Genomic DNA, 179,214 nt, shown 5'->3' with positions numbered 1-179,214 from the left:
GCACCCGGGGCTGATTTACGGCTACCGCGTCTACGGCCCGTACGACCCGGCCAACGGTCACCGCTTCAACCACAACAAATTGCTCATCGACCCGTACGCCAAGCAACTGGTCGGCCAGTTGAAATGGTCGGAAGCGCTGTTCGGCTACACCATCGGCCACCCCGACGCCGACCTCAGTTTCGATGAACGCGACAGCGCTCCATTTGTACCCAAGTGCAAAGTCATCGACCCGGCGCACACCTGGGGCAACGACCACCGCGTCAGCGTGCCGTGGGACAAAACCATCATTTATGAAACCCACGTGCGCGGCATCAGCATGCGTCACCCCTCGGTGCCGGAGAACGTACGCGGCACTTTCGCCGGGCTGATGGTTGACGATGTGCTTGAACACATTCGCAAGCTCGGTGTGTCCACCGTCGAACTGCTGCCGATCCACGCCTTCGTCAACGATCAGCATCTGCTGCACAAAGGCATGACCAATTACTGGGGCTACAACAGCATCGCTTTTTTCGCCCCTGACCCGCGCTATCTAGCCAGCGGCAAGATTGCCGAGTTCAAGGAGATGGTCGCGCACCTGCACGAAGCCAACCTCGAAGTGATCCTCGACGTGGTCTACAACCACACCGCCGAGGGCAACGAGCAAGGCCCGACCCTGTCGATGCGCGGCATCGACAACGCCTCGTACTACCGCTTGATGCCCGACGACAAGCGCTACTACATCAACGATTCCGGCACCGGCAACACCCTCGACCTGAGCCACCCGTGCGTGCTGCAAATGGTCACCGACTCTTTGCGCTACTGGGCCAGCGAGATGCACGTCGACGGTTTCCGCTTCGATCTGGCGACCATTCTCGGCCGTTATCACGACGGCTTCGACGAGCGGCACAGCTTCCTCGTCGCCTGCCGTCAGGACCCGGTGCTGCGTCAGGTGAAGATGATCGCCGAACCGTGGGACTGCGGCCCCGGCGGCTATCAGGTGGGCAACTTCCCGCCGGGCTGGGTCGAGTGGAACGACAAGTTCCGCGACACCGTGCGCGCCTTCTGGAAAGGCGACGACGGCCAGGTCGCCGATTTCGCCAGTCGCATGACCGCTTCTGGCGAGATGTTCAACCAGCGCGGGCGGCGTCCTTACTCCTCGGTGAACTTCATCACCGCCCACGACGGTTTTACCCTCAACGATCTGGTCTCGTACAACGACAAACACAACGAAGCCAACGACGAGAACAATCAGGACGGCAGCAACAACAACCTGTCGTGGAACCACGGTGTCGAAGGCCCGACCGACGATCCCGAGATCAATGCCCTGCGCCATCGGCAGATGCGCAACTTCTTCGCCACCCTGCTGCTCGCTCAAGGCACGCCGATGATCGTCGCCGGCGATGAATTCGCCCGCACCCAGGACGGCAACAACAACGCTTATTGCCAGGACAGCGAGATCGGTTGGGTCAACTGGGACCTGAGCGAAGACGGCAAGGCACTGCTGAAATTCGTCAAACGCCTGATCAAGTTGCGCATGGCCTATCCGATCCTGCGTCGCGGGCGCTTCCTGGTCGGCGAGTACAACGAAGACATCGGCGTCAAGGACGTCACCTGGCTGGCACCGGACGCCACCGAGATGACCACCGAGCATTGGCACGACGCGCACAACCGCTGCCTGGGCATGTTGCTCGATGGCCGCGCGCAGGAAACCGGGATTCGCCGCAAAGGTGCGGATGCGACGCTGCTGCTGGTGGTCAACGCCCATCACGACATCGTCAATTTCACTTTGCCGGAAGTGCCGGAAGGCAGCTTCTGGACGTGCATGATCGACACCAATCAGCCGTCGATTCGCGGTCAGGAACGCTTCGATTTCGGCCACGAATACTCGGTCACCGGGCGCTCGCTGCTGCTGTTCGAACTGCAACGTGATGAAGAAGATTGATATGGATCTGCACAGTTATCTCGCCCGACGCCCGGCGGATTATCCGCACACCGTAGCCCTCGGCAATTGCCTGCGGGCGCTGGTCGAGGCCGGGCTGGATCGGTTGCCGTTGCCGGGCAGCGGTCACACGCTGGAACGCTTTCAGCGGCTGGCCGAGGTCGGTGGGCATGATCTGGGTTTGTGCAAATTGTTCGAAGGTCATACCGACGCACTGGCGATCATCGAGCAACTGGGTGGCTCGCCGACACCGGGCAGTACGTGGGGCATGTGGGCGGCGGAACCGCCGCAGGCACGGGTCAAAGTCAGTCCGGCCGGGCACATGGTGGCGCTGCATGGACGCAAAGCGTGGTGTTCCGGTGCCGCCGTGCTCAGCCATGCCTTGCTTACCGCGTGGGATGCCGATGATCAGCAACAACTGGTCGCCGTCGCCCTTGATCAACCGGGCGTCACCGTCACTGAACAGGGTTGGCAAGCCGTGGGCATGGGCGCCACGGGCAGTGTTGAGGTGCTGTTCGACGGCGCCGAAGCGCAGGCCATCGGCAACCCCGGCGACTATCTGCAACGCGCCGGTTTCTGGCAGGGCGGGATTGGCATAGCGGCATGCTGGTACGGCGCCGCACGGCAAATCGCCGAAACCTTGCGCAACCAGTGTGGGCAACGCCCGGAACCGCACGCGCTCGCCCATCTCGGTGCGGTCGACAGTGCCTTGCAAGCGGCGGCGGATGTATTACGGTTCAGCGCGCTGCACATTGATGCCCATCCCGAGGACAACGCCGAGTTGCTCGCGCGCCGTGCCCGCGCGGTGGTCGAGCAGTCTGCCGAACAGGTGATGCGTGAAGTCGGCCGCGCGCTCGGCGCCGGGCCGTTTTGCAAGGATCGGCAGTTTGCCCGGCTCAGCGCCGACCTGCCGGTGTTCCTGCGCCAGAGTCATGCCGAACGTGATCTGGCCGCGCTCGGGCAATTGGTGGCCGGGCAATCCGCGGAGGCATGGGCGCTATGAAAGCCAATCCGATTGTCGGCCAGGGCACCAGCCTGCATCAGTGGCAGGCTTCGCGGCATCTGGCGGAGCTGGACAGCATCGACATCCTCAGTCTGGTGCCACCGGGCGCACGGGCGGTTATCGTCGCGCCGCACCCGGACGACGAAGTGCTCGGTTGTGGTGGCTTGCTGCAATTGCTCGCCGCTGCCGGCCGGCCTCTGCAATTGATTTCGGTGACCGACGGCAGCGCCAGTCACCCCGGTTCCAGTCGCTGGCCGGTGGAGCGTTTGAGCGTGGTACGCCCGCAGGAGTCCGCCGAAGCGCTGCGCCGCCTCGGTCTGCCGATGCATCGCGTGAAGTGGCTGCGTGGCGGTTTCACCGACACACAGGTCGCGGCTCAGGAAGCTCAGTTGGTCGATTTCATCGAGCGTCACCTGCGTCCCGGCGACGTGCTGTTCACCACGTGGAGCGAGGACGGTCATTGCGACCACGAAGCGGTCGGCCGCGCCAGTGCCGAGGCTGCGCGCCGGGTCGGTGCGACCTGCCATGAGCTGCCGGTGTGGACCTGGCACTGGGCAACCCCGGAAGACGCATTTGTGCCGTGGCAACGGGCGCGCAAGATTCTCCTGACGCCGGCGCAGGTCGCGCGCAAGCGCCACGCGGTGCACGCCTTCGCCAGTCAACTGGAAGGCGACCCTGACGCCGGACTCGTCCCGGTGCTCGCGCCGTACGTGCTCGATCGCCTGCTGCAGCCTTTCGAAGTGGTGTTTCTATGAGTGTCGATGATCGCTATTTCGACGGACTGTTTGCCGGTAACGATGACCCTTGGGCCTTCCGCGAGCGCTGGTACGAGCAGCGCAAACGCGCGATCACCCTCGCCGCCCTGCCGCGCCCGCACTATCGGGCCATCTTCGAACCGGGCTGCGCCAATGGTGAGTTGAGCGCCGAACTTGCCGCTCGTTGCGATCGGTTGTTGTGCTGTGACACCGCCAGTGCGGCAGTGACTCTGGCGCGTACCCGTTTGAGCCTGTTCGATCACGCCGAAGTGCGACAAAACCGTCTTCCCGGCGACTGGCCGGAGGAAAAATTCGACCTGATCGTATTTAGCGAGATCGGCTACTACCTCGATGGCGAAGATCTGACAGACGTGATCCGTCGGGCCAGTGATTGCCTGACTGCCGACGGCCAGTTCCTCGCCTGTCACTGGCGTCCGCCCATCGACGGCTGCCCGTTGAATGCACGGCAGGTGCACGACCTGATCCACGAAAAACTGCATCTGCCGCGAGTGGTTTTGCATCAGGAAGCGGACTTCATTCTTGAAGTCTGGAGCCGTGAACCGCGCTCGGTGGCGGCATTGGAGGGCTTGCGATGATCGGTATTCTGATCCCGGCGCACAACGAGGAAGAATTGCTCGACGACTGCCTGAACGCGGCCATGCGCGCCAGCCGCCACGGTTTGCTGGCTGGCGAAAAGGTTGAAGTGTTGGTGGTGCTCGACAGCTGCACCGACCGCTCGGCGCAGATTGTCAGTCGCTATCCGGTGCTGAGCCTGCACATCGATGCACGCAATGTCGGCCAGGCCCGGGCGGCCGGCGCACAGCTGTTGCTGGAACGCGGCGCACGCTGGATCTCCTGCTCGGACGCCGACAGTCGCGTGGCCGACGACTGGCTGGTGGCGCAGCTGGGGTTGGGCGCCGACGCGGTATGCGGTACCGTCACTGTCGAACGCTGGCATGAGTCGTTCGATACAGCGGCGCAAATCCGCTATCACCGACATTACCGTGCCTGCGATGGCCATCGGCATATCCACGGCGCCAATCTGGGCATCAGCGCCGACGCCTATCGCTGGGCCGGGGGCTTTAAACCGTTGGCCTGCGACGAAGATGTACAGTTGGTGCGGGAGCTGGAACTGGACGGCGCGAACATCGCCTGGAGCCATCGCCCGCAAGTGCTCACCAGCGCGCGGTTCGACAGTCGTGCGCGCGGTGGCTTTGGTGACTATCTGCGAAATCTGGCACAGATAGAGCAAAAAAAAGCGGATCAGATTGATCTGTGACGCGACGAACTTCGCTTCATGAGCAATACTCTGCTGCGCGGCAATCCAGGGTTCGGAGCGTCGCAAGGCATTCAACCAGCCTTCACGGGTCGACGGCGACTGGCAATCATTGCCACGCATACGGCTGAGGGCGAGACAACACAAGGACGTCAGACCATGAAACCGTTATCCCTCAGCGACAGCAGTCTGCCGGCGCAAATATGGAACAGCGCCGCACAACTGGACAACATTCCCGTCATCAATACTCGCAGCCTGGTGCCCGAAGGTGCCCGCGCCGTGATCATCGCGCCGCATCCGGGTGATGAAGTGGTCACCTGCGGCGGCCTGCTGCAATTACTCTCCAGCCTCGGTCATCCGCTGCAATTGCTCTCGATCACCGATGGCAGCGCCAGCCATCCGGGTTCCCGACAATGGTCGGAAAAGCGCCTGAGCGTGTTCCGCCCACAGGAAAGCGTCGAAGCCCTGCGCCGCCTCGGCCTGCCGATGCACAGCCTGAAATGGGTGCGCGGCGGCTTCACCGACAACGCCCTGTGCGAACAGCAAGCGCAAGTGACCGAGTTCATCAGCCGCTACCTGCGCCCTGGCGATGTGGTGTTCAGCACCTGGCGCGGCGATGGCAACGATGACCATGAAGCGGTGGGCCGGGCCAGTGCGCAAGCAGCGGAACAGGCCGGCGCGACCTTCCATGACGTACCGGTCTGGGCCTGGCACTGGCCCGAGCGCGAGCAGCAACTGATCCCTTGGGAACGCGCGCGCAAACTGCGCCTCGACACCTGGACCGTGGCGCGCAAAAGCCACGCCACCCACGCGTATGCGAGCCAGCTCAAGGGCGAACCGGCGATCGGCATTGCGCCGATGCTGCCGCCGGTGATTCTCGAAAGAATGCGCCTGCCCTATGAAATCGTGTTTGTCTGACAAATTCCCTGTAGGAGCTGCCGCAGGCTGCGATCTTTTGATCTTGATTTGCAGAAGCAGAATCAAAAGATCGCAGCCTCGTTTCACTCGACGGCTCCTACAGATGGATCGCGCGCCCAAGCAAAAGGAACTGCCGCCCCTCCCCATCAGTCGCATGAATAAGCGGCCCGCAATCCAGAGGAGTGAACGTGTCCAGCGATCCCAAGCGTCATGTTGTCGACGCGCCCGTCATCCATCGTTTAAGGGTGCTGACGGTCAACACCCACAAGGGGTTCACCGCGCTCAATCGGCGCTTCATCCTGCCGGAGCTGCGCGAAGCGGTGCGCAGCACCTCGGCCGATCTGGTGTTTCTGCAGGAAGTGGTGGGTGAACACGAACGGCATTCGAACCGCTACAACGAATGGCCGCAAACCTCGCAATACGAGTTTCTCGCCGACAGCATGTGGAGCGATTTCGCCTACGGGCGCAACGCCGTCTACCCCGACGGCCATCATGGCAATGCGCTGCTGTCGAAATACCCTATCCGTGAATACCGCAACCTCGATGTGTCGATCACTGGGCCCGAACGCCGTGGCCTGCTGCATTGTGTGCTCGACGTACCGGGGCACGCTGAGGTTCATGCGATCTGCGTGCATTTGAGTCTGCTCGAAAGCCATCGGCAATTGCAGTTGCAACTGCTCTGCCAGTTGCTCGAATCCCTGCCCGACGATGCCCCGGTGATCATCGCCGGTGACTTCAACGACTGGCAGTTGCAGGGCAACGCCGCCCTCGCCCGTCGCGATTACCTGCACGAAGCCTTCGAGCGTCATCACGGGCGCCCGGCCAAGACCTACCCGGCGCGGTTTCCGTTGTTGCGACTTGACCGGATCTACCTGCGCAATGCCAGCAGCCATGACCCACGGATCCTCGGCAACAAGCCGTGGACACATCTGTCGGATCATCTGCCACTGGCGGTCGAAGTGCACTTGTAGCCGCAATAGTGACAGCAATGCAGGACGCGATAGATCAGCTCATTCGACGATTCAACGTTGCCGACAGACCATCTGTCGGTAACTGAACACCTCTGCGCCGGGGCTTTCGTTGCGTTTTTCCATACAAACAACCACTTAGTTATGTGCAGAAAAACAAACGCTTGCAAACCCTGTTTTGCCACTACCGCTCATCGTTCAATTTCTTGACGGGCGCGCTCGACTCTTCTTATCTCTACCTTACTACCCCCGGAATCACTACCCGGGACGAGCCTTCGGACACTCGCGAAATCGAGCGGCCACGGTTCGCCCCGCTCCATTCGGTCGCCCCTCGTTCGGGGTAGGAGAGACGCCACACAGAGAGAATGCATGCGCCTGCAAGGTAGACCTCCATGAGAACTTCAATCAGCCCACACGAGATCAAAATCACTTTCTGCACAGTGTCGAGTTCTATCTTGCTGTGCTCATCCATGGAGGCGCAGGCCGGTCCTGCGGCGGATGAAACAACCCCGTGGTATCGCGCGGATGTACCCGTAATGACGCTGCCTGCCACCGTCATCACCCCCGGGCCGCAACGCTTCAGCCCACGGCCCGATCTGCAAGGCACACGCTTGATTACCGAAGACCTCGCACCGTCGGCCTGGGATGAGCTATACGGCAGAAGCGCCCGGCAGGCGCAAACCGATGTGCTGTCATCAGGCTACGCAATGCCCGGCAGCGGCGACTTCAAAGGGCCGGCCGTGTTGACTCTGCAAAGTGGTAGCCATACCCAGAAAATCGGACTGATCGGCGGCGTCAATCAGATTCAGGCCAATGGCAATGGTCCGCTTACCAGCCGCGCCCTGGCAGACCCGAACAGCGACACCCTCAATCTGCAAGGCCAAAGCCTTGGCGCTTATTACAGCCTGATCGGCGCCCAGGGCTGGCACGTGGATTTATCCGCCAGCGGCGGCCGGGTCAGCGGCTTCAGTCGCAACGGCCAAGGCGCGCGGCAAGCCACAGAAGGTAGCGCCATGACCTTCTCGGTCGAAGGCGGTTTTCCGATTGGCCTGAGTGAAAACTGGGTGGTCGAACCGCAGGCGCAATTGATCAATCAACGCATCACCCTAGACACGCCGTACGCCGGTTCCGGCAATGCCTCTTCCTCCGATCTGACGGCGTGGAGCGGCCGCGTCGGCGCACGCTTGAAAGGCAGTTACGACCTGAATGGTCTGCCGGTCGAACCCTACGTGCGCACCAACCTCTGGCACACGGTGTACACCGGCAATACCGTGACACTGGATCAGGTCGACAAGATCAGCAGCAGCCGCAAGTCCTCCACCGTCGAACTGGGTTTAGGCCTGGTGGCACGGGTGACGCCGGCGGTGAGTCTGTATGTCAGTGCCGATTACAGCAGTGATGTCGATGACAATGATTTGAACGGGATCATTGGCAGCCTTGGGGTGCGGATGCGCTGGTAAGCGGTGAGCCGGATTTTGAAGGTGTCTGAACTGGCGCCTTCGCGAGCAGGCTCGCTCCCACATTTGAAATGTATTTCCCCTGTGGGAGCGAGCCTGCTCGCGAAGGCCGCGACGCGGTCTCGGATCAGCCCTCCGGTTTAAGGATCAACACCGCCAACGGCGGCAGATTCAACTCCAGCGACAACGACTGGCCATGACTCGGCACTTCCTCGGTAAATGCCCCGCCGCCATTGCCGTAATTGGAACCGGCATAGGTGTCGGCATCGCTGTTAAGCAGCTCAGTCCAGCGCCCGGCAAACGGAACACCGACGCGATAGGCCTGACGCGGCACCGGCGTGAAGTTAGCCACCACCAGCACCGGTTTACCGTCCTTGCTCCAGCGCAGCCAAGCATAAACGCTGTTGATCGCATCGTCGCCGATCAACCACTGAAAACCCTGCGGCGCGTCGTCCTGGTCGTACAGCGCCGGCTCCTCGCGATACAGCCGATTGAGATCGCCAACCAGTTTCTGCACGCCTTTGTGCTCGGAGTACTGCAGCAGATACCAGTCCAGCTGCTGATCGTGATTCCACTCGCGCCACTGGCCAAACTCGCAGCCCATGAACAACAGCTTCTTGCCCGGGTGAGTCCACATGAAACTCAGGTAAGCACGCAAGTTGGCGAACTTCTGCCAGCGATCACCCGGCATCTTGTCGATCAGCGAATGCTTGCCGTGCACCACTTCGTCGTGGGAGATCGGCAGGATGAAACGCTCGGACCAGGCGTAAACCAGACCAAAACTCAACTCGTTGTGATGATGCGCGCGGTACACCGGGTCCTGCTGGATGTAATGCAGCGAATCGTGCATCCAGCCCATGTTCCATTTGTAGGCAAACCCTAGGCCGCCCTGCTGCGTGCTCTGGCTGACACCGGGCCACGCGGTGGACTCTTCAGCGATGACCAGCGCGCCCGGTGCTTCCAGTTCGACCACGTCGTTCAAATGCCGGAGGAAGTCGATGGCTTCCAGATTCTCACGGCCACCGTGGCGGTTCGGCACCCATTCGCCAGCCTTGCGCGAATAGTCGCGGTACAACATCGAAGCCACCGCATCGACGCGCAGGCCGTCGACATGGAAATGCTTCAACCAGTGCAGCCCCGAGGCCAGCATGTAGCCGTGCACCTCGGTGCGCCCGAGGTTGTAGATCAGCGTATCCCAGTCCTGATGGAAGCCTTCCAGCGGGTTGCCGTACTCGTACAGTGCTGTGCCGTCGAACTGCGCCAGACCATGGGTGTCGGTTGGAAAATGCGCCGGTACCCAGTCGAGAATCACGCCGATCTCGGCCCGGTGGCAGGCGTCGACGAATTCGGCAAACTGCGCCGGCGTGCCATAGCGCGCGCTCGGCGCAAATTGCGAGAGCAACTGATAACCCCAGGAACCGCCGAACGGGTGCTCCATGATCGGCATCAGTTCGATGTGGGTGAAACCCAATTCCTTGACGTAGGGAATCAGCCGTTCAGCCAACTCCGGCCAGGTGTACTGTCGCGCCACTTCGCCGAGATCATCCAGCTCGCATTGCCACGAACCTGCGTGCAGTTCATAGATCGACAGCGGCGCCGAATGCTTGTGACGGTCACGGCGGCTGCTCATCCAGTCGTGATCCTGCCAGTCGATTTGCAGCGGCTCGGCGACTTTCGACGCAGTGTCCGGCGGCAGACTGGTGGCCAGCGCCATCGGGTCAGCCTTCAGCGGCAGAATCCCGTGGGCGCCAAGAATCTCGTATTTGTACAATTCACCCGCTTGCAGGCGCGGGATGAACAATTCCCAGACCCCGGACGGATGACGCAAGCGCATCGGATGACGGCGCCCATCCCAGACGTTGAAATCCCCCACTACCGAAACGCGCCGGGCATTCGGCGCCCACACGGCGAAACGAACGCCGTCGACGCCGTCCACGGTTTTCAGCTGCGCGCCGAGACAGGCGCTGAGGTCACGGTGATTGCCTTCGGCGAACAGATACAAATCCATTTCACCGAGTAACTGGCCGAAGCTATACGGATCCTCGGCAACCTGCTCGCCGCCGGCCCAGCGCGTGCGCAACTGATACGGCCGCGCCTGATCGAAATGGCCGACAAACAGCCCCGGTGTTTCAGTCTGCTCCAGTGGCCCGCGTTCTTCGCCGCTGTCCTTGTCCAGCACCACGACACTCAACGCACCCGGTAAATAAGCGCGAATGAACTGCCCACCAGCGCCATCGCCGTGCGGGCCAAGAATGGAAAAAGGGTCGTGATGTTCAGCGCGGACCAAGGCATCGATATCTTTCGCCGAGGGCAGCAATGCTTCTTTGACCGCACCCTGTTCCTTGTTCGAGAAACTCATGACTACTCTCCACCAAGATCGGAAAAGGGTTTAAGCCCCGTCAATAACCCATACAAACCGTGCAACGGCACGGGCAGCCACGTGGGGCGATTTTCGGCTTCATAGGCCACTTCATAGGCCGCCTTCTCCAGGCCGAACAGCGCAAGTGCTGCGTCGGCACCTTCAGGATCTTGCCAGGCATGATCAAGACTAGCTGCCGCGCGGCGATATGCCTGCACAAATGCCTCACGGGCCTCACGCAGATAACGCTCGGCGACCAGACGCCGCGCGGTTTCAGACTCGGCGCTGTGGTCAACGTTGTGCACGTTGATGGTCATTGCCGCCGCATAATCGAACGAGCGCAGCACGCCGCTGACATCTTTGTACGGACTGTGTTTGCCACGCCGCTCGCTCAATGGCCGCGCCGGTTCGCCCTCGAAGTCGATCAGATAGGCATCACCCTTGATCACCAGCACCTGGCCCAAATGCAGATCGCCATGGACGCGAATGCGCAAACCGCCGACGGCTTTTTTCGCCAGATCCTGCACATGGGCGAGGATGGTTTTTTTCTCGTCGACCAGCCGCTTCACCAGTTTCTGATCCGCTGCGCTGAGTTCACCCTGATGCTGCTTGAGCAGTTTCAAGGCGTGCTCGACCTGGGCCACGACATCCTTGCCCGTCGCCTGCATGTCCTTGGCCGTCGACACCTGCGGGGCGAAATCGGCATTGTCCGTAGGCGCGGCAAGCATTTCATGCATTTCGCCCAGACGCTGACCGAGCATGCCGGCAAAATCCTTCAACTCGCCGAGGGCGTTGTAATGCTGTTCCTGCTCGGACATGGCATCGGCCAGTTCATCGCGCAGCGCCCGTTCGAGGTTGTTCTGCGTCCATTCCCAGCCGTCGCCCTGATTGCTTAGATAGCCTTGGGCGATCATCAGCAGATTGTCTTCGCCATTGGCATCGCGGCGGATCACCGAGCCGAGCAGCGGAGAGATATTGGCAAATCCGGCCTCGGTCAGGTAAGCACTCATCTCCAGTTCCGGGTGTACGCCAGAAGCGACTTTACGTATCAGCTTGAGCACCAGGCTGTTGCCGATCACCACCGAACTGTTCGATTGCTCGGCGGACAGATAACGCACCTCCGACTCTGCACCGAGGCCGAGTTTTTCCAGATGCGGCGTCGGTGCGAAGCGGATTTCACCCTCACTCGACTCCAATACCGTGTTGTTCTGCATGCCTTGCAGCACCGCACGAATAAACGCTTCGAGGCTGAACGCATCGGTGATCAGACCGACCTGTCGCACTCGGCGTACACGGGACAAGGCCAATTGCTGCGGCAACGCCGGGCCAACCTGATCTTCAGCAATAAAGCCGAACGGCAGTTGATAGCGACTGGTCTGCCCGCCGCTGGTGACTTCGACTTCGCTGAGCAGCACCGGATGCTGCGCATCGCCGAAACGCACGCCGTAGGCCAGATGCACTTTGTCGATGGCCGCATCCTTGCCCGCAAACCAGCGGCGATTCTGCAGCCAGCTCGGCAGGATGCTTTGCTCCAGCGTCGTACGCGACGGCGCTTCAAGCAGTTCCTCCATGCGTTTTTTCAGCACCAGCGTGGTGAAGTCCGGCAGGCTCTGCGCCGGTTCCACGTGCCAGCTCGGCATCTGGTTTTCCGCCGCCAGGGCGAACCAATAGAAACCGTACGGGGCCAGGGTCAGAAGGAAATTCAACTGGCCAATCGGCGGGAACGCATTACCGCCAAGCATCTCCACCGGCACCATGCCGACGTAGGCCGACAGGTCCAGTTCCACCGCTTGCGCACTGCGCGATACGTTGGCCACGCACAGGATGATTTCGTGTTTGCCGTCGACATCGGTGAATTCGCGGGTGTAAGCCAGCACGCGACGGTTGTTCGGCGAGAGCATTTTCAAGGTGCCACGGCCAAAAGCCTTGGACTGTTTGCGCACCGCCAGCAGACGGCGCGTCCAGTTCAACAGCGAATGCGGATCGCCGGACTGGGTTTCGACGTTGACCGACAGATAGCCGTACTGCGGGTCCATGATCGGCGGCAGCACCAGACTCGCCGGGTCGGCGCGGGAGAAGCCACCGTTGCGGTCGATCGACCATTGCATCGGCGTACGCACGCCGTCGCGGTCACCGAGGTAGATGTTGTCGCCCATGCCGATTTCATCGCCGTAATACAACGTCGGCGTGCCGGGCATCGACAGCAGCAGGCTGTTGAGCAATTCGATGCGGCGGCGATCGCGCTCCATCAACGGCGCCAGACGCCGACGAATACCGAGGTTGATCCGCGCACGGCGGTCAGCGGCGTAGTAGTTCCACAGATAGTCACGTTCTTTGTCGGTGACCATCTCCAGCGTCAGCTCATCGTGGTTGCGCAGGAAAATCGCCCACTGACAATTGGCGGGAATTTCCGGGGTCTGGCGCAGAATATCGGTGATCGGGAAGCGATCTTCCTGGGCCAGCGCCATGTACATGCGCGGCATCAGCGGGAAGTGGAACGCCATGTGGCATTCGTCACCGTTGAGGCCCGCGGCATCGGTATCGCCGAAGTACAGCTGAGTATCTTCCGGCCATTGGTTGGCCTCGGCGAGCAGCATGCGGTCGGGGTAATTGGCGTCGATTTCTGCGCGGATCTGCTTGAGGACGTCGTGGGTCTCAGGCAGGTTTTCGTTGTTGGTGCCGTCACGCTCGATCAGGTACGGAATGGCGTCGAGGCGCAGGCCATCGATGCCCATGTCCAGCCAGTAACGCATCACCGAGAGCACGGCTTTCATCACTTGCGGGTTGTCGAAATTCAGGTCCGGCTGGTGCGAATAGAAACGGTGCCAGAAGTACTGACCGGCGACCGGGTCCCAGGTCCAGTTGGACTTTTCCGTGTCGAGAAAAATGATTCGCGTACCGTCGTACTTTTGGTCGTCATCCGACCACACGTAGAAGTCCCGTGCAGCCGAGCCGGGCTTGGCCTTGCGCGCACGCTGGAACCACGGGTGCTGGTCGGAGGTGTGGTTGATGACCAGTTCGGTAATCACCCGCAAGCCGCGTTTGTGCGCCTCGGCGATAAAGCGCTTGGCGTCCGCCATGGTCCCGTAATCGCTGTGCACGCCGCGGTATTCGGCGATGTCGTAGCCGTCATCGCGACGTGGCGAGGGATAGAACGGCAACAGCCAGATGGTATTGACGCCGAGGTCGGCGATGTAATCGAGTTTGGCGATCAGGCCGGGAAAGTCGCCGATCCCGTCATTGTTGGAGTCGAAAAACGATTTGACGTGAACTTGATAGATCACCGCGTCCTTGTACCAGAGCGGGTCTTTGATAAAGGTGGCTGCCTTGGGTTTCTTCGCCATGTGAAACTCCTGAAAAATTCGTTTCTGCACAGAATCTGATTGTGCTGATCCCCCTGTAGGAGCTGCCGAAGGCTGCGATCTTTTGATCTTGCTTTTAAAAGATCGCAGCCTTCGGCAGCTCCTACAGGGGTTTGGGCAATGCTTAGGTGGCAGTGATTCGCCAGATGCCGAATGGCTGATACGCCGGGTCCAGGCGCATGAACTGGTATTTGCCATGCCAGTCCCAGCGATGCCCGTTCATCAAGTCTTCGCCGTGGGTCGTCGCGTCATCAGGCAGGCCCATTTCCCACAATGGCAGTTCGAAATTCGCCTCCTGCACGTTGTGCGGATCAAGGCTGACCGCCACCAGGATGAAATTGCTGCCGTCAAAGCTGCGCTTGCCGAAATACAGAATGTTGTCGTTCCAGGCGTTGTAGACCTTCAGGCCCAAATGCGTGTGTAGCGCCGGGTTCTGCCGGCGGATGCGATTGAGCTGGGCGATCTCGGCAATGATGTTGCCGGGCGCAGTGAAGTCGCGGACGCGGATCTCGTATTTCTCCGAATCGAGGTATTCCTCTTTGCCCGGCACCGGCGCCGACTCGCACAGCTCGAACCCCGAATACATACCCCACAAGCCCGAACCCATGGTTGCCAGCGCGGCGCGGATCAAAAAACCCGGACGCCCGGATTCGTGCAGGAACGCCGGGTTGATATCGGGCGTATTGACGAAGAAATTCGGTCGATAACACTCGCGCCATGGCGATTCATTCAGTTCGGTGAAATAGGTCGCCAGCTCAGCCTTGGTATTGCGCCAGGTGAAATAGGTGTAACTCTGGGTGTAACCGACCTTGCCCAGCCGCGCCATCATTGCCGGCGTGGTAAAAGCTTCGGCGAGGAAGATCACTTCCGGGTACAACGCGCGCACATCGGCGATCAGCCATTGCCAGAACGGCAGCGGTTTGGTGTGTGGATTGTCAACGCGAAAGATCTTCACGCCCTCCTCGACCCAGCCAATGACGATGTCACGAAGCTCGACCCACAGACTTGGAATGGCGTCCGGCGCATAGAAGTCGACGTTGACGATGTCCTGGTATTTCTTCGGCGGGTTCTCCGCGTATTTGATCGTGCCGTCGGGGCGCCAGTTGAACCAGCCCGGATGCTGTTTGAGCCACGGGTGATCCTGGGAACACTGGATGGCGAAGTCGAGGGCGATTTCCAGGCCATGATCGGCAGCAGCGGCAACGAGTCGCCGGAAGTCTTCGCGGGTGCCGAGTTGCGAGTGGATCGCCTCGTGACCGCCCTCCTCACTGCCGATGGCATAAGGGCTGCCCGGATCATCCGGCCCGGCGGTCAATGAATTGTTACGCCCCTTGCGATGGGCGCGGCCGATCGGGTGGATCGGCGTGAAGTACAGCACGTCGAAGCCCATGTCCTGAATCATCGGCAAGCGCGCGTGCACGTCATTGAAGGTGCCGTGACGGTGCGGATCGTCGGTGATCGAGCGCGGAAACAGTTCGTACCAACTGGCAAACTCGGCCAGTTCGCGTTCAACGTCCACCGGGAACTCAGGACTGACGCTCAAGTAGGCGCGATGATCGGCTTCAGCCATCAATTGCGCACTGCGCGAGTGCAGAAACAACGCGACCTGCTCGGTTTCGAGCAGCCCGGACAATTCGTGGTGCAACGCGGCGAGCTGTTCGCTGAGCTGACCTTCGCTGCGTTCGGCGGCCTGCTGCACCATGCTGCGGCCTTCCTGCAACTCCAGCGAAACCGGTACGGCGGCGCTGTGTTTCTTCTCCAGTTCATACTGGAAACTGGCGAAGTGGTCGATCCACGCTTCGATGCAATACAGGAAGCGCCCCTGCTGTTCAGGGCGGAACTGGCCTTGCCAGCCGTTATTGCCCTGATCGGCCATGACCTCGCTTTGCCAGGTCTGCTCACCTTCCTCGCGCCAGCGGATGCGTACGGCGAGTTTGTCGTGACCGTCGGCAAACACCTTGCTGGTGACCACCACTTCGCGGCCGGCGATCGACTTCACGGCGAACTGCCCGCCATCGAGCGTCGGCATGGTGTTTTCAATGACAATGCGCGGCAGCAGCAACGCCTGCGACAGCGGCATGTGCGGGTTGTAGCTGAGTTCTGAGGGTCTTTCAGCAGTCATTGAGCATCTCTCCTTAACGCCCCAAGGACGCTCTTGTGCCGGATCAGTGTTCACAACGAAGCACCTGCCCCGAAATGAACTCACTTAGGTTCCGAGCGACCGGCGCCGGGAAAAGTTCAGATGAAATTACCGTGTCAGAAAAGCGGATCGAATTGCGTGCAGGGTGGTCAATCCACTTAAGCACTTCTCACGCCATGTGCCACACGGAGGTCATCAGATGAACATCCCGATTCCGGCCGAAACGCCTGATCCGAACATCGACAAACCCACTTTGCCCGAGACTGAGCCGCAACCGGTTCCGGAGCAGGAACCGCCCGGCACCACGCCACCACCGAAGGAAGAACCGCCAAGCACGATGCCGCCCGTCATCGTCTGACTTGCGATAACTGATCGTTCCCACGCTCCGCGTGGGAATGCAGCCCGCGACGCTCCGCGTCCCAAAGCGGACGCGGAGCGTCCATTGAGACATTCCCACGCAGAGTGTGGGAACGATCAACGTGGCAACGATCATTCAGTGTTCATCAGTTTTTTCCTCGTCCTTTTCGAAGAGCTTCACGATGCGCGGCATCACGCTGAAAATCCCCAGCGCCAGCAAGGTACTGAGCAGCGCCGTTGCCTCCCTGCCCAACCCAGCCGCAACACCAATGGCCGCCGTCATCCACAACCCGGCAGCCGTGGTCAGGCCTTTGACATGGCCCTCATCGCCTTCCTTGTTTTTCAGGATAGTCCCGGCACCGAGAAAGCCGATCCCGGCTATAACCCCTTGCACCACGCGGCTCATCGCATCGGATTCCGCCCCTGAAGTCTGCGGCACCAACACAAACAGCGCGGCCCCAAGCGCTACCAGCATGTGCGTGCGCACACCTGCAGCCTTGCCCTTGTGCTCACGCTCGAACCCGAGAATGCCGCCCAGAATCGCCGCCATCAGCAGGCGCACGGTAATGCGCGTCAATTGCGAAGCATCGCCAACGTCGGCGAACTCCGCCTGCAGGGTTTCCCACACTTCATGCCACCACGCGTTCATCGTGCAGTCCTTGTTATTGGGTCTATAGAGGATGGACAGCGGCGACCATTAATCAGTTGCGCAGAACGATCGGCGCAGCCTGCGCCCTAACCTTGCAGACCTCCCTGAAAAAAGGACTGCTCCCATGCCTCTTCGAGTCGATGAATCCAATCCCGAACAAAAAGTGTGTTTTTTCACCGTTGAACATGGCGAGGAAATTCGCATTTGCGACACCCTGGAAGTCATGACGGATAGCGAAAAATCCATGTCGTTCGTGGAAATAGAAGGCCGGCGCGTTTACATCAGCGAAAAAGAAGCCGATGCCTTGACCGTTGCCGGTGCCAAGGACGGACGCAAACACCTGAAAGCCGATGAGAGTGATTCGGTGATTTGACTGACCCTGATCAACACCCCGCGCAAACGTCTGCGATAGGCGTTTGCGCCTTTGTCTGCGGGCTGCTTCAAGTTGTCGCAGGTGCTGCACAGAAACGCATCTGATCTGCTTTTTATTGAAATACCTGAGTCTGTTATGCAAACAGATCGACGCTCATAGTGCTCTGGCCTGATGGAGGCTGATGAGCGAATAACCATGAGCGAACAAATCCCCGTCCGAACCGTAGAAGCATCCCCGACTATTGCTCCTCATATAAAGAAGGTGCCCGCACGCCCAATGAAGGCGACGGCCAAGTCCAGTGACAACCAGATCCACACCCGCAGCTTCACCGGCCTGTTCCGCACCCTGCGCATGAGCGGCGCGGGATTTCTGTTCGTGCTGTTTTTCGGCACCGTGTGGCTGAACTGGGGCGGACGTCAGGCGGTGCTCTGGGACCTTTCCGAAAGCAAATTCCATATCTTCGGCGCGACGTTCTGGCCGCAGGATTTCATCCTGCTCTCGGCGCTGCTGATCATCGCCGCGTTCGGCCTGTTCGCCATCACCGTGTTTGCCGGCCGGGTCTGGTGCGGCTACACCTGCCCGCAGAGTTCGTGGACATGGATCTTCATGTGGTGCGAGAAAATCACCGAAGGCGAACGCAACCAACGCATCAAACTGCAAGCCGCGCCGTGGAGCCTGAACAAACTGGCACGGCGCGCGGCCAAGCACACCTTGTGGCTGGCGATCAGCGTACTGACCGGCCTGACCTTCGTCGGTTACTTCACGCCGATCCGGCCACTGGCTGAAGAATTGCTGACCTTGCAAATCGGCGGTGTCAGCCTGTTCTGGGTGCTGTTCTTCACCGCTGCGACTTACATCAACGCCGGTTGGCTGCGCGAGGCGGTGTGCATGCACATGTGCCCGTATGCGCGGTTCCAGAGCGTGATGTTCGACAAGGACACCCTGGCGATTTCCTACGACGTGGCCCGTGGCGAGAACCGTGGCCCGCGTAAACGCGACGTGAAACCGGTTGAAGCCGGCCTGGGTGATTGCATCGACTGCCAGTTGTGCGTGCAGGTTTGTCCGACCGGCATCGACATTCGTGACGGCTTGCAAATGGAATGCATCGGTTGCGCGGCGTGCATCGACGCCTGTGACTCGATCATGGACAAGATGAACTACCCGCGCGGCCTGATCCGCTACAGTTCCGAGCGTGAATTGCAGGGCGGCAAGACCCACCTGCTGCGTCCGCGCTTGATCGGTTACACCGTGGTGCTGGTGGCGATGATCGGCGCATTGGCATTGGCGTTGGTCGAGCGGCCGATGGTCTCGCTGGACGTGACCAAGGATCGCGGATTGTTCCGCGAGAACGGTTTGGGCCAGATCGAAAACATCTATAGCCTCAAAGTGATCAACAAGACCCAGCAGCGTCAGGATTACAACCTGAGCCTGGTCGACGGCGACGGCTTCCAGTTGCAAGGCAAGACCGAGTTGAGCCTGGCGGCGGGTGAGATCGTCGACGTGCCGGTGTCGGTGGCGATGACCACGGAGCGCCCGGCCAGCAGCTCGCAGACCTTGAGTTTCAAGATTGCCGACAGCGATGAGCCTGAGGTTTACAGCGTGGCGAAGAGCAGGTTTGTTGCGCCGATGAATCGTTGAGCCGTTAGAATCCGCTCCCTCACCCCAGCCCTCTCCCAGGGGTAGAGGGGGCCGACCGAGGTGTCTGTCGCTATACATCGACCTGACAGACCGAGTCGATTGTGGATTCAGCAAAACACTATCAAGCCGAATCGATTGTGGATTCAGCAAAGCACTATCAAGCCGAGTCGATTGTGGATTCAGCAAAGCACTTTCAGGCCGAGTCGATTGTGGATTCAGTAAAGCACTTTCAGGTCGGTGTATTTAGCAAGCATCCCCCAATCAGTCCCCTCTCCCTCTGGGAGAGGGCTAGGGTGAGGGGCAGTTCCCCTGACACCCTCCTATTCAACCAGCACCAAGGCTCCTCGATGAAACGCTACGAAAAATTCGCCGACGACATCGCTGAACTGATCCGCTCCGGCGTCCTTGGCCCCGGCCAGCGCGTGCCTTCGGTGCGTTACGCCAGCCAGACCTACGGGGTCAGCCCGTCCACGGTGTTCCAGGCCTATTATCTGCTCGAACGCCGCGGCCTCATCCGCGCGCGGCCGCGCTCCGGCTACTTCGTCAACACGCACGCGCCGAGCCCGTTCTCGGAGCCGGTGATCAGCAGCCACGTCAATGATTCCACCGAAGTCGACGTCAGCGAACTGGTGTTCTCGGTCCTTGATTCGATCAAGGACCCGAGCACCGTCCCCTTCGGCTCGGCATTCCCCAGCCCCACCCTGTTCCCGCTGCAACGCCTGTCGCGTTCGCTGGCCAGCGCCGCCCGCGAGATGGATCCGCGTATGGTCGTCACCGACATGTCGCCGGGCAATCCGCAACTGCGCCGGCAGATCGCCCTGCGCTACATGGTCGGCGGCCTGATGCTGCCGATGGAAGAATTGCTGATCACCAACGGCGCCCTCGAAGCACTGAACCTGTGCCTGCAAGCCGTCACCGAACCCGGCGATCTGGTGGCCATCGAAGCCCCGGCGTTCTACGCCAGCCTGCAAGTGCTCGAACGGCTGAAACTCAAAGCCGTGGAAATCCCCGTGCATCCGCGCGATGGCATCGACCTCGGCGTGCTCGCGCAAACCCTCGAACGTCACCCGATCAAGGCCTGCTGGTGCATGACCAGTTTCCAGAACCCGATGGGCGCAACCATGCCCGAAGCGAAAAAACAGGAACTGGTAGAACTGCTACGCCACCATCAGGTGCCGCTGATTGAAGACGACGTCTACGCCGAACTTTATTACGGCCAACAGGCACCGAAACCGGCCAAGGCCTTCGATACTGAGGGCCTGGTGATGCACTGCGGCTCGTTCGCCAAAAGCCTGGCCCCCGGCTATCGCATTGGCTGGGTCGCCGCCGGACGCTACGCGCAGAAAATCGAGCGGCTGAAACTGATGACCTCGCTGTGCGCCTCAATGCCCGCGCAAGCAGCGATTGCCGACTACCTGCAACACGGCGGCTACGATCGGCATCTGCGCAAACTGCGTTATGCGCTGGAAGAACAGCAGAGCGCGATGCTCGCGGCGATTGCCCGTTATTTCCCGGCGCAGACGCGGGTCAGCCAACCGGCAGGCGGCTACTTCTTGTGGCTGGAACTGCCACCGCAGATGGATTCGCTGAAGCTGTTTCAGATGGCACTGGCGCAAGGCATCAGCATCGCGCCGGGGCCGATCTTCTCGCCGACGCAGCGCTTCAGGAATTGTATTCGGTTGAATTACGGCAGCCCTTGGACCGAGGATTCGGAAAAGGCCATGGAGACGTTGGGGCGGATTGTGCGGTCGTTCTGAAAGATTGTTGCTGACTGCACTGGCCCCATCGCTGGCAAGCCAGCTCCCACAGTGTTCTATGTCACCGCGTATGTTGTGTACGACACAGAAACCTGTGGGAGCTGGCTTGCCAGCGATGGGGCCGGATCAGGCAACACAAATCCCAACGATCAGCGCCCGCCCCCCAAATCAACAAATGTCCCGGTCGCATACGAAGCCTTATCCGACAACAACCAGACAATCGCCTCCGCCACTTCATCCGGCCGCCCGCCACGGGCCATCGGAATCGCCGACTCCAGTTTACTGACCCGATCCGGATCGCCACTCAAGGCGTGGAAATCGGTATAGATGTAACCCGGGCGCACCGCGTTGACGCGAATCCCCTCGCCCGCCACTTCCTTGGACAAACCGATGGTGAAGGTGTCGAGCGCACCTTTGGACGCGGCGTAATCAACGTATTCGTTGGGCGAACCAAGACGCGAGGCCACCGACGACACGTTGACGATACTGCCGCCCTGCCCGCCGTGCTTGGGCGACATGCGCAAGATCGCGTGCTTGGCACAGAGGATCGGTGCCAGGACATTGGTTTTCATGATTTTCAGAATGCGGAATTCGGACATTTCGTCGACCCGCGACTTTTGCCCGACGGTGCCAGCGTTGTTCACCAGTGCGGTGACCCGGCCCAACTCGGTGTCGACCCGATGGAACAGCGCGATCACTTCGTCTTCGATGCTGACGTCGGCGCGCACGGCGATGGCTTGGACGCCCAATGCGCGGACTTGCTCCAGCACGCTTTGCGCAGCCTGTTCATCCGACTGATAGTTGATGCAGATCCGATAGCCTTGCTCGGCAGCCAACAGCGCCGTAGCGGCGCCAATCCCGCGCCCGCCTCCGGTGATCACAATGACTTTATCCATGCTGGCCTTTCTCCCCCCAATGCACACGTAACAGTCGGGAGGGAGAATAACCGCCATTGACGGGTTTTGCATGAGCTCTGTTGTGTCTGGCCGGACGCCTTCGCGAGCAGGTCGAATCGTCGCACCGTCGCTCCCACAGGGGGTATGCATTCCAAATGTGGGAGCGAGCCTGCTCGCGAAGAACGATAACGCGGTCGATCAGACCGCCACCAGTGCCTGACTGCGCGCAATATCCTGCATGAATTTGTCCGCCGGCATCGGATGCCCCAGCAGATAACCCTGCAACGAATCACACCCCAGCTCAGTCAGAAACGCCTGTTGCACACCGGTTTCAACACCTTCGGCGACAATGCGCAAACCGAGCGCCTGACCCAGCGCAACGATCGCCGAAACAATCGCTGCATCGTCACTGTCATGCTCCAGATCGCGCACAAAACCCCGGTCGATCTTCAGCTCATTGGCCGGTAAGCGCTTGAGGTACATCAGGCTCGAATAACCGGTGCCGAAGTCATCGATCGACAGGTCGACGCCCATGTCCGACAACTCCTGCAATACCGTCATGCTTGCATCGGCATCGCTCATGGCCGTGGTTTCGGTGATTTCCAGAGTCAGGCTGTTGGCCGGCAAGTGGTGAGTGGCCAAGGCCTTGGCCACGCTGCGCACCAGCCCGGTGTGGCAGAACTGCAACGCCGACAGGTTCACGGCGATACGCCAATCGGTGTAACCGAGCACGAACCACTCGCGCATCTGCCGACAGGCTTCATTGAGCACCCAGTCGCCGATCGGGATGATCAGGCCGGATTTTTCGGCCAGGTCGATAAACTTGTCCGGCATCAGCATGCCGTGAATCGGGTGCTGCCAGCGCAGCAGCGCTTCAGCCCCCACCGGGCGGCCGTTGGCGGCGTCGAACTTGGGCTGGTAATGCAAGCTGAACTGGCTGTGTTCCAGTGCCGCACGCAGGTCCTGTAACAACTGCAACTGCTTGCGTGCGTTGTTGTTCATCGACGCATCGAAGAAGCTGTAACCGTTTTTGCCGCCGCCCTTGGCGTGGTACATCGCCGCGTCAGCATTCATCAGCAGTTCCTGCGCGGTCTGGCCATTGCCCGGGTACAGCGCGATGCCGACGCTGGCAGAAATCTGCAAGTCATGTTCGGCGACGCGGAATGACTGCGCGATCAGGCCGACCTGGCGTGCCGCCAGCCCCAGCGCATCATTGGGTTCGCTCAGACGCACCAGCAACACGAACTCATCGCCACCGATCCGCGCCAGTGTGTCGAGGCTGCGCAAGTCTTCACGCAGACGCACACCGACTTCGCGCAACAACTGATCGCCCATGTGATGACCGAACGCATCATTGACCGGTTTGAAGCCGTCCAGATCGATGAACATCAAGGCAAAACAGCCGCCCTGCTCGTTGACCTTTTTCATCGCCTGATTGATCCGGTCGTCCAGCAGCATGCGGTTCGGCAGGCCGGTCAGGGTGTCGTGCAGGGCTAATTGGGTGAGTTCGCGGTTGGCCACGGTCAGCGAGTGCGCGAGATCAGCGGTGCGCGCTTCGAGGCGCGCGTCGAGAATCGAGGTCAGCAAGGCAATCGACAGCACCGCCAGCGTGGTGATCAACACCAGGCTGTCGAGGCCATTACCCTTCAAGCCATTGACGGTGGCGCCACAGAAACTGCCGTCGGGGAACTGCGCGGCGGCCATGCCGGTGTAATGCATGCCGACAATGGCGATGCCCATGATGATCGCTGCGCCGCCACGAATCAGGCGCACATAAGGAGAGTGCTGACGCAGGCGAAAGGCGATCCACAGCGCCGCCGCCGACGCACCGACGGCGATCAGCAACGACGCGCCAAACAGTGTCGGGTCGTAGTCGATTCCCGGGGTCATGCGCATCGCCGCCATGCCGGTGTAGTGCATGGCACTGATGCCGGCGCCCATGATCAGCGCGCCGAACGCCAGTTGCAGAATCGGCAGTTTTGGCTGGCTGACCAGCCACAAGGCAAACCCGCAGGACAACACCGCGATCAGCAGTGACAGCGCGGTCAGAGTGATGTCGTAGCCCAGATCGATCGGCAGCTTGAAGGCGAGCATGCCAATGAAGTGCATCGACCAGACGCCGATGCCCATGGCAAACGCACCGCCGGCGGTCCAGAAATGCACCGCACGGCCCTTGGCCGTGGCAATGCGACCGGTGAGGTCGAGCGCGGTGTAGGAAGCGAGAATCGCCACGCACAACGAAATGAAAACCAGGGTGGAGGAATAACTACCGATGAGCATGGGATTTCTCGTGGCCACCCAACGCGGATTGCGTCCATTCTCGGTCGGGCAAATGCGGCGATTGTACTGATTGCGCAGAAGAACGCACTGACAAAGTAAGCAATTGGCCATCAACCCGATGAAACGCTTGTTCGATCGTCCGACAAGGCTCTGGCGCAGCGTTCACAGCTTTGCTCAAAACCCCGATCGTTCCCACGCTCTGCGTGGGAATGCCTCAGCGGACGCTCTGCGTTCGGCTCTGGATGGGACGCGGAGCGTCCCGGGCTGCATTCCCACGCGGAGCGTGGGAACGATCAACAATCAGTGACTGCTCGGACGCCTTCGCGAGCAAGCTCGCTCCCACAGGTTCTGGACCATGGATAGATTTACTGGGCGTCACTGACATCCAGTTGCCCATCCCAACCACCGCCCAGCGCCGCAATCAGCTGCACGCTAGCAATCAAGCGACTCTGCAGAATATTCAGCACGCTGCGCTCGTTGCTCAGCGCCGTGGCTTGCACCACCACCACATCGATGTAAGCAATCAGCCCGGCCTTGTACTGGTTTTCCGTCAGACGCAGGGAGTCGCGCGCCGCATCGAGTGCTTCCTGGCGCACCGCTGCTTCGTCTTCGTACACCTTGAGCTGCACCAGATAGTTTTCCACCTCGCGGAAACCGTCGAGCACGGTCTGGCGGTACTTGGCCACGGTCTGGTCGTACACCGCTTCAGTGCGGTCAACTTCTGCCGAACGAATGCCACCGTCGAACAGCGGCAACGCCAGTTTCGGTCCCACCGACCAGAAGCGGTTAGGCAGGCTGATCAGGTTTTGCGAGGTGCTGCTGCTGTAGCCGCCGCTCAGACTCAGGCTCAGATCCGGGTAATACGCGGCTTTGGCCACGCCGATGTTGGCGTTGGCGGCAATCACCGAGCGCTCTGCCGAAGCGATGTCCGGGCGGCGCTCCAGCAACTGTGATGGCAGGCTCAACGGCACCTGCGGCAACTTCGGAATGGTCTGCACTTCGGCAATATTGAAATCCGCCGGCGCTTGCCCGGTCAGCACGGCAATCGCATTTTCGAATTGCGCGCGCTGCCAGATCAGGTCGACCAGATCGGCCTGGGTACTTTTCAGTTGCGTCTGCGCCTGGGCCACCGCATCGCGCCCGGAAACCCCGGCGCGGTACTGGTTCTGGGTCATTTTCAGCGAGCGTTCATAGGCGGCGACCGTGGCCTCGAGCAGGCGTTTCTGCTGGTCGATCACGCGCAGTTGCAGGTAGTTCTGCACCAGCTCCGATTGCTGGCTCAGGCGCATGGCCGCCAGATCGGCAAAACTGGCCTGGGCGCTGGCCTCATCGGCTTCCAGTCCACGGCGCAGCTTGCCCCAGACATCGGCTTCCCAACTGACGCCCAGTTCAGCGTTGTAGGTGTCGCGGATGCCGCTGGAGGAACTGCTCAGACTCGAACTGCTGCTGCCAGTGCCTTGGCTGGAGCGGGTCTTGCCCAGGCTCAAGTCAACACTGGGGTAAAACGCCCCGCGAGCGCTGCGCACCAAAGCCTGCGCTTGCCGGTACTGGGCTTCAGATTGCGCGACGGTCTGGTTGGAATTGTTGAGTCTCTCGATCAAGCCGTTGAGCTGTTGATCGCCGTACAACTCCCACCAGGCACCACGGGCCAGCGAGTCGCTGGGGTTGGCCTGGGTCCAGCCCTCGGCTTCTTTGTACTGAGCGATCTCAGCGGTTTGCGGACGCTGGTAGTCCGGGCCGACAGCGCAGGCACTGAGCATCGCCACGCACAGCGACAGGCTCAGCAGACGCGAGCCTCGAACGGTGGCCAGATTGAAAAGCGAACGGTCAGTCATAGCGGAGTTTCCAGAGCAGCGTCAGTGCGCACGCCACGCCATTTATTGAAACGATGGCGCAGCTTGTCGAGATAGAGGTAAACCACAGGTGTGGTGTAAAGCGTCAGCACCTGGCTGAAAATCAGCCCGCCGATGATGGTCAGGCCCAGCGGCTGGCGCATTTCCGCACCCTCGGCCCGGCCGAGCAGCAACGGCAAGGCACCGAGAATCGCCGCCAGGGTGGTCATCAGAATCGGCCGCAGACGTTGCAGACAGGCACTGCGAATCGACTCCAGCGGCGACAGACCTTGATGGCGTTCCAATTGCAACGCGAGGTCGATCATCAGAATGGCGTTTTTCTTCACCACGCCAATCAGCAGGAACAACCCGAGCAACGAGATCAGGCTGAACTCGCCGCCCAGCGCATAGATCGACAGCAACGCGCCAACACCGGCCGACGGCAGGGTCGACAGGATCGTCAGCGGATGGATGTAGCTTTCATACAGCACGCCCAACACCAGATACACCGCCAACAGCGCCCCCAGAATCATGAACGGCTGGCTCTTCTGCGTCGCGGCAAAAGCGTCGGCGGTACCGGCCATTTTCGCGATGACATCTTCCGGCAGACCCAACTTGGCAATCGCCCGTTCGATGGCGGCACTGCCCTGCTCCACCGTCACGCCTTCGGCCATGTCGAAGGAAATGTCTTCGGAGGCGAACTGGCCTTCGTGGCTGACGCGGTCATCTTCCAGGCTGCTCTCATAATGAGCGATCGTCGACAGCGGCACCCGCGCACCGTCAGCGGTGATCACCTGAACCTGCTTGAGCGTCACCGGGTCCTGGGCGTATTTCGGATTGACCTCCATCACCACCTGATACTGGTTGAGGCTGTCATAGATCGTCGAAATCTGCCGCTGGCTGTAGGCGTTGTTCAACACCGAGGTAACCATGTCCATGTCGATCCCCAGGCGCTTGGCCTGATCGCGGTCGACGATCAACGTCACTTGCTGGGCACCCTTGCCTTCGCGCGCGTCGATCGCGGTCAGCTCAGGCAACGCCCTTAACGCGGCAACCACTTTTGGATACCACTTGCGTAACTCACCCAGATCGCCACTTTGCAGGATGTAGCTGTACTGCGAGGTAGTCTGTTCGCGGCCGCCGCCGAATTGCAGGTCCTGATCGGCCATCAGCATCAATTGCGCACCGGGGACCTTGGGCATTTCCTTGCGCAGGCGTTCGATGACTTTCTGCGCGTTGAGCTGGCGTTCCTTGATTGGCTTCAGACGTACCAGCATGAAGGCGTTATTGGTGCCGTTGGTGCCGCCAATGAACCCGGCAACACTTTCCACCGCTTCGTCCTTGAGCACGGCGCGGCGGAAGATTTCCATTTTCGGCTGCATCACACTGAACGACAGGCCGTCGTCGCCGCGTACGAAACCGATCAATTGGCCCGTGTCCTGCTGTGGCATAAAGGTTTTCGGCACCACTACATACAGCGCAACGTTGACCGCGACGGTGATCAGCAGGCTGAGCAACGTCAGGCGCCGGTGGCGCAACACCCAGTCGAGGCTGGTGGCGTATTTGCCGACCATCCAGTCGTTGGTGCGGCGGCTCCAGCGTTGCAGGCGATTTTCCTGCCCCGGCGTGTGTGGCTTCAGCCAACGGGCGCAGAGCATCGGTGTCAGCGTCAGCGAAACCACCAGCGACACGACGATGGCCGCCGCCAAGGTGATGGAAAACTCACGGAACAGGCTCTCGACGATGCCGCCCATAAACAGAATCGACAGGAACACTGCGACCAGCGAAACGTTCATCGACAGCAAGGTAAAACCGACTTCCTTGGCCCCGAGGTACGCGGCCTGCATCGGTTTGACGCCCTCGTCGATATGCCGCGAGATGTTCTCCAGTACAACAATGGCGTCGTCCACCACTAGGCCGGTGGCGAGAATCAGCGCCATCAGCGACAGGTTGTTCAGCGAGAAACCGTAGAGGTACATCACCGCAAAGGTGCCGACCAGCGACACCGGCACGGCCAATGTCGGAATCAGCGAGGCGCGGAAGTTACCGAGAAACAGGAACACCACCAGAATCACCAGCGCCACGGCAATCAGCAGCGTCATTTCGGCTTCATGCAACGTTGCCTTGATCACCGGCGAGCGGTCCATGGCCAGATTCAGCTTCACGCTGGCCGGCAACACCGCTTGCAGTGCCGGCAACTGTGCCTTGATCTCGTTGACCGTCTCGATGATGTTCGCGCCGGCCTGACGGTTGATCACCAGCAGCACGGCCGCGTCATCGTTGAAGAAACCACTGTTGTAGCGGTCTTCGACGCCGTCACTGACCTTGGCCACGTCCTTGAGGCGCAGCGCGGCGCCGTCGGCATAGTGGATGATCAGTGATTCGTAATCCTTGGCTTTTTCCAGCTGGTCATTGGCCTGGATCTGCCACAAGCGCTGGCCGTCCTCGACCGAACCCTTGGGCCGGCGCACGTTGGCATCGGCGATGGTCTTGCGCACATCGTCGAGCGCTACGCCGTACTGGTTCAGTGCCTGCGGTTCGAGTTCGATGCGTACCGCCGGCAGCGAACTGCCACCGATCTGCACTTCGCCGACGCCCTGCACTTGCGAAAGGCTCTGGGACAAAATGGTCGAAGCCAAATCGTAGAGCTGGCCTTTTTCCAGCACGTCCGAGGTCAGCGACAGCACCATGATCGGCGCCTGCGACGGGTTGACCTTCTTGTAGGTCGGCATGCTGCGCATACCGCTCGGCAACAGGTTGCGCGAGGCGTTGATCGCCGCCTGCACTTCCCGCGCGGCACCGTTGATATCGCGGTCGAGGTCAAACTGCAGAATGACCCGGGTCGAACCCTGACTGGAGCGGCTGCTCATGGTGTTGACGCCGGCGATCGCGCCGAACGAGCGCTCCAGCGGCGTCGCCACGGTAGAGGCCATGACCTCCGGACTGGCACCGGGCAGACTGGCCTGCACGACGATCACCGGGAAATCCATTTGCGGCAATGGCGAAACCGGCAACAGACCGAAGCTGACACCGCCGAGCAGCATGATCGCCAGGCTCAGCAGCATCGTCGCCACGGGACGCTTGATGAAAGGACCGGAGAGGTTCATTGACCACAAACTCCGAGTTCACACCCATCCCCTGTAGGAGTGAGCCTGCTCGCGATAGCGGTGTGTCTGCCTCCACTGATATTGAATGTGACGGCCTCATCGCGAGCAGGCTCACTCCTACAGGGGTTATGTGTATGGACAGTCATACCGGCACCTCTTCAGTGTCAGCATTGGTCTTGCCAAAGCGTCGACCGAGGCGGTCGAAATACAGATAGATCACCGGCGTGGTGAACAGCGTCAGCACCTGACTCACCAGCAGACCGCCGACCATCACCAGACCCAGCGGCTGACGCAATTCAGCCCCGGAACCGGTGGCGAGCATCAACGGCACCGCACCAAACAGCGCCGCCAGCGTGGTCATGAGGATTGGCCGGAAGCGCAACAGTGCCGCCTGATAAATCGCCTGCTCCGGCGCCATGCCTTGGGTGCGTTCAGCATCGAGGGCAAAGTCGATCATCATGATCGCGTTCTTTTTCACGATACCGATCAGCAGGATGATGCCGATGATCGCGATCATGCCCAGGTCATTGCCACTGAGCAGCAGCGCCAGCAACGCGCCGACCGCCGCCGACGGCAAAGTCGAGAGAATGGTGATCGGGTGAATATAGCTCTCGTAGAGCACGCCCAGCACGATGTACATGGTCACCACCGCCGCCAGGATCAGCAGCAAGGTGCTCGACAGCGAGGCCTGGAACGCTTCGGCCGCGCCCTGGAACTGGGTCTGCACGCCGACCGGCATGCCGATGTCCTGCTGCACCTGTTCGATGATGTCGACCGCATGCCCCAGCGCCACACCGGGCGCCAGGTTGAACGACATCATCACCGCCGGGAACTGGCCGATATGGGTGATCGCCAGTTGCGCCTGCCGCTCTTCGACATGGGCCAGACTCGACAGGCGTACCTGTGCGCCGTCAGTGGTCTTCACATGAATCTGGTCCAGCGCCTGCGGGCCGATCTTCTCCCCGGCCTGGGCTTGCAGCACTACGCGGTACTGGCTGGCCTGGGTGTAAATGGTCGAGATCTGCCGCTGGCCGAAGGCGTCGTACAGCGCGTCGGTGATGTTCGCCACCGAGACGCCGAGGCGTGACGCGGCATCGCGGTCGATCACCAGATAGACCTGCAAGCCCTTGTCCTGCAAATCACTGGCAACGTCGGTCAGTTCCGGACGTTGTGCCAGCGCTTCGACCAGACGGCCGCTCCATTGACTGAGCAGTTCGGAGTCCGGCGACGACATGCTGAACTGATATTGGGTGCGGCTGACACGGTCTTCGATGGTCAGGTCCTGCACCGGCTGCATGAACAGGCGAATGCCGACCAGTTTGTCCAGTTGCGGTTGCAGACGCGCGATCACTTCAGTGGCCGACAGATCACGCTCACCATGGGGCTTGAGGTTGATCAGCAAGCGCCCGCTGTTGAGCGTGGCGTTATCGCCGTCGACACCGATGTAGGACGACAGGCTCTGTACCGCCGGATCTTCGAGAATGACTTTCGCCAGCGCCTGTTGCCGCTCGCCCATGGCCGCAAAGGAAATCGACTGTGGTGCTTCGGAAATACCCTGAATCACCCCCGTGTCCTGTACCGGAAAGAAGCCTTTCGGCACGACCATATAGAGGAACACGGTCAACGCCAGTGTGCCGATAGCCACCAGCAAGGTCAGTGGCTGGTGCTTGAGCACCCAGCGCAGCATCCGCCCATATTCGGCGATCATCCAGTCGATGACAGCACCGCTGGCCCGGTAGAAACGGCCTTGCTCATGTGCTTCCGGTTCACGCTTGAGCAGACGCGCGCACATCATCGGCGTCAGGGTCAGCGAGACCACCAGCGAAATCAGGATCGCTACCGCCAGGGTGATGGCGAATTCGCGGAACAAGCGCCCGACGACATCGGCCATGAACAGCAGCGGAATCAGTACCGCAATCAGCGACAGCGTCAGGGAGATCAGGGTGAAGCCGATCTGTTTGGCGCCTTTGAGCGCGGCCTGCATCGGGCTGTCGCCTTCTTCGATGAAGCGCGAAATGTTCTCCAGCATGACGATCGCATCGTCGACGACGAAACCGGTGGCGATGGTCAGGGCCATCAGGGTCAGGTTGTTGACCGAGAACCCGGCCAGATACATCACGCCGAAGGTGCCGATCAGCGACAGCGGCACGGCCACCGACGGAATAATCGTGGCACTGGCGCGACGCAGGAACAGGAAGGTCACCATCACCACCAGGGCGATGGCGATGAGCAATTCGTGTTGTACGTCGGTGACCGAGGCGCGGATGGTCTGCGTGCGGTCGGTCAGCACCGTTACTTCGAGGCCGGCCGGCAGGTTATCGGTGATGCTCGGCAGCAGCGCCTTGATGCGGTCGACCACCTCGATCACGTTGGCACCCGGCTGCCGCTGGATGTTCAGCAACACGGCCTGATTCAGGTTGGCCCACGCAGCGAGGCGTTCGTTTTCGGCGCCATCGACGATTTCCGCCACGTCCTTGAGTCGCAACGGCGCACCGTTTTTGTAGGCGAGAATCAGGTTGGCGTAGTCCTCGGGCGAGGTCAGTTGGTCGTTGGCATCGAGCATCGACACCCGCGTCGGGCCGTCGAAGTTGCCTTTCGGCTGATTGACGTTGGAGGCGCCGATCAGGGTGCGCACGTCCGACAGGTTGAGGCTGTTGGCCGCCAGCGCCTCAGGGTTGACCTTGATACGCACGGCCTGACGCTGACCACCGGCAATGCTGACCATGCCGACGCCGCTGATCTGGGCGATTTTCTGCGCCATGCGCGTATCGACCAGGTCATTGAGCTTGGGCAGCAGCATGGTTTTGGAAGTGATGGCCAGGGTCAATACCGGGGTGTCCGCCGGGTTGACCTTGTTGTACACCGGCGGTGCCGGCAAATCGGTCGGCAGCAGGTTGGTCGCGGCGTTGATCGCGGCTTGCACCTGCTGTTCGGCGACGTCCATGTTGATGTCGAGACTGAAACGCAACGTCAGCACCGACGCACCGCCGGAACTGGTCGAGGCCATTTGCGTCAGGCCCGGCATCTGCCCGAACTGCCGCTCGAGCGGTGCAGTCACGGCACTGGTCATCACGTCCGGGCTGGCGCCGGGATACAGGGTCATGACGCGGATGGTCGGGTAATCGACCTGTGGCAGCGCCGACACCGGCAGCAAGCGGTAAGCGATCAGGCCGGCCAGAACAATGGCCAGCATGCTCAGGGTGGTGGCTACCGGTCGGAGGATGAACAGCCGCGAAATGTTCATGCGCCCTTCTTGGCCTTGTCGGTGACAGCAGCGTCAATCGGGGTGGCGGCAGATTTGCCTTGCAGGTGTTCGGTCGGGGTGGTCGGCACTTGATTGCTGTCGTTGACCACTTCCACTTCACTGCCCTCCTTCAGACGGTCAGTACCTTCCAGCACCACGCGGTCGCCGGCAGCCAGGCCTTCGGTGACCACGGTGTTTTCGCCATCACTGGCGCCAATCTTCAATTGGCGAATGGTGACTTTCTTGTCGCCGTCCAGCGCATAAACGAAGGTGCCGTTGGTACCGAACTGGATGGCCGCTGACGGTGCCAGCACTACGCCTTTCAGTGTGTCAGCCAGCAAGTGCACGTTGACGAACTGGTTGGGGAACAGCGCCTGATCGCGGTTTTCGTAGCGGGCCTTGAACTTCAGGGTGCCGGTGGCGACGTCGATCTGGTTGTCGAGGCTTTGCAGCACGCCGGTGGCTTGCAGTTTGGTGTCGCCGCGATCCCACGCTTCGGCTGGCAGCTTGGCGCCACTGCGATAACGGGCGAGCACGGTTTCCAGGCTATTTTCCGGCAGGGTGAAAGCGACGCTGATCGGTTGCGTCTGAGTGATAACAGCGAGGAACGTGGTGTCATTGGCGGTGACAAGGTTACCGACGTCGACCTGACGCAGACCGACGCGGCCGGCAATCGGTGCACGGATCTTGGTGAATTCGAGATTGAGCTTGGCATCGTTGACCGCGGCCTGATTGGTCTTGACCGTGCCCAGATACTGACCGACCAGTGCTTCGGCGGTGTCCAGCGTCTGTTTGGCGATGCTGTCCTCTTTGTACAGACCACGATAACGCTCGACATCGACCTGAGCGTTTTTCAATTGCGCCTGATTCTGCAGCAAGGTGCCTTCGGCCTGCAGCAAGGCGTTCTGGTACGGTCGTGGATCAATCTCGGCCAACAGGTCGCCGGCCTTGACCATCTGGCCTTCTTCGAAATTGATCTTGACCAGCTCGCCGCCCACCCGGCTGCGCACATTGATGGTGTTGAGCGCGGTCACCGTACCCAGCGCCTTGTAATACAGCGGGAAATCACCGGTAACCGCCGGAGCCACGCGCACCGGAATTGGCCCGGCGCCGCCACCGAAGCCCGGCCGCATCATTCCCGAACGCCCGGTGTGCCCGGCCGCAGCCTTGTCTGCGCCCTCCTTGTGGGCTGAACCGGCGGGCCAGAATTTCCAGCACAGGACGGCGATCACCAACAGGACAAGCAGGCTGATCAGCCAGCGACGGGAGTTACGGGGGGACGATTGCATGGAGTGATTAACCATTGGGCGCGTGGGCTTCTTTTACGGGAGGCTGAACGATAAGCACTGATGGGGAATTAGCAAAGCAGCTTTACCGGCAATTTACTTACACCTTACGTTTCAAGGTGTGAGGCAAAACACTGATACACAAATGAAAACGGCCTGGACAGGGCCAGGCCGTTAACAATTGTAAAAGCTTTGTGGCAGAGCTTACTTCAATACGGCCAGAGCGGCGTCGTAGTTAGGCTCTTCAGCGATTTCCTTGACCAGTTCGCTGTGCAGAACATTGTCGTTTTCGTCCAGAACCACGACGGCACGGGCGGTCAGACCTTTCAGCGGGCCGTCAGCGATGGCCACACCGTAGTTTTCGATGAACTCGGCACCGCGCAGGGTCGACAGGTTCTGGACGTTTTCCAGACCTTCGGCGCCGCAGAAACGCGCTTGAGCGAACGGCAGGTCAGCCGAGATGCACAGCACCACGGTGTTGCTGATGTCGTTGGCCTGAGCGTTGAACTTGCGCACGGAAGTGGCGCAGGTCGGGGTGTCGACGCTTGGGAAGATGTTCAGCACTTTGCGCTTGCCGGCAAAGTCTTTCAGGGTGACGTCGGACAGATTGCCGGCAACCAGAGAAAAGGCTGGCGCCTTGGAACCGGCTTGTGGCAACTGGCCATTGACTTGAACCAGATTGCCTTTAAGGGTGACTTGAGCCATGACTTGAGTCCTTCTGATGTTTTGATTGGAAAGCATGCAAGAGGCCGAAGTTAACCACGAAATTGTCCGACGACCTATGCCCTGTTTCGAAATTGTTGGGTGCCTGCCTGAAAAATTGTATACAAAACCAGCGCAATTCCCCATGTGGGAGCGAGCCTGCTCGCGAAGGCGCTGGATCAGTCAGCATAAATGTTGAATGTGACGACCTCTTCGCGAGCAGGCTCGCTCCCACATTGGATTCTGTGGTGTTACTGGTCTTTTATTCAGAGACCCTGTCGATTCACCGCTGGCTCGTTCGACTAAACAACGAATCCCCACAATCCACGGAGTAACCGCCATGCGCTTCATGATCCTTGTAAAAGCCAGCGTCGACTCGGAAGCCGGCATCATGCCCAGTGAAGAGCTGATCACCGCGATGGGCAACTTCAACGAAGAACTGGTCAAGGCCGGCATTCTCATCGATGCCGACGGCCTGCACCCGAGCAGCAAAGGCGCGCGCGTACATTTCTCCGGTGACAAACGCACGGTCATCGACGGGCCGTTCATCGAGACCAAAGAACTGGTGGCCGGTTACTGGATCTGGGAAGTGAAATCCAAAGAAGAAGCCATCGAATGGGTGAAGCGCTGCCCTAACCCAATGTCAGGCGATTCTGATATTGAAATCCGCCAGATTTTTTCTGCCGAAGACTTCGGCGCCGAGTTCACCCCCGAAGCGCGTGCGCAAGAAGAACGCGTTCGCGAACAAGCCAAGAAAAACAGCTGAACCAGATATCCCCATGTAGGAGCTGCCGAAGGCTGCGATCTTTTGATTCTGTTCTTAAAACACAAGATCAAAAGATCGCAGCGTCGTTTCACTCGACAGCTATGGAACCGATCAGTCGGGCATAGTGCGGATGATGTCAGCCAGATCATCCTTGGTTATTTCATTGGCCTTGATCGCAGCGGCGACATCTGTTCTGGAAAGCGGAAAACGTTTGAAAGTTTCTTTCAAGGTTTCCTCATCAACATTGTCCAGCCAGAGCGGATCGATAAATGAACCGCCATACTCAGGCCTCATGGTTACTTCTTCGTGTGCAATTGCGCCTTTATGGTTGAGATACACCACATAACGGTCATGCCCTTCACGAAAGCTTTTATCGTGATAAAGCGTAGTGCCCAAAGGCAGAACATAGTAGTTCTCGTCGCCATTTGGCCCTTCAATCAGCAACGGCTCTTTGGTTTTGATCATTTTCCTGTCGTGCCCTTTCCCGATATCACCAAAAATCAGAAAAGCCAAAAAGACCGCATTGACGGATAAAACTGCCACCAGCCATAGGCTAATCCGCCTGTTTGTAACCATCTTCCTTATCAAACCTTTGCTCCTGCAATTGTCACGGTTATGCCCGACCGTGATTCAAGGGACGCTCCGCGTTCCAGCTTGCGAATTTGACGCAGAGCGTCAAGGGCCGCATTCCCACGCAGAGCGTGGGAATGATCATTCAAGAGCGATCAGTTTTTGAGTTCGACGTGATCGAGGGCTTGGTTGACGGCCAGTTCCCCCAGCATGACGACCTGTGCGATCCCCAGTGCAGTCTTGCGCTGTGAGGTTTCCAGCGATGCGGCGAAATTCATCAGCATTTCGCTGGCCGAGCCGAGGGTTTCGCTGGCGTTGGCTAGAAGAGATTCGGTGTTGTACCTGGGATTGGCGAGGTACATGGGTTCCGGCTCGTTGGCGCTGGACATGATGCGGGCGGCGGGATTGAGGTAGTAGTCGAGGGCGCGGTCGGCGGCTTCGTGGAGTTTTTTACTGTCGACCGAGGCGTAGGGGGATGTGCTGTCGGCGTCTGATTCTGGGGGATTGGGTGTTGGTTTTTTCATGGTGTAACTCCGCTGAAAGTTGGAGCTGTCCCATTCGGTTTCCGGACGAAGAGGTGGCAGCTGTACGCAGGTTGGAAACCCGGGCAGCGGCGACCCGGTCGACCCGAAGGTCTCCCGCGCACAGCCGCCATAACGGACTGCACACATTCGAAGTGCGCAAGGATACGTTATGAAAGGCGTGTACGCGCCACTAATACCCGTCGGGGTTTCCAGTCCCGGTCGCTGATTTGGCAGCGACGAACACAGGCTAGAGACCCGACGTCCGACGGACAACCTGAAAACCTTGTGGGAACGTTCCGCAAATTCAAAACAACCTTTAAACATCCCGAATTGAAATACGCACAGGTAGGAGCTGCCGAAGGCTCGGGCCGCGATCGGACGATCTTTTGATTTTGCATTTAAAAAACAAGATCAAAAGATCGCAGCCTCGTTTCACTCGACAGCTCCTACACCGTAAGCAATGGAATAGTTGGTACACAATCACCTGTGACCCCGTACACAAAACCAAAGAATTAATCCATTCGCCTGGCTAACTCCCGATTAGCTGCTAGCGTCATTCAGACGTGTCCTACAGGCTTGATAAGAAAGGGATTACGCAGTAACGGCCGCGAAGTGCCAAGTATCCAAAAGCCACCAGGGAATCGGGGATGATGTTCAATCGAGTGGGGAAGACTCTTTTTCTGGCGAGTTCGCTGGCGGCTGCGTGTTGCGCGCAGGCGGATAACGCCGAGGACTCGAACAAGAGCAACAACCCGTTGAACATCGCCCCCGGCGCGAATCTGCAGGATTACTACACCCCTAAGCTTTACGACAGCAACGCGCACACCAATGACGTGTTGCTGCGCGGCACCCTGCCGATTGCCCCGAACGATTTCATCGGCGTGCCGCAACTGGTCCGCGCGACACTGCCGATCAGCACCCGCCCCGATCCGCACAAGGGTTACAGCACCGGCATCGGCGATCTGAACCTGTTCGATATTTTCATTCTTAAATCCGAAGGCGTGCAACTGGGCGTAGGCCCGTTGATCACCGCGCCGACCGCCGAACAGGACGAACTCGGCACCGGGAAGTGGCAAGGGGGTCTGGCTGCGGTGGCTATCGATGCCTCACCACGCGGCCTGCTCGGCGCGCTGGTGCAGTACCAAAGCTCGTTTGCCGGCGACAACGATCGCCCCCATGTCGAAAGCGCAACCCTGCAGCCCTTCATCATCCATAACCTGGAAAAAGGCTGGTATCTGCGCTCCACCGGCACCTGGACTTTCGACCTGAAAAACGACACGCACTACATCCCGATCGGCCTAGGTTTCGGCAAAGCCTGGAAGTCCGGCAGCAATATTCTCAACGCCTTCGTCGAGCCGCAGTGGACGGCCGACCGCAAGGGCGATGGCCTACCGCAGTTCACCCTCTATGCCGGTCTTAACGTGACGTTCGGCAAATAAGGAATTCGCTATGCACGCAACCCTCAAAGCCGCCGGTTTCAGCTTGATGACGATGTTTGTCAGTTGCGGCGTCGGCGCCCAGGATTTCCCTGCCGACCTGCAGGAAGCGCGCAGTATCGCCAAGGACGCGTACCTCTACGGTTTCCCGGTGGTCGAGATGTACAAAACCCTCTACACCCAGGCCATCGACAGTAAAAGCCCCAACTACAAGGCCCCGCTGAACCAGATCGGCAACACTGCCAAAGCATTCACCGCCAAAGACACTGCGTTTGTCACGCCCAACGCCGACACACCCTACTCCTTCGTCTGGATGGACTTGCGCACCGAGCCGCTGATCCTGACCCTGCCGCCGATCGAAGAACACCGTTATTACTCGGTGCAGCTGATCGACGCCTACACGCAGAACTTCGCTTATCTGGGCACGCGGAGCACGGGTAACAACGGTGGTCATTTCATGATTGCCGGGCCTGACTGGCAAGGTCAGCAACCGGTCAACATCGACCGCCTGCTGCGCAGCGAAAGCAACATCACCTACGCGCTGTACCGCACGCAGTTGTTCGATGAAAAGGACCTGGCCAAGGTCAAGCAGATCCAGAAAGGCTACAAGGTCGAAACCCTCAGTCAGTACGTCAAACAAAAAGCCCCGGCGCCGGCACCCAAGGTCAGCTGGCCGAAACCGACGCCGACCATGAGCGAAACCCCGGACCTGTTTCGTTACCTGAATTTCATGCTGGCATTCACGCCGCCGCAGGATGTCGAGAAGGATCTGCTCGCACGCTTCAGCACAATCGGCATCGGCGCCGGCCAGCCGTTCGACCTGAAGAAACTCTCCGTCGAGCAACGCAAAGCGCTCGAAGACGGCATCAGCGATGCCAAAGCCGAATTTGCCGCGTTCAAAAAAGACAAGGTCGACACCCATCAAGTGACCAGCGGGGATTTCTTCGGCACCCGCGATCACCTCAAGGGCAATTACCTGTACCGCTACGCCGGCGCCAACATGGGCATCTTTGGCAACTCCGCTGAAGAAGCGAATTACATCGGCTATTTCGTCGACAAGGACGGTCAGCCAGCCGACGCCTCGAAACACGATTACACCCTGCATTTCGACAGGGGCGCCCTGCCCCCGGCGGACGCGTTCTGGTCGCTGACGATGTACGACGGCAAAACCAAACTGTTGGTGGCCAATCCGTTGAATCGCTACCTGATCAACTCGCGAATGCTGCCGGATCTCGCGCTCGACGCCGACGGTGGCTTGACCCTCTATGTCCAGCACAGCAATCCCGGCAAAGACAAACAGGCCAACTGGCTGCCAGCGCCGAACGGGCCGTTCTACGGCATCTTGCGTCTTTATCTGCCGAAACCAGAAGTCGCCAGTGGTGAATGGAAAATGCCGTTGCTCAACCCGACCCTTTCAAAACAATAAGCGGAGTTTTTGATGATCAAGCCCAATGTAGTGCGCCCGCTGTTGGCGCTGTGCATGATCGGCAGTCCTCTGCTTTACGCAGCAGAGGGCGGCGTCGGCCGACCGATCACCGGTCAACAGGTGTTTTCCAATGCCGGGATCGTCCCACCCGAGCCGGGCTGGGTCATGTCGCTCACCAGCATCTGGTACGACGGCTCGCTCAAGGGCAGTAGCGGTGCACCGATTTCCGGCGCAGTCAGCGGCGGGATCGACATGAAAGTCTCCTACACCATGGCCAACTTCACTCATGTCTGGGACACCGGCAAGGGCCGCTGGAATTACGCCTCGGCCGTGGGCATTCCCGTGCAATACACCGACATCAAAGCCAGCATCACCGGCCCGCGCGGACGGACGTTGGGGGACAGTGACTCAGGTACGCAATTCGCCGACGCGTTGATCACGCCGATTGCCGCCGGCTACCACTTCGATAAGCTGAACCACATCTCGTTTTCGCTGCCGATCTACGTGCCAACCGGTGCCTACAACAAGGATCGCCTGGCCAACCCGGGACAGAACAACTACACCTTCATGCCAACGGTGGCGTTCACGCATCTGGATGGCAAGGGCGGCGAACTCACGCTGTCCAGCGGTCTTGAGTTCTATACCGAGAACGACGCCACCGACTATCGCAACGGCAACATCTTCACCCTCGACGCGCTGTGGACCCATGGTTTTGGCAATGGCTGGAGCGCGGGTATTGCGGCCGGCTACATCCAGCAACTCACCGATGACAAAGGCCAGACCGCCGACACGTTCAATGGCTATCGCGGACGCTCGGTGGGCGCCGGCCCGGTGATCGGCTGGGCCGGTAAATTTGCCGATGCGCAAGCCAATATCAGTGCGCGCTGGGTGCCGGAGTTCGATACCAAGAACCGCCCTGAAGGCAACGGCTTCAGCGTCAATCTGACCCTGGCCTTTTTCTAGACCGGACACAAAGGACTGCCCCTATGACTGCGCTTACCGACCTCAATGCCCTGCAAGCCAGCATCGCCGAAGCCGTACTCGGTCAGGATCAGGTGATCCGCCAGATCCTCCTCGGCCTGTTGGCCAACGGTCACTTGCTGCTGGAAAGTCTGCCGGGGCTGGCCAAGACCCGCACGGTCAAAGCACTGGCCAAACACCTCGACGCGAAGATGAGCCGCATCCAGTTCACCCCGGATCTACTGCCGTCGGACATCACCGGGGCCGAGGTGCTGCATCAGGTCGAAGGCAAAAACGAAATCCGCTTCCAGCCGGGGCCGCTGTTCGGCAACCTGATCCTCGCCGACGAGATCAACCGCGCGCCGGCCAAGGTGCAAGCGGCGTTGCTTGAGGCCATGGAAGAACGCCAGATTACGGTGGCCGGCAACAGCCATGCCCTGCCCGACCTGTTTATTGTGGTGGCGACGCAAAACCCGATCGAACAGGAAGGTACCTATCCGCTGCCGGAAGCGCAGATGGACCGTTTTCTGATGAAAGTCCTGCTCGACTACCCGAGCGCGGAAAACGAAAGTCAGGTGCTGCGCCTGCTGCGCAACGAAGAGTTCGCTCAGGGCGCCAGCACCACGCCCGCCAAGGGTTTCAGCCTGCCGCAGGACGTGATCTTCGCCGCGCGCAAAGAAGTCAGCGCGGTACATGTCTCTCCGGCCATCGACAGCTACCTGATCGACCTGATCAACGCCACCCGCCATCCCGCCGACTACGACGCAGACCTCGCGCGCTGGATTGCCATCGGCGCCAGTCCACGCGGCGGCATTGGTCTGGATCGCTGCGCGCGTGCCGATGCGTGGTTGCAGGGTCAGGACTTTGTTTCGCCGGACAACGTGCGCGCGGTGGTGCATCCGGTTCTGCGCCATCGCCTGCAATTGAGCTACGACGCGGTGGCCGACGGCGTCAGTGCCGATCAGGTGCTCGACCGGATTCTCGACAAAGTGGCGATTCCGGCATGAACGACGAAGGTCTGGTCTACGTCTCTCTCGCGCAATTGATGGCGTTGGAGTTCAAGGCCCGTGACCTGAGTTTTCTCGCACGACAGCCGCGGGGCAGCATCCTCGCCGGCAACCATGCTTCGCGCCTGCGCGGGCGTGGCTTGAATTTCGATGAGCTGCGTCGCTATCAGCCGGGCGATGATTTGCGTCACCTCGACTGGCGCGCCTCGCTGCGCACCGGCAAACCGGTGGTGCGTACATTCACTGAAGAGCGCGACCGCCCGGCGTTGATCGTCGTTGATCAGCGCATGTCGATGTTTTTCGGCTCACAACGCAGCTTCAAATCCGCCCTCGGCGCCGAACTCGCAGCGTTGGCGGCATGGATGGTGTTCAACGCCGGCGACCGGGTCGGCGGGCTGGTGTTCAACGATCAGCGAATCGACAGCGTGGCGCCGCTGCGCAGCCGTAAACGTGTGGAAGCCTTGCTCAACCGCATCGCTGAACAGAATCGGGCACTGAGCGCGGCCAATCCCGACGCCGAAGACGAAGACCAACTGGACAAGGTTTTGCAACGCTGCCTCGCCCTGGCCGGACATGATCATTTGATCTGCATCGTCAGCGACTTTGCCGGGGCCGGCGAACGTACCTTGCAACTGATGCGACAGCTGTCAGCGCACAACGATGTCATCGCGTTGCAGGTCTATGACCCCTTGGCGATGAAGCTGCCGAACAATGGCCGCCTGCTGATCACTCAAGGCGAGTTGCAGGTCGAATTGGCGGTAGAAAAACGCAATGTGCACCAGCCCTTGGGGGATTTCCTCAGCGGCCGGCTAAAGGACGTCGCCACCCTGCTGCGCCGCAGTCAGGTGCCGTTGATGATGTTCAGCACCGCCGAAGAGGCCCACGCACAACTGCGCGCCGAGCTGGGTAAAAGTGCCGGAGCAAAACGGTGAATCCGCAGATCCCCAGCATCGAACAGCTTAAAGAGCTGGGCCTGCCGGCGCCGGTCAGCTATGCGCCGCAGACGTGGGGTTGGTGGGTGTTGCTCGCCCTTTTGATATTGGCCGCGTTGCTGATCGGTATCCGCCGTTATCGGCAATGGAGAAGAGACACCTATCGGCGTGAAGGCCTGGCGCGTCTGGCGCAATTGCGTGGTCGCAGCGATGACCTCAATGCCTTGCGCGAATTGCCGGAGCTGCTCAAACGCGTCGCCCTCTCAATGCCGACACAATCCCCGTGCTGGAACCCGATTAATGTGGGAGCGAGCCTGCTCGCGAAGAGGCCGGCACATTCAACATCTATGGTGTCTGGGCCACAGCCTTCGCGAGCAGGCTCGCTCCCACAGGGTCCTGCGGTGCTTGGCCGGGAGGATTGGCAAGTCTTTTTGCAGCAACACAGCAAGAAGCCGCTGCCGGCCGGCTTCAGCGAACAACTCGCACAACTCGCCTACGCCCCCGACGACGCCCTGCGCGCCCTCCCCGCGCCGCAACGTCAGGCATTGTTCGACACCTGCCAATCGTGGATGGAGCATCACCATGTGGCAGCTTGATTACCCCTGGCTGTTGCTCCTGCTGCCGCTGCCTTGGCTGGCTTACCGCTATCTGCCCGCCTACAACGAGGCCCGCAGCGCCGTGCGCGTACCGTTTTTCGCAGCCATGAGTCGCGCGGTCGGTGAAGCGCCGGGCATCGTCGGCAACCGCCGCAATCACTGGCAATTGCTGTTGAACGTCCTCGTCTGGGCATTGATTCTGCTGGCCGCCGCACGCCCGGTATTTGTGGAGAAACCGATCGAACGGCAACAACCGGTGCGCGACCTGATGCTTGCCATCGACCTCTCGCAGTCAATGGAAACCGAAGATTTCACCAACGCCAACGGTGAAAAGATCAATCGCCTCGCCGCCGTCAAAGAGGTGGTGCAAGGCTTTATCGACAAGCGCAAGGACGACCGCCTCGGTCTGATCGTGTTTGGCACCGGCGCCTACCCGCAGGCGCCGCTGACCCTCGACCACGCCAGCCTCTCGCTGTTGCTGGCCGACACCGGTATCGGCATGGCCGGCCCCAACACCGCGATTGGCGACGCCATCGGATTGAGCCTGAAGCTGCTGGACAAGGCCCACGAGCAGGAAAAAGTACTGATCCTGCTCACTGACGGCAATGACACCAGCAGCGCGATCACCCCGGATCACGCCGCTGAAATGGCCGCGAACAAAGGCGTGATCATTCACACCATCGGCATCGGTGACCCGAGCGCGTCCGGTGAAGCCAAGGTCAACTTGTCGGCGCTGGAACAGATCGCCAAAACCACCGGCGGCCAGTTCTTCCGCGCCGAGGACCGCAACGCACTGGATCAGGTCTACGCCACCCTCGATCGCCTCACCCCGCACCAGGTGAAAACCCTCAGCCATCAACCGCAACGCGAGTTGTTCTACTGGCCGCTGGGCGCGGCGGTTGCGCTGTTGGTGCTGTATCATCTCGGCGCGTTGCTGCGTGTGCGTCTGGCGTTTGCCCGTCAGCGGCAGGAGGCCTGAGATGGAGATCAACCTCAGCGACTTCCATTTCCTCCGCCCCCTATGGCTGCTGCTCGCACTGTTCGGTGCCGTGCTGCCAATGCTCTGGCGGCGTGGTCGCGACCTGCAACGACGGTTGCGCGGCAATATCGCCGAGCACTTGTTGCCGCACTTACTCATCACCCCTCAAGACCATCAGCGCCTGCGCCCGGTGCACCTGCTGTGCGCGCTGTTGATGCTCGGCGCCGTCGCCGCCGCCGGGCCGACCTGGGAACAGGATCGGCCGGACTTCCTTGAAAATCATGCGCCGCTGATTGTCGCCGTGGATCTGTCGCCATCGATGGACGCCAGCGATGTGCAGCCGAGTCGACTGGAAGCGGCGAAACACAAACTGCACGACCTGATCCAGCGCCGCGCCGGTGCGCGCACCGCATTGATTGCCTACGCCGGCAGCGCCCATCTGGTGTTGCCGCCGACCGATGATCCGGCGCTGCTCGACACCTTCATTCAAGCCTTGGGCAGCGGATTGATCGACAAACCGGGCAAAGACGTCGGCGCGGTGATCGATCAGGCGAAACGCTTGCTCAACGCGGAAAAAACACCCGGCAGCCTGCTGCTGATCACTGACGGCGCTGACACCGCAGAACTCGACGACCTCGACAAGCGGGTGGGCGACAGCCCGTTACAAGTGCTGGTATTGGCCGTTGGCAATGAGGACGGCGGCATCATCCATGATGCCAACGGCCAGCCGCGCACCGATGCCAACGGGCGCCCGGCACTGGGCCGTTTCGATCCGGCAGCAATCAAGCAACTGGCCTCCGCTCTCGATGCGCCACTGGGTAGCCTGACCGTCAATGACGATGATCTGGACTGGATCGAGTTGCACGCGCAGCAGCATTTTCAGAGTGCCAGCGCCGAGCAGCGCGAACTGCACTGGAAAGACGCCGGTTACTGGCTGTGCTGGCCGTTGTTGCTGTTGGCGCTGTGCAATGTGCGCAAGGGCTGGAGCGTCAACTGGATGCCCGCGCTGGCACTGGCGATTGGCTTGAGCTGGCCAGCAGCACCAGCACAGGCCAACGCCCTGACCGACGCTTTCTTCACCCGCGATCAGCAAGGTCGCTGGGCCTTTGAACATGAGCATCTACCGCAAGCCGCTGCACTGTTTGTCGACCCATACTGGAAAGGTGTCGCGGCGTATCACGCGGCCGATTACGACCTCGCGCTGGCAACTTTCGCGCGGCTCGACACGCCGCAGGCGTATTTCTATCTGGGCAATATTTACGTGCGCCGCTTCAAGTTCGATGAAGCCATCGCCGCGTATACCCAGGCCTTGAAGCTGCAACCGCAGTTCGCAGAAGCCACGGCCAATCTGGCCTTGGCCCAGGCCTTGCTCAAGGACACCGAAAGCGCCGAGAAAAACGCCCCGGAGACCAAGCCCGATGAGGTGAAATTCGACAAGGCGCCGGGTAAGGGTCAGAGCAAAAAGGTCGAGACTGAACAGGCTGCGTCCGATGCCTTGTGGCTGCAGAACCTGACCACCTCGCCGGCGAAGTTTCTCAGGCAGAAGTTCAGTTTGCAGGATCAGCAGGGAGCCAGGCCATGAACCGCCTAACCCCTACTACCGCCATCGCTGGCAAGCCAGCTCCCACAGGGAACTCCGGTGTTATCACCGATTTTGTGAACACCATAAAACCCTGTGGGAGCTGGCTTGCCAGCGATGGGGCCAGATTGATCACTACAAGAATCAGCTTCTGGTTCCTGGCCAGCCTGCTAAGCCTCAATGCTTTCGCCACCGAACCCCAACTCAAAGTCCAGGCCCATCTGCAACCCGCCGAAGGCGCCATGGTCGGTGGCCTGATCGAACTGCAAATCGACGTCCTCACTGACACCTGGTTCACCAGCGCTGCCACCCTGCCCGAGCTGAAACTCGACGGCGCCCTGGTCATGCCGCCGGACGGTCAAGCACAGCACCTCAATCAAACCATCGACGGACAGGCTTTCAGCGGTTTGCGCTACAGCTACCTGATCACCCCGAACGTCGCCCGCACGTTTGAAATCCCTTCTCTGACCGTGCGCGCCACACCCGGCCAGGCCACGACAGAAATCAGTGCGCAAAGCCAGCCGGTGCAGTTCAGCGCGGCCCAGCCGCCCGGCTTCAAACCCGGGGAAACACCGCTAGTGGCCAGCGGTTTGCGTTTCACTCAGAGCATCACCCACTCGGCGACGCCGTTGAAAGTCGGCGACAGCATCACCCGCCAACTGACCCTGCAAGCGGACGGCGCACTGGCCATGGCTCTGCCGATTCCAACGCTCGGTGATGTTGCCGGTCTGAGCCGCTATGCGAAAACCCCGCAAGTCACCTCGCTGGATGACGGACGTGGTGACATCCTCGGCGGCCAGCGCATCGACAGCGTCAGCTACCGCATCGACAAGGCCGGCTCACACACCCTGCCGGCCATCGAGGTGAAATGGTGGGACGCCGGCACTCGCCAATCGCGCACCGCGCAAGTGCCGGCGGTGACGTTCGAGGCAGCAGCCGGCACGCCTTACAAACCGGTCTTTTCAATCAGCGAAGACCTCAAGCAACTCGGCCAGAATCGCCTGCACTTCTCTACACGCTGGCTGTGGTGGCTGACCCTGATCGTGGCGGTCGCCGGTGCCGCTTATCTGTTGCGTCCAGCGTTAAACCGCGCCCGGCAACAGTGGCAAACACGCCGGCAGGCGCAACAACGGGCATGGCAGCAATCCCCTGATTTCGCCTGGCAGCAAGTCAACGCACAACTACAAGCGCGACCTGCGCAATTGAGCGCGCTGTACCTGTGGCTGCGCCGCAGTCGGCTGGGGCTGAAACTGGTGGATACCGGCCCGCGCCTGCAAGGGCTGTTACGTGGGCTTTACGGTCGTCAGCCAAGCACCGAGCAAACACTCGTTCAACTGCGCGAATCATTGACTACGCTTCACAGTCAGGCCGAACAGCAGCACGCGAAACCGGCCTCGGCCCTGCGCCCGCTCAACCCCGTTCACGAGAAGGACTTCCCATGACGACTGCGCTACGGCAACGCCAACGTTTCGGACTCGCCCTGTTATTCGGCCTCGCCCTGCCACTGCTGGCTCAGGCCAGCGAGCCGCTGCCGTCGTGGAATGACGGCCCGGCGAAGAAGAACATTATCGAGTTCGTGCAGGCGGTGACCGACCAGACCAGCAAGGACTTCGTCAAACCGGGCGACCGCATCGCCGTGTTCGACAACGACGGTACGTTGTGGAGTGAACAACCGGCCTATTTCGAATTGCTGTTTGCCTTCGACGAGGTCAAGCGCAACGCCGCGCAGCATCCGGAATGGAAAACCACCCAGCCGTTCAAAGCCGTGCTGGAAAACGATCACAAGGCGCTGGCCGCTTCCGGCATGGAAGGCCTGCTGAAAATCGTCGGGGCGACCCACACCGGCATGACCACCGAAGCCTTCGATGACTACGCCAAAACCTGGCTCAGTCAGGCGCGCCATCCGAAAACCGGCAAGCCGTACACCGAGATGATCTTCCAGCCGATGCTGGAAATGCTCGACTACCTGCGCAAACAGGACTTCAAGACCTACATCGTCTCCGGCGGCGACACCGGGTTCATGCGCGCCTTCGCCGAGAAGGTCTACGGCATCCCGCCGGAACAAGTGATCGGCACCACCTTCATCACTTCATTCCAATACAAGGACGGCAAGGCCTCGATCGTGCGCACAGCGAAACTGGCGCACAACGACGACGGCCCCGGCAAACCGGAAAGCATCGACGCGGTGATCGGCAAACGGCCGATCCTCGCCTTCGGCAATTCCGACGGTGACCTGCAGATGCTGCAGTGGACCGCCGCCGGTTCCGGCAAACGGTTTATGGGGCTGGTGCACCACACCGACGCCAAGCGCGAATGGGCCTATGACCGCCAATCCGATATCGGCCGGCTCGACAAAGCCCTCGATGAAGCGAATTCCCGTGGCTGGACCGTGGTTGACATGGCGTCGGAGTGGCGCCGGATCTACCCGTTCGAGCCTGCGGTCACCGGGCAGGTGCAATAAGAAAGCGTGATGCAGGACTGCAATAAACGTTAGTCGCAATAAACGACCCCCGCGAAAAGGAGCAAGTCAGATGACTCGCATACGCAAGTGGCTACCCAAGCTCGCCTTAGTGGCGACTTCGGTCATGGCGCTGTCGGCAACGGCCACAGCGGCTGAAAAACCCAACATTCTCGTGATCTTCGGCGATGACATCGGCCAGACCAATATCAGCGCCTACTCGATGGGGGTGGTTGGCTACAAGACCCCGAACATCGACCGCATCGCCAAAGAAGGCATGATGTTCACCGACTACTATGCGGAGAACAGCTGTACGGCTGGACGATCATCGTTCATCACCGGGCAGACTCCATTGCGTACTGGCCTGTCGAAAGTGGGCATGCCTGGCGTGCCAGTCGGCTTGCAGCCCCGCGATATAACCATCGCCCAGGCATTGAAAGCACAAGGTTACGCAACGGGCCAGTTCGGTAAAAACCACCTCGGTGATAAAGATGAATACCTGCCGACTAACCATGGTTTCGACGAGTTCTTCGGCAACCTCTATCACCTCAATGCCGAAGAAGAACCGGAGCGTCCGTACTGGCCCAAGAATGATGCCGAGTTTGTCAAGGCAGCCTCTCCGCGTGGCGTGATCCACAGTTTTGCCGATGGCAAGATCGAGGACACCGGCGCGTTGACCAAAAAACGCATGGAGACCATCGACGACGAAACCACTGCCGCCGCTCAGGCGTTCATCGAGAAGCAATCGAAGGCGAACAAACCGTTCTTCGTCTGGATGAACACCACCCGCATGCACGCGTTCACTCACGTGCGCGAATCGATGCAAGGCCAGAGCGGCATGGTCGGCAACGAGTATGCCGATGGCATGATCGAGCATGACGGCGACGTCGGCAAACTGCTCAAAACGCTCGATGACCTCAAACTGACCGACAACACCATCGTGGTCTACACCACCGACAACGGCCCTAACCAATGGTCGTGGCCGGATGCGGCAACCACACCGTTCCGCAACGAGAAAAACTCCAACTGGGAGGGTGCGTATCGAGTGCCTGCGATGATTCGCTGGCCGGGTAAAGTCAAGGCCGGTGAAGTGTCGACGCAGTTGTTCTCGGGTCTGGACTGGTTCCCGACGCTGTTGGCGGCGGTCGGCGACACCGATATCAAGGATCGCCTGCTCAAAGGCGCCGACGTCGGCGGCAAGAACTTCAAGGTGCATCTGGATGGTTACAACCAGTTGGATTACCTGACTGGCAAAACCGACAAGAGCGCGCGCGAGGAGTTCTACTATTTCAACGATGACGGTGTGCTGGTCAGCATGCGTTTCAACGATTGGAAACTGGTCTTCTGTGAGCAGCGCGCTCCCGGTGGTCTGGAAGTGTGGAGCGAACCGTTCGTGTGCCTGCGTGTGCCGAAAATGTTCAACCTGCGCATGGACCCGTACGAACGGGCTGACATCGTGTCTGACCAATACTATGACTGGCTGACGAAAAACGACTATCTGATTTTCGACGGCACCCGCAGGGCTGCGAAGTTCCTGCAGACCTTCGTCGACTACCCACCGAGTCAGCGTCCGGCGAGCTTCAGTATCGACCAGATCCGTGAGGACGTGGACCGCCGCATTGAAGAGAAAATGAAGAAAGCCCAGTAACACCGCTCGACTGCCGCTCGCCGTCACCGGCGAGTGGCCCTTTTTTTTGACTTGGGACTGTGTCGGCTTCTTCGCGAGCAGGCTCGCTCCCACAGGGGATTTGTGGTGGCCACAGGTCCAGTGTGGGAGCGAGCCTGCTCGCGAAGGGGCCAGTACCGTCACAGTGACTTTTGAATTAAGGCCTCCGCATGTCCTCACGTATCGCCAGCAAGCCATCGGCCATACCCGCTTTGCAAACCACCTCCCCGGCCCTGCTCATCCCTGCCCTGCTGCTGTGCATCTCCGGCGCCGCAGCCTTGGTCTATCAAGTGCTGTGGATCAAGCAACTGTCGCTGGTGGTCGGCGTCGAGGTGTACGCGATCACCACCGGTATCAGCGCGTTTTTCGCCGGGCTGGCCATCGGTGGCTTGCTGTTCGGACGTTGGGCGGATCGCTTGCAACAACCGGTGTTGCTGTATGCCGGGCTGGAAGTGCTGGTGGCGATTCTCGGCGTCGGCGCGACCGTGGCCATGAGCCTGGCAGCCAGCCCGTTTGCCTGGCTGCAAGGGCACGTCGGCGTGCTCGCATGGCTGCTGCCCTTTGCACTGGTTGGCCTGCCGGCGGTGTTGATGGGCGGTACCTTGCCGGTGCTGGTGCGTTCGCTGACCACTGACCCGGGCAAGGCTGGCGGTCAGTTATATGCGGCCAACACCTTGGGGGCGATTGTCGGCACCCTCCTCGCCGCGTTCGTGTTGATCGCCAGCCTTGGTGTGCGTGGCAGTGCCTTGTTTGCGGCGATGCTCAATCTGCTGGCAGCCATCGGTGCGTTATGGCTGGCCCGGCAGCATCCGGCGCCCCTGACCACCACCATCAAACATCACGTAGAAAAAGCCCCGGATCGAACTGCGCTGTGGCTGTACTCCATCGCCGGTGGCGTGGCGCTGGGCTATGAAGTGGTCTGGTCGCAATCGATCGTGCAGTTCATGAGCACGCGCACCTACGCGTTTGCCGTGGTGCTGGCGACCTATTTGACCGGGTTGTTTATCGGCAGCGCCCTGCTCGCCCGGCGGGTCGAACGCATCCGTGATCCGTGGGGCGTGTTCGGCTTGCTGATTGCCGGCGCCGGGTTGGTCGCCTTGCTGGAAATCGCCGTGCTCGGGCGCTGGCTGGTGATCGCGCAAAGTCAGGCGGAGATGTGGTTGTTGAGTCTGGGCGCCAGTGAGCTGGCCGGCATGAGCGCACGCTTTGCAGTGGCGGCGTTGAGCATTGTGTTTGTACCAACGCTGCTGCTCGGCGCGGCGTTTCCGCTGGCACTGCGTTTGAGTGTCGGCCATGAACGCGTTGGTCGTGATGTCGGCGCGGTGGTCGCTTTCAATACCCTCGGCGGGATCGTCGGGGTGATGCTCTGCGGTTTCCTGTTGATCCCGCTGCTGGGGCTGGTGCGCACCTTGGGCCTGCTGGCGATCATCGCCGCCGGCATCGGCTATTTTGCCGTACGCAAAGGTCATCACGTGAAGAAAGGCCGGCGTCAGGCTGTGACCGCCCTTGGGCTGGTGTCGGTTTTTTTGGCCGTGTTCACGCCGGTCGACAAACTCGCCAGCCTGTTGCCCGGTGCGCGCAATGGCAGCCTGGCGTTCTACGAAGAAGGACGTGGTGGCACCGTCGCAGTGGTTGCGCAAGGACGCGGCGAGAACACCTTCCACCGTTTGTACATTCAAGGCGTATCGAACACCGGCGATGCCATGCCGTCGCTGCGCTACATGCGCATTCAGGCGCTGTTGCCGCTGCTGATTCACAACGGTGAACCGCGTTCGACCTTGGTGATTGGATTCGGTACCGGCATCACGGCTGGTGCAATGCTGCGCTATCCGGGGCTGGAGCACCGGGTGGTGGCCGAGCTACTGCCAGCGGTGGTCAAAGCCGCGCCGCTGTTCAAGGGCAACTTCAACGCCGCCAGCGATCCCGGCGTCGATGTGCGTCTGCGCGACGGTCGCCAGGAACTGCTCCGCAGCGCACAAACCTACGACCTGATCACTCTCGAACCGCCACCGCCCTCTGCGGCCGGCGTGGTCAACCTGTATTCGCGGGACTTCTACCAGTTGGCGGCGAGTCGCCTGGAAAAACAGGGCATCGCCGCCCAGTGGCTGCCATTACCGACGCAGAACATCGACGACTCGCGTTCGCTGGTGCGCAGTTTCCTCGACGTGTTCCCGTACGCCTCACTGTGGACCAGTGAGTTCCACGAGATGTTGCTGGTCGGCTCAATGCAGCCGATGGAACTGGACGCCGCGAAAATCACCGCGCGTTTCCAGCAGGACAGCGTGCGCAGCACCTTGCAGGATGTCGGCATCGGTTCAGCCGCTGCCCTGCTCGCGACCTGGGTCACCGATCGCGCCGGGCTTGAACGCTTTGCCGCCGATGCACCTGCGGTGACCGACGATCAACCGCGTATCGAGTACGCGCCGTGGGTGCGCAGCAAGGAAATCACGCGCGTGTTGCCGGCACTGTTGGACCTGTATCAGCCGCCGCCACTGGTGAATGCCGATGCCGGTTTCAATGAACGTATGGAAAGCCATCGCCAGCGCCTGATGCAGTTCTATCGCGCCAGCCTGCATGCCTACGACGGCGACCGCGATGCCTGGGCGCGGGATATCGGCGAAGTGATGCGCGGCGATGGCGGCAACCCGTATTTCCGCTGGTTCGTCGGCAAATGAATAGAGGCTGAGGACTTTTCGACGCGAAACAGGTAGGGTGCGCACAATCAAAGTGCCATCACTGGACCGCGTCGCAGGTTTTCATGGAGTTGTACACGCAATGAGTTGCTGGACCGTCCTTGGCCTTACGGCCGACGCCGATACGCGCAGTATCAAACGCCAATACGCTGCCCTGCTCAAACAGACCCGCCCGGACGAAGACGCCGAGGGCTTTCAGCGCCTGCGTGACGCCTATGAGCAAGCCCTGAATTACAAGGAATGGGCGCAGGCCAACGAAGACACAGAGAACCAAGACGACAGCTGGGACCTGAGCGGCCTGACCGTGGTCGAAGTCGATGCCTTGCAACAGGCGACGCGCTCGTTGCACGACACCAGCCTTGCGCAGTTGCAACAGCGCCATGCCCTCGCCGTTGAACAGGGTTGTGCGCATATCCTCGAAGAGACACTGCTGCAGCATTGCATCGAGAACCCGCAAACATCGGCGCCGATGGTCGATTGGGCGGTGCAGACCTATCACTGGTTCAGTGCCTGGCAACGCCTGGAACTGGACGAGGAATCCATCGAACATTTGCTCGATCAGCAGCGGGAACGCATTACTCGACCGCTGCGTGAAGCCCTTGATCGTGAGGACAGTGCGGCCTTTTTGCAGGCCTACGCACAGTCCGGCCAATGTCTGTGGCTCGACGCTGAAGTACACCGGCTGTGGTTCAACCTGTTCCTGAGTCGATTGCTGCTGGACAGCGAACACTGGTCTTCCGCAATTTTCGAACAGGTTTGCGCGGGCCAGGGCTGGCATTCCGGCCCGGCCAACCGTTGCCCGAAAGATGAATGGAAGCGGCTGACCGCTCGCTACGAGGCACCGCTGTTTATCGCGCAGCAACGTCAACTCGCCGAAGAGCCGCCCGCCACTGCCGAACACCGCGCCGCGCGCCTGTTGCTCGGCAGCGGCCCGTTCAGCCAGCGCCGCGCATTGGCCCGGCGCCTGCGTGAGAAAGATTGGGAGCATTGCCGACATTTGAGTTCGGCGCTGTACGCCAATCATCCGCAGGTCTGTGCAGAGTTGCCCGGTGGCACCGCGTTTTTCTGGCGCGACTGGGAACTGAAACGCGGTGAATGGCCGACCTACGTTGGCGTGGTGCTGGCTTGTCTGATCGGTGCGTTTACTCATTTTATCCCGCTGGGGCTGCGCGTCACCGGACTGATCAATATCGTCATGACCTCAACGATCGTGTTTGGCGTGATCGCTGCGGGCATCAACTGGCTGACTCACGAACTGGCGCACACCCATTGGCTGCTGGACGACCGCCTCAGCGCGCGGTTATGGCCTGGGTTCGCCAAGGACGCTGCACCGTTCGGCATACTGCGTGACCTGATTCCATGCGCATTGATGGTGGCCGGGCTCACTTGGTTTTTCGGCCCCATCGCTGGCGTCGTCTATGCCGCCACACTGGCCTGCGTGGGTTTGATCCGTCGCCGTCAGGTCAAGCCACACACGTCCTGGGAAAAGACCAACCTACCGGTGAAAATCGGCCTGACGCTACTCGGGGTTGTCGCCCTGGTGCTGGTGCTGGGCGTGTTCAAAGTGGCCGCCAGCCAAGGCACGGTCAATCGCAATCAGGGACTGCAACCCTGGGCGGAGCGTTTGTGTAGCCGGTTGCCGGCGAGTTCGTTCGACTGTGGCGTGCCCGCCACCCGTGAACAGTGGTATCCGGCGGAGGCACGACCATGACCTCAAGACTCATGTTTGTCAGCGGCGTAGTGGTCGTTCTGGTGGTGATGGGGCTGTCGAGCGCGACCCGGCCGTTCCTGAAGCTCGATCTGTGGCTTGATCAGCGCGAATCCCCCGTGACCGCGCAGGCCAACGCGTTGAGCCCGATCATCGCCTGCGTCAACCGTGTCGATGTGCACTGGCGCAACGCCTACGACAAATTCGAACGTCCGCGGCCAACAAGTGATGCATTCGGGCATTATCTTGCTGAGGCACGGGATTTCGACAACACGGATGCGTACACCGTACAGGACATCCAAAAGGATCTCTGCCTCAGTCATATCAACGAAAAACTCGAACTCTTGGCCTATCAGCCAGTGCTTTCACAAAAAGTCCGTGACTACGCGCAAGCACTGCAGGGGGCGGCGTTGATCTTTACGCCGGAGCGACTCGACAGAAGTGCGAATTTTTATGCCACGCCGCTCGCCCGGTTGTCACAGGGCTCGGGGCAAATCCAGGCCGCCAGCAATGCCTACATTAACGCATCGACAGCCTTGCGAGAGGAACTGCTGCCACTGGACGTGGCACAGCGCCCCGAGCAGCTCAAGCTGCTGGAAGCGCGCGTGGGTAAGGAGATCCACTGGTCGCTGCTGGCGTACATGATTCAGGCTCGGGAGACACTGGAGTTGCTAGAAAACGGGATGAAACACCGCACCCTGAGCCCGCAAGCCGTGGCCGATACCACCGCCGATCTGCAACAAGCATGGAATCGTCGCGAGCCTTTCATCGCTCTTCGCGCGGGTGGATTTCGAAACAAGGACGATGACGCGCGAGAGCTGTGGCGGCACATCAGTGAGCCAGCGCAAAACTATCTCGACGCGCTGAACACCTTGCACAAGGACTGGCAAAACCACGCCGAACCGCAACGTTTGAGCGACGATTACTACGCCGTCACCCGTGGCTACGACGCCCTGCTCAGCCAATACAACCGTCAGGCACGCGCCAACTTCTAAGGGTGTGGCACAGGCCGGACCGTCCTCGCGGACAATCCGGCCGGGCACACTTATTTGGCAGCCTTAAGCTTCAGATACGACTGACGCATGTCCGAAGCCCAGCCATCGATCACCGGTTTGACGTCATTCGCCGTCATCGCCTGCGAATCATTTTCCAGTGGCTTGCCGGTGCCTTTGCGCACTACTTGCGAGATAACCTTGTTGTTCGCGCCATCAAGGAACACCGCTTCGGTGGCCAGGGTGGTTTCCTGATCGCGGATACCGCTGGCCGTGCTTACAGCCGCGGCGACGAGGGCGATCGGAATCACCTCATAAGCGTGCAGGCCTTCGGTCTTGCTGCTCACGGCGGTGATCGCCGCACGCACCACGATCACGCCCGGGCCAGGACCGGCAGCCAACGGCAGGTCTTTGCCGATTTCACGCTTGAGTGCCTGATCGTAGTAGGAAGTGATGCCATTGAGGGTCTGTTGGGAGATCTTCGCGGTCGGTTGCGGTTTCGGATAGAGCTGAGTCGGCTCGATGTACACACTGGTGAATTTCTTGATGTCGACCTTCGGATCGATCCAGCGCATGACCTCGGCACCGGACGGCGATTTGGCCTCCTTGAGCTGGCTGTAGTCTTTGAGGAAGCCGGAGTACTCTTTCGGGTCGACGGTTTTGCTGGAACAACCCACCACCGCGAGAGTGGCAAAACACAGAGTGCCCATCATCACTGCTAGCTTCATGCTGTAACTCCTGTCAGAAGGCCAAAAACTTTGCCCGGGGGAACTACAGGTATAGCTAAAACCTCAGTAATTGCGATTGCAAAGCACAAAATTCACACAAAGCTGCGCGGCGGATCACAACCGTCATTTGACAGACGCCGAGCATCCGGCAAAGCTGCACCGAGCTTGAACGCACGCCAGACGGCAAATGCACCTGGACTACGGAAGTCGCAATGCCCAAGCATAAAAATAAAACAGCACAACCTGACCCTGATTCGCCTCGATCTGCAATTTCCAAGTACGTGTTCCCGATCACCATCGGTGTGCTGCTCGCCGCCGTCGCGGGCATCGGCTGGTTTCTGTTCAGCCCTGCTCCGACGCCGGTGAAACCTGCGCCGGTCAGCGCCCCCGTCGCCCCGGCTGCCAAGCCACAACCAGTTGTGGCGAGCAAACCGGCGACGATGGTCGATGAACAACAATGCCAGGGCTGCCACAGCGAACAGGTCAAGGACTGGCAAGGCTCGCATCACCAATTGGCGATGCAGCCGGCGAACGCTGAGACGATGCTCGGCGACTTCAACAACGTCGTCTTCAAAGGCGAAAACGAGACCACACGGTTCTCGCGCAAGGGCGATGGGTTCTGGGTCAACACGCCCGGTATCGACGGCAAGAACGCCGACTTCAAAGTCGCCTACACCTTCGGCATCGCGCCGTTGCAGCAATATCTGATCGAGGTCGGCGAAGGTCGTTTGCAGGCGCTCGGCGTGGCCTGGGATACCGAGAAAAACCGCTGGTTTCACCTCTACCCCGGCCAAGGCGTCAATTTCAAGAATCCGCTGCACTGGAGCAAGCCGAGCCAGAACGCCAACTTCATGTGCGTCGAGTGCCACACCACCGGCTTCAAGCGCAATTTTGATGCGGCCAGCAACACCTTCAACAGTCAGTGGAACAGCCTCGGTGTCGGTTGCCAGGCGTGTCACGGCCCGGCGTCGAATCACCTGGAGTGGACGCAGAAAAAAACCGACCTGATCCATCAGGGGTTTGACGTCGACCTCAAGGACAAGAACGCCACCGTCGAGATCGAAACCTGCGCCCGTTGCCACGCGCGGCGTGCGCCGTTGGGCGATGGCTACACCGTCGGCAAGCGCCTGATGGACGATTATCTGCCGAGCACCCTCACCCGCGAGTTGTATGCGCTGGACGGCAAGATCAAGGATGAGGTGTTCGAACACGGCTCGTTCCTGCAAAGCAAAATGTTCGACAAGGGTGTGCGTTGCAGCAACTGCCACAACCCGCACAGCAGCGAACTGAAAGCCCCGGGCAACGCGGTGTGCCTGCAATGCCACAATACTGCCGGCAAAACGTCAGTCGAAGGCGTTGATGGCAAGGGCTTGCAAGCGAAGAACTACGATTCCATAGAACACACCCGCCACACTCCGGGCCAGCCCGGTTCGCAGTGCGTCGATTGCCACATGCCCGGCAAGTTTTACATGGGCAACGACTTCCGCCATGACCACAGCTTCAGCATTCCCAACCCTGAGCGTGCGCAGAAACTCGGCACCCCGGATGCTTGCCTGACCTGTCATCAGGGCAAGGCTGGCGACAAGGTCACCGCGCAGTTCAAGTTATGGAGCGCCTCCACCGCGCCGCTGGCACCGCGTTATGACGAAAGCCTGTGGTTGATCCGCAACGGCCAGCCGGGCGCTGCGGATGCGCTGTACGAGCAGTTGCAGCGCAGCAATTTGCCAGCGATTCAACGGGCGACGTTGCTCGCGGAGTTGCCGCTGTACCCGAGCGAACAGGCCTTGAAGCTGGCCACGCAAGATCTGAAGAACCCGGCGCCGCAAGTGCGTGAAAGCGCTGCGCGAGTGATCAGTGCATTCCTGCCGCCGCCGGAGCGTGCGCCGTTATTGGCACCGCTGCTGGGTGATCCGGTGAAAGCCGTGCGCATTGTGGCTGCGCGGGATCTGTTGAGCGTTGCGCGCAACAACGGTCTTGGCGCTGCGCAAGCCAATTGGGATGCAGCGATTGCCGAGTACGAAGCGGTGCAGAAAAGCCTGCTGGAACGTGCCGAGGCCAATCTGAACCTGGCGATGTTGTATCAGGCCAGTGGCCGTGGTTCGGAAGTCGAAGGTCTGCTGCGCTCGGCACTCAAACGCGATCCGGATTTCTACCCGGCACTGGTGACGCTGGTGCAATGGCTGGAAGCCAATGGTCGTGGCCAGGAGGCGCAGACCCTGCTGGATAACAGCCTCAAGCAGCATCCGGACGCGGCGCTGTTGCAGCACACCCAGGGGCTGGCGCTGATCCGCGCGGGCAAGGCTGCTGAAGCCATGTCACCGCTGAAGAAAGCCGCGCAACTGGAGCCGCAGAACGCGCAGTACGGTTATGTGCTGGCGGTGGCGCTGCATGAAAGCGGCAAGGTCGATGAGGCGTGCGCGGTGCTGGAAGGTTTGCTCAAGGTGCAACCGGCGAACCGCAATGCGCGGTTATCGCTGATTCAGTGGTATCTCGACAGTGGGCAGGAGCCGAAGGCGCAGGTGTTGTTGCAGGGGTGGAAGAAGATGAATATGGGGGATCCGGCGCTTAAGTGATTGGCTGGAGATTGGCTTCCCTCACCCTAGCCCTCTCCCAGAGGGAGAGGGGACCGACCGAGTTGTCTGGCGAGTTACACCGACCTGAAAAACCGAGTCGACTATGGATTCAAGGCCGATCGTTCAGGTCGGTGTATCTCTCAAATATCCCACAGTCAGTCCCCTCTCCCTCTGGGAGAGGGTTAGGGTGAGGGGCTTTTCAAGGTTCAACCGATTTACCAGGATGAAGTCTCACCACTGCGCAAAGCCATCTCCCGCCGGCTGTTGATGTGCATCGCCTTGATCAACGACACCGTACCCACCAACAAAATCGCCGCGCCCAACAGGAAATCAATGTTGTACAGCTGAAAATCCTGCACCGGCCCAATCAGCAGCACCCGCACAATCGCCGCCCCCAACAGCGTGGCGAGGAAGTCGATCCCCGGTTCGTTACGGTAAAACACCAGCAGCAACGGCAGACACAGAACCAACAGCAGCAGCAACACCACAACCTTGAACGAGCCTTTGCGCTCGACACTGAACGCACATTCGTGTGGCCCGTAAGCCTTGTAATCCTCGTCGCGGATCATCGAGGTTTTCTCGTTGATGTAGTCGACGCGGTTGTATTTCTGGATCGGTGTGAAGGTATTGGACATCTCCATCAACGTGGTGATGTTCTTGAAGCGCAGATCAATGCGCTCGCTGCCCTTGAGGTAATAGAGCACCGGTTTATAGCCGTACCGGTAGGTGTCGAACGGGAATTCGGTGACCTGACCCTGTACGCCGATCGGGCGCGGTTCCAGTTCGGCGTAGGCACTTTTGTTGGTGGCGGACAGGTTGCGGCTCAGCGGCTGTACCTTGACCTGTTCAAGGAAGATCGGCGTGACGCCGAATGACCACTGCAACGGTTCCAGTCGCAAACGCAGTTCGTTGCGGCTGAGGTCGTAACGGTTGAAGGTGCGTTCTGAAACCACCAGGGAACCGCTGAGCATGAACTCGCCGCGCAGGTTGTTGGTGACGCGCAAGGTCAGTTGGTCCTTGCCCAGCAACGCCGCTTCCGTAGTCGGTGGCGTGCCGCACCACGCGGTGCTTTCGCCGACACCGCCGAGTTGGCCGTCGCGGTTTTCCTTGAATACATAAAAGTAACTGGCCCACAGCGTCAGCATCAAAAGCACCGCTGTGAGGCCGAGGATTTTTTTGCCCGGACTCACTGATCAGACTCCCTTCTTCGGTTCCATCGTCCAGCCGAAAACCCGCTGGCGACGGCGACTCTACCAAAAGGCCAGCATCGACCCAAGGGAAAATGCCCAACGAGTGAGGGTTGTAGGGGTTTCCCCGGTGGCAGAAGCAAGATCAAAAGATCGCAGCCTGCGGCAGCTCCTACAGTTGACCTCATGTAGGAGCTGCCGCAGGCTGCGATCTTTCAAACCATCAACGCCGACGGAAAAGCGGACGTGGTTCGATGACTGAGCGCCCATACAACACGCTCATGCCAGCCAACCCCTTCAGCGCATCCTCGGCGGATTTGTCCTCGCGCACCGCAAAACTGTCGAACCCGCACTGGCGCATATGGCTGAGCTGATCACGCAACACGTCGCCAATCGCGCGCAACTCCCCTGCCCAACCGAACCGGCTGCGCAGCAGATACGCCTGACTGTAAGCACGCCCGTCGCGAAAACTCGGGAAATCCAGTGCGATCAGCGGTAAAGAGGCCAACCACGGCACCAGGCTTTCAACCTCATCCTCCGGGCCAAGCCACACCGCATGAGTCGACGGTGATTCCAACCAGTGCGTCAGCGGCAACATCAGCAAACCTGCAGGCCTTGGCGTCGATGGCTCACGCACCAGCGTCCACGGATCGTCCGTCACCATTCGCGCGACACCCTGCTCCAGCCGCAACAGATTATTCATACCGCAGCCTCCAGCGTCTTCGGATAGACCCGTTCCTTGAACGGCTCCAGGCCGATCCGTGCCACGGTATCGACAAACAATTCCTCGTGCTCGCGATAGCGCACGAAGGTGCCAATGATCCGCTCGATCACCTGCGGCACCTCGGCGGCGCTGAACGACGGGCCGATGACTTTGCCCAACGCGCTGTTTTTGCCCTGGGCGCCGCCGAGGGTGATCTGATACCACTCGCTGCCGTTCTTATCGACGCCGAGGATGCCGATATTGCCGATGTGGTGGTGACCGCAGGCGTTCATGCAGCCGGAGATGTTCAAGCTGATATCGCCCAAATCATGCAGGTAATCGAGGTTATCGAAACGTGCCTGAATCGCTTGGGCGATCGGGATCGATTTGGCGTTGGCCAACGCACAGAAATCGCCACCGGGGCAGGCAATGATGTCGGTGAGCAGGCCGACGTTGGCGCTTCCCAGATCGTGTTTGCACGCCAGTTGCCACAACGCATAGAGGTCGGTTTTCGGCACATCAGGCAAGACGATGTTCTGCTCGTGGGCAATACGAATCTCGCCGAAACCGAAACGTTGCGACCAGTCAGCGACTGCGAGCATCTGCACAGCGGTGACATCTCCCGGCGGTGAGGCCATGCCCGGTTTGGTCGACAGCACCACGCTGGTGTAACCCGGCACCTTGTGCGGCTGCACGTTGCGCGCGACCCAACGGGCGAACGCCGGGCTTTCGGCCAGGCGCGTGCCGAAGTCCAGATCGGTGTCGGCCAGGGTGTGATAGACCGGCGGCACGAAGGCGCTGGCGACCCGTTGGTATTCGGCCTCGGTCAACTGCGCCGGGCCGTCCTTGAGGTGTTGCCATTCCTCTTCGACTTCCTTGGCGAACGCCTCGATGCCTAGCGCCTTGACCAGAATCTTGATCCGCGCCTTGTACTTGTTATCGCGCCGACCGTGACGGTTGTACACGCGCAGCACGGCTTCGACGTACGACAGCAAATGCTGCCACGGCAAGCCTTCGCGAATCTGCAAACCGAGAATCGGCGTGCGCCCCAGACCTCCGCCGACGATCACTCGCAGCAGCATCTGCCCGTCGCGACCGGGGTAAAGGTACAGACCGATGTCGTGCATCATGATCGCCGCGCGATCCTGCTTCGCCGAACAGATGGCGATCTTGAATTTGCGTGGCAAAAACAGGAATTCCGGGTTGATCGTCGACCACTGCCGCAGGATCTCGGCCAGCGGGCGCGGGTCGATCAACTCGTCCGCCGCCACCCCGGCGAAGGCCTCGGTGGTGATGTTGCGCACGCAGTTGCCGGAGGTCTGGATCGCATGCATGTTGACCTGCGCCAGACGCTCGAGGATGTCCGGCACCTCGGCGAGTTCGATCCAGTTGAACTGCATGTTCTGCCGCGTAGTGAAGTGGCCGTAACCGCGATCGTAATCACTGGCGATGCTCGCCAGCGTGCGCATCTGTTCGGCACTCAAGGTGCCGTAGGGAATCGCCACGCGCAGCATGTAGGCGTGCTTTTGCATGTACAAGCCGTTTTGCAGGCGCAGCGGCAGGAACTCTTCTTCGCTCAACTCCCCAGCCATGAAGCGCTCGACCTGATCGCGGAACTGCGCAACACGCTCGAACACTAGCGCCCGGTCGTAATCATCGTATTGATACATGCCTGCCACCTCATCAGTTATTCCCACAGTTTTCTTCAGAGCACTATGACGAAGCAGCGCAGCGCGTTACAGATTCACCTGAAGTCATAAAAACCATATCAGGGCGCGGCAGAACGCCGCAGTCAGCCCTTCAATCTGATCCGCACAAATCAAAGATTCCTGAGCCTGTTTTGTTTCTGGCGGGGTTTCTACAGTGCAGCTCATGCCAGACCGGGTGGCCTGGCAAGACTTTGCAACCGTGGATGAACTGACCATGAGCACAGCAACAATCGGACAGGCTTATAACTACAAGGTCGTCCGCCAATTCGTTATCGCGACGGTTTTCTGGGGTGTGGTGGGCATGGCGATGGGCGTGTTCATCGCCTCGCAACTGGTCTGGCCAGAGATGAATCTGGATCTGCCGTGGACCACCTTCGGCCGTCTAAGACCGCTGCACACCAGCCTGGTGATATTCGGTTTCGCCGGCAGCGCGCAATTCGCCGCCAGTTACTACGCAGTGCAGCGTACCTGCCAGGTGCGGCTGTATTCCGACACACTGGCGGCATTCACCTTCTGGGGCTGGCAATCGGTGATTGTGATCATGCTGATCACCCTGCCGCTGGGCTACACCACCACCAAGGAATACGCCGAAATCGAATTCTCCGGCGCGGTGTGGATGGCTGTCGTCTGGGTCGCCTACGCCATCGTGTTTTTCACCACCGTGGTACAGCGCAAGACCAAGCATATCTACGTCGGCAACTGGTTTTTCGGCGCGTTCATTCTGGTGATCGCCATGCTCCATGTGGTCAACCACCTGTCGATTCCGGTGGACTGGTTCAAGTCCTATCCGGTGTATTCCGGTGCTACCGACGCCATGGTGCAGTGGTGGTACGGGCACAACGCGGTGGGCTTCTTCCTCACCACCGGCTTCCTCGGCATGATGTATTACTTCGTGCCGAAACAGGTCAATCGGCCGGTGTATTCGTATCGTTTGTCGATCGTGCATTTCTGGGCGCTGATCACCTTGTACATCTGGGCCGGCCCGCACCATTTGCATTACACCGCACTGCCGGACTGGGCGCAGTCGCTGGGCATGGCCATGTCCCTGATCCTGCTCGCGCCGAGCTGGGGCGGGATGATCAACGGCATGATGACCTTGTCCGGTGCCTGGCATAAGTTGCGCACTGACCCGATCCTGCGCTTCCTCGTGCTGTCGCTGGCGTTCTACGGCATGTCGACGTTCGAAGGGCCGATGATGGCGATCAAGACCGTCAACGCCCTCTCCCACTACACCGACTGGACCATCGGCCACGTCCACGCCGGGGCGTTGGGCTGGGTGGCGATGATCACCTTCGGTGCGACTTATCACATGGTGCCCAAAGTGTTTGGCCGCGAGCAGATGTACAGCACGCCGCTGATCAACCTGCACTTCTGGCTGGCGACCATCGGCACGGTGTTGTACATCGCTTCGATGTGGGTCAACGGCATCACCCAGGGCCTGATGTGGCGGGCGATCAACGAGGACGGCACGCTGACTTACTCGTTTGTCGAGGCGCTGCAGGCCAGTCATCCCGGGTTCATCGTGCGCTTTGCCGGCGGGGTGTTCTTCCTCACCGGGATGTTGCTGATGGCCTATAACGTCTGGCGTACGGTGCGGGTTGCCGACGTCGCGCTGGCGCACCGCGAAGCGCAGATCGCCTGAGGCAGGGAGCCGCTCGTGATGGAAATTTTCTTTGATGTGTTGGGCGTGGTGTTTCTGTGGCTGGCGGTGGAGTACTGCTTGCGGCGGGAGACGGCGGACAGTCTGGATGAGGCGAGTATGGTGCCGTTTGCCGATGACCCGGAGGTGGCGCGACGGGTGGAGCTGGCCACGGGGAAAGCCGTGAAAGCAGTTGCGCCGGAGGTGGCGAAGCCGGGGTGGGTCAATCTCGATATGTGAGGGGTGTCAGTCGGGTTGCCCTCACCCTAGCCCTCTCCCGGAGGGAGAGGGAACTGACCGAGTTGTGCTTTCGAATTACACCGACCGAAAATTTCGAGTCGAACTCAGGTTTGAACAACACTCGGTCTGCTCCCTTTCCCCCTCGCCCACTGGCAGTGAGGGAACTGACCGAGTGGTTTGCTCGGGTTACGCCGACCTGAAATATCGAAAGTGAATGCAATCTTAAAAACAACGAAGATCTGCTCCCTTTCCCCCTCGCCCCCTTGGGGGAGAGGGCTGGGGTGAGGGGGTAAGCTCTTGATCTTAACTACGGTCGCGAGGAATCAGGCTCTGCAACTGCTGCGCCAGAAAGTTCGCATCAAACACAAACGTATCCGGATCCTTCAAACCATTGGTCTTGCGCCACTGCCACTCACCATTCGCCAATCCCACCAGCGAAATGCTGCCATAACGCGCCGCCGTCAGCCCCATCACCGCAAGCGAAATCTGCCCCGCGCTGCCCATCACATCCGGCACGAACTCCACCGGCTTGCCGGCAATCACAATGCTCAGTTTCTCAGTCTTGAAGGTCGAGGTTTCCACCGGTGTACTCGGCCCGAACGCGACATACGCCTCGCGACTCACCTCCAGCAGATTCGGCGCCTGCACCGGTTCCAGCCATTGCTGAATATCGCCGAACAGCGCAGTAATCCGCGTGGCCCAAGCGGCCGATTGCGTCTCGAACAGTTGCTTCTTGTGCGCTTCGCTCTCGGCGTAAATACGAAGCATCTCGCCCAGTTGTTGTACGTCGTCCATAGCGGTGTTCCTCGGAAAGGACCTGCAAAGGTTGATAGTGGCAGATACCAGCCCCGGCGTACGTTTAACCTGCAGCAGGTCCGATGAAGCACCATGACACTTGCGTGAAAGATCAGCGGTACAGTCACTTGCTGCTGGCATCGAAGCATGAAGAAAAGGAAACTCCGGGCAGACCTGAACGCTCGACACTGTCATTTGCCTGAGGACATCCAATGCGCACCATCGGCCTGATCGGCGGCATGAGCTGGGAATCCAGCGCCGAATACTATCGACTCATCAATCAGCAAGTCCGGGATCGTCTCGGCCCGTTGCGCTCCGCGCAGTTGCTGATGCACAGCGTCGATTTCGGCCCTGTCGAACAGGCCCAACACGCCGGGCGCTGGGACGATGCGGCGGCGATTCTGGTCGATGCTGCGCGCAGGCTCGAAGCCGGCGGCGCCGAATGCGTGGTGCTGTGTACCAACACCATGCACAAGGTTGCCGAGCAGATTCAGGCGGCGATCAGCATTCCGTTTTTGCACATTGCCGAACCGGCCGCACAGGCGGCTCTGAACATAGATGCACACACGGTCGGATTGCTCGGCACGGCATTTACCATGGAGCAGGATTTTCTCAAGCAACGCCTGGTCGCCAAGGGTTTGACCGTGTTAGTGCCGGACGAAACAGAGCGCAAGGATGTACACCGGATCATCTACGACGAACTCTGCGTCGGCGTGATCAGCGATCAGTCGCGGCAAATCTATCAGCGGGTGATCGAATCCCTCACCGCGCGCGGCGCTCAGGCAATTATCCTCGGCTGCACCGAAATCGGCATGTTGGTCAAACCCGAACACAGCGCCCTGCCCCTGCTCGACACCACCGAACTGCATGCGCAGTCGGCGGTGGCGTTTGCGCTGGGCGACTGAGTCAGGTTTTCGGGCGATTGCGCAGGCGCGCCATGCTCAGGGTGTCGACCCATTGCCCGTCGCGCACCGCGTAATCGCGAAACAGGCCTTCGGTCTCGAACCCGAATTTGCGGTAGAGCGCGATGGCGGCCTCGTTGTCGGCGTAAACCGAGAGTTCAACGCGGTGCAGGTTCATCCAGTTGTCGGCCACATCCAGCGCCGCCGCCAGCAACTTCGAACCGACGCCTTTGCCCTGCCACGCCACAGCGACTGCCATACCGACGCTGCCGGCATGACTGCGACGAATCCGCGAATAGTTTTCCAGCCCCAGATGGCCGATGACCTGACCCTGATGCAGCGCGACCAGCTTCAACACCCGCTCATTCTCCGCCAGCAGCCTTTGGCGCCAGACCTCGACGGACTGAAACGGCATCTGCAACACCTGCCGGGTGACGGCCCGCTCGTTGTAGAGCGCAGTGACAGCCTCGATGTGCGACTCGCTGAAACGTTCGATGTCAATGGCGGCGTTGTGGTCGGGCATGGCGGATCCTTCCTGGATCGATGAGTGGCTGATCACTCTAAACCGCACGCAACCCGTCTGGCGAGAGCGGAAATGGTGGAAGCGAATACGCTTGCGAGAGCGATTTTTCAGTCGCCGGCTCATTAAATGACAAGAACACGTGACCGCCTCACTCCCTTACCACTCGTCGGATTTCGGCTCGCACCTGTCAGATCTGACAGGTGCGCATTTCGCTTTAACGCGTTTTGATTGTTCCTGTCCAAACACAATGCAGGAGCTTGAACATGACGACTAACAATGAGCCGCAAACATCTGCCGTCGCACTAACGCTAACGTCGACCAAAGTTTTGCCCAACGGTATCGAAGTTCGCCAGCTAGAAGCCACATCAGAAAAAGCCGTTGTCATAGGCGATACCACAGCCAACGGCTCGGGCGCAGAATCGGAAGCAAGATCACTGACCGGGGTTCCCGAACTCGTAGTGGACGTCTCCCCGATCAAATTATATTGGATAACACTGTCGATCGCTGGCACCGGATTACCGTGGACACCGACCGGCGCAATACCTTCTCTATCCCGGACGGTCAGAAAAGCTACAGGTGGTACACCCCCTATCACCTACACATCATCCAGGCCTGAAATTGCAACGGTCAATGGTAATGGCGACATCAGAGGACTCCTCACAGGTACTGCCACGATCACGGTTCAGGATTCAGTGGGTCAAACCAAGGTGATCGATATTACAGTCGACAACCCGAGACGCAGGGTGCTTTGGAATAAAACGCAGATGACCCATGCACAGGCCCTGGCATGGGCAAAAACAAACCCCGGATTTACCCCGTTCTTCCGCGCATCAAACACAATAGACGATTATGACGGATACGAGGATATTCATAATTTTTATGCGGGATTCGAGCCTAACCCTGCTGGATGCGATGGTGTTACGACAAGACAAATCATATGGTATCTCCTGGATGGGTCGATGTGGGGCGGTTGCGTTTCACCGTCAACTTTGGGCACTTGCATTATTACCGTCCCCGACTGAAAACGCTGGCTGGACAAAGACGCCCCCTGAGAGATCTCCGATTTTTCGTGAACAAAATCAACAAGCTGGAATATTTGAAGAGACCTGCATGAGAAGGTACTGGACGGCGGATCCCGTTGCGGGTTTGAGGCTGGATCTGAGAATTCTACCTTGCGCCCTTTCATTCAGGTTTCGCAGCGGTTGATCGGGCGGTTTCGCTAGCAGGTTAGCTCCTACAGTTTTCCAGGGTGCTCACAAAATCCGGACTCATTACAAATCCCTGTGCGAGCTGGCTTGCCAGCGATGGCGGCGGATCAGTTGATATCAATACCGGTGGCCAGACCGCTTTCGCGAGCACGCTCGCTCCCACAGGAAAATGCGTCAGGGCTGAAACCATTCCCGGCGTTCGTTGAAGGTGTGGTGAATGAGGTCGGTCAGGGTCAGCACTTCGGCCACATTCTGCGATTCAGTGTTTACGGCCAGCCATGCCTGCAATTGCATGGGCTCTTCGAACAACCCCGGCAGTGCGATCAGGCCCCGGTCAAAGCGGCTCATATACGCTGGCAACAACCCAATGCACGCGCTGCAACGAATCATCTCCAGCATCAATTCATAGGACTGCATCTGCACCACCCCGGCCAGACGCTGTTCAACCAGTTCATTCCAAGGGCGAAAGCTGCTGATCTGCCGATCATGTTGCCATTGCACCAGCATGAAATCGGCAAGGTCATCAGGCGTGTCCGGGCGCGCGGTGACGCGGGAGTAGCGTTTGGCGATGTGCGGCAGGTAGTCGAGGCGCGCCAGCGGTTGCGGTTCGCTGGTGGCGAAGGTCGGGCCGGGGTGTGGGGTTTCGCCGTGGGCGAGCCAGAGGACGATGTCGGCGCTGACGGCGCGCAGGGACAGTTCGCTGTCCAGCGCGATGATTTCCAGGCGTACGCTGGCGTTGCGGCGCAGCAGTGCGATCAGGTCGCGGCCGAGGATGTCGTGGAGGATTGATTCGGCGACGGCGAGGCGAATCAGCGGTTGTTCGATCACCGGGAGTTTGCGTTCGTTAGCCAGCGCCACCAGTTTGGCCTGTAGCTGTTGGCCTTCGCGGGTGAGGCTCAGGGCGCTGCCTTGAAAGCTGAACAGGGTGTGTTGCAGTTCTTGTTCGAGCTGTGCCAGTTGTTTGCGCAGCAAGGTCGAGCGCACGTTGAGGCTGCGCGCGGCTTGCATGAAGCAGCCGCAGCGGGCGCTGACCAGGAAGTATTGGGCGACGTCGCCGTCGATGGTCGCGGCATGTGCGAGCCACGGTTCGCTGTTGTCCTGTGGCCAGCGGTAATCAGTGGTGCCCGGTCTTCCTGCGGGTTCGGTGAATGACATCGATGACTCCCTGTCGATCTTTGTATTTTGGTGGCTTTCAGCACTTTTAAACTATTTCTGAACCCAGTGGAGATCCTGTGGGAGCTGGCTTGCCAGCGATGAGGCCAACAGATCCAACATCATGGGTGACTGGTAAGCCGCCATCGCTGGCAAGCCAGCTCCCACAGGTCACTCAGTGAAGGTGAAATCAGTGTTTTTCCTCTAGGACTTTGTTGAGCTCGGCGCCGTCGATGCTGAGCGTCGCGGTATTGAGCATGCCGTCGAGGTACGCCTGGGCGATCTGTTCCTGCCGTTGTGCACGCAAGGCCTGGGTCAATTGATCGCGCAGTTCGTCGAGGGTCGCCAGCCGCGCCGGTTGTTGCTCGGTGAGTTTGATCACATGGAACCCGGCAGCACTTTGCACGGGATCGGAAACCGCGCCCACCTTGAGCCGCGCCACAGCGCCTCGCACTTCCGGTACCAGTTGCTGCAACGGTTGCAGACCGCTATCACCGCCACGTTCAGCAGTGACGCGATCCTGCGAATTCTGCGTCGCCAGTACAGCAAATTCTGCCGGCGTCGCCTGCGCTTTCTTGCTCAGTTCAAGCGCCTGCTTGCGCACCGCTTCAAGCGTCTGCGGATCACTCACCCCAAGGAAAATCTGACTGACCCGATACAACGCCGGCGTCTGCCAATTCGCCTTGCCGGCGTCATAAGCCTGCTGCAATTCAGCCGCACTCGGATACTCCGCCGGCACCTGACTGACCGAACGCAAGTAATCGCGGAAAACAATCTGCTCAGTCGCCGCACGAGTCTGCCGCGCAACTTCCGGACGCTGCGCCCAACCCTGCGCATCAGCCTGCTCCAACACGGCTTTCTCGGCCAGACGTGTGCGAATCCAGCGCTCCAGCGCTTCACGATTGCCGCGTAATTGTTCACGGGTCTCTGGCGGGACTGTCGCGAGCAACGTCTGAAGTTCCGCAGGGGTTACCTGCTGATTACCCAACCGCGCCACCGCCGGCCCCGTTGCAACCGCCGCCAGCGGCGACGATTGCTGGGCGGCGACCGGGTCACTGCCCGGCCGCACCACCAGCGCCACGGCCACCACCAACAGCGCCACAGCGGCGGCGCTGATCACCATGGCAGGCTTTTTCACAGCGCGACTTCCGCTTGCTCGGCGACGGCGACTTTGGCGGTCTGCGCGCTACCGTTCTGGGTGAAGTCACGCAGATAAACGATAAACTCCTGCAACAGGCGATCCCACAATTCCAGATTGCCGCGCAGATGGTCATTGCTCACGCCCGCCGCCACCACCACGTCCATTTCCATCACCAGAAACTCGCCCTGCAACGACAACCGCGCAAACCGGCGGCTGGCGTTCCACTGCTCGGCCACACCCTGTGGCAACTCACCCTGCACGCGCAGCGCACAGCTGAAAGTGAAATCGACGTAGCTGCCCTGCTCCACCGCCGGATTACCAAAACGCACGGCGTAGCCGATGCCCTGACTGGCGCTGAGCAACTGAACAATACCGTTCTGCTCGGTTTCGTTGACGCGATAACCCGCAGCTTGCAGGACTTCGGTCAGAGATTTTGGCGATACGTGGCTGATCAATTGAGTCATTACTTCTTCCTTGTCTATCAGTGCGTGAGCGCGGCTTGCGGCGCGTCGAATTGAGTCTTGTAAAGGTCATCGCCAAACCCCTGAGCCAGTTCATCAAACTTGACCCGGGCGCTGCCCGCGAAGGGCTGGCGGATCTTCATCACCTCGGCCACGTCGATGTTTTCGTAGGCAGTGAGGATCTGTTTGGCGACGCCGTACATCTGCTGATTCTTGACTGAACATTGCTGCACTTGTGTGTCACGTTCAGCCAATTGCGCTTGAAGCTTAGACCGTTCTGCCTCTTTGGCACGGGCCATGACCAGCAACTCGTCATAGGCCTTTTTGAACTTGCCGGTCTGCTCGGCGCTGGCCGCCACTTGTGCCTGCGCCTGGCTGTGCAGGCTCTGTTGCTGTCCGGCCAATTGCTCGGCGACGCCTTTGGCCTTGGCCAGTTCAGCGCTCAATTGCTTGATTTGCGCCTGCGCAGCCTTGGCTTCGTTTTGCGCCGCCAGTTGCGCGGCGCTGGCCTGGGCCTGCTGACTTTGCAGGGCCTGCAACTGTTGCGTGGTGCTGCGCAATTGCGTGCGCAGGCGTTCTTCCATGCCTTCGGCACTGGCCCCAGTGGCGATCAACAGCCCGAGCCCGAGCAACACAAATCGCGTTTTCATAACCCTCTCCCGGCGCCTTAGAAGCGCGTGTTGATCTCAAGCTGCAAGACGTCGATGTCGAACGGCGCGCCGTACACCGCTTCGGTGCTCATCCAGCGACCGGTCGCGTAAACGTTCTTCGCCAGACCGTAGTTGCCGCCGATGAAGTAACCCTTGGCGTTGGTGCCGCCGAGGTGGAACGAGGAGTCGTTGAAGCCATCCGGCAAGGCATCCGGCTGGATGTATTTGTAGCCAGCGAACATGTTCCAGTCGCCCTGCTTTTTCAGGTCCAGCGCGCTGCCGAGGGTGAACTGCACCATCCACGCATTGGCGCCGCTTTCGATGTCGCCGTTGCTGTCGAGGTTGTTGACGATCTGCCCGGCCGAACGCTTGCGCATGTCGCCTTCGTCGTAAGCGAGGTTGTGGATGTAGTTGCCCTGGCTGCGCAGTTTGAAATCTTCCGGCAGATCGGCGTCCCACACCACGTTCAGATCAAGCAGATTGAATTCCGAAGCAAGGCCAACAAACTGCGGTTGCGGTGTGGTGGTCGGGTTAAGCGGGTTCGGCGTGATGTCGCGCAGCAAGGACACGCTGTTGCCCTTCTGCATGAACGCCGCACGGCTGCCATCGCTGTCGCAACCCGGCGCGCCGGCCCACGGTTCGCAAGGGCTGGAGCGCTGGCCCTGAATGTCGTCGAAACGGTAGTAAGCCAGTGCGCCTTTCAAGCGGTTGTTGCTGTTGATCGCCCACTTGGCACCAACCTGCGCGCCGTACAGCCACTTGTTGTCGCTCTCTTCCTTGTCAAAGCCGTTGCTGCTGGCGGTGTCGTTGGTGTAATCCACCGGGAACGCGCCGACGGTGCCGAACACGCCCCAATCACGATTGAGTTTGTGGTCGAAAATCGCTGCCACGCCGTCGAAGTTCAAGTCGTTGGAATAGAGCATGTCGGTGGACATGAACGGGTTGGCGAAGCGCCCGCCGGTCAGGGTCAGCTCATCCGTAGGCTTCCAGTTCAGATAGCCCTGATCGAGCCAGATGTCCTTTTTGGCGAAGCCGCCGCCGAGGCTTTGCGTGGTCGACACCGGGTTGTTGTCGGAGCCGGTGCCGATGCGAATGCCGGCAGTCCATTGCGGCGAAATCTCCGCTTTCATGCCCAGCCGTGCACGGATACGGAACTGGTTGGTGCGATCTTCGCGGGTGTTGAGCAGCGGCGGCAGATTGGTGCTGCTGTTGGGGTTTACGTCGTACGGACCGTTGTTGTTGAGCTTGGCGAAGTCGACGATCTCGTTGCTGTTGCTGTCCGAGTAGTAGCGCGATTCGTTACGCAAGCGAATGTCGCCGTCGAAACTGATGCGCGCCGCCCATTCCGGGAAGCTGTTGGGCGCGGCCCAGTTTTCCTGTTTGGCGGTGGCCATGACTTCGGCTTTGACCTGATCACGGATCTGGTCGCGCACCGCGGCCGGCACGTATTGCACACGGACGTCGCCCGGCGCCGCCACTGGCCCCGCCGCCACAGCGGTGGATGCCGCAGCCTGTTTAGCCTGCGCCGCTTCGTTCTGCGCCTGAGCGATCAGCGCGTCAGCCTTGTCCTGCTTCAGAATGCCCTGCTCGACCAGCAAGCGGATCAGATTGATCGTGGCGTTCTCCGAGGGCGCAGGCGCTGCCGCGGCCTGGCCGACCAGGGTCGCAATGACCATGCCGACCGCCAGGGACAATCGATTCACGTTGGAAATCATCTGCACACAACTCCTTTTGCCAAAGCTTTAAAAGTGGGGGTTAACCTGGACGCCGCCCTTGCAGGGACAGGCGCACAGGCAAAGTGATGGAGGCCGGTGGCCGTTCGCTCAGGGCCGGAGCACCGCGCAGCGCCGCCAACACCTGCGTATCAATTTCGGGGTTGCCGCTGGACTTGATCAGCTCGACCCGGGTGATCTCGCCAACGCTGCTCAGCCAGACATCGGCCTGCAACGAAAACGCGAGGTTGCGCAGCTCAGGGTTCTCGCGCAGCAAACGCTGGAAGGTGAACGCCAGAAACTGGCTGTACGTCCCCGTGCCCAGACGCCCGCCGCCGGCACCGGCCATGCCGCCGCCCTTGCCCGCGCCGATGTTGAAGGCGTCGTTGCCGGACTGCGCATCGCCGTCCATTTGCATCGGGTTGGCCAGATCGTCCGCTGGGGATGGCGGCGCTTCTTCCTCGGGCTTGACCTCTTCCGGCTCCGGCGTTGGCTCAGGCTCGACGACTTTCTCTTCCACCGGGGTTTCCGGCTCCGGCGGTTTTTCCGGCGGCGGAGGTGGCGGTGGTGGCAACGGAATGATCGTCGGCACCTTCGGCGCTTCGCGGCGGATGCCGCTCATGTCGTTGGCCCACTGCCAGAGGAACCACGCGGCGAGCGCACCGATCAGCAAGCCGGCGCCCCACTTCGCGTAACGCAGCGCTGGTTTTTTCACCGGCAGCGGCTCGATCGGGAGTTGTGCGGTCATGACTCAGCCCTGACTCGGTTTGCCGGTCACAAGACCGACCTGGGACAGTTCGAGCCGGCGCAACAGATCCAGCACTTCAATGACTTTCTGGTACTGCACCGTCGCATCGCCGCGCACGATCACCGGGAAATCCGGGCTCTGCGCTTTCTCGATGCGCAGGCGCTCTTCCAGCTCGGCCAGGGTCACCGGGTAAGCGTCGAGGAACACCTGCCCGCCGTCATTAACCGAGATCGCCTTGGTCTTGGCCTCGGACAGCGACACGGAGGCGCTGGCCTTGGGCAGGTTGATCTGGATCCCGGAGACCTGCGCAGTGGCGGTGAGGATGAACATCACCAGCACCACCATCAGCACGTCGACCAGCGGGGTGATGTTGATGCTGTCCACCGCGGCATCTTCGTCATCGTCGTGGGAGGCATTTACGGACGCCATGTCAGTGCTCCTCAGGCCGGTACGGAGTGGTTGGCGTGATGGCCGCGCTGATGCGATGCCTCACTGAACTGGCTCTCGCCGTGCATCTCCGCCAGACGGGTGATGAACTCGTCGACGAACACGCGCATGTCGGCGCTGACTTCCTTGTTGCGGGTGATCAGGCGGTTGTAGCCAAACAGCGCCGGGATCGCGACGAACAGGCCCATGGCGGTGGCGAGCAACGCTGCAGCCATACCCGGAGCGATGGCGTTGATGTTGACGTCGCCGGCCATCGCCGTGCCGAGGAACACCACCATGATCCCCAGCACCGTGCCGAGCAGGCCGATGTACGGGCCACCGGCGATGGCGTTGGACAGGGTCGAGAGTTTCGAACTCAGTTGCTGGTTTTCGCGGGTACGCACGCCGTCCATCGAGCAGCGGATCGCTTCGATGGTTGCGGCGGAAACCGACGAGGTATCAGCGCCCTGCTCGCGGCGGGTGCGGATCTCTTTCACCGCCACCAGATACAGGCGCCACAGCGACGAATGCTGCAAACGCTGGGCGAGTTGCGCGTCGTCGGCGAACATTTCCAGACGTGTGCCGACCTTGGCGAACTGCACGCGGAAGTCTTCGTTGGCGGCGCTGACGCGGCTGAGGCTGCGGTTCTTGCGCAGCATGATGATCCACGACTGGAACATCATCAGCACCAGCACGGCGATGATCACCCAGGCGTCGATCGGCACCGCGTTGAGCAGGAAGCCCAGGCTGCCGAAACCGAACCCGGATTGCTCTTCATCGACGCCGTAAGCGACCAGTTTCGACTCGGCGCCTTGTGAAGTGGCGTCGGCCAACAGCAGCGCAGCCGGGCGTAAAACCTTTGACAGGCGCAATTCATCGATAGCGCCCACAAACGGCTGGAACGGACCTTCGTGCAGGTCAGCACCGATCGCCATGACCGAGTTGAAGGCCGGCATCGCCTGGGCCAGCGTCGCGCCTTCGCGGCCATTGATGTACAGGGTCACTTTGGCGCCTTCGGCGGTCAGCGCGACGTGTTGCCATTGGCCCGGATTCAGCGCTTGCGTGGCGACGGCACGTTGGCCATCGATTTCTACAAACGGCACGCCTTGATTGGCACCGACCAGCAGACTGTTGGCGCCTTCCCGGCGAGCGAGAATCAGTTGCTCGCCACTGGCCTGATCCAGACGCAACCAGGCACTGAAGGTGAACGCACTGCCAGCGTTGTGCTGCAGCGAAGGACTGGCCGGCAGCAACAACGGCTGACCGCTGAACTGCAAGGCGCGCCCGACGACGCCGTCAATCGCCGCGCCGGTCGCGCTTTGCGCAGTGTTGCCATACGCGGTGGTGTCTTTGGCCGGGGTGCCGGTGGCGCCGTCGAAGTGATACAGCGCGGTGTAATTCGGATCGAAGGTCAGTTGGCCGTTGCCGGTCGCCGGCGCCTTCTGATTGCCGTAATACATCCAGATGTCCTGACGCTGACCGCCCTCGACGTTCGGCACATCGACCCAGATCAGCGCCATACCCATCAGCGCATCGAAGCTTTCGATCTGATGGTTGAGCACAGTCTTGTCATCGGCAGCGACGAAGCGCAGATCGGCGCCGTCCTCTTTCACCCCGTCGAAGGTGAAATTGCCAGTGTGCAGGCGCACCAGCAGCGCGGTGCGGCCAAGGGCCTGATTGATCGCCGCGCCTTGTGGCGTGGTGTCGACAGCGATCTGTTTGCGGTAATGCCAGTCGTCCTGCCACCAGGCCTGAGCCGTGGCCGGGAGCACGAAGCCCAGGCAGATCAACAACGAAAGGAAGAGGCGCTGCATGAACGTGCTCCTTGTCAGAAAGTGGCTTGAAGGTTGAAGTGCAGGCGCGATTCCTGTTTCGAGGTGTTCGGCCCTTCGAGTAGCGGGTAGCCCCAGTCGAGGCTGCCGGACAGCCATTTGCTCAGGCTGGCGCGGGTGCCGAGGCCGACGCTGGCCAAGGCGTAATTGGCGTCCTGATCCGGCAGTTCGTCGCGCAGGTAAAGTTGTGCGCCTTCGGCAAAGGCGTAGAAGCGCCAGTCCTGCATCCATGTGCCGGCGTACTTGGCCAGCGATGGCGTGCGCAGTTCCTGACTGAGCAGCAAGCCGTCATCGCCAGTGCGTTCGGCGGCCAGATAGCCGCGCACCGAAGTGGCGCCGCCGGCGGAGAATTGTTCGTTGGAAACCAATGGCCCGGACGCCAACTGGAACGCTGCTTTGCTTGCGCTCTGCCAGTCGCTGTCGAAGGTCCAGGTGTAATTCGTATCGCCCTTGAGCACGGCGAAACTCGGTTTGGCGCGGTAGCGTTTGTAGTCGAAATCTTCGTCGGAACTGCCGTAGCCGAAAATGCTGCGAGTGGCGGCGACCAGGCTCAGGCCGAGGCCGAGCTGGCTCTTCTCGGTGTAGCGATAGCCGTTGTAAGCGAAGGTAAAGGGTGCGTATTGCAGCGGGACTTTGTCGCTCTCACCGGACAGGGTCAGGCGTTCGTCGAAGTCCTTGAAGTCGATGCCGGCGGACAGCGAATTCGACCAGTTGCCGCTGGAGGGCAACGTGTAAATCGCCGAGACGCCATAGGAGTGGCCCTTGCCGAGCACGTTGCTGCCGCCGATGGTGGCGACGTTGCTGTCGGACTGGTAACCGGAGAACTGCACGCTCCAGCGATCGGTCAGCGGCGCGGTGTAGGAACCCGACCAGACCTTGGCGTTGTCGGTTTCCTGCGGCGCAGTGAAGAACGTCAGGTTGATGCTATGGCCGAGTTGCCAGAGGTTGTTGTAGCCGAGGCTGGTGACGGTGCGCAGCTTTTCGGTGTCGGCGCTGTAATCGTTGTTGAGGCCAACACTGGCGGTCCACGGGTTCTGGTCTTCGACCTGCAAATCGACGTCCATGGTGCCGGGGCGCTGACCTTCGCGCACCAGCGGCATCACTTGCCGGCCCGGGGTTTTGTTCAACTGCGCCAGTTCGCCCTGGACCTTGGCGAAGTCCGGCACCTCGCCTTCTTTCAGCGCCGGGACGTCGTCGCGGATGTCCAGCGGCGAATAGTGTTTGGCGCCGACCACACGTACCCGGCCGACCTTGGTTTCGCTGACTTGCAGGTAGACGATACCGTCGGCCACGGCTTGTTCCGGCAGCTCCACGAACACCGATTGGTAGCCGCGTTCCTGATAGGCTTTCTGCAAGGCGTCGCGCGCACCTTCGATGTCGCTGAGGGCTTTTTGCGGGCCGAGAAACGGGTATACCGCCTCTTCGATCGCCCGTGCATCGAGCACGGTGTTACCGCGCACGAAGTATTCGTTGACGTCGACCAGACGCTGCGCCGCCGAGTTGTTGGCGGCCTCCTCGGCCAATGCCGGCTGCGCGCCCGCCGTCACCAGCAGCCAGCCCCACAGCGCCAGCCGTGACTTGAAAATCGGTTCCACACTACCCCCTGAATTCGCGATGACCTGTTGGCGTTTTGAACGCCGCGTGTATGGCGTCAATTGCTGGCTGTCGAGGCGCAGGCGTGTTTGCCCAGCCACGTGTGCAAAAGCGCGAAGTTCAAGGAGAACTCGGGCATTTGCAGCAAGGCACCGCAGAACACTTCGCCGATGATTTTTTGAATGAGCAGCACCGCACGGGGCTCGTTGAGCAACGTGGCGATGTCGCGACTGAGGGCGTTGAAGCTCCAGACTTTCTGGTTCAGGCCCAGGCCAACGAACCAGCGGAACAGCAGGTTGTAATTGAGTTGTTCGTAGAGCTGCTGCTCGCTTGGCACCGAATACAGCAGTTGCAGGAGCAGGATGTGCGTCACCGTTTGCGCGGGGATCAGCATGCCCGGCTCGGCATTGAGGTCGTGCAGGAGGTCGCGGTGGGCGTCGAGCAAGTCGTCGATCTGCGGGCGCAGCAACACCAGCGAATGGCCCGGAGGAATGTAGCTCGACACCTCTTTCAAGGCGCCCTGCCAGTCATCCTGCGAGACGATCCAGACCCACGGCGCGCCGTAGCGATACACCGAAACCGGCTTCTTGCGCGCGGCTTCGACGATCTTCGACAAGCGTTGATCGAGTTCCTGCATGCCCACTTTCGAGTAGCGTTCCATAGTCCCCATTGCCTCACTCCCGGCGTCCCGCCTCGGCTTGTGAAAAGCGCCCCACAGGGCCCCTCAAGCGCGTTACATAGGCATGACCGGACTGGCGATGTGCTACCGAACTTTTGTCATAAAAGCTTCATTTCTGGATGGGGATCAAGATCAAAAGATCGCAGCCTTCGGCAGCTCCTACATTGAAATGCGATCCATGTAGGAGCTGCCGAAGGCTGCGATCTTTTGATCTTTGCTGTTCAGGAGTAGACGGGCCAGGTGTCGACGATTTTTCCGTTGCGCACGGCGAGCAAATCGCCAAATTGCAGGAGGACGGCTTCGGTCTGGGTTGGGCGCAGGAACACCTGGTCTTCCACAGTGAGGCCGACGGCACTGGAGCCGTTGACCATCTCCTGGTTCGAGCTCCGGCCGTAGACGCCATTGCTTTGCAAACCAGCGGGCGATTCGAACTCGGCCATCCAGTTACCGCCGTAGATGAAATAGGTCTGGCGCTGATTCTGATCCCACCACGAAAACAACTTCGACTTGCCATCCAGCGCCGGGATATTCACCGCGCCGGTGCTTTTTAAAACTGGCGTCGCGATATAAGTCGCAGGCACATGCTCGGCCAGCGACGGCAAATCATAGTGCGTCGGTTTGAGCATCGCCGTGCCCACCGAAACTTCAGTGCTGAGCTTTTCGTTTTCGTGAATGCGATAACTCGGGCTGCCGGCGGTGTTCAGGCACAAGCCGTCATGCCACAACGCGGGAAACTGCTGCCGGGTGAAATCGACGCAGCGCTGATAAATCACCATGACCTTGGCGAACAGCTCCTCCGGCGAGCCGAGAATCCCCGGCACGCCCATTCCTACGAACGGGTCGTAACCCATGAACCCGGCAAATTCCAGATGCTGCGGATTGGCGTTGATCAGCGTGAGCATCTGCCCCAGCTCATTCACATCACTGACGCCGCCGCGATGCAGGCCGACGTCCAGTTCGATGTTGATGCGCATCCTTGTGCCTAACCCCTGAGCCAGCGCGAGGTATTGCTGCAAACGCTCCGGTCCGTCGAGCAGCCATTGCAGTTGCTTCGTGGGATCAAACGGGCCTTTGTGGGTTTGGTAGAACAGCGCTGCCGAACGTACCGGTAATGGCTTGCCAAGCAAAATATCCGACTGTGGAAACGTCAGCGCATCGTGATTGAGAAACGGCTGATGAAACGACATCAGCTTCTGCGTTCCGGCACGTTGCGCGATGTAGCTCAACAGTCCCGGCGATGGCAGCGACTTCTCCACCAGACGCAACTGCTTGCCGCCGCGTTTGACCGACTGCATCACCACGTCGATGTTGTGATCGAGGCGATCCAGATCGATCAGCAGCACCGGGCGCATCGGCCCCTTTTCCTTCAATTCCTTGTTCAGCGCCCGAAAATATTCGCTGTACGGCGCGCCACGATCCCCCGGCCGCAACCACGCGCCGACGCCCACCAGCAAAGCACCAACGCCCAAGGTGCCGAGGAGGAAATTACGTCTATTGACCGCCATCAGCTCACCCCTAATATCGACGACAGATGCGCGTTGAGAAAGCGCCCGTTCGGATCGAGCGCCTTGCGCACATCGACAAATTCGCGCCAACGCGGATACAGCGGTTGCAGGGTTCGCGCATTCAGCGTGTGCAACTTGCCCCAGTGCGGCCGCCCGTTGTACTTCCAGAAAATCGGTTCGACCGCCGCAAAGAAGTTGTGATGATCCATCTGGTAATGCTGGTGCACCGAGATCGAACAGCTGTCGCGGCCCTCGAACATACTCAGCGGAATATCGTCAGCCTTGACGTAGCGGTACTCGATGGGAAACCAGGTGCGCAGGTCCTTGTCCTGAATCAGCTTGAGGATTTCGCGCAGGCAGGCCGGGCCGTATTCGGCCGGGACCGAATATTCCATTTCATTGAAACGTACGGTGCGCACGTTGGCGTAGATGTCGAACGAGTCGCCGACGCGGTCATCGAAACTGGCCAGATGGCGCAGGCTGTTGAGCATTGTGCGGCGCAGGTCGGGAAAGTCGCTGCCGTACTTGTCGATCTTCTCGATCAGGGTGACGAACTCGTTGCCGCCCTCTTCTTCCGGGCTGATCGGCGGCGTGGCAGGGTCATCGGTTTCGTTGAGGGCGATGGACAAGGCATAGTCGGAATGGGTGACGACGAGCATTTCCCAGTGCTGGTTTTCACGGGTGTTTTTTTCGAGGTCCTCGAGCAACTCTTCGGTCTTGGCAATCCATTGGCGTTCGCGCAAGCGGTATGCCGGGCGGTTTTGCAGGCGAATTTTCGTGGCGACGCCGAGCGCACCGAGGGAGACGCGTGCGGCGTTGAATACTTCCGGATGGCGTTGGCTGTCGCAGTCCAACACTTCGCCATTAGCCGTCACCAGTTGCAGGCCGCAGACATGCGCCGAGTAGGACTGGAAGTTTTTGCCGGTGCCGTGAGTCGACGTGGCAATGGCCCCGGCGAGGGTCTGGTAATCGATATCGGCCATGTTCTGCAGGGCCTGACCGATGTCTTTCAGCGGTTGGCCCATGCGTGACATCGGTGTGCCGGCGGCGAATTCGGCTTGCAGGGTTTTCGCATCGTGATCGAGCAAACCATTGAAGTAACTCAGCGACAACAGCGTGCCATCGGTGGGCACCAGTGCGCTGAAGGAATGCGCCGAGCCGACCGGGCGGATCTTGCCTTGTGCCTGCCTGATCGCTGCCACCAGTTCATCGAGGTTCTTCGGCGCCAGCCTCGCCGCTGGCAGGCAACTCTGCCCGCCCGACCAGTTGCGCCAGGGGATCAGCCGTGGCGCGCGCAACAATTGGCCCAATGCCGGGTTGCTGGCCAGCGCACTGAAAGCGCCGACAATGCTTGCCCGCTGCAACAACTGACGCCGAGTCAGATCCATGGTCATGCCGGGCACCTTATTGTGGGAGGGGCTGGTCGGCCATGAAGCCGATCAATTGCAGGAATTGTTCTTCCGAGCACTCGACGCACTGGCCCATCGGCGGCATGCCGTTGTAGCCATTGATGGCGTGGTCGAGCAGCGTGTCAGCGCCCTGCTGGATGCGCGGCTCCCAGCCTTTGCGGTCGCCGGTCAGTGGTGCGTTGGCGGCGGGATTGGCGTGGCAGAGCTGGCAGCTGTTGGCATAGATCTGCGCCAGTGCCGGGTCTTTGGGCATGGCGTTGCTGATGGTGTTGGCCGGGGGTTTGGGGTCTTCGCCGCAGCCAGACAGCGCCATGACCAAGGCCAACAGTAGAGAGAATCGGATTACCCGCATGACAGCCTCGCTTGTTGTTATGCCCACACCTTAAGGCAGCGGCTGCAGCGGGTTGAGGGCATTGCAGGCCAGAGAGGGGGGCATCCGGGGCCAGCCAGGACTCGCCTCGGGATGATCGTTCCCACGCTCTGCGTGGGAATGCCTCAAGGGACGCTCCGCGTTCCAATGGGACGCAGAGCGTCCCGGGCTGCATTCCCACGCGGAGCGTGGGAACGATCAATCATAAACAAGAGTTCTCGCATGTTCTTTGAAGCTCTGCTCTGCGCCTTTGCGTGACATTCGGGTGACATTTGCGGGTTTAAATTCCGACGCATTCAGGCGTATAACCTGTGAAGGCTTTTTGATCTGCATACGGACATCAACACGGGGTAGCGACATGACCACAGCAAACATCCTTGGCAACCTGTTCCCTTCTGTCGGCGACATCCCGGAAAAATACCGCCTCGACGCTCAGGTCGAGCAACGCGAATATCTGGTCGACGGCCAGTTGCGCCGCTGGGACGGCCCGCTCGCCACCGTGCGCAGCCCGGTCTATCTGAAAGGTGACAACGGCGACGAACAAGTCATTCTCGGCAGCACGCCACTGCTCGATGCCGACACCGCCCTCACCGCCCTAGACGCCGCCGTGCGTGCCTACGACCGTGGCCAAGGCCTGTGGCCGACCATGCGCGTGGCCGAACGCATCCAGCACGTCGAAGCCTTTCTCGGCCGCATGCGCCAGCAGCGCGATGCCGTGGTGAAATTGCTGATGTGGGAAATCGGCAAGAACCTCAAGGACTCGGAAAAAGAGTTCGACCGCACCTGCGACTACATCGTCGACACCATCAATGCGCTCAAGGAACTCGACCGCCGCTCCAGCCGTTTCGAGCTGGAACAGGACACCCTAGGGCAGATTCGCCGCGTGCCGCTCGGCGTCGCCCTGTGCATGGGCCCTTACAACTATCCGCTGAACGAAACCTTCACCACGTTGATCCCGGCGCTGATCATGGGCAACACCGTGGTGTTCAAACCGGCCAAGCTCGGCGTGCTGCTGATCCGTCCGTTGCTCGAAGCGTTCCGCGACAGCTTCCCCACCGGCGTGATCAACGTCATCTACGGCAGCGGCCGCGAAACCGTCAGCGCGCTGATGGCCAGCGGCAAGATCGACATCTTTGCGTTTATCGGCACCAACAAGGCTGCCAGTGACCTGAAGAAACTCCACCCAAAACCTCACCGCTTGCGCGCCGCACTGGGTCTGGATGCAAAAAATCCCGGCATCGTCTTGCCGGAAGTCGATCTCGACAATGCCGTCAGCGAAGCAGTCACCGGTTCACTATCGTTCAACGGTCAGCGCTGCACCGCGCTGAAAATCCTCTTTGTGCATGAAGATGTGGTCGACAGTTTCATCGAAAAATTCAACGCGAAGCTGGCCACACTGAAACCCGGCATGCCTTGGGACAGCGGTGTTTCGCTGACGCCGCTGCCGGAGTCGGGCAAGGTCGATTATCTGCACGGTCTGGTGGCGGATGCGCAGAGCAAGGGTGCGCAAGTGGTCAACCCCAATGGCGGCGAATCCCGCGAGTCGTTCTTCTACCCGGCGGTGCTGTACCCGGTGAATCCGCAGATGCGCGTCTATCAGGAAGAGCAATTCGGCCCGGTGGTGCCGATCGTGCCGTACCGTCATCTCGATACCGTGATCGACTACGTGCTGGAGTCGGATTTCGGCCAGCAGTTGAGCATCTTCGGCACCAACCCGGTGGCGGTCGGTCGTCTGGTTGACACCTTTGCCAACCAGGTCGGGCGGATCAACCTCAACGCGCAATGCCAGCGCGGGCCGGACACTTACCCGTTCAATGGCCGCAAGAATTCGGCGGAAGGTACGCTCTCGGTACACGATGCGTTGCGGGTGTTCTCGATCCGTACGCTGGTGGCGACCAAGTTCCAGGACAGCAACAAGGATCTGATCAGCGAGATCATTCGCGGGCGTGATTCGAGCTTCCTGACCACCGATTACATCTTCTGATCAACTGTCACGCGGATCGTGAATAAGCAAAAAGGCGACGGCAACCGCTTCTGATCCAAAGTCGCCAAGCGCCCGGCAAATCAGTGTCTACACTGATGCCAGCACTGTGCTGGATGCCGGGAGCTTGACCATGCTGGATTACTTTGCGCTAGGGGTTTTGGTGTTTGCCGGGCTCGTACTGTTTTACGGGATCATCGTGCTGCATGACATTCCGTACGAAATTGCTGTCCACCGTAACCATCCGCATCAGGATGCAATCCATGCCACTGGCTGGGTCAGTCTGTTCACGCTGCATGCGCTCTGGCCATTCCTGTGGATCTGGGCGATGGCCTATCGAGAAGATCGCGGCTGGGGGTTCGGTGACGGTAAATCCGTGCAAAACCATGTCGTTCACCTGGAGCAACAGGTGGTCGAACTGCAAGGACGCCTCGAGCGACTCGAAGCGCTGAACGCCACTGCTCCCCACAACAGGGAGGGCTGAGCGCCATGGATCTGCTCCTTATCCTGACTTACGCCGCGATCTGCGTCGCAGTGTTCAAGATCTTCCGTATCCCGCTTAACAAATGGACGGTGCCCACCGCCGTACTGGGCGGAATCCTCATGATCGGCGCCTTGATTTTCACCATGAACTACAACCATCCCTACTCCGAGGTGGCGCGCACTTACTTCGTGTCTGTGCCGGTGATTCCAGTCGTCAGTGGCCAGGTGATCGACGTGCCGGTGAAGGGTAACGAGCCGCTGGAAAAAGGCGACGTGCTGTTTCGCATCGACCCCACGCCGTTTGAAAACCGGGTGAAATCGCTGAAAGCGCAACTGGTCGCCGCCAAGGGTGATCGCTACCGCATCACCGAACTGATCCGGCGCAACTTCGGCACCCAGCGTGAATTGGATGCGGCCATCGCCCGCACCGATGATCTGCAGGCGCAACTGGACAACGCCCAGTTCGAGCTGGACAACACCACCGTCCGCGCACCGAGCAAAGGGTTCGTTACCCATGTCTCGTTACGGCCGGGGATGATGGCGAGCAAGTTGCCGCTGCGTCCATCGATGGTGTTCATTCCAGAAGAGGGCCAATACTTTGCCGCGTGGATGCGCCAGAACAGCCTGCTGCGCCTGACCGTCGGGGATGAGGCGGAAGTCGCGTTCGACGGCATTCCAGGCAAGGTGTTCGCCGGCCGGGTGAAAAACGTCATCGGGGTGATTGCCGAAGGTCAGGTGCAACCTTCCGGCACGCTGATCGGCTATACCGGTTCACCGCCGGCCGGGCGTGTGCCAGTGATCATCGAAATCACCGATCCAGCCTTCGCCCAGTACAGCAAGCTGATGCCGGGCGGTGCTTACGGGCAGGCCGCGTTGTACAGTCAGCACTTCCACCACATTGGCACGATGCGCAAAATCCTCCTGCGTATGGCAGCATGGATGAATTACATTTTCCCTTTCCATTGACCTGAAGCCCACTCACGAGAGGCCCGCACTGAGTACTTACAGCACCCATCGACTTCCGCCCTTGCTGCGCCGTGTCCTGCGTCCGTTGCTTGATCCTTACCGACGCTACCGACACGCGCGGCTGATTCATGCGGTGCGCGTTGCCCTCGGCTTGCTGGCGACTATCCTGCTGACCACCGGCATCAATCTGCCCCACGGAGAATGGGCCTCGGTGACCATGCTGGTGGTCATCGGTGGTTTACAGCACCACGGCAACATCGGCAAAAAAGCCGCCGAACGCGCCACCGGCACCTTGATCGGTGCCGGCGTCGGTTTGTTGCTGGTGGCGCAGCAGGCGTGGCTCGGCATGCCGTGGTTGACGTATTTTGCAATGGCGGTGGTCTGCGGTTTCTTCTCTTATCACGCCATTGGCAAGGGCGGGTACACCGCCCTACTCTCGGCGATCACCGTGTTCATCGTTGCCGGGCATGGCGACAATCCGATCACCGATGGCTTGTGGCGCGGCGTCGATATTCTGATCGGCATCGCCCTCGCTCTCGCCTTCTCGTTCGCTCTGCCGCTGTATGCGGTGTATTCGTGGCGCTACAACCTCGCCGATGCCCTGCGCGATTGCGCCACGGTGCATGGCCGAATCATCAGCGGCCAGCCAGTCAGCGCCGATGAACATTTGAAATTGATGGGCCGTCTCGGCGCGGTGATGGTGCAACTACGCTCGCTGATGCCGTCGGTGTCCAAGGAAGTGAAGATTTCCATGACCGAACTCGATGCCATTCAGCGCAATCTGCGCATGTGCATCAGCACGCTGGAGATCCTCGGCAACACGCGACCGGATGCCAACGACCCCGAGGCCATGACGCATTTGCAAACGGCACTGAAAGCCGAGCACCGGCAGATTCGCGTGCAACTGATCGGCATGGCAAGGGCATTGAAAACCGGCGCCTCGCAACGTCTGGACAGGCCTTTGGAATTGCCGGAGGCCAGCCTTGATGCGCCCGTTTACAGTGCGCTGGATGGCTATCGTTTGTTGACCCGGCAACTGGCGGCGAACGTTACCGAGATGCGCCAGCGCCTGGCGAAAACCGCGCCGCGCTGGAACATCTGAGGGTTACTGCGCGACCAGTCGCCGGGGTTTCAGGCCCCAGCCCTGTTGCATCCCGGCGGCAGCCAGCAGGATCGCCGCCACGCCAACCCATTGCAGGGTTTCCAGGCGATGGCCGAAGGCAAACCAGTCAACGAAAATCGCCGCAATCGGGTAGATAAACGACAGCGCGCCGGTCAATGCGGTCGGTAATTTCTGGATGGCGCCATACAGCAGCACATACATCAGACCGGTGTGAACGATGCCTAACGTCACCAGACTGGCCCAGGCACTCGGCGCTTGCGGCAATGCGCTGAAATGCGCAAATGGCGCCAGCAACAGAACCCCGGTGCAGACCTGAATCAGGGCAATCAGATGCGGTGGCGTGTCGGTCAGGCGTTTGATGATCAGCGCCGCAATGGCATAGAGAAACGCAGCACCCAACGCCAACGCAATGCCAGTCAGATAGTCGTTGCCGCTTTCACCCTGAGTGCCATGGGCACTGACGATGGCCAGCATGCCAATAAAGGAAATCGCCAGCCAGAACAGCTTTTGCAGGGTGATTTTTTCGCCGAGAAACAGCGCCGCCAACCCGACCAGCATGAACGGCTGCACGTTGTACACCGCTGTGCCAATGGCAATCGAAGCGCGGGAGTACGAAGCAAACAACAGCACCCAGTTACCGACAATCGCCATCCCACTCAGCACCGCGAGCAAAAATGTGGTGCGGCTCAGAATGCCCGGGCGCAGAAAGCCGAATGCCGCGCAAATCAGCAGCAAGGTGCCCGCCCCGAACACGCAGCGCCAGAACACCACGTCGAGCACCGGTTGCCCGGAGACCAGCACGAACCAGCCGATCGTCCCGGATATCAGCATGGCAGCGGTCATTTCAAATGAGCCGCGACGGATTGTATTGTCCATCTTCTATCTCCTGTCTTTGTGACAAAAGTATGCCAAGCGAACCGGCAGGCGCTCCAGAGCAAAAAGCAGGCTAAACTCGAAATCTGCCTTTTTTATCGTGGGTAGTTTTCACCAATTGCCTAATGCTGGAGTTTCTTCATGACTGACGATATCGATCAGGTCCTCATCGGCGCATTGATGGAGGATTCGCGGCGATCCCTCAAGGCCCTGGCGCAGATCAGCGGATTGTCTTCGCCGAGCGTGGCCGAGCGTTTGCGCCGACTGGAAGAGCGCGGCGTGCTCAAGGGCTACACCGTGGAGATCGACCCGAAATGCTTTGGTTACCAGTTGCAGGCGATCGTGCGGGTGCGCCCGCTGCCGGGGCAGTTGCAGGAGGTGGAGCGGCAGATCCTGTCGATTCCCGAATTCACCGAGTGCGACAAGGTGACGGGCGAGGACTGCTTTATCGCGCGCTTGCATGTGCGCTCGATGGAACAGCTGGACACCCTGCTCGACCGGCTCAATACCCTTGCGGAAACCAACACGGCAATCGTCAAGAAAACCCCGGTCAAGCGCCGCTTGCCACCGATGGCGTAAGTGCTTTTCCTGCACGTTTGGCTTAGATTGAGGTTTTTCCGGCGAAGGATTGGCGGTATGAAAGTTAAGGCAATGATGCTGATGGCGTTAATGCTCAGTGGATGCGGGACCGTGCAGACGGTCATGCGTAATGACCAGGTCGCCGTGGACGATTTAAGATCGAACAAATCCTATTGCGGGGCGGTACCACGGATCTACAGCGGCGTGATGTATGACTTCTGCAGTCTGCATGCACCGATAGACGAAGGTAACAAGTACAACGCAGCCCTGCCCGGCTGGGCGATTGATGCCGTGGCTTCCGGGGTGCTCGACACCTTGTTGTTGCCCTACACCATTTACAAACAACAGACTGACGGCAGCATCGTGATCAACTGAATGGTCCCGGGCACGGGCCAGAACCGCTTTCCTGCAGACAACAAAAAACCCGCCTAAGCGGGTTTTTTGTTTACGTCATTTAAACGATCAGTCGTCGCGGCTCATGATGCCGAAGATCTGCAACAAGCTGATGAACAGGTTGTAGATCGATACATACAGGCTGATGGTCGCCATGATGTAGTTACGCTCGCCGCCGTGAATGATGGCGCTGGTCTGGAACAGGATGCACACGGACGAGAACAGCACGAAACCTGCGCTGATCGCCAGTTGCAGCCCGCTGACCTGGAAGAAGAAGCTCGCCAGCGTTGCACCCAGCAACACGAAGAAGCCAGCGGTGATGAAACCACCGAGGAAGCTCATGTCCTTGCGGGTGATCAGCACGTAGGCCGACAGACCACCGAACACCAGCGCGGTCATCGCGAACGCCGAGCTGACCACTTCAGCGCCGCCCTGCATACCCAGGTAACGGTTGAGGATCGGGCCGAGCAGGAAACCCATGAAACCGGTCAGCGCAAAAGCGGACACCAGGCCCCACGCGGAATCACGGAGTTTGTTGGTGAGGAAGAACAGCCCGTAGAAGCCGATCAGCACCACGAAAATATTCGGGTAGCCAACACGCATCTGCTGTGCGACGAAAGCCATGACGCCGCTGAATGCGAGGGTCAGAGCCAGTAGGCCGTAAGTGTTGCGCAGGACGCGGCTAACCTCTAGCTGCTCAGCCTGCACGCTGTTATTAACTGCGTAATCCTGTTCGCGCATGGCGACACTCCTGTTGGTTTGAAACGTTCAGTCGCAAAGATCATAACAGACGCTCTGTAACAAGCCATGCAGAGAGTTTGACAGTGTGTTTCATTCAGGTATTATGGCGCCCGCAACGCAACGGAGGTGTGGCCGAGTGGTTTAAGGCAACGGTCTTGAAAACCGTCGACTGTAACAGGTCCATGAGTTCGAATCCCATCGCCTCCGCCATCTTATGTACCGACAAAGCCCTGATTATTCAGGGCTTTGTCGTTTCTCGTGTTCTGAAAAAAAACGGCTTCAACAACTGTGTTCCATAACTTTTTGGGACGTGTTCCATAACTCGCACATATTTCCCCTCTACCGGCTTTCCGCCGAACAAAAATCACGCCCGCCCCAAAAGCTACTATCGTTGACACGGCAACTCCCTTTCTCACAGAACCAAGGAGATGGCGATGTCAAAATCAAGCGGTGGTAAGAGTGGATCGGCACCTGCAGGAAAATCCGGTGGTTCGAAAGCTCCACCAGTAGCAAATCTGCCCAGCACCACAGGAAAGCCTTCGGGGGGCGGTCGCGGCAACGCGCCATCGAAAGGCAAGTAACTTTCTGTTTCGAGGCTGGCTGGTATTAGCGTCGTCGGCCGCCTCACTTCAATCAAAACTCAATCCGTTTCTTTCTCTACCTGCTACGCTGGGTTCTTCCAAGGAGGACACCCATGCCTAATTCCGACCTGCTCCCTTCCCTGCTCTTCAAAATCAATGAAAACCAGCTCGCCCTCGAGGCTGCCATCATGGAGCTCACCCTCTGGGTGGAGCAGCGCGGATCCGCGGACGTCGCGGAAAACGTTCGCGAGTCGCTAGCTGCAATCGATCGTAATGAGGAGTTCATCAAGATCACGCTCGCGGTACTTATGGCCCCCGAGTGAGCGAAGTCTGCCAGGACTGTCGTACCCGCCCTTAGCACCCCATGCTGGGGACTGTAGCAACCCAAGCTATTGTTTTAAAAAGATAAAACCCTGTTTTCAGGGTAGCAAAACATCCGTTTTTTTGTGCTTATGCAAACGAAAACACGCGGCCTCCAAGGGAGGTTTTGCGCACACATCTCCGGCGTCCTGCCGACATTCACCAATTCAAAATCCTACAGCTCGTCGCCTTACCCTCGCCCACATGCAATGCCTCGATTACTGTATATCCAAACAGTACAAAACAAGACACCCCCGTGGATCCCTCCGATATCGAAAACACCGACGACTGGCTCGGCTGCCCGACGCCGCTCGAAACCTGCCGGCACCAGCTGGCGCTCTACGAAAACGAGTTCGAGGAACTGAACCTGCAACTTCGCCAGGCCAGGGAGCAGATATTCAAGCTGGTTGAAATGCATGCCGCTGCGGCAACGGAGCGCGATCAGCTCCGCACTCAACTGGCGGCGGCGAAGTCAGAGGTAGCCGACGCGAAACGCAAAACCACCGACATTGAAACCAAAAGCAACTGGGAGTTGATGGCGAAAGGCAGGCAGATTAGCGAGCTGACTACCCAGATTAGGATTCTGAAGGGTGATAGCCCGTTCAAAGACCACTTCCCCCATCAGCGCGAAACAGACCGAACGTAGTCCTGGCACGCCAGCAGTGCAATCAATCCCTCGTTGGTGATTCCGATAATATCGTCCATTGAAATGCTGACGATCAAATCACTCCGACAGACGCCCGCTCGCAGGTCAGTCCGCGGGATTACAGCTCAACCTCACGCTGAAATCCATTTTTTGTAGACCATGAAAAAATGGCCTGTATCATTGCGCGTTTCAAAAACCTTGCTGGGCAAGCTCCCAAAGAAAAGGAATTCATGCGAAGCAACAATCTTGGTTACCGCCCAGACATCGACGGCCTACGAGCTATTGCTGTACTTCTTGTTCTGCTTTTCCACTTCGGATTAGGAGTACCAGGTGGATTCATTGGCGTTGACGTTTTTTTTGTCATCTCAGGTTTTCTTATAACTGAGGTGATCCGTAACGCAATTAAAAAAGAGCAGTTTTCCTTTATAGATTTTTATAGTCGCAGATTACGGCGCCTGCACCCTGCGTTGACTGCAACTGTGGCTCTCAGTTTGATAGCAGGTTTCTTTTTAATGGATCCTGCCTCGCTAGCTGGCCTAGCAAAATCATCAATACCCACCTTGTTTTCATTCTCCAATATATATTTTTGGCAAAATCAAGGCTATTTCGACGCTGCCGCACACACTCAGCCACTCTTACACACATGGTCGCTTGCTACAGAATGGCAGTTTTATGCCATCTGGCCTTTGATTATTTGGCTTACATTAAAACTCAACCAAAAAACTGCAGCAATAACATTAGGCGCATTAACCATCGCATCAGCTATCACATCTCAAGCGATGCTGTCATATAACGCATCCGCTTCTTATTTTATGATGCCATTCCGTATATTTGAACTATCTCTAGGCGGAATACTAGTGTTTTTCTTTCACAACCGTCTTGAGCCACTACTAGAATCATGCACTTTCATCCTGGGGCTTGTTCTCATTTTTATTTCTGCCTTTGCATTTAATTCTTCATCCCCATATCCAGGCTTCAGAGCGTTGCTGCCGTGCATTGGTGCGGCGGCATGTATCTATGGCGGACAGGCAAAAATTGCGAACTATTTCACCGCTCTCAAACCAATGACCTATCTGGGAATCATTTCATACTCTGTATACCTTATACACTGGCCGCTATTGGTTTTTTATAAATACTACATTTTCAGGGAGTTAAACTTTCCAGAACAACTGGTCCTTCTATCTCTCTCTATTATCTTTGGCGCCGTGCTTTATCACTCCATCGAACGTATATTCATGGGAAAATATCGTTTCCGAAAACATTTCATGCATAGCGCGCTAGCCATATCAGTGGTCACCGTCGCAGCGTTTGCCACGCTAGCAATACAAACGGACGGATTAGTTAATCGCATCAATGCAAAATATCTGGCCCTTACGAAAGACCCAAAAAATTTCCATATAAACAATTACGGCGGCGCTGGCTTCTCTCTCTCGCCTACACTTGGAGATGCGAACGGGAAAAAAATCGCCATTATGGCGGGCGACAGTTTTGCGCACCAATACGCAAGCGGAATTGACAAAAATCTAAAAAATACTGGCAAATCAATACCTGCACTTTACATGCACGGCTGTATCCTCTCCAAGGAATACACTCGCCTATTAGATGGCGTACCTCGACAGGATTGCCGAGACACCTATTCAAAAATTCTTGAACTTTTGAGCAACAACAATCTCCCTTTTATTTTTGCTGAAGGATGGCCAGCTTACCCAGTTTTAGTTGCTGATCACACAGGCAAAAATGCGGTAACTGCTGAAAAAGACTATTTCGCAGTAATTGAGGATATGCTTTTAAGGGCAAGGGACGATATAGGGGATAGAGACTTCATCATAGTTGGCAGTCAACCAATCCCACCCGGAACTCCACCGACAGTATCTTGCTTACTCCGCCCAAGATACCTGCCTCAGGGTTGTGAACAGTTTCTTGAGTTCCGAGTTGAACACTCATCAGCGTACAAAGTTAATGAAGTACTCAAGAAATTTGCCGCAACCCACAAGCGTACTTTTTATGTCGACGCTTTGGACACCTTCTGCCTGACAGGTACCTGCAATACTGTGATTGATGGGAAAATTTTGTATTCAGACAGCGCCCACCTCTCCATAGATGGCTCCACAATTGCCGCTAAAAAAATTCTGGAAGAAATTCATATAAAAACAGGGTTGCGAACAACCTCGTCTCTCTGATTATGAAGGCTCTTTCGCATTTACGGGGATTGCAGGTTACGGATGTATAGTTGGCACGCAGCCAGCGCGATCAATCCCCGGTCACCGGTGTCGGTGATGGCGATAATTCGTTGAGCATGCGCTGCGTCAAGTTCGGCTCGTATGGGGCCATGAACCACGCCGCCGGCGCCGGCGGCAGGCACTGAACAGCCACCGGCTGAACCTGCGGCGAGGAGGACTGACAGCCGCAGATCAGAAGTGGCAAGGCGATCACGCAGCAGAGCCTGGTCTTTTTGTGCATTGGTCATTTTCTCGAAGTGGATTTTGTCACTGGCCGCCAGTCGCTGCTCGAGCGCCAGTCGCTTGTCCTGCTCGGCCTGCTGCGCGATGGCGGCAGCCTGGGTAAGTTGATTGAGGGCTTCGGCGTGCTGCCGTGCCTGCTCGGCCAACTGATTCCCGTAGCGCCAGTCCTGAAACTGCCAGGCGCTGCCGAAGCCAGCGAGCACCAGCGCCAGCACACCGGCCGCTTTCCACGGAATGACCATCACGGCACATCCTTGAAGAAGACGTGCCCGCCCAGCTTGAGGGTCTGCTTGGCCTTCGCCGACCAACCCGGTGCCTTGATGCTGGTCGCGTAATAATGCGTGGCGCCACCGGTAGGATCCGGCACTTTGCCGTCGATCACCTGGTCGGCAGCGATACGACATTGCGCCAGTTCGCGGAACAGGATTTCCTTCGCGCCGATCAGGAACTGATAGTTTGAGTCGGTCTTGTTCCAGCAGCTGAACTGGTATGGCTTCTGGCAGACGCCGGCGTAGCCTTCACCCCACCACGATTTTTCCTTTCCATCGAACACGCGGTTGCGGATCGTCCAGGCCACGGCGATTTGGCCGGCTGTGCCTTCACCCCGCGCCTCGCCCCAGATCGTGCGAGCGAGGATGTCTCGGTCTTTCTCGGTTGCAGGCATCACTTTTCTCCAGGCAAAAAAATCCCGCTCGATGGCGGGTTGCGGTTCTGCTTCGATGTTTCTACTTCGCGGCTGCCTTCAACTCTTCGATTTCAGCCTTCAAAGTTTTGATTGCCGAAACTAGATACGGAATCAGCCCGGTGTAATTCACGCGCCAGATGTCCTCTTCAATATCTGGCTTAGCCGGAGTAACCAGCAAAGGCGTAATTTCATACAACTCCTGGGCGATTACCCCCACTTCATGGTGCGGGTATTCAGTGGAGTCGAGAAAGTCCCGACGGTCGAACTCAACTGGCCGGATTTGCAGGATCCGATCGAGACCGTCGAGGATCTCAACGTCGTTTGTCTTCAGTCGACGATCCGACCCTTGGCTGACCGTGCCCGGAACATTCAGGTTGCCGGCATAGGTGTAAGTCATCACCGGCCCGGACAAGGTGTTTGCCGCGTTGATCGACCTCCAGCTAAAGCCGCCGCTACCACCACCTTGGTTGCATACGAAAGAGCCGGCGCCACTCAATCCACCAGATCCCTCGTTCCACAGTAGATAAAGGCCTTGCGATGCAATGTTTGATCGGTTGGCGGAAACCTTTGCAGAGGCAAAATCAGGATTTGAAGACGAGGATCCAGCGAGAGGCATGGCTCCGAGGTTCGCAAGCGCGCCACCCGAAGTGCCAGCTCCAGTACCGCCCTGCGCCACACTGAGCGCTACGGTAAGTCCGCTCAACTGAGTGATGTCGCCGTTCGCTCCAGAAGCCGCGGCACCTAATCCTGACCTACCCGCTGCGGCTGTCGCGCCGCCTGTACCGCCCTGAGCTACAGCTATCGGGGCACCAGGAACGGTTGTCACGAACTGCCGCCAGCTACCGAACGTGTTGTTGTTTTGAGTTCGGACATAGCAGTTATCGGTCAGCATCCCCATGGCATATTGCTTGGAGTATCCCGCTACAGCGTGCGTGAAATGGTCTAGATAGGCGGATTCAGGAACGTTGATTCCGCCACCGTTGAATATGTAGCTGGCCGGCACGGACAGCGTGTTAGCGTCGACGGTCGAAGCCTGCACAATATTTGCGCCGCCATTCCGACCGTAGTCACCGACTTTTACAATTCGACCCGCTGTCACATCCAATCGCGAACTGGTTGGGACAAGACCTAAACCAGACTGGGCTGCCGCTTGTGTTGTGCCGCCGGTGCCGCCCTTACTGATCGGAAGAGTTTCGTAATTTCCGGTTGTTCCCAAGGCTGCAAGCTTGGAACCATATTGATTCACCAGTGCGCGCAACGCATCGGCCGAATCTTTGACATAGCCCTGCATCGGCGCCAGCGCATAAGTGCCAGAGGCGTTGGTTGCTCCCTGGTAGTTCGGTGAGATCGACATCGCTGTATCGCTGGCGATATTGGTTACCTCATACCATGCGCCGTCCGGCCCGCGAAACGCATCACCGACGCGACTGTTGGCAATGAAAGCGGTACCGGTACCGATCACCGCATTGGAATTTTGGGTAACAGAGACCGTTCCTGATTTGTACCAGGGCATGTTTTGCATCCTTTAAAAAGAGTCATGCGGCTTGTTTTGCGAACACTGCCGGCAGGAAGAAAGCGAAGGGGTTCGATGCAGCAACGGTGATGGCATAGAGCGTGTTGTTTGGGAAATCCCACCAGCAATAGAGCTCGCGAGGAATACCACTACCCGAAGTCATGGGCATGCCGAACGTGTTCAGCAGCATGAATTCGTTCTCAGGAAAGTTGAACGGGACGCTGTAGAAGATTCGTGTCAATCCCTGCTGACTTGTGTCGTAGCGGACATAAGTCCAGTTCTGGAACGCCCGGGTAAATGTCGCATTCGGCGTACCGGAGTCAAACAGCAGCTTCCCTGCGCCATCCCACAATCGCATTCCGTATTGCGCCACTGGCTGGGCGTCAAACGCAGCTACAAAGTACCGCCCATTTAGCCCGGCGGCATTGACGTCGTACGCTCTCACATAAAAGCCCGTCCAGTTTCCCGCCGAGCCGAGCAGCCTCATCCGGCAAAGCCCTGCTACGCCGTTGAAAGTGTCGGGGCGAACAAATACCAGAGGAGGTTCTTGGGAAGTGACTGGTCGCGCAAACGTCGTCACCGAACCGAGGCCCGCTTCCTGCGTGGGCGCATAACGCCCTGACGCAATGACCATCAACCTTGAAAACTCGGAATCCAGAGTCACAACGTTGCTGTTATTGGTGAACTCAACCCCGTAATCCATCAGCTCCACCTCATTACGATCAAGCGCATCGTTCCGGACGAAACGGTGCTCGCCGCGTAGGTGCGCGTGTGGTTGTAAACCCGAGCCACACCGTCGAGCATTTCGGTCTCAAACTGCATTTGGTTGCTGTCATACGTGCCATTGGGAATCACGATAGCGGTTCCATTTCCAGGGCCGACGCCGGGGACGGAAAAGTCCTGACTACTTTTCGGGCCGACCGGGAAATTGACAAGAGTCGACAAGGCAACTCGAATAGTGAAAGAGTTCTCGTCCAACTGGAGCGCCCCGTCGGCGCCCCATATCCGCACTCCATAGCTCATGCCTTTAAATTCCCCCACTGATAACGCTTCACGCCGTTCTCATCGAACACCTTGCCACCGTTGTTGTTGATGGTCTGACGAGCACCACCGCCCAGCGGGCTGTTCAGCTCGAAGTTACCAGCCTTGTCGATGCGCCATCCTTGCACCCCGGCGATGTAGTTGTCCGACTGGATGAAGAAGCCGATCTTGGCGTTTCCGATCGATGCGTCCTGAATGAACGCCGAGTTCATGAACACCTGCCCGCCCTGCACCGCAAACGGAACCGAGATGGCGCCGCCGGCAATGGTGTTGACGATGGCGAAACGGTCGGCGCTGACCAGGAACTGACTTTGAAGACCCGCAGGACCGTTCTCGATGCCAAGCCCGATCCCGGCAGCGATGTACTGCCCGGTACCGGAGTTGTATTGCATCTTCACCGACCAGCTCGCAGCGATCCTCCCGTTCACGTCATTCACGATCGACGTGTTCTGTTCGATTGCCGTCTGCTGTTCGCCGACCTTGGTATTCAACTGAGTGATCGACTGCGCAGTGACCTGCTGATTGGTCGCCACAACCAGATCAAGGGTTGTGATGTTGGCCGCGTTATCTCCAACTTTCGCGTCCAATGTTGTGGTGCGCTGAGCCTGCGCCTCATTTTCAGAAGCTCTGACCTTTTCTTCAGTTGCGATCGCTGCCGTACTTGACCACCCCTTCAACGCATCCGCCAACTCGCCTTCGCCGCTGTCATCGCGGAAAGAAGCTTGCAGCGCCCGAAATGCGGTTGCTTGCGCGGTGACCTCTCCGTCGAGTTCGATAATCTCGGCGGTGTTGGTCGCCACCTGCAGGGCAAGGCCGTTCGCAGTCTCAACGGTCTGCCCGACATCGAGCCAGTAGAGCGGGTTCGGTGGTGGCATGTTGAGCGGCACCGGGCCGGTGGCTTGGTAGATCCGCTTGCCCTGCACCACCAGGTCGTACTCTTCATAAGGGTCATCGGGGTTGTAGCCTTTCAGGCCGTCGAGCGCATCGATCTGCTCCTGCAAGCCCGGGATTTTGTCGATCTCATCGACTATGTCCTGACCCAATTCCGTGCGGCCGATTTCTCCCTTGATCATCTCCAATATCGGACTGGATTCAGAACTGGATTGCCCCTGCACGCCAAGGCCGATCGGATACCAAGGCCCGATGTTGCCGATCTTGTCGACGACGCGGCCCCAGAAGTAAAAGGTCACGCCGGCGCGCAGGCCGAGCATGGAGAAATCACTCTGCGGATAGGCCAGGTCTGTCAGCTTGGTCGCAGCATCCAGTTCAGTAGTCGGCCCGTACCAGATCTCCGTGCGCTGGCTGTCCTCGGCGCCAGCAGGGAAGCCCCACTTGAGATAGATGCCGAACAACAGCGGTGTAGCGTTTAGGTAAGCCAGCGCCGGCGGCAACCCTTGCTTGCCGCTGAGGTTAGTCAGGATCGAGTTGCGCCACGGAGACGTAATGTCGAACGCGCTTACCGCGCGCACCCGGGCCACATAGGCACCGGCGTAGATGCCGACCACGTCCACGTTGGTCATGCCGGTGCGCTGCAGCTTGATCCAGTTGCCGCTGTCCTTGCGCCATTCGATGTCATATCCGACCGCGCCATCCACGGCCGGCCAGGTGATCGTCATGGTGGCCACGGCCAGACCCTGAACAACCGATGAAGTCGACGACAGCGTAACGCTCGTAGGCGCCGGAACAACGGTGATCGGGATCACACTGATCGGGCGTTCTTCCAGGCGTGCGCCGGTGTCGATGAATGCGAATTTGCTCGGCTCGAACTGGAGCGCGCTGATTTCGTAGTCGCCCTCGGTGGTGCGCTTGGTGCGCAGCACTCGGTACAACGGGATTGCCAGGTCATCGGCATCGAGCGCCCATTGCAACTGCGCCACCGGCGGTTCGCTGTAGGCAACCGTGACGGTCACGGCGCGGCCGTTGACGCTCTGCACGGTGCGACCTTCGGCGCGTCCGCCCGGCAGGTTGATGATCAGACGATCACCGGCCTTGGCCTGGGTGTCACGATCGAGCGTGATCACCCGCCCTGCCACCGCCGAGATCCGGCCGCCGACTTCACGGCCCGCCAGCAACGAGTCAGCTACAGGGATGATGTGCCCAGGCAGTGGGATAACGCCCTCCATGCCGGTCTTGAACGACACGGTGCGGTCTTGGTTATTGCTCAAGATCGCCCACTTCCCCCTGCGCTGGGCCTCGGAAGCGCGTGTGCAGCCAATGGCGCTCAGTTCGGTCGGGCGGTCGCCGTAGCGGCGTTGCAGATCCAGGTCGGCGAACGGAATAACGTCGGTGTCGTAGTTGTTCGCCGGATTGTCGTAGCTCACCAGCGCCCGGGTGTACCGGGTCTTCGCCGAGGCGCTGCCATACGAGAATTTGCCGTCGATGACATTGGCCCGGGTGAAGACGTAGTCGAAGTCCTGCGCGCGCGGCATGTCGGCCTGCATCACCAGTTGACCCTGTGCCCAGTATGTCATGCCCCGATAAATCGCCGAGATATCGCGCAGCAGCGACCAGGCGTCAGCCTTACCCTGCAGGTTCATGTCGCAGAGGAAGCGCGGCTCCTGACCGCCCAGCCCGTTCGGCACAAGCTGATCGCAATACTGAGCGATGCGGTACAGCTCCCACTTGTCTACCATGAACGGCTTGATGCGCTTACCCAGGCCGAAGCGTTCTCCAGTGCAGATACCGTAGGTGATCCACGCCGGGTTATTGGTCCAGGCCGATTTCATCGAGCCGTCCCACGTCCCGGTGTAGGTGCGCAGAATCGGGTCGTAGTTGCTCGGCACCATCCAGCGGCGAGCCTTGCACTTCACAGTGACGGCCGGGATGTTTGTGAACTGCTCGGCGTCGAATTCGATGTAGAGCAGCGCGGTGTTCGGGTAGCGCAGCTTGGCGTCGATGACTTCGGTGTAACCGGCCACCAGCATGGTATCGGCGATCTTGTTGGTGTTCTGGTTCGGCGTCAGGCGGCGCACACGGATCTGCCAGCCAGTGGTGGCGTCAGGCAGATCGATGCGGCGCGAGCGCTCGTAGTGCGAAGTGGTCTTGCCGTCGACCCCGTCCACCAGCACCTGCTGATAAGCCCCTCCATCGGTGGCCACGTCGATTGTGTATTCGATGCGGTAGCCGCCGACGTTGCCCTGGTCATCAGACCGTTGCAGCGCTGGCCAGGCCAACCGCATGCGCACGGCGGATAGCTGAGTGTTGGTGATCGAGCGCACCCACGCCGAATCGCTGCGCAGCTCAATGTTCAACGACGTCTCGTTCTCCACGGATGGAATGCCCGGGATGTAAGTCTGATCCACCGATCCCGGGCGCCAGTCCCACTTCACGTTCGGGAAGTTGTAGTTGCCGCTGGCATCGCGGATCGGTGTGTTGTCCAAGTAGATATCGTAATCGGTCGGGACGCTGTCGAACTCGCCCTCACCCACGGCGATCAGCAGTTTTGCAAGGTTGGTCGAGCGTAGGCTGTCGCTGGCTTCAGTCGGTGACTTCGGCTTGCTGCTGCCGCCCTTTTCGCCATGGATATCGATCTGTGCTGCTGCGCCCATGCGTTCCTCCAGGCATAAAAAAGCCCGCATTGAGCGGGCAAGAGGTAATAGTTTGCTGGCACACTGGTAGGTAACCCCATCAATTCAGGAGCACACGATGTCAAGAGAAGTTGACGCAGGCGAGCCAGGTAACTCGGTAATGTTTACTGACGATGCGCTTCACGTGGCGCTCAGGTTTGCTCAGGATGATCAGTCGATTTGGGCGACCGCCCAGAACGTTGCGGATCTATTTGGCACTACCGCTGACAACGTCGGGATACACGCCAAAAATATTTTTTCTGATGGCGAACTTGTCGAATCGGCAACTACCGAGGATTTCTCGGTAGTTCGATTGGAAGGCGCACGGCACGTACAGAGGACAATAAAGCACTACAACCTTGATGCGATCATCTCCATTGGGTATCGCGTCAACGCCAAACAAGCAGTGAAATTTCGCCAATGGGCAACCCAAACGCTTAGAACCTATATCGAGCAAGGCTACGTAATCAACGAGAAGGCTCTGCGTGAGTCTCCCGAAAAGCTAAACAAGTTAGCGGCCGCTGTCCGCGCTCTTCGGAACGAGGAGAAGCAGATCTATGCCAAGGTTCGTGAGTGCTTCAAAATCTGCTCATCCGACTACGACGCAAACTCAAAGCAAGTCAGAAATTTTTACGCATTACTGCAAGATAAATTTCACCACGCCATCACTGGAATGACCAGCTCCAAATTGATACTGGACCGAGCCAGCCATATGGCCGACAACATGGGCATGCAATCAGTCAGGGGCGACGTTCCAACTTTGGAAGAGGCAAAGACAGGGAAAAATTATCTAAGCAATGAAGAGCTGTACCGTCTTCATTTGCTATCTGAACAATTTATGCTCTTCGCTGAGAGTTCAGCTCTAGCCAAAAAAGAAATGACGATGGAATCCCTGCACAAAAAACTGGATGCCCTTTTGGTTTTTAACGAGTATCCAGTTTTCAGTGGATGGGAGGACTTTATTAAGGAGCAAGCCGTGAGCCATGCTCGTCAGGAGCTAGGCCTGTACAAAAAGCGCAAGAAAATAGAAGCACTCGGCTACGAGTACGATGAAGACGCGCTCGCAGCAGGCGAATATGACGAGTTCCTGATCGAGGATTGATTTTTTGGCTAAGCAGCAGAAGCTCGTGCGTTGTAGCGCCTAGGCTTTAAAAAGAGACTTATGGGCAATTGCTCTGCTGCTGTCTGCTCACACCTTATCTTCAGCCAGGATCGAGGCTGAGATGATCATCCCACCCCACCGGCGCTCGCCGATGCAGATCGGTACCGGGTTGCCGCTGGCCGTGGTGTTCTTGGCGCTGCCGAAGGCATAGGACGGGGCGTTTTCGGGTGATGCGCTTTGCTTAAGCCCTGAGGCTTGAGGGCTGAGCATTTGAATGACACCGCCCGCGACCAGCCCGACGCCAAGCTGCACAGCCCAGGTCTGCCCAAAGTACGAACCAGCGACAACCAGAACCGCGCCAATGATCGTTTGAAGAAGGCCTGCGCGCTTGCTTCCGGAAATGACTGGGACGATGCGAATCTCTTGGGTTCCGCCAAGGCCGAAATCTTTTTCAGCTACGTTTTTCCGGTTTCTGAAAATCGCAAAACGCATCCCTTTGCGCTCAAGATCTTTAATAGCGCCTTCGAATCCTTCGATCGTGCACTTCAGCGCTTTGAATGCCTCACCCACTGACTTGCTGCCAAGCTCTCGGCAATGGACACGACCAAAAAGATTGATAAGCGGGCCTGAAAGAAGAATGGTTGTCATGGCTGGGTTGTTGCTTGCCGTCGCTGCCACTGCTTTCTCCGGTCATAAAAAAACCGCCCGTAGGCGGCGTTGTCATTGCATAGTGGGTGATAAGTCCATGCTCATTGATGAGTCGATGGATATCCTGAATTTCTTGGTGGCACCAGCCTTTATGTTGGCTTCCCGCTCTTTCAGCCCGCTACCGCATGATGATGCGCCGACTATGTGCTCACCGGCGGCAACGTAGAACTTTGCGGTTTCACCAGCACCAATCTCGGCAGCTTTTCGCCCGTCGATACTCACGGAAGTATTGCAGCCACTACCAACAAAGCCGGAATCACGGGTAACGATCAAGACAGCGTCATCGGAAGCCGGCTTCTGATATGCGAACAATCGCGAGCTCGGCACAGGGTCCGCCTTTCCTGAAGGCACTGGCGAAGTCGCACACCCCGCCAACAGCGCTACTGCTAACGCACCTACGATCAATTTCATGCGGTTACTCCGGTGAAATACGGGCGATTTAACGCTTCAAAAATTAAACAGAAGAAACAGATATGGTTTTAAACCTAGAAAAATAAAAATACATTATTTAGTCTTTCAGATTCTATCCATCACCCCTACTATCCTAATAACTTCAGCGAGATGCTTCTGCGTTTCAGGCCTCCCTATTTGCATCCCCAAGTCATAATCGCAGTTGCATCTGTACCGTTTTAACTTATTCAGAATTACCGCGACAGCTTTTGCCTTTGGACTAATAGTAGCGATTGTGTCTGTAATGCTTTTATGAGAGCCAGCATCTTGTGCCTGCACAACGGCTAGATTTTTCTCTCTGAGCAGTCTACGAGCTCGATGAAAAGCTGAGTAATAGGCACGGCTGCCGACATTTCGAAGAAGGATCTCGTCATCGACGCCCCTTTCTAGCTCTAACGTTGCGTACAACATAAAGTCCTGATCTGTAACGGCCAATTACAGCTCCTTATCTTCGGGAGTCGTCCCTATTGTCACATGCTCGGAAAGAGGATCATCAAACATAACGCACAATGCCTCGGTAATTTCCCAGTCAACATCAATAAGATATTCTATCTCCGCATCAACAATGTATTCGAATGAGACGCCCCACTCGTTTGCTGTCAGTCGGAAGTTTTTGAGTCTTGTAAAATGTTTTCTGACTATTTCGGATGCGCACTTAATTCGAAGAGCGACCTCGCGCTCATCAACCCCATGAGCTTCAAAGTAATTAGCAGCTGCAATTGCGTAGGCAACGTTAGCAGATGTCAAAGGCTGCACATCAGCAATACCAATTTTATGAAATTGAGCTACTACATTTTTCGCCGTGCTGAATAGCCCAAATTGGGTGACCGGCTCCAGCACTCGTACCAAGTCTGTTGGATTGTCTTTCGGATAACCAAAAGAAAGCATCTCCAGCACATATGAAAGGTTGCTAATAGATGGTCCAATTCCTGCCCTTACGGCATACCAATTCCACGTCTTACCCAAGACACCGGCATGTAAGTTCAGCATTCGTTCAACGCTATCAATATCTTGCTTAAAACTATAAACAACTGCCCTTAAGAGATAGGAGTCAGACCTTAGCTCCGGGTTTTTTTCAGATTTTTCAAGCTCACGACGCAGAGAGTGCCAATCGAAATCATCTAATACGCCAGTTTCGACTAGCTTCGACCACATAGCGTTCACCCGCTCTGCGAGCTCAGCTGCCTTCGTCTTCGGCTGCGCAACAACCATGAACTTCCCTCCATCTTGCGACGTAATCTACCATCACTAAACGCGATGCGACACTGGACGCTTCGCCACAAAAATCCAAGCGAGTGACTAATCTCAAAATCATCGCTCTCACTGTCACATTTTATAACTGTTAACCAAGCCTTTATTTCTTAGGATTATGCGGGTTCGATCAAGCCACGGCCCACCGAAAACAATGACTTCTGACGGTCTGCCGTACAGATGGTGCAGCAGGAATGGCCCGGGGCCGAAAGTCGCTGCGTCCTCGCCGGGCAACGCCGGGTCGGGGCCGAGAAAGATCCCGGCGTGGTTCGGGAAAACCGTGCGCCCCACTTCCATCACGATCATGTCGCCGCGCTGCGGCTGGTCGACGCGGTAGAAGCCGGCTGCCTCGTAGTTCGCTTCGTAGAGGCTGGTGTTGTCCTTGCTTTCCCACCAGCCATCGGCGCGTTTGAACGCCTCGAACTCCAGCCCCCACTCGCGCTTGTACCAGTCCGCGCAGACCTGCCAGCAGTCCCATGCGCCGTGCACGAAAGGCCGCTTCAGTAGCGGCACCTCGCCGGACGGTATGACCGTTCGAAGATCGCCTTCGGGCCAGCTCAGGATGTGCCAGGGTAATGCGGTGGCCTCGCACATGGCCAGGTCGCGCGGTGACGGGCGGCTGGTGGCATCCGGATGCGAATGCACCACGCCGATCACCTCGCCGATGTCCTCGGCCGCTGCGTACTGGTCAGGATCGATTCGAAACTCTTCGTTCGGCTCGGTAGAGACATTGATGCAGTGGAAGTACTGCTGCTTCCGACCGATCGCCAGCAGAAGCCCGCACGACTCCTCGGGATAACACTGCTCGGCATGCGCTTGGATCGCGTTCAAGATGTGCTTACGCATGGTCAACTCCTCGCAATAAGAGAAACTGCGGGAAATCCACCGAACGGCAGCGGGTTTCCCTCACCGAACCGCGGGGTGCAGCCCTTACCCAGAGTGGCGTCGCATTCGTCCAGTTCCGGGTTGTCGGTGACAACGCCGTCCTTGGTCACGTACGGGCCGGTGTAGCTACAGTTCGGCCCTCTGTAACCACCGGTGAGGCACCAGTGGCACAGTGTCGTGGCCTGTCGGCCAATTGACTCATTGCCCACGTCGCCCGGGCTGGCCAGCTCCCAGCTGACCGTCTCCCCGTCCTCGTTCGTCTTCTGGTCGATGTACCAGACTTCGATCGTCTCTTGGGTTGGGTCGGCCGTCGGGTTGCCGGCCGGAAAGTTGACAGCGTCGAGGTAGCTGCCGAGCGTGTTCCGCATCGTCAGCTTGAACTCAAGCAGGTCTTCGAATGCCAGACAGAGCGCGGTGATACGCCCGTTAACGTTGCCCACAGACAGAGTGGGCCGAACCGCCGTGCCGTCGCCATTCGCCTCGATGCCGTCGATCTGCATGGGCCAAGCGCTGTACTCGTTGCCCTGCCAGTAGATCGCCTTTGCCGGCAGTTGGTCTGCATTGTCGCCGGCAGCGATCAGCTCGGCCGACGTGTGCGGAATCGCGTGCCCGTGGAAGCGCAGCACGTCCGCGCCATAGTCCGTGCCGTCCAATTCAAAGAGCAGCACTTCGCTGCCAGGCTCAAGCACCTGGATGTCACTGATCAGCGGCATGATTGCCCCTTATGGTTGGAATGCCCGCTCGAACGTGGCGGTGAGTTTGAAGACTCCGCCGCCCATTGGTGTGGGAGCGGGATTTTTGCAGGTGAACAGTCCGAGTTCGCCGAGCGGCGTTGTCCAGAGAAACGCCTTTGCCCCGGCGTGCCTATCGAGGAACGCCATGATCTGCTGCACCCTGACTTTGTGGCCGACGCAGGTAATCGGGTAGGAGTCCTCCTTGTTGTTTGGTCCGTCGCCGACATTTTGGGCGTAGCCATTGCCGAACTTGGAGGAGCGCACCCGATAGTTGATATCGGGTGTTTCCCCGCGCCCGGTTGGCCATGTGAATTTCTCGATGGCCATCAGGCCCTCCCATTTGCGTTTCGGAAGCTGGTACCGCCCGGGCACCAAGAGTCGGCGACGGCTTTTTCGGCCACCGCCCGCATTTGCGACTGAAGGTTTTTCGACAGGGCCTGCTGGTCGATCTGCATCCCTTCGGAGCTGCGATCCTGCGTCATCACCGTCACCGGCGCGTTGATACTGATCGAAGTTCCGGAGCCGCCACCGGCAGCGATAACCCCAAGCTTTCCGCTGGAGGTCCTGGTCAGCGGCATGATCGCCTCCGGCCCCGCCTCCCCCATGACACCCGCCCCGCCGCCGGCCATCCCGAAGGCGGTCGGCGCGCTGACGATGCTGTTGGTGAAAGCGCCGCCGTTGGCGAACATTTGCACTCCCGATGACCAGGCACCACCGAGCGCCTGCGGGAAGTAGCTGCTGGAATAACCCGCCGAGGACGCGCCGAGATTCGACGACGTTGCACCTGCTGAGCCAGCCGCCAGCCCATTACCGCCACCACCGCCAGTGAAGTAGCTGGTGGCAGCACCGACGAGGCTGCTCAGCAACGCAGAACTGGCCTGGCGGGTCGCGATCCGTGCCATGTCCGCCAGAATCGACTTGGTGAAGTCGGCGAACGACAACTTCCCTGTCATGGCGAAGTTGACGACCGCGTCTTCCATCGAGCTGAAAGCGTTGCCGAACAGGGTCTTTGTCTGGCCGGCGATATTGCTCGCCGAGTCCAGGTAATTGGTCCAAGCCGACGTTGCGCCCTTGGTCCAGTCCCCTTGAGCTTTCTCCACATCGGCGTAGTTCTGCCGGATCTGATCGGTTGCGGCCTTGTTCGCATCGGCGAGAGCCTGCGACTTACGGGCGAACTCCTCCTCCGACATATTCCGCGACGGATCGGACTTCTGGTTTGCCAGTTCCAGTGATTGCTGAGCGAACCGATCCTGCTGGCTATTCAGCTCATTGTTGAGCGCGTTCTGGCGATCGCCTTGTCCGACGCCAAGCACTGCGCGCTGCCCTGCCAGCTCCAGTGCGCGCTGCTGCTGAGCCAACGCCTGAACGTAGGTCGTGATCGCCCGCTCTTGCCGGGCAAGGCGGCCGGTTTCATTCGTGGCCAGTACCTCGAGCTGGCTGTCCGCGTCCTTCTGCGTTTTGACCATCCCCGCGCGCGCGTCGGCGATCTTCTGGTCAAGCTGGATGCCTTGCGCAGCAGAGGTGGTTTTTTTCGCCTTGGCAGATTCCAGCGCTGCGATCTCAGCCTCGTAGGCTGCGGTCACCTCGTCGCGCTCGTTACCGATCAGCGCTTCGCGCTTCAGGGCATAGTCGGCTTGAGAAACGAGTCCGGCCTTCTGTGCTGCGTCCAGTTCCTTCTGGGCGTTTTTGTACTCTTCGCTGATGGCTGCAAGGTTGTTCTTGGCGTTGTTGAAACTGGTCAGATCAACCTGCGACCCGGCTGCTTTCGAATCCTTGAACTGGTCGTTGATGTTCGCCAGGTTCTTGTCGATCGCGGCTTGATTCAGGCGTGGGTCGTTGGGTGCGACCTTGCGGATGTCTTCGAGCTGCCGCTTGTATTCCTTGATCGCGTCGGTACGTTTTTGCTCATTCGTCCACGCTGACTTGGTGAGTGCGTCTACCTTCGCCATTGAGGAGACGGCATCGCCCTGAGCTTTCGCCTGCTCTCCTTGCCATTTGGCGATATCGGCTTCGGCAGCCTTCTGATCCTCCAGCATGTTGAGACGATTCTGGTAGAGATCAATCATCTCCTGTTTGTTCTGGAACAGGCCGACATTGCCTGCCTGAGCGCTCGCCAAGTCGCGCTGGGCTTGCTCGATATCGGCACCGATATCGCTGCGCCCGATATTCTTCAATCCATCAGCAGCCCGAGCAACGGCGTTATAGCCCTTCTCCCAGAAACTCAGATTCTCGAGGATTCGCGGCGTGCGCTCGTTGATTGCATCAGCGAACGACTCGGTGGCCAGCTTCACGGCGCCTGCATGGTCGCCCTGCTTCTCCAGCGCGGTGATCTGCGAGTAAACCGAAGCGGTCAGGTAGTGGTACTGCTCATTCAGCGCGGCAGACGCCTTGACCGGGTCGTCAGCGAGCTTGGCAAACTCGGCAACTGTCTCGCTCACTGCCTTGCCTGTCGCTTCCTGCATCGACACGGCGGCTTGGGTGATTCCGGTGAAGCTCTCGCCGGCGATCTTTCCGTTGTCGGCCAGCAGAGCCAGTACCTCAGCGGCTTGGCCGGTGGTGCCAACTGTGGCGCTAACCTGGCGCGCCATGTCGCCAAGCTTGCCAGCGCTGACGCCAGCATAGTTACCCGTCAGGATCAGCGATTTGTTGTAGCTGTCCTGCTCCTCACTGCCCTTGTAGAAAGCGTATGCCAGCCCACCCACCGCGGCGGTGGCCAGCGCCAGCGGGCCGAGAATGGCCAGCAGACCCGCCGCACCCTCACCCGCACCAGCGCCCAGTTGTGCGACTGCGCGAACGCCGCTACCCCAGTCTCCCGAAGACAGCGCATTCCCCAGTTGCACGACGTTTTCCTGTGCCTGGCGCGTGCCAAGTCGCAGTTTGTCGAAACCGGTGGTAGTTCTGTTGAGTTTGTCGTAGTCCTTATCGATCTTGCTCAGGGCGGTGTTGTACTCGTCCTGGCTGATCCGGCCGGCATCCAGATGTTTGCCCAGTTGCTCGACCTGAGTATCCAGCTTCGCCAGCGCGGCGCGGGCCGGGTCAATGGCGCCCAACAGGCTGTTCAGTGCCTTCTGCTCATCCATGGTCGACTTGGCCAGAGCTACCTGCTGCTTGTCGAGCTGCGCCGAGATCTTCGCGGCCTCAGCCTCGCCATAGGCGCCTGTTTTGGTCAACTTCGCCAGCGCATCACGTTGTTTGGCAAGGTCCTGCGTGGTCTTTGCGCTGGTGGAAAGCGACTTCTCCAGCGCCTGCATTTCATTCATCAGCGAAACGGCGGACTGCTCGGCCCGGCCGCCGGCCTTCGCCATCTCATCCAGGCTCGTTTTGGCCTCGATCGCATCGGCCGAGTCGATCTTGACGCCGAGTTCTGCAATGTTCATCGACTCACCTTGAATAAGTGCCCGTGATTACGGGCTGTTTTCCCTTTCCTCCGCCATGACGCGCAGGGCTTCGCCTTCCAGCACCTGCAGGTCAGGAAAGATTTCAGCGAGTTTCTTTTTCTTGATTGCGAGGAAACCGGCGACGTCGCGAATGCAGTTGTAATCGAGACCGATCGGGCCACCGGTGCCGACCCGCCACTGCGTGGACATTCGATTGAACAGGAGAAAGGCTGGCCAGTTGCATGGCCAGACCTCTACATCGTCACCGGACAAATCGGCAGCCGTCAGCCCGAGGATTGCCAACTGCTCAGCAGATGGTCCACTTTCGTACAACGCCGCGGCGGCCGCCCTCAGTTTCCCAAGCGGGCCTGATTGAACGCGCTCTGATAGGCATTCACCACCGCTTCAGCAGTCCCCTGGCATGACTTCACAAGGGCGAGGATGCTCTTGTCGTCGAACTTGTCATCAAAGCCCCATCCCGCGACCAGATCTTTGATCTGCTGCACTTGATACTCGGTCTCGACAGCAACGACATCCGACAGCGTGGTGCCCTCGCCGAATCCCTCGCGCATCTCCTTTGCCTTCAGGTTCCACTCGTCGAACAGCGCGGCGAGTGCCGGGCGATCGCGATACTTGAAGGTGAACTCGATTGCTTCGGGCTCGCACCCGACGATTGGAATGTGCACGATGGCTTTGAATGTAGGGTTTTGAGCGATACTTATCTTTGCCATGGGAAATCCTTATGCGCCGGCCAAGTAGCGGAGCGAGCGTGCCGAAAGCCCGATGCTGATGGTTCGGGTCATGACGTTGTTGCGCTCCATCGTCGGATCAGGAGTGATGCTCACATAACCCGGATAGAGGATCTGATCGCCGTTGCGCAACTTCATGCGCACGACGGCCAGCTCTTTGGTGTCATCGAAGCCTTCGACAGTCTCGACGTATTGAGCGGTCGGCTGATCCTCCACCACGATAGTGATCGTGGTCGGGTTGCGGTTGGTTGGGAACTGCTTGTCGTCGTCATCTTCCAGGTAGCCGACAGTTTGGTATTGCTGCTCGCCGCCGGAGGATGTGAAAGAAGTGACTTTCGAGATCTGTGTCCATCCGGATACCGGGATCACTGAACCAGAACCTGCATCGACAGTGAACTTGTCGGTGTTGGTGGTATTGAGACCGGCCAACGCAAAAGCATCGGCGGTAACGCCAGACGCCTTTACTGCGCGGTCATTGATCAGCGCCCAACCGGAGTTGATTAGCAAAACGTCGCCGTTTTCAATGTCGTGCCCTACAGAGGCAGCAATCGGCGGTTTCGCATTGGTCAAAGCAGTGAAAGCGACGGCGGATCCCATAACGCTGGCGATCTCCAGCACAGCGCCGTTCGGCAGCGGGAAGCGTGCGGCCATGGTTTGTTTCCTCTTGAGTGCCCGCCTGACGGCGGTAGGTTATGCCCCAGCGGGCGGTTGGTCTGCGACACCTGCGTAGGTGAAGCTGGCCGGGACCGTATAGGTCGCGGACTCAGTGATAGTTGGCCCCTGATCTACTGGTTCAGTGATGAGGCCATCGAACCCGTTGCGGGCCAGTGGCGTGTCTACTCGAAAGAGCTGCGTCAGCTCTTCAACAAGTGTCTCTGCGGTGGTCATGGCCTGGGCCGACGGACAGACGATGCTGATCTGATAGACGCCGGTGTACTCGTATGCGTCCCCGCCGAGGTAACGGCAAGTGGTGCTGGCTGGAAGCTGGAAAGCTCGCAGATAGGTTTCAGATGGATTTGGCGTGAAAGGCTGATTTGAGTAGGCCACTCGTATTGGACGCGCAGCCGACCATGCGGCCAGCTTCGTTTCGATGGCCTGACGGGCGCGTGCGTGACTCATACCTGATTGTTCCTGATGGCCTCCTGCACGATCTGCTGGAAGCGGGCCACGGTTACCCGAACCATGCCGCCGGGAGCTTGGGTGGAATGACCGAACTCCAGCGGAATCGCGTAGGGCAAGTTGTTGATGATGTAGGCCATCTGGCCGGCGGTGAAGTCGCTCATTGCTGCTACCAGCGCCGCGGTAGTCTCGGCGCCGCTCGGGTCAACCTCGTCGAAGGTGACGCTCTCGACCACGCCGAGAGATATGTGCCAGTTCGCGCGGAACCGGCCGCCGACGTAGCCTTCGGGCGCCTTGATGTCCATGCCGTCGTTGAGCTTGCGGCCTTTCTTGAGCCTGCCGCCCTTGGTGAGGTTGGTCGGATCGCTGCGCAGCGCGCTGTTGTGGTCGTCGACAGCCTTGTTGTACTGGGTCGATACAGCGTTCTGCGCCCAGATCTCCGGGTTACCCACGGGAGACATGCGGATCAGGCTATTGCCGACCTCGATGATGATCTCGCGCACACTCGCGTCGATGGCTTCGCTGGTCTGGGCTGCAAACTCGGCAAGGCTCAGCGCAAAGCTACCGGACTGGCCGGCACCCGCCCGGCTCACGACCGCACCTGCAACTCATAAAGGATCGGCGTCCCGGCGGGATTCACCTCTTTCAGCGGCGGCACAATTGACCAGGTGCGTCCTTGGATGATCACTTCGTTCAGCAGATCCGGAACCCATTCCAGCCCCTGCGCGGCGATCTTCAGTTTCTTGTCGCCCTGCTTGATGAGGCTGTTGTTCTGGAATTCTTGGCCGGTGAAGTCGAGCAGGATGCCTTGGGCGGTCTGTTCAATGGTGGCGCCCGGTGACTCGCCACCGGTCTCAGGGTCGTACTCGCCAGGCTCCGTCTTGCTGATGGTCACGGGTTGGCCGAACTCTGCAATCATCTCCAGAGCCATCACGGCCATTTCGTCGTAAAAGGCCATGGTGGCTCCAAATCTAGAAGTAAAAGCCTCGGCTTCAGTAATTTACATGCGTAGAGGTTGTGAACTTGCTGAGCTCTTTTTTTCTGGAAATGCTTTTCGCCGCTCATCAAGCATCATATTCGCGAAGTCAGCCGCTACAAGTGCTGGGTTACCTGTGCTTCCACCTTTGATGATCAGTGCATTAAGCGCCGCGCTTGCATATGAATCCCAAGCGTCCTTTTCATCCTGATCTGAATTCTTTGAATTAACTCGATGCTCTGCAGACATGACGAACTCCTTATCAATGGAAGTCCTAGCCTACGCTTGATCAAGCGCGAACGGCGAACAGACCACGTCGTGACAGATAATCCGCAAACTGCGTGGCGCTCGGTCGATCCGGCGCCGCCGGCAGTAGTCGGCCGCTGGTGTTTGGGATAGTCGCGTACTCGCGCGTCACCGCACCTTCGACTCGCTCCAGCGTTACCGCGCCTTTGCGTTTCTCGATCGGATCGACGTCGTCGGTATGGATTTCGGCCGCCAGCGCCATTTGGCCGTACTGGATCCGCGCAGGTAGGTAGTTGTCGGGCTTGAATTCGTAATCAAGCTCGACACCGCGGCGCGGCCAGGACAGGGCCTGCTCGCTGTTGGACTTTCGCCCTTTCCACGTCATGCCATCCATTGCCAGCGCGGCTCGGCGCAACAGGGCTTCCTGTGCTGGCACATCTGCGGGGATGACCACGCCGAACTGCACGGCGTACATGGCTAGGTCTTCGGCGGATGCGTAGCTCTCGGCGTCAGGCTTGCCGGTACCGTCCTCGATGATGAGAGTCATGAATCAGCTCGCTGTTGTGTTCTGGATCGGGCGCCGCGTTGACGGGCACCCGGATGATTACGCCTGCTGCAGATCAGCAACTGCCTTTTCTAGCGATTCTACCGAAGCGTTCGCCCGATACGGCACTTTGGCAGTGTCGAGCTGCGCCTTGAGGCTTGCGATCCTCTCGGCATTGTCGATCGGTTCAGCTTCCGCCTTGAAGCGTGCTAATTCAGCGCGGAGAGATTCAACCTCGCCCGCCAGGTTGTCACGTTCATCCGTGAGGGTTTCGAAACCTTCATGAATAGCTTTCAGCGCACCGAACAAGCGGATCGGCAGTTCGCCGGCGCCCGGGTGTTCCAGCTCCGATTGCCCCTCAGCGGCTTCGATTAGTCGCAGGACGCCGTCGCGCTCGGCGCGCAGCGTGGCGTTGTCCTGCTCAAGGCTGGCAATGACCGCAGCGCCGCCTAAATCAACCGGCTCGCTGATCAAAGGCTTCGTCACCGAGACCTCAACGCCAAGCGCCTCATAAGCGTCGACCACCTTCGTCCAATCGCCAATCACAACTGCGTGTGTCACACCCGCTTCAGGCCGATCAAAGTGCGCCGGGTTGCGGTACCGCTTTTCCGGATCGAAATCCGAATTCTGAGTGGAGTAAACCAGTTCCATAAAAGTCTCCGTAGCGGCCAGTTCTGGCCGCTGTCAGGGCCTGTATTAGCCGCCGGCTGGTGGCGTGGTAGTCAGGGTGATCAGCACACCAGCAGTCACTTTGTTGCTGCTGGAATGCTTGACCCAGTTCGCAGCCGAACCCACAGCGGCAAGCGAAGGGTTCGCGCCGCCCGCGGTTTCCTTCCAGCTGTAGCCGAGAACATCGATGTTGACGGTGCCTTCAGCGCGGTAGCCGATACCAAGGTTCTCTTCGTCGTTCACCGCGTACGAACGGAATCCTGGCGCCTGCGACTCAGTGATCACCACAGCATTTGGCAGCAGACCGAAGATCACATCTGCGGGAGCGGTATCGGTGACCAGCACCGGCTTGCCGAGAGTACCTGGCAGGCCGCCGTAGATGACGACACCCGCCTCTTCGTAGACCTTGTTCGCGATCGCATCGTCCACGATGTCGAAGTAAGCGCTGGAGTGCATGACCCACAGCGCGATGCGGCCGAACTTGTCACCGAACTTGCGCATGCCGCGGGTCAGGGTCTTCTTGCCGTCGGTCTCGATGTTTGCAGAAACCACCATGTCAGCGTTGGAGCTGATCGAGGCGCGCAGCGCGGCGGTGGCGTACTGAATGAAGCCTTCCAGAGTGGCGTCGGCAACGTCGGCACCGATGATCTGGGAGAACTCATCGACTGGACGACCACGGCGCTTAAACGCTTCTTCGGTGGTCTGGTACGGGCCGTACTTCCAAGGTGCCTTGACGCCAACGGCTTCGCCCGCGCCGATCTTCTTCGCGGTCACCTTGCCGGTGGAGTTGACGTCGCGATGCTCCAACGAGCCGCCGATCTTGTAAAAGGAGCGCTTGCGGAAGTCGCCTTCGATCAGCTCGTTGTCGAGCACGATCGCGCCATTGGACGATGCGTTGAACACATCGAGGTTGTCCTGGACACGCTCCAGGTATGCGGTTTGCGCCTCATCGTTGTAGATGATCAGGTCGCTGTTCACAGTCGTTGCCATGGGTGAATCCCCTTACTTGGGCAATTGCAGGTATGCGGTTTGGCCGTGCTTGCGCTGGTAGTCGCGCTTTTGCTCGGCAGTCATTTCGGAGCGCTTGAATGCAGCCTGGCCGCCACCCCCGCCCGGGGCTTGTGTCCCTGAGGCCCTTGGCCACAGATGAGGTGCGCTTTCGCGCAGAGATTCCGCCCATTCGAGCGGGGTCAGAGGGGTCTTGCCGTCTTTGCCGAGGATGACCTGGCCGGATTCATCAACGGCGACCGCTTCACCCTCTTCGTCCAGCGAGAACACGCCTTTGGCGCGCAGGATGATGTCGTCGGTTGCTTCCGGCAGTGCGCCGGCTTTGAGCGCTGCACCGCGCACCGAATCGCCCAGGACTTTGCCCTGGAACTTGGCGGCGAATGCCTCGGCCTTCTCGGCCCGCGCTGTGACGGTCTTCAACTGCTTGTCGTAGTCACCGCGCAGGCGCTCGGTGCGGCGGTTGAAGACCTCGTCCACCTTGCCCTCGGTCAGCAGCTTGGTTTCTTCGTCCTGGCCGGCACGACTGAGCAAGCCTTTGACGGCGTCGATGTCGATGCCTTCAAACTGGGTTTCGAACTGGGTTAGCTTGGTGGAGGTGTCCTTCAGCTTTCCCAGCAGCTCTGTATTCTTGGTTTTCAGCCCGGTAACAGAGGCTTCAACGGCAGTCGCGATAGCGGCCTTGATTGCCGGGTTTTCTAGGTCGATTTCGTTTTCTTCTGCCACGTTGATGCACCCCTTGGGTATGTTTCGCCCGTTTTGCAGGCATAAAAAAACCCGCCGAAGCGGGTTATATTCATAATCGTTTATTCTAAATACATCTCTAATGTCTCAAGTGTTTCATCATCTTGAGCGAACTCGCATATAAGGTCTGTGATCGCAATTAAGCTGCGTCGCGCCTCAACTTCCTCTTTGCTACCAGAGACGGCTGAAATAAAAGTGTGGGCTTGTTCGCGTACGTGCAATCTTAACCATCTATTATTCCGAATACTTGCCAGCACCAGCAAAATATCATCCTTATACTGGTGGGAATGGGCAAACACTTTAATGCAGAAAATAGCATTGCGTTGATTCCACAGCCGATCAACAAAACTATGAAATCCTGCTAACCCAAAAGCTCGCACAAAATCATTGAAAAGGTCTTCTTGCTCTTGTCCTTGGAGTTTACCCAGCATCCGACACCTTCCTTGATATAGCGCTAAAACAATCAGATTAGCAGACCAGCCCTTTCAAATGATAACGGTTCTAGAGCGCGCATCTGCACCAGAGTCAACGGGGCGAAGTTGCGATCAAGCTGCAGTTCGGCGAAGCGCTCCACCGTCAACCCGCCCTCACGGAACAACTTGGCCCGCACGGGACCGATTGCCACGTCCTGGAACGATGCGGGCTGCTGCTGAAGCCAGTGGTAGTAATCGAGGTCAGCACTGACCTGCTGTCCGCCATCAGCACCCACCGAGGCGCGTGTTGCGCCCTTCGCGAACATCTCGCTGAGCTTTGTCAGCAGAGTGAATGTGGTGCGACAGTTCGGGTGAAACGGCGGCCGCGGCCCAGAATCGACCGGAAACCGTCGCTTATCCATCGACCGACACTGCTGGCTGGTCTTGCTGTCCAGCGTGGCGACCATCTCGACTTCAGACACGATGTCCGTGTTGGCCTTGGCCACCTCCATGCGCGCCTGAGACGACACATGCTGTATCGCGGTGTGCACGACGGTGCTGGCATTGCGGTTGGTGGTAGCGAGAATGCCGTCCTTGTAGCCAGCCGACTTCGTGCCGCGGATGTTGCGAATGATCTGGAAGTTCGTCTGCCCCTCGAAGAAGCCCTGCCGGATCGTGCCGGTGACGCGCTCGCGCTCTGCACTGGTCCAACCCTTGATGAACGACTTCAGCAATTTACCGCCCCCGGTGCCGCGAACGCTGAGTGGGTTTGTCAGTACAGCTGTACGGATAGCCGCTGCCGTCGGCGCGACTACATCCAGCGAGACTCCAACCGGCGCTGACCGGGCCAGGCTCGTAGCCTCGAACTCAGCCTCGTAGTTGGCGATGTCGATCAGGTCGAGGTTCAATTGCGCGCTGTAGCGGTCGAAGATGCCCATCAGCAGACTGTCGACCTCTTTCAGCAGCGCCTCCAGCCGCTTCACGTTGTACTCGGTCAGATCCGACTGGGTGAGCCGGTCGCGGATCGAGCGGTCGATCTCCTTCAAGAAGGGGGCAAACTTGCCGACCTCCCCAGCCTTAAGCTTTTCGAGGAAGACAGCGTGCCGAATCGTAGCGTCAAGGATTGCTTGGTCTGCCGCCATCTACTTTGTCCTCATCGTCCAGGCCCAAGCCGTCGCCCTGCTCTGCCAGCTCGCCATCGATCTGCTGGTCTGTGCGCTCAGGCGCGATCAGGCCCAATTTGCGCAGGTACGCCCGAAGATCCGCTTTGGCGAATCCACCGTTCTGCCAGAGGCCGACCAAGGCGGTGATCATTTGTGGATCAGCCGTCAGCTCCACGAACTCCTGATTGATCTGGTAGGCGACCTTCGCGTCGTTGACGCCCATGTACGTGCAGCACCACATGATCGCCCGGGTGTAAGCCTCGCTGACGTTGGCCACGCAGCCGGCGAGCACCGACGTCGATGCAGATTGATCACCACGTGCTTCGGTCGCCGTCTTGGAAGATAGAGAGGCCACGACCATCCGGGCGCCAAGCTCAATCATCATCTGATTCTTGTCGGCCATCGCCTCCTTCACCAGCGTGTTCGGCAATGGCTGGGCATAGCCGAACTGTCCGCCGGCAGGCAACATCATCGGGGCGCGGGAACCAACGTAGACGCCGTTCTTCTCCATCCAGTCGCGCCACTGTTCGTCCAGACCGGAAATCCATGGCTGTGCCTGGCCACACCAGAAGACGCTGTCCTCGTAGTCGGCGCTGTTCCGGTAATGGCCCAAGTTGATCATGGCGATGTCGTACAGCGGCGACTCATCTATGCTCGGATCGTTGTTCTGCGCGCCGACGAAGGTGAACGGGATCTCCTTCAGGCGGCCGGCGGCGCCGTTGGGCTTGAAGTCCTGAACAACGGCCAATGGCCCGCCACCTTTAGGCCCGGACCGACGCCACACACGACAAACAAAACCATCATCCTCAAGCGCAAGCTCTCGGTATTGCTCGACCACCTTGAAACCAAATCCATCTTCGATCTCCGGCGACTCGCGCAACACCACCAGGGTCAGCACGCTGTGACCGTTCACCATGCCCGTGCGCCAGTTGATGATGTCTTCGGCGCAGTACGACAGGATGACGGAGTGGCCACCGGTGCCGGCGTCTTGGTGATAGTCGACATACAAACCGTGGCGACCAGCCTCAAGCACCTTTTCCAGCGTACCTTGCGAGTGCTGGTAAATGCTCACGCCTGACCCATTGGCATTGTCTTGCAGGTACTCCATCTTCTTCGCAACGACCAACGTCGGGTCTTTGTGAAACGCCAAACCAAGCAAACCGTTTCGCGTATGACCAGTGGCGTTCTTGAACACCGCCCGTTCTCGATAGGCCTTGTTGCGATCAACGTTCTCCGGCGACTTATCGTGAGCATTGATGTAAGGCAGTCGGTCGACAACCCGGTGCTGGCCAGCGCAGACATCGCGCACGGTCGACCAGCGATCCAGTACTTCGATGTAGTCCGCCCGCTTGAAGGAAACGTCGTTGCTCATCGGGCGTATCCCATTTTGATAGCGGTGACCGGTTTGATAATCGGGTACTCGCGGTGAATGAAGTAACCGCCGCCGTCGTTGGCGTGGTCGTTGCCTTGGCTCTTGTCTGGCTCGCCATTGGGCGCCCAGATCTGCTGTTCCAGGCCATCGGCGTAGGTCGGGCATGTGAACGGGTTCACCAGGTAACGCCGCTCGCCCTGCGCGTTGCAGAACATGGCGTTCATGGCGTTGATCCGATCCTTCACCGGCGGGTTGGCCGCCGGCGCGATGACCGTGAAGCCCGCCTGCTTGAGCATGGCGATATCGGTGAGGCTGGCATTGACTGACTTGCGCGAGTCGCCAGAGGCGTCCGGGTAGATCCGGATCTCGCAGGTCTTCTTGTAGTCGTTGCCGGTGTGCTCCCAGTACCGCTCTTTGATGCGACGAATCATGTCCGGCGTGTCGTAGCCATCCATCAACTCGTCCACGGCTCGCGGTAGGCCTTGGTCACGTTTGACGTGGGTGATCGCGGCCATTTTGCCGACGTTGAAGTCCATGCCGATGAACAGCGGCTCGCCAGCCTGCACAGTGTCGAAGCACTGGTTCAGCTTGCGGTCGTAAGCGTGGTAGATCGATCCGGACGTCAGGTTGACGAACTGTCCGTTCAGGTACGCGCGGATCAGCTGCTCGGGGTACGACTCCATCAGCGATGCGATGTAGTCGTCAGGCAGGTTCAGCTCGTTGTCGAAGGTGCTGGCCTGGATCAGGCCATACATTTCCTTTAGCGCCGGCTTGTCGCGTAGCTGCTTTACGAACTGGAGGAAGACGAACTTGAAGCCTTCAGGCGTCGTTGTCACGTCTACGCCGTTTTTCAACCCGGGCAGGTTATAACGCATCCGGGCAATGATCTTGCGCCAGGCCTGCTGCGCCTTGATCGACGTCAACACGTCCAACTCATCCACTAGAGCGTGACCGATCTTGAAGCCGACGATGGTCTGCGGCTTCTCCATCGACCGGCAAATCACAGTGCCGCGATACTGCCGGCCGCTGTAAATGTGAACCTCATGGTTCGCCTGGTTGATCTTGGTCTTCAGCCCCCAGTCGTAGGCTACCTCCTCCATTGTTGGATAGAAGATGTCGCGGATCTGCGGGTATGTCGGTGCGAAGTAACCAGCGTTGACGCTGGGCCACTCCATGAAATGCTTGCTCAGTGCTGAGCATCCGACCCAGGTCTTCCCGGAGCCGAATCCAGCAACGAAGGCGCGAAACTTGTGGGGCAAAAGGAGGAACTGCGACTGCGGAACGTTAAGGCTCGGCATTCGGCTTCCTCGCATCCACTACGTCGACCTGGATGCGCGTCGGGATTGCCGGCTCATCGTCTGGCTCATCCTTCCGGTGGCGATTGACATAGACGTCGCCGACTTCCTTCGCGGCTTGCTCGAGGATCTGCATCGCCAGGCCGATGTTCTTCAGCGACTCGGCCCGCTCGACAAACCGGTTCATGGCGCGGAGCCGGAACGCTCGGTTCGCGATCGGGATTTCGGCGGTCTCCTCGCGGAAGCGCTTGCGGGTATCTTCAAACACCGCTTTCCACTTCACGCCAAGGTCACGGCCGGCATGCTTCGTTGGGTCGTACTGTTCGCACTGCTGGCGAGACACTTCGACGCCGAATGTTTCCTTGACCGCCTGCACTACCTGAGTCGGCGTATCAAAGCAGGCCAACGCCTGCACAATGAACCGCTTCACCTCATCTTTCAGGGCTGCCATATGGGTTTATTCCGTCAAGGTCCTGTCAAGGATCAGGCCAACTTGAGCAGACAGGTTCCGCAGGCCCTCGATATGTTCAATTTCCCCACCTCAGCAGGATTGTTTGCTGCGTCCACCAGCTCTTGCACTTGAGGGCTCGCACCATAGCGACGCACCACACCCACGAACTCTTCAACGTCGTGTCCGCGCATCTCAAGCTTGGGCAATCCTTCCTGTGTGAACTTGGGTGCGCCGTACTGATCCTTCGCTTGGGCGATGTGATACAGCTCATGCTCGACCAGAGCGCAGAAGTCAGCGTCGCTGCATTCGGCGCAGTAGTCGGCAGCCAGCGTGATGATGTAGGCCGGCACGTCGCCGAACCAATCCATCATTTGCTGTTCCATTCGGACCTTCTGCCAACCACCAGCGCGGAACGCTACCTGTTCAGCCTGGCCAACCACCGTCCGACCCTTCTTCGTGAAGGCAGCAGACGCCCACATGACTCTCACGTCCGCATCGATCAGATGGGCGTGGTCTTCGTTGTGGATGCTGCCGGTGTCGGCGAGGATCTCGGCCTGGAGCCACTCCCAAACCTCGGGAGCCGGCAGCAGTCGGATCCCTAACTCAGATAAATCAGAGAGTTCAAGTAGTGACGATGGAGGAAAGGGCCTTTCCATGCGTTTACCTGATCATAAATATCGGGGGGGGGGGAAGTATCGTTATCGTGCGGCAACCCATACGGGCAATACAAAATGAGAAGCTCGCCGAAAAGCGTGAGTGCTAATCAAAGCGAGCTAATGTTCAACCAACTACCGAGTAAATGCTCACTTTTTAATGAGCGTTTCTGGATTAAAAGACGCTGTTTGAAGGTTGTTTTTTTGATCGAACCATTGGCAAAAAATCGTGACGTTGAACTCTTGCTCAGGATACAACCTGTCCTCAAGTGGAGGCTGTACGTCATCGACGTAAGATACCGTCATGATCGGACCGCCGCTTTTTAATTGAACCTGGTCACCCTTTTTGAAATCCGACATTGCCTCACTCCATTAGGTAATTGAGTCAGCATCATCGTTTTCTCTCAGTAGAAGATCAACCTACCCTTTCACTCCATCGAGCAAGACATCAATCAGCTTCTGCTCACCCAGGCGCATTGCACCCAAGCACTGAAGGTCATCGCACTTGGCTCCCAGCCCGAGCACCGTCACTTCGCCTTTCGGCCACACGAGGGTAAGCGTGCCTACGGTGCATTACGGATGCACACCGGCATAGAGATCATCATGGCCTGCCCATGGTCCCCCTTGGGCTTGAAATAATGGCTTGTTGCCGGTATTAAGTCCGCGCAAACAACGCTGCAAAACTAAAGGTGGGAAATGGAAAACCTGACGAAATTGCGAGTCGCGCTGACAATCGGAGCACTTGTCGGGCTTCTGCCAATCACCCTCCTCTTCGCAGCTGGCATCGTGGCTTTGTTCATCCCACTCTTTTTTGTCATCCAAGAGCGCCCTCTAGTGGTGCTGGGAGGTTTATGCGCCTTCATCGTATCGTTGCTTGCGATATGGTCAGCATGGAAAATTTATGCTCTCGCGATGGCAGCGTCACCAAACGTGCGCAACCCTCGAACGCTCGCATTGGGTGCTGCGGCAGCCATGATTTGGGGCATGTTTCTCGCTTACTATCTGCGTGGGATTCCCGAACTCACGTGCATATTTCTATTGCCCGGAATAGTGTCGACAGCCATGCTCGCCGCTACGCTGAAGAGGCAGAGAGCTTGACGCAGGCGGCACACCGGTCAACCTCTGCCGTTTGTAGCGACACAATTTGCTGATTCGCGAAACGTGTCGCGACTTACTCGGCCTTCCTGCTAGGCAACTTAAAGTCAGTCACCCGATCCGCAATGTTCCGGATCTTCTCCACACCCAAGAAGCCTACCCAGCCGCCGGCGAAGGTGGCCATGCTCTGTGGCAGGCCGAAGAAGTCCAGGCCGCTGATGATTGTCAGGGTCAGACCGCCGCAGATGGCGCCTTCCACCAGCATCTGGCGACGTGTGCCGCCACCGTAAGTGATACGCAAGACGGCCATTGCGCAGGACAGCGCAGCCGCATAGAGGATCGGCGAGTGCTGGCTCAACCACGCAAGCGCTATCGCCCATGTGTCTGGTTTGTCTGGCATGTTTGGCATCTCGTTTCCTCCCCGTCAGGGAGTGATGAATAAGTGCAGGCACACCCTGCGGATTTGGATCAGCCCCAGCACTCCCTGCCATAGCGATGGATGTGGTGGAGCCGAGAACAAAAAATCCCCCGACGAATACAGAGGCTCAAAAAACGAATTACGACCGTGACAGTCACGCCAACCATGCAAAACGCTGGTTTTTTAATCGTGGCAAAATGCCCGCTCAACTACTCGGAGAGCAGCATGAAGGACGATGAAAGCAGCATGACAGTGGGTGAGCTGGTCGAAGCCCTGAGAGAGGTGCCGAGGGATACCAAGATCAGATTTCAGGGTGGCTTGAGCTTTTACCGCTTTAAGCGGCGCGGCGAGGATTTGATCCAGGTGGAGTTCAATGAACCCGTATACGACGCCTTGGCCTACTACAGAGACCAAAACAAATAAAAAATCGGCGGCATAAAAAACCCGGCTCGGTGGCCGGGTTTTTTGATTTAGAGTTTTTTGGATAACAGGAGTGAAGAACAGCAGTTAACCCCTAGCCCAGCTAAAACAAACAAACTAGACGAGATTAGACTTTTCATCATCATAATTCCTCCTGTGGTTACGGTCAGTACCGCCGTAATCGGCATTGCTATTAAGGTTGCTGAGAAGTACAGGCCAACGGTTAAAAGGAATGCTAGGAGTAACTTTCCTGCTGCAGCGAATAAATTGCTCGTCCCCTGGTCCATAACGCGAACTCGCGTTATCCAAAAAACTCTAACCATGCTGCGAAGGTGATCTATTTGAGCGCACAATCGACAGCATGGGATTAATTTCGCTCATCCGCTCAATGATGTCAACAGGCAATCATGCAGCCCGTTCAATTAGCAGGCCTTCCCCCTCCAAAATGTCGGCAGCGTGGGCCAGCGCCTCGTTGACCAGGTCGTCAGCAGCCTTGCCGATATCCTGCCGCCACCGGCGCCGCGTCGACTCCGGAGTGCCATCGTTGTCCCAGGTATTCATGTCGTAGAAGCTGTCCTTCAGCACGATCATGTCGGCGGATCGGGATTCGTCCTTCTTCGCCTTGGCCTGCCCGGCCGCAACTGCTGCCTTCACCATCGTCTCCCGACGCCACGCCGGCGCATCGAGTGGAATTTCTACCGATACGGATGTGGCCACCCTCACCCGCGCGCCTTTGAGTTGCGGGATAGCCCAGGCAGTGGTGGCCTTGTACAGGAACAGCTTCGGCGCCGGGGTCCTAATGAGGGCCTGCAATGCAGAGATGGCCTGCACCTTGCGCCCCTTGTGGGTACTGTACTTCGCCACCAGCGCATCCCAGTGCTTCTGCTTTAACGCACTGTGCAGCCTGGCGGATACCCAGCAGTCCACTTGCGTACGGTCGATGGTTTCAGCGCCACGGGAGCGGACCAATGTCGCCATGTCGCCGCCCTCTTCCTCGTCGGCCGAGTTGTACAGCTTCTGCCATGCCTGTTTGCTGGTGTTGTCGATGGCCTCGGCCGCGAGGGCGGAGACAACTGCGTTCAGAACGCTTGGGTAGATCATGCTGCAGCCCTCTTCAGTTCTCGGGTCTTGGCCCGGTATTCGGCCTTGATGGTTTTGATTTCTTCGACGGTGTACTTACGGGGCTCATGAGGCCCTTCAAGCCAAGCCACGGTTTCGGCGCCGATGCGCAGCACCAGCCGGATTCGGTACTCGACCGCGTTGCCGGACAGGTTGCGATTGCACTTCACGCACTGGCGGTGGATGTTCAGCGGCTCAAATCGCAGCTCCGGACAGGCGCCGACAGATCGGTAGTGCCCAGCGTCCCAGCGGCTGCCGGTCATCAGGTCGCGGTCGTTCGGCGTCGAGTCGCAGCTGATGCATGGCAGGTGTGCGTCACGCAGGCGGACGTATCCGTTCACCGCTGCCTGGGCTTCGCGGAGGTGATCCGCCCTGCTCTTCAACTTCTCCTTGCGGACTTTGATCTCGCGTCGACCGATCTGGGCGATGGCCTTACGGGCTTTCTCGCTGTTCGCCGGCGCGTGAGCAAGCGCGCATTTCGGGCTGCACACGACCTGCGTGGTGTTGAACATCGGCGCGAACTTCTCGCCACAGGCCTTGCACTTTTTCAGCCTCGCTTCCTTGAGGGCTACGCGCATGGCTCGGCCTCCTTGGGAACAATCGTCGCTTGAGCAGACCGATGGCTGTAATCACCGCATACCGAAACTACGGTGTGGTCCTTGAAGCCCAAACGGAACGTGTCGCCACACTCCGGCGGCGCTTCTTCGGCAGTTTTGATGATCGCGGTGCCCTGCAGATACCAGGTGACAAGGCACTTAGTAAGCGCGTCGGCGATGGTGAAGGTTTTGGCTTCTCGCATCAGTAGCGCCCTCCCCATTTGTCCTGCTCAGTCCAGCGCACGCCATGCTCTGCGCCGAAGGCATGCATCAGCTCGAACAGATCGCTGAACCACTTCTGCGACTGCTTGCGGGTCGATACGGCCATCACGACGAAACCACCGTCGAGGCCAGGCTCCGCGCGCTGCTTCTCCAGCGAGGCACTGAAGAGGCACTTCCAGTCTTCGCTGGTCAGTTTCTTGCCGTGCCAGATGACCTGCTCGGATACGTCCTTGAGCATTGCCCACATCTTCCGGTTGCAGACGTCAGGCCGCTTCTCGTCCTTGATGACCACGATCTTGGGTTTGGTGAAGTCGGTGGCGTGCAGTACGCCCATGAGGCGGCTGATGTCGCGCTGGCTGCGGATTGGGAACTCGTTCATGGCTCCTCCCGCTCGATCATGGATCGCAGGTCGCGATCGAGGTCATGCACGGGCACCCAGTCGTGGCCAATGTTCATTTGCACAGCCACAAAGTCATTGCTCGGCTGATCGCACTTCTTGCGCAGCCAGGTGTAGAGAACGTGGGTTTCGGTCATGGACTGCTTGTCCTCGTCCAATTGATCGCAACGAAGGCGCAGTGCTTCGTTCTCGCCCAACAGTTCCAGCGCCACCTCCTCCACGGTCTTATCCCCGAGGAATTCTTGCAGTGCCTCGGTGTTGCGCTTCCAGTCTGCGCAGTCAGCACGGTAGGACGCGGCCTCGGCCCACAGCAGTTTCTGGAGTTTCTGTTTGTCGATGGTCATTGAGCCGCACTCCTTGCTTCCAATTGTTCAGCCTGCTGAATCAGCAGCGCCCGGCGATCCGCCAGCTCATTGGCTGCCAGAATTCGCAGTTCTGTTTTTTCCTCGGCCGATGCTTCGCGCATGGGGAGCATCGAATCCTTCACCGCGGCGAGCCTCTCGCGCAGTTTTGGCGAAGGCCGCGCAACTTCACCGGTGAGCAGAGCGACGACAGCCCGACCGTCTTCTGTGACCGGCACGACACTCAAGTCGGCTAGGTACTGCTGAGCGCGCTCCTGAGGGATTCGCTGCATCTGCACGGCTTTGGTGATCGCCTGTGTGCGGCGGTTGGCGTCGAAGCCGACAGACACGTGCCAATTGACGTCTTTGTTGTCTTCCCGAGCCTGTCCGACCAGACGCTCGTAAGCGCTGTTGAACGCCATGCGCGCACCGACCTTGTCGCCGGCATCGAGGACAGGTTTTGCGGCTGCCAGCGCGAGCTGAATCTCGTCGGTCAGCACCACGGTCTCAAACTCGTCATTCGTGGTCATGGCGATCGCCCATGCTTCGTCCTTGCCCGGGCGACCATCAGCAACCTGGACGCGCTGGAGGATGTCAGCCATCGCCAACTTGCCTTTCACTTCGAATCGGCATGCCTTCAAAGCGGCCTTTACTACCGGCACCGGGTAAGCACAGAGATCTTCGGCCATGATCGCCGCGGTGCCCGGGTTCATTTCCTGACCCATGGCCTCGGCAGTGGCGCAGATCGCAGCAGCGAGCCCGGCGACCTGCTGGTCATTCATTTCAAAGGTATTCATTGCGCTCTCCCGCTTGGCGTTTGGCCAAGACCATTTGCGCGGCCTGCTCGGCGGCGGAGACGTTCGCCTCGGTACGCTCCATCTGGCGGGCCGTCGTCCCGTTGATGCGCTGACCGGTCACCCACTGGGTGTGGTAGCTCTCGGCGTTGGCCAGCAGTTCGTTGAGGCTGTGGCACTTTCGCAGCACGGCGGCATCGCTGGTTTTCAGAAAGTGCGCGGCGACGTGGTGGGCGACATCGGCGCCGAGGCGGTCGACCAGCTGGCCGAGCTGGCCACCGACCTTGGCGTTCCATACCGGCCAAGTGCTGTAGCGCTTGCGGTAGGCCATGGCGTAGTTCGCCCAGACCTTGAAGGTTTTGCAGGATTGGTCTTTTGGGCCCGGCATGTCAGCAGGAATCTCAACCCGTGGCGCATCGGTGCGATCAACCACCAGAACCAGATTGCGGGCCGGCTTGTCCGGGCTGCCTTGCAAGTCCTGACTGGTATCCTGATTGGTACCCTGATGATTGGTATCCTGATTTGTCGGAGATTTTTCCGACCCTTGCTCGGATTTTTCTCCGACCTGGCTCGGATTTTTTTCCGAGGTAGATCGGATTTTTTTCCGACCTTCGTTCTTTGGTGGGGTCGGATATTTTTCCGACCCATCCAGCTTCTGGTTCCACTCAATCGCCTTATCGGTCAGACGAAACAGGGTGATGTTCGACGTGCTGGAAAGCTCAATCAAACCCGCCTCTTCCAGGGCCTTCAGCATGCGGTAAGCAGTGTCTGGCTTGTCAGTGAGCAGCGGCAGCTCCTCAGTGATCTTGGCCTTACTCAGCGCGAAGAAGATCCCGTCGCCAGTCTTGATTGGCTTTGTCCAGCTCGGGCAGCCGTAGACGAAGGCGAACAGCAGGGCCTGCTGAGAGTTCAGCCCCCACTCCAACGCCTTCACCTGATTGATCGTGACGGTGAATTGCATATCAGGCCTTCCCGACCAGTTTGGCCAATTCAGGGAAGCGATCCACGTACCAGTGAGGCTGTGTTTCGCGCGGGGATTGGGGGTTGGTCAGGTTCTTGCCGTAGGTCATGCCCTTCTCGGTCACCGACCAGAACGGAACCATTTCCTGTTTGGAGTTCTTGCGCTGGAGCTGCTTCAGAAAGCCCTTGGTTTCCAGTGCGCGGTTGAACGCAGCGGGAGACACGCGAATGCCGTTGTCTTTCAGCAAGGCCGTGGCTGACTTGGTGGGCATAGAGGATCCGCCAGTAGCATCTGGCGCGGCGTCGACGGCGTAGCCTGGGAGAAACTTTGGGTCAAGACCGTTGTTCTGGGCGATCTTCGTGAGCATGGCCATCTGGCAGGATGGAGCCGGCTTCAGCAGGCGCGTAAAGCACTCCATGATGGCGATCTCGCCAACGACCTTGGTGCCATTGAGCAGAACCTGCTCGCGAGCGCCCTGCTGCTGCTCCAACTCCCGCCAACGGCGAATCACCTTCATGCGCATCGGGGCGCTGTAGCCGGTGAGCAGGCAGTCGGTGTGTTCGCGGTCGAGCATGTATTCGACCTGCTCCCGGTTTTGACCGTCCAGATAGATGTGCTCAAAACTGAGTACATCTAATTTCAGTTCTTTCAGCATCGCAGCGATGTCGCGTTTCACGTTGGCGTGCCGCTTGCCGGTGACGTTAGCGATCTCGCGAGAGGACATCGTGGTACGCGACACATTTTCAGAACTCGAAAAACGTGTCGCGACACTGTTGGGGGTATTGCTTGAAGTAGGTTGGCTATGCATAATCGGCCTCATCAAGTGTTAATGAATTAGCCGGGGCGCAATCCCGGCTTTTTTGTGCCTGCGATTCAGGCAAGCTTCAAATTCGGTTTGTGTTTCGCAAGCAGGGTCTCGGCCTTCCGTCCTAACTCCCCTGCCCGAGCCTCGACCTGACGGCATTGCTCAGCGAACGCCGGCAGGTGCGGCAGGTCCTCTTCGCACATCACCTGGTCATCAAAGACTTCGCTACCGGTATCGATCACGTCGCCCAGCGCGCGGATCAGTGCACCGAAGCTTTTGTTGGCGCACTGGTCGCTCTGCATCTGGCGAGCGCCGATCAAGCCATGGCGGCCAGCCAGTTCATTGATGCAGTTGTCGCGAAACTCCGGCTCCAGAGCGTTCACCCAAGACTCCTCCAGCCAAGAAGGCATCTCCTGATCCCCGGAGAGCCAGCGCTGTACACGCTTCAGCCAGCGACCGGTCGCCTTCACAAACTCGCTCACGTCACCGGTCAGTTCTGGCGAATTGAAGTCTGGAACTTCCTTCTTCTTGGCGCGCTCAGGAATCGACAGGTGCAGCTCAAGGCTCAGCGATTGCGCGAAATCGTCCTGACTCAAGCTGGTTCGGGCGATCTGGTTTGCCGCATGCGCCACTAGCACTTGGTCACGGGTTTGGACGCTATGTCTTGGACTGGACGTTTCCATAGGGACTGCTCTCTTCTAATCTGGCTTCAACGGATTGGCGGACAGGGATGCCGCTTAGGCAGCCATCTCGGCCCAAGGAAACGACGGACACAGCTTTTCTTTTTTGAAAGCACCTTCGGTCAGCGCCTCCGCTCGCTTGGCAATAACCGGAGACATGCCGTGCTTCCCCCGAACCCAGCCGGAAACGGTGCTTTGATCAACCTTGAGCTTTTCGGCAGTGGCCTCCTGGGTGCCGAAGTAGTCAACGAGGCCCTTGTAAATTGCGTTCATGATGCCCCTCCATACGGGAATACCCATATAGTAGGTTATGGGAATACCGATTTGCAAGGGTATGGGAGCGCCCGTAATACTCCACTGATGGAATTCAAAGACCGACTCAAAACCGCCCGCCGCCACGCCAAGCTCAATCAGACCGAGCTTGCGGAGCGCGCCGGCCTCACGCAGACCTCTATCTCGGATTTAGAGAGAGGGAAATCGAAGGCTACAGCCTTCGCAGCTCAGATCGCCTCTGTATGTGGCGTGTCCCCTATGTGGCTGGCTGAAGGTGTCGGTGACATGCTCAAGGGTGTGCTTGATCATCAGGCTGAACGCATCCAGCCCAGCGTGAAGCTTGGCACCATCGAAACGTGGGATGACGAAACCCCACTCGATGATGACGAGGTGTACGTCCCTTTCCTCCATGAGGTGGAGCTGGCAGCCGGATCCGGAAAGTTTGCGATCGAAGAATGCGATAGCTCGCGGCTGCGCTTCTTCAAGAAAGACTTGCGCCACAATGGCGTCCAGTTCAGTAACGCGAAGTGCGTCAAGGTTGGCGGCAACAGCATGATGCCCGTGCTGCGCGACGGCGCGACGGTTGGCGTGAACGTGGGGAAAAACTCACTGAGCGATATTGTTGACGGCGAGATGTACGCCATCAACCACAACGGCCAGCTTCGCGTGAAGCAGGTCTACCGCATCCCAATCGGCCTGCGCCTGCGCAGCTTCAATCGTGACGAGCATCCGGACGAGGACTACACATTCCAGCAAATCCAGGAGCAGCAGATCTCGATCTTGGGGCATGTGTTCTGGTGGGCGATGTATTCCCGCTGATTAAAAGGTTGTCCGGATTTTCTTAGACCATCGAATCTTTTGATGGCCAATTTATGAAATGGAGATCGAGAATTGGATTTAATCAACGACTTATCAGTGAAGCGCTGGCAAGTATCCGGCGGACGGACCGCGGCATCGATCTCCGCCATCTGTCCTTTTTGCGATGAGAAAGTAATCTTTTCGCTCACCACTTTCACAGATGATCGAAATCGAGATGCGGTCGCCTCGACCAGTTCGTGCCCAGGCTGTGGACGCGCAGTGCATTTTTGGACGATAAAAACGCCTTTAGACGCCGATGGGAATGCTCCAACACCCGCATACCAAGTGTTTATGTATCCATCCAGGACGATCAAAGGCTATCGTCATCCAGTTTTACCGGATACGGTTCCTGAACCCCTCCAGCGCGCGCTTAGATCAACAATCGATTCACTAAATGCCAAGAATTTTCCTGCTACTGCCGTTGGTGCGCGCAGAACTCTTGAAGGTATTTTCAAATATCTGGTCGCAACCGATAAAAGAGCAAAATCTCTTTTCCAGTTGATTGACGAAGTCAAAACTAATCATGATCTTGCGGCTCCACTTGAGTCTCTTTCCCATGCCATTCGCTCCGGAGGAAACCTTGGTGCGCATTTCGACGATGCGAATGAACCCACTGAACCAATGGCCAGAAAGATGGTGGAGCTTCTGGATTACTTGATTTCCTACCTTTACGTCCTACCGTCACAAATTACTGATCTGGAATCCGCGCTGGCAAAAGAGTGACGCGTGGCGAATTCGCTTACATACCGCCCTCAAGCCCCTCGACCGAGTGCGCGTAGAAGGCTGTCGCCTCCTCCACCAGCTCCCTCCAGTCATCACTGTTGATCATGCCGCTGCGCTTATATTCGTCCGCCAGCTTCAGCAGTTCGTCGTATTGCTCCTCGACGTCCATCTGAATTTCTGGCTCTTCGAGCAATTTTCGCCAAGCAACCAACGCCTGCTTTTTCCGATCGTCGTTCATGGTGAGTACCTGGTGGGTGTGCACCGGTAGAGATCTCTCAAAGCGCAGCCGTTCAGTGGGGGCGACTGACGGCGCAGAAAATGGTGGCGCACGGCCTCGAATGGTAAGATCTCAGCTCAATTGATGGAGGGAACCAATGAAGATCGTAGGCCTGATTTTGCTCGGGATTGTTTGCCTGATCAGCTACCTGATTGGGAGCGGCACCAACGGCTTTGCGATGGTCGCAAGCATCGTTTTCTTTCCGAGCGCGATCGCGCTGTACTTCTACCCGACAATTTGCGCTATCGGCGAGCACCCCAAGGCCACGCCGATCTTCGCGCTAAACCTCCTCGCCGGCTGGACCTTTATAGGGTGGGTTGCGGCTTTCATCTGGGCACTCAACAAGCCCGCCTTCCATCCTTCAGGCCCGGTCGAGACCACAACTTACGCCGAGGATCTTGCTGCCGCTGCCGCGAACAAGGATTGCCCATTCTGCGCGGAAACCATCAAAGCCGCTGCCAAGAAGTGCCGGTACTGCGGTTCAGACTTGGAACAGCAGACCGTTTAAATAGCATTAGCGTCATCTGAAGCCCGCCAAGCGCGGGCTTTTTTTTCGACCAGAAATACGGGAGGAATAAATTTTATGGGAATACCCATTGACACTAAATATGGGAGTACCTATATTCAACCTATCGCAGCGACAAACAGCCACTGCGAAGGGCCTCAACAGACCCGCCGCTCTTTAGCGATACCGCATCACCTTGCCGGATCACCACCGGCCCAGATTCGAAGGCAGCGATGAACCGGCCTCAACGGTTCAGAGGGTTGGCAACTGACCCGGGCGTGCAGCGTAAAACGTCGAAAGCAGTTATCCAGCGGGAGAACAAGCCGAAAGGCCCGCGGCTGGAGGAACAACTTGAATGAGCCGGTGACCGACGCCAGTAGCGGGTAACCGGCAGCTCCAGAAATTTTCACGTCAGCGCCTGCATCGGGCGCTTTCGGAAGCCTACTGGACAGTAGTTATCGACGTTTGCCCATGCCTGGCGCTCCACCACTAACGATGTGGACCCATCCAACGGGCTTAGATCGATCCGGAGCGGTAGGGAGATAGGTTTCGTTAATGTCTTTCGTACATGCAGGGCAAAGACTTGGGGGGCGTTCCCAGTCCACGTGAACTGAGAATTTGCTACCACACCGCCAACATATCTTCCGAAGCCATTTTGACTCAGGCTCGGTTGTAGAGGGCTTCGTTCGCTTTGCTGGGGAAATTGTCTTGGGCTTAGTGACTGCCTTGCTGGCCTTTTTCGCCTCTTTAATCGCCGCTTTCGCGGCCTTGCGGCTCAGCTTCGTGCCCTTCTGCTTGGCGACTTCTTGAAGCTCAATAATTTTGTTTAGCAGAGCGAATTCGGATCGGAGCTCTCGGGTTACATCGTCGAGTTCATGATCAGCCTTGTATGACTGATCGAAAAGAACATCTATGTCGACCTCGACAGCCTTGCGCGATGCTAGATCAGAAAAGAACTTCTCTGACTCCTCGCTGAACCCCTGCCCAGGCACATGCACCGCTGGCTTGCTCTCGCTGGACTTCTTTTTGAGCTTCAGCCGCTGCGGCTTATCGGCGTCCATATGAAACCCCACTCCGTGGCCATATCGCAGAGTAGCAACTAGCCAGCAAAGTGCGCCAGCCCACTGCGACGGCGGACGAGGTGTTGACCGAACTGAGTGAATGACCTGGTAAGCGGGTGCGGAGAAAGACCACAGATTTACTGATGCCGCTTCGATGAGGCGGCATTGGAAATCAACGGAGGGCAACACGATGACCGATGCAGCAGCAACGCAAACGAAGTGCACGTACTGCGGTAAGCCAGCCGAACAGGTGGTGCGCCGCAACATCCACGACCGAACTCGCGACCCATACACCAACCGTCAGGTGCTTCGCACTCGAGAGTTGCCGTTTTGCAGCGCAGAGCATGCAAGCAACTATCAAATGGGCTGCGAGGGCTGACCGGGCCTTTTCCTGATGCACCTGGTGACGGGTGCATTGGGAAAACGACCGGAGCAACCGAAATGCCGAAATTCATCCTCGACTACATCTGGCTTTGCCGGGAATGCAGCCTTGATCGGCGCACCGTCGGCAACATGCGATTCATCGTGATCCCGGCGCTGCAAACCCGCGCTGCCGAGATTCGCCGAGCGGTTGGCCTTGTAGCTGAAGGCTGCCCAGAACTCGAACAGGACGCCGAGCTACTGGAATCGGCGGTGAAAGCAGGCCTCCAGCGCTGCGCAGTGCCGCCAACTCAGCAAGACCTCTTCGCCGCATGACGATTTCACTGGCTGGCCTTGGAGACAGGGCCAGACGGGAAATCAACCGAGGGCAGGACGATGCGACCAGTAATGACGATGAAGGCGCTCCACGACAATTGCGGGCGCCGTACAGGAATCGAAGATGCGGCCGAGGGTAAGTTTCACGGCTGGGGAGTTGAATACGAAGAGTTCGAGAGCGGGCCCGGCAACTTCAGCGTGGCAATCGTCGAAATGGCTGATGGCACGATCCAGACCTTGATGCCTTGGGCGATTCGTTTTCTTGACAGTGAAAAAGCGAAATCCGACGCCCTTGACCATTCGCTGAGGCACCCAATCAGCGCCTGAACAACCAGCGCCACGACAGCCCTGCCGTTAACTGCCCGATCCTCTCTATGAGAGCGCATCGGACTGCTCTCCACCTTCCACGGCAGGCTTGAGATCGTTCAAGAACCTCCATCGGAAGCCTGAGAGCAGTCCGATGCGGATGCACGCCCAGGCTGATGGGCAGGTTTGAAAACTAACAGTTCCGAGAGTGAGCGCTGACCGGCTAAGTACTATTTTATGCCCGTGCGGTACCGGCTCGTAATAACTGATATTGAGGTAGGCGCAAGCCGTTGACCTCGGCATGACTCTCAACCCGGAGATCAGCACCGGGCATCTGCATCAACGCGGGGTAGCTTGCGCGTAATCAAGCCAGCACCAAGCACCACGGCGGTAAAGCCCGCGCCGGAGACGTACCCGGCAAGCAGATGCGGCGTTGAAAGCTGGGTTGAACGCTTCGGCGGCCCTAGAGAAACGCAGGTTAATAGGCGCCAGTTTTGCTGGTTGCTCCTCCGAGCGGTCGTCCCGAAAGGGTCCGCTCTCGCCGGATTCGCGCCCGGCCATCTGCACCTCTTGAAGACTGAGAATGGCGAGCGCCCGCCAAGATGCCAACGGCGCGCATTGGAGGACGATCATCATGTAATAAGTGACCGATTCACCTGCGCGGCGCGGCAAGCCTGAAGGCCGGCGCCCATCACTCATACAGGCAGCGGACAGTAGGCCGTCGATGTCACCGCACATCGGCCGAATGCGGTAGGCCACCCCAGCGCACGAAGACAACTTGACGCTGCAAACCCGGTCTGTCGCCAGCAGCGAGACCGGGCCACCATCCCCCGACCAATCCCGAATGCACTCCCCTCCGCGCCCAACGGCAGCCAGCGGAGCGGATGAGTGCATCCGAGTTTTGTTGGATCAACACCCGCCACCACGGAGGCGACCATGGCAACCAGCTATGCAGACAGTGCGCAGGCCCGAGAGTGGGACAGGCGCTATGACGATTGGGGGCGCCCGAAAGCGCCGAAGGTCGAAGACTTCCACGACTACGAAGCTGCTGAGCAGAAGCGCACGCACCGCCAAGCGCTGATGGCAGCTCAGGAGATAGTCGACCGCAAAGCGCGCGCCAGGCGAATCGCGGCTGCACTGGTCGCTTACGGTGAGTTCTGGGGGTTGAAATGAGCGCTCAGCAGGTCCCAGTGACCGCCGGCCATACCGGTGCAGGCAATCACGATCTGGCCGTTGGGATGCTCGAAGGCTACATAAAAAGCATGTCCGACCCGGATTGCAGTGCAGTGGCCGTCCGGTCCTCAGCTAACACCGCTCTGATGATTTTCCGCGCGCTAAGCATTATCAGCGCGACAGAGGACGCTGATTACAGCGAACGACTGAACCATGCATACGAATTCCGAAAAGGGAGAGCCGCATGACAACGCCACCGGTGAAAACGCTGGTCGATGAACAGCTCGACGACATTGAGCGCCGCATCGCCATCCTCGGTTTCGGCCTTCCCTTTAACGAGGTCATTGGCCGCAAACGCGAGGACCTGGTCGACAACCTCCCGCAGCGCCTGTCGGTCACCATGAAAGGCGGTCGCATCGCGGTGAGGGCTCGGCCATGAAGCTAGCCTACTGGATCCTCGCTACCGTCCTCGTTGCAGGACTGGCCGCTTACACCACGGCGCGCGATTCGTCTGGCATCTGTGAGGTGCCGCACTCGACCACCTACCGGGTTTTCCGGTGACCAGTCTCCAGCGAGCGCGCCGGCTGTTGATACGACGCGGCTCGTTCTCCGCCATCGGCGTTTTCACCTTCCTGATGCTGCTCAGCGCCCTCGCCGATCGCGTCACTCAATAAACAACACCACCACACGCTGCGCTCGGCGCGGCAAGGAATCGTCATGTCCGCAAACGCCAAACAAGCCCCCGCATCGGCCGACCTCGATTTGAGTGAAACCGGTAGCACAAAGAACGTTATTGCTCCTGCAGTTGCCGTCACCGACATCGCCGAGTATCGGCCGCATGAGGAACAGATCGTCCGTTTGGAAACCAGCTACGCGAAGCTCGTCGTTGACTGCTCGACCAGTGAGGGGCTGGCAAACGCCAAGGAAGTGCGGGTCGACATCCGCGACGTGCGCTATGCCTTGGCGAACACCACCAAGACTGCACTCGTTCCTTACCAGCAGAAAGTCAAAGAAGCCCAGGCGCGCGTCAACCAGGTGAAAGAGTTTGGCGAGGCGCTGAAGGATCGAGTGCTGGCGATTGAAGCGCCTATCGACGAAGCCATCAAGGCCGAAGAAAAGCGCGCAGCTGACGCCAAGGCTGAACGCGAGCGCATCGAAGCTGAGCGTGTCGAAACCATCCGAGCAAAAATCACCCGATTCAGTTCAGTCGCTGCTGCATACGCGAGCCGGAGCGCTGCCGATGTTGCAAACGTCCTGCTGAGCGTCAAAGAGTCGGTAATCCTGCCAGAGGAATACGCCGAGTTTGAAGCTGAAGGCACCATCGCCCGGGACAACGCTATTGAGCAGCTTGAAACGCTGCATAGGGCTGCTGTCGAGCGTGAAGAGGCTGCCGCCAAGCTGGCAGCCCAGCAGAAAGAGCTCGACGAGTTGCGCGAGAAGCAACGGATTGCCGATGAAAACGCAGAAAAGGAACGCCAACGGATCGCAGCAGAAGATCGCCAGCGCATTGCAGACCAGCAGGCAGAACTCAACCGGCAGCGCGAGCAACTGCAGCGTGATCAAGACGCCCAGCGCTTGAAGGACGAGCAGAACCAACGTGATCAGGAAGAACTGGCCCGCCTGCGCGCCCAAGCTACCGCACCTGCTCCGATCATTGCCCCCGTAACACCAATGATCGAAGAGAAGGTCGAGGTCGCAACTATCAATACGCAGGCGATCGCCGCTGAATTCGACGACGAGACCACCACCGCGCCACCGGTCGAAGACATCGTCGAGGTCGTCGCGCTGGGCTTCGATGTAAGCATCGACACCGCCCGGGCCTGGCTTCGTGCAATTCGCTTCTAACCCTTCCCTTCCCCTCTAAAGGTCGACGAACAGATCGTCGGCCAAGGAGAGCGCAATGAACGACTCAGAAACCCAAGCCTCGACCGGCCTTGCCACTTACCAAGACCCGTCCCACAACGCGGCAGCGCTCATTCTCGACCCGAACACCATGAAGTCGATGAGCGATCTCGCCATGATGATGTCGAAGGGCGTGACAACAGTCCCCAAGCATCTTAAGGGCAATCAAGCCGACTGCATGGCAGTGGTGCTTCAAGCGATGCAGTGGCAGATGAACCCATTCGCCGTTGCGCAGAAGACTTTCATCGTCAACGGCGGTGCATTGAGCTACGAGGCTCAGCTCGTCAATGCCGTGATCACTGCCAAGGCGCCAGTTAAGGGCCGCTTGAACTTCGAGTGGTTCGGCACATGGGAAAACGTCATCGGAAAGATGCGCGAAGTGACCAGCCGAACCAAGAAGGACGAGGACACGGGCGAGTTCAAGAAATACCGCGTTCCGGGGTGGAGCTTCGACGACGAGAAAGGGCTCGGAATCAAAGTCTGGGCAACGTTCAAAGGCGAAGAGGAGCCGCGCACTTTGCAGCTTCTGCTCACTCAAGTTCGCACTCGCAACTCGACACTTTGGGCGGAGGATCCGAAGCAGCAAATCGCCTATCTGGTGACGAAAAAATGGGCGAGGCTCTTCTGCCCGGACGTCATCCTTGGCGTCTACACGCCTGACGAGTTCGAAGACTCCTACGGTGGCGAAATCGATATCACCCCTGCGAAGCAAGCCTCAAACACCGCTGCCGCCGCTGAAGTGTCTTTTGGACCGAAATCTCCATCACCAGAGATCGACGGTGTATTCGCTGACCTGCTGGTCGTCGCGAAGCGACAGGACATCGATGCCTATGCAGCAGCTTGGGCAGCTCTAAAGCCTAAACAGCGCGCAGCAATAGGCTTGGAGTGTCACGAAGCACTCAAGAGCATGGCTGCAACAGTTGATGCTGACTTCACCGACATGACTGGCCCCGGCGACGATCTGTCTCAGGTCGAGGAAGCGGCGTAGTGAGAACCGAACTTCAAGGCACTGAAAAGTGGCATTCAGACCGGTCTGGTCGAGTGACGGCCAGTCGATTCAAAGATGTGATCGCTTGGGGGAAGCCTGACAAAAATGGGAAGCGCGAGCCGATGGGCGCGCGCACCTCCTACATGCGCGAGCTGTGCTTCGAACGACTGGCGAAGAAGTCCAAGCACAACGTCAGCAGCGCCTCCATGAAGTGGGGCCACACGGAAGAACAGAAGGCTCAAGACGCCTACGAAATGCTTACCGGGAACATTGTTGTGCCGTCGGAATTCATCGTTCACCCGAAGTATGACTGGCTCGGCTGCTCGCCAGACGGCCTGATAAACGACGACGGTGGTACCGAATCAAAGTGCCCGTTCAACGAAGCGATCCACGTCAGGACTTGGCTGGAGGGCATGCCCGAGGAACATATGCCGCAGATTCAGGGCTGCATGTTCGTGACGGGCAGGCAATGGTGGGACTTTCTGTCCTTCGATTCTCGACAGGACGAGGAATGTCAGCTCTACATCGAAACGATTTACCGCGACGAAGACTACATCGCCAACCTTCACAGAGAGCTCGTCCAATTCAACCTGGAACTGAACCGCATGGTTGATGAGGTCGCAGATAAAGCACGGGCGCAGGCCCATAGATTGGGAGCTTGAGCATGATCAGCAACCACCTCAACCTCGTCGAGCAGCACCGTTCGGATGCCGAGTCGATCTCTGAGCGAATCGCGCAGTACCTGGCCGCCGGCGGGCGGATCGACCAACTGAAAAGCCCGCCGCGCAATCCTCTGCCACCTCCCCGCTCGAAGAAAATAGACCCTGAAACGGTCCTCAAGCGGCGCCCGAAGCCGATATCGGCCGCTGACCGCAGGGCTCTGCGCAAAATGGCGGACGCGATATGAAGTCGAAACGCAAACTCAACAACGGTTTCGCCCGGGCTGAACGCAGTTGCCGGGCGCTGCTGCGCACCAACCACGTCGCGGTGGTCAACATAGACCCCAGCGGCAGCCAGATCATGGCGAACTGGAAGAGCTGCCGGCAGATCCGCAGTCTGGCGATCGCCATTCCGGACGAGATCTCGATGGACGAAGCCCAAGCCGCGAAACTGTTCTACGCCGCCGGCGCCTGGCATCAGGTGAAGGTAGCTGCGTGAGACGTTCCAGACCCCAACAACGTAAACGACAGACCTGGCTGGACTTGCCCGCCAGCGGAATTGAAGAGGTAGGCCATGACCGAGGAAAAGGAACTGACGGAGGAAGCCAAGAAGCAGCGCAGGAAGCGCGAGAAGGCTGCAGCAAAGGACGCTGCATTGGGCGTAGAGAAATTTACGGTTGAGGTGGCCGGGGTGTTCAAGCCAGACCTCAAGCGGGTCATGGCCGCCCACGGCTTCAACAACCAGCAGGAGGTGTATCAGAACCTGCTGCGGAACCTGCTCGCGGCCGACTTCGATACCCAGGCCAAGATGCTGAAGTGTGTCACGACACCTTTTGTTGTTACTGAAAAGGTGTCGTGCATCATTCAGGCAGCCGGCATGAAGTCGCTCGCCGATGATCCGCCAGAGTCAGACGACGAAGTTGTCCTTCCCACTCAATCCTTGAGGGTGACGTGACCGCTCCCTGCCCTAGCAATATCAATCAGCTGATTCTGCATCAGTAGCCCCAGATCACTGATTGTCAGGTGTGATCCACCACGCTTGGCACATACCGCTAAATCAACAAGCTGATTTGGCATTTTACCGCGCGCAGACACTTCAAGCGCTGCGCCGTTGGAAAGCAGTTCTTCCAGCTGATGCTGAGGCTTTTCGGCAATAGTCATTTTCTCTCCTTGATCCGGCCCCATGCCGGGCAGAACACAAATACCGCAACGGCGGGCAATGCGCCAGCTCAGACGAACGCCGGCGCTTCAACCAGCCGATGCTTCGATTCCATGTAGCTGGCCAGGTCGATCACCTCCCGAAGGAACACGACCACCTCCAGCTTCACTGCATCGTCAGGCAGCCCTATCCGTTTCAGCATTGCCTTGGCGTCCTCTTCGATCGCCGCCAGCGCGTCTACATCGCTCTGCAACCTCATTTCGGCCTCCTGCCAGTGTGAGATTGCAGATAAATACCCCACTTCTACGAATCACGCCAGCCGGCGAGGACTATCAGTAATCGCGACCTGTTTGATCGCGAAGGTGTGCAGGCAGTCGAGGATCATCTGGGTCATACCGGTAGCGCCCGTCACCTTTTTGAAAGTCGACGAGGTCTCTGACAAGGCTTTTCAGCTCATAGACCTCGCTTTGAAGACTCTCAATTTGCTCATCACGCCTTTTGGTGAACCAAGCCCTATCCACCTCTATCGCATCGATGCGCTGACTAACCTGCTTTACCGCATGACGTATTGTCAGGCAGATCCATAAGAGAGCGATAACTCCAAAGGGCAGCGCGCTTTCTAAGAACCGATCCATATCCGACTCCCCAAATTTGTTTGCGCAAATATAGCGCCGAGGCCCCCCTATGTCCGCACAACAGAAGAAACACCCCTTCGATTTCAAAACTCAATACGGACTCGGCTTCAGCACTCAGGACGATGAGATCGTTGTCGACTTCTTCTGTGGTGGCGGCGGCGCCGGTAACGGGCTGGAGATGGGTTGGGCCGCGCGGTGAATGTCGCGAAGAACCACAGCCCTCAAGCAATCAGCATGCACACCGTGAATCACCCGGGCGCCGTGCACTACACCACCGATGTGTTCGAAGGTGATCCAGACACCGAGTGCGGCGGCAAGGCCGTTGGCTGGTTCCACATGTCGCCGGATTGCACGCATCATAGCCAGGCCGCCGGTGGTCAACCGCGCAAGCGCGAGATCCGGAACCTGTCATGGATCGGCCTGAAGTGGGCTGGCAAGAAAAAGCCACGGGTCATCAGCTTGGAAAACGTGAAACAGATCCTCCAATGGGGGCCGCTGATCGCCAAGCGCTGCAAGGCCACCGGCCGGGTAATGAAGTTGGGCGGTGCCATTGCCGAGCCTGGCGAAGTAGTACCGGTTCACCAGCAATTCCTGGTACCTGACCCGAAGCGTCGCGGCCAGACTTGGGTGGTGTTCGTCGCCGAGCTGCAGCGTCTGGGCTACGCCGTTGAATGGCGGGTCATCAAGGCCTGCGACTTCGGCGCGCCGACCAGCCGAGAGCGCCTGTTCATGATCGCCCGCTGCGATGGCCAGCCGATTGTGTGGCCGGAGCCGACTCACGCGAAGAACCCAGCCAAAGGACAACAGAAGTGGCGCACCGCCGCCGAGTGCATCGACTGGACGATCCCGAGCAAAAGCATTTTCGACCGGGCAAAGCCGCTGGCACCGGCCACCCTTCGCCGAATAGCCAAGGGCATGAAGAAGTTCGTAATCGATGCGGCTGACCCGTTCATCGTGCCGATCGCGAACTGGTCCGGCGACAGCGTGCAATCTGCACATGAGCCGCTGCAAACCGTGACGTCTTGGCCACGTGGTGGTTCATTCGCCGTGGCCAGCCCGGTGATGGTTACCGCTGCACATGGTGAAGGGAAGCAGGGAGGTGTTCAACGCTGGGGCGACGGCAGCAAGTTTGCCGGTGATCCGCTGGGAACGGTTACTGCGAGCGGCGGGCACTCAATCGCCGCTGCGCACCTGGTGAAGTTCCGGTTTGCGGACGAAGGCAAGGCACTCGACGAACCGCTGCCGACCATCACCAGCGGCGGCAACTACCAGCGCCCCGCCGGTGCCGCTCACGCCATGGGTATCTCAACCGTGTTCATGGCCCAGATGAACGGCGGGTTCAACACCACCGACGCCAAGAGCGTCGACGATCCGATGACCACGGTCACCAACACCGGAAGCCAGCAGCAGCTGGTGACGGCGAACTTGGTGCACCTGCGCGGCAACTGCGATGCGCGGGACACCGCCGATCCGCTGCACACCATCAGCGCCGGCGGCACTCACCATGGACTGGTCACTGTCTTCATGGAGCGCCAGTTCGGCGCCAGCGTTGGCCAGGGCGTGGACGAACCGGCACCAACGATCACCGCCGGAGGTGGCGGCAAGAGCTCGCTGGTCGAGCTCCAACTCTCGCCAGAGGTTGAAGCCGGTGCGTTGCGTGTCGCCGCATTCTTGATCAGCTACTACGGTACCGAGAACATGAGCGCCGCCGACGCACCAGCGCCAACCATCACCACCAAGGATCGGCTGGGGCTGGTAACCGTCACCATCAAGGGCACGTCGTACGTGATCGTCGACATCTGCCTGCGGATGCTGCAACCGGCCGAGCTGTACAAGGCTCAGGGATTCCCGGCCGACTACATCATCAGCCACGGCGCCGACGGCAAGCCATTCACTAAGACCCAGCAGGTGCACATGTGCGGCAACAGCGTCAGCCCGCCGCCGATGGCTGCACTTGCTCACGCGAACAACCCTTGGCTAGTACAGAAGAAAGCTGCTGCCGCCTGATCTCCGGGAGCCGTAGGCGCTTTTATGAATTACAGGAAGGCTGGATCATGCTCGAAATGGAATGTCAGATTTAACAACTCTGACATCGTAGTAGCCGCATGAGTTAAGCAACGACTTCACTGAGCGTTCCGCTAAACTCTGATCAGCGATAGGGCCAATATGGATCGCAGTAACACTCTCGGGCGACACTTCAACTTCCAGATAAGGGACAAGATAATCGCCCCGAGATCTATACAATATTTCCGCACCAACATAAGCACCCGCCACCACCATCCTAACTTCTTTCTCTGCAGAAAAGTGCTTATTTTTAAAAGCCCCTGCACTAACGCTAAGTTCCACAGACGCATCACCGGCTTTCTGCAGGACTGTATTACTAAAATCGGCATCGGCATCAATGTCAACAAAAGTAGTTACCAATTTCGATATGACATTCTTCGCCTCAGCGCGCTTCTTCACATCACTATAAATACAGTCCAAAAGTCTATGGTCTTTCTCAAGTTCCTTCCGTGAAAATTCAATGGCAAAATTCCCATAGCCGCGCCATTGACTTAACAGATTTGGGGCTCTACTGAAAGAGCAGGTGAAAATCGAGTGGTCGGTTTCATCCGAACTCATGGATGCCAGGGCCGCCATCAGAAATCCTGTCGTAAATGCCCGCTCTGGTGGCTGGTCTTTTTCGGCAAGCATCTTTTTAAACTGATTATGCAGACATCTCACACCATTATTCATTTCATCCGCATCATTCAAGAACCCTATGTTTGTCAGCCAAAGCTTCCTGTATTTCACAATCGAAGCAAGCGCCGCCAGATCCGTGTAATGAAAAAGCTGCTCATCCATAGTAATTATCGGAAGCTCCCAGTTTAGTTTTTTTGCCAGCAAAGCGTATTTCAACATTTTATCAGCACAAAAAAAACCATACCCTCTATTCACTGCTGCGATATAGCAGCCAAGGCAAAGCTATGTCTCAAGCAAAAGAACGCCCGATGCTATTCAACGGGCCGATGGCCAGCGCTGTGCTGGATGGCCGCAAAACCGTTACCCGCCGCGCGGCCAGCGCACGATCGTTCAAGGAAATTGGCTACGGCGTTCAGTTGGGCGAATGCCATGAACTGCCGGCGGATGGAGAGGTGCATCCGAACAGCGCCAGCTGTTACGCCGACCTCTGCCCTTATGGTCAGCCAGGCGACCTGCTGTGGGGGCGCGAAAGCTTCTGGCAGGCAGGTGAATGGACCTCCTCATACCCAGAAGGCGACTGCGACAAGTGGAATGGATCTCGCCGCATCCACTACCGCGCTAACGGCGAGCCGCCGAATGAGCCGAACCGCCACTATCCCCGTGGCCTGCGTAACGGCTCGTACTCATCTGCCGACCCAGACAGGATCTGGCGTGCACGGCCCAGTATCCACATGCCGCGATGGGCCAGCCGCATCCTGCTGGAGATCACCGACGTCCGCGTCGAGCGGTTGCAGGACATCAGCGAAGACCAGGCCAAGGCCGAGGGGATCACTCCTCACGTCCGTGGTGGCTGGCACTGGAACCCGCATGACCCGAGCAACGTTGATGACTGGCATCAGTTCGGGTTCAAGTCACCTGCCGCTGCATTCCAAGACCTTTGGATCGGTACCGGCGGCGACTGGGGCACCAACCCGGGGGTCTGGGTCGTCGAGTTCAAGCGGGTGACGCCATGATCCTCACCAGCATTGCCGGCTGCACCCTCTTCTTCTGGCTTCCATTGGTACTGACCATAAAGGCGGTGATCGGATGAGCGACTATTCAAAACTTCAGCAACTGGCCGAGGGTTGCCGCGACGAGGTCATTCGCTCGCACGGCTGGGCGGGCATGATCGAGGATGCCGGCTTGTTGCACCGCGACGAGCAGTTCCTAAAGGAGTGTTCGCCCGAGGCGGTGCTGGCGCTGATCGCCGAGAATCAGCGCCTGCGCGAAGACCGCGACGGCCTCCTCGAAGCAGGAGCGGACCTATTATGATTCTCGCCCCGCTCTACATGGCCTACCTCATCTACAAGGGGCCGTGGCGATGACAGAACAACACCGCATTCTGGTCGGCGACTGCATCGACATGATGCGGACCCTACCAGACAAGTCAGTTCAAACTTGCATTACCAGCCCGCCCTACTTCGGCCTGCGCGATTACGGCGTAGACGGGCAGATCGGTTTGGAGGAAACCCCGGCCGAGTTCATCGCGCGGCTGGTCGATGTGTTCCGTGAAGTGCGTCGAGTACTCCGCGACGACGGCACGGCATGGGTGAACATGGGTGACAGCTACGCCAGCAAGCCGAACGGGCCAGTTGGCTTTGGCGGTCACAACACGGACGCGCCTCACGTTGCTGTACGCACGGCAAATGCCCGGCGGTCGAGTCAGATCCCGGAAGGGTTCAAGCACAAGGACATGATGGGCATTCCGTGGCGCTTGGCCTTCGCACTTCAGGATGACGGCTGGTATCTGCGGCAGGACATCATCTGGCACAAACCGAACCCGATGCCGGAGTCGACGCGCGATCGGTGCACTAAAGCCCACGAATACATCTTCCTGCTCAGCAAGTCCCGTCGGTACCACTGCGACATGGAGGCGATACGCGAGCCGGCGATTTATGGCGCCACGCCAACCGGCGTCGGTTTCGGTCACGGGTTCGACGCAGTGACGAAGCCGCGAGCAACGGTGCCGACCGGCTGGGATACCTCAACCGGCGACGGTGGCCACGGAGCTTTTCACAAGGAAGGTGCGGAGCGTGCACGGCGCGATAGTTTCAAGCGAGAGGATTCGAAGCGAGAGCAGGTGATCCCGGGGCAGAACAAAGGCACGCACCGACCAGACCGAAAGGAAAGCACTTGGGACACGGCAACGAGGAACAAGCGCAGCGTGTGGACTGTGGCGACCCATAGCTTCAAGGACGCCCACTTCGCCACATTCCCGCCCGACCTGATCCGGCCATGCGTTTTGGCCGGGGCTCCCCGCGGTGGTGTGGTGCTTGACCCGTTCGGCGGCGCCGGTACCACAGCGGTGGTCGCCATGCAGGAGGGCCGCAAGTCGATCCTCTGCGAACTCAACCCAGACTATGCCGCCATGGCTGAACGCCGGATCTCGGCGGCCTGGCTCGACGGTGCGGCGCAGATGGACGTGTTTCACGATTCAGCGCCAGCCGCATAACCCCCATCACCACCTTCTGCCGCCACGCGCGGCATGGAGCATCACTATGGAAACTGAAATTCTCTCCGACGAGGAGCTGGCCGAACTCACTGGCTACAAGGCGAGGGCCTACCAGCGACGCTGGCTGATTGATCGCCAGTGGGTGTTCGTCGAAAGCCGGGGCAAGCGCCCGCTGGTGGGTCGGATGTATGCCCGCATGAAGCTGGGCATGATCAGCCCTACGATTGCCGATCCTAACCCGCCGCCGGCCGCGCCGGCATGGACGCCAGACTATTCGCGAGTGAACTGATATGCGCCCCCGCAAGACCGAGCACCAGCACCTTCCCCCTCGGATGTACAAGCGCTCACGGAAGCGCAAAAACGGTAGTACCTGGACCGCGTATTACTACCGCGACCTGCTCGGTAATGACATCCCTCTGGGCAAGGATCTCGACAAGGCTCGGCTGAAGTGGGCCGAGCTCGAAGCCAAGGAAAAGCCGCTCGACCTGCGCACCATGAAGGGAATCTTCGACCGGTACATTCGTGATGTGGTGCCAAAGAAAGCACCCCGCACGCAGAAGGACAACTTGGCGGAAATCAAGCAGCTTCGGCCGATGTTCGACAGCGCTCCGATCGACTCGATCACGCCAGCAACGATTGCTGGTTACCGAGACGCACGATCGGCGAAGGTCCGGGCGAACCGTGAGATCGCTACCCTCTCCCACATTTTCAACATTGCCCGCGAATGGGGGCTGACGACGAAGGAAAATCCCTGCCAAGGCGTGCGCAAGAACAAGGAGACGCCGAGGGACTATTACGCGAATGATGTGGTTTGGGAGGCGGTGTACAAGAAGGCAGCTCAGGAGCTGAAGGAAGCGATGGACCTAGCCTATCTGACCGGGCAAAGGCCGGCAGATGTGCTGGTTATGCGGAAGGATGATGTTGAAGGCGGATATCTGACTGTTCAGCAGAACAAGACGCACAAGAAGCTGCGCATTCAAATGACGGCCGCTGGAGAGGCGAACAGCCTGGGCATTTTGATCGCGGCGATCACAGAGCGAAACGCTGCCCACGTTTCGAGCTACCTGATTATCAACCGGAGCGGTAAACGGATGACTGCGACGATGCTGAGGAAGCGATGGGACGCGGCGCGAGAGAAGGCAAAACTGGAAGCTCTTGAGCAGGGAGACGAGCTGCTGGCCAAGCGGATCGGTGAATTCCAGTTCCGGGATATTCGGCCGAAAGCGGCGTCGGAAATCAGCGATGTTGGTGACGCCAGCCTGTTGCTCGGGCACACAAAAGGCGACATTACTGAACGGGTTTATCGCCGTATCGGCGCGATCGCCAAACCCTCAAAATAGGCAGAAAATGCGTTCCATAACTCGAAACACGCCCCTTGTAGAATGCGGTCTGTAGAGGTGCTGCAAAACAAAAGTAATGGAACGAAAAAACGACTGACGCCGCGTATTCGGCGGCTTTCCATAGCGGTCTTGAAAACCGTCGACTGTAACAGGTCCATGAGTTCGAATCCCATCGCCTCCGCCATATTTTGTACCGACAAAGCCCTGATTATTCAGGGCTTTGTCGTTTCTGGCATTTGAGATTTCCGCCGCGCTAGCTGAAGCGTTACAGAACTCTCTGCTCTCTCTCTTCTCCGGCGTCCTGCCAAACGTAAAACACTCTTCATGTAGCACGGTGCTACGCTGGTTTTTTCACAGAGGAGACCCCATGCCGAATTCAGATCTGCTCCCTTCCCTGCTTTACAAAATCAATGAGAACCAACTCACTCTCGAAGCCGCCATCATGAGCTTTCGAACTGTCGAGCTTCGATAGCTCATCGTGTTGGCGTCCACGTACTGAGCTTCTTGAGTGGCGGCCGCTTCAAGGGAGAAAGTGGTTTTGCCTGGGACTGGGCAGTTGTCGTCGGCGGGCTGATTCTGCTCTCTCCATTCGCTGCATTCATAACCTTGCTCATCCATACCGGCGGCCCGTGAATTGATGTCTCGCATGGGTCGATAACTGCACTTTGCGACAGGCGTCAATCGGCCAATAGCGGTAATCCTCCAGCGCTAGGTGTCGACCCGACGCGGACGTTTACCAAGCCTGCTCTCCCGGCATCTCAATATTCGACTCGATCTTTTTGCCCATACTGATTCGCGGCTCGGTCGAGTAGCCCAGAGATTCGTAGAAGGTTTTGACACTTTCATTTGAGCTGATGATTTGCAGGTTGATTTTCATGCAGCCTCGCGCGGTCAGAGCATCCTCTGCATGACGGACTAGATTCATCTCTATGCCTTTTCTGCGGTGCGACGGGTGCACCGCCACCGAGTACAACCATCCACGATGGCCGTCGTATCCGGCGAGAACGGTGCCAACAACTTCATGTCCTGACAGGGCCACAAAGAAAAGGCAATCCGCTGCGGCCATTTTTTTGTCGATGGCCAGGCTGGGAGTGTTATGCGCGGTTTCGTAACCGAATACGGTTTCCCAGAGTTCCACGACGCAACGGCGATGGTGTTCATTTGAGTAGGCGGCAATAGCATCCATGGTGTAGCCCTCGAATTGAAGGGGCTGACGCTAGCGCCTTGGCGTGAGTGATGTCCACTGTCTCTTTTTGGCCGAAAGCAGTCCTATCGCTACTGTTCGTCGCCTAGCCCTCGCCGACCTGCCGCGACCTGATTGCTGTACATAAATACAGAATTTGTACAGCGAGACCTACAGCATAACTTTCGAACAAGCCAAAACTCTCCGGCTTCAGCGATGGCGAACAACTCTCGATGACCAAGACTTCCAGATGCAAAACCTACAGAGACACCGGGAAACCCTACACGAGATGGCAGCCAGCGGAATTGAAGAGGTAAGCCATGGCCAAGACTGGGCAATTGCCGGAGGCATGCCCCACGATCCCGGTTACGTCGTACTGCGATCAGAGTTTGATGGCGACTACGACGACTGTGGAAACCCGGTAGACCGGTGGCGCCCGGCAGACATGATGGATCGGGATGATTGCGGGGTCGAGCTGGAGATCACAGCCGTAAGCATCGAGCGGTTGCAGGACATCAGCCGCGCCTATATCAGGGCGGAAGGCCTGCAGTGCCCGCCAGACTTGGCAAGCGATGACGTTTCACCGAACTCTTTCCGTAAACGACCTCACCGTCACGGTCGGTGGCAATCGCCTCGCCGTCTTCACTGAGTTTGAAAGTGCCCCGGGCGCGCAAGATTATGTCTTTGGCAGCCTCGGGTAGCGCGCTGGCCTTAATGGCAGCAGCGCGGATGGAATCGGTCAGCACTTTGTCGCTGTACTTCGCAGCGAAGGCTTCGGCCTTGTCGGCGCGCTCATGGGCGGCTTTGATTTGCTTATCGGAGTCGGTGCGCAGGCACTCGGTGCGGCGGTTGATCACCTCGTCGAGCTTGCCCTCAGCGATCAGCTTCGTCTCTTCGTCCTGACCGACCTTGGTGAGCAAGCCTTTCACCGCTTCGATATACGGTCCTTCAAATTGACCTTTCAGCTTGTCCAGTTCGGCCTTGACGGTCTTGTTGGAGCCGATCAGCTCGGTGTTTTTGGACTTGAGGCCCGAGACCTCGCCGTCCAGGAATTTCTGCACCTCGCCGCCCAGCGCTGCCTTCAGCGCGGCGGTTTGGGTTTCGTCGAAGGCTAGGCCGTGGGCGGCCGGGTCGAAAAAAAAGGCATGTGGCTATCCCCAGGGGATTGATTGGCCCGCCTGACGGGCATAAAAAAACCGCATAAGCGGGTCAGTTTTGATTGGCTGCGTTGTAGGATGCCGCCGCGAATAAGACCCCTTTTGATCCTTTGTGCGAGCAGTGCCTAATGAGAAGTCCGAAACCCTACAACGAGAACACAAAATCGAGATGGCTGAGACTTGATGTGACGGTGCAAGCAGCACTGATTGCAGGATTGTTCACTGCCTCTGGAGTAGGGTTACAAACCTATGGCACTCACGTGTCGACGCAAAAGGATCTGCGCACGAGTTGCGTGAAAAGGCTCGACGAGCGCGAACAAAACCTTCGCACCAAAGCGGAATTCATGCTCGTGTCTATATCGAAGACCCTTTCTTATCCATACCACCCCAATCCCTCGCATGAAGAGCTGGCACTCCGGTACGAAACAGCGGTGGCGTCCGCAGAGGCCCTCATAGCAAATTCCCCACCAAAGCTGGCAACAAAAACGATGAATCTACTGGGAAAATTTATGACAGCCTCCCAGCAAACTGATGACGAAAAAGTAAGGGTCGCCCAAGCTGCCGATTTTGCTGGCGAAGTGAATCCATGGCATGCCATCTACTTTGAACAACTGATGGCCTTCGACGTCGAGCGGAAAGGCTGCTGACTTACAGCCCAGCAAGCTCGAACGCCAGCGGCTCCAGTTCCTTGAGCCGCTCCAGCGTCAGCGGTTTGAAGTTCTTGTCCAGTTGCAGCACAGCGAAGCGCTCGGTAGTCAGGCCACCATCTCGCAACAGCTTGCCCCGCGCAGGCCCCAGCGCAGCGTCTTGGAAGGCCGCCGGCTGCGCTTTTAGCCACTGATAGTAACTGAGGCTCGCCGAGACCTGCCCTCCGCCGTCTGCGCCGACTGCTGCCCTCGTAGCGCCTTGCCCGAATAGTGCCGACAAACTAGTGATTGGCGTGATGGTTACTCAACCGCCCGCGAAGGTGGCCATGCTCTGGGGCAGTCCGAAGAAGTCCAGACCACTGATGATGGTCAGCGTCAGGTCGCCGCAGATGGTGCCTCCCACCAGCATCTAGCGACGTGTGCCGCCACCGTAAGTGATCTGCAGCACGGCCATAGCGCAGGACAGCGCAGCCGCATAGAGGATCGGCGAATGCTGGCTCAAACACGCAAGCGCTATCGCCCATGTGCCTGGTTTGTCTGGCATGTTTGGCATCTTGGTTCCTCCCCGTCAGGGAGTGGTGGTCAATTGGCAGGGACTCCCCTGCGGATTTGAATCAGCTCCATCTGCACTCCCAGCTCGGAGCAATGGGTGCAGGGAGCAGAAAAGGAAAAAGCCCCGACATCTGCCAGGGCTTCATTTCGAGTAAAACGTAGTCACACTCCCAAAGGAAGCAACTCATTTTCTAAAAATTTGGCAAACATGACTTTGCCATCAGTGTCTTTCCAGGTGCAGCCGACCATGTCTACAAAGTTATCAGGGAGACGTACAGCCCCTACATCGCCACCAAGGTTTATTGGCCCGGGATCTCCAACTGTCAATTGCTGGCCGTCCTGAATAACCTTGCGAGACTTTGACTTGCGAACCACTTGGCCTTTCACGTATAGGACGACATCGCCTTTCTTGAACTTCCGCGGCTGTTCTTCTCGCGGAATTGAACTACCTATCGATTTTCTGTTGTCTCGCATGCTAATCCCTATGCTGGTCATACCAAATGGCCACGTCGAGATTAACGCAATTAGGCAAAAACGCAAAAGCCCCTGCAAATGCCGAGGCCATGTGCTGGTGCGTTCGTCTTTCCGAGCTGGCTTGCCAAAGGCTTTCTCAACGTCGACGCCCCTTTGCCTCGATCTAGCTGATCCAGTCTCGCGGCACCCCGACAGCATGTGAGATAAGACTGCGCGGGCTACCGGTGTTGATTCCGTACGTCGCACTATCCGGCTATCGACGGCCAGGCCTCAGTGAGGCCGCCCTAGTTGAGGTAAATTTGAGGCATAAAAAACCCAGCATCTAGCCGGGTTTTCTAATCGTGGAAGCAAGAAATCGACAGCCTGCAGTCCCTTGGCATAGCCATGGCGAGTGCTTAGTTGTTTCGATCCCAGAAGATTTTTGCGATAGCCCAACCGACGAAAGTCATGATCACATCAGCAACGAACATAGCACTGTAATTCGGTGCTTGCGGAGCAAGACCACCTCCGAGGTAATGCTCTGCGTCAGGCGGTGAAACAAGGTGATAACCCTGTGGGAAAATAGCCCAAAGGCAGAGCACGACCACAAGGCCAATTGTCCATGCGGCCTGGTTCTCATATGACTGCTTTCGGCACCATAGGGCCGCTAAGGTGACTAGCCCTGCCACGACGGCTGTTGGAATCTGGTGAACACACGATACGAAAACTTCTACAACAAACATCAAATTGCTCATGAGCATCTCTTAATTAATAGCGAACTGCCAGTATCTCACTAAATGCGCTCAAGGTTGAAGGCCAAATAAAAAGCCCAGCACGATGGCTGGGCTTATGATAGAGCGGTCCTACGCAACTCTTTTGCGCTTGCGCAACACTCGCAAGTGCATCCACCCAGACCGAGTGACGTCATGCCTAAGAGAGTGAGAAAGCGAACATGTAAAGGCTTTGAGAAGTCCGCGTTCAACCAGTCCGTTCAAGCATGATTTCAGACGATGCCAGTGCGCTTTATCATTTGGCGCAGGGTTACGCTCAATGGCAATACCCACGGGGCCATGCTCAGTAGATCGACTGATCGCCAAGAGCAATTGGTTTTCGTAATCTGCGGCAGTCTCCATAGACAACTCCATGCGTTTTCTGTGTCAGGTTCAACCTCACCGACATTAGCACCGTTTGACGTTGCAAGCAGCAGCCAAAATGCACGGATTATTTGGTGAAGGTCGCCTTCAGGTTGTCATGGCCGCCCTCAAGCTCTATCTCCCACTCCGGGCATTCTGCGCTCAAATCCAGCAATACTGTCTCAAACGCTTCGTAGGACACATCAGCACTGACTTCAGCCTTGACTGATGCTTTGAGTTCAAAATGAAGAAATCCGCCACCTACCAGCGGCCTGGACGGCAACTGCCTGATGATCTGACGCTTCAATTCGGCGGCTAGAGTATGTGCGGTGTATTCCACGAGCTGAATCCTTTCGAGCAAGATGAGTGCCCGACGCAATGGCCGAGCTTTCGATAAGCGTCACATCGCTGAGCGCTTGCCATTACGAAAGAACAGGTAGATCAGTCCAAGGGGAGCGATAAAGATCGAGAACGCCCAGCACATCATGATGGTGAGGTATTTCGCGATCACGAACGTCGAGGCGTTCCAGTAAAACTGATTGTTTCCAACGATGTAGCTAACCACACTTTCGTAGACGAACCTTGCGTAGGGGTACAGTACGGTGTTGATCAGGACGTAGCTGATGAACCCAAAGTTTGGCTGGTGCTTGCCGCTGACCGACACGGCAATCAGCAGTGCGGCGATGACGGCGCCGAACAAAAAGTGCCGCAAATAAACCGGGCCACTCAACCCGCCAAACGTTTTCGAAAAAAAAGAATGCATGAGATCCCTTCGTGGCAATGATTCCGATTGGCCACCAACATATCAGCAACCAGCCGCATCTGGAAGAAAACCAAGAACGAAGATTCTGCAGTCAGCTAATCTACGGAGCAATGTCGGCGCTTATAGCGACTCAAGGGAATGAAATGGTCTTTCGGGATGACTTGCTCTGTTCAGTTGTTTTGCTGGCGCTCGTTCTGGCATACGCATCGGGTGCGGGGAACACGCTCTACTTAGGCTATTGGTACCTCACGCTGGCGCCTGTGGTGATGTGGCTGCCAGGCTTGATTCTTCGTGCTCGGCCCCTGTTTCTAACAGGAACGACAGGCGCTGCGGTCGTCACTCTTCTGGTCTATATGGCGATCGTATCCAGCTCGGGTCGTGAGGGCGGTCTCGTTGGGTTGGGGCATTTGTTTTCTGCCCCGGGAATGCTCGTCGGCACCAGCGTTTCGGCGTGGTTGTTGAGATCCCGCGTGAATGCGCGATTGCCCTGGATCGTCGCCGGCATCGCATTTTTGGGAGCAGGCTGCGGTTTCTTGATTGCCCAGGTTATTGTCTGCACCACCGCGATGTACTGCGGCGCACTGTCGATGGGTGTCTGGAATTAACTGAACGAGCCCCCCGCTAAATGTCTCTGTCAGTTGCAATCCCCAAGATCATCCCAATAAGGCGGTTCACCGATCGCGCTGATGAAGTAGTCCCACACCACACGTACTTTCTGCGATCGAAGGCGATTCTCCGGGGAAAGCAGATGGATCTGGCTCGGCGTTTGCTCCACCGATCCCTGCCAATCAGGTAAAAGCCGAATGAGCTGCCGGTTCTTGAAGCTCTCGGGGCTAAAGAGCCAGGACGGGAAAAACACGATCCCCCTGCCCGCCAGCGCGGCCTCCACCAGTACCTGACCATTATTGCTTCTGAGCGGGCCATGGACGTCGATAATCTCGGCGCTGTCGCTGCCTGGCTTTCTGAAATACCAGCGCTGCGCGCCGCCGGTTCCCTTGTAGACCAGGCATGCATGACTCTGCAGATCCGCCGGCGACGCGGGTTGGCCATGCTTAGCTATGTAGTCCGCACTGGCGCACAGAACATAGTGCTGATCGCAGATTTTCCGGCCGATCAAGCCAGAGTCGCCCAAGTGTCCGACCCGAAAGATGAGGTCGGCGCCCTCCTGAACCGGGTCGATAAAGGCATCGGTGACTGTCAACTCGACCGTCAGCTCGGGATACTTGTCATACAGACCATTGAGCAGTTTGACGATGTGCAGACTGCCGAAGGCGACTGGAGCGTTGATCCGTACGAGTCCGCGCACCTCTGCACCTTTTCCAGCGATTTCCTCATCAGCGGCATCGAGCAATTCCAGCACTTCGCGGATCTGCTGGTAATAACGCTCGCCCGCGTCCGTCAGTTTCACTGCACGGGTATTTCGATACAGAAGCTGCTGACCCACCTCTCGCTCGAGCGCCGCGATGAAGCGTGAAACGGACGACGCCGGCACTTGGAAATGCCGAGCCGTCGCCGAGAAACTGCCAGTCACGGCGACCATGGTGAAGTACCGGTGCGCTTTGAGGTGCATAAGGAATTCCGATCATCAAGAACAGGTGATTTGCACTAAAACAGAACTTCGCCTGCTTGTCCTCCCGCAACATTCTTGCAGGCCTGTTTGCACCCGACATGAAAAAGCAGCCGCCCCGAGTAACGGTGACGGCTGCAGTACTTCAGCGGTTACCTAACCTTTGTAAGGCGGATAATCGACATAACCGTCAGCCCCGCCGCCGTAGAAGGTTTCGCGTTTGGCCTCGGTCAGAGGCCAGTTGTTTCGCAGCCGCGCCACCAGATCAGGGTTGCTGATGTAGGCAGTGCCGAACGCGGCGAGGTCGATAATGCCGTCATTGATCAGATCGTCCGCACGCTGGCGCGACATTCCGCCCGCCAGAATGAGCGCTGTTGCAGGCAATTTCGACTTAATGGTCGACAGCAGCTCAAGGAACGTTGCCTTCGGCCCGCTGCCACCACCTTCGGTACCCGGAGCAGGAAACCCGGACTGATCCATGACATGAACGTAGGCCAGTTGCCGAGCACCAATCTCCGCAGCCAGCGCGGTATAGGTTTCATCGATCTGCTCATACAGCGGCATATCGAACAGCTGGCCATACGGCGAAATACGGATGCCTACCCGACCCGCGCCAATCCGTGCGACTACAGCATCGATCACTTCCAGCGTGAAGCGCAGACGATTTTCCAATCGATCGGCCGAGTACTGATCGGTCCGATCGTTGACCAGCGGATTCATGAACTGCTCGAACAGATAGCCGTTGGCACCGTGAATTTCCACGCCATCGAAACCCGCCTCAATCGCGTTTTGCGCAGCCTGCGCAAACTCGCCGACGATGCGCGAGACCTCAGCCGTTTCCAGTTGACGGGGTGCCGGCGGCTCGACCAGCGCTGGCTTGCCGTCAGCGTCGTAACCGAATGCTGTAGCGCCGACGGCTTGCTTGGATGTGGCGCTCACCGGCAGTTTTCCACCGTCCTGGATCGACGGGTGCGAGACGCGGCCGACGTGCCAGATCTGCGCAAACATCTTGCCGCCCACGGCATGCACCGAGTCGGTGGTCAGACGCCATCCAGCGATCTGTTCGGCAGTGAAAATGCCGGGATTGAACAGATAGCCCTGCCCTTCACGGGAAATCGGCGTGCCCTCGCTGACGATCAAGCCTGCGGTAGCACGTTGCGCGTAATACAGCGCCACGCGTTCATCGGCAGCATCATTGGGTGCACGCGATCGGGTCAGCGGCGCCATGACGATGCGGTTTTTGAGCGTGGTGTCGCCCAGGCGAAATTCATTGAAAAGTGTCGACATTGGAGTTTCCGGAGTAGATCGAGAATGGCGACGATCAGCGGAGCGACAGCCTGACGATGTGGTCTGTCTCGACTCGCGCCAAAGGTCTGATGAGTTGCAGCGATGAACCGATGCTAACTTCAGGTCCTGACAGCAACAATCCACCGGAATCGCAAATGACTATTGCTTTTGAAGCAACTCCGCTGTGTTCGTTGCTCGGCCAACTGCCTTCGGCCTTTGCATTTTTACCGCGGGATTCGATTCTCTTTCCGGCGTGAAAACGGCAGCATGGCGCTAAAGTCTTATCTCTCCGTCGGTATTTACACGAGTGGCAAATGAATCTGAACTCAGTACAACAAACAGCCGTTGAACGCATTGTGGAATCGTATCTGAGCGGGAGCAGGCTCGCCTTGATCCAAATGGCTCAGGGAACAGGGAAGACCTTAGTCGCTCGAACCGCGTTGAAAAGGATAGCGGCGAAGAAACAAACGCTTTCGGTTGCGTGGATCTATGAGTTTGACGAGGAATTGAGACAGCTACTTGCGGACTCCGATAAAGCGCCGGAGCCACTCAAGATCACTTACTTAAAATATTCACAACTGATTTCAGGCATTGCTTCGGCGACGATTTCATACGACGCCTTTGATGTGCTGCTATTTATTGGGCCAAACCGGGTGGCCGATGATCTTGAAAAGGTCACCGCCTATTTTTCCGGTTTCAAGCTGCTGTTCAGCTCTATTGCTTCAAACCACCCATTCTTCTCAGCGAATCGACAACACCTCATCTTCAGCTATACCTTTGATCATGCATTGGCAGATGGCCTAACACTCAGCTTGGCGCTGCAGTCGAAACTCAATGATTTAAGCAATCGACTAGACGATGACTTCGCTACGGAGAAAATGTCGGAAGGTTTAAAACGTGCGCAAGAGGACAGCCGAGCACTAAATGAAGTGTTGACGATGTTGCGTGAAGGCAAGGTAAGCGTCGACGACATCCTTGGCATGCAAGAAAAAAGAACTCAACTGAAGACATTTCAACGTTTATTGAACGACGCGTCCTTCTTCAGAAGCAGTATTGAGGGCGGCGCGGGGCCGGAAAGTGTTTGGCAGAAATTTTTTCAGGCAAACCAGTGGATTTTTGGCTTTGGTCTCAATTACCTGTTCAACACTCCACTGCAGGACGGCAGACTTGAGCAAGTGGTTGCAGGGCATAGCGTCAAGGGTGCAGGCAAAAGAGTTGATGCCCTTCTCAGTTCCAATGGAATGATCAGCTCGCTGTGCTTCGCCGAAATCAAGACCCATGAAAAGCCTTTACTTCGTCAGGTAAGTACATCCTACCGTCCTGGTGCCTGGGCCATATCCGATGAACTGGCGGGCGGTATCGCGCAACTCCAGCGCACGGTTCAGGTATCGATGGAAAATCTGAAGACAAGCCTCACCGTCAAGGACGACGAGGGATTCGACTGCGGTGAAAAGCTCTACATGTATAAACCAAAGTCGTTTCTTGTCATTGGAACGCTGGCTGAGTTTACCAACCAAAACGGCAGTATCCATGAAGACAGATTCAGTTCCTTTCAGATGTTCAGAAACGCGTTGTCAGATGTTCAAGTCATCACATTCGACGAGTTGTACGAAAGAGCCAAAGGCCTGATCGGTCCTGCTGCGGAGCTCTCGAGCTAGTTCGCGCAGTCGAGGGGCCTTTCGCAGTTCGTAGTGCAGCAAGCCCAGATACAGGGTCCTCCATTCACATCGTGGTTATTTCATCGCAGGTGGCAGTTGCGGAATGTTTCTCGCATCGGGGTCCTCAGCGGCATCCCACTGCCACCATCCCGATCGCTTTGAGTACTCAGTCTGGTAGTGAATGATTTTGGCCGCTTTGCGCTGCAGATAATCTGCAGTGTTCATACCAAACACTTCCATTGGATATTCATCCTCCAGGTCATTCAACCAGAAGTCGGGAAGGGTTTGTTCATCTGCGTCAAATCGCAGCGGCTTGGAGAATTTACGTTTTTGCTCGCGCAGCATCGTCTCGACGACGCCTTCAAGACTCGAATCCAATGGAATGAGCATGTCACTCACGCGCATCAGTGCGACCTCGAGAACATCGTAGTACTTGCTGTTTTGACGAAGGTTAAAAAAAGCGATGGCGATGGTCTTAGCACCTTTTTTCCAGGCTGCAATCTCTCGAGCAAAACTTTTCTGTGCATCTGGCCAGACCTGACCATTGAGGTACAGCTTTGGTATACCCGCGCTGTTCATCAACGACAGTGCGGGCATCTGATCCACGCTGTCTTCAACCGCACCGGCAAAAGGCTCAAGCACTCCGATGGCGAGCAGCCGGTAGTTATGCTTTTTGGCCGTATCCAGCACAGAGACGTTACGCCTTGCATCCATCGAGCCTCTTTGCGCTGGAGTCAAAAGCACTCGGTCCAGGGTCATACGATGGGTTTTGATGTTCTCCGCCGTTTTTTTGAGCTGCCATTCAAGGATTGCATCCTTGCGTTTACCTTCCATCGCAGGGACCCAGGCATGCAGATTGCTGCGCGTCCAAAGCAGATGCAGCAGCCCCAAAAGCGTCATCACACGCTGTGTTCTTCGCGGTTTACGGGGATTGAGCGCAAGGACAGGCTGAGGATCATCGCCATCGTTATTCGCCCTGATTTGAATAGCGTGTGATAGACGGACGCTGACATCGTTGTCGCCCCCCTCCAGCACAACGCCTTCAACATAGGCGCGCAGTCCGGAACGAGACTCTGCCTCACTAAAAAAACGACAATCGAACGCGTGCTCCGACCCGGTGTTCGCGCACCTGGCGAGAAAGTAATGTTCACTGCCTTTGAGGTAGCGGATATTGAGAAGCTTGGCGCCCTGCCCGTGGCATAAACACTTGGCCTGCTTGCCATGTGCATTTTTCAACAGTCGCTGCCACAGCTTGGCTTTGTCCTTTTCCGTCTGGTATCCCTTCGAGCACGGAAACTGCGCACCTGGCACTTCTACTTCGAAAGTTTCGAACATGTCATCCCGTTCTTATGCTGATTGGGGTCCTGCACAGCCGCCGTCTTCGGTACTGAGTCTTCGGATTCGCCCCTTTAATAAGCAATCGTAGTCACCACCCGCTTCATCGCGTCAAGCGTGTTATGACCTTTTCCGGTTTTTCCGCAATCATCGTTTTGGCGGATTCGTGCGCCCCGTACGTGTTAAAAATGAAAACCTCAGAGTTTCCTGGCGAGATGATCATCGAATGCCGAAGCAACAGCCAACCCATAAAGAACCCGCAACCGCCGCAGAGATCGAACGCTCGATCCAGGCTTTAAACAAAATGGCCGAGCGCTTGTGGGGCGAAGGTCGAGAGGCCGAGGCCAAAGCCCTGCTCGATGCGCTCGATGCGTTGAACCGAGCGCTCGATCGAATCAGGATTGGAGAAAGTCGCCGAGCGGCGACTCTCCATTGAGGCGCGGGCCTACGGTTTGAGAATCAGCAACGGCTCGCCCTTCTTGACGATATACGTTGCCAACTCCGAACCCTTGTCCACACCAATGTTTTTGGCGACATGCGCCGCACCCTCCGGAATAAACAACGAATCCCCCGCCTTCAACGTCACCGGCGCCCTGCCCTCCAGTTGATATTCGAACGTGCCGCTGATCACGTAAGCGACCTCGACACCCGGGTGTGCATGCCGGGGCGAGGTTACGCCCGGCTCAAAATCGACACGCGCCTGAATCACTTCGCGCTCGGCAGCCCCCAGATCCTGGCGAACCAGATCGGTGCGGCTCAAGCCTTGTTGCCAGCTTTTGGCTGGCGCGTCAGCCGCGTGGGCGACGCCGATGATTGAAGCGAGTAGCGCAGCGCTGGCCAGTAACAGTGGACGATGCATGGTGGAGCCCTCTCAAACGTAGTGGTGGTGTGACCGCTACTTTGGGAGCCGCGTGTATGGCGGATGTGTCGCAAACCCCGAGTTTATTGTTCGCGTGTGTCTGCGCAGTAACTTGATACACGCTTATACAAAGGTGTCTTTGCCGGGCGGCAGTGCCAACAGCCATGTCCTGAACGCCACGATCTTCTTTGCTTCCGCCGTTTCATGGGGCGCTACCAGATAAAAGCCGAGTTCATCCTTCAGGCGCAGATCGAACGGAGCCACCAGGCGCCCGGCCCGCAGATCGTCCTCAACGTAGGTTGAGCGGCCAATACACACGCCCTGCCCGTCGACAGCGGCCTGTACCGCCATCAGCGCCAGATCGAAGGTCAGGCGCGGGCCTTCGGCGAGTTGCGGCGGTTGACCGGCGGCACGCAGCCAGGCGCTCCAGTCACCGGCTGTCGCGCCGCTGACTTGCAACAACGTCTGACTGGCCAGGTCTGCGGGCGCGCGCAAGGTCTTCGCCAGTGCCGGACTGCAAACCGGGAAAACTTCATCGGACATCAAAAAATCGCCACGCAAACCCTTCCAGTCGCCGCGCCCGTAGCGGATGGCTGCATCGATAGCGCCCTTGCGAAAATCGACTAATTCAGTCGACGCACTGATTCGCACATCGATAGCGGGACACGCCTGCTGAAAGGACGGCAACCGCGGCAACAGCCACTTCGATGCAAACGACACCAGCGTACTGATCGTCAGCACGCTTTTATCGCGAGAGGCAAGCAACTGCTCAGTCGAGTAACGCAGTTCTTGAAACGCCGCACGTACACCCGGCAAGTAGGCGTGCCCGTCCTCGCTCAGTGCCAACCCCTCATTGAGCCGCAAAAACAGCGGCCCGCCCAGCTCTGCTTCGAGTCGGCGGATCTGGTGACTGACAGCGGTCTGGGTGACGTTGAGCTCTTCGGCAGCCTTGGTGAAGCTCATATGCCGGGCGACCGCTTCAAAGGCGCGCAAACCGTTCAGCGAGGGAAGTCGGAACGTCATGGTTCTGAGTGCTCATGAGATTTTGTCATACGCTAGCACCGCAAATGACCTTTGCGAAAGCCGCTTCGGCAATGGAATCTGGCGTCCTCTCTCAGCAAGGAAGTGCCATGAAACTGTATTTCGCACCCATGACCTGTTCGCTTTCCCCGCACATTGTGCTGCGGGAACTGGGTTTGCCGTTCGAACTGGTTCGCGTCAATAACCAGAGCAAGCGCACTGCCGATGGCCATGACTTTCGTGAGATCAACCCGAAGGGCTACGTTGCCGCGCTGGTTCTGGATAACGGCGACGTGCTGACGGAGGGGCCGGCGATCCTGCAGTTTCTGCTCGATCAGGTGCCCGGCAACACGCTGGCGCCACCCCAGGGTTCATGGCAGCACACGCGTCTGCAGGAGCATCTGAACTTCATCAGTACGGAAATTCACGGTGGCAGTGCACCACTGTTCAATGCGCAGATTCCGGAATCGGTCAAAACGATTTTCCGCCACACACTGTTCAAGCGCCTTGATTACCTGAATCAGCAACTGTCGGCTCGGCACTATCTGATGGACAAATTCGGCGTCGCCGATGCTTATCTGTTTACGGTACTGAGGTGGCTGCCGACCTTTGCCATCGACATACAAGACTGGCCGGCACTTGCCGGCTATATGCAGCGCATCGGCGCCCGCCCCTGCGTTGTTGCAGCCCTTGCGACGGAGGCGGCGCGCAGCCTGTCTGACCGATCTCTGGAGTCATGGAACGGGCCATGTCGACGCTGTATCTGTAAACTGCGGCCATCTTCACTCGCTCAATCAAAGGATCAGCATGGCTAACCAAGACATCACCTTCACTCCGGATCCGGACGCCGACTCGATTTCCTCGGACGTCACCACGTTCAACGGGATCATGATGTCCACGCAAATCCCGACCCGTGCCGACGGCAGCCTGGAACTGGGCGATATCACCGCGCAAAGCGAATGCACCCTGCAAGCGCTGAAAGTTGCGCTGGAGCGTGCTGGCAGCTCGATGGATCGCGTGATGCACCTGACCATCTACCTCACCGACATGACTGATCGCGCCGCATTCAATGAGGTTTACCAGCGCTTCTTCGCCAAGCCGTGGCCGGTGCGTGCGGCGGTAGGTGTGGCGTCGCTGGCGGTTGAAGGGATGCGCGTGGAAGTCACGGCGATGGCGGCCAAAGCCTGAGCGCCACTCCTTTCAGGTCATCAGCCGCCGCCTCATAGAGGCTTAAAACACGAGCCAAGCCTGTAAAGGCTGGCTCGCGTCTTTTCAGGATCGCTTCCGGGCTTCAAGTGGCCCTGTGGCAACAAGCGATAACTTTCCTTCCTTTACGCTATATTTTTTGACTTGACCTTGGTCCTCAAACTCAAAATCGAAGTGGAAATTGGCGGTTATCGAACCGTTCGCGTCATTTCTCTGAAACTTAATTTTTCCCGCCTTGGCATAGATGATATTCGGGGTCATTGTGATGAGCCCTTGAACACTACTACCCAGCCCCCCTATGTCGTGTTCTCCATCGGGTAACTCGTTATCAATAACGAACGACATTATTTCGATAATGTTGTTCGCATCCTCTCGATGGTGCGCGATCAGGCTAAAGGTTTCGGCGGACCCGAAGTACAGAGCTTTACCTTCTTGGGTTGCCTGAAATACCGGCCCGCCAAGGTGCGGATGGACAGGGTCAATCACGGCTTTGTAGTAAATTTCCGGCGCGCGGGTCCTTCTGTTCAAATTATCTTTGTTGATACCTAAATAACGAAAATAGTCTTTATCGTTCATAGCAACATGTCCTTTTCGTAATGAATGCTCGGCGAGTGACTTCATTACTATTTCGAACTTCCTTCTGCGCAACAACTGACAGGTCTGACAGTTGCGCGAATCCGCGAAACGTGCAATGCGCGATTTGCAGACCATCGGTACATAGGTGCCGACATGTCGTTTCACGGGTAGAATGCGCGCCTAACCGTGACAGCCTGACTAAAAAAACTATGTCCTTGCCCAAGCATCATCTGGAATTGCTCAGCCCTGCCCGCGATGTGGCCATCGCCCGTGAGGCGATCCTGCACGGCGCTGATGCCGTGTACATCGGCGGCCCGAGCTTCGGCGCGCGCCATAACGCCTGCAACGAAGTCGGCGAAATCGCCGAACTGGTGGAGTTCGCCCGCAAGTATCACGCGCGAATTTTCACCACCATCAACACCATCCTGCACGACAACGAACTGGAGCCGGCGCGCAAGCTGATCCATCAGTTGTACGACGCTGGTGTCGACGCGCTGATCGTTCAGGATCTGGGCGTGATGGAGCTGGACATTCCGCCGATCGAGCTGCACGCCTCGACCCAGACCGACATTCGCACGCTGGAGCGGGCGAAGTTCCTCGATCAGGCCGGTTTCTCGCAACTGGTATTGGCCCGTGAGCTGAACCTGCAGGAAATCCGCGCGATCGCCGACGAAACCGACGCCGCCATCGAATTCTTCATTCATGGCGCGTTGTGCGTGGCCTTCTCTGGCCAGTGCAACATCTCTCATGCGCAAACCGGTCGCAGCGCCAACCGTGGCGATTGCTCCCAGGCGTGCCGCTTGCCGTACACCCTCAAAGATGAAAAGGGTGGCGTGATCGCCTACGAAAAACACCTGCTGTCGATGAAAGACAACAACCAGAGCGCCAACATCCGCGCGCTGGTTGAAGCCGGTGTGCGTTCGTTCAAGATCGAAGGTCGCTACAAGGACATGGGCTATGTGAAGAACATCACCGCCTATTACCGCCAGCGCCTCGACGACGTGCTCGAAGACCGCCCGGACCTGGCCCGCGCCTCCAGCGGCCGCACCGCGCACTTCTTCCTGCCTGACCCGGAAAAGACTTTCCACCGTGGTAGCACCGACTATTTCGTCACCGATCGCAAGATCGACATCGGTGCTTTCGACTCGCCGACCTTCACCGGTCTGCCAGTGGGTATTGTCGAGAAAGTCGGCAAACGCGACATGCAGGTCGTCACCCAGGAGCCGCTGTCCAACGGCGACGGCTTGAACGTGCTGGTCAAACGCGAAGTGGTCGGTTTCCGCGCCAACATCGCTGAAGCCAAAGGCGAGTTCGAAGAAGACGGCGAGAAGCGCTATCGCTACCGCGTCGAGCCGAACGAGATGCCGGAAGGCTTGTACAAGCTGCGCCCGAATCATCCGTTGAATCGCAACCTCGATCACAACTGGCAGCAAGCGCTGCAAAAGACCTCTTCCGAGCGTCGCGTGGCCCTGAGCTGGGTCGCTCGTCTGCGTGAAGAACAGCTGGAAGTGACCGCCACCAGTGAAGAAGGCATCAGCGCCAGCGTTACCTTGAACGGTCCGTTCGGTGTGGCCAACAAGCCTGAGCAAGCGTTGGAACAGTTGCGCGATCTGCTCGGCCAGCTCGGCACCACGCAGTACCACGCCACCGACATCAAGCTGGATGCGCCACAGGCGTTCTTCATCCCGAACTCGCAGCTCAAGTCGCTGCGCCGTGAAGTGATCGAAGCCCTGACCGCCGCCCGTGTCGCCGCTCATCCGCGTGGTGGCCGTAAAGCCGAAACCAGCCCGCCGCCGGTGTACCCGGATTCGCACCTGACCTTCCTCGCCAACGTCTACAACCAAAAGGCGCGCGACTTCTACCACCGTCACGGCGTCAAGCTGATCGACGCCGCGTATGAAGCCCACGAAGAGCCGGGCGAAGTGCCGGTGATGATCACCAAGCACTGCCTGCGTTTCTCCTTCAACCTGTGCCCGAAACAGGCGAAAGGCGTGACCGGCGTGCGCACCAAAGTTGCGCCGATGCAGTTGATCCACGGCGATGAAGTGCTGACGCTGAAGTTCGATTGCAAGCCGTGTGAAATGCACATCATCGGCAAGATGAAAGGCCACATCCTCAACCTGCCGCAACCGGGCAGCGTGGTCGGCCACATCAGCCCCGAAGACCTGATGAAAACCATTCCGCGCGCACCGCACTGAGTGGACGGCGTGCGCGGTGCTTCGGCGCCGCGCATGCCTGCCCCGCTTTGCCTGGCCAAATCGCAGGCATAAAAAAACGCCAACTTCTTGCGAAGTTGGCGTTTTTTTCGAATATGGCAGGGGCGGCTGGATTCGAACCAACGCATGGCAGGATCAAAACCTGCTGCCTTACCGCTTGGCGACGCCCCTACTGCTCTGTCCAGCTACTTCGTTAGGTTCGCTGTGAGAACGGGGCGCAATTTACCAAGGTTTTTTTGCTTTGGGAAGCGCGAAGTGAAATATTTTTTGTTTTAAAACAGCCACTTATTATTTTGGCCTGAATCAGGCCCGTGGTGAGTCGGTTTCGTCGCCGTGTATCAGACTGTGTACGAACCCCAACCTGACACATCGACATTCAACTAAGCCGTTCTTCGACACAGGCCGGATACGTCCCAGCGCTCAAATGCACTCAAGGTTTCAAGGGTTCATTCAGACCCCTTGGCCAAAAGCTCGCAAAGGAGACGTCACCATGAAGATGGCACTGCACACCCGCAAAACCGCGTTCGGTTTGTCGATTCTGGCTTTGTCGTTGTTCGGCGCTTTTGGCAGCGCTCAGGCGCAAACCTCTGAGCCTGCGGCCGCCAGCTATTCCGCGCCCTCGCCTTTCGGCCCGTTGAAACATGTGAAGGCCGGCGTGCTCGACGTCGCCTACGCCGAAACCGGCCCTGCCAATGGTCCGGTGGTGATCCTGCTGCACGGCTGGCCCTACGACATTCACAGCTACGACGAAGTCGCGCCGTTACTGGCGGCCAAGGGTTATCGGGTGTTGATGCCTTATGCGCGTGGGTATGGCGATACGCAGTTCCTCTCCAAAGACACCCTGCGCAACGGTCAACCAGCGGCGCTGGCCAGTGACGTCGTCGACTTCATGGACGCGCTGAAGATCAAGCAAGCGGTGCTCGGCGGTTATGACTGGGGCGCGCGCTCGGCGGACATCGTCTCGGCGCTGTGGCCGGAACGGGTGAAAGCTTTGGTTTCGGTCAGTGGTTATCTGATCGGCAATCAGGCCGCCGGGCAGAATCCGCTGCCGCCCAAGGCAGAGTTGCAGTGGTGGTATCAGTTCTACTTTGCGACCGACCGTGGTCGTGCCGGCTACGAGAAAAACACTCATGATTTCGCCAAGCTGATCTGGCAAACCGCTTCGCCGCAATGGAAGTTCGACGACGCCACGTTTGACCGCAGCGCCAAGGCGCTGGAGAACCCGGATCACGTCGACATCACCGTGTTCAACTATCGCTGGCGTCTGGGCTTGGTGCAGGGTGAAGCGAAGTACGCGGCACTGGAACAGAAACTCGCTACCGCACCGTCGATCAGCGTGCCGACCATTACCCTTGAAGGCGACGCCAACGGTGCGCCGCACCCGGCGCCGGAGGATTACGCCAAGCGCTTTACCGGCAAGTATCAGTTCCGTTTGATCAACGGCGGGATTGGCCACAACCTGCCGCAGGAAGATCCGCAGGCGTTTGCCAAGGCTGTGATTGATGCGGATCACCTGTAGAAACTAAAAAGTAGTCAGCCGCGAAGGCTGACTGCTTGATTATTTTAGGGTGGGATTAAAGCTTGAGAGATGGTCACGTTTTGCAAATGCTTTGCCTGAACTGGCGTCATCGCGAGCAGGCGAACGCCTACATTTGAAATGCGTTCCCCCTGTAGGAGTGAGCCTGCTCGCGATCACGCCCGACCAGACACCCTCAACCCCGACTAACGTGCGCGATCACTCGGTTGGCACAACCAGATCCAACGCCTTGTTCACCGCCAACTCCCCCAACATGACCACTTGCGCAATGCCCAGCAGCGTATGACGATTTGCGCCCTCCAGCATTCCGGCAAAATTACCGAGCATGACCGACGCGGACGCCAACGACCCGCAAGCATTGGTCAGCAACGACTCGGTGTCTGCTTGCGGGTTGGCCATGAACAGAGCATTGGGCGTATAGGGCGTGGCCATGATCGCGGCAGGCAACAGGTAATGGTCAAGCGCTCGCTCTGCCGCTTCGTGAAGTTTTCTTGAATTGGGCGATGCGTACGGGGACACCAGGTCTGTGACCGGTGGTTCGGGTGGCTGAGACATCAGCTGAAACTCCAGACAAGAACCGTTTGCGGTTCTTTGATAGAAGGCGTGAAGCGTCGCGATCGCGGACGCTTCCGTGCAAATGAGGGCGCGAGCGCCCTCACCCATCTGCATCGCGACTAGCGCGGCAAGCGCTGGTTATCCAGAACTCGACCGACCACCAATTCACTGAGCATGATCACCTGTTGCAGGATCAACATCTTTTTGCGCTGTGAAGGGTCAATCGAATCGGCGAGATCGCGGGCCATGTCACTGGCAGAGGACAAGGTTTCAGTGGCTTCGACGAGCAGGGTTTCGTTATCCACCGTGGGGTCGATCAGGTAGATCTTGCCGGTTTTTCGGGTGGGTATTGAAGTCTTCAGCGCGGAGGGGTTGAGGTAGAAGTTGATCGCGCGGTCGGTGGCCTCTTTGATGTTTCGAGGTTCGAGTGCGGCGTCGTAGGGGATTGGATCGGTTTCTGGCGGGTTTGGCGTAATTTTGAACATAAAGGACTCTTTGTCTTAGAAGAATTGAAGAGCCGTCACTTTCGCTACCAAACGAAGGGTGGCGGCCAGACGTGGGTTGGTAGACCGGTCAAGACAGAGAAAACCCGGCGCCCCCGAAAGGGCCCCACGCATGGCCACCATATAAAACCGAGTCCCAAAAAAGAGACCGCATAAGGTGATGCAATACGGGCTGTCAAGAAACGGGCTACCAAACCCGATCACTGTTTTGCAGTGACAGGGAAACGATACAGCCCGCCTCAAGGCGCGTAAGCCGGCGGATTCTGGCGTACGCGTAGGCAACGGCGCAAGGTGTTGTAGCCGTTATGGCGTAACAGTGCGTGTAAGTTAAACGTGTGTGCGCGGCGGTGTTTAAAAGCCCCTCACCCTAGCCCTCTCCCAGAGGGAGAGGGGACTGACCGTGGTGTTTGGGAGAGGTACGCCGACGTGGGATACCGAGGTGAACTCTAGTGAGGAAGCGGTTGGTGCCGCCGACAAAGCCCCTCACCCTAGCCCTCTCCCAGAGGGAGAGGTGACCGACCGTGGTGTTTGGAAGAGGTACGCCGACGTGGGATATCGCATCGAACTCTGTTGAGAAGCGGTTGGTGCCGCCTGCAAATTCCCTCACCCTAGCCCTCTCCCAGAGGGAGAGGGAACTGACCGGGGTGTTTGGGCGAGGTTCGCCGACGTGGGATTTCGAGGTGAATTCAGGTGGGTAACGGCTTGGGTTATTTGACCAGCCGTTTTTCTTTGGAGGGTCTGTAGCCGAAATATGAGCTGTAGCATTTGCTGAAATGGCTTGGGGAAACGAAGCCGCACGCTACGAGCACTTCCACTTGTGACAGCTCGGTGTGTTGCAGCAAACGCCTTGCTTCGGTGATGCGCAGTTCCAGGTAATAACGCTGCGGCGTGGTGCCCAGTTGTTCCTTGAACAAGCGCTCCAACTGGCGACGTGAGCGCCCCGCGTACACCGCCAGTTGCTCCAGCTCCAGCGGCTCCTCCAGATTGGCATCCATCAGTTTCACCACTTCACGCAGCGGCGCACTGACGCAGAGGTTTTCATCCGGTTTGATGCGTCGGTAGCGCGACTCTTCGAACGCAAGGATGTCTTCGATGCCCTCGACCAAGGCTTTGCCGTGCAGGCTCTTGATCCAGTCGAGTGCCATGTGGAAAGCGCCGGACGGACTCGACGCTGTGAGTCGGTCACGGTCAATCACATAGGGTTCACTGCTGACGTGGGTGGCTTTGGCGATCTCGGTCAGCGCCGGGCGGTGCTCCGGGTGGATCGCGCAGCGGTAGCCATCGAGCAACGCGGCGCGGCCGAGAAACCACGAGCCATTCCATAACCCGGCGAGCGCGATGCCGCGCTCCGCTGCTGATCTGAGCAAGCCGATAAACTCATCACTTGCGCGCAGTTCGGTGCGATAACCGCCACACACCACCAGCAGATCCAGTTGCTGAAGCGCGGCCGAATCCAGACGTGCATCGGGGCGGATCACCAGGCCCAAGTCACTGATGACTTCACCGTCACCCAAGCCAAACGTGCGCGAAGAAAACAACCCCGGACGCAGCAGATTAGTAGTGACAACGGTGTCCAGCGCCTGGGTAAACGCCGGCAATGAAAAGTGTTCGAGCAGCAGAAAACCGGTGCGGGTCATGCGCGTATCATCCGCGCCTTGCTCATTCAGATAGCGGAGATTTTTCCCCTTCATGCCTCCGCTGAATTGGCGTCGTTCGATCAAGTTCGGGTCCATCGGTCATGTTGTTGTGCGCCGATAGTTGGCTTGATCCGCCAAAGAGTCAATCACGCCTGTGGTTGATGGCTGGTGACGCAGTGAATTCCACCCCCGCCAGCGGCGATGGCATCGATGTTGAGCTGGACGATTTCGCGCTGCGGATACAGTTGCGAAAGCAGGTCGAAAGCCTTTTTGTCTGCCGTTTTATCGCCGAACTCTGGGGCGATGATCGCGCCATTGATCACGAAGTAATTGATGTAGCCGGCGGCGAAGTCCGGGTTGTTTTTGTTGAACTTGCTTTTGCGTGGATTGAGTGGCGGCGACATCGTGTGGATCTGCAATTTTCGACCGTCGGCATCGGTGGCGTTCTTGAGGATTTCCAGGTGCGCCAGGGTGACCTTGTGATCGTAGGATTCAGGGTCGGTGTCGAGGTTGGCAATCACCACGCCGGGCCTGATGAAGCGTGCGTAGAAATCAACGTGGGCGTCGGTGATGTCCTTGCCCTTGATCCCCGGCAGCCAGATGATTTTGCGCAGGCCCAGGCGCTCTTTCAGTTCGGCTTCGACATCGGCCTTGCTCCAGTCGGGGTTGCGATTGCGGTTGATCCAGCTGCTTTCGGTCATGATCCCGGTGCCGTGACCGTCGACCTCGATGCCGCCGCCCTCGCCCACCAGATCGGTGCGGATGTAGGTGGCTTGTGCGTCGTCGGCCATCAGTGCGGCGATCTTCGCGTCCTTACTGTGCTGCTGTTTGCCACCCCAACCGTTGAAGTTGAAGTCCACCGCGCCGAGACCGCCCTTGTCGTCGATAACGAAATTGGCGCCGATGTCGCGCATCCAGATGTCATCGAGCGTGGCGGTGACGTAAGTGATGTTGTGCGTGCCGCAGAATTCTTCGGCGAGGCTGCGCTCGTTCTTGCGGCAGAACACGGTGACCGGTTCAAACCGGGCGATGGCACGGGCGATACGGCCGAGGGCTTCTTGAACGTCTTCGGTGAAGTCTTCCCAGATCGCGTCCTGCGCGCCGAAAGCGATGTAGGCGCGCTCATGCTTATCGCCTTCGTCGGGCATGAACCAGCGGCCTTGCGCAGCGGCGAACACTTTGCCCGGCGACAGGCCAAGGCCCATAAATGCAGCGCCGACGCCGGCGGCGACCGTGACCTGTTTGATGAATTCGCGACGAGTCGACATGTTGCTTTTCCTGTAGAAAAAAGGGCCGGCGCAACACGCCGGCCATGGATCATTTGCCAGTGGCAGTCTTGAATTTGGTCCAGGTGCGCATGCGCGCTCGCATGTCGGCCTGGGGAATGTCCTTGCCCGGAATCAATCGAGCATAGGTCGCCTCGTCGAGGTAGATATCCGGGTTGTCGCGCATGCTTTCATCGACACTCGCCCGCGCCTTGGCGTTGGAAGTCGGATAACCGGTGAAATTGCTGATCGCTGCCATGTTCTCGGGGCGCATGACGAAGTTGATAAACGCGTAGGCGTATTCCGGATGTTTGGCGTCGACCGGAATGGCCATGGTGTCCATCCACACCGTGGTTCCCTCGCGTGGCACGCGATACTGGAAGCGCGTGTGTTTGCCGGCGCTGTCCGAGGTGCGCTGGGCCTGGGTCATGTCGCCGCTGTAGCCGAGCGACAGACACAGGTTGCCGTTGACCAGATCGGTCACCGGTTGCGACTGGTACTTGCGGATATACGGACGCAGCTTCATCAGCAGCTCGCTGGCCGCTGCCAGATCTTCCGCTTTGCCGCTGCGCGGATCGCGTCCGAGGTAATTGAGCACCACCGCCAAGGCTTCGTCCGGCGAGTCGATCATCGAGATTCCGCAATCGGCAAACTTCGCCGCCAGCTCCGGTTTGAACAGCATGTCGAGGCTGTTGACCGGTGCATCGGCCATGCGTTTTTTGATCTGCTCTTCGTTGTAGGTCAGGCCGATGGTGCCCCAGGTGTAAGGCACCGTGGCTTTGCTGGAGTGCTCGTAATGGCCGCGCAGCTTCTGTAAACCGGGTTCGATGTCAGCCAGTTCGGTCAGTTTCGCTTGATCCAGCGGCATCAGGCTGCCGGCGCGCATCAAGCGCTCGGCCACGGTGTCGCCGGGGAAGATCAGGTCGTAGCCGCTGCCGCCAGAGAGCATCTTGGCTTCGAGGGTTTCGCTGCCGTCCATGACGTCGTAAATCACCTTGATCCCGGTTTCGGCGGTGAAGCGGCTCAAGGTGTCTTCGGCAAAATAGTCGGCCCAGTTGTACAGCCGCAGGGTTTTGTCTTCGGCGTGCAACGACGGCATGACGCACGTCAATGCCATACCGATCGCGCCGAGCAATCGCTTGTGTTTGATAGCCATGTCAGACCCCTTGAGTGTTCCAGCGTGCGTGGAGGTGGCGACCGTCCTGACTCAGCAGCGGGCCGTACATTTCCGGACGACGATCTCGATAAATGCCCCAGCTCAAGCGCTCTTCGCGCATGGCGGCAAGATCGACGCTGTGCAGCAAAATACCGCTGCTGTCGCGATCTGCGGTGGCGAGCAATTGGCCCTTGTGATCGCTGATGAACGATGAGCCGTAGAAGCTCATTTGCAGGCTCGGATCGGTGGTCGCCACTTCGCGTCCGACTCGGTTCGACGCCACCACCGGCAGCAGATTTGCAGCGGCATGGCCGCGCATGGTCATCTGCCAGTGGTCGCGGGAATCCAGCGCCGCGCAGCCCGGTTCCGAGCCGATCGCAGTGGGATACAGAAGTACTTCGGCGCCCATCAACGCCAGGCAACGGGCAGTTTCCGGGAACCACTGATCCCAGCAGATACCCACGCCGAGACAGCCGAACGCGGTGTCCCAGACTTTGAAACCGGTGTCGCCGGGGCTGAAATATTCCTTCTCCTGATAGCCGATGGCGTTGGGGATATGGGTCTTGCGATACACACCCAACAGGCGCCCATCGGCATCGGCCACACTCAGCGAGTTGAAGTAGGCATTGCCGGACTTTTCGAACCAGCTCAGCGGCAATACCACGCCCAACTCGCGGGCCAGAGCGGCGAAGCGTGCGAGTACGCGGCTGTCGCGATACTCCTCGGCCAACGCCATGTGTTTATGGCTTTGTTCGATGCAGAAATACGGTGTGGCGAACAGCTCCTGCAACAAGATCACTTGCGCGCCCTGCTGCGCCGCTTCGCGCACGAGTTGTTCGGCGCGATCAAGGTTGCCCGGTAAATCCCAGCTGCACGGCATCTGGGTAATAGCGATGGTCAGAATGCTCATGCTTTCAACCTCTCAGCGGCCAGGCCGGCTGCTGCTGGGTGATGCAATGCACCCCGCCGCCGCCATGGGCCAAATGATTGATCCGCACCGGCACCACTTCGCGGTCGGGGAAGGCTTGCTCCAGCACTTTGGCGGCGACGTTGTCAGCCTCGATGCCATACGCCGGCATGATGATCGCGCCGTTGGCGATGTAGAAATTGGTGTACGAGGCACAGAACACTTCGGCTTCGGTGTCGACCGCATCGGTGGCTTCGAACAGTTCGATCAGCTCGAATTTACGCCCGTTGGCATCGGTGGCCAGTTCCAGCGCACGACGGTTTTCCCGCGCCACTTCGGCGTACACCGAAGACTGATCGTGGGTGGCATCCACCAGCAACACGCCCGGACGGGCAAAGGCACAGACGCCATCGACGTGGCCGTCAGTCATATCGCCAGTGACGTAATCCGGATCGCCCGGCAACCAGATGGTTTTCTTCACGCCGAGCAAACGGCTGAAGATTTCTTCCATCTCGGCCTTGCCGATGTCGGGGTTGCGATTGGGATTGAGCAGCACCGATTCGGTGGTGATCAGCGTGCCTTCGCCGTCAACGTGAATCGCCCCGCCCTCGTTGCTCAGCGGCGTGCCAAAGCATTCCAGGCCGAGGTGATTGAGCGCACGACGCGCCAGACTTTCGTCCAGGTCATGCGCCGACTTGCCGCCCCAGGCGTTGAAGCGCCAGCTCACACCAGCCAATCCTCGTTGCGGATGGCAGATAAAGGTCGGGCCAGAGTCGCGGCACCAACTGTCGTTGACCGCCAGCGGGATCAGCTCGATGTTCGGCCCGCACAGTGCTTTGGCGCTGGCGACCGCCGACGGATCGACCACCAGTTTCACTGGTTCGAAACGGGCGATGGCGTTGGCGACGCGAGCGAAATCTTCCTGCACCTGCGCCAGGGTCACGCGCCAACCGGATTCCCACAACGTCTGGTTGTGCGGCCAGACCATCCACGTCGCGGCGTGGGTCACCCACTCTGCCGGCATCATCCAGGCGCTGTTTTTATTGTCGTTGTGCTGCATGATAAGCCTCGTTAGTTAAGCCAATGTGTTCACACCGACCATGCTACGGACGCGCAAACAGGCAAACAAACGATGGATTTTGCGGACAACTGATTAGAGGAACTTATCGATATGCTTAAGCACTGGCCGCCACTCAGTTCTCTGCGAGGCTTCGAAGCCGCCGCCCGGCTCGGCAGTTTTCACAAGGCAGCCGAGGAGTTGAACCTCACGCAGTCGGCGATCAGTCAGCAGATCCGCAGCCTTGAGGCGTATCTGGAACAGCCGCTGTTTTTCCGCAGCGGTCGCAGCGTGGCATTGACCGATGCCGGCCACGATTTGCTCAGCACCACGCAAGCGATGCTGCAGCAATTGGCGGTGGGGATTCGGCGTCTGGGCCAGTATCAGAAACCCAATCAACTGGTGCTCAACACCACGCCAGCGTTTGCCCGGCATTGGTTGTTGCCACGCTTGGCGGACTTTCGCGCGCAGCATCCCAAGGTCGATCTGTGGATTTTCAGCACCGATGAAGTGCCGGACATGGCCACCCAGACGATTGATCTGGCGGTGCGCGACGACATCAGCTCGCAGGCCGAATGCAGCTTCAAAGTGCTGCACGCTGATCGACTCTATCCAGCCTGTCATCCGAGGGTTTTGGCGTTGCCGGCGGCACAACGCACCACATTGCATGGCGAGCGGGAAATGGACTGGAGCCACTGGGCGGTTGAGGCCGGGATCGATGTGGGTCAGCAGGATCAGGGCCTGAACTTCTCAGACCCGGGATTGCTGCTGGACGCCGCATGTTCAGGGCTCGGCATCGCGCTGGTGAGCCAGTTACTCAGCCGTCAGGCGCGGGCAGATGGCCTGTTGCAGCCGCTGGTCGAAGACACCATTCGCGGGCCGAACTGGGCGCTGCTGACTCATCGCGACAGCGAAAACGACCCGATGGCGCGCAGTTTCAGCGAATGGCTGATCAATAACCTGGGCGATCAATGACCGGTGCATGCGCCGCCATTACCTCGACAATCCAGTCGATGAATACCCGCAGCTTGAGGCTGACATGCCGGTTCGGCGGATAGGCCACATAGAGCGGCATCGGTTCGAGTTGCCAGTCCTCAAAAAGCGCTACCAGTTCGCCCTGCGCTTCGTGAGCGCTGGACATGTACTTGGGCAGCCAGAGTACGCCCAAGCCCGCCAGACCTGCCGCAAGGTAAGCGTTGCCGTCATCGACTGCCAGTACGTGGCGGCCTTTGATTTGCAGGTTTTCACTGGCGTTGTGCAAGGCATACGGCACCGGTTTGCCGGTGCGTGCCCAGAGGAACCCGACCACCCGATGATGGCTGTCTTCCAGCTCCCGTGGATGCACCGGCGTGCCCACGCGCGCCAGATATTGCGGTGCGGCAAATACACCCAACTGCAGATCGGCGACCTTGCGCGCCATCAGCGACAAGTCCAGCAGTTCGCCACCGCGCACCACGCAATCGACATTCTCATCAATGATGTCGACGATGCGGTCGCTGACGCCCATGTCGATCTGGATATCCGGATAACGCGCGTGAAACTCAGGCAGGGCCGGCACCAGAATCAACCGTGCCAGCGGACTCGGTACGTCCACGCGTAGCCGCCCCTTAGGCAACGCCGCCGCGCCGGGCAGGCTGGTTTCGGCGTCGTCCATATCGGCCAGCAACTTGATCACTCGCTCGTAATAAACCGCGCCGTCGTTGGTGACGTTGACCTTGCGCGTGGTGCGGTTGAGCAACTTGACCCGCAGCCGCGCCTCCAGTTGCTGAACCAGTTGCGTCACGGTGGTTTTGCTCATGTGCAGGGTTTCTGCCGCTTTGGTGAAACTCCCCGCCTCGACCACCCGGGCAAAGGCCTGCATTGCGTCAAAACGGTCCAAGGTGCGCCCTCGATTGTTTGGATTTCACAAACAGTGAACGCCAAGCTTGCGCGTTTATCGCCCGCCTGCAAATACCTACAGTGGCTCCATCAACTTAAATGAAGGAGACACTCCCATGACTCAGCGCGATGTTGTTTTCCCCCCTGCCCGCCGCGCACTTTACGAGCGCCATCGTTACTCGCCGGCGGTGCGTTCCAACGGCTTTCTGTTTGTCTCGGGACAAGTCGGCAGCACCGAGGACGGCACGCCAGAGCCGGACCTGCAAACCCAAGTGCGCCAGGCGTTCAGCAACCTCAATGCAATCCTCCATGAGGCCGGTTGCACGTTCGACGACGTGGTCGACGTCACCGTGTTCATCGTTGATCCGCAGTCAAAGTTCGAAACGATCTGGAATCTGGTCCTGACCGAATTTTGGGGTGAGGCGCCGCACCCGACCGCCACCGCGATTGGTGTGACGTGGCTGTATGGCTTTGATTTCGAGATCAAGGTGATCGCCAAACTACCGTAAATATCCGGACACACCCATTCGTTTGCCATTTCAGAGGTCGTCTGTTTGCATGCTGTCCCACATCAGCATTCAGATCAGGGAGACGATCGATGAACATTTTGGTGGTCGGTGCCAGCAAGGGCTTGGGCAAGGCTTTGATCGAAGGTTTGGGCAACGCGGGAGACACGCTGATTGGCGTTTCCCGCACGCGCCCCCAGGACTTGATCGTTGATGCCGAGCGCAACGTACGGTGGGTAGAAGCCGACCTGATGTTTGCGGCAAAAGCGGCGCACACCATCGAGCAGGCGGTCATCGATGACGGACTGGATACACTGATCTACAACCTCGGCATCTGGGAAACCTTGGCCTTCGATCCAGCCTATGCGCTTCTCGATTCCCCGGACGAGGAAGTGCAAGCCATCGTCAGTTGCAACATCACCTCAACGATCCTGCTGATCAAACGCCTGCTTCCCCTTCTGCTGAAAAGCGCCCATCCCAGAATCATCCTCACCGGATCAACCTCGGGCCTGCCACAAAGCGGGCGCCCGGAAGTCGCTTTCGGTGCCTCGAAATTCGCTCTGCGCGGGATTGCCGATTCATTGCGCGAAGGCTACCGACACCAGCGTCTGGCGGTGACCTGCCTGAACCTTGGGTATCTGAATACAGAGGATCCGCTGAGCACCCCGCTAGATCTGGCGGCGCAGCGTGGCGGAGGTCAGCTGATTCCTGTTCACGACGTCGTCCAGATGGTGCGTATGATTTTGAGTCTGTCTGCGGCCAGCTATGTCAAGGAACTCACCCTCCCAGCAATTCTCGACGAGCGATTTTGACTCCGCTATCCCCATGGCTCTGGTCTTTGCGCGTGTGAGTACGTATAACCTCGCCGATTCGTCTACCCTCACGTAGCGCCCTATTTCAGCTCTTCACACCTTTTGACACCCCTGAAACGGAGATTCCCATGCTCAAACGCACCCTGGCACTGACCGCCGGCCTGGCCCTGTCCTTTTCTACCTTGATGGTGCAAGCCGCCGACGTTTTGCGCGTCAGCGCGATTCCCGACGAAGCCCCGACCGAACTGCTGCGCAAATTCGAACCACTGGGTGCTTATCTGGAGCAGCAACTGGGCATGAAAGTGCAGTTCGTCCCGGTGGCGGACTACCCGGCGGTGGTTGAAGCACTCGCGACTGATCGCCTGGATATGGCCTGGCTCGGCGGTTTCACCTTTGTCCAGGCACGCTTGAAGACTGACGCGACGACGCCGGTGACCCCGTTGGTACAACGCGAACAGGATGCGCAGTTCACCAGCAAATTCATCACGGCTGACCCGAACGTGAAGAGCCTCGCCGACCTGAAGGGCAAGACCTTCGCTTTTGGCTCGGTGTCGTCGACCTCCGGCAGCCTGATGCCGCGTTACTTCATGCTGAAAAACGACAACATCAAGCCTGAAGCGTATTTCAGTCGCGTCGCCTACTCCGGCGCGCACGATGCCACCGTGGCCTGGGTGCAGGCTGGCAAGGTTGACGCCGGTGTACTGAACGCCAGCGTCTGGCAGAAACTGGTCGATGCCGGCAAGGTCGACACCAACAAGGTCAAGGTCTTCGCCACCACCCCGACCTACTTCGATTACAACTGGACCGTGCGCGGCACCCTCGATCCGGCGCTGGCGGCGAAGATCAAGAAAGCTTTCCTTGATCTGGACCCGGCCAACCCTGAGCAGAAAAAGATTCTTGATCTGCAAGCGGCCAGCCGCTTTATCGACACCAAGCCTGAGAACTACAAGGGCATCGAGGAAGCCGCCCGCGCTGCCGAACTGCTGAAATGATCCTGAGCCTCAAACAGGGCGGCCTGCGCCACGCCAATGGCGTCGACGCCCTGCGCGGTGTCGACTTGCAGATTGGCGTTGGCGAACAGGTCGCCATCATTGGCCCGTCCGGGGCCGGTAAATCGAGTTTGCTCAACCTGCTGGCCACCGCACTGCGGCCCAGCAGCGGCGAGATCGAAGTGCTCGGCGAGCGTGCCTGGCACTTGTCGGCCCGTCAGCGTCAACGCCTGCGCGCGCGCATTGGCCTGGTGCATCAGGCGCCGCCGCTACCACCGCGTCAGCGCGTCGTCACGGCAGTGCTGGCCGGCAAACTCGGCCAATGGAGTCTGGGTAAAAGTCTTTTGAACCTGCTGCATCCCCTGGATGTGGCCGGGGCGCGGGCGGCTCTGGCGCGACTGGATCTGGGCGAAAAACTGTTCGCCCATTGCCAGCAATTGTCCGGCGGCCAGTTGCAACGTGTCGGCATCGCCCGCGTGTTGTATCAGGCACCGGAAATTCTCTTGGCCGACGAACCGGTGTCGGCAATGGATCCGGTTATGGCCGGGCATACGCTGTCGATCCTCTCCCGGCATGCCCGCGAGCACAACGTCACGCTGGTGGCGAGCCTGCATGCGGTGGATCTGGCGCTGTCGCACTTCCCACGGATCATCGGTCTGCGCGACGGCCAGATTCTGTTTGACTGCGCCTCCGATCAAGTCAGCCCCGAGATGCTCGATGCGCTGTACGCCAACGAAAAACTGCAATCGCCGATCGCTGCGGTCGCGCCTTTGACTGTGCAGATTCCACGATGCTGAAAGCCGATTCACGCGATCCCGCTGCAGGTCCACGGCTGCTGCTGACGCTATTGGCGATTGCCTTGCTGTGGCCGGGCATTCAGCTCAGTGAGCTGGATCTGGGCGTGTTGCTGCCCGACAGCCAGAATGAAATGGGCCGTTTTGTCGCGCAATTCTGGCCACCGGCGCATGACGAAGGGTTTCTCCAGCTACTGCTCAAAGCCACCCTGCAAACCTTGGCCATCGCCACCGCCGGCATGGCATTGGCGCTGTTGTTGGCGATACCCGCAGGGCTGATTGCCAGTCGTGCGCTGTCGCTGTCCGCCGCCTCGCGCGGTGGTGTGCCCAGTCGATTGGGGCGTCTGCTGCGCTGGCCGGTACGCGGGCTGCTGATTTTTTTGCGCAGCGTGCCGGAAATAGTCTGGGCGCTGTTGTTTGTCCGCGCCGTCGGGCTGGGACCGGCGGCCGGGGTGCTGGCCATCGCCATCACCTACAGCGGCATGCTCGGCAAGGTCTACGCGGAGATTTTCGAGTCTACTGATCAGCGCCCGGCGCACGCACTGTTGCAGGCAGGCAGCGGCCGACTGGCGGCGTTTGCTTACGGCACGTTGCCCAATGTCGCCGGGGAACTGCTCTCCTACACGGTTTATCGCTGGGAATGCGCAATCCGCGCCTCGGTGGTGATGGGGTTTGTCGGCGCCGGAGGCTTGGGTCAGCAGATCGACCTGTCGATCCGCATGTTCGCCGGCGGTGAAGTCGCCAGTATTCTGCTGTGCTTTCTGATTCTGGTGCTGGCCGCCGATCAACTCAGCCGCTTGCTGCGCTGGAGGCTGACATGAATCGGCTGATCAACCTGCTGCTGATCGCGGGCATCGCGCTGGCAGTGATTGCCTCGTTCGCTTATCTGGGGCTGGATCTCGGTGAACTGGGCAGCGCCACCAGTCTCAAGCAGATGGGCGCGTATGTGCAGCGTTTTCTCAGCCCGGATTTGAGTGCGGATTACCTCAAGGCAATCTTCCATGGTTCGCTGGAAACATTGGCCATGTCGGCCCTCGGCACGCTACTCGCGGCGGTGTTCGGCATCGTTCTCGCCCTGCCCGCCGCCGGGCGCTTTGGCTGGCCGCTGCAAAGTGCCTCGCGCCTGTTGCTCAACGCTTTGCGGGCGATTCCGGAACTGGTCTGGGCCGCACTGATGGTGCTTGCCGCCGGCCTAGGGCCGAACGCCGGCACCCTCGCCCTCGCCCTGCACACCACCGGCGTGCTCGGCCGCTTGTTCGCCGAAGCACTGGAAAATACCCCGGCACAACCGGCCGAAGCGATTCGTTTGCAGGGCGGCAATCCAATCCTCGCCTTCTGCTACGGCACCTTGCCCAATCTCGCCCCGCAACTGCTCGCCTACATTCTGTATCGCTGGGAAAACAACATCCGCATGGCCAGCGTGCTGGGTTTTGTCGGTGCCGGCGGGCTTGGGCAGATGCTTTATGTGAGCCTGAGCCTGTTTCAGGAAGCGCAAGCGAGTACGGTGATTCTGGCAATGCTGGTGCTGGTGTTTGTGGTCGACTGGTTGAGTGCGTGGAGCCGCCAGCGCTGGGTGAAGGCGTAGTGTGCGGGCCGGCGGGTGGATATCTGGCAAAAGCTGATTATGCTTCAGGAAACCTCGCAGCCATGCGAGGCGGTAAGACTGTGCAAGTTTCACGCGAGAGCAGTTGCGGCATACGCCACAAGGCCAGAGTGCGATAAGCGGTAACGGGGGACTCCGGCCTACAACAATAAGCACGACGGAGAACACCCATGGCCACAATCGACACAGCATCCACCGGCAGTCCACCGCGCAGCGGCGGCATCACCAAGGAGGAGCGCAAGGTCATCTTCGCTTCGTCTCTGGGCACGGTTTTCGAGTGGTACGACTTTTACCTCTACGGTTCACTGGCGGCGATCATCGCCAAGCATTTCTTCGCCGGCGTCAACGAAACCACCGCGTTCATTTTTGCCCTGCTCGCCTTTGCCGCCGGGTTCGCGGTGCGACCATTCGGGGCGATTGTGTTCGGCCGGCTCGGCGACATGATCGGGCGCAAGCACACGTTCCTCATCACCATCGTCATCATGGGCGTCTCGACCGCGATCGTCGGTATTTTGCCCGGCTACGCGACCATCGGTGTCGCTGCCCCGGTCATCCTGATTACCCTGCGCCTGCTGCAAGGTCTGGCGCTGGGTGGCGAGTATGGCGGCGCCGCAACCTACGTGGCCGAGCACGCGCCGCGCAACAGACGCGGCTTCTTCACCTCGTGGATTCAAACCACCGCGACCCTTGGGCTGTTTCTGTCGCTGCTGGTGATCCTCGCCTGCCGCACCGCACTGGGCACCGAAGCCTTCGAGGCGTGGGGCTGGCGGATTCCGTTTCTGCTGTCGATCCTGCTGCTGATCGTCTCGGTGTACATTCGCCTGCAACTGAGCGAGTCGCCGGTGTTCCAGAAAATGAAGGCAGAAGGCAAGGCGTCGAAAGCGCCGCTGACCGAATCCTTCGCGCGCTGGGACAACCTGAAAGTGGTGATCATGTCACTGCTCGGCGGTACGGCCGGGCAAGCGGTGGTCTGGTACACCGGGCAGTTCTATGCGCTGTTTTTCCTGCTGCAAACGCTGAAGATCGACCCGCAGACTGCCAACCTGCTGATCGCCGGCTCACTGCTGATCGGCACGCCGTTCTTCGTGATTTTCGGCAGTCTTTCTGACCGGATCGGGCGCAAGCCGATCATCATGGTCGGCTGTATTCTGGCAGCGCTGACCTACTTCCCGATCTTCCATGCGCTGACCCAATACGGTAACCCCGATGTGTTCATCGCTCAGGAGAAGAACCCGGTCAAAGTGATCGCCAATCCCGACCAGTGCTCGTTCCAGTTCGACCCGGTGGGCAAGGCCAAATTCACCAGCTCCTGCGACCTGGCTAAAACCCTGCTGGCGAAACGGGCGATCCCGTATGAGAACGTGATCGCCGAACCGGGCACCGTCGCGCAAGTGCGCATCGGCGATAAAGTTGTCGAGAGTTTCGAAGGCAGCGCCCTGCCCGCCGCCGACTTCAAGGCTCGCAACGATGCGTTCACCGCGACCCTCGGCACTGCGCTCAAGGAGGCCGGTTATCCGGAGAAAGCCGACCCGGCGAAAACCAACTACCCGATGGTGTTGCTCCTGCTGACCGTGCTGGTGATCTACGTGACCATGGTTTATGGCCCGATCGCGGCGTGGCTGGTCGAGCTGTTCCCGACCCGTATCCGCTACACCTCGATGTCACTGCCGTATCACATCGGCAACGGCTGGTTCGGTGGCTTCCTGCCGACGGTGGCTTTCGCCATGGTTGCCGCGACCGGGGATATCTACTACGGCTTGTGGTACCCGATCGTGATTGCAGTGATGACGGCGGTGCTGGGCACGTTCTTCCTGCCGGAAACCAAGGATCGCGACATTCTCAAAGACTGAAAACCGTCAGCGCGCCCTCTCCAGCGCGGGAGGGCGCCATTCGGCATAACCTGGCAAAAATATCGAACGCCTGCCGCACTGCCTGCCTCCAATGTTTACACCACTGGAGGTCACCAACATGAACAGCGACGATAAAACCCCGCACGCCCCGCCCACCGACACGTCCGGCAAACCGGTGAATGTGGTCGAGCGCGATCTTGCAGACCGCGACGATGACACCGAAGCCGTGGATAAGGTCATCACGCCCTCGTCCACAAGAGTGAAGGAACAAGACGCCGAGACGCTGCAGCGCAAGATCGATGAGATAGAACGCGTCGTGGCCGACGGTAATTAGTGTTTTTGCAGGCGATCGCAACAGTCTGCTGGCTCTCCCCCCTCACCCCAGCCCTCTCCCCCAGGGGCGAGGGGGGAAGGGAGCCGATTTGTGTGCTTTTCAAATCTTGCGTTCAACTCGGTATTTCAAGTCGGCGTAACTTGCAAAAACACCTCGGTCAGTCCCCCTCCCCCAAGGGCGAGGGGAAAAGGGAGTCGACTTTTGCGCTTTTCAAATCTTGCGTTCAACTCGGTATTTCAAGTCGGCGTCACTTGCGCGAGCAACGCGGTCTGATCTGGTCAAACGATACT

184 protein-coding genes, 2 tRNA genes and 4 pseudogenes are annotated in these 179,214 nt (G+C 58.7%); 83 read left to right on the top strand and 107 right to left on the bottom strand.

The genetic code is table 11. The annotated features are described in order from the left end of the window. From glgX to M5G26_RS12345, 8 genes are all read left to right on the top strand, one after another. Window positions 1-1,921: glycogen debranching protein GlgX (gene glgX, locus M5G26_RS12380; RefSeq protein WP_273915494.1), on the top strand; the 1,921-nt coding region annotated here is incomplete at its 5' end. Window position 1,922: 1 nt separating this feature from the next. Then, on the top strand, window positions 1,923-2,921 hold the full coding sequence (locus M5G26_RS12375; RefSeq protein ID WP_273915493.1) for an acyl-CoA dehydrogenase family protein: 999 nt from the start codon (window positions 1,923-1,925) through the stop codon (window positions 2,919-2,921). Continuing rightward, the gene (locus M5G26_RS12370; RefSeq protein WP_273915492.1) at window positions 2,918-3,676 is read left to right on the top strand and encodes a PIG-L deacetylase family protein; all 759 of its coding nucleotides are present in this window, start codon (window positions 2,918-2,920) and stop codon (window positions 3,674-3,676) included. Before M5G26_RS12375 ends, M5G26_RS12370 begins: the two co-directional genes overlap by 4 nt. Then, window positions 3,673-4,272 (top strand): SAM-dependent methyltransferase, encoded by a 600-nt coding sequence (locus M5G26_RS12365; RefSeq protein WP_273915491.1) that lies wholly within the window; start codon window positions 3,673-3,675, stop codon window positions 4,270-4,272. Before M5G26_RS12370 ends, M5G26_RS12365 begins: the two co-directional genes overlap by 4 nt. After that, complete coding sequence (locus M5G26_RS12360) at window positions 4,269-4,955, top strand: glycosyltransferase (protein ID WP_134177093.1); 687 nt, start codon at window positions 4,269-4,271, stop codon at window positions 4,953-4,955. Before M5G26_RS12365 ends, M5G26_RS12360 begins: the two co-directional genes overlap by 4 nt. 156 nt (window positions 4,956-5,111) lie before the next feature. After that, window positions 5,112-5,870 (top strand): PIG-L deacetylase family protein, encoded by a 759-nt coding sequence (locus M5G26_RS12355; protein ID WP_134177094.1) that lies wholly within the window; start codon window positions 5,112-5,114, stop codon window positions 5,868-5,870. A 188-nt stretch (window positions 5,871-6,058) separates the two neighbouring features. Next, window positions 6,059-6,841, top strand: a complete 783-nt coding sequence (locus M5G26_RS12350) for an endonuclease/exonuclease/phosphatase family protein (RefSeq protein WP_016985207.1) — start codon at window positions 6,059-6,061, stop codon at window positions 6,839-6,841. A 389-nt stretch (window positions 6,842-7,230) separates the two neighbouring features. Continuing rightward, a complete protein-coding gene (locus M5G26_RS12345; protein ID WP_150692633.1) occupies window positions 7,231-8,298 on the top strand; it encodes an autotransporter domain-containing protein in 1,068 nt (355 codons plus the stop codon). A 124-nt stretch (window positions 8,299-8,422) separates the two neighbouring features. Here M5G26_RS12345 and glgB read toward each other — a convergent pair whose 3' ends face one another. The 3 genes from glgB to M5G26_RS12330 all read right to left on the bottom strand — a co-directional run bounded on the left by glgB (window position 8,423) and on the right by M5G26_RS12330 (window position 16,138). After that, window positions 8,423-10,654: a 1,4-alpha-glucan branching protein GlgB gene (glgB, locus tag M5G26_RS12340; protein ID WP_273915490.1), complete on the bottom strand. Its 2,232-nt coding sequence runs from the start codon at window positions 10,652-10,654 to the stop codon at window positions 8,423-8,425. A gap of 2 nt (window positions 10,655-10,656) precedes the next feature. Continuing rightward, the gene (gene treS / locus M5G26_RS12335; protein WP_273915489.1) at window positions 10,657-13,998 is read right to left on the bottom strand and encodes a maltose alpha-D-glucosyltransferase; all 3,342 of its coding nucleotides are present in this window, start codon (window positions 13,996-13,998) and stop codon (window positions 10,657-10,659) included. A 142-nt stretch (window positions 13,999-14,140) separates the two neighbouring features. Continuing rightward, window positions 14,141-16,138, bottom strand: coding sequence for an alpha-1,4-glucan--maltose-1-phosphate maltosyltransferase (locus M5G26_RS12330; RefSeq protein ID WP_273915488.1), 1,998 nt, complete (start codon window positions 16,136-16,138; stop codon window positions 14,141-14,143). A 217-nt stretch (window positions 16,139-16,355) separates the two neighbouring features. Between M5G26_RS12330 and M5G26_RS12325 the strand changes: the two genes are divergently transcribed. Further along, window positions 16,356-16,514, top strand: a complete 159-nt coding sequence (locus tag M5G26_RS12325; RefSeq protein ID WP_164979430.1) for a hypothetical protein — start codon at window positions 16,356-16,358, stop codon at window positions 16,512-16,514. A gap of 135 nt (window positions 16,515-16,649) precedes the next feature. Here M5G26_RS12325 and M5G26_RS12320 read toward each other — a convergent pair whose 3' ends face one another. Then, a complete protein-coding gene (locus M5G26_RS12320; protein ID WP_273915487.1) occupies window positions 16,650-17,162 on the bottom strand; it encodes an MgtC/SapB family protein in 513 nt (170 codons plus the stop codon). 124 nt (window positions 17,163-17,286) lie between these two features. Between M5G26_RS12320 and M5G26_RS12315 the strand changes: the two genes are divergently transcribed. The 3 genes from M5G26_RS12315 (at window position 17,287) to mapR (ending at window position 20,930) form a co-directional block, all read left to right on the top strand. Beyond that, window positions 17,287-17,535: a DUF3203 family protein gene (locus tag M5G26_RS12315; protein WP_064391076.1), complete on the top strand. Its 249-nt coding sequence runs from the start codon at window positions 17,287-17,289 to the stop codon at window positions 17,533-17,535. A gap of 195 nt (window positions 17,536-17,730) precedes the next feature. After that, a complete protein-coding gene (gene ccoG, locus M5G26_RS12310; protein WP_273915485.1) occupies window positions 17,731-19,173 on the top strand; it encodes a cytochrome c oxidase accessory protein CcoG in 1,443 nt (480 codons plus the stop codon). A 347-nt stretch (window positions 19,174-19,520) separates the two neighbouring features. Beyond that, entirely contained in the window at window positions 19,521-20,930 is a 1,410-nt protein-coding gene (gene mapR, locus M5G26_RS12305) for a GntR family transcriptional regulator MpaR (RefSeq protein WP_016985121.1), read from the top strand. Between the two features lie 149 nt (window positions 20,931-21,079). Here mapR and M5G26_RS12300 read toward each other — a convergent pair whose 3' ends face one another. From M5G26_RS12300 to tpx, 7 genes are all read right to left on the bottom strand, one after another. Then, complete coding sequence (locus M5G26_RS12300) at window positions 21,080-21,826, bottom strand: SDR family oxidoreductase (RefSeq protein WP_273915484.1); 747 nt, start codon at window positions 21,824-21,826, stop codon at window positions 21,080-21,082. A 198-nt stretch (window positions 21,827-22,024) separates the two neighbouring features. After that, entirely contained in the window at window positions 22,025-24,106 is a 2,082-nt protein-coding gene (locus M5G26_RS12295; RefSeq protein WP_273915482.1) for a putative bifunctional diguanylate cyclase/phosphodiesterase, read from the bottom strand. A 365-nt stretch (window positions 24,107-24,471) separates the two neighbouring features. Continuing rightward, window positions 24,472-25,941: an efflux transporter outer membrane subunit gene (locus M5G26_RS12290; protein ID WP_150708950.1), complete on the bottom strand. Its 1,470-nt coding sequence runs from the start codon at window positions 25,939-25,941 to the stop codon at window positions 24,472-24,474. Continuing rightward, window positions 25,938-29,045, bottom strand: coding sequence for an efflux RND transporter permease subunit (locus tag M5G26_RS12285; protein WP_273915481.1), 3,108 nt, complete (start codon window positions 29,043-29,045; stop codon window positions 25,938-25,940). The genes M5G26_RS12290 and M5G26_RS12285 overlap by 4 nt, the downstream gene beginning before the upstream one ends. Before the next feature lie 142 nt (window positions 29,046-29,187). Next, window positions 29,188-32,289 (bottom strand): MdtB/MuxB family multidrug efflux RND transporter permease subunit, encoded by a 3,102-nt coding sequence (locus M5G26_RS12280; RefSeq protein ID WP_273915480.1) that lies wholly within the window; start codon window positions 32,287-32,289, stop codon window positions 29,188-29,190. Continuing rightward, on the bottom strand, window positions 32,286-33,593 hold the full coding sequence (locus M5G26_RS12275; RefSeq protein WP_273915479.1) for an MdtA/MuxA family multidrug efflux RND transporter periplasmic adaptor subunit: 1,308 nt from the start codon (window positions 33,591-33,593) through the stop codon (window positions 32,286-32,288). Before M5G26_RS12275 ends, M5G26_RS12280 begins: the two co-directional genes overlap by 4 nt. Before the next feature lie 186 nt (window positions 33,594-33,779). Further along, the gene (gene tpx / locus M5G26_RS12270; protein WP_273915478.1) at window positions 33,780-34,280 is read right to left on the bottom strand and encodes a thiol peroxidase; all 501 of its coding nucleotides are present in this window, start codon (window positions 34,278-34,280) and stop codon (window positions 33,780-33,782) included. A gap of 337 nt (window positions 34,281-34,617) precedes the next feature. Between tpx and M5G26_RS12265 the strand changes: the two genes are divergently transcribed. Further along, window positions 34,618-35,043, top strand: coding sequence for a YciI family protein (locus tag M5G26_RS12265; RefSeq protein ID WP_273915477.1), 426 nt, complete (start codon window positions 34,618-34,620; stop codon window positions 35,041-35,043). 111 nt (window positions 35,044-35,154) lie between these two features. Here the strand turns inward: M5G26_RS12265 and M5G26_RS12260 are convergent, their stop codons facing one another. Both M5G26_RS12260 and M5G26_RS12255 read right to left on the bottom strand, forming a co-directional pair. After that, entirely contained in the window at window positions 35,155-35,586 is a 432-nt protein-coding gene (locus M5G26_RS12260) for a hypothetical protein (protein ID WP_273915476.1), read from the bottom strand. Window positions 35,587-35,768: 182 nt separating this feature from the next. Continuing rightward, window positions 35,769-36,137 (bottom strand): DUF6124 family protein, encoded by a 369-nt coding sequence (locus M5G26_RS12255; RefSeq protein ID WP_273915475.1) that lies wholly within the window; start codon window positions 36,135-36,137, stop codon window positions 35,769-35,771. Between the two features lie 650 nt (window positions 36,138-36,787). Between M5G26_RS12255 and M5G26_RS12250 the strand changes: the two genes are divergently transcribed. The 14 genes from M5G26_RS12250 (at window position 36,788) to M5G26_RS12185 (ending at window position 54,572) form a co-directional block, all read left to right on the top strand. Continuing rightward, window positions 36,788-37,576 carry a hypothetical protein gene (locus M5G26_RS12250; RefSeq protein WP_150692818.1) on the top strand — a complete coding sequence of 263 codons (789 nt, stop codon included), beginning with the start codon at window positions 36,788-36,790 and terminating at the stop codon, window positions 37,574-37,576. A gap of 10 nt (window positions 37,577-37,586) precedes the next feature. Next, window positions 37,587-38,999 carry a DUF1254 domain-containing protein gene (locus tag M5G26_RS12245; protein WP_273915474.1) on the top strand — a complete coding sequence of 471 codons (1,413 nt, stop codon included), beginning with the start codon at window positions 37,587-37,589 and terminating at the stop codon, window positions 38,997-38,999. Between the two features lie 12 nt (window positions 39,000-39,011). Next, the gene (locus M5G26_RS12240; protein ID WP_273915473.1) at window positions 39,012-39,962 is read left to right on the top strand and encodes a SphA family protein; all 951 of its coding nucleotides are present in this window, start codon (window positions 39,012-39,014) and stop codon (window positions 39,960-39,962) included. A 23-nt stretch (window positions 39,963-39,985) separates the two neighbouring features. After that, window positions 39,986-40,966 (top strand): AAA family ATPase, encoded by a 981-nt coding sequence (locus M5G26_RS12235; RefSeq protein WP_150692648.1) that lies wholly within the window; start codon window positions 39,986-39,988, stop codon window positions 40,964-40,966. After that, the gene (locus M5G26_RS12230) at window positions 40,963-41,898 is read left to right on the top strand and encodes a DUF58 domain-containing protein (RefSeq protein WP_273915472.1); all 936 of its coding nucleotides are present in this window, start codon (window positions 40,963-40,965) and stop codon (window positions 41,896-41,898) included. The genes M5G26_RS12235 and M5G26_RS12230 overlap by 4 nt, the downstream gene beginning before the upstream one ends. Next, on the top strand, window positions 41,895-42,494 hold the full coding sequence (locus M5G26_RS12225; RefSeq protein ID WP_273915471.1) for a DUF4381 domain-containing protein: 600 nt from the start codon (window positions 41,895-41,897) through the stop codon (window positions 42,492-42,494). The genes M5G26_RS12230 and M5G26_RS12225 overlap by 4 nt, the downstream gene beginning before the upstream one ends. Further along, a complete protein-coding gene (locus tag M5G26_RS12220; protein ID WP_273915470.1) occupies window positions 42,481-43,473 on the top strand; it encodes a vWA domain-containing protein in 993 nt (330 codons plus the stop codon). The genes M5G26_RS12225 and M5G26_RS12220 overlap by 14 nt, the downstream gene beginning before the upstream one ends. A 1-nt stretch (window position 43,474) precedes the next feature. Continuing rightward, a complete protein-coding gene (locus M5G26_RS12215) occupies window positions 43,475-45,055 on the top strand; it encodes a VWA domain-containing protein (protein WP_273915469.1) in 1,581 nt (526 codons plus the stop codon). After that, on the top strand, window positions 45,052-46,494 hold the full coding sequence (locus M5G26_RS12210) for a hypothetical protein (protein ID WP_273915468.1): 1,443 nt from the start codon (window positions 45,052-45,054) through the stop codon (window positions 46,492-46,494). Before M5G26_RS12215 ends, M5G26_RS12210 begins: the two co-directional genes overlap by 4 nt. Continuing rightward, complete coding sequence (locus M5G26_RS12205) at window positions 46,491-47,513, top strand: HAD family hydrolase (RefSeq protein WP_273915467.1); 1,023 nt, start codon at window positions 46,491-46,493, stop codon at window positions 47,511-47,513. Before M5G26_RS12210 ends, M5G26_RS12205 begins: the two co-directional genes overlap by 4 nt. Window positions 47,514-47,583: 70 nt before the next feature. Continuing rightward, on the top strand, window positions 47,584-49,158 hold the full coding sequence (locus M5G26_RS12200; protein WP_095112052.1) for an arylsulfatase: 1,575 nt from the start codon (window positions 47,584-47,586) through the stop codon (window positions 49,156-49,158). Window positions 49,159-49,346: 188 nt separating this feature from the next. Beyond that, a complete protein-coding gene (locus M5G26_RS12195; protein ID WP_273915466.1) occupies window positions 49,347-51,851 on the top strand; it encodes a fused MFS/spermidine synthase in 2,505 nt (834 codons plus the stop codon). Between the two features lie 100 nt (window positions 51,852-51,951). Further along, window positions 51,952-53,580, top strand: a complete 1,629-nt coding sequence (locus M5G26_RS12190) for a J domain-containing protein (RefSeq protein WP_273915465.1) — start codon at window positions 51,952-51,954, stop codon at window positions 53,578-53,580. Continuing rightward, on the top strand, window positions 53,577-54,572 hold the full coding sequence (locus tag M5G26_RS12185) for a DUF3829 domain-containing protein (protein ID WP_273915464.1): 996 nt from the start codon (window positions 53,577-53,579) through the stop codon (window positions 54,570-54,572). The genes M5G26_RS12190 and M5G26_RS12185 overlap by 4 nt, the downstream gene beginning before the upstream one ends. A 50-nt stretch (window positions 54,573-54,622) precedes the next feature. On the opposite strand, the gene M5G26_RS12180 is transcribed toward M5G26_RS12185, so the two are convergent. Continuing rightward, window positions 54,623-55,297: a DUF3313 domain-containing protein gene (locus tag M5G26_RS12180; protein WP_273915463.1), complete on the bottom strand. Its 675-nt coding sequence runs from the start codon at window positions 55,295-55,297 to the stop codon at window positions 54,623-54,625. A 212-nt stretch (window positions 55,298-55,509) separates the two neighbouring features. On the opposite strand from M5G26_RS12180, the gene M5G26_RS12175 reads away from it, so the two are divergent. After that, entirely contained in the window at window positions 55,510-57,870 is a 2,361-nt protein-coding gene (locus tag M5G26_RS12175) for a tetratricopeptide repeat protein (RefSeq protein WP_273915462.1), read from the top strand. A 215-nt stretch (window positions 57,871-58,085) separates the two neighbouring features. On the opposite strand, the gene M5G26_RS12170 is transcribed toward M5G26_RS12175, so the two are convergent. The 3 genes from M5G26_RS12170 to M5G26_RS12160 form a co-directional block, all read right to left on the bottom strand. After that, window positions 58,086-59,060: a hypothetical protein gene (locus M5G26_RS12170; RefSeq protein WP_273915461.1), complete on the bottom strand. Its 975-nt coding sequence runs from the start codon at window positions 59,058-59,060 to the stop codon at window positions 58,086-58,088. Window positions 59,061-59,280: 220 nt separating this feature from the next. Then, window positions 59,281-59,760 carry a DUF934 domain-containing protein gene (locus M5G26_RS12165; RefSeq protein ID WP_273915460.1) on the bottom strand — a complete coding sequence of 160 codons (480 nt, stop codon included), beginning with the start codon at window positions 59,758-59,760 and terminating at the stop codon, window positions 59,281-59,283. Further along, window positions 59,757-61,430: a nitrite/sulfite reductase gene (locus M5G26_RS12160; protein WP_273915459.1), complete on the bottom strand. Its 1,674-nt coding sequence runs from the start codon at window positions 61,428-61,430 to the stop codon at window positions 59,757-59,759. The genes M5G26_RS12165 and M5G26_RS12160 overlap by 4 nt, the downstream gene beginning before the upstream one ends. Before the next feature lie 253 nt (window positions 61,431-61,683). Between M5G26_RS12160 and ccoN the strand changes: the two genes are divergently transcribed. After that, on the top strand, window positions 61,684-63,111 hold the full coding sequence (ccoN, locus tag M5G26_RS12155) for a cytochrome-c oxidase, cbb3-type subunit I (RefSeq protein WP_134177124.1): 1,428 nt from the start codon (window positions 61,684-61,686) through the stop codon (window positions 63,109-63,111). An 18-nt stretch (window positions 63,112-63,129) separates the two neighbouring features. Next, entirely contained in the window at window positions 63,130-63,348 is a 219-nt protein-coding gene (locus tag M5G26_RS12150; RefSeq protein WP_273915458.1) for a cbb3-type cytochrome c oxidase subunit 3, read from the top strand. Window positions 63,349-63,651: 303 nt separating this feature from the next. On the opposite strand, the gene M5G26_RS12145 is transcribed toward M5G26_RS12150, so the two are convergent. Continuing rightward, entirely contained in the window at window positions 63,652-64,143 is a 492-nt protein-coding gene (locus M5G26_RS12145) for a hypothetical protein (protein WP_273915457.1), read from the bottom strand. 212 nt (window positions 64,144-64,355) lie between these two features. Here M5G26_RS12145 and M5G26_RS12140 point away from each other — a divergent pair, with 212 nt between their 5' ends. Next, entirely contained in the window at window positions 64,356-65,048 is a 693-nt protein-coding gene (locus M5G26_RS12140) for an aspartate/glutamate racemase family protein (protein WP_273915456.1), read from the top strand. A gap of 1 nt (window position 65,049) precedes the next feature. Here the strand turns inward: M5G26_RS12140 and M5G26_RS12135 are convergent, their stop codons facing one another. Beyond that, window positions 65,050-65,568, bottom strand: coding sequence for a GNAT family N-acetyltransferase (locus tag M5G26_RS12135; protein ID WP_273915455.1), 519 nt, complete (start codon window positions 65,566-65,568; stop codon window positions 65,050-65,052). 263 nt (window positions 65,569-65,831) lie between these two features. On the opposite strand from M5G26_RS12135, the gene M5G26_RS12130 reads away from it, so the two are divergent. Further along, window positions 65,832-66,590: an Ig-like domain-containing protein gene (locus M5G26_RS12130; RefSeq protein WP_250604898.1), complete on the top strand. Its 759-nt coding sequence runs from the start codon at window positions 65,832-65,834 to the stop codon at window positions 66,588-66,590. A 360-nt stretch (window positions 66,591-66,950) separates the two neighbouring features. Here M5G26_RS12130 and M5G26_RS12125 read toward each other — a convergent pair whose 3' ends face one another. The 13 genes from M5G26_RS12125 to M5G26_RS12065 form a co-directional block, all read right to left on the bottom strand. After that, window positions 66,951-67,931 (bottom strand): LysR family transcriptional regulator, encoded by a 981-nt coding sequence (locus tag M5G26_RS12125; RefSeq protein ID WP_273915454.1) that lies wholly within the window; start codon window positions 67,929-67,931, stop codon window positions 66,951-66,953. A 187-nt stretch (window positions 67,932-68,118) separates the two neighbouring features. Then, a complete protein-coding gene (locus tag M5G26_RS12120) occupies window positions 68,119-69,066 on the bottom strand; it encodes a peptidylprolyl isomerase (RefSeq protein WP_273915453.1) in 948 nt (315 codons plus the stop codon). Next, window positions 69,063-69,533 carry a YbjN domain-containing protein gene (locus tag M5G26_RS12115; protein WP_038368633.1) on the bottom strand — a complete coding sequence of 157 codons (471 nt, stop codon included), beginning with the start codon at window positions 69,531-69,533 and terminating at the stop codon, window positions 69,063-69,065. Before M5G26_RS12115 ends, M5G26_RS12120 begins: the two co-directional genes overlap by 4 nt. A gap of 17 nt (window positions 69,534-69,550) precedes the next feature. Next, the gene (locus M5G26_RS12110) at window positions 69,551-70,180 is read right to left on the bottom strand and encodes a DNA repair protein (RefSeq protein WP_273915452.1); all 630 of its coding nucleotides are present in this window, start codon (window positions 70,178-70,180) and stop codon (window positions 69,551-69,553) included. A 17-nt stretch (window positions 70,181-70,197) separates the two neighbouring features. Then, entirely contained in the window at window positions 70,198-71,895 is a 1,698-nt protein-coding gene (locus tag M5G26_RS12105; protein WP_273915451.1) for a putative porin, read from the bottom strand. A gap of 40 nt (window positions 71,896-71,935) precedes the next feature. Then, window positions 71,936-72,640, bottom strand: coding sequence for an energy transducer TonB family protein (locus M5G26_RS12100; RefSeq protein WP_034156521.1), 705 nt, complete (start codon window positions 72,638-72,640; stop codon window positions 71,936-71,938). Window positions 72,641-72,643: 3 nt separating this feature from the next. Then, window positions 72,644-73,069: an ExbD/TolR family protein gene (locus M5G26_RS12095; RefSeq protein ID WP_007915482.1), complete on the bottom strand. Its 426-nt coding sequence runs from the start codon at window positions 73,067-73,069 to the stop codon at window positions 72,644-72,646. Between the two features lie 11 nt (window positions 73,070-73,080). Beyond that, window positions 73,081-74,880, bottom strand: coding sequence for a DUF2341 domain-containing protein (locus M5G26_RS12090; RefSeq protein ID WP_273915450.1), 1,800 nt, complete (start codon window positions 74,878-74,880; stop codon window positions 73,081-73,083). A 14-nt stretch (window positions 74,881-74,894) separates the two neighbouring features. Then, the gene (locus tag M5G26_RS12085; RefSeq protein WP_273915449.1) at window positions 74,895-76,493 is read right to left on the bottom strand and encodes a ShlB/FhaC/HecB family hemolysin secretion/activation protein; all 1,599 of its coding nucleotides are present in this window, start codon (window positions 76,491-76,493) and stop codon (window positions 74,895-74,897) included. 56 nt (window positions 76,494-76,549) lie between these two features. Next, on the bottom strand, window positions 76,550-77,161 hold the full coding sequence (locus tag M5G26_RS29535; RefSeq protein ID WP_443218386.1) for a transposase: 612 nt from the start codon (window positions 77,159-77,161) through the stop codon (window positions 76,550-76,552). Window positions 77,162-77,391: 230 nt separating this feature from the next. Continuing rightward, a complete protein-coding gene (locus M5G26_RS12075; RefSeq protein ID WP_273915498.1) occupies window positions 77,392-78,600 on the bottom strand; it encodes a DSD1 family PLP-dependent enzyme in 1,209 nt (402 codons plus the stop codon). Between the two features lie 74 nt (window positions 78,601-78,674). Continuing rightward, entirely contained in the window at window positions 78,675-80,003 is a 1,329-nt protein-coding gene (locus M5G26_RS12070; RefSeq protein ID WP_273915497.1) for a D-arabinono-1,4-lactone oxidase, read from the bottom strand. 76 nt (window positions 80,004-80,079) lie between these two features. Continuing rightward, window positions 80,080-80,436, bottom strand: coding sequence for a c-type cytochrome (locus M5G26_RS12065; RefSeq protein ID WP_273915448.1), 357 nt, complete (start codon window positions 80,434-80,436; stop codon window positions 80,080-80,082). A 376-nt stretch (window positions 80,437-80,812) separates the two neighbouring features. On the opposite strand from M5G26_RS12065, the gene M5G26_RS12060 reads away from it, so the two are divergent. From M5G26_RS12060 to M5G26_RS12045, 4 genes are all read left to right on the top strand, one after another. Then, window positions 80,813-82,438 carry an NADP-dependent glyceraldehyde-3-phosphate dehydrogenase gene (locus M5G26_RS12060; protein WP_273915447.1) on the top strand — a complete coding sequence of 542 codons (1,626 nt, stop codon included), beginning with the start codon at window positions 80,813-80,815 and terminating at the stop codon, window positions 82,436-82,438. Between the two features lie 130 nt (window positions 82,439-82,568). Continuing rightward, complete coding sequence (locus M5G26_RS12055; protein ID WP_150692674.1) at window positions 82,569-82,919, top strand: DUF3302 domain-containing protein; 351 nt, start codon at window positions 82,569-82,571, stop codon at window positions 82,917-82,919. Window positions 82,920-82,924: 5 nt separating this feature from the next. Further along, window positions 82,925-83,884 carry an HlyD family secretion protein gene (locus M5G26_RS12050; protein ID WP_150692675.1) on the top strand — a complete coding sequence of 320 codons (960 nt, stop codon included), beginning with the start codon at window positions 82,925-82,927 and terminating at the stop codon, window positions 83,882-83,884. A 61-nt stretch (window positions 83,885-83,945) separates the two neighbouring features. Beyond that, the gene (locus M5G26_RS12045; RefSeq protein WP_273915446.1) at window positions 83,946-84,986 is read left to right on the top strand and encodes an FUSC family protein; all 1,041 of its coding nucleotides are present in this window, start codon (window positions 83,946-83,948) and stop codon (window positions 84,984-84,986) included. Window positions 84,987-84,989: 3 nt separating this feature from the next. Here M5G26_RS12045 and M5G26_RS12040 read toward each other — a convergent pair whose 3' ends face one another. After that, a complete protein-coding gene (locus M5G26_RS12040; protein WP_273915445.1) occupies window positions 84,990-85,883 on the bottom strand; it encodes a DMT family transporter in 894 nt (297 codons plus the stop codon). 138 nt (window positions 85,884-86,021) lie between these two features. On the opposite strand from M5G26_RS12040, the gene M5G26_RS12035 reads away from it, so the two are divergent. Both M5G26_RS12035 and M5G26_RS12030 read left to right on the top strand, forming a co-directional pair. After that, window positions 86,022-86,459 (top strand): Lrp/AsnC family transcriptional regulator, encoded by a 438-nt coding sequence (locus M5G26_RS12035; RefSeq protein WP_085683852.1) that lies wholly within the window; start codon window positions 86,022-86,024, stop codon window positions 86,457-86,459. A gap of 57 nt (window positions 86,460-86,516) precedes the next feature. Further along, window positions 86,517-86,834 (top strand): YceK/YidQ family lipoprotein, encoded by a 318-nt coding sequence (locus tag M5G26_RS12030; RefSeq protein WP_273915444.1) that lies wholly within the window; start codon window positions 86,517-86,519, stop codon window positions 86,832-86,834. 87 nt (window positions 86,835-86,921) lie between these two features. On the opposite strand, the gene M5G26_RS12025 is transcribed toward M5G26_RS12030, so the two are convergent. Continuing rightward, on the bottom strand, window positions 86,922-87,593 hold the full coding sequence (locus M5G26_RS12025; RefSeq protein WP_007915443.1) for a Bax inhibitor-1/YccA family protein: 672 nt from the start codon (window positions 87,591-87,593) through the stop codon (window positions 86,922-86,924). Window positions 87,594-87,715: 122 nt separating this feature from the next. Here M5G26_RS12025 and M5G26_RS12020 point away from each other — a divergent pair. The 4 genes from M5G26_RS12020 (at window position 87,716) to M5G26_RS12005 (ending at window position 91,360) form a co-directional block, all read left to right on the top strand. Next, window positions 87,716-87,803, top strand: a tRNA-Ser gene (locus M5G26_RS12020). A 484-nt stretch (window positions 87,804-88,287) separates the two neighbouring features. Next, on the top strand, window positions 88,288-88,497 hold the full coding sequence (locus M5G26_RS12015) for a hypothetical protein (protein WP_273915443.1): 210 nt from the start codon (window positions 88,288-88,290) through the stop codon (window positions 88,495-88,497). A gap of 293 nt (window positions 88,498-88,790) precedes the next feature. Continuing rightward, window positions 88,791-89,180 (top strand): hypothetical protein, encoded by a 390-nt coding sequence (locus M5G26_RS12010; protein ID WP_273915442.1) that lies wholly within the window; start codon window positions 88,791-88,793, stop codon window positions 89,178-89,180. Window positions 89,181-89,347: 167 nt separating this feature from the next. Beyond that, the gene (locus tag M5G26_RS12005; RefSeq protein ID WP_273915441.1) at window positions 89,348-91,360 is read left to right on the top strand and encodes an acyltransferase family protein; all 2,013 of its coding nucleotides are present in this window, start codon (window positions 89,348-89,350) and stop codon (window positions 91,358-91,360) included. Between the two features lie 20 nt (window positions 91,361-91,380). On the opposite strand, the gene M5G26_RS12000 is transcribed toward M5G26_RS12005, so the two are convergent. From M5G26_RS12000 to M5G26_RS11975, 6 genes are all read right to left on the bottom strand, one after another. After that, on the bottom strand, window positions 91,381-91,884 hold the full coding sequence (locus tag M5G26_RS12000) for a lysis system i-spanin subunit Rz (protein WP_273915440.1): 504 nt from the start codon (window positions 91,882-91,884) through the stop codon (window positions 91,381-91,383). Next, window positions 91,884-92,306: a cell wall hydrolase gene (locus tag M5G26_RS11995; RefSeq protein WP_273915439.1), complete on the bottom strand. Its 423-nt coding sequence runs from the start codon at window positions 92,304-92,306 to the stop codon at window positions 91,884-91,886. The genes M5G26_RS12000 and M5G26_RS11995 overlap by 1 nt, the downstream gene beginning before the upstream one ends. 61 nt (window positions 92,307-92,367) lie before the next feature. Next, window positions 92,368-93,840 carry a tail fiber domain-containing protein gene (locus tag M5G26_RS29530; RefSeq protein ID WP_273915438.1) on the bottom strand — a complete coding sequence of 491 codons (1,473 nt, stop codon included), beginning with the start codon at window positions 93,838-93,840 and terminating at the stop codon, window positions 92,368-92,370. Window positions 93,841-93,862: 22 nt separating this feature from the next. Further along, window positions 93,863-94,543, bottom strand: a complete 681-nt coding sequence (locus M5G26_RS11985; RefSeq protein WP_443218385.1) for a hypothetical protein — start codon at window positions 94,541-94,543, stop codon at window positions 93,863-93,865. After that, window positions 94,543-94,851, bottom strand: a complete 309-nt coding sequence (locus M5G26_RS11980) for a hypothetical protein (RefSeq protein ID WP_273915495.1) — start codon at window positions 94,849-94,851, stop codon at window positions 94,543-94,545. Before M5G26_RS11980 ends, M5G26_RS11985 begins: the two co-directional genes overlap by 1 nt. An 8-nt stretch (window positions 94,852-94,859) precedes the next feature. Then, window positions 94,860-98,429: a host specificity protein J gene (locus tag M5G26_RS11975; protein WP_273915437.1), complete on the bottom strand. Its 3,570-nt coding sequence runs from the start codon at window positions 98,427-98,429 to the stop codon at window positions 94,860-94,862. Between the two features lie 97 nt (window positions 98,430-98,526). Here M5G26_RS11975 and rhuM point away from each other — a divergent pair, with 97 nt between their 5' ends. Next, window positions 98,527-99,549 (top strand): RhuM family protein, encoded by a 1,023-nt coding sequence (rhuM, locus tag M5G26_RS11970; RefSeq protein WP_273915436.1) that lies wholly within the window; start codon window positions 98,527-98,529, stop codon window positions 99,547-99,549. A gap of 87 nt (window positions 99,550-99,636) precedes the next feature. Here the strand turns inward: rhuM and M5G26_RS11965 are convergent, their stop codons facing one another. From M5G26_RS11965 to M5G26_RS11835, 27 genes and pseudogenes are all read right to left on the bottom strand, one after another. Continuing rightward, on the bottom strand, window positions 99,637-100,197 hold the full coding sequence (locus M5G26_RS11965) for a tail assembly protein (protein ID WP_443218388.1): 561 nt from the start codon (window positions 100,195-100,197) through the stop codon (window positions 99,637-99,639). 72 nt (window positions 100,198-100,269) lie between these two features. After that, the gene (locus M5G26_RS11960) at window positions 100,270-100,668 is read right to left on the bottom strand and encodes a hypothetical protein (RefSeq protein ID WP_273915434.1); all 399 of its coding nucleotides are present in this window, start codon (window positions 100,666-100,668) and stop codon (window positions 100,270-100,272) included. Window positions 100,669-100,773: 105 nt separating this feature from the next. After that, window positions 100,774-101,142, bottom strand: a complete 369-nt coding sequence (locus M5G26_RS11955) for a hypothetical protein (RefSeq protein ID WP_273915433.1) — start codon at window positions 101,140-101,142, stop codon at window positions 100,774-100,776. Further along, window positions 101,143-101,919, bottom strand: a complete 777-nt coding sequence (locus M5G26_RS11950; RefSeq protein WP_273915432.1) for a hypothetical protein — start codon at window positions 101,917-101,919, stop codon at window positions 101,143-101,145. A gap of 114 nt (window positions 101,920-102,033) precedes the next feature. Continuing rightward, the gene (locus M5G26_RS11945; RefSeq protein WP_273915431.1) at window positions 102,034-102,804 is read right to left on the bottom strand and encodes a C40 family peptidase; all 771 of its coding nucleotides are present in this window, start codon (window positions 102,802-102,804) and stop codon (window positions 102,034-102,036) included. Between the two features lie 2 nt (window positions 102,805-102,806). After that, window positions 102,807-103,556 carry a phage minor tail protein L gene (locus tag M5G26_RS11940; protein ID WP_273915430.1) on the bottom strand — a complete coding sequence of 250 codons (750 nt, stop codon included), beginning with the start codon at window positions 103,554-103,556 and terminating at the stop codon, window positions 102,807-102,809. Window positions 103,557-103,565: 9 nt separating this feature from the next. Further along, window positions 103,566-103,904 (bottom strand): phage tail protein, encoded by a 339-nt coding sequence (locus M5G26_RS11935; protein ID WP_273915429.1) that lies wholly within the window; start codon window positions 103,902-103,904, stop codon window positions 103,566-103,568. Then, window positions 103,904-106,954 carry a phage tail tape measure protein gene (locus tag M5G26_RS11930; RefSeq protein ID WP_273915428.1) on the bottom strand — a complete coding sequence of 1,017 codons (3,051 nt, stop codon included), beginning with the start codon at window positions 106,952-106,954 and terminating at the stop codon, window positions 103,904-103,906. The genes M5G26_RS11935 and M5G26_RS11930 overlap by 1 nt, the downstream gene beginning before the upstream one ends. Window positions 106,955-106,981: 27 nt before the next feature. Continuing rightward, on the bottom strand, window positions 106,982-107,251 hold the full coding sequence (locus M5G26_RS11925) for a DUF1799 domain-containing protein (RefSeq protein ID WP_150729404.1): 270 nt from the start codon (window positions 107,249-107,251) through the stop codon (window positions 106,982-106,984). A 53-nt stretch (window positions 107,252-107,304) separates the two neighbouring features. Next, complete coding sequence (locus M5G26_RS11920; protein WP_273915427.1) at window positions 107,305-107,685, bottom strand: phage tail assembly chaperone; 381 nt, start codon at window positions 107,683-107,685, stop codon at window positions 107,305-107,307. 9 nt (window positions 107,686-107,694) lie between these two features. Further along, a complete protein-coding gene (locus M5G26_RS11915) occupies window positions 107,695-108,354 on the bottom strand; it encodes a phage tail protein (protein ID WP_273915426.1) in 660 nt (219 codons plus the stop codon). 39 nt (window positions 108,355-108,393) lie between these two features. Continuing rightward, on the bottom strand, window positions 108,394-108,822 hold the full coding sequence (locus M5G26_RS11910) for a phage tail terminator-like protein (protein WP_186615578.1): 429 nt from the start codon (window positions 108,820-108,822) through the stop codon (window positions 108,394-108,396). Next, complete coding sequence (locus tag M5G26_RS11905; RefSeq protein WP_273915425.1) at window positions 108,819-109,415, bottom strand: hypothetical protein; 597 nt, start codon at window positions 109,413-109,415, stop codon at window positions 108,819-108,821. The genes M5G26_RS11910 and M5G26_RS11905 overlap by 4 nt, the downstream gene beginning before the upstream one ends. Continuing rightward, the gene (locus M5G26_RS11900; RefSeq protein ID WP_273915424.1) at window positions 109,412-109,780 is read right to left on the bottom strand and encodes a hypothetical protein; all 369 of its coding nucleotides are present in this window, start codon (window positions 109,778-109,780) and stop codon (window positions 109,412-109,414) included. The genes M5G26_RS11905 and M5G26_RS11900 overlap by 4 nt, the downstream gene beginning before the upstream one ends. A gap of 42 nt (window positions 109,781-109,822) precedes the next feature. After that, window positions 109,823-110,047 (bottom strand): hypothetical protein, encoded by a 225-nt coding sequence (locus M5G26_RS11895; RefSeq protein WP_273915423.1) that lies wholly within the window; start codon window positions 110,045-110,047, stop codon window positions 109,823-109,825. A 40-nt stretch (window positions 110,048-110,087) separates the two neighbouring features. Beyond that, window positions 110,088-110,591, bottom strand: coding sequence for a DnaT-like ssDNA-binding protein (locus M5G26_RS11890; protein ID WP_273915422.1), 504 nt, complete (start codon window positions 110,589-110,591; stop codon window positions 110,088-110,090). A gap of 57 nt (window positions 110,592-110,648) precedes the next feature. Beyond that, window positions 110,649-111,239: a hypothetical protein gene (locus tag M5G26_RS11885; RefSeq protein WP_273915421.1), complete on the bottom strand. Its 591-nt coding sequence runs from the start codon at window positions 111,237-111,239 to the stop codon at window positions 110,649-110,651. Between the two features lie 45 nt (window positions 111,240-111,284). Next, window positions 111,285-112,247, bottom strand: coding sequence for a major capsid protein (locus M5G26_RS11880; protein ID WP_273915420.1), 963 nt, complete (start codon window positions 112,245-112,247; stop codon window positions 111,285-111,287). 12 nt (window positions 112,248-112,259) lie between these two features. After that, window positions 112,260-112,988, bottom strand: a complete 729-nt coding sequence (locus M5G26_RS11875) for a hypothetical protein (protein ID WP_273915419.1) — start codon at window positions 112,986-112,988, stop codon at window positions 112,260-112,262. A gap of 80 nt (window positions 112,989-113,068) precedes the next feature. Further along, entirely contained in the window at window positions 113,069-113,437 is a 369-nt protein-coding gene (locus tag M5G26_RS11870; RefSeq protein WP_273915418.1) for a hypothetical protein, read from the bottom strand. A 32-nt stretch (window positions 113,438-113,469) separates the two neighbouring features. Further along, the gene (locus M5G26_RS11865) at window positions 113,470-114,561 is read right to left on the bottom strand and encodes a minor capsid protein (protein WP_273915417.1); all 1,092 of its coding nucleotides are present in this window, start codon (window positions 114,559-114,561) and stop codon (window positions 113,470-113,472) included. Next, on the bottom strand, window positions 114,536-115,954 hold the full coding sequence (locus M5G26_RS11860; RefSeq protein WP_273915416.1) for a DUF4055 domain-containing protein: 1,419 nt from the start codon (window positions 115,952-115,954) through the stop codon (window positions 114,536-114,538). Before M5G26_RS11860 ends, M5G26_RS11865 begins: the two co-directional genes overlap by 26 nt. After that, window positions 115,951-117,252, bottom strand: coding sequence for a terminase large subunit domain-containing protein (locus M5G26_RS11855; protein ID WP_273915415.1), 1,302 nt, complete (start codon window positions 117,250-117,252; stop codon window positions 115,951-115,953). The genes M5G26_RS11860 and M5G26_RS11855 overlap by 4 nt, the downstream gene beginning before the upstream one ends. After that, window positions 117,239-117,700, bottom strand: a complete 462-nt coding sequence (locus M5G26_RS11850; protein ID WP_273915414.1) for a DUF2280 domain-containing protein — start codon at window positions 117,698-117,700, stop codon at window positions 117,239-117,241. Before M5G26_RS11850 ends, M5G26_RS11855 begins: the two co-directional genes overlap by 14 nt. Before the next feature lie 32 nt (window positions 117,701-117,732). Continuing rightward, window positions 117,733-118,356 carry a putative metallopeptidase gene (locus M5G26_RS11845; protein WP_273915413.1) on the bottom strand — a complete coding sequence of 208 codons (624 nt, stop codon included), beginning with the start codon at window positions 118,354-118,356 and terminating at the stop codon, window positions 117,733-117,735. Between the two features lie 147 nt (window positions 118,357-118,503). After that, on the bottom strand, window positions 118,504-118,713 hold the full coding sequence (locus M5G26_RS11840; RefSeq protein ID WP_273915412.1) for a YodC family protein: 210 nt from the start codon (window positions 118,711-118,713) through the stop codon (window positions 118,504-118,506). A gap of 60 nt (window positions 118,714-118,773) precedes the next feature. Continuing rightward, window positions 118,774-118,956, bottom strand: a pseudogene (locus M5G26_RS11835) (hypothetical protein); the annotation flags it as partial. A 93-nt stretch (window positions 118,957-119,049) separates the two neighbouring features. Here M5G26_RS11835 and M5G26_RS11830 point away from each other — a divergent pair. After that, window positions 119,050-119,451 (top strand): hypothetical protein, encoded by a 402-nt coding sequence (locus tag M5G26_RS11830; protein ID WP_273915501.1) that lies wholly within the window; start codon window positions 119,050-119,052, stop codon window positions 119,449-119,451. 73 nt (window positions 119,452-119,524) lie between these two features. Here M5G26_RS11830 and M5G26_RS11825 read toward each other — a convergent pair whose 3' ends face one another. After that, on the bottom strand, window positions 119,525-119,857 hold the full coding sequence (locus tag M5G26_RS11825) for a phage holin, lambda family (protein ID WP_085747314.1): 333 nt from the start codon (window positions 119,855-119,857) through the stop codon (window positions 119,525-119,527). A 234-nt stretch (window positions 119,858-120,091) separates the two neighbouring features. Between M5G26_RS11825 and M5G26_RS11820 the strand changes: the two genes are divergently transcribed. Continuing rightward, window positions 120,092-120,289: a hypothetical protein gene (locus M5G26_RS11820; protein ID WP_273915411.1), complete on the top strand. Its 198-nt coding sequence runs from the start codon at window positions 120,092-120,094 to the stop codon at window positions 120,287-120,289. Between the two features lie 402 nt (window positions 120,290-120,691). Here the strand turns inward: M5G26_RS11820 and M5G26_RS11815 are convergent, their stop codons facing one another. The 10 genes from M5G26_RS11815 to M5G26_RS11770 form a co-directional block, all read right to left on the bottom strand. Further along, window positions 120,692-121,387, bottom strand: coding sequence for a hypothetical protein (locus M5G26_RS11815; RefSeq protein WP_273915410.1), 696 nt, complete (start codon window positions 121,385-121,387; stop codon window positions 120,692-120,694). Further along, a complete protein-coding gene (locus M5G26_RS11810; RefSeq protein WP_273915409.1) occupies window positions 121,384-121,983 on the bottom strand; it encodes a recombination protein NinG in 600 nt (199 codons plus the stop codon). The genes M5G26_RS11815 and M5G26_RS11810 overlap by 4 nt, the downstream gene beginning before the upstream one ends. Next, complete coding sequence (locus M5G26_RS11805; protein WP_273915408.1) at window positions 121,974-122,204, bottom strand: hypothetical protein; 231 nt, start codon at window positions 122,202-122,204, stop codon at window positions 121,974-121,976. Before M5G26_RS11805 ends, M5G26_RS11810 begins: the two co-directional genes overlap by 10 nt. Further along, window positions 122,204-122,602: a recombination protein NinB gene (locus M5G26_RS11800; RefSeq protein WP_115148352.1), complete on the bottom strand. Its 399-nt coding sequence runs from the start codon at window positions 122,600-122,602 to the stop codon at window positions 122,204-122,206. The genes M5G26_RS11805 and M5G26_RS11800 overlap by 1 nt, the downstream gene beginning before the upstream one ends. Then, window positions 122,599-122,964: a hypothetical protein gene (locus tag M5G26_RS11795; protein WP_273915407.1), complete on the bottom strand. Its 366-nt coding sequence runs from the start codon at window positions 122,962-122,964 to the stop codon at window positions 122,599-122,601. The genes M5G26_RS11800 and M5G26_RS11795 overlap by 4 nt, the downstream gene beginning before the upstream one ends. Continuing rightward, window positions 122,961-123,758 (bottom strand): hypothetical protein, encoded by a 798-nt coding sequence (locus tag M5G26_RS11790; RefSeq protein ID WP_273915406.1) that lies wholly within the window; start codon window positions 123,756-123,758, stop codon window positions 122,961-122,963. Before M5G26_RS11790 ends, M5G26_RS11795 begins: the two co-directional genes overlap by 4 nt. Further along, entirely contained in the window at window positions 123,745-124,716 is a 972-nt protein-coding gene (locus M5G26_RS11785) for a phage replication protein (protein WP_273915405.1), read from the bottom strand. The genes M5G26_RS11790 and M5G26_RS11785 overlap by 14 nt, the downstream gene beginning before the upstream one ends. Before the next feature lies 1 nt (window position 124,717). Beyond that, a complete protein-coding gene (locus M5G26_RS11780; protein ID WP_443218387.1) occupies window positions 124,718-125,440 on the bottom strand; it encodes a Rha family transcriptional regulator in 723 nt (240 codons plus the stop codon). Between the two features lie 149 nt (window positions 125,441-125,589). Next, window positions 125,590-126,204: a hypothetical protein gene (locus M5G26_RS11775; protein WP_273915403.1), complete on the bottom strand. Its 615-nt coding sequence runs from the start codon at window positions 126,202-126,204 to the stop codon at window positions 125,590-125,592. Window positions 126,205-126,258: 54 nt separating this feature from the next. Next, complete coding sequence (locus M5G26_RS11770) at window positions 126,259-126,474, bottom strand: YdaS family helix-turn-helix protein (protein WP_098963812.1); 216 nt, start codon at window positions 126,472-126,474, stop codon at window positions 126,259-126,261. Window positions 126,475-126,561: 87 nt separating this feature from the next. On the opposite strand from M5G26_RS11770, the gene M5G26_RS11765 reads away from it, so the two are divergent. Together M5G26_RS11765 and M5G26_RS11760 are read left to right on the top strand one after the other, a co-directional pair. After that, entirely contained in the window at window positions 126,562-127,293 is a 732-nt protein-coding gene (locus M5G26_RS11765) for an XRE family transcriptional regulator (RefSeq protein WP_273915402.1), read from the top strand. Window positions 127,294-127,365: 72 nt separating this feature from the next. Further along, window positions 127,366-128,055 (top strand): DUF4145 domain-containing protein, encoded by a 690-nt coding sequence (locus M5G26_RS11760; RefSeq protein ID WP_273915401.1) that lies wholly within the window; start codon window positions 127,366-127,368, stop codon window positions 128,053-128,055. A gap of 16 nt (window positions 128,056-128,071) precedes the next feature. On the opposite strand, the gene M5G26_RS11755 is transcribed toward M5G26_RS11760, so the two are convergent. Next, window positions 128,072-128,293: a hypothetical protein gene (locus M5G26_RS11755; protein ID WP_273915400.1), complete on the bottom strand. Its 222-nt coding sequence runs from the start codon at window positions 128,291-128,293 to the stop codon at window positions 128,072-128,074. A 136-nt stretch (window positions 128,294-128,429) separates the two neighbouring features. Here M5G26_RS11755 and M5G26_RS11750 point away from each other — a divergent pair, with 136 nt between their 5' ends. Next, window positions 128,430-128,840 carry a superinfection immunity protein gene (locus M5G26_RS11750; protein ID WP_273915399.1) on the top strand — a complete coding sequence of 137 codons (411 nt, stop codon included), beginning with the start codon at window positions 128,430-128,432 and terminating at the stop codon, window positions 128,838-128,840. Between the two features lie 452 nt (window positions 128,841-129,292). On the opposite strand, the gene M5G26_RS11745 is transcribed toward M5G26_RS11750, so the two are convergent. Then, the gene (locus M5G26_RS11745) at window positions 129,293-129,898 is read right to left on the bottom strand and encodes a hypothetical protein (RefSeq protein ID WP_273915398.1); all 606 of its coding nucleotides are present in this window, start codon (window positions 129,896-129,898) and stop codon (window positions 129,293-129,295) included. Window positions 129,899-130,339: 441 nt separating this feature from the next. Here M5G26_RS11745 and M5G26_RS11740 point away from each other — a divergent pair, with 441 nt between their 5' ends. From M5G26_RS11740 to M5G26_RS11690, 11 genes are all read left to right on the top strand, one after another. Then, the gene (locus M5G26_RS11740) at window positions 130,340-130,594 is read left to right on the top strand and encodes a hypothetical protein (RefSeq protein ID WP_273915397.1); all 255 of its coding nucleotides are present in this window, start codon (window positions 130,340-130,342) and stop codon (window positions 130,592-130,594) included. Between the two features lie 72 nt (window positions 130,595-130,666). Further along, window positions 130,667-130,921, top strand: coding sequence for a hypothetical protein (locus tag M5G26_RS11735; protein WP_273915396.1), 255 nt, complete (start codon window positions 130,667-130,669; stop codon window positions 130,919-130,921). Between the two features lie 915 nt (window positions 130,922-131,836). Next, window positions 131,837-132,073 (top strand): hypothetical protein, encoded by a 237-nt coding sequence (locus M5G26_RS11730; protein WP_273915395.1) that lies wholly within the window; start codon window positions 131,837-131,839, stop codon window positions 132,071-132,073. Window positions 132,074-132,317: 244 nt separating this feature from the next. Beyond that, window positions 132,318-132,512: a hypothetical protein gene (locus tag M5G26_RS11725; RefSeq protein WP_060766136.1), complete on the top strand. Its 195-nt coding sequence runs from the start codon at window positions 132,318-132,320 to the stop codon at window positions 132,510-132,512. Further along, entirely contained in the window at window positions 132,509-132,634 is a 126-nt protein-coding gene (locus M5G26_RS11720; RefSeq protein WP_273915394.1) for a hypothetical protein, read from the top strand. The genes M5G26_RS11725 and M5G26_RS11720 overlap by 4 nt, the downstream gene beginning before the upstream one ends. Before the next feature lie 156 nt (window positions 132,635-132,790). Next, entirely contained in the window at window positions 132,791-133,918 is a 1,128-nt protein-coding gene (locus tag M5G26_RS11715; protein ID WP_273915393.1) for a hypothetical protein, read from the top strand. Window positions 133,919-133,973: 55 nt separating this feature from the next. Next, window positions 133,974-134,963, top strand: coding sequence for a RecT family recombinase (locus M5G26_RS11710; protein ID WP_273915392.1), 990 nt, complete (start codon window positions 133,974-133,976; stop codon window positions 134,961-134,963). Continuing rightward, complete coding sequence (locus M5G26_RS11705; protein ID WP_064116720.1) at window positions 134,963-135,625, top strand: lambda exonuclease family protein; 663 nt, start codon at window positions 134,963-134,965, stop codon at window positions 135,623-135,625. The genes M5G26_RS11710 and M5G26_RS11705 overlap by 1 nt, the downstream gene beginning before the upstream one ends. Before the next feature lie 2 nt (window positions 135,626-135,627). Beyond that, window positions 135,628-135,870 carry a hypothetical protein gene (locus M5G26_RS11700; protein ID WP_273915391.1) on the top strand — a complete coding sequence of 81 codons (243 nt, stop codon included), beginning with the start codon at window positions 135,628-135,630 and terminating at the stop codon, window positions 135,868-135,870. Beyond that, a complete protein-coding gene (locus M5G26_RS11695; protein WP_273915390.1) occupies window positions 135,867-136,121 on the top strand; it encodes a hypothetical protein in 255 nt (84 codons plus the stop codon). Before M5G26_RS11700 ends, M5G26_RS11695 begins: the two co-directional genes overlap by 4 nt. A gap of 75 nt (window positions 136,122-136,196) precedes the next feature. After that, complete coding sequence (locus M5G26_RS11690) at window positions 136,197-136,577, top strand: hypothetical protein (protein WP_273915389.1); 381 nt, start codon at window positions 136,197-136,199, stop codon at window positions 136,575-136,577. Here the strand turns inward: M5G26_RS11690 and M5G26_RS11685 are convergent. The 3 genes from M5G26_RS11685 to M5G26_RS11675 form a co-directional block, all read right to left on the bottom strand. Beyond that, complete coding sequence (locus tag M5G26_RS11685; protein ID WP_273915388.1) at window positions 136,556-136,783, bottom strand: hypothetical protein; 228 nt, start codon at window positions 136,781-136,783, stop codon at window positions 136,556-136,558. The genes M5G26_RS11690 and M5G26_RS11685 overlap by 22 nt on opposite strands. A gap of 68 nt (window positions 136,784-136,851) precedes the next feature. Further along, entirely contained in the window at window positions 136,852-137,040 is a 189-nt protein-coding gene (locus M5G26_RS11680; RefSeq protein WP_273915387.1) for a hypothetical protein, read from the bottom strand. Window positions 137,041-137,113: 73 nt separating this feature from the next. Continuing rightward, window positions 137,114-137,416, bottom strand: coding sequence for a hypothetical protein (locus M5G26_RS11675; RefSeq protein ID WP_273915386.1), 303 nt, complete (start codon window positions 137,414-137,416; stop codon window positions 137,114-137,116). A gap of 49 nt (window positions 137,417-137,465) precedes the next feature. Here M5G26_RS11675 and M5G26_RS29525 point away from each other — a divergent pair, with 49 nt between their 5' ends. Continuing rightward, the gene (locus M5G26_RS29525) at window positions 137,466-137,615 is read left to right on the top strand and encodes a hypothetical protein (protein WP_443218384.1); all 150 of its coding nucleotides are present in this window, start codon (window positions 137,466-137,468) and stop codon (window positions 137,613-137,615) included. Between the two features lie 35 nt (window positions 137,616-137,650). Next, entirely contained in the window at window positions 137,651-139,423 is a 1,773-nt protein-coding gene (locus M5G26_RS11670) for a DNA cytosine methyltransferase (protein WP_443218383.1), read from the top strand. Window positions 139,424-139,468: 45 nt separating this feature from the next. On the opposite strand, the gene M5G26_RS11665 is transcribed toward M5G26_RS11670, so the two are convergent. Further along, window positions 139,469-140,317 carry a DUF2971 domain-containing protein gene (locus M5G26_RS11665; RefSeq protein ID WP_273915385.1) on the bottom strand — a complete coding sequence of 283 codons (849 nt, stop codon included), beginning with the start codon at window positions 140,315-140,317 and terminating at the stop codon, window positions 139,469-139,471. A 65-nt stretch (window positions 140,318-140,382) separates the two neighbouring features. Here M5G26_RS11665 and M5G26_RS11660 point away from each other — a divergent pair, with 65 nt between their 5' ends. From M5G26_RS11660 to M5G26_RS11640, 5 genes are all read left to right on the top strand, one after another. Further along, a complete protein-coding gene (locus M5G26_RS11660; protein WP_273915384.1) occupies window positions 140,383-141,111 on the top strand; it encodes a morphogenetic protein in 729 nt (242 codons plus the stop codon). A gap of 73 nt (window positions 141,112-141,184) precedes the next feature. Beyond that, complete coding sequence (locus tag M5G26_RS11655; RefSeq protein ID WP_273915383.1) at window positions 141,185-141,409, top strand: hypothetical protein; 225 nt, start codon at window positions 141,185-141,187, stop codon at window positions 141,407-141,409. 49 nt (window positions 141,410-141,458) lie between these two features. Continuing rightward, window positions 141,459-142,589, top strand: coding sequence for a DNA-methyltransferase (locus M5G26_RS11650; RefSeq protein ID WP_273915382.1), 1,131 nt, complete (start codon window positions 141,459-141,461; stop codon window positions 142,587-142,589). A gap of 46 nt (window positions 142,590-142,635) precedes the next feature. Then, the gene (locus M5G26_RS11645; protein WP_008077047.1) at window positions 142,636-142,878 is read left to right on the top strand and encodes a DUF4224 domain-containing protein; all 243 of its coding nucleotides are present in this window, start codon (window positions 142,636-142,638) and stop codon (window positions 142,876-142,878) included. A 1-nt stretch (window position 142,879) separates the two neighbouring features. Further along, window positions 142,880-143,929 (top strand): tyrosine-type recombinase/integrase, encoded by a 1,050-nt coding sequence (locus M5G26_RS11640; RefSeq protein WP_273915381.1) that lies wholly within the window; start codon window positions 142,880-142,882, stop codon window positions 143,927-143,929. A gap of 733 nt (window positions 143,930-144,662) precedes the next feature. Here M5G26_RS11640 and M5G26_RS11635 read toward each other — a convergent pair. Continuing rightward, window positions 144,663-145,115 (bottom strand): GNAT family acetyltransferase, encoded by a 453-nt coding sequence (locus M5G26_RS11635; protein ID WP_273915380.1) that lies wholly within the window; start codon window positions 145,113-145,115, stop codon window positions 144,663-144,665. Window positions 145,116-145,702: 587 nt separating this feature from the next. Beyond that, window positions 145,703-146,197: pseudogene (locus M5G26_RS11630) on the bottom strand (hypothetical protein); the annotation flags it as partial. A gap of 257 nt (window positions 146,198-146,454) precedes the next feature. Between M5G26_RS11630 and M5G26_RS11625 the strand changes: the two are divergent. Then, entirely contained in the window at window positions 146,455-146,916 is a 462-nt protein-coding gene (locus tag M5G26_RS11625; protein ID WP_273915379.1) for a hypothetical protein, read from the top strand. A 1-nt stretch (window position 146,917) separates the two neighbouring features. Here M5G26_RS11625 and M5G26_RS11620 read toward each other — a convergent pair. From M5G26_RS11620 to M5G26_RS11595, 6 genes and pseudogenes are all read right to left on the bottom strand, one after another. Then, window positions 146,918-147,202, bottom strand: a pseudogene (locus M5G26_RS11620) (phage head morphogenesis protein); the annotation flags it as partial. Between the two features lie 21 nt (window positions 147,203-147,223). Next, window positions 147,224-147,469, bottom strand: a pseudogene (locus M5G26_RS11615) (phage holin, lambda family); the annotation flags it as partial. 161 nt (window positions 147,470-147,630) lie between these two features. Beyond that, the gene (locus M5G26_RS11610; RefSeq protein ID WP_273915378.1) at window positions 147,631-147,942 is read right to left on the bottom strand and encodes a hypothetical protein; all 312 of its coding nucleotides are present in this window, start codon (window positions 147,940-147,942) and stop codon (window positions 147,631-147,633) included. Window positions 147,943-148,337: 395 nt separating this feature from the next. After that, entirely contained in the window at window positions 148,338-148,676 is a 339-nt protein-coding gene (locus tag M5G26_RS11605) for a hypothetical protein (protein WP_273915377.1), read from the bottom strand. Between the two features lie 466 nt (window positions 148,677-149,142). After that, complete coding sequence (locus M5G26_RS11600; RefSeq protein ID WP_273915376.1) at window positions 149,143-149,394, bottom strand: hypothetical protein; 252 nt, start codon at window positions 149,392-149,394, stop codon at window positions 149,143-149,145. Between the two features lie 60 nt (window positions 149,395-149,454). Further along, window positions 149,455-149,817, bottom strand: coding sequence for a hypothetical protein (locus M5G26_RS11595; protein WP_273915375.1), 363 nt, complete (start codon window positions 149,815-149,817; stop codon window positions 149,455-149,457). 11 nt (window positions 149,818-149,828) lie between these two features. Between M5G26_RS11595 and M5G26_RS11590 the strand changes: the two genes are divergently transcribed. Then, complete coding sequence (locus M5G26_RS11590) at window positions 149,829-150,422, top strand: hypothetical protein (protein ID WP_273915374.1); 594 nt, start codon at window positions 149,829-149,831, stop codon at window positions 150,420-150,422. Window positions 150,423-150,451: 29 nt separating this feature from the next. Here M5G26_RS11590 and M5G26_RS11585 read toward each other — a convergent pair whose 3' ends face one another. Next, a complete protein-coding gene (locus tag M5G26_RS11585; protein WP_273915373.1) occupies window positions 150,452-151,387 on the bottom strand; it encodes a LysR family transcriptional regulator in 936 nt (311 codons plus the stop codon). A 153-nt stretch (window positions 151,388-151,540) separates the two neighbouring features. After that, entirely contained in the window at window positions 151,541-152,671 is a 1,131-nt protein-coding gene (locus tag M5G26_RS11580; protein WP_273915372.1) for an alkene reductase, read from the bottom strand. A gap of 314 nt (window positions 152,672-152,985) precedes the next feature. On the opposite strand from M5G26_RS11580, the gene M5G26_RS11575 reads away from it, so the two are divergent. Next, on the top strand, window positions 152,986-154,329 hold the full coding sequence (locus M5G26_RS11575) for a Shedu anti-phage system protein SduA domain-containing protein (protein ID WP_273915371.1): 1,344 nt from the start codon (window positions 152,986-152,988) through the stop codon (window positions 154,327-154,329). Between the two features lie 75 nt (window positions 154,330-154,404). Here M5G26_RS11575 and M5G26_RS11570 read toward each other — a convergent pair whose 3' ends face one another. After that, window positions 154,405-155,664 carry a DUF1173 family protein gene (locus tag M5G26_RS11570; RefSeq protein WP_273915370.1) on the bottom strand — a complete coding sequence of 420 codons (1,260 nt, stop codon included), beginning with the start codon at window positions 155,662-155,664 and terminating at the stop codon, window positions 154,405-154,407. A 226-nt stretch (window positions 155,665-155,890) separates the two neighbouring features. Here M5G26_RS11570 and M5G26_RS11565 point away from each other — a divergent pair, with 226 nt between their 5' ends. Continuing rightward, a complete protein-coding gene (locus M5G26_RS11565) occupies window positions 155,891-156,100 on the top strand; it encodes a hypothetical protein (RefSeq protein ID WP_273915369.1) in 210 nt (69 codons plus the stop codon). Between the two features lie 9 nt (window positions 156,101-156,109). On the opposite strand, the gene M5G26_RS11560 is transcribed toward M5G26_RS11565, so the two are convergent. After that, the gene (locus tag M5G26_RS11560; RefSeq protein WP_273915368.1) at window positions 156,110-156,523 is read right to left on the bottom strand and encodes a cupin domain-containing protein; all 414 of its coding nucleotides are present in this window, start codon (window positions 156,521-156,523) and stop codon (window positions 156,110-156,112) included. Between the two features lie 123 nt (window positions 156,524-156,646). Further along, entirely contained in the window at window positions 156,647-157,546 is a 900-nt protein-coding gene (locus M5G26_RS11555) for a transcriptional regulator GcvA (RefSeq protein ID WP_273915367.1), read from the bottom strand. A 107-nt stretch (window positions 157,547-157,653) separates the two neighbouring features. Between M5G26_RS11555 and gstA the strand changes: the two genes are divergently transcribed. Next, on the top strand, window positions 157,654-158,358 hold the full coding sequence (gstA, locus tag M5G26_RS11550; protein ID WP_273915366.1) for a glutathione transferase GstA: 705 nt from the start codon (window positions 157,654-157,656) through the stop codon (window positions 158,356-158,358). Beyond that, the gene (locus M5G26_RS11545; RefSeq protein WP_273915365.1) at window positions 158,351-158,731 is read left to right on the top strand and encodes a RidA family protein; all 381 of its coding nucleotides are present in this window, start codon (window positions 158,351-158,353) and stop codon (window positions 158,729-158,731) included. Before gstA ends, M5G26_RS11545 begins: the two co-directional genes overlap by 8 nt. Before the next feature lie 84 nt (window positions 158,732-158,815). On the opposite strand, the gene M5G26_RS11540 is transcribed toward M5G26_RS11545, so the two are convergent. After that, window positions 158,816-159,325 (bottom strand): hypothetical protein, encoded by a 510-nt coding sequence (locus tag M5G26_RS11540; RefSeq protein ID WP_273915364.1) that lies wholly within the window; start codon window positions 159,323-159,325, stop codon window positions 158,816-158,818. A gap of 209 nt (window positions 159,326-159,534) precedes the next feature. Here M5G26_RS11540 and M5G26_RS11535 point away from each other — a divergent pair, with 209 nt between their 5' ends. Next, a complete protein-coding gene (locus M5G26_RS11535) occupies window positions 159,535-161,523 on the top strand; it encodes a peptidase U32 family protein (RefSeq protein ID WP_095118617.1) in 1,989 nt (662 codons plus the stop codon). A gap of 114 nt (window positions 161,524-161,637) precedes the next feature. Here the strand turns inward: M5G26_RS11535 and M5G26_RS11530 are convergent. Next, a tRNA-Gln gene (locus M5G26_RS11530) sits at window positions 161,638-161,712 on the bottom strand. A gap of 319 nt (window positions 161,713-162,031) precedes the next feature. On the opposite strand from M5G26_RS11530, the gene M5G26_RS11525 reads away from it, so the two are divergent. Next, window positions 162,032-163,060, top strand: a complete 1,029-nt coding sequence (locus M5G26_RS11525) for an alpha/beta fold hydrolase (protein ID WP_150692686.1) — start codon at window positions 162,032-162,034, stop codon at window positions 163,058-163,060. Between the two features lie 216 nt (window positions 163,061-163,276). Here the strand turns inward: M5G26_RS11525 and M5G26_RS11520 are convergent, their stop codons facing one another. From M5G26_RS11520 to M5G26_RS11490, 7 genes are all read right to left on the bottom strand, one after another. Further along, window positions 163,277-163,633: a DUF6124 family protein gene (locus tag M5G26_RS11520; protein WP_134177149.1), complete on the bottom strand. Its 357-nt coding sequence runs from the start codon at window positions 163,631-163,633 to the stop codon at window positions 163,277-163,279. A gap of 119 nt (window positions 163,634-163,752) precedes the next feature. Next, on the bottom strand, window positions 163,753-164,118 hold the full coding sequence (locus M5G26_RS11515) for a DUF6124 family protein (RefSeq protein WP_273915363.1): 366 nt from the start codon (window positions 164,116-164,118) through the stop codon (window positions 163,753-163,755). A 725-nt stretch (window positions 164,119-164,843) separates the two neighbouring features. Further along, the gene (locus M5G26_RS11510; protein WP_273915362.1) at window positions 164,844-165,869 is read right to left on the bottom strand and encodes a GlxA family transcriptional regulator; all 1,026 of its coding nucleotides are present in this window, start codon (window positions 165,867-165,869) and stop codon (window positions 164,844-164,846) included. 50 nt (window positions 165,870-165,919) lie between these two features. Then, on the bottom strand, window positions 165,920-167,041 hold the full coding sequence (locus M5G26_RS11505) for an agmatine deiminase family protein (protein WP_273915361.1): 1,122 nt from the start codon (window positions 167,039-167,041) through the stop codon (window positions 165,920-165,922). A 49-nt stretch (window positions 167,042-167,090) separates the two neighbouring features. Next, on the bottom strand, window positions 167,091-168,194 hold the full coding sequence (locus M5G26_RS11500) for an extracellular solute-binding protein (RefSeq protein WP_273915360.1): 1,104 nt from the start codon (window positions 168,192-168,194) through the stop codon (window positions 167,091-167,093). Between the two features lies 1 nt (window position 168,195). Further along, the gene (gene aguB / locus M5G26_RS11495) at window positions 168,196-169,104 is read right to left on the bottom strand and encodes an N-carbamoylputrescine amidase (protein WP_273915359.1); all 909 of its coding nucleotides are present in this window, start codon (window positions 169,102-169,104) and stop codon (window positions 168,196-168,198) included. A 4-nt stretch (window positions 169,105-169,108) separates the two neighbouring features. Then, the gene (locus M5G26_RS11490; protein ID WP_273915358.1) at window positions 169,109-170,161 is read right to left on the bottom strand and encodes an agmatine deiminase family protein; all 1,053 of its coding nucleotides are present in this window, start codon (window positions 170,159-170,161) and stop codon (window positions 169,109-169,111) included. Window positions 170,162-170,272: 111 nt separating this feature from the next. Here M5G26_RS11490 and M5G26_RS11485 point away from each other — a divergent pair, with 111 nt between their 5' ends. Next, window positions 170,273-171,133 carry a LysR substrate-binding domain-containing protein gene (locus M5G26_RS11485; protein ID WP_134177154.1) on the top strand — a complete coding sequence of 287 codons (861 nt, stop codon included), beginning with the start codon at window positions 170,273-170,275 and terminating at the stop codon, window positions 171,131-171,133. On the opposite strand, the gene M5G26_RS11480 is transcribed toward M5G26_RS11485, so the two are convergent. After that, window positions 171,111-172,037 (bottom strand): LysR family transcriptional regulator, encoded by a 927-nt coding sequence (locus M5G26_RS11480; protein WP_273915357.1) that lies wholly within the window; start codon window positions 172,035-172,037, stop codon window positions 171,111-171,113. The genes M5G26_RS11485 and M5G26_RS11480 overlap by 23 nt on opposite strands. 115 nt (window positions 172,038-172,152) lie before the next feature. Here M5G26_RS11480 and M5G26_RS11475 point away from each other — a divergent pair, with 115 nt between their 5' ends. From M5G26_RS11475 to M5G26_RS11440, 8 genes are all read left to right on the top strand, one after another. Beyond that, complete coding sequence (locus M5G26_RS11475; protein WP_134177156.1) at window positions 172,153-172,545, top strand: RidA family protein; 393 nt, start codon at window positions 172,153-172,155, stop codon at window positions 172,543-172,545. An 89-nt stretch (window positions 172,546-172,634) separates the two neighbouring features. After that, complete coding sequence (locus M5G26_RS11470) at window positions 172,635-173,354, top strand: SDR family NAD(P)-dependent oxidoreductase (protein ID WP_273915356.1); 720 nt, start codon at window positions 172,635-172,637, stop codon at window positions 173,352-173,354. A gap of 128 nt (window positions 173,355-173,482) precedes the next feature. Further along, entirely contained in the window at window positions 173,483-174,346 is an 864-nt protein-coding gene (locus tag M5G26_RS11465) for a putative selenate ABC transporter substrate-binding protein (protein ID WP_273915355.1), read from the top strand. Beyond that, the gene (locus M5G26_RS11460; protein ID WP_273915354.1) at window positions 174,343-175,140 is read left to right on the top strand and encodes a phosphonate ABC transporter ATP-binding protein; all 798 of its coding nucleotides are present in this window, start codon (window positions 174,343-174,345) and stop codon (window positions 175,138-175,140) included. Before M5G26_RS11465 ends, M5G26_RS11460 begins: the two co-directional genes overlap by 4 nt. Next, entirely contained in the window at window positions 175,134-175,958 is an 825-nt protein-coding gene (locus tag M5G26_RS11455) for a PhnE/PtxC family ABC transporter permease (protein ID WP_273915353.1), read from the top strand. Before M5G26_RS11460 ends, M5G26_RS11455 begins: the two co-directional genes overlap by 7 nt. Continuing rightward, window positions 175,955-176,722 carry a phosphonate ABC transporter, permease protein PhnE gene (gene phnE, locus M5G26_RS11450; RefSeq protein ID WP_273915352.1) on the top strand — a complete coding sequence of 256 codons (768 nt, stop codon included), beginning with the start codon at window positions 175,955-175,957 and terminating at the stop codon, window positions 176,720-176,722. Before M5G26_RS11455 ends, phnE begins: the two co-directional genes overlap by 4 nt. A 188-nt stretch (window positions 176,723-176,910) precedes the next feature. Further along, window positions 176,911-178,590, top strand: a complete 1,680-nt coding sequence (locus M5G26_RS11445) for an MFS transporter (RefSeq protein WP_273915351.1) — start codon at window positions 176,911-176,913, stop codon at window positions 178,588-178,590. Window positions 178,591-178,708: 118 nt separating this feature from the next. Next, a complete protein-coding gene (locus M5G26_RS11440) occupies window positions 178,709-178,924 on the top strand; it encodes a hypothetical protein (protein ID WP_273915350.1) in 216 nt (71 codons plus the stop codon). The last annotated feature ends 290 nt before the right edge of the window (window positions 178,925-179,214 follow it).

Source organism: Pseudomonas sp. TNT2022 ID642, from assembly GCF_028656995.1.
In the GTDB taxonomy this organism is placed as follows: domain Bacteria; phylum Pseudomonadota; class Gammaproteobacteria; order Pseudomonadales; family Pseudomonadaceae; genus Aquipseudomonas.
The sequence above is the reverse complement of the archived record's forward strand: the minus strand, read 5'-3'. Positions and strand labels throughout refer to the sequence as shown.

What these genes read in the sequence shown, in the direction of transcription:
- M5G26_RS12375 (WP_273915493.1), top strand. Translation starts at nt 1,923, where the DNA reads ATGGATCTGCACAGTTATCTCGCCCGACGCCCGGCGGATTATCCGCAC.
- M5G26_RS12370 (WP_273915492.1), top strand. Translation starts at nt 2,918, where the DNA reads ATGAAAGCCAATCCGATTGTCGGCCAGGGCACCAGCCTGCATCAGTGG.
- M5G26_RS12365 (WP_273915491.1), top strand. Translation starts at nt 3,673, where the DNA reads ATGAGTGTCGATGATCGCTATTTCGACGGACTGTTTGCCGGTAACGAT.
- M5G26_RS12360 (WP_134177093.1), top strand. Translation starts at nt 4,269, where the DNA reads ATGATCGGTATTCTGATCCCGGCGCACAACGAGGAAGAATTGCTCGAC.
- M5G26_RS12355 (WP_134177094.1), top strand. Translation starts at nt 5,112, where the DNA reads ATGAAACCGTTATCCCTCAGCGACAGCAGTCTGCCGGCGCAAATATGG.
- M5G26_RS12345 (WP_150692633.1), top strand. Translation starts at nt 7,231, where the DNA reads ATGAGAACTTCAATCAGCCCACACGAGATCAAAATCACTTTCTGCACA.
- glgB (WP_273915490.1), bottom strand. Translation starts at nt 10,654, where the DNA reads ATGAGTTTCTCGAACAAGGAACAGGGTGCGGTCAAAGAAGCATTGCTG.
- treS (WP_273915489.1), bottom strand. Translation starts at nt 13,998, where the DNA reads ATGGCGAAGAAACCCAAGGCAGCCACCTTTATCAAAGACCCGCTCTGG.
- M5G26_RS12330 (WP_273915488.1), bottom strand. Translation starts at nt 16,138, where the DNA reads ATGACTGCTGAAAGACCCTCAGAACTCAGCTACAACCCGCACATGCCG.
- M5G26_RS12325 (WP_164979430.1), top strand. Translation starts at nt 16,356, where the DNA reads ATGAACATCCCGATTCCGGCCGAAACGCCTGATCCGAACATCGACAAA.
- M5G26_RS12320 (WP_273915487.1), bottom strand. Translation starts at nt 17,162, where the DNA reads ATGAACGCGTGGTGGCATGAAGTGTGGGAAACCCTGCAGGCGGAGTTC.
- M5G26_RS12315 (WP_064391076.1), top strand. Translation starts at nt 17,287, where the DNA reads ATGCCTCTTCGAGTCGATGAATCCAATCCCGAACAAAAAGTGTGTTTT.
- ccoG (WP_273915485.1), top strand. Translation starts at nt 17,731, where the DNA reads ATGAGCGAACAAATCCCCGTCCGAACCGTAGAAGCATCCCCGACTATT.
- mapR (WP_016985121.1), top strand. Translation starts at nt 19,521, where the DNA reads ATGAAACGCTACGAAAAATTCGCCGACGACATCGCTGAACTGATCCGC.
- M5G26_RS12300 (WP_273915484.1), bottom strand. Translation starts at nt 21,826, where the DNA reads ATGGATAAAGTCATTGTGATCACCGGAGGCGGGCGCGGGATTGGCGCC.
- M5G26_RS12295 (WP_273915482.1), bottom strand. Translation starts at nt 24,106, where the DNA reads ATGCTCATCGGTAGTTATTCCTCCACCCTGGTTTTCATTTCGTTGTGC.
- M5G26_RS12290 (WP_150708950.1), bottom strand. Translation starts at nt 25,941, where the DNA reads ATGACTGACCGTTCGCTTTTCAATCTGGCCACCGTTCGAGGCTCGCGT.
- M5G26_RS12285 (WP_273915481.1), bottom strand. Translation starts at nt 29,045, where the DNA reads ATGAACCTCTCCGGTCCTTTCATCAAGCGTCCCGTGGCGACGATGCTG.
- M5G26_RS12280 (WP_273915480.1), bottom strand. Translation starts at nt 32,289, where the DNA reads ATGAACATTTCGCGGCTGTTCATCCTCCGACCGGTAGCCACCACCCTG.
- M5G26_RS12275 (WP_273915479.1), bottom strand. Translation starts at nt 33,593, where the DNA reads ATGGTTAATCACTCCATGCAATCGTCCCCCCGTAACTCCCGTCGCTGG.
- tpx (WP_273915478.1), bottom strand. Translation starts at nt 34,280, where the DNA reads ATGGCTCAAGTCACCCTTAAAGGCAATCTGGTTCAAGTCAATGGCCAG.
- M5G26_RS12265 (WP_273915477.1), top strand. Translation starts at nt 34,618, where the DNA reads ATGCGCTTCATGATCCTTGTAAAAGCCAGCGTCGACTCGGAAGCCGGC.
- M5G26_RS12255 (WP_273915475.1), bottom strand. Translation starts at nt 36,137, where the DNA reads ATGAAAAAACCAACACCCAATCCCCCAGAATCAGACGCCGACAGCACA.
- M5G26_RS12250 (WP_150692818.1), top strand. Translation starts at nt 36,788, where the DNA reads ATGTTCAATCGAGTGGGGAAGACTCTTTTTCTGGCGAGTTCGCTGGCG.
- M5G26_RS12245 (WP_273915474.1), top strand. Translation starts at nt 37,587, where the DNA reads ATGCACGCAACCCTCAAAGCCGCCGGTTTCAGCTTGATGACGATGTTT.
- M5G26_RS12240 (WP_273915473.1), top strand. Translation starts at nt 39,012, where the DNA reads ATGATCAAGCCCAATGTAGTGCGCCCGCTGTTGGCGCTGTGCATGATC.
- M5G26_RS12235 (WP_150692648.1), top strand. Translation starts at nt 39,986, where the DNA reads ATGACTGCGCTTACCGACCTCAATGCCCTGCAAGCCAGCATCGCCGAA.
- M5G26_RS12230 (WP_273915472.1), top strand. Translation starts at nt 40,963, where the DNA reads ATGAACGACGAAGGTCTGGTCTACGTCTCTCTCGCGCAATTGATGGCG.
- M5G26_RS12220 (WP_273915470.1), top strand. Translation starts at nt 42,481, where the DNA reads ATGTGGCAGCTTGATTACCCCTGGCTGTTGCTCCTGCTGCCGCTGCCT.
- M5G26_RS12215 (WP_273915469.1), top strand. Translation starts at nt 43,475, where the DNA reads ATGGAGATCAACCTCAGCGACTTCCATTTCCTCCGCCCCCTATGGCTG.
- M5G26_RS12210 (WP_273915468.1), top strand. Translation starts at nt 45,052, where the DNA reads ATGAACCGCCTAACCCCTACTACCGCCATCGCTGGCAAGCCAGCTCCC.
- M5G26_RS12205 (WP_273915467.1), top strand. Translation starts at nt 46,491, where the DNA reads ATGACGACTGCGCTACGGCAACGCCAACGTTTCGGACTCGCCCTGTTA.
- M5G26_RS12200 (WP_095112052.1), top strand. Translation starts at nt 47,584, where the DNA reads ATGACTCGCATACGCAAGTGGCTACCCAAGCTCGCCTTAGTGGCGACT.
- M5G26_RS12195 (WP_273915466.1), top strand. Translation starts at nt 49,347, where the DNA reads ATGTCCTCACGTATCGCCAGCAAGCCATCGGCCATACCCGCTTTGCAA.
- M5G26_RS12190 (WP_273915465.1), top strand. Translation starts at nt 51,952, where the DNA reads ATGAGTTGCTGGACCGTCCTTGGCCTTACGGCCGACGCCGATACGCGC.
- M5G26_RS12185 (WP_273915464.1), top strand. Translation starts at nt 53,577, where the DNA reads ATGACCTCAAGACTCATGTTTGTCAGCGGCGTAGTGGTCGTTCTGGTG.
- M5G26_RS12180 (WP_273915463.1), bottom strand. Translation starts at nt 55,297, where the DNA reads ATGAAGCTAGCAGTGATGATGGGCACTCTGTGTTTTGCCACTCTCGCG.
- M5G26_RS12175 (WP_273915462.1), top strand. Translation starts at nt 55,510, where the DNA reads ATGCCCAAGCATAAAAATAAAACAGCACAACCTGACCCTGATTCGCCT.
- M5G26_RS12165 (WP_273915460.1), bottom strand. Translation starts at nt 59,760, where the DNA reads ATGAATAATCTGTTGCGGCTGGAGCAGGGTGTCGCGCGAATGGTGACG.
- M5G26_RS12160 (WP_273915459.1), bottom strand. Translation starts at nt 61,430, where the DNA reads ATGTATCAATACGATGATTACGACCGGGCGCTAGTGTTCGAGCGTGTT.
- ccoN (WP_134177124.1), top strand. Translation starts at nt 61,684, where the DNA reads ATGAGCACAGCAACAATCGGACAGGCTTATAACTACAAGGTCGTCCGC.
- M5G26_RS12150 (WP_273915458.1), top strand. Translation starts at nt 63,130, where the DNA reads ATGGAAATTTTCTTTGATGTGTTGGGCGTGGTGTTTCTGTGGCTGGCG.
- M5G26_RS12145 (WP_273915457.1), bottom strand. Translation starts at nt 64,143, where the DNA reads ATGGACGACGTACAACAACTGGGCGAGATGCTTCGTATTTACGCCGAG.
- M5G26_RS12140 (WP_273915456.1), top strand. Translation starts at nt 64,356, where the DNA reads ATGCGCACCATCGGCCTGATCGGCGGCATGAGCTGGGAATCCAGCGCC.
- M5G26_RS12135 (WP_273915455.1), bottom strand. Translation starts at nt 65,568, where the DNA reads ATGCCCGACCACAACGCCGCCATTGACATCGAACGTTTCAGCGAGTCG.
- M5G26_RS12130 (WP_250604898.1), top strand. Translation starts at nt 65,832, where the DNA reads ATGACGACTAACAATGAGCCGCAAACATCTGCCGTCGCACTAACGCTA.
- M5G26_RS12125 (WP_273915454.1), bottom strand. Translation starts at nt 67,931, where the DNA reads ATGTCATTCACCGAACCCGCAGGAAGACCGGGCACCACTGATTACCGC.
- M5G26_RS12115 (WP_038368633.1), bottom strand. Translation starts at nt 69,533, where the DNA reads ATGACTCAATTGATCAGCCACGTATCGCCAAAATCTCTGACCGAAGTC.
- M5G26_RS12110 (WP_273915452.1), bottom strand. Translation starts at nt 70,180, where the DNA reads ATGAAAACGCGATTTGTGTTGCTCGGGCTCGGGCTGTTGATCGCCACT.
- M5G26_RS12105 (WP_273915451.1), bottom strand. Translation starts at nt 71,895, where the DNA reads ATGATTTCCAACGTGAATCGATTGTCCCTGGCGGTCGGCATGGTCATT.
- M5G26_RS12100 (WP_034156521.1), bottom strand. Translation starts at nt 72,640, where the DNA reads ATGACCGCACAACTCCCGATCGAGCCGCTGCCGGTGAAAAAACCAGCG.
- M5G26_RS12095 (WP_007915482.1), bottom strand. Translation starts at nt 73,069, where the DNA reads ATGGCGTCCGTAAATGCCTCCCACGACGATGACGAAGATGCCGCGGTG.
- M5G26_RS12090 (WP_273915450.1), bottom strand. Translation starts at nt 74,880, where the DNA reads ATGCAGCGCCTCTTCCTTTCGTTGTTGATCTGCCTGGGCTTCGTGCTC.
- M5G26_RS29535 (WP_443218386.1), bottom strand. Translation starts at nt 77,161, where the DNA reads ATGGGGACTATGGAACGCTACTCGAAAGTGGGCATGCAGGAACTCGAT.
- M5G26_RS12065 (WP_273915448.1), bottom strand. Translation starts at nt 80,436, where the DNA reads ATGCGGGTAATCCGATTCTCTCTACTGTTGGCCTTGGTCATGGCGCTG.
- M5G26_RS12060 (WP_273915447.1), top strand. Translation starts at nt 80,813, where the DNA reads ATGACCACAGCAAACATCCTTGGCAACCTGTTCCCTTCTGTCGGCGAC.
- M5G26_RS12055 (WP_150692674.1), top strand. Translation starts at nt 82,569, where the DNA reads ATGCTGGATTACTTTGCGCTAGGGGTTTTGGTGTTTGCCGGGCTCGTA.
- M5G26_RS12050 (WP_150692675.1), top strand. Translation starts at nt 82,925, where the DNA reads ATGGATCTGCTCCTTATCCTGACTTACGCCGCGATCTGCGTCGCAGTG.
- M5G26_RS12040 (WP_273915445.1), bottom strand. Translation starts at nt 85,883, where the DNA reads ATGGACAATACAATCCGTCGCGGCTCATTTGAAATGACCGCTGCCATG.
- M5G26_RS12035 (WP_085683852.1), top strand. Translation starts at nt 86,022, where the DNA reads ATGACTGACGATATCGATCAGGTCCTCATCGGCGCATTGATGGAGGAT.
- M5G26_RS12030 (WP_273915444.1), top strand. Translation starts at nt 86,517, where the DNA reads ATGAAAGTTAAGGCAATGATGCTGATGGCGTTAATGCTCAGTGGATGC.
- M5G26_RS12025 (WP_007915443.1), bottom strand. Translation starts at nt 87,593, where the DNA reads ATGCGCGAACAGGATTACGCAGTTAATAACAGCGTGCAGGCTGAGCAG.
- M5G26_RS12015 (WP_273915443.1), top strand. Translation starts at nt 88,288, where the DNA reads ATGCCTAATTCCGACCTGCTCCCTTCCCTGCTCTTCAAAATCAATGAA.
- M5G26_RS12005 (WP_273915441.1), top strand. Translation starts at nt 89,348, where the DNA reads ATGGCCTGTATCATTGCGCGTTTCAAAAACCTTGCTGGGCAAGCTCCC.
- M5G26_RS12000 (WP_273915440.1), bottom strand. Translation starts at nt 91,884, where the DNA reads ATGGTCATTCCGTGGAAAGCGGCCGGTGTGCTGGCGCTGGTGCTCGCT.
- M5G26_RS11995 (WP_273915439.1), bottom strand. Translation starts at nt 92,306, where the DNA reads ATGCCTGCAACCGAGAAAGACCGAGACATCCTCGCTCGCACGATCTGG.
- M5G26_RS29530 (WP_273915438.1), bottom strand. Translation starts at nt 93,840, where the DNA reads ATGCCCTGGTACAAATCAGGAACGGTCTCTGTTACCCAAAATTCCAAT.
- M5G26_RS11985 (WP_443218385.1), bottom strand. Translation starts at nt 94,543, where the DNA reads ATGGATTACGGGGTTGAGTTCACCAATAACAGCAACGTTGTGACTCTG.
- M5G26_RS11975 (WP_273915437.1), bottom strand. Translation starts at nt 98,429, where the DNA reads ATGGGCGCAGCAGCACAGATCGATATCCATGGCGAAAAGGGCGGCAGC.
- rhuM (WP_273915436.1), top strand. Translation starts at nt 98,527, where the DNA reads ATGTCAAGAGAAGTTGACGCAGGCGAGCCAGGTAACTCGGTAATGTTT.
- M5G26_RS11965 (WP_443218388.1), bottom strand. Translation starts at nt 100,197, where the DNA reads ATGACAACCATTCTTCTTTCAGGCCCGCTTATCAATCTTTTTGGTCGT.
- M5G26_RS11960 (WP_273915434.1), bottom strand. Translation starts at nt 100,668, where the DNA reads ATGAAATTGATCGTAGGTGCGTTAGCAGTAGCGCTGTTGGCGGGGTGT.
- M5G26_RS11950 (WP_273915432.1), bottom strand. Translation starts at nt 101,919, where the DNA reads ATGGTTGTTGCGCAGCCGAAGACGAAGGCAGCTGAGCTCGCAGAGCGG.
- M5G26_RS11945 (WP_273915431.1), bottom strand. Translation starts at nt 102,804, where the DNA reads ATGCGTAAGCACATCTTGAACGCGATCCAAGCGCATGCCGAGCAGTGT.
- M5G26_RS11940 (WP_273915430.1), bottom strand. Translation starts at nt 103,556, where the DNA reads ATGCCGCTGATCAGTGACATCCAGGTGCTTGAGCCTGGCAGCGAAGTG.
- M5G26_RS11935 (WP_273915429.1), bottom strand. Translation starts at nt 103,904, where the DNA reads ATGGCCATCGAGAAATTCACATGGCCAACCGGGCGCGGGGAAACACCC.
- M5G26_RS11930 (WP_273915428.1), bottom strand. Translation starts at nt 106,954, where the DNA reads ATGAACATTGCAGAACTCGGCGTCAAGATCGACTCGGCCGATGCGATC.
- M5G26_RS11920 (WP_273915427.1), bottom strand. Translation starts at nt 107,685, where the DNA reads ATGGCAAAGATAAGTATCGCTCAAAACCCTACATTCAAAGCCATCGTG.
- M5G26_RS11915 (WP_273915426.1), bottom strand. Translation starts at nt 108,354, where the DNA reads ATGGCCGCACGCTTCCCGCTGCCGAACGGCGCTGTGCTGGAGATCGCC.
- M5G26_RS11910 (WP_186615578.1), bottom strand. Translation starts at nt 108,822, where the DNA reads ATGAGTCACGCACGCGCCCGTCAGGCCATCGAAACGAAGCTGGCCGCA.
- M5G26_RS11900 (WP_273915424.1), bottom strand. Translation starts at nt 109,780, where the DNA reads ATGGCCTTTTACGACGAAATGGCCGTGATGGCTCTGGAGATGATTGCA.
- M5G26_RS11895 (WP_273915423.1), bottom strand. Translation starts at nt 110,047, where the DNA reads ATGTCTGCAGAGCATCGAGTTAATTCAAAGAATTCAGATCAGGATGAA.
- M5G26_RS11890 (WP_273915422.1), bottom strand. Translation starts at nt 110,591, where the DNA reads ATGACTCTCATCATCGAGGACGGTACCGGCAAGCCTGACGCCGAGAGC.
- M5G26_RS11885 (WP_273915421.1), bottom strand. Translation starts at nt 111,239, where the DNA reads ATGGAACTGGTTTACTCCACTCAGAATTCGGATTTCGATCCGGAAAAG.
- M5G26_RS11880 (WP_273915420.1), bottom strand. Translation starts at nt 112,247, where the DNA reads ATGGCAACGACTGTGAACAGCGACCTGATCATCTACAACGATGAGGCG.
- M5G26_RS11870 (WP_273915418.1), bottom strand. Translation starts at nt 113,437, where the DNA reads ATGCTGGGTAAACTCCAAGGACAAGAGCAAGAAGACCTTTTCAATGAT.
- M5G26_RS11865 (WP_273915417.1), bottom strand. Translation starts at nt 114,561, where the DNA reads ATGGCGGCAGACCAAGCAATCCTTGACGCTACGATTCGGCACGCTGTC.
- M5G26_RS11860 (WP_273915416.1), bottom strand. Translation starts at nt 115,954, where the DNA reads ATGAGCAACGACGTTTCCTTCAAGCGGGCGGACTACATCGAAGTACTG.
- M5G26_RS11855 (WP_273915415.1), bottom strand. Translation starts at nt 117,252, where the DNA reads ATGCCGAGCCTTAACGTTCCGCAGTCGCAGTTCCTCCTTTTGCCCCAC.
- M5G26_RS11850 (WP_273915414.1), bottom strand. Translation starts at nt 117,700, where the DNA reads ATGGCAGCCCTGAAAGATGAGGTGAAGCGGTTCATTGTGCAGGCGTTG.
- M5G26_RS11845 (WP_273915413.1), bottom strand. Translation starts at nt 118,356, where the DNA reads ATGGAAAGGCCCTTTCCTCCATCGTCACTACTTGAACTCTCTGATTTA.
- M5G26_RS11840 (WP_273915412.1), bottom strand. Translation starts at nt 118,713, where the DNA reads ATGTCGGATTTCAAAAAGGGTGACCAGGTTCAATTAAAAAGCGGCGGT.
- M5G26_RS11830 (WP_273915501.1), top strand. Translation starts at nt 119,050, where the DNA reads ATGGAAAACCTGACGAAATTGCGAGTCGCGCTGACAATCGGAGCACTT.
- M5G26_RS11825 (WP_085747314.1), bottom strand. Translation starts at nt 119,857, where the DNA reads ATGCCAAACATGCCAGACAAACCAGACACATGGGCGATAGCGCTTGCG.
- M5G26_RS11820 (WP_273915411.1), top strand. Translation starts at nt 120,092, where the DNA reads ATGAAGGACGATGAAAGCAGCATGACAGTGGGTGAGCTGGTCGAAGCC.
- M5G26_RS11815 (WP_273915410.1), bottom strand. Translation starts at nt 121,387, where the DNA reads ATGATCTACCCAAGCGTTCTGAACGCAGTTGTCTCCGCCCTCGCGGCC.
- M5G26_RS11810 (WP_273915409.1), bottom strand. Translation starts at nt 121,983, where the DNA reads ATGCGCGTAGCCCTCAAGGAAGCGAGGCTGAAAAAGTGCAAGGCCTGT.
- M5G26_RS11805 (WP_273915408.1), bottom strand. Translation starts at nt 122,204, where the DNA reads ATGCGAGAAGCCAAAACCTTCACCATCGCCGACGCGCTTACTAAGTGC.
- M5G26_RS11800 (WP_115148352.1), bottom strand. Translation starts at nt 122,602, where the DNA reads ATGAACGAGTTCCCAATCCGCAGCCAGCGCGACATCAGCCGCCTCATG.
- M5G26_RS11795 (WP_273915407.1), bottom strand. Translation starts at nt 122,964, where the DNA reads ATGACCATCGACAAACAGAAACTCCAGAAACTGCTGTGGGCCGAGGCC.
- M5G26_RS11790 (WP_273915406.1), bottom strand. Translation starts at nt 123,758, where the DNA reads ATGAATACCTTTGAAATGAATGACCAGCAGGTCGCCGGGCTCGCTGCT.
- M5G26_RS11785 (WP_273915405.1), bottom strand. Translation starts at nt 124,716, where the DNA reads ATGCAATTCACCGTCACGATCAATCAGGTGAAGGCGTTGGAGTGGGGG.
- M5G26_RS11780 (WP_443218387.1), bottom strand. Translation starts at nt 125,440, where the DNA reads ATGTCCTCTCGCGAGATCGCTAACGTCACCGGCAAGCGGCACGCCAAC.
- M5G26_RS11775 (WP_273915403.1), bottom strand. Translation starts at nt 126,204, where the DNA reads ATGGAAACGTCCAGTCCAAGACATAGCGTCCAAACCCGTGACCAAGTG.
- M5G26_RS11770 (WP_098963812.1), bottom strand. Translation starts at nt 126,474, where the DNA reads ATGAACGCAATTTACAAGGGCCTCGTTGACTACTTCGGCACCCAGGAG.
- M5G26_RS11765 (WP_273915402.1), top strand. Translation starts at nt 126,562, where the DNA reads ATGGAATTCAAAGACCGACTCAAAACCGCCCGCCGCCACGCCAAGCTC.
- M5G26_RS11755 (WP_273915400.1), bottom strand. Translation starts at nt 128,293, where the DNA reads ATGAACGACGATCGGAAAAAGCAGGCGTTGGTTGCTTGGCGAAAATTG.
- M5G26_RS11750 (WP_273915399.1), top strand. Translation starts at nt 128,430, where the DNA reads ATGAAGATCGTAGGCCTGATTTTGCTCGGGATTGTTTGCCTGATCAGC.
- M5G26_RS11745 (WP_273915398.1), bottom strand. Translation starts at nt 129,898, where the DNA reads ATGGACGCCGATAAGCCGCAGCGGCTGAAGCTCAAAAAGAAGTCCAGC.
- M5G26_RS11740 (WP_273915397.1), top strand. Translation starts at nt 130,340, where the DNA reads ATGCCGAAATTCATCCTCGACTACATCTGGCTTTGCCGGGAATGCAGC.
- M5G26_RS11735 (WP_273915396.1), top strand. Translation starts at nt 130,667, where the DNA reads ATGACGATGAAGGCGCTCCACGACAATTGCGGGCGCCGTACAGGAATC.
- M5G26_RS11730 (WP_273915395.1), top strand. Translation starts at nt 131,837, where the DNA reads ATGGCAACCAGCTATGCAGACAGTGCGCAGGCCCGAGAGTGGGACAGG.
- M5G26_RS11725 (WP_060766136.1), top strand. Translation starts at nt 132,318, where the DNA reads ATGACAACGCCACCGGTGAAAACGCTGGTCGATGAACAGCTCGACGAC.
- M5G26_RS11720 (WP_273915394.1), top strand. Translation starts at nt 132,509, where the DNA reads ATGAAGCTAGCCTACTGGATCCTCGCTACCGTCCTCGTTGCAGGACTG.
- M5G26_RS11715 (WP_273915393.1), top strand. Translation starts at nt 132,791, where the DNA reads ATGTCCGCAAACGCCAAACAAGCCCCCGCATCGGCCGACCTCGATTTG.
- M5G26_RS11710 (WP_273915392.1), top strand. Translation starts at nt 133,974, where the DNA reads ATGAACGACTCAGAAACCCAAGCCTCGACCGGCCTTGCCACTTACCAA.
- M5G26_RS11700 (WP_273915391.1), top strand. Translation starts at nt 135,628, where the DNA reads ATGATCAGCAACCACCTCAACCTCGTCGAGCAGCACCGTTCGGATGCC.
- M5G26_RS11695 (WP_273915390.1), top strand. Translation starts at nt 135,867, where the DNA reads ATGAAGTCGAAACGCAAACTCAACAACGGTTTCGCCCGGGCTGAACGC.
- M5G26_RS11690 (WP_273915389.1), top strand. Translation starts at nt 136,197, where the DNA reads ATGACCGAGGAAAAGGAACTGACGGAGGAAGCCAAGAAGCAGCGCAGG.
- M5G26_RS11685 (WP_273915388.1), bottom strand. Translation starts at nt 136,783, where the DNA reads ATGACTATTGCCGAAAAGCCTCAGCATCAGCTGGAAGAACTGCTTTCC.
- M5G26_RS11680 (WP_273915387.1), bottom strand. Translation starts at nt 137,040, where the DNA reads ATGAGGTTGCAGAGCGATGTAGACGCGCTGGCGGCGATCGAAGAGGAC.
- M5G26_RS11675 (WP_273915386.1), bottom strand. Translation starts at nt 137,416, where the DNA reads ATGGATCGGTTCTTAGAAAGCGCGCTGCCCTTTGGAGTTATCGCTCTC.
- M5G26_RS29525 (WP_443218384.1), top strand. Translation starts at nt 137,466, where the DNA reads ATGTCCGCACAACAGAAGAAACACCCCTTCGATTTCAAAACTCAATAC.
- M5G26_RS11670 (WP_443218383.1), top strand. Translation starts at nt 137,651, where the DNA reads ATGCACACCGTGAATCACCCGGGCGCCGTGCACTACACCACCGATGTG.
- M5G26_RS11665 (WP_273915385.1), bottom strand. Translation starts at nt 140,317, where the DNA reads ATGTTGAAATACGCTTTGCTGGCAAAAAAACTAAACTGGGAGCTTCCG.
- M5G26_RS11660 (WP_273915384.1), top strand. Translation starts at nt 140,383, where the DNA reads ATGTCTCAAGCAAAAGAACGCCCGATGCTATTCAACGGGCCGATGGCC.
- M5G26_RS11655 (WP_273915383.1), top strand. Translation starts at nt 141,185, where the DNA reads ATGAGCGACTATTCAAAACTTCAGCAACTGGCCGAGGGTTGCCGCGAC.
- M5G26_RS11650 (WP_273915382.1), top strand. Translation starts at nt 141,459, where the DNA reads ATGACAGAACAACACCGCATTCTGGTCGGCGACTGCATCGACATGATG.
- M5G26_RS11645 (WP_008077047.1), top strand. Translation starts at nt 142,636, where the DNA reads ATGGAAACTGAAATTCTCTCCGACGAGGAGCTGGCCGAACTCACTGGC.
- M5G26_RS11640 (WP_273915381.1), top strand. Translation starts at nt 142,880, where the DNA reads ATGCGCCCCCGCAAGACCGAGCACCAGCACCTTCCCCCTCGGATGTAC.
- M5G26_RS11635 (WP_273915380.1), bottom strand. Translation starts at nt 145,115, where the DNA reads ATGGATGCTATTGCCGCCTACTCAAATGAACACCATCGCCGTTGCGTC.
- M5G26_RS11610 (WP_273915378.1), bottom strand. Translation starts at nt 147,942, where the DNA reads ATGCGAGACAACAGAAAATCGATAGGTAGTTCAATTCCGCGAGAAGAA.
- M5G26_RS11605 (WP_273915377.1), bottom strand. Translation starts at nt 148,676, where the DNA reads ATGAGCAATTTGATGTTTGTTGTAGAAGTTTTCGTATCGTGTGTTCAC.
- M5G26_RS11595 (WP_273915375.1), bottom strand. Translation starts at nt 149,817, where the DNA reads ATGCATTCTTTTTTTTCGAAAACGTTTGGCGGGTTGAGTGGCCCGGTT.
- M5G26_RS11585 (WP_273915373.1), bottom strand. Translation starts at nt 151,387, where the DNA reads ATGCACCTCAAAGCGCACCGGTACTTCACCATGGTCGCCGTGACTGGC.
- M5G26_RS11580 (WP_273915372.1), bottom strand. Translation starts at nt 152,671, where the DNA reads ATGTCGACACTTTTCAATGAATTTCGCCTGGGCGACACCACGCTCAAA.
- M5G26_RS11575 (WP_273915371.1), top strand. Translation starts at nt 152,986, where the DNA reads ATGAATCTGAACTCAGTACAACAAACAGCCGTTGAACGCATTGTGGAA.
- M5G26_RS11570 (WP_273915370.1), bottom strand. Translation starts at nt 155,664, where the DNA reads ATGTTCGAAACTTTCGAAGTAGAAGTGCCAGGTGCGCAGTTTCCGTGC.
- M5G26_RS11565 (WP_273915369.1), top strand. Translation starts at nt 155,891, where the DNA reads ATGCCGAAGCAACAGCCAACCCATAAAGAACCCGCAACCGCCGCAGAG.
- M5G26_RS11560 (WP_273915368.1), bottom strand. Translation starts at nt 156,523, where the DNA reads ATGCATCGTCCACTGTTACTGGCCAGCGCTGCGCTACTCGCTTCAATC.
- M5G26_RS11555 (WP_273915367.1), bottom strand. Translation starts at nt 157,546, where the DNA reads ATGACGTTCCGACTTCCCTCGCTGAACGGTTTGCGCGCCTTTGAAGCG.
- gstA (WP_273915366.1), top strand. Translation starts at nt 157,654, where the DNA reads ATGAAACTGTATTTCGCACCCATGACCTGTTCGCTTTCCCCGCACATT.
- M5G26_RS11545 (WP_273915365.1), top strand. Translation starts at nt 158,351, where the DNA reads ATGGCTAACCAAGACATCACCTTCACTCCGGATCCGGACGCCGACTCG.
- M5G26_RS11540 (WP_273915364.1), bottom strand. Translation starts at nt 159,325, where the DNA reads ATGAACGATAAAGACTATTTTCGTTATTTAGGTATCAACAAAGATAAT.
- M5G26_RS11535 (WP_095118617.1), top strand. Translation starts at nt 159,535, where the DNA reads ATGTCCTTGCCCAAGCATCATCTGGAATTGCTCAGCCCTGCCCGCGAT.
- M5G26_RS11525 (WP_150692686.1), top strand. Translation starts at nt 162,032, where the DNA reads ATGAAGATGGCACTGCACACCCGCAAAACCGCGTTCGGTTTGTCGATT.
- M5G26_RS11520 (WP_134177149.1), bottom strand. Translation starts at nt 163,633, where the DNA reads ATGTCTCAGCCACCCGAACCACCGGTCACAGACCTGGTGTCCCCGTAC.
- M5G26_RS11515 (WP_273915363.1), bottom strand. Translation starts at nt 164,118, where the DNA reads ATGTTCAAAATTACGCCAAACCCGCCAGAAACCGATCCAATCCCCTAC.
- M5G26_RS11510 (WP_273915362.1), bottom strand. Translation starts at nt 165,869, where the DNA reads ATGGACCCGAACTTGATCGAACGACGCCAATTCAGCGGAGGCATGAAG.
- M5G26_RS11505 (WP_273915361.1), bottom strand. Translation starts at nt 167,041, where the DNA reads ATGTCGACTCGTCGCGAATTCATCAAACAGGTCACGGTCGCCGCCGGC.
- M5G26_RS11500 (WP_273915360.1), bottom strand. Translation starts at nt 168,194, where the DNA reads ATGGCTATCAAACACAAGCGATTGCTCGGCGCGATCGGTATGGCATTG.
- aguB (WP_273915359.1), bottom strand. Translation starts at nt 169,104, where the DNA reads ATGAGCATTCTGACCATCGCTATTACCCAGATGCCGTGCAGCTGGGAT.
- M5G26_RS11490 (WP_273915358.1), bottom strand. Translation starts at nt 170,161, where the DNA reads ATGCAGCACAACGACAATAAAAACAGCGCCTGGATGATGCCGGCAGAG.
- M5G26_RS11485 (WP_134177154.1), top strand. Translation starts at nt 170,273, where the DNA reads ATGCTTAAGCACTGGCCGCCACTCAGTTCTCTGCGAGGCTTCGAAGCC.
- M5G26_RS11475 (WP_134177156.1), top strand. Translation starts at nt 172,153, where the DNA reads ATGACTCAGCGCGATGTTGTTTTCCCCCCTGCCCGCCGCGCACTTTAC.
- M5G26_RS11470 (WP_273915356.1), top strand. Translation starts at nt 172,635, where the DNA reads ATGAACATTTTGGTGGTCGGTGCCAGCAAGGGCTTGGGCAAGGCTTTG.
- M5G26_RS11465 (WP_273915355.1), top strand. Translation starts at nt 173,483, where the DNA reads ATGCTCAAACGCACCCTGGCACTGACCGCCGGCCTGGCCCTGTCCTTT.
- M5G26_RS11460 (WP_273915354.1), top strand. Translation starts at nt 174,343, where the DNA reads ATGATCCTGAGCCTCAAACAGGGCGGCCTGCGCCACGCCAATGGCGTC.
- M5G26_RS11455 (WP_273915353.1), top strand. Translation starts at nt 175,134, where the DNA reads ATGCTGAAAGCCGATTCACGCGATCCCGCTGCAGGTCCACGGCTGCTG.
- phnE (WP_273915352.1), top strand. Translation starts at nt 175,955, where the DNA reads ATGAATCGGCTGATCAACCTGCTGCTGATCGCGGGCATCGCGCTGGCA.
- M5G26_RS11445 (WP_273915351.1), top strand. Translation starts at nt 176,911, where the DNA reads ATGGCCACAATCGACACAGCATCCACCGGCAGTCCACCGCGCAGCGGC.
- M5G26_RS11440 (WP_273915350.1), top strand. Translation starts at nt 178,709, where the DNA reads ATGAACAGCGACGATAAAACCCCGCACGCCCCGCCCACCGACACGTCC.